Raw genomic sequence first — 192,716 nt, 5'->3', positions numbered from 1 at the left:
CCGACGCGCCGCCCACACATTGGCCGACGCCGCCTCCGGCATCGCCAACCTCCACAACATCATCCTCGCCGGCTGACCACCGGCCGCCCCAAGCAACGCCTTCAATCAGTTACGAGACATCCCTTAGCTAACAGCTCTGTCACATTCAGTGGCGACGGAGAGTGCTGGCTAGCCGAGCGGAATGCGGTGTTGCAGGAGGGCAAAGTCAGCCCATCCGCACATTTGTCGCTTGATCAGTTTGGTTGTGGTGTTGACGCCTTCGGTGCCACCGTTGTGGAACGCGTGGGTCAGGGCGGCGTCGACGGCATTGCGGTCAAGGCCGAGGCCGCGGGTGAACGTGTGTAGGTGGGGCAGGTCCATGGTCTTGACCTCGGCGATCCATGAGTCGAGGTGAACCACAGCCCAGGCCCGATGTGACTGAACCACCGTGTGCGTCACCACGAAGCCTGAAAGTTGATCAATAATTGCAGGGCAGAGTCTTCCGCGGCGGCGGCCGACAGCCGCGCGGGGGCGTGCAGCATCTGCACCAAGGTGTACGCGGCGACCCTCCAGGTGCCGCCGCGACGTCGACGGGCTGAACCGGAAAATCAGCTTTAGCCCACTGCGAATTCGTGTCTAGGTGTAGGGCCGGGGTGACCGGTGCGACCGCCCGGAGATGCGCGAGCACCGCCTGTGCCGCCGCGTGAGCGTGTGGCGTTTGCGAGCACGAGTTCCGCGATCTGGTGAGCGACACCGCTCATTCGAATCTGCCGAACAACGTAGGGCGACAGGGCGTCGCCGTCTGACGAGACGGCGGCGGGCCACCATCTTGAGCCGCTGCCGGTGCAACAGTCGTGGCGCTAGTGGCACACGAGTTTCCGACAAGCCTGGCTCGTTATACCCCCGGGGGGTAGTTTGAAGGCTGAGGAGACGATGCGGATGTCGCAGGATCACGAGCACTTCCGGATAGACACCCCGGGCGAGGTAATGAACCGACACGGCGGCCGCGGTGATCACCGGAGCGGCCCCAGCGGCCGGGGCGGGCGGCCTCCACAGGCCGGTATTCGCGTCGGCCATGCGGGGCACGGGGGGCATGACAAGCACGCCGGGCACGACCCGGAGGCCTTTCGGCGCAAGTTTTGGCTGAGCCTGGTTCTGACGGTCCCGATCGTGGTGACCAGTCAGATGGTGATGGACTGGTTCGGCTACCAGCTCGACTTCACAGGCATCGGCTGGGTGGGTCCGGTGCTGGGCACGGTGGTGTTTGCGTACGGGGGATGGCCGTTCCTGCAGGGCGCGGTGCGGGAGGCCCGGGACTGGGCGCCGGGGATGATGCTGTTGATCGCCATGGCGATCGCCGTCGCCTACGTCGCGTCGCTGGCCACCGAGGTGGGAGCGTTCGATCTGGACTTCTGGTGGGAGTTGGCCGCGCTGGTCACGATCATGCTGTTGGGGCACTGGCAGGAGATGAAGGCCATCGGCCAGGCCCAGGGCGCCCTGTCGGCCCTGGCGGCGCTGCTGCCCGACGACGCCGAACGCTTCGGCCCGGCCGGCCAGCCCGAACAGGTGCACGTCGGTGACCTGGACGTCGGCGACGTGGTGCTGGTGCGCCCGGGCGGGCGGGTGCCGGCTGACGGGCGGATCATCGACGGCCGCACGGAGCTGGACGAGTCGATGATCACCGGCGAGTCCCGTCCGGTGCCCCGGGAGGTCGGTGACCGGGTGGTAGCCGGCACGGTGGCCACGGACGCGGCGATCCGCGTCCGGGTGGAGGCTGTCGGTGAGGACACCGCCCTGGCCGGGATCCAGCGTCTGGTAGCGCAGGCGCAGCAGTCCAATGGACGGGCGCAGGTCCTCGCTGACAGGTTCGCGGCCTGGCTGTTTTACATCGCCACCGCTACGGCCGTGGTGACCCTGCTGGTCTGGACGGTGCTGGGTAACCTCGACGAGGCGGTCGTGCGCGCGGTGACGGTGCTGGTGATCGCCTGCCCGCACGCCCTGGGCCTGGCTATCCCCCTGGTGATCGCCCTGTCAACCGCGGTCGCCGCCAAGGGCGGCATTCTGGTCAAGGACCGCCTCGCCCTGGAACGTATGCGTACGGTCGACACGGTCCTGTTCGACAAGACCGGCACCCTGACGCGCGGCGAGCACGCCGTCACCGGCGTCGCCACCGTCGACGGCAGCAGCGAGGCTGACGCCCTGGCGATCGCGGCGGCGGTGGAGGCAGACAGCGAGCATCCACTCGCCCGGGCCATCGTCGCCGCCGCCGAGCCGGGCGCCCGGCGGGTCGGGTCGGGGTTCCGGTCGTTGACCGGGCGTGGGGTACGCGCCGATGTCGACGGTGTCAGCTACGCCGTCGGCGGGCCCGCGCTGCTGCGCGAACTGCACGCCACAGCGCCGCACAACCTGCGCCGGCAGCAGGACGAGTGGTCGGGCCGGGGAGCGGCGGTGCTGCACCTGCTGCGCCTGCACGGCGACCAGGCGAGCGTGATAGCTGCCCTCGCGCTCGAGGACCAGGTCCGCCCCGAGGCCCGGCAGGCCCTCACCGAACTGCGGCAGCAGGGTGTACGCAAGATCGTCATGATCACGGGTGACGCCCGCCCGGTCGCCGAGGCTGTCGCCGCGGATCTGGGCTTCCGCCCCGGTGAGGACGAGGTGTTCGCGGAGGTGCTGCCGACGGACAAGGACGACACCGTGGCGCAGTTGCAGAAGCGCGGGCTGCGGGTGGCGATGGTCGGCGACGGCGTCAACGACGCCCCCGCGCTGGCGCGCGCCGACGTCGGCATCGCGATCGGTGCAGGCACCGATGTCGCCATCGAGTCCGCCGGGGTGGTGCTGGCCTCCTCCGACCCCCGCGCGGTCGCCGGGGTGATCCGGCTGTCGCGCGCCTCCTATCGCAAGATGATCCAGAATCTGGCCTGGGCCGCCGGCTACAACGTCATCGCCCTGCCTCTCGCAGCCGGTGTCCTCGCCTTTGCCGGAGTGACCCTCAGCCCTGCGGTCGGGGCCGTGTTGATGTCCGCCTCCACCATCGTGGTCGCCCTCAACGCCCAACTCCTGCGCCGCGTGCACCTACGCCCGGCGAGCCAGTGAGGCTCGGCGATCAGGCAATCGGCGGCGATCAGCCAACGGCAGGGCGCTAGCGTGGAGCGCATGACACGGCCAGCAGCACGAACCGGGCATTTGGTTCGGTTCGTGCTGCTGGTCTGCACCCTCATTGGCTTGGCTGCCATGCACACCATCGGCCACGACGCGTCGTCGATGCGGCCCGATGGCGAGCACCCGGGTCACGCCACCGCCGCACTGGCGGCACCCGCCGCTCACGATGGCTGCCCCCGCGACGACTGCCATCACGGCGCGGTCGAGCCGTCCGGCCACGGCAGCGGGCACCTGCCCGCCTGGCAGGTCTGCCTGGCCATAGTCGCCGCCGTCGCCCTGGCGGTGGCCCTAGGCGTCCTCCTGATCGCCCACACCAGCTTTGCCCGCGCGGGTCCGCGTCCGGGTCGCCGTGCGCCGAGCTGCCGGGCGCCACCGCAATGCCGGATCGGGCTGCACCTGGCCTCCGTGTCAGTGCTGCGCGTATAGGAGCCGCATCCTCCGGCGGGCCATGCCCCCGCCGGAGTCGCCTCTTCCTGTTCCGCAGTCTTCCCGACACCGAAAGGCACATTCCGCGATGACTCGCACCTACCTACGCCGCGCCGTCTTGGCTGCGGCCGGCTTTAGCGCCGCCGTCACCCTCGCCGGCTGCGGCGTCGACAACCACACCTCCACCGCGGGCGGGCACAGTCCCACCACCGCCAGCCCGAGCGTCACCAGCGGCCAAAGCAGCAGCCCCGGCGTCGGCAACTCGGCCGACGTCATGTTCGCGCAGCTGATGATCCCGCACCACCAGCAGGCCGTGCAGATGGCCGACCTGGCCGTCACCCGCGCCACCGATCCGCAGGTCAAGCAACTCGCCGCCCAGATCAAGGCCGCCCAGGGTCCGGAGATCGCGACCATGACCCGCTGGTTGACCGCGTGGGGCATGCCCACGCCGACCGCCAACGTCACGGGCGGCATGCACCACGGTGCGAGCCCCAGCTCGATGCCCAGCATGGACCACGGGATGCCCGGCATGATGAGTGACGCCGACATGTCCGAGCTCGCCGCCGCCACCGGCGCGAACTTCGACAAGCAGTTCCTCACCATGATGATCGCTCACCACGAGGGCGCCATCACCATGGCCAAGGACGAGACAAAAAACGGCGCGCATGGCGACGCCAAAGCCCTTGCCCGGCAGATCGTCGACGATCAGCAGGCCGAGATCCACACCATGAACAAGATCCTCGACCAGATCTGACGGATCCGCTGCCCGGGCGTCGCAGGATGCCCGGGCAGCGGCGCTCCCACCTGGCCGCGAACTCTGCCTGTCTGTGGCGGCGCGGCCCGGCTCAACCGGTGCAGCCTGCAGCTGGCCTATGCCACCGCCGGCTACAACGCGCTTGAAGGCGCGGTTGCCGTCGGGGCCGGCGCGGCAGCGTCCTCGAATGCGTTGCTCGGTTTCGGCCTCGACTTCTTCGTCGATGTCTCCAGCGCCCTGGTCGTCATCTGGCAGTTCCGCTCCGGGTGCCTGAGAACCGTGAACGCCTGGCGCGGCGACTCATCGCCGTGTCGTTCTTCGCCCTGGCAACCTGGCTCACCGTCGACCCGCCCGCAGCCTGCTCGGCAGCGGGCGGGCCGAGACCTCGCCGATCGGTATCGGCACTGCGACGGTCTCCGTCGTCGTCATGCCGCTGCTGGTCTGGGCTATACAGCAGACGGGCCGTGAACTCGGCTCGGCCACCATCATCGCGGACTCACGCAGACGATGCTCTGCAGCTATTTCTCCTCGATAATGTTCGTCGGGCTCCTGGCCAACGCCCTCGGCGCGGCGTGGGCGCCGAGGTGGTCGATGAGGATTCCGCCCAGCGCGGAGGTGCCGACGGCGCCCGGCTGCGTCACGAGCCTCAGCGCAGCTGGGAGTTCGCCCGCGTCTGTGGTCCGCTAGTCACTGGTTTGTGGTCGGTGCCGTGTCTGCTTGTTCGACCTGCTGGATGAGTTGCTTGAGGTGGGAGATCTCGTCGCGCAGGGCGGCGTGACCGGCGGTGGTGAGGATGACCCAGGTGCGCGGGCGCTTGCCCTCGTAGCCCTTTTCGATCTGGATCAGCTCGGCCTTCTCCAGGACGCTCAGGTGTTGCCCGAGGTTTCCGGCCGTCAGCTGCAGGGTGGTGCGTAGGAAGCCGAACTCGACCTGGCGGGCCTGGTGCGCGATGGCCATGATGCCGAGCCGGACGCGCTGGTGCACGACGTCGTCGAGGCCGTTGGCGGGGTGGTCGGTCATCAGGCTTCGACCTCGACGGCCGGCCGGAACAGTGCGAAGGCGGCGGCGCCCAGCAGCAGTACCACCGCCGGGACGAGCAGATGCGGCAGGAACCACCACTGCGAGGTCGAGTGGATGACCTGGCCCCCCATGATCACCACGACGGCTAGGTAGCCGAGGCTGTACGCCAGCAGCGCCCAGTGCCGCTCGACCCACGCGAGCACCAGCAGCGCCAGCCCGATTACCACGGTGGGGCTGGCCAGCGCGTTGGTGAGCCACACGCGCGGTCCGACCTCGATCTCGACCGGGTCGGTGGAGAAGGGGTCGACGGGGATGGGTAGGAGCGGGTCCAGTGCCATCCAGATCGACACGGCCGCCATGAGGATGGCCAACGCGATTCCGATGACGACGTAGGGGCGGATGGTGGTGCCCACGCCGCGGCGTCGGGACTGCCGGACGTAGAAGCCTGCGATCGCCGCGTACGCGAGCATGAGCGCGACCGTCCAGTAGGCGAGCTGCGTCGGGTTGGGCTGCCTGCAGACAGTGTGCCCGGGGCGCGATCGGCAGGTGTCGAAGAGGTCGAGGTAGGGAGCGTAGCGGTAGACGGGGATCGCGAGCAGGGTGATCGTCGCGAAGACCAGGAGTGGGAACCAGCTGCCGCGTTGTGCGGCACGGACCTTGCGCGTCAGCTCGCGTACGGCCGCCAGTAGCTCGTGTGGGGTCTCCGCACGGGGAACCGATTCGTGTGTCATGAAGATAGCTTTGCATCACAGATCTATCCGCGCAAGAGAACACACGATCGCGTTGGGCGGGCCGTGCCATTCGACGTGGTAGGAGCCGGCTGGCAGGTCGACAGTGAATGGTTGGCCATCGCCGCTCAACTCCAACAGGAGGTACTCCGAGCCGAGGCTCGCCAGGACACACTCGGTGGAGGCAAGGTCGCGCAGCGGCTGCAGGTCGATCAGCCCCGTGCGCTCGGCGTACCGGCGAGTGTCGCCCATCGCCCACCGCGCGGGCTCGTAGTGGGCGAACGGCGGCACACCAGTCTCGCCGGGCGGTTGACTAGCGGGTTCGAGGCCGCCGATGAGGCCGAAGTCCATGAGGATGGGGTGGTGGCCGCGCAGGAATGACTTCCACGCCTAAAGCGCGTCGCCCTGAGTCGGAGCGGCCATCCAGCCGAAGGCCTGCGGTATGCGCACTTGTACGCGGCCGGCGCAGCCCGCACAAACACCAGCCTTCCTCGCGGGGTCGACCTGCAGGGGGCGTACGACCGCACCACCGCCCACTTACGTCGAGCGCTCGGGGCGACTGCGTTTGATCGCGCGGCCGCCGAAGGCGTGAGGCTTACCCTCGACCAGGGCGTCGAGTACGCCTGCTGGACCCGTGGCCGCCCGGGCCGCCCCTTCACCGGCTGGCCTTGCACCTGCTCGCCACCTTGCCGAACTGCGACACCTGCCCTCCGCGGTCGACCTTCTGTGGCATGAGTGCGCTTCCTGGTTGGCTGTGCTGTCCTTCGGACTATTCAAAGTTCTTTATAGGGCCTAGCGTGTCGCGGGTGAGGAATCTCCGCATGACCGTGCCGCGTCTACTCGTCCTGAGGGCGCTCCTCGACGAGCCTGAATGCGAGCGATACGGGCTTGAGTTGGCGCACCTCGTCGGGCTGGAACCAGGCACTATCTACCCGATCCTGGTTGCCTTCGAAGCCGCCGGTTGGCTCGCGAGCAGGGCAGAGGACGAAGTGGACGTGCGCGTCGAGGGTCGCCCGAGGCGGCGGTACTACCGACTTACCGCCGCCGGCGTCATCGCCGGTCGCGCCGCCCTCACCGCACGGCCGCAGCGCGTGCCGCGGCCGGGGGCCCGGCGGCTCGCGTGGTGAGCCCGGACGGAGCGGGTGAGGCGGTCCCGGACCACCGGCTGTTCCGGGCCGAGCGTGCGATGCTGGCGATCCTAAGCGCTCTTCTACCTGCCGGCTTTCGTAGCCGGCAGAGTGACGAGTGGATGGCAGACCTCCTGAGCCTTGACGACGCCTTGGCTAGGTGGCGGTACGTCGTAGGTGCGGCGTGGACCTTGCCCGCACTACGCCGTGCGGCCCTGCGCGGCGGATTTGCGGATCTGCCCGCCAGCGCTCCGGTGCCAAGCGTGCTCACGTCGGCGGCCCACCTCCTCCTCCTGGGGCTGGGTTGGCCGCTGATCTCGTGGTTGATCATGGTGCCCGTCACCTACGTCGCGGCGGACGTCCCCGGCCGCATCGCCCGGACCCACGGACTGGTCGATCCGCAGGGGCTGTGGCCCACGCATGGTCCCTTTGTCGTACTGCTACCCGTGCAGGTGCTGCTGCGCCTCGATGCTTGGGCGATGATCCTCGGCGGCCCCTTTCTTCTGGGCACCTTCGGCGCATCGGGGCTGCTTCTCGCGCTTCGGCAACGCCATAGCGGCCGTGGGCGGCGTCTTGTCCTCGCGGCCGCAGGGCTCGCCTGCCTCGCCCTGACGGCGATGGCTGGCCTGGCCTGGTCTTTCGGTGCCTTCGACCCCACGGCACTCGGCCTCGACAGCGGGCGCACGGGCGCCGCGCTGGGTGTCGGCGCGGGCATTCTGGCACTGACCGGACGTCGCCTCGGCGCCGGCACCCGCTCCGCGCTCGCTGTGCTCGGCGCCCTGGCGATCACCGTACCGATCGTCCATCTCACGACAACCGGCGTCGCGATGCTCATCTGGTACCTCGACTGATCCGAGCGGCGCGATCATGCAATTTGGGTCAACGATGCTGAGATGCGTCCCAGGCCCGGGACGTGGGCTAGGGTGCGGAAACGAGCGCCACCGTTCCTTGCGGCGGTGGGACCGCCGGCCCCGGGATCCGATCCGAGAGCCCGTTGCGTGACGTCACCAACGGTCCCTACCGCTGCTCAGGCCCGCTGGTGGGAGACACACTTGCATTGTCGTGACCGTGATCGCTGGTGGAAACGGGCGGGATTGGCGCGGTGCGCTGTGCCCGCGGGCCGGGGCGAGCGCCGGTGAGCGTCATCAGTCCCCTCGACGCGGTCCTGCTCGGGGTGCTCTCGGCGCAGTCCGCGCGCGAAACGTTCGTCGCCACCCTCGGCCAGGTCGCCGCCGCCGAGAACCCCGACGAACCGTCGAACGCCCTACAGGCGATGACCTGCACGGACGGGCCGCATGCCGGCCAGCCGGTCTTCACCGCCCCGACCATCGCGGCGCTGCTGGTCTACTTCGCCTTCGCCATGCAATGCATGGCCACCATCGGCATCATCCGCCGCGAGACCGGCGGCTGGAAATGGCCCCCTGATCGCGTTCAGCTACCTCACCGTGTTGGCGTGGGTCATGGCCTACCTGGCAAGAACCATCACCGCACTGCTCGCGGATGACGTCATGATTCCGGTACATCCTCAGCCAGTCTCGGGAGATGCCAAGCAACTGCGCTGGATCACCCCGCCGGGGTGCTGCCCCTTCATCGGTGTCGCCGCAGCCATGCCCCACCCGCTCGCTGCCCTGTACGACGACGGCACCCTGACCCAGGTCCGCGTCGAACCGGCATCGATCGTCACCACGTTGCACACCGGCCGGAACTGGTCGCGTGACGGCGCCCGTGTCCGCTCGGCGCTGCACGCCGCCCTCGCCGACCAGACCGGCTGGGCACCGGCCGACAAGCTCGGCGAGCCGGATGACGGACAGCTTCGCTGCGCCGCCCAAGCGCTGTTGGATGGGCCGATCGGGGACCTGGCCCACTCCCTCGGCGGCCACATCGAACTCGTCGACGTCCGCGACGGCACCGTCACCGTCGAGCTGGCTGGTGCCTGCCACGGCTGCCCCGCCGCCCGCACCACCCTTCGTCGGGGTCTGGAGGACAACTCCGTCGGCGCCATCCTGATCTGCGCGCCGTCCCGACGTCGCCAAACACTGCTGACCCGGACAGCCGCTCAGCGGGAGGCCACCGGAACACGCGGATGACGTGGAGCCGTCTGGTTAGGTGCTCCCTCGCTGACCGAGTCGCCGTAGATCTGCCCCGAGTACGTGCTGATCTACCCCGGTCGCAAGCCCCTGACCCGCGGCACAGGTAAGGACTGCGCAAAGAATTTGGCCTGCCCTGTGAACCCCCCAAGCCTCTCGCCGGACGTATCTAGCGTGACAGGATTACCGCTGGTGGGCGGACGGGTTGGCGCGAGGCCGGCCCGGCCGATTGGGGGGTACGCCCCGGTGTTGAGCCGTGACGGCGGTGACAGCGGTGACGCCGACGACCTCAGCGCGCTCGCCGCGATGTCGGGCGGGGATCAGTCGGGCCTGCGCTGGTTGCACGCGCGCTATGGGCGCTCACTGCTGACCTACGCGACCGCGCTGGTCGGTGATCCGGGCCGGGCCGAGGAAGTTGTGCAGGACGTCCTGGTAGCCGCGTGGCGCGGCGCCGCGCGATTCGAGGGGCGCAGCACGGTGCGGGGTTGGCTGTTCTCGGTTGCGCGCCGCCGGGCCATCTCGGCGTACCACGCCGATGTGAGCCGCAACGAGCTGGGCGAGGAGCGACTGGCGGCGCTGCGTGACGCGGAGCCGGGGCCTGAGCCAGTGGCGCTGGCCCGGGCCGATCTGCGTGCGGTTGCGGACGCGATTGGCCGCCTCCCGGCGCACCATCGCGAGGTGCTGGTGCTGGCCTGCGTGGAGCAGTTGAGCGGACGGCAGATCAGTGAACTGCTCGGCGTGCCGGTGGGCACCGTGAAGAGTCGGCTGAGCTTGGCCCGCAGAAACCTGGCCCGGCTGCTGCAGGAGCGTGAAGGGAAACGCGATGAGCATCGATGACGAAAAGCTCGAAACGGCAGCCGCGTTGTGGGGACATGACCAAGTCGACGCAGCGGCTCTGGACCGAGTGCTGGCCGGCACCTTGGCCCAGGTGAACGCCGGCATGGCCGGGCGGACCTGGCTGCGCTGGTCCTGGCTACTCGTACGCGCCCAACTACCGATCGTCAACCAACAGCTGGCTGCCGCGTCATTGCTGATCATCATGCTCGGCACAGCGGTAGCGCTGACCGCCGACCGGGGGTGGCCGCGCGACGCGTTCGTGGCGATCGCGCCGGTGGTGGCCGCCACCGGCAGCGCGCTGCTGTTCCGCGACGGGCTCGGCGAACTGGCCCTCGTCATGCGCGCCGGGCCGCGCCTGGTGATGCTGGCCCGGCTGGTGGTGGTGTTCGTCGTCGACCTGGTCGCGGCGCTGCTGGCCAGCGTGGTCGTCGCCGGGCGGGCCCACGAGACGCTGACCGTGGTGATCGGGGCGTGGCTGGGCCCGATGGTGCTGCTGACGACGGTGAGTCTGCTCGTGTCGGTGCTCAGCCGGCCCGGCGCCGGCATCACGGTCGCGCTGGGGCTGTGGTTCCTGCACGTGCTCGCCGGTCTGTCGCTTGTGACGCCGACGGTCGCGGCGCCCCTGCAGACGGTTTGGACCACCAGCCCAGCCGTACTCGCCGTGGCGGGACTGCTCGGTGCCATGGCGGTGACCGCGGGCCCACGTCGGACAGCGGGTGCCGCATGAGCCGCACCCTACTGCTCCACGAGACCCGCCGCGCCGGCTGGCCGGCGCTGACCGCGGTGCCCGTGGTACTGGCCGCGGGCACCGGCATCGCTCTGATCCTCGTGGCGAGGGGCAACGACACCGACGTGTTCGTGCAGTTCTGGCTGCGGGAGATGTTGCCCCTCGCCTTTGGCTTGGCGGTGGCCGCTGTGCCGGCCGCCGAGACGTGTCTGGAGGTGCAGCTGAGTCTGCCGACGCCGCTGCCGTTGACGCTCGCACGGCGGGCCGGACTCAGCCTGTCGAGTTCAGCGCTCGCCGCGGTGGCGCTCGCCGTCGCGGCCCAGCTCGGCGGCCTTTGGCATCCCGTGCACGGCGCGGTTGCAGGCGAGCTCACCTGGGTGTCGCCGGCCATAGCGCTCGGGGGGCTGGGTGCAGCCGTCTTCGCCCTGACCGGCAGCGTCAGCGGCGCCGGCGCCACAGTGGCCGGGGTGTGGCTGCTGCAGGACCTGACGGTGCAGTGGTACGACCGCCGCTGGAGCAGGCCGCTGTACCTGTTCGTCGACGACGGGACCGGCCCGCTCGCCGGGTGGTGGTGGCTCAACAGGCTCACCTTGATTGCGGTCGGAGCCCTGCTGGTCGGCGCGGCCGCCCTGATGCTCACCGTCCGCAGGGAGCGGGTGTTCGCCGCCCGCCTTCTCAACCTTGGAGGCGATCAATGACCTTCGCCGGCGTGTTCCGGTACGAGTTCCGCATGCAACTCAGCCGCGCGAGCCTGTGGCTGGGGATGGCCGCGCTCGCCGCGCTGCTGCTCACCTTGGCCGTGCATAAGGCGCCGCCCGACCAACTTGGTGCCGACATCGCGGTGGCCGCTGTGAAACTCAACTGGCTCGCGCCCATGCTGGCCGGTGTGCTGCTCGCCGACCGCCTCGTGCGCGAGCGTCGGCTCCGCACCGCCGAGCTGATCACGGCTACCGGCACCAATCCGATAGCCCAAATGTGGGCCAAATGCCTCGGTTGCGCCACGGCGGTGGCCCTGCCGCTGGCCCTCGTCTGGACGATCACGGTCGCACGGTTCGCCGTCGTCCGCGGCCAGCCAGGCGCCTTCGCCGTCGGGCTGCTCGCGTTCCTGGTCATCCAGATACCCGGGCTGCTGTTCGTCAGCGGATTCGCGCTCGTGTGCCCGATGCTGCTCAATCCGATCCTGTTTCGGGTGCTGTTCGTCGGCTACTGGTTGTGGGGCAACCTGTTGTCGCCTGGCTATCTGCCGACCCTGGCAGGAACCCCGTTGACCCCGATGGGCGACTACGCCAGAGCAGGCCTCTTCGGCGGATCCAGCCCGTACCAGGGGAGCGGCATCGGCGCCCCGGAACACACCTCTACGGCCTCGGCGTTGCTGAGCATCACGTTGCTGCTCCTGTTGCCCGCTCTGGTCATCACCGGCTACGCCGCAACCGTTCGACGCTTGGAGAACCTCTGATGCACATTCACACCCAGCAGCTGACAAAGCGGTACCGCCGGGGTGCGCTCGCGCTCGACCGGCTCGACCTGCACGTGCCTGGCGGCATGTTTGGCCTGCTCGGCGCGAACGGCGCCGGCAAGACCACGCTGATGCGGGTACTCGCCGGAATTCTTGCGCCCACGTCCGGCGTGGCCAGCGTCGACGGCGTTCCACTCGACCGCCCGCGCAACCGCCGCAGAATCCAGCGCGAACTTGGCTACCTGCCCCAGGAACTCGGCGTCTACCCGGACCTCAACGCCCGCCGGTTCCTGGACTACCTGGCCATCCTCAAGGGCGTGCACGACAGCGCGCTGCGTCGCCGCAGCGTCGATCGGCTGCTGGAGACCGTCGCTCTCGGCGAGCACGCCAACCGTAAGGTCGGCACGTTCTCCGGAGGCATGAAGCGGCGCCTCGGCATCGCGCAAGCTCTGCTCGGCGAGCCACGCCTGCTCATCGTCGACGAGCCCACCGCGGGCCTCGACCCCACCGAGCGGATCCGTTTTCGCAACCTGCTGACCGAACTCGCACGGGATCGAACGGTGTTGCTGTCCACCCACATCGTCGAGGACATCGCCTCGATCTGTCCCCGGCTCGCGGTCATGGCGCGCGGCCGGATCGTGCACACCGGATCCACCACCAGCCTCGTCGCCGCCGCCCGAGACCGGACCTGGCTCGTTGACCTGCCTCACCGCGGTCAACCGCCGGCTGGCGCCACCGTCGTCTCTAGCATCGATCACGGTGACCACCTCACCTGCCGCATCATCAGCGACGATGCTCCGCCAGGCGCCCGTCCAGCGGAGCCCACACTGGAAGATGGCTACTTGGCGCTGACACATGAGCTGAGCGAGCCGACGCGGCTGTCAGCGGAGATGGATCGACCCGCGGCGGCGGCTCACCTGTTCCGACCGGGAGCTGGCAGCTGAACATCAAACGTGTGCTCGTCCGTACACCGTTCTTGCAACAGGTGGACAATCATTAACCTGGCCGGAGATTCGACAAAGGGCAGACAGGCCAGCGAGCAGGGAGCGTGGAATGCGGCGTTTTCGGAGAGTGCACGAGATCCTGATTGCGGGGGTGCTGGTCGGCCTCGGATCCGCGGGCTGTGTCCCGGGCCAACCGCAAGCAGCGGCACCTGTTGACGCCAACGCCGAGACTGCGGGACGGGTCGTCAGGCGGGTCGCTGTCGCGGGCAACCCCGATGGGCTGTCCGTCGCGGGGGGCATGCTGTGGGTCGGCACCTACCAGGGTGGCAGCATTGCCGAGATCGAACTCCGGAGCGGCTCGCTTGTCAGGACGGTGCAAGTGGGCGCCACAACGCTTCCCTTGTCCGTTCACGCCTCTGGGTCGGCTGTCTGGGTGGGGGCTTACGGTTCGGCCTCGATCCTGAAAGTCAACGCCGGCACTGGAAAGGTCGACGCAACGATTCCGGTGGGCACGGCTCCGGTCGGTTTTGCCGAGGTCGACGGCAGGCTGTGGGTGGTCAACCAGGCAGACTCGACGCTCAGCGTCATTGATCCTAAACAGCGCAAGGTGGTGCGGACCGTGCCGGTGAGTGGCCTACGGGGTGGCTTCCCGGTGTCCTACGGCGGCGCCGTCTGGGTCGCGGACCTGGCCGGTACGACGAACGAACTGTGGCGCATCGATGCATCCACGGGCCAGATCACCGCCCGAGTGCAAACCGGACCCCACCCGTCCGAGGTGGCCTTCGGCTTCGGATCCGGCTGGGTCACCGATGCGGAGGGACTGACCCGATTCGATCCGGCCAGCGGGGCCGTGCTGAAACGGATCACCGGATTGGGCCGGCAACTCGATGGGATCGCCGTCGGTCCTGATGCGGTCTGGGTGGGTAGCATCGGCGATAACCAGCTCATCAGGGTCGACCCGCAGCGTGATCGTGCGACGGGCAGGGTGACCGGCATCCGCGGGCCACGACAGATCACCATCGTTGACGGCCACATATGGGTCGCTGAGTTCGCTGGCAACGCCGTCACACAGATCGTGCCCGGCCCGTCGCGTGAGCTTCCCAAATAGCCATTTTCCGAGAGGAGGCGTCACGGTGGCAGAGATCGGCCACTTCGCGCTGAAACTTGTTCCACCCCGCCCGTCGTTCGCCAGCGACATGACCGACGCGGAACGCGCAATCATGACGCAGCACGTCACCTACTGGCGGAGGTTGTTGGACCAAGGGGTGGCTGTTGTGTTCGGGCCGATAATCGACCCGAGCGGCCCCTATGGACTGGGGATCATCGAGGCGGCCAGTCTCGAGGAGGTGCACAGGATGGAAGCAGAGGATCCGGCCATTGCCACCGGCCTCTGCGCCTACCAAGTATTTGCGATGCCGGGAGCGGTCGTACGCGGCGACGGCGGCGCTATTTAGTGCGAGCTGGAGCCTTCTGCACCCGGCATCCTCGATAGATTCCATATCCACTATATCTTCGATGGTCCCGATGGCACGTACGGTTGGCAACGCATCGCTGGGTTTGTGAAACATTGCAGCTGTCCTGGGCTCAGCCAGGCTTCACGTCGTGGCCTCGGCCCAATCGCTGGCCAGGAGTCCAAGCGTCAGCTCGTCTGCGTAGTCACCGTCAACCCAGGCGGCATGGCGTCGGATACCCTCTCGCCGGAATCCGTTGTAGGTTGCCACGCGGATCATGGGCGCGTTCTCGACCAAGGTCTCGAGTTGCAGTCGGTGTAGACCGAGTGTTTTGAAGCCATAGTGACACAACACCATCACCGCGTCCTTCCCGAGCCCGACGCCGCGCAGCCTGGGAAGCAGTGAGAGACCTACGTGGGCGCTGCGGTTATGCGAGTCTATTCCCCAGAGCAACGCCTCCCCGGCCAGTTCATCGTCGCTCAGCCGCACTACCGAGAAGCACGCGGCATCAGCCGCCGGTTCGGCTGGCGAATACGGCGAAGCGGCGCTTCCTTCGGGAATCGGTCGCCAGGCACGGGTGTCGGCCCGTGATCGGGTGGGCACGTCATTATAAAGCTCGTCGTGTAAGACCGCCACGTCCGACAGTTGTCTAGCGCGCAGCCCAACGGATGTTCCTCGAAGCAATTGTGCCCCATTCCTCCTTCTGATCCTTGACACAACAACTTTTCGCCGCCAACAAGCGGTGCTGAATCGACTGGCTCGGTGGATGAACTGAAACGGACCACTTCGGCGGAGCCGACACTAGCGGCATCGGAGGCCACAGACAAGATCAATGCTGATGATCAGCGGCTCATCGACGGCTGGACCCCACCCGGCACCGACGAGGATGCCTACTCTCCTCCCGACCAGCTCGGGACGGTTCGCCCTCCACTGTGCCCGCTTGGCTCCTTGAACCACGGGCGGTTGCCACCTGGGCTGCGGCAGGAAACGGCCCAACAACTGGCACTGCCGAATCGCTGACCGGTCTCTCGTCGGTGGAGAGGCCGCGAGACCAGACTGGACGCGACAGCGAGGGACAGAACTCTTGCGACTGCCCACTTCTGTCTCGGCCGCAGGTATGAGGCCGATCCGGCATACCCTGTCCACTACGACGGCATCAGCGCTGGCCTTGCGACATGGTTCCCTCGAGTCATCGAACGCCGACGCGCGCGCTCACCGCATCGACCCCGACGCCGCGCGGTAGCAGTAGGGCGCTCGAGCGTTACAAAACGATCGATGCCACTCAGCCCTCGTAGCTGGGGCAGTTGGTGGTGACACGCCTCAAGACCACAGCGGCCGGTCTGGGATGTCCTAGAAACTGCAGGTGCCCCTCATGTTGGCTGGCGCGAGATGGCCAACCGGCCGCTCAGGACGACAACGATCGCCGAAAGGGCGGCTATTGCGGCGGCGGCCAGGATGTCACCGGGATAGTGCACGCCTACCCAGATTCGGGCCAGCCCGATGGTCGTCGCCACGAAACCCAAAATGATGCCCCAGCGGTGGTTGAAGAAGGCGTAGGTGCCAAAGGCGATCGCGAAGGCAGCGGTGGCGTGGTCGCTGGGCAGCGCCACCCCGGGGTCGTGTGCGATGAGTTGATGGACGTGGTGACTTTGAAACGGGCGAAGCTCGTGACTGACGTGGGAGACGGCGAAGGCGGCAGCGAAGGAGAGGAGGAGGGTGACCGCGAACTCGATCACCGGACGCACGCGCCCCCGACGCAGCGCGAATGCGACCATCAGCGCGCCAGCCGCGAAGACCACATAGAGAAGCCACCGAGCGCAGAACACCATCGTGGCGTCGAGATAAGGGCGGCGCCCGGCACCACCGTTGACCAACTCGAAGAAGTGGTAGTTCATATCGGGCAATGTGGCGCTACCGTCCTGAGAATTCGCTGAACAATCCCCCTGGCGACACCTTGGTCACGCCCCGATCACCTCGACCGCTGCCGACGCGACGTGTGCAGGGCGAGCGCCAACGACCTGCCACCGTTTCGGTTCGCTGACGTTTAGAGCGACCCGGCGCCCGGGTGTCCATCGGATCGGCGGTGCCGCTGGGAACGGTCGGTAGCGCCAGGTCGGCCAGTAGCGCGACGGCGGGGACGATCGCCGTAACCAGCAACCAGGAACCGAGGACGTCGCTGGGCCAGTGCACGACCAAGGCCACTCGGCTCACCCCGACCGTGACGGCCCACGCCCCGGCCGCCACCGCGAGCAGAATCCGCAGCCCTCGCTGGCGCAGCAGTGTGGCGCCGACCAGCGCGAGGCACGTCGCGGCAGCCGCGGATGCGGCCGTGTGACCGGATGGGAACGAGAAATTGGACACAGCGACCATCTGGTCCACCGGGCGCGGGCGGCCGACAGCAGCGACGATCAGCGAGCGGAGCGCGATCGTCGCGGTCATGGCGACGGCGACGAACACCGCCTGCCGCCAGTGACCGCGCACAATCAGAAGCAAGCAGCCCAGTGCGACGACGGGAAGCAGCAGCATGGTGCTGCCGGTGGCGGTGATCGCCGCCATCACCTCGACCCATGTCGAATGCGTCGCCGCCCGATGGGCGCTGGCGCTGATCGCGGCATCCACGCGCAGCAACCCGGGCAGTCGAGCTACGACCGTGCCGGTCAGGATGGCGAACGCGACGGTGGCGCTGCTGATTACCGCGACGGCGGTTCTACGGGGCAGGGGCATCACCCCTTCAACGTACTCCTACAATCTGTAGGTTTTGGGAGGGTCGGATCTCTCCGAGGGCAGCGTGATCCGCATGACGACACCGTTGGTGGTGTCGTCGACCTCAAGGGCTCCACCGTGCGCGATCACGATGTCGCGAGCGATCGACAGGCCCAGACCCGAACCGCCCCCCTGGCGGGAGCGACTGTCGTCCAAGCGGACGAAACGCTCGAAGATCTTGGCTCGGTCTTCGGTGGCGATGGCCAGACCGTCGTTGCCGACCACGATCTGTCCCCGGCCCGCATCCCGGACTGAGCCGACGGTAACCCGGCTGCGCGCGTGTTGGACGGCGTTGTCGACCAGGTTGCGCACCGCCCGGTGCAACTGGTCGGGATCGCCCTGCACCCGGACCGGCTCCACAGCGCCGCCCAAACGCAGGTGCGGGTACTCGACGGAGATGCGCTCACGCTCGGCGTACACCAGGTCGTCCAGGTCTACGTCCACACGCCGCGGCGGCAGCGTGTGCTCGTCGATCCGCGCGAGCAGAAGCAGATCCTCCACCAGACGGGCCATCCGCTCGCTCTCCTGAGCTATCCGCCGGGCAGAGCGAGCGGTGGCCTGCGGTAACGCCGCCATCCGCAGCAATTCAGAGTTGGCGTGGATGGTAGCCAGCGGGCTGCGCAACTCGTGGCTGGCGTCCGCGACGAAGCGCCGCTGCGCGGCGGAGGCAGCCTCGATCCGGTCCAGCATGGTGTTCATCGTGACGGCCAGCGCCGCGACCTCATCATCGGCGCTGGGCACTGGAAGTCGGGAGTGCAGATTCTTCGCCGTGATCGAATCGGCCCGCCGACGCATCGCGTCGACCGGGCGTAACGTCCGACCGACGAAGAGAAACGTCGCGCCTCCCACCATGACGGCCAGCAGCGGCAGGCCAACGGCGAGGGCGGCGAGGATAGCCTCGGTGCTGTCGTCAACCAGGTCCAACGATTCGGCGACCAGGACGGTCTGCACACCCGAGTCGGTAGTGACCCCGGTGGCCACGATGCGGAACGGCGAGTCATGGCCGATCGACAGGTGACGGGTTTCCTGAAGGGTGCGGCCCGGCCCTGGCCGCAGGGGGGACATCGGCGGGGCGCCGGCGACCACATCGGTGGCGGCGGAGACCCGTCCCGCCGGGTCCAGCACCTGGACCACGCTGCGCTCGGGTGCCGACGGCCGCACAGCCGCGGTCAGCGGCCCCGCATCGGTGCCGCCCAGCGCGGAGGCGACCTGGGCAGCCCGGTCAGCGGCGGCGGCGTTGACGTTGTCCAGCAGGATGCCGCGAGCGGTGACCAACAGCACCGCTCCGGCCAGAACAGATGCTGCGGCCACCACCAGCGCGGCCGCCAGCGCGGAGCGCAGCCGTATCCCGAGGCGCAGGCCTATCGTGGGCATGGACGCGACGCTATCCGCGCCTGCCTGAGGAAGCGCTGAAAAGCAGGAGATCAGCTGTTTCTCAGATTCCGACGGGCAGCATGGGGGCATGCGTGTTCTGGTGGTCGAGGATGAGGTAGGCCTGGCCGAGACGATCCGTGACGGGCTGGCACGGGAAGGGTTCACCGTCGACCTCACCCACGACGGAGTCGATGGCCTGTGGGCGGCGACTGAGACCCCATACGGCGAATACGATGCGATCGTTCTGGACATCATGCTGCCCAAGCTCAGCGGCTACGAGGTGTGCCGACAGCTGCGAGGGCGCGGGGTCTGGACGCCGGTGCTGATGCTGACAGCCAAGGACGGCGAGTATGACCAGGCCGACGCCCTCGATCTCGGCGCGGACGACTACCTGATCAAACCCTTCTCGTTCGTCGTGCTGATCGCCCACCTCCGCGCGTTGATCCGCCGCGGCGCGCCGGAGCGCCCGACGGTGCTCGCCGCCGGAGACCTGACCCTCGACCCGTCCGCGCGTCGGGTGGCACGGGAAGGCACGCCAATTCCGGTCACCCCGCGTGAGTTCGCCTTACTCGAGTTCCTCATGCGCAATAAGGGAAGTGCTGTCACTAAGACGGCGATTCTGCGCAACGTGTGGGATGCCCACTTCGATGGCGACCCGAACATCGTCGAGGTCTACATCGGCTACCTTCGCAAGAAGATCGACTATCCCTTTGAGCGCTGTGCGATCGAAACCGTTCGAGGGGCCGGTTACCGTCTGGCAACCCACGGCTGATGGCGCCTTTCAGCGAACTCTTATCCCCCTGTCGGCAGGGTTGGCGACATGACCCTGACCCGGCGCTTCCTCAGCAAGGTGCCCGAAGTCACCATCTACTTCTGGATCATCAAAGTGCTCGCGACGACCGTCGGTGAGACGTTCGCCGACTTCCTCAGCGACACCCTCGGTCTCGGACTGACGCTCACCACCATTGTCATGAGCGTGCTGCTCGCGGTGGCCCTCGCCGCACAGTTCCGCGCCGTGCGCTACGTGCCCGCGCTCTACTGGCTCGTCGTGGTGCTGATCAGCATCGTCGGCACGCTGATCACCGACAACCTCGTGGACAACCTCGGCGTGCCACTCGAGGTGACCACCGTCGTCTTCGCCGTCGCGCTCGCCGTCACCTTCGCCGTCTGGTATCGCGCCGAACGAACCCTGTCCATCCACACCATCGACACGCCCCGGCGTGAGGCGTTCTACTGGCTCGCGATCCTGTTCACCTTCGCGCTGGGCACCGCTGCCGGTGACCTCGCCGCGGAGGCGCTCGGACTCGGGTACACCGTGGCGACCCTGATCTTCGCCGCCGTGATCGCCGTGATTGCCCTGGCTCACAGGTTCCTCGGCCTCGGCGCCGTGTTGGCGTTCTGGCTCGCGTACATCCTGACCCGCCCACTCGGCGCCTCGCTGGGCGACCTGCTGTCCCAGCCGGCGGGCAACGGCGGCCTGGGCCTCGGCACGGTCGTCACCAGCCTCGCCTTCCTGGTTGCCATCCTCGCCACCGTCACCTACCTCACCCGCACCAGACGTGATCAGCTGCCGGTCACCTCCGAGCAGACGGCGACGCGCACGTGGTGATCGGACCGATTGTCGTTGTCTCGGCCAGCATTGGCGCCGGACACGACGGCGCCGCCAACGAGGTAGGGCGCAGGCTGACCCGACGTGGGTTTGCTGTCGAGCACCGCGACTTTCTCGACCTGATGCCGGCGGGCCTCGGCCGGGCACTGCGCGCGACGTACGCCGGGCAGCTAAGCACCGCGCCAGCCACGTGGAGTTGGCTGCTCAGCCTCACCGCCGGAGCACGGACGTCCGCGCAGGTGAACAGGATCTCGCTGAGCGCCGCGGCGAGTCGAATGCTCGCCGCGATCGGGCCGGAGCCGGCCGCGGTCATCTCCACCTTTCCTCTGGCGAGTCAGGTTCTCGGCCGGCTGCGCCTCGACGGCCGGCTGCGGGCCCCGGCCGTCGCGGTTCTTACCGACCCGTCGGTACATCCGTTGTGCGTCGCCAACGGGATCGACCTGCATCTGGCCCCCGGGCGTGCCTGCGCACGTGAGGTTCCGCCCGGTGTCCGCACGGTGCCGGTCGCGGCACTTGTCGACCCGGCCTTCCGGCTCGCCCGTGGTCCGTTCGAGAAGGCTGCGGCACGCCGTCGCCTCGGCCTGCCCGCCGACGAACGCTTGGCGGTCGTCGTGTCAGGGTCCTGGGGTGTCGGGGATGTCGTGTCCATGGTCCGCGACGTCGGCGCCTCGTCCGGGCTGCTTCCGGTGGTGGCCTGCGGCCGCAACGAGCGCCTGCGCCGGCAGCTGTCCAAGATGGGGGACAGCATTCCGCTCGGCTGGGTCAGCAACATGCCGCAGCTACTAAGGGCGGGCGATGTGGTCGTGCACAACGCTGGCGGTTTGACCTGCAGGGAGGCGATGGCTTCCGGCGTGCCGGTTATCAGCTATCGATGCCTGCCCGGGCATGGAACCGCGAACGCCACTGTGCTGGCCGCGGCGGGGCTGTCGCCCTGGCCGCGTACACCCGACGAGTTGACCGCTGAGTTGCTGCGGACGGTGGACGGAACAACGACGCTGGCCAGGCGGGCGGCGGTGGCTGCGGAGGCCGTGTCCACGAACGCTGCAGACGTGATCGCCGGTCTCTGCCGTAGAACGGCGATGGCGGCATGAGGTTCGTCTACGGCGGTATGGCGATTGCCGCCGCAGCCTACGCAGCTCCCGCGGCCGCGGCCTGGGGGCCGCTGCGCCGCGCGCTGCTGCCTGCTTCGGCCGGTCAGGGCGACCCGGGTCACGTCGCCCTGACCTTCGATGACGGGCCGCATCCGCAGGCGACCCCGCGACTCCTGCGGCTGCTCGACGAGGCCGGGCTGAGGGCCACCTTCTTCCTGCTCGGTCGCCAAGCCGAACTGCACCCGGCGCTGACCCGCTCGATCGCCGACGCCGGTCACGACGTCGGCGTACACGGCTACGAGCATCGGCTACTGCTCACGTCCTCGCCCCGGGCGACCTGCGACGATCTTGCCCGCGCTCACGCGGCGGTGAGCCGGGCAGCCGGGTGCACACCGCGGTGGTGGCGACCGCCTTACGGCGTGGCCACCACCGCGGCGCTGGTAGCCGCACACCGGCTTCAGCTCACGCCTGTGCTGTGGACCTGCTGGGGACGGGACTGGACACGGACGGCGACGCCGACATCAATTTTTCGCACCGTCCGGCGCGGCTTGTCCGGCGGTGGCACGATCCTGCTGCACGACAGCGACCACGCGGCCGCGTCGGGCTGCTGGGAGGCGATGCTCGGGGCCCTGCCGTCAATTCTCGCCGAGTGTCAGGAGCGTGGATGGCAGGTAGGTCCGTTGAGCCACCATGGCCTGGCGGGGACAGCCTCGCACGGACGCGCAGTGCCGACCGCAGGGTGATGATCCGGCGGGTGACAGCCGACGTACGTGTGCGCTGGCGCACGACGGGCCAGATCCAACACGGCGTCGCGAACGATGATCGGAGCTCGACCTCGGGTGCCAGGTAAGGCTGATCCGTACCCGTTGCATCACAGACTGCGGTGAGGGAGACCCTTAGCGCTACATCGCCTCACACCGCACGCTGGACGATGTAGCCACGAACGGAGTAACAGCCGATGATCGACGACTGTGCCGGCTGGGCCGAGCCGGGCCCGCTGATGGTTACGCCAGCACGACCGACATCAGCGGTCCCAGCCTTGGCGGCGGGCCACGAGTCCGCTTTCGTAGGCGTAAATGGCGGCTTGGGTGCGGTCGCGGAGGCCCAGTTTGGCCAGCAGTCGGCTGACGTGGGATTTCACGGTCTCTTCGGTGATGACCAAACGCGCGCCGATCTCCTGGTTGGACAGGCCTTCGGCGATCAGCTGCAGGACGTCGGTCTCCCGGGCGGTGAGTTCGCCTGGGATGTGTCGCGGCGCTGGGCGCAGTGTCGCGAACTGGGCGATGAGCCGGCGGGTGATCGACGGAGCGAGCATGGCATCGCCGGCGGCAACCACGCGGACCGCGTCGAACAGCTGCTGGGCGGTGATGTCCTTGAGCAGGAAGCCGCTGGCTCCGACGGCGAGGGCGTTGTACACGTACTCGTCCAAATCGAAGGTCGTCAGCATGATGACCCTCGGATTGGGGTCACCGGCGTGTAGCAGTCGGGTTGCTTCTATGCCGTCGAGGTTGGGCATGCGCACGTCCATCAGGACGATGTCGGGTCGATGCTCGCGCGAACGGCCGACGGCGTCGACGCCGTCGGCCGCAGTGGCGACGACCTCCATGTCCGGCTGGGTCTGCAGCAGTACGGTGAAGGCGGCGCGTACGACTTCCTGGTCGTCGGCGATGATCACGCGGATGGTCATATCGGCAGCCTCGCTCTAATCAGGTACCCGCCGGAGGGTGCGCACCCGGCCCAGAGTTGGCCGCCGAGCGTTGCGGTGCGTTCCCGCATGCCGGTCAGGCCGTGCCCGCCGGACCCCGCGTCGCGCGGTCCCGGGCCGGTGTCGAGGACCCACACTTCGAGAGTGTCGGCGGAGTAGCTCAGGTCGACGTCGACAGCTGCGCCTGGTGCGTGGCGGCGGGCGTTGGTGAGGGCTTCCTGCACGATGCGGTAGGCGATCAGCTCGATGCCGGAATCCAGCGGCCGGACCGGGCCGCGCAGCGTCAGCCGGATGGCGGCGCCCTGGGTCATCCGGGCGCCCGCAACCAGCCCGGCCAGTTGATCAAGGTCCGGTTGCGGTGCGCGTTCGTCTGGTTCGGCGTCGGCGTCGGCGCGCAGGACGCCGAGCAGGCGCCGCATCTCGGCCAAAGCGGTGCGGGCATCGCCGGCGATGGTCGCGAATTCCGCGGCGTTGGCGGGCGCCGGCCGATCGGCCACAAACTGGGCGGCTTCGGCCCGCACCGCAATCAGGGACACGTGGTGTGCCACCACATCGTGGAGCTCGCGGGCGATCCGGGCCCGTTCCCCTCGGGCAACGTGCTCGAGGAGAGCTCCTTGCATTGCGCGGACCGTTACCTGGTGCTGGACGGATGCCCGGCGGGTGCGCCGGATCCCCCCGACGGTGGCGGCCCCGAGGATCACCGCCGACCCGATCGTGGCGAGCTGTTGCTGTTGGGTGACGGCCAGCAGCGGTGCCGCCAATGCCGGCGTCGCCGCCACTGCCGCCTGCAGCGGCCGGCAACGACGGCCGGCCAGCCACGCCGCCACCACTGCCGCGATCATGACTGCGGCGGTCGGATGACCGTCCGCGTCGAACGAGAACAGGTACGCCACCAGGATCGTGACCAGCGCGGCGAGAGGCTGCCGCGCGAGCATCGCCAACGGCACGGTCCCGACCAGGGTCAGGATCAGCGCCTGGGCACTCGTCGGTCCGGAACGGCTCGCCTCGGTGACGACCTGCGCCATGCCGAGCACCGCAAGCACGGCGACGGCCAGCTGCGCCCAGGTCACGCCGGGCAGCGGCGACCGCCACCCGGCATCCCGCCCCGGTTGCGACACACGGAACATTTTCGCTGGCCAGTTTCGGATTGTCCTCACCGACAGGAGCCAATCCCGCGCTGGACGATGCGCTCTTGAGAGGGAGGCGCGATTGCGCTCCGCAGCGTGATGTGCCCGGGCGACAGGGTTCGTAGCGTCAGGGCCATGCAGGCGACCATCCAAGTCCAGGGCTTGACAAAACGCTACGGCAGGACCACGGCCGTCGACAACGTGACCTTCGGCGTGCGTCCGGGTGCGGTCACCGGCTTCATCGGCCCCAACGGTGCCGGGAAGTCGACCACCATGCGGATCATCCTCGGCCTTGATGCGGCCGACGGCACCGTGTTAATCAACGGAACAGGCTACCGCGCTCTTGACGATCCGCTCCGGGCTATAGGCGCCCTGCTCGACGCCAACGCCGTGCATCCGGGTCGGACCGCCCGCAACCACCTGCGCTGGCTGGCCTACACCAACAGCATCCCAGCCGCCCGGGTCGACGAGGTCCTCGCCCAGGTCGGGCTGAGCTCGGTGGCCAACAAACGGGTCGGTGGCTTCTCCCTGGGGATGCGCCAGCGGCTCGGCATTGCCGGCGCGTTGCTGGGCGACCCGCCGATCGTGATGTTCGACGAGCCCGGCAACGGTCTGGACCCCGAAGGCATCATCTGGATCCGAACCTTCATGCGCGAACTCGCCGCCGCCGGCCGCACCGTCTTCGTCTCCAGCCATCTGATGAGCGAGCTCGAAGACACCGCCGACCACCTGCTGATCATGGGACGAGGCAGGTTGGTCGCCGACATCAGCATGGCCGACCTCCTGACCGGAGCATCAGGTGACCGCATCGACGTCCGCACGACCCAGCCGACCGAGGCGATGGCCGCCCTGGCCAACGCCGGCGGCGAGGCCAGCACGATGACCGCCGGCGTGGTCATCGTGCGCGGGCTGACCGGCGACCGGGTCGCCGCCGCGCTGGGCGCCGCCCAGGTCGCGTTCACCGAGATGCGCACCCATCGGGCATCCCTGGAGGAGGCGTACCTGGACCTGACCAAGAACGTCACCGAGTTCAGCGCGAGCCCGGAGGTCCCAGCATGAGCACCTGGACACGCTACCGCCGCCTGGTCGGCGCCGAGTCGTTCAAGCTGCGCACCGTACGCCGCTGGGTCATCACCCTGATCGCGCTGATACCGCTGACCGCCGGCTTCGCGTTGCTGTTGTCCTCTGCCAACAAGTTCCGCACCGGGGACCTGCCGCCGCTCGTCGGACCGCACGGCCTGGCGGTGCAGGACCAGTTCCGGTTCTTGCACCAGCCGATGACCGGCGACGGCACCATCGCCGTCCACGTGATCGGACAGCGCCTGCCCCCACAGGAGCGGGAGGTCGTCCGCGAAAACGGCCAGGTCGTCATCCCGGTGCTGCAGGACCGGGCGGGTGCCGGGATCATGATCAAGGCCACCGCCCAGGCGGGCGCCGCCTACGCGGCGATCATGGTGACACCGCATGCCGGGGTCCTGATGTCCAGCAACTTCGGCGACGACATCACCGGACCGGCGGCGAGCAGCCCGCGATGGCTCCGCCTGGACCGTGCCGGCACGACCATCACCGGATACAGCAGCGCCGACGGCATCTCGTGGACCAAAGTCGCGACGCTCGCCGTGCCGCAGCTGCCCGCGACCGCGCAGGTCGGCCTGTTCGCGTCGTCGCCCGACGAGACCACGTTGGAGAAGTCGCTGGGTTCGACGTCGCTCGGGCTCTACCCGACACAGAGCATCGCAGAATTCGACAACCTCACCGTTCCCGGCTCCGTCGACGGCCAATGGGTCAGCGACGACATCGGCCGCATCGACCTAAACAACCAGTTTCCGGACAAGAGCTTTGGACCGAAGGGCAGTACCCGCGCACTCAACGGCACTTACACACTGCAAGGCACGGGCACGTTCAGGACCAACCTGCTGCCCGACGACCCGGTGGAAGGCGCACTGTTCCCGCTGTTCTTCGGCCTCATGCTGCTCATCCCGATCGCGGTCCTGTTCATCACCACCGAACACAAACGCCCACTGTTGAGGCTGACCTTCGCCGCCAGCCCGCACCGCGGCACTGTGATCGCGGCCAAGGCGACCGTCATCGCGGTGACCGCCTTCGTGCTGGGCACCGTCGCGGCCCTGGCCTCGTACGCGGTGTCGATGCCGAGAATGCGGGCCAACGGCTACGCCCCACCGAACTTCCGGGCCGTTTCGCTAGAAGACATCGACGTGTGGCGGGCCATCTTCGGCAGCGGCGCGCTGTTCGCCGGAATCGCCGTCCTCGCCCTGGGACTCGGTGCGATCATGCGCCGTTCCGCGCCGGCGATCGCCACCACCATCGCACTGGTCATCGTCCCGATGTTCGTCGGCACCCCGCTGCCGCTGACCGCCACGCGGTGGCTGATGTACCTCACACCTGCCGGTGGGTTCGCCATGCAACGAACCCTGCCGCCGGACCCGACCCTGGCAGTGTCATCCTCGATGATCTGGCCGTGGCAGGGCCTGGCTGCGGTGACCGGTTACGCGATCGTGGCCACGGTGATCGCGATCCGGCTGACCCGCAAGCGCGACGCGTGATGCGGCTGCTGCGGGCCGAGGGCAGCAAACTTGCCACCGTACGCAGTACCTGGTGGCTGCTGGCCGGGATCCTGGTCACGATGCTCGGCGTCGCCGCGGCGGTGACGCTCAGCGTGGACCTGCCGCGTTGCGGACCCGACACCACGTGCATGGAGGACACGCCACGGCTGAGCCTGTTCGGCACCCGGCTGGCGCAGGTCCTCATCGTGATCTTGGCAGCGGCGGCGATCTGCGGTGAGTACGAGAGCCGCATGGCGATGACCACCTTCTCCGCTACGCCCAAGCGGCTGCGTGTCTACGCAGCCAAAGCGACCGTGCTCACCGCGGCCACCGCAGTGGTCGGGGCGTTCGCGGTCGCCGGGACGCTGCTGATGGCTCGGTTAACGTTGCCCTACCACGGATACACCGCTGCACGCGGCTACCCGCTGCTGTCGGCGGCCGACGGCGACCTGCAACGAGCGGCCGGCGGCACCGTGCTGTACCTGTGCCTGGTCGGGTTGATGAGCCTAGGCATCGGGGCGTCAACCCGCAGCCATGCCGCCACCATCAGCACTGTCCTCGGGCTGCTGTTTCTGTTCCCGCTCGCGGGTGCGTTCGTGACGGCGCCCCGATGGCAGGACCGGTTGCACAAATGGGGCCCAATGGACGCCGGGCTGGCCATCCAGAACACCCTGCATCCAGTGCCGGGTCCGATCCACCCTTGGCATGGCCTCGGTGTCCTCGCGCTGTGGGCGCTGGCCGCGCTGATCGCTGGGGCGCTGACGGTTCGCTTCCGCGACGCCTGAGGTGTTGCTGCGGGAACCGCCTCGGGCGACAACCCGGCGGGTCCGCCGCGACATCCGGCCGCCCATCGAGCCGGTGCAGCGATGGCACCGCGACGAGGTGAACCGGACCTGGCCGGCACCTCCTCTGGCGGCGTGCTCAGCGCTGCCGCCGGGCCAACCTGGCCGCTGACGGTTATTTGAGCATGGGTGATGGCGGCGGTGTCAGCGGTGCAGGTAACACCTGTCGTACCCGGACCAGCTGCATGCCGTTCGTTCACTGGGGCCAAGGCGCATCTCGGGCAGTAGATCCTTGGCGCTACATCGCCCCGCGTACTACGATGGGCGATGTAGCGACGGACGGAGTAACAGCCGATGATCGACGACCTTGGCCGCTGGGCCGAGCCGGGCCTGCTGATTCTGGCCAGCTTGGCCGACGGAGCGAAGCACGGCTACGCCATCACGACCGACATCGCCGAGGAGGTCGGCGTAGCCCTCGGCCCGGGAACGCTGTACGCGGCCCTGGCCCGGCTGGAAAAGAGTGGCCTGATCGAAGCGCTGCCAGCCGAGGGACGGCGCCGGCCCTACAGGCTGACGGCCGCTGGCGCCGCTGAGCTGTCGGCCCAGGCGACGCGGATGCAGCGGCTGGCAGCGCTGAGCCTGACCCGCCTCGGGACGGCACCGGCGTGAGCGGCGACGGCCGGCTGGTACGGACCCTGGTGGCCTGTTACCCGCCCGCGTGGCGCCGCCGCTTCGGCGAGGAGTACGCGCAACTGTTGTGCGACCTGCACATCAACCGACGTCCCATCCTGATCCTAGATTCGCTACTTGGCGCGGTACGCGCCCATGGAGGTGTGCTCGTGTCCGGTGAGACCTCAATCAACGCGGCGGTCTGGGCAGCTGGACTGTTCACCATGGCTGGCCTCGGTTTCGCGAAGCTGGCCGAGGACGTCGGCGGCCACACCAACGGTCCGTACCTGCTGCTTGTGGTTGCCGCCTCGGCGGCGCTGCTGGCCTTGGTGGTCGTGGCGGCGCCCACCGCGGTCGCGTTGCTCCGTGGTGGCAACCGCGGGGTGTGGAAGTACGCGGCTGTCCCGTTTGCGGGCGCCGCCCTGTGGTACGGCCTTCTTCGGCTTGCGCTGAAGGTCACCGCCGGTCACGGGGTTCATTCAACACCGACCGTGGCCGGCTTCGTGCTGATCGCCGTGGCCGGGGTCGGTGTGGTGGCCGCGACGGCATGGGCCGCCACCGAAGTCCTGGATCGTGTACCGGTCGTTACACCGACCCGGCTTCGCCCCGCTCACTGATGACCGTGGTCGCCGGGATGGCGGTGGCCACCGTCGCCGCCGTGCTGTGGGGTCTGCAGGTGCGCTTTGATGATCCGGCGGTGTTCCGTGGCGATCACGGCATCCTGGCCAGTCCGTTCGTGGTCAGTTGGCTCGCTGTCACCTTGGCGCTGGCTACCTCAACCGGGGTGGCCGCCCTCACCACTCACCGCTGGCCCGTAGCACGTCCATAGCCCCAACGTCGAAGCCTGTCCGTTCCGCCCCATCCATCGTGTGACCTTCCGGCGACCGCCCGAGAAAGGGCGATGCCTCGTGCCCACACCACCACTCATGATCGAGACTGAAGGCCTGTCGAAACGCTACGGCCGCCGGCGAGCCGTCGAGCTACTCACCTTCGCAGTGGCGGCCGGTCAAATCTGTGCGCTGCTGGGGCCGAACGGAGCCGGCAAGACCTCGACCATGCGAATGCTGGTCGGCTTGGCCAAAGCCGACGCGGGTACGGTGCGGATCGCCGACCAGTCGGTAAGCCTGGGAGCGCCGATCCTGCGGCGGGTAGGCGTCCTGATCGACGGTCCGGCGTCCGTACCGCACCTGACCGGGATCGCGAACCTGCGGCTGCTGTGGGGCGCCTCGGGCCGGGCCTGGCCTCCGCGCGGGCTGACCGACGCGCTCGATCTGGCCGGCCTCGGCCCCGCGATCGATCACAAGGTCAAGAGCTACTCGATGGGCATGAAACAGCGACTCATGCTCGCCAACGCGCTGATGCGCGACCCGGACGTAATGATCCTCGACGAGCCCGCCAACGGCCTCGATCCCGCAGAGGTCCGCGCCCTGCGGCAGCATCTTGCGGCCCGGGCCGCCACCGGTGCCAGCGTCCTGATCTCCAGCCACCAACTCGCCGAGGTCCAGCTGCTGGCCAGCCACGCCGTCGTGCTCAACCGCGGTCGACTGGTCACCGCAGGCACTCTCGACACGCTCCTTGGAGCACACCAGTCACTTGAGGACGCCTACCTTGCGATGACCGACGGGAGTGACCGCGCTGCGCTGTGAACTCACCACTCAACTTTTCCGGCTGCGAACCCTGATTGCCCTGCTCTGTCTGGCTGTCGTCCCGGTCGCCGCAGGGCTGTCTCTCGCCTCGTCAGCCGGGCACCGCAACGGCACTGAGGCTGGCCTGTTCGGCGCGTCCGCGTTCTCGGCGCTCAACCACACGATGGCCAGCCTGCAGTTCATCAACCCGTTGCTGCTACCGATCGTGGTCGCGCTGCTCGCCGCCGCAACTGCCTCAGCCGACCGCGACTGGGGCATACTGCGCTACCTCTACGTCGCCCCGGTCAGCCGCACCCGGCTGCTAGGCGCCAAACTCGCCGCCACCGCCATCGCCACCGTTGTCGCCCTGCTCTGCGTAGTGGGGGCCGGTATGGCCGTGGGTACCGTTCTGTTCGGACGGCACCCCTTCCATGTCATCGGCGCGGCCAACCTCAGCTCCGAGGACGCGGCCATCCGATCGCTGGTGGCCTGTGCGTTCACGCTGCTGTGCATGCTCGCCATGGCCGCCGTCGCGTTCACGCTGGGGCTGCTTCTGCCCCGCGGCGCCGAAGCGCTCGCCGCTGCGATCGGCTTCGTCGTGATAGCCAGTGTTCTCAACGGCCAAGGCGCGCTGCGCTCGGTCGCCGTCGTACTGCCGGTTCATTACTAGCAAAACTGGGTGGGCTTGTTCGATCCGTCCGGGGCCGCTGGTCTGGGGCTTGGCATCCTCGTTCAGGCCGCCACGATCGTTGTCTGCATGGGCGCGAGCTGGGCGATCCTGCGTCACCGCGATCCCGCAGCATGAATTTGGTGAGGACCGCAGACATCGTTGCCGATGGTGTCGATCGTCGTCGGCACCGATGGTTCGAGGCAGGCATTGGAAGGTTCACGCACGTTGCTCGCGCTCGCGGCCCAACGGATTGGGAAGTACGACCTGCTGCTGGTGTCGGACCGTCACGTAGCCGAGGTAGCCGTCGGCGGCGTGGACGACCTCGGCCAGGACCGCGGTTGCCCTGCTGCCGCGGCACAACCACCCGCGTCCAGCGCCGCGGGTGATTCTTCGGGCTCGTCCATCGCTGACACCCCCGCAGATGTTCGCGCCGAGCGTTGGCTTCGCGGGGGCGCTTCCTCGACGGGCGGTCGTCGCGGCCACCTGACAAAAACCTACAAGGTGTAGGTTGGGCAGGGTCCGCTGAGGGCATGTCCAGGCACGCAGTGTGAGAAGTGGGTCGACGAACGGGAGCGCATGCCGATGACGCCAGCAGGAAGCACGCTGTCCATGGGGCCCTCGTTCCTCGATCCCGAATGGCTGATCTCCGCCTTCGGGTTGATCGGCATCCTCGCCGTCGTCTTCGCCGAATCAGGCCTGTTGATCGGGTTCTTCCTGCCGGGGGACTCGCTGCTGTTCACCGCCGGCCTGCTGGTGGCAGAGGGCACCTACCTGCATCAGCCGCTGTGGTTGGTCTGTCTGCTGATCTCCGCCGCGGCAGTGGCCGGTGACCAGTTCGGCTACGTGTTCGGCCGTCGCTTCGGGCCGTCGCTGTTCCGCCGACCCGACTCACGCCTGTTCAAGCAGGAGAACCTCACCCGGGCCCGCGGATTCTTCGCCAGGTACGGCGCCCGCTCCATCATCCTGGCGCGGTTCGTTCCCATCGTGCGCACCTTCACACCGATCGTCGCTGGGGCCAGCAACATGCACTACCGGACGTTTCTGCTCTACAACGTCATCGGCGCAACGCTGTGGGGCTGCGGCGTCACGATCGTCGGCTACTTCCTCGGCCAAGTCCCCCTTGTCAGGTCCCACATCGAACTCATCCTGATCGGGATCGTTGTCGTGTCGGTGATCCCCATCGGCATCGAGATCCTCCGCAGCCGTCGACGCCGGTCCGATACGCGAATCAGTCACCCCCAGGGGGGCGTAGGTGGGTCGGACCGAAGCGACAGCTGACGCCTCGCCCTCGCCGCGACCGTGGTCCACGGGTACCGGCCCAGCCGTGGCGTCAAGCTTCCGATCTCACTGCGCCGTCAATCACAGCCACGCCCGCGCCAATGCCACGAATTGCACGGTCGCTGTAGTGACCGCCGCGAACAGGCCCGCGGCGAGCAAGACGGCAGCGATCAGCGGTCGCTTGCGCGGGATGGGCGCGGGGTTGTTCAAGGCGCGGACCCGTCGCACCACGGCGCCGCCGCCGTGAATGCCCAACGCGGCCGTAGGCCCCGCTGTAACGCTCGCGAGGGCGGCCCGGGCGACCGCCTGGGCGGTGAGATCCCGATCGGCGACCGCCACGGCGGCATCCTCGTCAGCCTCCCGCTCGACCAGGTACGCGACCGCCTGTCGTACCGGTATCAGCAGCGGATTCACCGCCGCCGCAGCGGCTGCCACGCTCGTCAACCGATGATGGCGGTGGGTGAGGTGCGCATGCTCGTGGGCGAACAGGACCTGGCGTTCGTCCCCGTCGAGCAGGCGCAGGATGCCGGTCGTGATCAACAGATGCCCTCGTTGCCCCCAACGGCCGGGTACCGCAACGGCCAGTGGCGTCGACCAGTCGGCTACCACAAGGCCGTCCTGCGGCACGCCGATCGCGTGCAGCAGGCGAACGGTCTGCGCACGCTGCCGCAGCTCGGCCAGGAGCCGTACGGCGCCGCCCAGCAACACGAGTGCCGCGACGAGCGCCACCGGGCCAGGCACCGGTTCAGGCAACTCCACCGTCGGATGATCATCGAGTGCTGATAGCGGTGGAACGTCATCGAGCAGAGTCAGTGCCAGCATGGTCAGAGACCACGTAGAGGCCGCGCCCGCCACCAGCGCGACCGCTGCCAGGGCACGCGCCATCGCCGTCGGCGTGCCGCGGTGAACCAGCCAGCCGGCACTCACGGTCAGCGGCAGTGCCAGCAGCAGCGGTAGATAGACTGCGATCGTCATCGGTGTCGCTTTTGCTGCGTCTGCGCCAGAAGATCGCGAAGAGCGTCGGCGTCAGATGCGTCGAGCGAAGCGGCGAACTGCAGCAACACCTCCCGCCGGTCGGCGCGGTCACCCAACATCTCGCGCATGCGCGAGGCGGTAGCCGTAGCGGCGTCCTCGACGGGCCAGTAGATGTGTCCCCGCCCGACGCGCTCACGCCGCACAAGATCCTTCTCGTGCAGCCGGATGAGGATCGTCTGCACGGTGTTGTATGCCAGCCCTGCACCGATGACGCCCTGAACCTCGGTCGCCGTCATCGGCTCCCCACCGGCCCAGAGCGCACCCATGATCTCGGCCTCGAGCGTGCCCGGCCGTCGTCGTCCGTCTCTCGTTGTCACGTCGCGTCCTCCACCGCCCAGGATATCCGGCGGCGGGGCTTGCTCATCTCCTGCAGACCGGCAGTTGTCTGAGGTGGCGTGCGACGATGGCAGTCCTCGGTGACCAGCGACGTGTCCGGCTTGGCATGACGGCAGGACCTACTGGTCCCTGCTGTGCCACCGCGAACCGCAACCTTTCGCCACCGTCGGCACCTAGTCGCTGGCGCCGTTCTGGGGGCCGGTGAGGCTCGGCGTGGGCAACGGGGTGCATCGTCTCAGTTCGGTTAGACGGGAACCTTGGCCGCGGCTGGTGGGCGCTCGTGGGTCGACTTCGCCGGGCGGAAGAACAGCAGCAGAACCCCGACGGCATAAGCGGTCCAGATACTGATCTCCAGCAGGGTAGCCCGGGGAGTCAGGTTGACCGTGGCCGCGAGGAGCGTGGCGTACCAGGAGGACGGCTCGATGGTGGTCGACAGGTCGAAGGCGAGGGCGTTGGCTCCGGGCAGCGCGCCGGCCATCTGGAAGCCGTGCACGGCGTACTTGGCGATGCCGGCCGCGACGAGGATGAGCAGGACCGCCGTCCAGATGAACAGCCGGCCCAGGTTGATGCGCGCCACAGCCCGGTACATGAGCCAGCCGAGCAGCACAGCGGACAGGACCCCGGAGATCATGCCGAGCAGCGGCGCGATCGTCTGTGCAGCAGCTTGGGCGGCGGAGAAGACCAGCAACACCATCTCGACGCCTTCGCGAATCACCGCGATGAACGCGAGCAAGGCAATCGCGGTGCGTCCCATACCGAGGGCCTCAGTGAGTCGAGTGGTCATCTCCGATTTGATCGTGCGGGCGCTGCGGCGCATCCAAAAGATCATGGAGGTGACCATCGCCACCGCGATCAGGGAGGTCACGGCTTCGAACAGCTCCAGGCGGATGCCGCTGAGCAGCGACGTCGCGACGTAGGTGAGTACGGCGCCCAGCGCTGCGGCCACCACGATGGCCGCCGCGACGCCTGCCCACAGGGGGGTCAGACCATCGCGTCGTTGCGCGCGGGCCAGGACTGTCAGCAGGATTGTGACGACCAGCGCAGCCTCGAGCCCGTCGCGCAGCCCGATGAGATAGCTGGCGAAGAAGACAGTGCCCATGGTGTACCCCTGAATATGTTAGGCTTGGCTTACCATGCCGCTGCCAAGTTCCTACAAGCTGTGGGTGTTTGTCAAGCTGGCCTGTTTGACTGCACCGGTGGAGTCGGGTCAGGTAACGGTGGGGCTTCCGCTGGCCGCCGTGCTGGTGGTGCTGGCCGCGGTGGCGGCGACGGCGAGTGTCCTCGGCCAGTTAAGGTTGGGACGGGCGGTGATCGGAGCTTCGTCGCGGGCAGTGGTGCAGTTGGCCGGCGTATCGCTGTTAATCACGGCGGCGCTGCGTTCATGGTGGGTGACGGGTGGCTTCATCGTGGTGATGGTGGCGGTCGCGGCCTCCACGGCCGCGCGCCGGATCACCCCGCTGCGCTCGGGTTGGACCGCGACGGCGCCTATCGCCGCTGGGGTGGCGCCTGTGGGCGCGGCGATCATCGCCGCCGGCACGATGCCGATGACCGAGGTCGCGGTGCTGCCGATCGCCGGCATACTGGTCGGCGGTGCGATGACCGCCACCTCGCTGGCTGGCCGGCGCGCACTCGACGAGCTGCACAACCGCCGAGGAGAGTACGAAGCAGCCCTGGCGTTGGGCTTCCTGCCGCGCGACGCGGCGCTCGAAGTGTGTCGCCCCACGGCCGGCCAGGCGCTGGTTCCCGCGCTCGACCAGACCCGTACTGTCGGGCTCGTCACGTTGCCTGGCGCGTTCGTCGGCGTGCTGCTCGGAGGTGGCTCGGCCACGCAGGCCGGCGCGACCCAGATCCTGGTGCTCGTGGCATTGTTGGCTGTCGAGGCGATCGCGGTCACGATCACGATCGAGCTGGTTGCCCGAGGGATGCTGAGCCGTTCAACCACACCTCTCGGATAGGCGGTCACGCCGAACCTCACCGCCAGATGGCTGCAGGTTTCGTCGAATACTGGTATTTCTTGCTCCACGCGACCAAGCGGTGATCACGGATCGGGATCAGGGTGGCGTCGACGATGGGGTCAGGCCCTGCCGGCCGTGTGGGCGCTTTTGCCGACATGAGGACACCGGCTGCGGCGTGCCACGCTTCGAGCGCGCGCATCGCGCATCCCGTCCCTTCAAGGGGGGCCACAGTGTTCCTTCGTAGCATTCTGTCCCGGGCCATCGCCGTGGCGATGGCCACCATCGGCGCGGCGGCAGCGGCCGTGGCGGTCACCGGCACGCCTGCCTACGCGTTGGGTCCAGGGCGCGCCTGCGTCTTCCTGGAACCGGCCGGGGCCGAGATCGGCACGGTCTTCGGCCCCGCACACGCTGGCCATGTCGGCTGGGCATATCTGATTGGCGGGACCAGCACCTGGGTGTACGGCTCCACGGAGAACCCGAACGGCGACATGCGGATCGAGCCGGGCGAGTTCAACGGCGCGTGGAGCGCCCAGGGCGACTGGAACCATGTGCTCCGCGACTTCACCAACCAGACGTACTTCCCCGGCACCGACCGGCAGCCGCAGCCCGCGCACCCTTACACCCGCTACAAGTGCCGGAACACGCCGACCAGCGCGGTCGGAGCGGCCAACGAGCAGGTCGCCCGCAACGCGTCTGCCGGCTACATGACCACCTACAACAATTGCCTCGACGCCGTCTTCCGGGTGCTCAAGGTTTACGGGGCGACGATGAACGTCGACCCGGGAGAGGCCCCGATCCCGAATGACTGGTTCAATCTGCTGGACGGGTCGTGGTCCACGGGTGATCTCGGTGAAACCTGGCTGACCCCGGGGTCGGGCATGGCGCTCGACCTCGACCACGGTAGGACAGACAACGGCACCAAGATCCAACAGTGGCCGTACAACGGCTCGGACCCGCAGTGGTGGGTGCGGGTCATCAGCCCGGCGGGCGGTTACGAGCTGATGAGCCGGGCCAGCGGCAAGTGCGTCGGGGTCAGCGGTGGTAGTCGCACGCAGGGCGCCACGGTGGTCGAGTGGGACTGCAACGGCCACGCCGACCAGCGCTGGTACTGGCAGGCCACCGGTCAGTGGGTGAACGGCTGGCCGGTCCAGCAGATCGTCAACGGCAACTCCGGGCTGTGCCTCGGCATCGATGGAGGCGGCAACGCGCAGGGTGCCCGGGCGGTGCAGTGGGGCTGCAATGGCCACGCCGACCAGCACTGGTATTGAGCGACATTCCTCGGGGGCCGGCGGGCCGATCCGACAGCACACCGGGCCGGGCCGCTAGCGGTCCGGTTTCGGCCGAATACCGGCGCGGTCACCGGCTCCTACGGCGATGACGTGCGGGATCAGCAGGGCTGGCCGGGCGTGTGTTGGGACGACCGGCGCAGTGCGACCCGGGTCAGTTGCGCTTTGTTGCCGACATGCAGTTTGGCTCGGATGCGCTCCACGTAGGTGTCCACCGTGGCTTTGCTGACGCCCATCCGGGTCGCCGCCTGGGCGTGGGTGAAGCCCCGCGCAATCAGATCCAGCGCCTGTTCCTCGCGCGGCGACAGTCGCACCTCGGGCTCAGCCCGTCGGTCGGGCGCGCCGAGCAGTGTCTGCATGATGTCCGCCAGCTGTGAGGACAGCCAGAAGCCCCCGCTGGCCACCAGCTCGACGGCGGCCGCGAACTCCGCCGGCTGGGCGTGTTTGGTGAGGTAGCCGCGGGCGCCGGCCCGGATCGCACTCAGGACGTCCTCCGGAGCGCCGGACGCCGACATCACCAGCACCCGGGTACGCGTTGAGAGCCGGGTCACGTCGGGCAGGCACGGTCGCTGATCGTGGTACAGGTCCAGCACGATGACGTCGGGGAGGGTGTCGGGCGTGTCCACCAGCGCGGCCGGTGAGTCAACTGAGGCGACCAGGTCGAACGCGCCGCTCTCGGCGAGGGCGGCCTGGACGCCTCGACGGGCGATCGGGTGGTCGTCCACGATGGCGACGCGGATCATCTCAGAATCGCGTTCCGGCCCGTTGTCTTCGGTCGCTGTCACATCGTCTCCGGCTCGCCGCAATGCACCATGCGACCGGCCCGCCGGTCGGCGTGCCCAGCATGGCCCGGCGGGTTGCCGCTGTCATGTCGGACAAGCACACCACACGGCTGTGGGGCAACGCGGTCAACGAATGACGGATGGTGCCCACGCTTCGACAACTGGCGATGCTCTGGGTACGGGTCGTCACCCGACGACCCCCGGGACAGAGGGAGCTACTCATGTCCATTCGTACCCGTGCCGTCAACGTGCTCGTCGCGCTGGTGACCGCGCTGGCCGCGACGGTGCTCGGTGTCGGCGGGGTCGCGCACGCGACGACCGCCCGCAACGACTATCCGTACGCCGGATCGGGGGTGGACCAGGTGGACCGGTGGAACTTCTACACGCGGGAGTGCACCTCGTTCGTCGCCTGGCGGATCAACAACGACGCCCACGTGAACTTCACCAACCAGTACGGCGGGGTGACCTGGGGAAACGCCAGTAACTGGGCCAACGCGGCGCGGCAGAGCGGCGTACCGGTCGACACCCGCCCGGCCGTCGGCTCGGTGGCGCAGTTCCCGCCGAACGTGGACGGCGCCGGCTCAGCCGGCCACGTGGCCTGGGTGATCGGCGTCGGCAACGGCACCGTCACCGTCGAGGACTACAACTACGCCGGCCCGTGGAACGGCAACGCCTCATACACGTACGGCCAGCACACGGTGGCCACCGCTGGCCTGAACTTCATCCACTTCGGTGGCGCGGTGGGCACCCCGGGCGGCCCGGAGACCTGGATCAACCCGGCCACCAACAAGTACATGGACCTCGACCACTCCAGGGCCGGCAACGGTACCAAGATCCAGATCTGGACCGGCGACAACACCGACGCCCAGTGGTGGATCCGCCAGAGCAACGGAGACGGCTACTGGCGGCTCACCAACAAGGGCACCGGCAAGTGCGTCGGAGTGAGCGCAAGCCGCACCGATGACGGTGCGCCGGTGGTCGAGTGGGACTGCAACGGCCGCACCGACCAACTCTGGACCTGGGAGAGCAAGGGCAGGATGGTCAACGGCTGGCCGGTCTGGCAGATCCGCAACCGCAACAGCGGCAAATGCCTGGACATCACCGGCCGCGGCACCACCGACGGCACCCCGCTGCAGCAGTGGGGCTGTGGCGGCGGCGCCAACCAGGAGTGGTACTGATCTGACCCAGCTCCGCCGGAGCCCCTCCCGACCCCGGGTGGGGCTCCGGTCTTGCCCATTATGGCATCCATAAGAGACTATCTCTGTGGACCAATGGGCGAGCGGGCGGAATGACGACATGGCCCAACGGGCGCGTCCACACCGGATGACCGACGTCAAAGGCCGCGCTCCTACCGTCGACCGGTGCCTGTGAAGGAGCCGACGCCGTCCGTACCGATGGCGGCGCCCGGAGCGAACGCGCTGCGCGCCGAGACGGCGCTGGCCCGGGCGGCCGTGCTGTTCCGGCTCGGCGCCCTGGCCCAGCTCGCCCTCGCCCTGCCTGCGGTGGCCCACCAGTTCGCCGACCTGGGCCCGGCCATCGTGCTCGCGCTGGTAGTCACCGGGGAATCGGTGGCCCTCGCCGTGCACTGGTGGCGCAAGCGGCGGGTGGACCGCCGCACGCTCACCGCCGACGTGGTGTTCTGCGCCATCGCGTTGTACGTCGAGGCGTGGCTGCCGACGGGGTTCGGCCTGCACACCTGGGCGTTCTTCATGTACCCGTTCACGCTGCTGACGGCGATCGCGATCGGCATCGGCTACCGGCGGCTCGGCCAGGTGGTCGCGGCGGCCGTCGTGCTGATGGCGGCCTACTGGAGCGCCCGCCTGGTGGTCCAGCAGGAGTCGTTCGGCAACTTCGTGCCGGATTCGCTCAGTTACGGCATCAACGCCGTGGTCACCTTCCTGGTCTCGACCGGAGTACGCCGCTCCGGCGCGGTGGCCGACGCCGCCGAAGCGAAGGCGCTGACCCGCGCCGCCGAGGCAGCGGCACAGCGACAGGCAGCCGAATACGCCCGGGTGCTGCACGATCGGGCCCTGCAGACGCTGGAAATGCTGGCCCGGGACCCGACGCTGACCGACCCGGACCTGCACGCCCACGTGCGGGACGAAGCGGTGTGGCTGCGGGCATTGGTCGAAGGTGGCCGGCCCGGACCGCCGGATTCGCTTCTCGGTGTGCTGCACGACGTGGTACGTGAGCAGACCCGGCGCGGGCTGCGGATCGACCTCAATGTGGTGGCCCTGCGCGCGGGCCGCGTCGGTATGGAACCCGGTCCAGGCGTCGCCGTCGCGGTTGGCGGCGCTGTCCGGGAAGCCCTCACCAATGTCACAAAGCACGCCGGGGTGCGCAGCGCGGTGGTGCGCGCTGCCCGCGATCCGAGCGGCCGTCACCTCGTGGTCAGCGTCGTCGACAACGGCAACGGGTTCGACCTGGACGCCGTCACCGAAGGGCTGGGACTACGGCGGTCCATCCGGGAGCGGATCGAGGCGGTAGGCGGCCACGTCTGCGTCACGAGTCAACCCGGCACCGGCACCGGCACCGACGTCGAGCTGTGGATCCCAATCCGCAATGAGACTTGCTGACCCAACCCGGCAGTGCCCTTCGGCCGGCTTAGTCAACATCATCGACAGTACCCTTACCTCATTGTCAACGCCTTCGGATGGTGAAGGGCGGGGCTTGGTGTTCTCCTGGTGATTTACAGGCATGATCCCCGGTCCTCGGCGTCGCCGATGATGGTGACGAGGACGTGGCGCATGGCCTGGATCTGGTCCGGGCTGACGGCGTCGAGGATCGAGGTTTCTACGGCGGAGCAGGCGGCGGCTACTGTCGCTCGCTGGGCCTCGCCCTCGGTGGTGATCTTCGGGATGCGCAGGCGGCGATCGCCAGGGGCGCTGTGGCGCAGGACCAGGCCTCTGCGCTCGAGCCGGTCCAGCTGGCTCATCAGCGTGGTCTTGTCCAGCCCCAGGTTTTTGCCCAGGTCGGACTGGGTGAGGCCGGGGGTTTTGTCGAGGGCGCTCAGCACGATGTAGTCGCGCAGGGTGAGGCCGTGCTGCTCGGCCACGTCGCCGGTCGCGCCGCGCATCCGTTGGGCGGCTCGGTGCAGCAGCCAGGTGATCTCGGAGTCGACGGAGGGACTCGGGCCGGCGGCCTTGGGCGCCGGTGGTGATGGTGTGCGCATCGCAGAACCGTACGTTGTCACCGGAACTGCGCCGCGGCTTCGGGTGTCAGCAGCGGGATGCCGTCGTAGGAGCCGAGATCGTGCGCGGGGACAATCTGCATCAGCGCGTCCAGGGCGATGATGCGCAGCAGGTCCTGGCGCAGCTGTTCAGGGTCGCTGTCGGCGAGTTTGCTCAGCAGCCACGGCCGTTCGACGCGGCGGCGGATGCCGTCGATTTGCCAGGTCAAGTCGCCGATGAAGGCGTACCGCTGGCCCGAGGGAACGGTCACGAAGACGATCACGGAGCCGGTCGTGTGGCCGCCCGCGAGGACGACGACCACTGAGCCGTCGCCGTACACGTCGTAGCTTGTCGGGAATCCGAGGTACGGCCGGTTTTCGAATGTATATTCGTGGATCTCATGCCCCGTGGAGACCAGGCGGAACACCTTCCCGTCCGGGTCTTCGGCAGCGTGTCGCCGCTCGTTCGCGTTCATCCAGATCGGCGTGCCCAGCAAGCCGTCGAGGCCGCTCGAGTGGTCCCAGTGCGAGTGGGTCAGCAGCACACCGAGCAGGCGGTTGCGGTCGTAGCCGACAGCATCGAGCTGCTCGCCGACCGTGCGGCCCACCTGAAGAGGAGCGCGTACGAGGCGGGGAAGCATCGTGACGTGTGCCGTGACGTCGGCGCCGAAGCCCGCGTCGATCAGCAGGTCCCCCTCTGGGTGCCGTACCAAGATCGCGGACGCCGCGAAATGGCGCTTGTCGCGGAACGACCCACCGCGTACGGCCATGGCCGCGCACTACGACGGCTTCGACGATCGCCTCGATCGATACATGGTCGAACTGACCCTGGCCGCGGTGAGCCCGACCGACGAGCCCGGCGCTCTCCAGCGGTCAAGGCCATGAGCAGGTGAATGCTCGGCGTCACGAGCGAGCGGGCGCCGACTCTCCGCCTACATCACCGCCTGCGGCAGCATGTGCGGCAGCAGGCCGCTGCCCTGCTCAACGCCGCGGACGCCGACTTCGAACGTGCCACCGGCACGAGGGAGATCGAGTGGCTCGTGCTGCCCGAATCTGCTCCTACACCACCGGCGCGCTGCACCAGGCGAACTACCTGCTCTCGGGGCTCGTCGTCCACCCCGACAAGATGTTCACCAACCTCGCATCGACCGACGGGCTGGTGAACACCGAAGCGGTCATGATGGCCCTCGCGCCCACTATCGACCGCGAAGGTGCGCACGACAAAATTTCCGGGATCGCCGCCGACGTCCTTCAAGGCAAAAGGACGCCTCATCGACCTGCTGGCGGCAGATCACCGAGCACCTCGACCGGAAGGCGCTGCAACACTTCCTCGATCCCACCCGCTACACCGGCCTGTCCGGCACCTTCGTCGACCGCGTACTGGCCGGCCGAGGCTGACGCCACCGCCGAACTGATCGCAGTCCCCGCCGCGGTGGTCGCTGCACACCTGTCGGGACAGCCTGAAGAGCACCGTCATTCACCCCGCGCTGGGCGTCGCCAACCTCGAGTGTCTGGTGCTCCGGATGCTTCTGTAACGTCGGCAGGCTCACCCGCAGCGTGGATTTCGGCCGAGCCGATAACGGTCCGACCACGAACAGCGGAGCGCCGCGCGACAGCAGCGTCCAACGACGGCAAGCCGAGCCCGCGAACTCTGCGCAACGGAAGGATGCTTGCGCGGGTAGCCGTCCAGAGGGCGGGTGGCCTGGCGTCACGATCGGTGGTCGCGGAAGAACTCGGTCAGGTCGTTGGCGAGCAGGTCTGGTTCCTCGTAGGCGGGGAAGTGGCCGCCGCGGGGCATGCGCGTGTACCGGGTGACGTGGTAGATGCGCTGCGCCCAACTGCGGGGCGGCTGGGTGAGGTCGGCCGGGAACAGGGCGACCGCTGTGGGCACGTCGACCCTCTCCACCCGCCTGGTCAGCCCTTGGGCGTACTCGTAGTAGGGCCGGAACGAGGTCGAGATGGCCCCGGTGAACCAGTACAGCGACGCCTGGGTCAGGAGGAAGTCGTCGCCGAAGCGGGCGGATACGTTCCCGCCGCAGTCGCTCCAGGCGCGGTACTTCTCGAGCATCCAGGCGAGCAGCGCGGCAGGTGAGTCGGCCAGGCCGTAGCTCAAGGTCAACGGCTTGGTGCTCTGCTGATGCTGGTAGCCGCCCTCGTCGGCCGACCACCGCGCGACAGAGTCTAGGTACGTCTGCTCCTCAATGGTCACGTCGGTGGCGTCGGACGGGCTGGCGACGGCCGTCAGGTGGATGCCGACCAATGCTTCGGGATGGGCCCCGCCGAGCCGTGAGGTTATGCCCGCGCCCAGGTCGCTGCCGTGGGCGGCGTATCGAGTGAAGCCGAGGACGGTCTGCATGAGATCGTGCCAGATCTCGTGGGTCTGCAGTGGCTGCTCGAGCGAGGGCCGGGCAGGAGAGAAGGGAAACCCGGGCAGCGACGGGACGATGACGGTGAACGCGTCGGCGTCGTCGTTGCTGTAGGCCGACGGCGTGGCCAGCCGCCGGGCTAGGGGGATCAGTTCGAGGAACGTGCTGGGCCACCCGTTCGTCAGCACGATCGGCAGCGCATCGGGGCGGTCAGCGTCGAAGCGGAGATACCGTACGGGTGTTCCGGCGATGTCGGCCGTGTGCCAGGGCAGCGCGTTGACCGCGGCCTCGTGGCTGCGCCAGTCATAGCTCGAGGACCAGTAGTCTACCAGGCGCTGCAGTTCGTCGATGTCGGTGCCGGCCTGCCATCGGGGGCCAGGCCAGCGGGTCGGCCAGCGGGTGTGCCGAAGGCGTGCGCGCAGCTCGTCCAGTTCAGCGTCAGGTACGGCGATCACGGACATGCGGTGGGCCACGAAACGGACTCCTCGTTCGCACTTCGTGAGGGCGGCGACTCGCCCTCCGACTGCTGGCAACCTCTCGTCGCCCATCGTACTTTTTGGCGTGCTGCCGCGGCTCGGTGCGTGCTCGGTCCGGAACCAGGATCTCGAGGTCGTCGAGGTTGCCGACCGACAGGGATCGACAGGATAGTTGCGCCGTTCCGCAGCAGTCGGTATATCCCAGAATTCGCGTTCCGGGTCGAACGACTCGACGACGGCTCCAGCCGCGAGAAGAGGTCCTGCGCGAATACCTGCGCGGATCGATGATCTCGATGACGCCGCCTGTCGCTCCACGACCGCGCATCGGCCTCGGGCAGCGCGAGGAACTTGGTCCGCCCGTGCTTGAGCTGACGGCATCGGAAGATCCTGTTGAGCCCGTCGGGCGCAGGCGAAGCCTCACGGTCGCAGGTCCAGGCAGGCGCTACCGGATTGGATGTCCACCGGCACCGACACGTGATCGTTCAGGACGAGCCACCTGCCCTCTATTCGGCGCAGCGTGTTGGTGCCGCGGATCCACAGGGTGAGCGGGCCGCCGGGCGCAGTCGTATCAGCACATCGCCGCAGCATGCGGCGTGCCGGTTGGCACCGTCCGCAACCGTTTCAGTGATGTCCGTACTCAACTGCCCACCACTCTGAAACGGACGGCACCGGACCAGCACGAGGAGGTCGCCGTCCGGGTCGCCGAGCGGCGCGCCGAGGCCGTTACGCTGCTGACGGCGGGCACGCGCAAGGCGTCGATGCGGTCCGTCAGCGCCCGGTGGACCCCGCCACCGAGGTAATTTGGTCGAACGGGCAGCGCTCGCACGGGCTGGCGCCGGTGTACGACATGGTGGTCGGCGAGAGTGCCCTCGGCGTCGAGCACTGTCTGATCAACGTACTGGTGGTACGGGACATCACGATCTGGGAGACGGATCTCTTCGATCCTCGCGCCGACGGCAGGACGTCGCCATTCACCTGGATCTTCCGGGAGCGGCGAGACGTGTTTGAGCGACTCCGACTCGCGCGAACTCCCAGCCTTGCAGCGACCACGGCGATCCACGGCGGGAACCGGTGAACCGCCCAGGGCCGGGTGCGAGTTGGCGCGACGCCGCAGCCGGAACCAGTCGGCCAGCCACCCCGGCGCCCCGTACGGTCAGGAGCCGAGCCAGGCCAGAGGAGTCGAAATTCCTCCCATTACCACCATCTATACACAGTGAGCGAGTTGTCGATGCGACCGACCACGGCCATGCTTGAAACGATCGAAGCGGAGTATCTGTACGCCTACCTGTCGCAAGCGCCATCGGGTGTTCGGGAGCATCTTGGCATGACCGAGACCCGGATCGGCGGGGGAGTGGCAGTGGCGATGCGGAACAATCCGGTTAGCATCTTCAGCAAGGCGCTGGGCTTCACCGAGCCCGTCGGCGGCGGACTCGTGGACCAGGTTGTCGACTTCTACCGTGCTCACCGCACGCCGACCGCGATGATCCAGGTTGCGCCGTCGGCGATGCCGGCGGACTGGGAGGCGATCTGTGCCTCACACCAACGCGAGCCGGCCGGATCCCAGATCAAGCTCGCCGCCCCTGTTGCCCAGTTGCGGTGCCACACCGAGAGTCGGCTGCGCGTCGAGCCGGTGTCGGCAGGTGACGCGCAGGAGTGGGGCACGGTGGTGATGGAGGGCTTCGGAATTCAAAGCGTTTCGCTCGTGCGGTTTCTGTCGGCCACCGTCGGACAGCCGGGGCTCACGCCTTCGGCGTTTGGGACGGTGACGACCTGGTCGCCGGAGCCAATCTCTTCGTACACGGTCGGGTCGCCTCCCTGAACACCGGCTCGACGCTGCCGAGTCACCGAGGACGCGGAGCTCAGTCGGCTCTGATCGCGGCCCGCATCGAGGCTGCCGGCGCCGCCGGCTGTGAATGGCTGGTGGCGGAGACGGCCGACCCAACCGAAGGTATGACTAACCACTCCCTCACCAACCTGCAACGTGCCGGCCTGCAGATCCAATACGTGCGAGAGAGTTGGCGCTGGCGCGCGGTCACCGAGGTGGCCACCGTCGGCTGACCGGCATCAACAGCCGTTGCATCCAGTCCGGGGAGTGGTGCGAGGACTCCTTTACTCGGCCGTTATATGCTTTCACCGACCTGGGAAAACGTGCCTGAGCATGCCGCTGGACCACCGGACTACTGGGGGTCAAGGGGTCGTCGGTTCGAATCCGGCCGTCCCGACAGCGAGAGGGTTTCCACAGGTCAGAGCCTGTGGAAGCCCTCTTTTTTGTGATCACGGTGGTTCGTCGAGGTCAAGCACGCCGCTTATCGACCCCTTGACTCGACGGGTGACCGACATGGCTCTACTGGACCTGAACAAGCTCACCACTGACCTGTCCTCGACCTGGGCGGGGTACCTGCGCGACTGGGACCGGACGCTGCGGGCGGGCAACTACCCGGAGACGACCCGGTACAACTACCTCCTCGCCGCGGCGCAACTGGCCCGCTACCTGGCCGAGCACTCGCCCGACCCCGATGCCGCCGACGCCGCCGAGGACCCCACCGAGGTGACCCGGGGACATGCGGAGGCGTTTCAGGCGTGGATGATCGAGACCCGGTCGGCGTCGACCGCGTTGAACAAGCACAAAGGTCTGCAGCAGTTCTTCAAGTGGTTGCTGGTCTAGGAGGACATCGACCGCTCTCCGATGGACCGGGTCCGACAGCCCAAGACCCCACAGAAGCTAATCCCGATCATCAGGGACGAGGACACGAAGAAGCTCCTCGACGCCTGCAAGGGCAAGACCTTTCCGCACCTGCGCGACGAGGCGATCATTCGCCTGTACTACAACACCGGAGCGCGTTTGTCGGAGGTCGGCAACCTGCTGCTCGATGACGTCGACCTCAACACCGAGTCGGTGCACTACCACGGCAAGGGTGCCAAGGACCGCCGGGTCCGATTCGGACCGAAGACAGCCCGGGCCATCAGCCGCTACCTACGGGCGCGAGGCAAACACAAGGGTTCGGAACTGCCGGATCTGTGGCTCGCCGACCGTGGCGGCCGGAGGTTGGCGGCCAACGGCATCAAGATTCGCCTGAAGCGGCTGGGCTTCGCCGCAGGCGTTGCGAACGTGCACGCCCACCGCTGGCGGCACAACTTCGCCCACGAGTGGAAGCGTGCCGGCGGAAACACCGGCGACCTGATGCTGATGTTGGGCTGGACCTCCGAGGACATGCCCCGGCACTACGGCGCCAGCGCGGCGGCCGAACGCGCCCAGGAGATCCAGGTGCAGCTGGGCATCGGGGAGGGGGTGTAGACGTCGGCATCGCGGTCGGCCGACCCGGGTACCGGCTTGGCCGATCGCGTTGTCCTCGTCGTTGATCGGCGGACCTGAGTCGAGTCGGGCTGGGCTCGCCAGCGGCAACTTCGGGTGCAGCAGCACTACGTCAAGTGGCCCCGGATGGACACCACTTCGTGGATCGCCCCCTGCCGGAGCACGTACCTGAACCTGAAGAAGAAGGTCTTCTGGCGTGGCCACGGGGCGGATATGCCGGCTGGCCAGTGCGTTCAACCTCTTCTGTGAGGACTCGCCCCGCCCCTGCACAACGCCTAGGTGTAGGTGCAGAAGGAGATCTCCGACAAGAACAATCTTCGGCTCCCGCGCGGCGGCGGCGTCTCCACCAGATGGACTTCCTGACCGACCGGAGATCCCCAAGAAGGACGTCTTCGGCAAGCACTTGCAGCGGTCAGAGCAGCCAGAACGCACGCCGCTGAGCAGGGCGGATGCCCGCGTGGTGGATGCCCAACTGCACTGATCGGGGTGGCCCACGCGGAACGACAGTCGGCGCGGACGGTGGAGCCGCCGATTTAGCGCCGATACAGTCCTCCGAGAACAGCCGACTGGGCAGGTCGGGCGGTCCGGACTCTAGACAGCCTCGTGTACAACCTGAGCACTGTGACGCGCGGAGATGGCTCGCGAAAAACGGGCTCTGTCCTCTTCGGTCGCTACAGTCTCCGAGAACGACCGGCCTGCATGTCTGGGTCAAGGCGGCGGGTCCCCTGGGCTGCAACCCAGGGGCCGCCTTGAACGGTCGCATCCACCACGTCCTGGCAGGGACTTACATGAAGGAGAACGACACCAGGTGACCACGGTAACGAGAGGGTCCCGACAGCGCCAGACCGGGGAGACCGGCGGCGGCGTGGAACACGTCTTGATCGGCGCGCTCGTGCTGATCGCGGCGCTGTCCATCGGCGCGCTGGTCTACATCGTCCAGCTCAGCGGGCCGGACATGGGCGGCATCGCCCAGGTGGCCATTACCACGATCGGCGGGGTCGCTCTGGCGGCTATCAGCGCCATCGCGGTGGTGCTCCGCAAGCGGCCCGCCCGCCGCCGCAACTAGCACGGGGACGGGGCCGGAGTTCATCTCCGGCCCCGTCTTCACCCACGACTTCAACAAGGCGGCCGACGTACTTCCTGGAGATCCATTCTCTGGCTCCGGAGCCCTTGTCCTGGCCGCCCAGCCCCGCCTAACCAGCAAGACATAGCCCCTGGCCTGGGGATTCCGTTGGGCGACCGCCCAACCCCGCCCAGCCAGCGAGTTAGGCGGCCAGGGAGGGCTCAGCGGCGTTCCGACGCGCGACGCGCCAACTCCTCCTTGATCGCTGACAGGCTCCTCTCCCGGAACCTGTTGGCGGTCTCCAGAGCCTCCTCCGGCGTCTCCCCGAAGAGGTAGAAGTTCCCCTCCGGGACCATGCCGGTCTTCACTATGGGCCCAGCCAAGGAGTCCCCGTCCTCCATCCAAAGGCCGTACACCACCTCTGCCTCCACGTCTTCTGCGGCGGCTTGGTGGTTCGAGAGGGTGTCCAGGAGTTGGTCCGTGGTGAGCCGGGCCAGCTCCTGGCGGCTGGGGTGCCTCAGCTTCCGATCTACCGCCCAGGCTGCCCAGAGGGCTTAGCCACGGAGATCGCAATGGGCTGGGTCATGGTCTGTCTCCTTCGGACCGGCTGGCTCAGGCGGCCAGGGTATGACCGCCGGGGAACTGAGCGGCCAGGGGAGGGCTCCTCCTGGCCGCGTTGCTGGCTGATCTTGAAGTCCTGTCTGATTCCCAAAGCCGGTGTCCGGGGAGGTGTTTCCCCTCCCCCCCCACTTCGTAGGGGGGAGGGAAACGCTCCCCGGGAAACACCTCGGGTCTGGTGTTTCCGGGTGTTTCCCGGAAACAGTGGGATGGCGTTTGAGCTGGGCTTCCCCTGGCCGCCGGCTCCGGTGTTTCCCGCCCCCCGGGAAACAGTCCGCATCAGGACTGTTTCCCGGGCTAGTCGATCTTGGGAAACACTCAGGCCGGAGCCGGCGTGGAGCGTCGGGCCTTCTGAGCGTCGGAGATGATCCCTGGCCGCGTGCCCTTCCCCGCCTTCTTCAGGGCCTCCTGGACCGTCCGGATGCTCCAGTCCGTGGGGATGGACATGTCGTCCAGGACCTCCACCAGGGCGGCCATCTTCTCCGCATCCGTGGAGCCGGTCACCTCCTGAACCTTCACCACCCGGTCCGCGCTGGCGTCCACGTGTCGGAGCACGGGGGACACCTCCCGGACCAGGGTGATCACGTCCTCACCCCGCCCGGTCCGGCTCTCCGTGTGAGTCAGGGTGACCGGAACCGGCTGTCCCCGGTCTACCTTCTTCGCGCGCACCATCCAGTTGTGGTCCACGTCCGCCAGCTTCTGGATGGAGCCAGCCGGGCGGCGGGCCTCATCGTGGCCGGAATGGTCCAGCCGGAGGATGCCGACACCAGCGGCCCTCAGCGGCTTCAGGACCAGTCGGTAAGCCCGGTTGGCCGTGGCGTCGTCGGACTGGCTTCCGCCCATGAAGAACTTCGCCCAGGAGTCGAAGACCGCCAAGTCCGCTCCCTGGCACGTGGCCAGGATGCGCGCGGCCCCGTCCTCCGTGTCCACGGTCCAGCCCTGGAACGAGTGGTAGGTCAGGCCGGTGAATTTCCCCGGGTCCACGCCCATGGCCTCCAAGCGCGCGTCCACCTCATCCGGGTCGTTGTCCTCATCCAGGTAGACCATCCGCTGGCCGCCCTGGGCCAGCTTCACGGCCCACTCCAGGGGCCAGAAGGGACTTTCCTGCCTTCGGGGGACCGAAGAGGGCGGCCAGCTTCCCGCGCTCCATCACGCCGGGGATCAGCCACTCCACGCCGCCACCGGCCATCTGGCGCTTCAGGCAAACCAGTGGCAGGTCCACGCCGGCCACCTTCAGGCCCAGGCGCTCCGCCAGGGCATCCGTAAAGTCACCGGACGTCAGCGGTTGTCCGTCGCGGACGAACAGGCGGCACAGCGCGGCGGCGGGTGTGCGGGCGTGGGTCAGGTGTGCGTATCCAAACGGGTCCACCGGGGCCTCGTCCGGCTCACGGCCCATGGCCCCAACCTCCTCACCGCACTCCGGGCACGGGAACGTGAAGTAGTTGCGTCCGGAGCCGACGTGCCCATCCCCCTCCTCCAGCGGGAGCGGCGTGACCGTCACCCGTTGGTGGGCCAGGGCCACCTGGAGCCGGTGGAGCCGGCGGACCGTGAACTCCTGGGCGGCCAGGTGGGGGAGGGCGTCCATCGGCGCTTCGTACGCCTCAGACAGGAGGCGGCTCAGAGCCTCCCGGTGCTCGGGGTCCGACTTCACGCGCTCCAGCGCGTCCGTGATTTCTGGGGACAGTTCAGGCGGTCAGGCGGCCAGAGGTGCCAGCGGCGGTGCCGGAGATGGCGCGCAGCTTCGCGGCCTGCTCAGGGGTCAGCTCTGGGGCCCGCTCCACTACGGCGTTGACGGCACCGGCCAGGTAAGCGCGGCGCGCGTGCTCGCGGCGCTGCTCCGGGCTGAGGGCTTCCATCCGGGCGCGGCCGGCCTTCGCGGCGCGCTCCTTCGTGGACATCGTCATGACGACTTCTCCAGGGCTTGAGCCTGTCGCGCTGCCTCCGGGGGCTACCCGGGCGCGGGGACTAGGGCCGTCTGGAGATCACGGGGCCGAGTAGCCAACCCGTATTCCTCGGGCCCCGGACGGGACCGGTACTACCGGAACCGTCCCCCTCACCCTAGCTAGTACCAGCGGTTATCGCTACCTCTGGAGCGGCACGTTCGCCCAGCTCAGGATCCATTTCCAGTCCTGATGGGGACTGATTGGACAGTCTTCCCAGGTCAGCGCCGGAAGATTTATACCCGCCTTAGTTGCGCGGTGACACAACCCATCCCTGTCACCGGCTCTGCGACAGACTGCGCAGCCGGCCGGCGTGCCTTCGCAGCAGTGGTCGTGGTGGTCGCTTACGCTGTCCGGCAAGTGCCAGCCCTCGGGGCGGCGTCTGACCCTCTGGTCAATGCTTTGCGGCGAACTTCGGTGCCGACTACCGAACGAGCCTTCTGTAAAAGAGACCAGACGGAACACGAGCGAATATTTTGCGATACCTACAGAGCGCGTGGTCAGAGCACAAGGATTCCGCCCAGTCGGAGCGGAACCTCTGTCATTGGTCCATGGATGGCGGAGCTGGGTCTTCTTGTCTCCAGCTCGGTCACCGAAGCATGTAGGAGATCGTCGTGGAGATCGAAACCTTTCAGTCGAGCCTGTCGCCGCGGACTCGCATTGCCGTCGCCGGCGTACTTGTGGCCGGAGCTGTCATCGTCCTTCTATCTTCCAACTCGGAGCATCGGGCGGACATGATTAAGGCGATGGTCGAGCTGATCCACACCGGCCGGTAGACAGCCGGCACACCCGCTCGATCCGGACTTCAGACATCGAGCGGGTGTGCCGTCCACCCAGAACGACCCTCCCGCTGTTCTAGGGGAATGGTCGGAGATGGCTGTCTCGTCAGATGGCAGGCGGGTTCGCTCTATCCCCTTTCGCCACGTTCAGCTCGCTAACGACCTCGTGCACGGTTGCGAGTCCTTGAGTATTGATGGTCGTTATTCGTCTCATGTGGGGTGCTGCGATCATGACGAACCGGCGGTTGACGGGCCTGTCCCGCTCAGTGATTGAGGGCCTGGTCAGCGAGGTAGGGCCGCGGTGGCGGGCACAGCACCATGACCGTCTCGCCGCGCGAACACGCCATCGCCGGATCGGAGCAGGCGCCAAGCACCGGTTCGGGTTCGTTGATCGGCTGCTGGCCACGCTGGTTCATCTACGCCACGGGCTGACCCACGACGTTGTCGCCGCCTGGTTTGGTGTCAACCGCTCGACAATCAGCCGCAGCATCGCCGAGATCCGGCCGCTGCTGGCCGAGCGCGGCTGCCTGGTGCGCGACGGCGCCCGGCTCCGGACCCTCTCCGACGTGGTGGCCTACCTTGGGCACCACCCGCAGGCGTTGATGGACGCCACCGAAGTCCGCGTGCGTCGGCCGATCGCGGGTCGAGCAGGTCGAGACCGGTTCGTGTCCGGCAAGGCCCGACTCAACACCATCAAAGCCCTGGTGGTCTGCGATCCGCTCGGTCGGCTGCTGTTCTGCGGCGAGACACGTCCCGGTTCGATGCATGATCTCACCCAGGCCCGCACCGCTGGCTTGGTCGACCTTCTCCTGAACGCACCCCTGGGCGTGCAGATCCTCGCCGATGCCGGCTACCAGGGCCTCGGAGCCGACACCGCAGGTGCGGTCATCACCCCCATGCCCAAGCCACTCAAACGCCAGACCTCCCTGCCGCCGAGCGTCATCGCCGCCCACGAGGCGTCCCGCAAACGGCACTCGTCCCAGCGCATCCGCGTCGAGCACGTCATCGGACACCTCAAGAACTGGCGGATCCTCGGCCGCTACCACGGCCGCCGCGAGTCCTTCGACACCACCACGCGCGCCATCGCTGGACTCCTGTCCGACCACCAACACATCGACCGCACCGAACACAACCCAAAACGAGTCCGTGCTCTACCCGCCGCACCCCACATCCGATGAGACGGCCCTGCTACCGCCAACCATGCACGAGGTCGTTAGGAACCGGCCGAACAAGCTAGGGGTCACCGGCGATGATTCAACGCTTCGCCTGTTCTAACGTCCCTGCCCGACGCCAGCACTTCAACGTCTGGTGCTACTCCACGAACTCCTCGCTGGACGATCGCCTCCAGCCGGCTCGGCGGCCAGTGAGCCATGTTGGATACTCTTCCCGCTCATTACGGCCGCTGCTGAGGTGGCCGGGATCGCCGCATCCGACGGCGCATGAAGCTACGGGAGGAGGAGGCGGTCGTGGCATCTCCAGTTCGAGACCATCGCGTGCAGGTCGCGCAGAAGTGGGGCTTCGGGATGGCCCCCGTCAAGCCCGACATCGAGCAGAAACGACGGCAGTCGGTAGCGGCCGTGCTGAGCTACCTGCAGAACGACTCGATTGAGTCCAGCACGTCACTGCTGGAGGCCCTGTCGGAAGTCAAGGGGCTCTACTCGCGCTGTCACAAGCAGGACCAGTGGGACTGGTTCACCGTGTGGCAACAGCTGGGCCGCCCCGGACGTAAGCGCCGCCTACAAGTTGGTGACGCGCTCAGTCGCCTACGCACCGCGATCAGGGATGGCGACGATGCCACAGCTGCGAAGCAGCTCACGCTCCTGACTGACGCGGACGTGCAGGTCCAACTGGCCGGACTCGTCGGGGAACAGCCGCGTGAAACACGAGGAGCTGGCTACATCTACGTGCTGTCGACTCGCGAGCAGCCTCGGATGCTGAAGATCGGCTACACCGAGCGGACCGTCGAGGAGCGGGTGAGGGAGATCAACCGGGCGACAGGCGTCGTTATCCCGTATGGCGTGCGCGCTTTGTGGGTGGTCGCGGATGCTCCGTCGGTAGAGGCCGAGCTGCACGATCGATTGGCGCCCTACCGGGTGCGCAAGGATCGCGAGTTCTTCGACCTCGACTTCCGCGACGCGTCCGCCCTCATTCAGGGCTACATAGATGGTCTCCGACGCGAGGACTAACGTGGTCGCCCGTGGAGCAGCTGATGGAAGGCGACACGCTCTTCCTTCAGGTCGACGGGCCGGCCCGCCAACTCAGCCAGGAGTTCGGTTAGGCGCCAGGTCGTCAGGTGTGCGTAGCGGGCGTTGTAAACGCCGACAGCTTTGATGGCGAACTCGTCAGGGAAGTCCAGCAGTACGTAGCCGAGTAGCTGCATGATGGTCGGCGCTTCCAATGATGACCGCCGCGTCCCGTCGCGGCGCTTGCTGCCGAGGCCCGTCTTGAGTTCGAGCAGCAAACCGGCGGCGATCAGGTCGGCGTCGGCATTCATCAGCGATGACCCGGCGAAGGTCGGCCCGAGGGCCCAAGCGCCATGCCGCGCCGACAGGGACGGCAGGAGGCTCCGCTCGGCGAAGGCGCGCAATGCCTGGAGCTCGTTGAGGGCCGCGGGTGGGGCGAGCTCGAGTAGCTTCTCGGCGGTGATGGACCTTGGGACCAGGGCCATCAACGGGGATCCAGGTGTGGGACCGACCCGGTACAGGTCGGTGAGGAGAGCCAGCGCCCAGCAGGCCCGGGCAACGAGTTGATGATCGGCTTCGCTGCCTGCGGCCGGTCCGGTGAACCGGAAGGCCCCCACGCTGTCGCCGCTTTCGGAGTAATTCAGCGTGCGCGCCAGTTCGTGGACCGCGTGCCGTAGTGGGGGAGTGCGCGCGCCGAGCAGTGCCAAGCGCAGGTCCGGCCTGGGATGCACCATGAAGCGCACCATCCAGTCGAAGGCCGAGCCGATGGTGCCAGGGTTCGCCTGACTCCCCGGCACGACAAGGGAGCGCATGGATTTCCGATACCGTGCCTGCAGGTCCTGCCAGCGGCCGAACCGCTCCTGAATGAACAACCTCGCTGGCGAGGCTCTGTTGCTCAACGCCACGGTCAGCGCCGGCCAACCACTGATGATGGTCATGCTTCGACCACCAGGCGCCGACGTCGCTGCCCGCCACCGTCCATCATGGCCGGATGCTATCGAATGCCGCGGCAATTGAGCTGCCCGTCATCACCGGACCGTCGATGGACGATGACCAGCGCGGCCGCTGTTGGCGATTCGGGTACCTATCAGCAGCCGGCTGGACTGGCGGTCAACGCGCGGTGGACAGGAATTCGGTCTGGGCCTGCCGGAGGCTGCTGAGGTCGTTGGGCACGGGCATGACGCCGTAGCGGTCGAAAGCGTCGACGCTTGCTCCAAGCGAGGGCGGCGACTGCCGCTGCCACTCGGCCAGCGGCAGGCTCGAAGCAATCACGCGTAGTGGCTCGGCGAGCCGGGCGAACTCCACCTGCTGCCACTCGCGCAGCTCGTTACAACGCCGTGCGGAGGCCACCAGCGAGGCAGCGACCTCGATGGTCGTGGCCGTCTGCCGCTGGGCCACGTCGCCGTTCATGAGCGAGTGCCGGCCCAGCGGCAGTGCGGCGCAGTGGCCGTACCGTTCGCCGACCACCTGCGAGACGTGTCGGCAGGTCTCGCAGGCCAGCCACGACCACCGGGTTTGGGTGGTCACCGTGTCCCGGACGCACAACACACACAGGTCGAGGTCACCGGGAATGTCCTGGCGCTGCCACTGCTGCTCCCACTCCGGCGTACGGGGCTGGCAGCGGCACCGCTGCTTGCGCCGGGCACCGTCGCGGAGGTGCCCGCAGGTCAGGCAGACCGCGAAAGCAGTCAGGTCCAGTTCTTCGAATGGCACGGTGAACTCGCTCTCCGGTGCCCGAGGCACCCGCTCTTGCCGTACCGCAGCTTGCGGTCGGCCTGGTCTTCCCCCGGAGGCACCGTGCGCGGGTGGCGCGGTTGCCGGGTCAGCAAGCCGGGAGGCTTGACGCTGACCACTCTTGACGCCCAGGAAGCATAGAGATCACCGATGTCGGGAGCAACTCCGGGCAACACGCGGAAAGACCTGAGCAAACGGCGCGGCGGGGCGGTGGCGGAACTATCAGTCGGCGCCGAGTCGGAGCCGGGCAAGCAGGTCGGCGACTTCCTGGGTCAGCTCATGGTCTGGGCCGTAGACGACGCAAAGGTCGTCGTGCAGCGGTTGCAGCTCGTCCGCGGCCTCGGCGGCCTTGTCTTCGGAGATCAGCAGTATGCCGATGTTGCGGCGCAGGTCGAGAGCCGTGGGGGAGACATCGCCGGAGGCGGCGCGTACGTGCGTCAGCACCTGCCGGAACTGGCGCAGGGCTGTGGTGGCCTGGCCGAGTTCCGCCCGGCAGTGGGCTGCCTGCCGGAGGCATTCCAACGCGTCCTCGCTGGTGGGGCCGGCGGTGCGGGCGTACGCGGCGGCGAGGGCGTCGAACTCCGGCAGCGCGCGCCGGAAGTCCCCGCCGATGATGAGAATGGCGGCTCGCCGTGAACGCAGTCCCAGCACGCGGGGACTTTCAGCGCCGAGCGCCGCGCTGGCGGGGCCGATCACGCCCTCGAGCACTTCGGCGGCTTGGGCGAAGCGCTCGTCGTCCAGCAGCTCATCGGATTGCGAGACGGCAGCCTTGATCGCGTCTCGAACCCCGGTCTGGAGAATCGCCGCCGGATCGGCGGCCGACGTCTCACTGCGCGGCGCCGGGACCACGGGGGCGGGCGCGGGCCGGCGACGGGGGGCGTTGGGTCGGCGGTACACCAGCGTCGGGTCGGGCATCGCGCTGCTCGCGTGCTCGGAGGCGGGCGGTGCCGATCCAGGTAGCGGTAGGAAGGGCAGCAGGCGCTCGTAGACGTCGTAGGCGTCCGTCGGCCGGTCCTCGGGGGCCTTGGCCAGCAGATCGAGGACCAACTCCTCGATCGCTGCGGGCACGTCGTGGCGGAGCGTCCGTAGAGGTGGTGGCGGCTCGGTGACGTGCTGGTGCCATAGTTCGAAGTCGCTGCCGCCAGCGAAGACCCGCTGCCCGGCGAGGAGTTCGTGCAGGACGCAGCCCAGGGCGTACAGGTCGCTCTGCGGCGTGATCTGTGCGTTCTGGATCTGCTCGGGCGGCATGTAGTGGTGGGTGCCGAGGGCGCTGCCGGTTGCGGTGAGGCGGGTGACGTCGGTGCGCAGGATGGCGGCGATGCCGAAGTCGAGGAGCTTGATCGCCCCATCCGCGGTGACCAGGACGTTGTCGGGTTTGAGGTCGCGGTGCACGACGGGGATGGCGTGGGCGTGGGAGAGGACGGTGCAGATCTGCGCGGCGATAGCGGCTGCCCAGGTAACCGGCAGCGGGTGCTGTGGGTCGATGAAGGCCCGCAGGGCGGTGCCGCGAACGAACTCCATCACCAGGTAGAGCCGGTCGTATGAGCGGTCGAGGACCGCGTCGTACACCTGGGGCACGCCGTGGTGTTGGATGCGTGCGGTGACGCGGGCCTCCCGGCGGAATCGCTTGGCGAACTCTTCCGCCTGCTGCGGGGTTTGCACGGCCTCGACGCGGATGAGTTTGATGGCGACCTCACGGTCGAGGACGCTGTCGTAGCCGCGCCAGACGTGCCCCATGCCGCCGGAGCCGATCTCCTCGACCCGCTCGTATCGACCGGCGATCGGCTCTGTCCGCACGTTGCCCCCACCCCCGCGACTGTCCCAGCCAGATGGTCAGTGTTGCGGTCGAACCGATCATCGTCCAGGGTTGCCGCCGCGGCGTGTCACGTTGGCGCCGCGGCGGCATCGGCCAGTCAGGCCGCCTCGTCGTCGACGACCCCCTCCTGCCGGCGGATCAGCCGCCAGGCGGCGCTGCGGGCGCTGCGGTTGAGCGAGCTGCGGAAGTCGGGCTCCGGACCGAAGTAGCGGCGACCGAGGTCGGCGGCGGTCTCGAAGTGGTCCATCATCTTTTCCTCGAACACCGGCCCGAAGACGTGGCCGAAGTTCTCCTCGTCGTTGGCGACAGCGGCCTGGCGGACCTTCGGGTCGGCCATCGCCTCGTTCAACGGCTTGACCACATCATCGTCAGTGAAGCTGGTGCCGAACCGCTCGTTGAACCGGTCGACCAGCTCGGAGAGCAGGGATTTCTCCGGCTCCTTCGCCCCGCCGGAGCCGTCGCCGAAGCCCTTCATCTCAGCGGCGCCCTCCGGGTTGAGGCTGACGTCGTGCTCGCCGGTCTTCTCCACCCGCAGGTGGCTGAGGTCGACCTCGCCGACGTCGACGCCCCCGTCGCCCCGTCGACCCAGCCGGTTGAGCAGGTGCCGGCCGTAGAGGTAGAGCCGTTCCAGCTCCGAGTCGGCGTACGGGACGATCTGAGCAAGGAAGCCGTACTTGCGGACGTAGTCGGTGAGGTCGCCGCGGAACGTTTCAGCGGCCTCCCAGTCCGACTCGTCCTCGCGGTTGAGCAGCACGTCGAAGCGGTCGACGGCGGGCTGGAGGTGCCGGTAGAGCTCAGCGTGCAACTTCTCCCACTTCGCCGCGTTACCGGCGGCCTGCTCCTCAGCCGCCAGGTACGCCTCCACGAACTCCTGCATTTCCGCCTCGACCAGCAGCTGCGCGGACATCACCCGGCTCTGCGCCGTGTAAAGCAGGTTGGGGTCGGAGGGGAGGGTCTCGGCCTCTTCGAAGTAGGGCCGGAATGCTTCCTTGATCTCCTCGGCGTCGTTGACGAAGTCCAGCACCGCCAGGTCGCCCTGGCTCTTGCGGTCGGCGGTGCGGTTGAGCCGGGACAGCGTCTGCACAGCGGAGACACCGTGAAGCTTCTTGTTGACGTACATCGTGGTCAGCAGCGGCTGGTCGAAGCCGGTCTGATACTTCTCCGCGACCACCAGGATGCGGTACTCGCGCTGGCCGGCGGCGGTGCCAGCACGGGCGGTCTTATCGCCGGCCCGGGTGTAGGCGAACGCCTTCGGCAAGGCTTTTTCCGGCAGGCCGCCGTTCTCCTTCGACTCGGTGACCTCGGCGCCCTCGTAGGTGAGGGTGCCGGAGAAGGCCACCAGGACGCCCGGGTCCGGGTAGTCGCGGTCGTCCAGGTATCGCTTGATTGCCCGGGACATCTGCACGGCGCTCAGCCGGGAGGAGGTGACGACCATCGCCTTGGCCCGACCGCCGAGTCGCCCGGCGGTGTGCGCCCGGAAATGCTCGACGATGATCTGCGCGTGCTGGGCGACGGTGGACTCGTGGGTCAGTGCGTACCGGGCGAGCTCCTTGTTCGCCTTGGACGAGTCGACCTCCCGTTCGTCCGGGTTTTCGTTGACCAGTTTCCAGTAGGTGTCGTAGGTGATGTAGTTGCGCAGCGGGTCGAGGATGAAGCCCTCCTCGATCGCCTGCCGCATCGAATAGACATGGAACGGGTGGTACTTGCCATCCTCGCCGAGCGTGCCGAAGAGCTCGAGGGTCTTGTGTTTCGGCGTGGCCGTGAAGGCGAAGTAGGAGAGGTTCGAGCTGCGCTGCCGCTTGCGGACGCTCGCCGCCAGCTTCTCCTCGGTGGTGCGTGGCCCGGCGGCGCTGGTGGCGCCCGGGTCATCGGACTCGGCGTCCAGACCGAGGTCGCGCAGCACCCGCCGCACGTCGGTGGCCGCTTCACCCGCCTGGGAAGAGTGCGCCTCATCCACGATGATGGCGAACCGGCTGCCGCGGATCTCGGTCGGGTTGCGCTGGAGGTAATCCCTGAGGGCCGGGAAGGTGGCCAGGGTGACCGTGACGATTTTGCCGGTCTCCTGGGAGAGCGCCTTGGCGAGCTGCTCGGACTTTGCGCCGTGCTTCTCGTCGATCTTCACGACGAGCCCGGCGGTCTGCTCGAAGCTGCCGACGGTGTCGCGGAGCTGAGAGTCCAGGTTCCGCCGGTCGGTGATGATGATGACCTTGTCAAAGACCGGGCTGCCCGGCTTGACGCCGGCCGCGACCGAGTCCGGGTCGAGCGCGGCCGGGTCGCTCAGGGTGTGCAGCGACGAAAGCCGGTGGGCGAGCCAGGCGATGGCGTTCGACTTGCCTGAGCCCGCCGACGCCATCAGCAGATAGTTGTGCCCGGCACCGTGCCGGGCCGCGTGGGCGGTCAGCCGCTTCACCGCATGCCACTGATGATAACGCGGGAAGACCAAGGTCTTTCGGGTACGACCGCCTGCGACCTTCTCCTGATGCAGGTGGACGAAACGCTCTAGCAGGTCGAGCCAGTTGTCCCGCTGCCAGATCTCATCCCACAGGTATGAGGTGGGGTACTTACCGAACTCTGTGGCCGGGGGGTTTCCCTTGCCGCCGGGGCGCCCCGGCCCCTCGCTGCCGGTGTTGAACGGCAGGAACCGGGTCTGCGCCCCCCGCAGCTGCGTAGTGACGAAGACCAGGTCCGGGTCGACGGCGAAGTTCGCGACCACCCGGCGCGAAAAGATCAGCTCGGTAGGGTCGCGGTCGGTCCGGTACTGCTCCTTGGCGTGCTCCACCCCGGAGCCGGTGAGCGGGTTCTTCAGCTCGGCAGTGGCGACCGGGATTCCGTTGAGGAAGAGGGTCAGGTCGAGCCGGTGGCCCCGGTCGGCCTGCTTCGTCGCGTACTCCAACTCCCGGACCACGGTGAGCCGGTTCTTGCCGTAGTCGGCCAGAATGGCCTCAGACTCCACGAAGGACGGTTTGAAGAAAGCGAGCCGGATCCGCACCCCGTGGTCCTTGAACCCTTTACGGAGCACGTCGAGCAGCCCATCGGTGGCAATCGCCTGGTCGAGCCGCTTGGCGAACCCTCGCTGGGCTTCGGTTGGGTCTCCGCCGTAACGAGTTACCAGTTCTTCCCACTCCTCGGCCTGAGTCGCTCCGATGAAGGTGAAGAGCTCGCCGGTGTCGAGGCCGAACTCGGGGCGGTAGTCAGCATTGTCGCCCTCCGCCCAGCCGTTGGTGAGGAGAGCGGCGACGATCGCGTCACCGAACGCGGATTCGTGATGGATAGGGCTCATCGCAGCTCAGTCCTCAATTCCTCGTCCACTCGCCGTCGAGACATCGATCTGCCCAGTCACCACGACCGTAATCAACGCTTGTCGCCGTTCTTTGAGTTTCTGGACACGACAAGACGTGAGCGATGCGAGCTCTCGCGAGCCTGTCAACTCCGTGTCCAGTCGCTCGACGACGGTCCGCTGCTCCTCAATGTCGGCGGCTGGAACCATCAAGTTGCCGTACTTTTCTGCATTCACGTTCTGGATGGTCGCCTGAATGGCTCCTTCGGCTATTTGCGCCCAGTATGAATTCGTTTGACAGAAGTACCATACAAATCGTGGCATGGCAAGTTTTTGATTGATGCGTGCCTTGATGAGGTAGCCGGCGTGTGCCGCTGGTCCGAAGAACGACCGATATATCAAGTTTTTCCCGACGGTCGCCCCACTGCGAACGAATAGCAAGTCGCCTTCACGAAGTTCGTAGCCCTTCGCGACAGACGGGGGCAGGGAGGCGAAGGTGTCCGGCCGCAGCGACCCATCGTTGGCGATGTCAGTCGTGCGTATGTAGCGTGGCCATTCCTGATTCTCGTGCTCTGCGGGCGCATTCGCCCCATACGACATGGGTTCGGACAGTAACCGCTTCAATCTGACCAATCCTACGGACGCCTCCGTCAGGACGGACTCGATGAGTGCCCGATTCCGTTCTATTACGAGAAGGCCCGCCCGCTGCTCAGCGTCGAGTAGTTTGTCGATGCGTGCAGTTTCGGCGTCGAGGAAGTCGGCGATGCGCCGCTGTTCGTCGGTGCTTGGCAACCGAATGGGTAGTGCTCGCAGCAGCTCATTGTCGATCTCGATCTGGTTTGGTCGAACGCCGCGTGAAAGTCTGGCGTACTCAAGGGTGTAAGCGCTTGAACGGAGAAGGTGGTTTAGGAATCTAGGATCTTCGTTGTGCCGTGGGCGGAAGCAGATGTAGTGCCCCGAGACGATGCCTCGGTGATCTGATATCCCGACCGATCCCTGCCACGCCTTCATGCGGTTGACAATAAGCCAGCCCTTGTCGACTAGCTGGTAGATGTTCCTATTTTCGGCGGTCTTGTTGAAGTTGTCACCGCGGCTGTCTTTCTTGACAACGCCATGGCTTCGATAGACGCTAAGCATATCCTCGTCTGGGTGTCCAACGTTCTTGATTCGCTCAAATAGCGTCCACAGGGGAACGGTACGCCAGGAGGCGGGCCAAGCGACCTGTGATGGCAGGGGCGCTGTGGCTACGGTTGAGAAACTCACCTCGTCACCTCGCTGAGTAGCGCCTGGATTTCGGCTTCGAGGGCCTTGAGTTCGGCGTCGATCTCGGCGAGGGGCCTAGGGGGCTTGTAGACGTAGAAGTGGCGGGTGAAGGGGATTTCGTACCCGATCTTGGTCTTGGTGTGGTCGATCCAGGCGTCGGGGACGTGGGGGAGGACCTCGCGGCGAAGGTATTCCTCGACGTCCTCGTGCAGCGGCACGTTCTCGTAGTCGCGCAGGTCAGGGTCGGACTCTGGTGCGCCCTTGATGAGCTGCACCTCTCCCTCCGGGTCACGAACGCCGATGACCTCCCGCAATGTCTTCTGAAAGGGGGCGCCGGTTGGCCAGAGCACCCCCGCCTCGGCCATCGCCGAGCGGACCGCGTCCCAGGCCGCACGTTTGGTCTGCCACGACCGCCCCATCAGCGGCTTTAGCGCGGTCTCGAACGCGTCGACGTCGAGGGCCTTCTGCATCGGTTTCGACTCGCGTACCTGTGCCAGGGTCGCCTCGGTGACCTCGAAGCGGAGCTTGAGGGGCCGTTCGACGGTGATCCGTCGGTAGCCGAAGTCCTCGTTGGCGAAGACTTTGACCTTCTGGTGCAGCGGGTACTCGGGGCCGTCGGCGACGTGCAGCGCCTCCGTGTAGAGGCGGGTGATTTCGCCGATCTGCTCGCCCGTCAGGTACTTGCGCTTGTCGCCGAGCGACTTGCGCATCTTGGCGAAGTAGTCCCGGGCGTCGAGCAACACCACCTTGCCCGCGTGGTCAGGCGACTTGCGGTTGGTCAGGATCCAGAAGTACGTGGAGATGCCGGTGTTGTAGAAGAGCTGGTCCGGCAGGGCGACGATCCCCTCCAACCAGTCGTTCTCCAGGATCCACTGGCGGATCCGCGACTCGCCAGACTCGGCCGCGCCGGTGAACAGTGGCGAGCCGTTGAAGACGATCGCGATCCGGCTGCCGCCCTTGCCATCGGCAGTGACCGGTTTCATTTTCGAAATCATATGTTGGAGGAAGAGCAGCGAGCCGTCGTTGATCCGGGGCAGGCCGGCTCCGAACCGGCCGCTTTCGCCGAGTTCGTCGTGCTCCTTCTCGATCTCGTCCTTGACCTTCTTCCACTCAACCCCAAACGGCGGGTTGGCAAGCAGGTAGTCGAAGTGTCCGCCGCGGTGGCCGTCGTCGCTGAACGAGTTGCCGAACTTGATGTTCTCCGGGTCCTGGTCTTTGATCATCATGTCGGAGCGGCAAATCGCCCAGGACTCCGCGTTCAGCTCCTGCCCAAAGACCTGCACGGTCGCCGACGGATTCAGTCGGGTGATGTGCTCCTCGGCCGCGCTCAGCATGCCGCCGGTACCGCACGCCGGATCCAAGACGGTCCGCACCACGCCGGGGACGCTCAAGGCGTCGTCGTCGGAGGCGACCAAGAGGTTCACCATCAGCTCGATGACCTCGCGCGGGGTGAAGTGCTCACCTGCGGTCTCGTTGGAATCCTCTGCGAAGCGGCGGATCAGCTCTTCGAAGACGTACCCCATCTGGTGGTTGGAGACGACGACCTTGGGCTGCCCGCGCTCGTCCGTGACCACCTGGCCGTGCTCGTCCCGCTCGACCGGCCGCAGGTCCAGGTCCGCGAAACGGCCGACCACCCGGTAGAGCAGGTTTGCGGCATCGAGTCGGCGGATCTGCTGCGGGAACTCGTAGCGGTGCAGCACCTCCTGCGCGTTGTCGGAGAATGCCCCGATGTATTGGAGCAGGTGCTTCTCCGCCTGGCCTGGGTCGCCAGCGATCGACTTCAGCGTGTAGCGGCTGGTGTTGTAGAAGCGGTGGCCGGAAGCGCGGCGCAGGAAGCGGGCCACGTCGACATCCTGGCCGCCAAACTTGTCGTGTGTCTCCCGCACCTTCTCCCGGGTCGGCTCCAGCACGCATTCCAGCCGACGCAGCATGGTGAACGGCAGGATCACCTTGCCGTAGTCGTGCCGCTTGTAGTCGCCGCGTAGGAGATCGGCGACCGACCAGGCGTGGTTTGCCAATTCGGTGTGCTTGCTGCTGTTCAACAGGGTCCTTCCGAAGAGCCAGTGCTGGGGTGGGGCTGGGGGAGTCGGGTCAGGTCCAGGATGGCGTCTGATCGGCGCCCGGTGGTTGCAGCGCGCCGCCGGCGAGCCCTGCGGCAAGGGTGCGGGCCATCTCGTCCGCGAGGCGGCTGGCGATATCGGCCGCGGTGCGCAGGGCGTTCAATTGGCGAAATGCCCTGCCATATCGCTGCTGCTCGGCGAGGGGTAGCAGTGGCACCCGCAGGCGGCGCGGGTCGAGGCGGATCACGGTGGTGCCGGACGACGCGGCGTTGAGATTCTCCTCGGCGGCCAGGAAGCCGGCCAGGAACCACGGGTCGAGGCGGGTGGGATCGGGTCGCAGCAGATGCAGGTGACGGCCGAGGCGCAGGCCGGCGTCGCGGGCGTCGGCGACCCGGGCGGTTCCAGCGCCGTTCTGCAGCAGTTCCGGAAGGATGACGTCACCCTCCCGGATCTCGATCTCGGTGCCTGAGGGCTCCTCCTCGGCAGGGCCGGAGGCGGGGCGGTGTGACATCACGTCTCGGGCGGTCAGGGTGGGCGGCGCGGACGGGTCTGTTGCGACGGGGGTTGAGCTGCGGATCGCCGCTGGCATCCGCAGGAGCTCCAGCGCGTTGCCGCGTAGGAGGTCGGCGATGCTGGCTGTGCGCCAGGACAGGGGAGCGGCGCCGACGGGCGGCCATGCCTCCCCGCCGCTCAGAGTGATCAACCCCGCGGCCGCCCGCCGCAGCCTGGCACGCAGCTCGTGGCCGATCGCGGCGAGCTCGTCGGGCATCGCTGGCACCGGAGTGGCCCGGACGTGGCGGGCGGGCGTGAGGTCGACCGCCTCGTCGAGCAGGTCGATGATGGGGACGGCCTGGGCGACGCCCGGAACGGGATCGAAGTTGTCTGGATGCCGGTCGTAGTCGTTCCACGCTTTGAGTACGTCGTCGCGCAGCGCGGGCCAGTCCACCGATTGGCGCTTGCTTGGCGTCTGGTCAGGCCGGGAGGCGTCGGGCGTGGCGGTGTCCACCATGAGGATGTTCAGCGGCAACGTTGCCTGCGGGTGTGGGCGTTCGATAACCCACAGGTGCAGGCCGACGTGTAGGGGTTGCGCGACCCCTGGTGGTAGGGCGATGAGGGCCCGAAGCACGCCGGTGCGAAGGATCTCCGCTCTGATCCGGCGGCCCGATCCTCGCTCGACGGTGGCTGGCGGCATGAGGAGAACGGCGCGTCCACCCTCTGCCAGGTGTGCGAAGCAGTGCTGGAGCCAGGCGAGCTCGGACTCGCTCTTCGCCGGTAGGCCGAACTCCCACCGTGCGTCATACGCCAACTCTTCGTGACCCCACTCGCGGTCGCCGTAGGGCGGGGCGCAGAGCACGGCGTGGGCGGTCAGGGCAGGGAAGGCGTCGGCACGGATGCTGTCGCCGGCGCGCACGCTCACCTGAGCGCTGCTCTCTGCAGGTTGAAGGGCGAGGCGTACGGCGGCCTGTGCGGCCTGCGCGGGGACGATGTCCTGGCCGTACAGCTTCCGTGCCCCGCGGGCTGCGGCCGCGACAAGAAGGCCACCGGCGCCGCAGGCGGGGTCGAAGACAGCCGACGGGTACGGCTCGCCCGGCTCCGCGAGCAGGTCGGCCATCAACGCGGCCACCGGCGCGGGCGTGTCGTACATGCCGCCGGGGCTGGTGGCGTCCAGGTCGCCTTCCGCGAGCACGTCCGCAGCCCGCAATGCTCCCTCGTCCGCGACGCAGCGCAGCAGCGCCCGTAGCAGCGGTGCCTCGTCCGCGTCGTACGTCAGGTCGGCAATCCCGGGGATCTCGGCGACGTGTGGCCGGATCGCCTGCAAGGCCCGCTCGGGCAATTGACTGTCGGGAAGGTCGACGAGTTGCTTCACGTCTCTTTCGGCCATCCGCGCTGCGGCCAGGACCAGCGGTAGCAGTCTGGTCGGCGTGCCGCTGCCGGCCTGAGTGGCGCGCATGGCGGTGCGCAGGTCGCCGGCGGGAGAGGTGGCCGGGAGCTGACCTCGCGCGGCAAGCCAGCCCTGAACCGCGGCCAGGTCGTAAGCCGGGCTGGTGTCCGTGCCGCCGGTTGGGGCCGGGAAGTCTGGATGACGCCGACGCCAGTTACTGACGGTGGCGCGCGTGACCCCGGCCAGCCGGGAGATCTCGGCGGCGGTCACCTGGGCGTGTCTGGGCATCGGCGTCCTGTCGTTTCCTGCATCGTCCTGCTCGTGGATCACTCTACACGACCCCTGAGGCGTGTAAACGGTTTGACACCGCTTTCACTGTCGAGTGTGCTACTGTCGTTTTCAGTGAGCGGGCCGAGGTTTGCCTCGGCTGCCACCGATGCTTCCTGTCCGGGTGTCGACGCCCGGGCGCGCCACGCAATCACCACGTCCGGCGGGCCCAGTACCTCCGCCGGACAGATCCCTCATGCCGACGTAGCGAGTAGCCCTGCCTTCCGGCACGGCCACCCGTCACCCCTCCCCACGAGAGGAGGCACCACATGAGCATCGACCCCCAAGCCGACACCGTCGACCAGCTCATCCTCGACCACCTCGACCACTCCGACCTGACCGAGACCGCCAAGGACCTCGTCATCGCCGCCCTGCTCGGCGGCGACGAGCTCGCCTCGGTGCTCGGCGGTGCGGCGCCGCGCCGACCGGCACCCCCGTCGCCCGACACCGAAACCCCGGAACCGATCGGGACCTACCTCGCCAGCATCGAGGTGACCGGGTTCCGCGGCATCGGACCCACGGCCACGCTCAACCTCGTACACGGACCCGGACTGACCATCGTGACCGGTCGCAACGGCTCGGGTAAGTCCAGCTTCGCCGAAGCCGCCGAGTTCGCCCTGACCGGTGAGAACAAGCGGTGGGCTGGCCGCAGCTCGGTCTGGCGGGAGGGCTGGCGCAACCTGCACGCCACCGAAAACCCTCGCATCCACGTACGACTCGGGGTCGAAGGCCACCGCAACGGTGCCACCGTCGAATGCGACTGGGCGCCCGAAGCAGGGCTCAACGACGGCAAGACGTTCCTGCAGATCGCCGGTAAGCCCCGGCAGTCGGTTGCCGACCTCGGATGGGCGCAGCCGTTGGAGCTGTACCGCCCGTTCCTCTCCTACGCCGAACTCGGTGGGCTGCTCAGCGGCCGCCCCAGCGAGATGCACGACTCGCTGCACCGCATCCTCGGCCTCGGTCGCCTCGTCGAGATCGAGACCATGCTCAAGACCGTGCGTAAGGAGATGGACGACCGGCGCAAGCTGGCCGGCGCTCAGCTGCCGCAGCTGCGGACCGCGCTTGCCGCCCACCCCGACCCGCGCGCCCGCCGCGCCGAGCAGGCGCTCAGCGGCAAGGCCCCCGACCTCGACGAGCTTGCGACGTTGGCCACCGCCGACGAGCCGACCAGTGACACCACCCTCGTGCCGCTGCGCCAGCTCGACGTACTCGACCTCCCCGCACGAGACGCCCTGGTACGCGAGCTGGAGCGACTCCGTGGGGCGCTGCAACAGATCGACGACTTGGCCGGTACGCCGGTGGAGGAAGCTCGGGCGCTCGCCCGGCTGCTGAGCGACGCCCTACGCCATCACCACAGCCACCCGGGCCAGCCCTGTCCAGTGTGCGGGGGTCGCACCCTGGACGAGGCGTGGGCCGAGCAGGCACAGGCGCAGCTGCGACGACTCACCGAGCGGGCCGAGCGCCTCGACGAAGCCCACGAGCTCGAGCAGGGTTCGCGTCGCGCGCTGCGGAGCTGGCTGCCCCAGCTGCCGCCCGTACTCGCCGTCAACCTCACCGCCGAGGGGGTGGACACCGGCGACGTCCGGGCCGCATGGCAGCACTGGGACGAGCTGATCGGGTCGGCCGACTCGCACAAGATCGCCGAAGCGGCGCTCGCCACCTTCGACGCGCTCACCACCGTCCTGCAGCCGGTCAAGGCGGCAGCACGGCAGGCGCTCGAACGCCGGCAGGCCGCCTGGCAGCCCCTCGCCGACCAGATCCGCGCCTGGATCGACACCGAGCAGGCCAGCCGTCAGTCCGTGCAGATGTTCACGGCGCTGAAGGCCGCGGTCACCTGGCTGCAGACGGTCGGCGGGAGCATCCGCAACGACAAGCTCGCACCGGTGGCCGCGGAAGCGACCGGGATCTGGAACACGCTGCGGCAGGAGAGCAACGTCGACCTCGGCGCGATTCAACTCGCCGGCACCGGCACCAGCCGACGGGTGGACCTGAAGGTCAACGTCGACGGCGTATCCGGGGCGGCGCTGGGGGTGATGAGTCAGGGTGAACTGCACTCGCTCGCCCTGGCGCTCTTCCTGCCCCGTGCCACGATGCCGGAGAGCCCGTTCCGGTTCCTCGTCATCGACGACCCGGTGCAATCCATGGACCCGGCCAAGGTCTACGGGCTGGCCAAGGTTCTGGACCAGGTGGCGAAGCACCGGCAGGTCATCGTCTTCACCCACGACGACCGCCTCCCGGCCGCAGTGCGACACCTGCAACTCGACGCCCGGATCCGGATCGTCAGCAGGCTGGCGCAGTCCCAGGTCACCGTCACCGGTGACGCGCACGGCGACCCCGCCCGGCGCTACCTCGACGACGCGGCGGCCATCGTCCGCGACGACGACATGGCCGACGAGGTCCGCCGTCCGGTCGTCTGCAACCTCATCCGCGACGCCCTCGAATACACCTGCCACGAGCGGATCCGTACCCGTGACTTCCGGGCCGGGCTGCCGATCGCAGAGACCGAGGCGGCGATCAGCGAGGCGCACGGTCTGCGACCGACCCTCGCGCTGACGCTCCTGTCGGACCACCGGCGGGCCGGCAAAGAGTTGAACCAGCCGCTGGAACGGCTGCACCCCGCGGCCCCGCGGGTGGTCGCCATCGCCAACCGTGGCGCGCACGGCGGGAGCTCCGGCGACCTCGCCGGGCTCGTGTCCGGCGCGCGGGCGGTGGTGGGGAGGCTGAGCCAGCCGTGAGCCCACACACGTATTTGAACGCCGCCAGTGCGCTGCTGCTCCACCCGCCGTCCAGCATGCGCCGCTGCTGGCAACGCGGATCCGCCTGCCTGACCCGCCTCGCCCTCGAACAGGGGCTGCGGCACTACTGGGACCAGGTCGCTCCGTCCGTCGTCGACTGCCCCATGCGCAATCAACTGCTCGTTCTGCCCACCTTCGCCGGTGCCGAGGCAGCCTCGACGGCGCGCACCGCCTGGCACGGCCTGTCCCGCGCGATGCACCACCACACCTACGAGCTCGCACCCACGGTCGCGGAACTCCGCGGCTGGCACCAGGACGTCACCGCACTGTTACCCCAACTCGAACTGGCTAGCCCGACCGGCCCGACGGACCAGGCCTGACGCGTCCGCCATCCAGTGATCCGCGTGCCGGGCCGGTCACCTGCCCGCCAGGTGACCGGCCCGCCAGGCGGAAGACGTCAACGCCGCCGCTTCTCACTCCACTGAGTGGGGCAGCGTCCGCCGAACTGTCCACCGCTGCCCCCGACCGGTTCCACCTCAGTGACCGATCGGGCAGGCCGGACGCCGAGGCGATGGTTTGGTCTTGATCACGCCTTGGCTTGCTTGCATAGTCGCCCTACCGCGCTGACCACCCCAATCCACAAGAGGGAGACCGTGTCACACGCAACCGAGATACTTCGGCTCCGGGAAGACGAGTGGGCGCCAGCCCTGCGCGCGGTGTCGCTGGTCGCCGAGATTGACGCACCAGAGGACCACGCCAAAGAGGTCATTCGCGCCCTGGGACGAGTCTTCTGGTACTGCGCCCCCCGCGAACGGCAGCTGCTGCTCACCCGTCACTACCCCGCGTGCCTGGTCGTCGGACTGACCGGGCTCGGTGCCGTCGGGTACGAACACGGCGACTACTGGAGCGCCGTCCACAACGAGGCGCCGGGCCAGATCGACCAGACGCTCTGGGGGAGGGCCTTCCGCGGCAACCTCGACCACTTCAGGCTGGCCCGGTTCCCTGGTCTACCGCAGGTCTACGTCGGTGAGATCCTCATGCACGCCGGGGTCCCCGCGTACTGCCTCGGCGACCTGTTGAATCTCCTCCTGCACCGCCAGGCCCGCGAACCCGGACTCACAGGCGAGAGCTTCCTCGCCTGGGCGCTCGCGCCCGGCCGTGAGTCGCGCCTGAACGGGACCGACAAGCCGGTGCAGCGGTTCATCCAACGTGGCGAGGACTACGCCGCGGACCTTGTCGACCGCTGCCTCGACCTGTTGGAACGGCTGCGGCAACCGGGGTTCACCGCCGACGGACTCGGACTCTCCCCACACCTGATCGAAAGAGCTCAGGCGCTCGCGGAGGCGGAGCAGCTCGACTGGACAGGCAGCTCGGAGCGCGGCGGGTCGGCCGCGCAGGCGGCGCCGCAGCGACCTCACCTGGAGTTGGAGCCGTTCGGCCGAGGCCTGATGGTGTGGCTGCCGCCGGTCCATGACGCAGCAGACGGTCGCGTCATGTGGCAGTTGCGCTTCGACGGCGAGGTCGGATCGGTCGTCAGTCAGTCCCGCTGGCCCGGCGCCAGCGAGACAGCGCCCGCAGCGGCGGTAGCCATCGCACGCCCCGCCCGTCAGGTGACTGTCGAGTTGGCCGGCTACGACCAGGAGTACGAGCTGGACGTGGTCGACCCGCGGGATCCCCTGTTGGTCTTCACCGAGGACGGCCGACTGGTGCCGGCAACCGCCGGATTGCCGCCTGAACCGGTCTGGTTGCTGTATCCGCAAGAGAGCGACGGCGGTAGGCTGCTCGAGCTGCAGATGGATGGCGACCTGGTCGACACGTACGACGTGCCGGCCCCGTACGGTTGGCTCGGCTGGACGCTGCGGCGCGCCGACCTTCGCCAGGTGTCGCAGCTGCGGCTTGGTGGCGGAACACCGCGCCGGGTCAAGGGTGCTCGCCGCGCCCAGCTGCAGCTCGCCCAGCCATTGCCTGGAGTGAGCAGCCTCGTCGGCGCACCGGTGATCGCGACGGCCCCGCGGCTGACCCTGCCGACCGAGCCCGGCGTGAGCACCGACTGGTCGATCCGGATTCGCCGACCCGGCTCCGGTCAGCTCCTGCACACCGAGAGCCTCTCCGCCGACCACGACACGACAGTCGATCCGTGGCGGCACCTGGCCCGCCCCATGGTCGGCGCCTACGAGATCACCGTTCGAGGTCCGCTCGGCCGCGGCCTGGCCCGCACGCTGGAGTTCGCCGAGGGGTTGTCCGTCATCTCCCACCCCGCCTGGCGAGAGATGACGGCGGACGGGCTGGAACCGGCCACCGTAGGAGCCGACGCCACCCTGCCCGACCTGTCGGTCACGCCCCCAATGACCCACCTGGGCTCCGCCGACACCGCTGTCGAGCTGCAGCTCGAGAGCCCGGGCGGCGCGACCACCGTACGGGTCACGCCCGCGCATATGGCGCTCCAACGGCTGGGCGGCGGCAGCCGCGGCGAATGGTCCCTGCAGCCACTGCATCTGGACACCGAGACGATCGGTGAGGGTGAACTGCTCGTGCGGCTGCCGCGGGCGGCGGACGCACGGCTGATCGTCCGTTCCGGGGGCCGCGAGCTGCAAACCGTTCCGTCCGGCGAGACCTACGGGCAGCCGATGGCCCGGTTTGGGCTCGCGGCCATCGCCGACACGGTCGGCGCCCACGGGCTCGCCCAGCTCGACGTCCGCTTTGACGGGCAGGACTTCCCGGCAGCGCGTTGCGTACCTCGACGCCTCGCCAGCGCGGTGCACCTCGAGGACGACCGGCTGGTGCTGGTCGACGGCGTGCGGGCCGAAGGGCTGACGGCCGCGCTGTACCAGGTGTACGCGCCGTGGGAACCGCCGTACCTCGCACGCCTCGGCACCGACCTGGTCAGCGACCAGCTCCCCGAGCGTGTCACCACGGCGGGGCCCCTCGTGGCGCTGTTGCGTATCGAGGATCCGTGGTTGCCGTCGGACTGGCCGGAGTGGCCCGGCCGCGACAACGCCTTCAACCTCGCCGAGCTGACGTGGCAGCCGACCGGCCAGGACCCGGCGGGTGAGGCGGTCTCGGCGTACCTGGCCGGAGCAAGTGCCCTGCCCGACCGACCGGACATCGCGCCGCTGCTGTTCGACCTCTACCCGCGGGCGGACGACCTTTATGCCCGAGGTGTCACGGCCAACATTCGGGGTGCCGCGGCGCTCCTGCGCCCGCATCCCGCCACCGCGCTGGCCGCGCTCACCAAGCACCGCACCTCGGCCGACCAGGTGGTCGCGCCCCTGGTGCACTCCGGCCTGATCGCCCTGCCTCCCGACAGGTACGTCAGTGCCGCCGACGAGGCGCGGTTATGGACGGCGAGCCCGCTGGCCGCAATGCTCGCCTCGGCCCACCGGCTGCCTGACATCGCCTCCGATGCCGATCTGGGCGAACAGATCGCCGCGGTGTGCGGGGAGGTGGCAGTGCACGTGCTCGCCGGCGGCCCCGATCCGCACGAGACGGTCGGGAGGTTCGACCAGTCGGCCGAGGTGTTCGCGTTGCTGCCGGCCGCGGAACGCGACCGGGTGTGGCGGGCGATGCGCGTCGTTCCCGGCGGCCTGCTCGACGCCGACGAACGGATGGTTGCGGCCCGCCACCTCTTTGAGGTACGGGTGCGGCCCGGCCTGGGACGGCTCTCCAGCAACGCGGAGAGTCTGCTGCGCGCCCTGCAAAAGCCCTTGGCCGAGTGCGGCGGGCCGCGGGCGGCGGCCGCGCTGCATGCCCGCAACCTGACTCGAGGGTGGCTCGCTCTCCCCGCGCTGTCGCTGGCGTTCGCCTTCGTGGCGCGTCTTGCCGCCCGAGGGCACGCGGCCCCGGCCGGGCTGCTGCCACGAATCCTTCCCCTACACGCGACCCTCGCCCGCAGCGCGCCGCGTCTCGTCGCCATCGACCTTCTCCTCGCGGAGTTCCTCCTGACCGGAGCCGGAGCAGCCGAATGATCCTCGACCCCCTCGCCACCAGCGACGCGATCGTCTCCACCTACCGGCGCTATCTTCGTTCCCTCGTGGAGCCGAAGGATCCCCGGCTCGCGAGCGCGCTCGAAACCGCGATCGGCGACGCGATCAACCAGGAGATCACCAAGGGACCCCTGCTCGAGGCGACCCCGCCCTACGTCACCAGCGCCACACCCCGGCAGCTCATCGACGCGGGCGTGCTCGATCCCGGCATCACCAGCCTGGGCGCCGGGCTGGCCATGGACCGTCCGCTCTACCAGCACCAGGAGCGGGCGATCCGGAAGGCAACCGCAGGGCGCAACATCGTCGTCGCTACCGGCACCGGATCCGGCAAGACCGAGAGCTTCCTCATCCCCATCCTGAGCCGACTGATGGCCGAACGTGTGGCGGGCAGCCTCGGGCCCGGTGTGCGGGCGCTGTTGCTGTACCCGATGAACGCGCTGGCCAACGATCAGATGAAACGGCTGCGGGGCCTGCTGGCCGAGGCACCGGACATCACCTTCGGCCGGTACACGGGCGAGACCCGCCGCAGTCGCCGGGAGGCCGCGGAGGTCTTCGAGCAGCAGAACCCTGGCGAGCAGCCGCTGCCCAACGAACTGCTCAGCCGGGAGGAGATGCAGCAGCGACCGCCGCACTTGCTGCTGACCAACTACGCCATGCTCGAGTACCTGCTGCTGCGGCCCTTGGACATGGACCTGTTCGAGGGGGAGCACGCCGGGCACTGGCAGTTCATTGTCGTCGACGAGGCGCACGTCTACGACGGGGCTCGCGGGGCCGAATTGGCGATGCTGCTGCGCCGACTCGCCGACCGGGTGGATTCGGGCCGGCCGGTGCAGTGCATCGCGACGAGCGCGACCGTCGGCAGCGACATGGCAGCCGTGGTCGACTTCGCTGCCTCCCTCTTTCCCGTCCCCTTCGAGTACGACCCCGCCGATGACGCGAGGCAGGACGTCATCACCGCCGACCGGGTCCAGCTGCCACCCGGGCCCGAGTGGGGACCCCTGCCCGCTGCGGCGTACGAGAAGCTGCTCAACGCGCCGGATCCCGCCGGCGCCGTCGTGGCCCACGCCCGCGAGCACGGGTACGCCGGGGACGACCCCGCCGAGGCGCTGGCGTACGAGCAGCGCGTTCGCCGGCTCAAGGCGCTGCTCGCCCACGGGCCGATACCGCTGCACGAGGTCGCCCAGGCGCTGTTCCCCGGTAGCGGCGCGTCCGAGACCGCGTCGATGGTCGCTCTCGCCAACAGCGTGCACGATGACGGCGGCACCCCGGTGCTCTCCGCCCGCTACCACCTCTTCGCCCGCGCGACGGAAGGAGCTTTCGCCTGCCTCGGAGCCAACGGGCCGCACGTCAGTCTGACCCGGCACGAGCGCTGCGGACGGTGCGGCGACGCCGCCTTCGAATTCGGCACCTGCCGCCGCTGCGGCACCGTCTACCTCATGGGCACGCTGGAGCGGGTCGGCACCTTCACCGTGTTCCGGTCCCGCCGCTCCCGCGACGAGCAGCAGGTGTGGATGGCGCTGGTCGACGAAGTGGCGACCGACGAGGACGAGGAGATGTTCAGCGGCGCTGCCCAGGCGGCCGGCGAGATGGGCGCGCTGTGCACCCGGTGCGGGGTGTTCCAGATCGGTAAGGCGACCAACTGCCCGCGCTGCCCAGACGGCGCCATGCGGGCCGTACGTTTCCTACGGCAGCGCAGCGACGAGCTCACGGCATGCCTCTCGTGCGGGGGACGCGGAGCCGGCCTGATCCGACTCTTCGCCAGCGGCAACGAAGCCTCCGCCTCGGTCCTGGCGACCGCCCTCTATCAGAAGCTGCCCGTGGCCTCCGATCCCATTCAGCGGGGCCTACGAGGCGGCGGGCGCAAGCTGCTGTTGTTCAGCGACAGCCGGCAGTCTGCGGCGTACTTCGCGCCGTACCTCGAAGACTCCTACGAGCGGGTGCAGCGCCGGCGGCTGCTCCACGAGGGTGCCGTCGCCGCTGCGGCGGCCGATGACGAGGTCCGCCTCACCGACGTCGTCTACCACACCTCTCGAGTAGCCGACCGGTACGGCATCTTCGAACGGCGGCAGAGCCGACAGGCCCGGGAGAGGCAGGTCGCCCTCTGGGCACAGATCGAGGCCGTCGGCGTTGACGAACGCAACTCCCTGGAGGGCAGGGGACTGATCGCCTGGGACATGTCCCGGGACCCCGCCTGGCTACCACCCCAGCCGCTGCTCGCCCTCGGCCTCAGCGACGAGGAGGTCTGGGCGTTGCTCTCCGAGTTGATCCGATCGATTCGGCTCCAGGGCGCCGTCGGTGCCCTCGACGGAGTGGACCCCCGCGATGAGGCGTTCCAGCCGCGGCTCGGCCCGATCTACGTACGCGGCACCGGCTCCGACGCCCGCCGCAAGGTCCTCAGCTGGCTACCGACCAAGGGGACCAACCGGCGGGCCGACTTCGTGACCCGCGTGCTTGCACGGCTCGACCAGCAGGCGGACCCGATCCAACTGCTCGAGGGCGTGTGGCGCCTGCTGACCAAGGGACCACAAGCCGAGTGGCTGATCGTCGGCACCGAACCCGGCATCGGCCAGGTCCACCAACTCGACTCCGCCCTGATCACCTGCACGCCTACGGCCGGCGGCCTGACCATGTGGCAGTGCAGCAGGTGCCGCAAGCTCACCCCGTTCAACGTGCGCGCCACCTGCCCCACCATCGCCTGCACCGGTGACCTCGAATCCTGGACGTCCCCTGCGGCGGACATCGACCCGGATCATTACCGCAATGTCTACCGGGACATGAACCCGGTGCCGCTGCGCGTACTCGAACACACCGCCCAGTGGACCAGCGAACGAGCCGCCGAAATCCAGCAGCAGTTCGTCCGCGGCGAAGTCAACGCTCTCTCCTGCTCCACCACGTTCGAACTCGGCGTCGACGTCGGCGAGCTGCAAGCCGTCATGCTGCGCAACATGCCTCCGACCACCGCGAACTACGTCCAGCGGGCCGGTCGGGCCGGCCGCCGAACCGATTCAGCCGCGCTCGTGCTCACCTATGCCCAGCGCCGCTCGCATGACCTCTCCCGTTTCGCCGAGCCCGACCGGATGATCGCCGGGGAGGTCCGGGCGCCGTACGTGCCCCTGACCAACGTGCGCATCGATCGACGACACGCCCACTCCGTCGCGCTCGCCGCGTTCTTCCGGCAGCAATTTCGGTTCCACGGCACCATCTGGCGTACGGCAGGGGAGTTCTTCCTGCCAGGAGACGACGGGATCGCCCCGGTCACGATGGTCCGTGACTTCCTTACACCAGTGCCGCCGCAGGTCACCGACTCGCTGCGGCAGGTGCTGCCGGCCGAGGTGCTCGACATCATCGGCGTCGACTCCGAAGAATGGGTCAAGCAGCTGGTCGACCTGCTGGAGTCGGTTCGGGCCGAGCTGCAGCAGGATGTCGACACGTACGAGCAGAAGCGGCAGGAGGCCTTCACCGCCCGCCAGGACGACAAGGCCGCGCGGTACGGCCGCGTGATGAACACGATCACTCGCCGCGAACTGCTCGGGCTGCTCGCCAACCGAAACGTCCTGCCAAAGTACGGATTTCCCGTCGACACCGTCGAGCTGCGGCTGGCCTTCGCGGACGCCCCCATCGCCAAGCAACTAGAGCTGTCCAGAGACCTCTCGTCGGCCATCTACGAGTACGCACCCGGTGCGGAGGTCGTCGCCGGGGGACTGGTCTGGCAGTCGGACGGCCTGTACCGGCTGCCCGGGCGAGACCTTGAGCGACGCTACTACGCGGTGTGCGACGGGTGCGGCCACTACCGCGACTCGATCGACCGCCTCGACCAGGAGTGCCCGGCCTGCGGCGCCGCCCTCGTCGGCATACCCCGTCAGTACGCCATTCCCGTCTTCGGGTTCGTCGCGGCACGCGGTACCGGCCGGCGACCCACGAGTGCTCCACGCCGGGCGTGGCACGGCGCAACCCATGTCGTGTCGCCCGGCGTCGAGCTTTACGCGGACAAGTTGGACCTCGCCGGAGGCGCGATCACCATCCGGGCCGGTGCCCGGGGCGAGCTGGTGGCAATCAGCGACGGCGCGATGGGACGCGGCTTCCTCGTCTGCGCGACCTGTGGCTTCGCCAACCGGGCCATCGACGGTCGGGTTGACCACCAGAGTCCACTCAGCGGCCGCGAGTGCCGTGGCCGCATGGAGAACCTGTCGCTGGCCCACAAATATCAGACGGACGTCCTCGACCTGAGCTTCGACGGTGCGGTCGTGATCGGAGTCGAGGACAACGCCTGGCGATCGGTCGCGTACGCGCTAGTCGAGGGCGCAGTGCGCGCGCTCGAGATCTCCCGCGACGACATCGACGCGACGGTCTACCGAACCGAAGCTGGCCGCAGCGTGATCATGCTCTACGACACCGTGCCCGGAGGAGCCGGCCACGTCCGGCGCATCGCTGAGCGACTGCGGGACGTACTCGACCAGGCGCTGCAGCGGGTCCGCGACTGTGAATGCGGCCCGGAGACCAGCTGCTACCGCTGCTTGCGGGTGTTCCGCAACGAGCGTTACCACGAGCAGCTACGTCGCGGTGTGGCGGCGGACGTGCTCAGCCGCCTCCTCGGCAAGCACGACCAGGCGCCCGTCGGAGCGCTGCGGATATCGCTCTCGGACGTCGGGCCTGCGCTTACCGCGACTCGCCGATTTCTGGTGACGGAGGCGCCCGGCGAGGTCTTCGAGCCCGTCACCTCCGGGCAACTCGACCTCTACGAAGGTCGTGTCGTCCTCGCCCGCCGTGATGGGGACGCCGCGGTGGGGCGGCTATGGCTTCGGCGCGATGCCGACGGTGTGGTCGGGGCGGGCCTGCAGCCGATAGCCGGAGCGCCGTTGGATAATGGTGCAGACGATCTCATGTTGCTCGGCGTTGCTGTCTGGTGACGTCGAGCTGGCCTCGGTTTCGCATACCCATTCCTGGTCACCGGCATGGGCCGTGAGTCCTGCGGAGCATGATGACTTCGGTAGTCGACAGGTGCGTTTGGAGAGGCGGTCGAGTTCGAGCCGGCGTCGGGCAGCTGTCAGCCGTATGGTTGGCGGACCGCCTGGTTGACCCTTTCCTTTGGGCGGTGTCTGGTGTGGTCGTGACTGCCAGTCCTGATCGCGGCGCTCCCGTCGGGGGCTCGGTTTCGATTCGGGGTACCCTATCGGGCCGTCGTCCGACGGATCAGTTGGTCGGTGTCCTCGTCAGCTTCCGTCTCCCATTTCTCGCCGTCACCGAAGGGTTGGTAGGCCAGCTTCGTAGGCCGGCCCCGGGACCCCGGGGTGACACCGTCGATGACCGAGACCTGCCACTCGCCCCGGCCCTTGCCGGGTCGGGCCGTCATCCACGGGCCGATCGGGATCCAGGAGTCCACGCCAGCCCGGTATAGGCCGACTGAGTTCTCCTCGGGGGAAGTGCTGCTGGTCAATTTGGCACTTGGCAGAACCGGACCAGTGCCGGTCATCCGGAACGTGGAAACCACATATCGTTTTGAATTGAGTCGCAGAGTATCGGCGATCATCACGGTGCGGCCCGGGATGTGACGCAGGGCTGCGGCGAATTGCTCCAACAGCGGGTCGACCTCGTCGAGCATGCGGGTCACCTCTTTGTTGGGGCGCTCAGAGCGGTGGCTGACCACGTTGCGGCCGGTCTTCACGACGGCGAGCGCGTCCAGGTCGAGACTGCGGATGACCTGTCCCGCATACGAGTCCTGCGTTAGCCGCGTGCCGAGCGCCTTCAGCAGATCAACCCACTTACCCAGCATCATGTGTGGCGCCAGCACCGGCCGAGGCACCCGCGCCTCTGGGTCGTCGTTTAGAAGCTCGCCGAGCCCGACCGCGCCGATGAACCGGAGGGTGTCTTCCACGGCCGCATGGCCGGCGCGTAGTCGCAGGTTGGCCACCGTCTCCGACTCGTAGCGCTGTAAACCGAGCGCCACCGGCAGTGGTAAATCCTGCAGATCACGGCGGCTTTTCCGGCTTAGATCAGCCAGAACCTCCTCGACAATGACGACCAGTTCCTCGGCGGCGTCCGCCTTGGTCACGTACTTGACGGCGCCCGCGTTGATAGCCACTCTCGCCTGGTCAAAGCCTCCCTCGCCGGAAAGCACTACCACCGGCACCCGGTGACCCTCCTCCCGGATGCGCCTTAGCAGCCATAACCCACCCCAGGTATCGGGCGGCATCTGTAGGTCGGAAATCACGACGTCGTAATGTCCGGTACCAAGCCTGGTCAGTGCGCTCTCGCCGTCGTGAGCGATCTCGATCTGGGCGGCAATCGGCTCGAGGTGTCGGGCCATCGTACGGGCGACGTTCTCTTGGTCGTCCACGAGCAACACCCGGACTTTGCGTCGGGGACCCGCCCCCACCAGTGGCACTGGGATCGGGGTGGGCTTGCGGTCGGGCGCGTCGGAATCTGTCACGTCCTCGCATGGCAGGTCGATGATCCAGCGCTGGCCGTCCGCCCCGGGGTCATCGGAGATCGTTGCGCCCAGCCGGCGTAGGTCCATGCGTACCAGCCACAACCCCATGCCCGAGCCATGCACCTTGGTGCTCGTCACGGTCTCGTCCCGCCAGAACCTCTCGCGAATCTCGTCGGACAGCCGCGGGCCGTCGTCGTGCACGACGAGGAACAGATGGCCTGGCTCGGTGTACCAGTCGACGATGATCCGGCCGCCGTTCGGCATCGCCTCGACAGCGTTCTTGATGAGGTTGTCCAGAACTCCCCGCAGCAGCGACGGCGAGAGGGTGACCTCACAATGGCCGGACTCGGCGGGCGCGATCAGGCGTATGTTCTCCATCTCTTTGATTTCCAGGACCTTGGCGGCGCAGTACTCATCGATCCAGCGGCCGAACTGGACCGCCTCTTCGTCGGCATCCGCCAGCGCGCGGTTGGTGTGGTCCAGATGGTCGGCCAGGCGGACTGCGGCCTCGTGGTGCCGGGCGGCATCGGCGAGCCGGTGTAAGCGCGTCACCCGGTCGCGGGCCAGCGCCGCCTTCTGCGCGACGTCTTCCATGCCGATCAACTCGTTCTTGAGCCGGTGCAGCACGTTCGCCAAGATCTCGAAGCCGTTCTGGTCCTGGGGGCCGTGAAATGCGAGCCGGCCGGCCGCCGTGAAGGATCGGTCGGCAGGGTCGGGGGAGTAGGGGGCGCTCAGTGTCTGCGTGCCCGCTCCGGCGGAGACTCCAAGCTCCGGCGCCATCTCCGCGAGCAGGTCGATCAGGGTGCGGACGCGGTCGGCCGTGCCCGTGGCCGTGCTGGTGCATTCAACCCGGACCCCGCCGGGAAGCCGTCGGAAGCGGACCGTTCTGGCGGACTGGGCAGGCAATTCCCGGAGCAATTCACCGATGGCGGCGGCGTCGACGGCGAAGAGGAGTGACGTCGAATCGGGGCCTGAGACCGGCCAGGAGTTGGCGAGCTCGTCTACCGCCTTCTGTTCTCTGGCGGCGCCGGCCCGTAATGCGCCGGCTACCGCCAAAAGGAGGTGCCAGTGGGGTGCCTTCCGAACTACGACGCTGCCTTCCGGGTCGATAGCCCGCGCCCAGGTCGCCAGATCCCTCAACGCCTGCTCCAGCTTCGGCCGCGGCCGCGCCTTCACAGCGTTGCCGTAGGCGGTCACCAGATGGTCGAAGAGGTCATCGTCCAGCGGGCCGGTCAGCGAGTCAACCTCCTCCGCCCACGCGAGGAAGTCGTTGGGCTCGTCACCCGAGGTGGCCAGCAGACCCAGCCCTAGAACCCCGTCCTCGATACAACGCCGGAGATCGCGGCCGCGCAGTACCGGCAGACGCCGAGCCAGGCACTGCAGGAGCAGCATGCTCTCTTCCCGCTCTGCGGTTGTCCCGACGGCGGCCCGGAATTCCGGTCCCAGGGTGAAGAGTTGGTACAACCGCTCTGCGGCCAGTCGGGTGCTCTCCTTCTTCCCCCGCGTTGGAGGGCCGGTCCGCACGAGTTCAAGCTCGCCGATACGGACGGTAAGGGTGGCCGTGGAACGGGAATCGTGCGCAGGCCCGGCGGAGGTAGAGGTAGAGGATGCCTCGCCACCGAAGGTCGCACAAAGGCGCTCCAGCCGGCTCAACTCGTCGAGCCCCTGCGCAAGGGTCTCCCGAAGTATCCAGCCTCGCAGCGTCGCCGGCAGGCCGGCTTCGCCGAACTGCCACGCGACCGAGACGATCGCTTGGAAGACATCAGCCTTCATGCGGGGCTTGCAGTCGGCCTCACCCTGACCGCGGAGCACGGCCGATTCCGGCACGAGCCTGTCGAACATGTCGACGTAACAGCGCTCTGGCAGCGAATGGATCGCCGCCTCCTCGGCTTCGGGTTTGAGCGTGCGGGAGAGCAGGTCGCGGGTGAACTCCGCCGCCGACACCGCCCTGATGGCGTACGACCCGTGGTTGGCCAGTAGTTCGTAGTCGTTCTGTCTGGCCTGGCGGACCAACGACTGGTTCTCGTAAGCCCATGACTTGTGGGTGAGAGCTTGCTGCAAATAAGCCCGGCGATCCTGAGTGATCTGGAGCGTGGTAGCGAGTTCGGCGACTGTGCGGTTTGGTGGGCCCTGCCCCGGTGGGTAGTGAAGGGGCGCCTCCGTGAGCCGCGAGACCGAGCGTCCGCCGAGGCGCGTAACGACCTCACGGTAGAGGCCAGCGTTGCGTAGGTAGTCCTGGACTGCCAGATCCTTCGCGCCGGCTCGCTTCGCGGACTCACCGCGACCCCGCCGTCCCCGGTCGTCAACGATCTCCCAGATGAAGGTCCGCTGATGATCCGGGCCCGTTGGATGGTCCTGGACACTGAGCTGCTGAACCGGGACGGAGCGAGTCAGTTCAGCCCACCAATTGACGCCGTCCATGAGCACCTGCTGAAGTGCCTGCTCGTAGACCTCTGCCACCAGCCGCTTGACGGTGGCGTAACCGCCGAGGAGCACCACCACACCAAGGACCTGGTGGTTGACGTCCTCAGCCAGGCGCGACGTACTCCGCCGGTTCGGCTCCTCACCCTTGCCCAGGTTCATTGACTCGACGACGGTCAGGTTGTCGGCGACACGCCGGGCGACGCGTCCGGGCATGTGCGCAATGAGCTGATTCTGTTTGCTGACCTTGTCTGGACGGGTGCGCTCCACGACCAGGTCGGCCACCGCGAGCGCCAGATGGGTGGAGCCCACCTTGCCCAGTACCGCCAGCGCGGCGGGTGAGATCGGCACCCGGCCAACTTCGTACAAGAACGTTGAGTGACACGCCGCGAGCCGCAACCAGCGCGTCCGCAGCGGGTCGTCGCCGACCCGCCAACCCTGCTTGCCGAGTTCGGCGACTAACGAGTCACTGAGCGGCACATCATCCGCCCCCAGGGCCGGGTCGGGAAGAGAGACGAGGGCGGGTCGGGACATGCCGGCGGTCTCCTCCAGGTAGCGCAAGGGTCGGGCAACTTTACCCCTTCTCCTTCGGCCGACCCGTTCCGCGATCTTGCGGCCCCGTTGACCACTGCCCGGACGGCGTAGGCCCGAGGTGCCTTAAGGCTTCCGGACGGTGAAGAGCTTCTCCTGCCGGCTCCGCTGAGAATCGACCACGTGGTTCCGGCTGACAGCGAGGTGGGTCGGAGGGTGGACGATCGGCGACGCATGCTCCGCTCGTGTCAGCGGCGCACTGTCAGGCCAAGCTCTGCCTGATGTGGGATCCAGGAAGGTCATCGAGTTTGATCTCCGCCGAGGAATTGCGCTAGGGCCAGCAATAGCGCGACAGTGCCGCCGAAGCCGCCGCCGCCAGCGATGATCGCTAGGGGCACCGGCATCCCGCCGGCGACTGACAACAAGCCGGTGGCGGAGCCGACGGGTATCGCGGCGAGCAGGATGATGGCGGTCCAGATGGCGCGCGACGGGTTGGGAGGCCCGGACCGCTGTGTGGACGGCGTAGAGGTGACTGGAACTGCCTGAGTCGGCCGGGGCGAGGTTGTTTTACTCGACACATGGCCAACGTTTACCGACCTCAAGCGATGGGGCAACGTTGGTAGACGCGTTTCGGCCCCCGTATCGCGTCCGAACGGCTGACCAGCGAGAACTCAAGATTTCCCAGTCAGGAAAAACCTGACAACATCAGAGCATGGCGCGGACGTACAGAAATACCTTGAAGGCGCACGCGTATGCGCTGTCCTGCCTCGGCGGAGCGTTGACCGATCTTGCTCACGAGCACCGAGTCGCTGCGAGTGCGATGGAGCGGCAGCCGTCGCAGGGCACACGGGGAGACAGCGATTTTGCCGACTGGATTGCGGCCGCAGCCGAAATTTCGGCTGCGGCCGAGCGGCTACTTGAGTTGGAGGTCGAGTTGGCCCGCCACCATGGCATGACCTGGGAACAGGTTGCCGATGCCCTCGGGGTGAGTCGCCAGTCCGCCTGGGAACGGTTCCGCACCCACTCGCGTTGGGATCGTACCCACCGGCTTTCGCGGCTGCGGCGTGTACGCGGTGCCGCGATGTTCCGGCGGATGGCGCTCGGCCAGAGCGAGGAGTTCGTAGCCGTCCTGCGACAGATGATGCGGGCCGGTCACGCCTCATCCGAGCGCCGGCCGCCCTATGACGATCGGTGACGCCGGAACTTCGGGCATCGGCAATTGAGCACCGCGGCAATCGGTACTCGGTCTTGCGATGATGTCGGAGGTCGACGCCCAGGGGCATCATTGGACATCGGTCCTCAAGCCACCGCCTGGGCACACGTCACCGCTGCGTTGGTGGCCGGGCTCACCGCCCTGCGGGAGCAGATCAGCCCGCTGGAGGAGCAGATTGAGATCCAGTTGCTGCAGCATCCCGACGCGGCAGTGTTCACGTCCCTGCCCGGGCGGGGATCGTCCGCGTGGCCCGCCTTCTGGCTGAGATCGGCGCCGCCTGCGGCCGCTTCCCGACGCCGGAGGCACTCACCTGCCTGGCCGGGGCCGCGCCCTCGAGCAGGCAGTCCGGGAAGGTGAGAATCGTCGGCTTCCGCTGGGCCGTCGACAAACAACTCGGTGGAGCAGTGATCGACTTCGCCGCCGACTTTCGGGCGGTGAAACGGCGTAGCCGGACGACCGCCGGTCGTGAAGGATGTTCGTCATGGCGGACGTCGTTCCACGCCGCGATCTTGCGACGCTGATCGTTGACGGACTCGAGATCGGCACCGGGAAGCAGGATTCGGGAGCAATTGGTGAGATCTTTGGCGCCTTCGGCATCGACCTCGACGCGATCGCGCGGCCGTTACGGGGAAAGGCCGACGAGAAGCGGCTGATCCGCCGCGAGGCCGCCAGGCAGCTCGCCGAGTCGGCACCGTCGCTGTCCGTCCTCGTTAGCGAGCTTCTGCGATGCGGTGGCCGGTACACGGCCATGGTCCGCGACATCTACGCGCGGCTGGCGAAGCACGCCGTCACGACCGGGGGACCGCGAACGTTCAGGATTTCGCGCGACGGCTTGGACGTAGCCGGGGTGACCATTAGTGAGGCCTTCATCGAACGGATCCGGTCGTTGGAGCGGACGGTTCGCGCCGTAGAGACCGGCACGATCGACGAGGATGCAGTCCGGTCGTTTGTCCTGTGGGACGGCGGCGGCCTCTACGGAACCTGGCCGGTTGATTCCGCGGACGGTTTCCGGCTGCCCGACGCGCTGCTGCACCTGGCGTGGCTCCGGCCTGCGTTGCAGGCGCGTACGGAACACGAACCTGCTTGGTCCGGGCCACTGGCCGTCATCGGGGCGGCGGAGAATGCCGGCAAGGCGCTCGTCGCGGCCGGTGAGCGGCTGGTCCGCGCTCACCTGGCGAACCTCGACCGCGCACCCGTTTTCCGCCTGACCGACGTCGACCCGCAGCTTCACGAGTGGCCACAACAGGTCGCGACCGCCGAACCCGCAGGGCGTCCCGGGCAGCGTGTTCTCGTTGCCACGGCCACGCCGGAGCATCTGCACGGCGTCAACGAACCGAGCGACATCGGGCTGGACGAGCACCTCGATGCCGTTGTTCTGCCCGGCAGCGGTCGTGGGCGACAATCAAACTTGGAGGAACTGGCCGGCTTCATCGCCATGTGGCGCCTTGGTCACTGGCCCACCGCCAGGCGCGCGGACCTGGAACTCCGGCTGTTCGCGACGCCCGACACGCTCGCCACGTGGCTTAACCAGCTGCGGACCGCCTGCGACGAGGCCAGCGAATGGTTGCAACGGCGGGTCTTCCGCAAGACCGGCTCGATGAGCGTCGAGGTCCTCCACCGGGCCGTCCAGGAGTACCTCAACCTGCCACTGTGGCAAAACCGGAGCTTGCTGTACGAGGTTTGGGTGCTGTGCGCCACGCTCGATGCGGCCGAGCACGCCGGCTGGATCGTCGAGCTGCCGGGACTGCTTCAGGACGGCGACGTATGGCGCCTGTCCGAGGGCCGAACAGATCGCCCCGTCGGCATGCTGCGGCATGGCGCGACGCCGGCCGCGCATTTGGAGGTGTGGCGAGAACCTGCCCGCGTGGCCGGCGGCGTGGAGCTGACGCCTGACGTCGCCGTTTCGACCCCCGGCGACCACCGGCGCGACCTTCTCGTCGTCGAAGCGAAAGACCAGTACGAGATGCGGCTCGGCCGGGTCCGTCCCCTGTCGGACGGCATGCCGGACCCGAATGACAAGACGCCGATCGGCGTGGCGCTACGATACGCCAACGGCCTTCGACCGAGGGCTACGTGGGTGTGCAACCACTGTGACATCAAGCCCCGGCAGCAGCCGGAGGTGAATCGCGGTGATTTCTGGACCCGGATGCATCTGGCCGGCCAGTTCCGGCCGGGCAATGTGCCGCCGGAGTTCGGTGCGTCGGTCAGTTGGGCGCTGTCACTGGGCGCCGCCGAGCACCGGGTGGCCGCGCCGCCTGAACCGCGCGGACTCGTGCTAGTGATCGATGTGACAGCCAGCATGCACACGTACCTGACCTCGGCGCTGGCGCGGCTCGGAGCCGCCGAGTGGTCGTCGTTCGACCAGATCCGAGCCGTGCTGTACAGCGATCACGGCTACCCCGAGCCCTTCCTGGTTCGCAAGTTCGGGCCCGCCCCGACGATGGCGGCGTTGCTTGAGGCCGTGGCGGTGGCGCCATCCGGCCACGGCGGCGACGTGGAGGAGGCGCTGGAGGACGCGATGCAGCGGTGCCGGGAGTTGGTCGACGATCTGGGACCTCAGGTCATCCTCGTCCTTACGGACGCACCCGCCCACACGGTCGATCGGTGCCCGTACGGGATCGACGTCCAGGTCGAGACCCGCGCGCTGCTGCGGGCCGGGTGCCGCGTGTATGTGGCGAGCGATCATCAGCCAGCGCGCGATGCGACGTGGGCAGCGTTCGCCGGCCATCCTGGATTCCGAAAGGCGCCGCTGAGTGAGTTCATCGGCCGCGAGGGAGCCCGCGGCTGACCGCAGATGAAACGGACGCGCATCAGCTTGCCGCGCCGAGGAAGTCAAGCAGGGCCGTGGGTGTAGGCGGGGGCAAGCGCCGCGAAGTGGCCGCCCGCTGACCACGTGTCAGTGGGCGTCCGGGATGGCGGCGGCCACCACCTGTTGGCGAGTGGCCAGGGGTCGCTTGCGCCAACCAGGACGAGGGCTGGCGCGTTGAGCCCCTGCTTCGCGAGCTCGTAGGCTTTCGCGCCTCGCACAACACATCGGCCCACAGCCGAGCGAACTCTGCGACTGGGGACCCACCTATCCGACGAGGGGAAACCCTGCCCTTCTCAGCAGCAGCCCCTCAGGCCAACTAAAGGCGTGTTTCGTAACTCGGGTTGGCCGGTTGAAGTCACGGCGTGGCGGTGATCGATAACTGAAGAGGTCTCCGGTACTTGGTACAACGACCAAGAAGCACCATGCACCGGAGACCTCGTGGCCACCTTAGCGGTGACGAGGCGGCATGACCTGACTGACGCGCAGTGGGCTGTCCTGGCCCCGTTGCTGCCTGCTGCGTCGTCTACCGGCCGGCCGCCGAAGTGGGAGAAACGGCAGCTCATCGATGGGATCCGGTGGCGGATCCGGATCGGTGCGCCGTGGCGCGACGTGCCAGCGCAGTACGCGCCCTGGCCGACGATCTACGGACTGTTTCGTCGGTGGCAGCGCGATGGAACCTGGGACCGGATCTTGTCAGCGTTGCAGGCCCAGGGCGACGCCCGGGGACGGATCGACTGGACGGTCAGCGTGGACTCGATGACCAGTCGCGCTCACCAGCACGCCGCAGGTGCGCGCACCGACGGCCATCTGCAGAAGGAACCACCCGGTGGGGTTCATGACGAGCCGGCCGATCACGGGCTGGGCCGCTCCCGTGGAGGGCTGACGACCAAGACGCATCTGGCCTGTGAGCAGGGCCAGAAAGTCTTGTCCTTGATCGTCACCGCCGGGCATCGCGGGGACAGCCCGCAGTTCATCCCGGTCCTGCGCCGCATCCGCGTGAACCGCCTCGGTGTCGGCCGGGCCAGGACCAGGCCGGTACTGGTGCTGGCCGACAAGGCCTACACCAGCCGCGCCAACCGCAGATACCTGCGCTCTCGAGGGATCCGGGCTTGCATCCCGAGCAAGACTGACCAGGACGCCCACCGCAAAGCCAAAGGCTCCCGCGGCGGGCGCCAACCGGCGTTCGACCCGCACCTCTACCGGCTACGCCAAGCCGTCGAGAACGGCATCAACAGACTCAAACGCCACCGCGGCGTCGCGACCCGCTACGACAAGTTAGCCGTCCGGTTCCAAGCCGTCCTGACCATCACCATCATCACCGAGTGGCTGTGACCGGCTTATGAAACACGCCTTAGCTGACCGAACCGCTCACTCCGCGATCTGGTACTCGTAGGCCTGACGCACCAGGCCCATGATGTAGGTGAAGTCGCTGCTCTCGTCGAGGCCGGCCTCGACGTTGCCGTTGCCCCAGTGGCCCCGTCCGGTGACGTCCCAAGCGAGGTCACGCTCGTCGTGGAGGGACTCGAACGGCAGGTTGAGGCTGAGCCTGAGCCTGGCGACCTGCGGGACGACGTCGACGAAGTTGGTCTCCACCTTGTAGGCCACATACAGCTTGAGGAACTGCTCGGTTACGGTGGGATCGAGCGCCAGTACCTCGGACCGGAACTTATCGAATAGCGCCCGACGAGCCGGCGGGAGCAGGTTCGGGTGGTCCTCGATGGAGAACGCCGTCTCGGCACGCGGCTGCTGGAACTCCGCCATTACTTGGGGGGGCAGCTCGGGCATCTGCCAGATGTCGAGCGCGGCATCAGCCAGGCGTGCTGCGCGGGACTGGATCGTGTCTGCGTTCCAGGTGTCGAGCTGGCCGAGCCCTTGGTTCAGCCGCAGAGGGCTGTGCTTAAATCCCCCATTCATGTCGCGCTTGACCGTGAAGGGATGGTCGCTGTACTCGGAGTTGTATCCGGTGAGGGTCAGGTTGCCGAGGGTGTGCAGGTAGCGGGCCTGGATCTCGCCCCAGTTGTCGCCGAGGGCGTCACGCCATTCTTGTGAGAGCTTCTCGTTCTGCGGCAGGATGTGCTCGATCGTGTAGTCCTCGATCGTCACGACCTCCTTGCGGTTGTGGTTCTCCAGGCGCCGCAGGAAGTAGGAGCGGCGTTTGAAGTGGTAGAGGTCCGCGGTCTTCAGGGCTTCGGCGAACTCGGAGTCGGTGGGGAAGGCGCGGTAGCTCTTCATCGACAGGAAGCGCGCCTTCACACTGTCGAGGTAGCGCTCCTTCCGTAGCGCCTTGCCGAACGTGGCGAATGTCGTGTTGAGCGAGTTGGTGGGGACGCGGCAGACGGCCCGACGGAAGATGTAGGACGTCAACAGGTCGACGATTTCGGCCACCTCTCCGGTGGTGAGGGTGCCGAGTTCATAGTCGGTGTAGACCTCAAGCAGGAGCGGATAGACCACGTCGGCCTTGATCTCGCGGAGGTCCTGGAAGGCAGCGGCGAGGCGCTTGTCCTTCTCCTGCCCGAGCGCCACCGCGCAGTACCGGCCGGAGTAGTCCCGGAGCTGACTGAGCAAGGGCTCCACCGAGCCGGTATCGCTGGTTGCCGCCCGAGCGTAGGCCTTGAACGCCTCGTAGATGTCGGCGAGTCGGGGGATTTCGCCGGTCACTACCGTGAGGTAGTGGCGGACGAAGTCGTCGAATTGGGCTTCGTAGGCGGCCTGGCCGAAGTCGCTCTCCATGGGGCGCCAGTACTGGGCGTAGAACCGCTCCTGGGTGGACGGCTCGAGGCCCATCAGCACGAAGTTGCGGATTAGGTCGGCCTGGGAGAGCTTGCGGCCGGTGGAGTTCATGGCCTCGAAGATCAGTTGCGGGTTGTCTTGGGAGCGGTCTAGCCGGATGTCCACGACGACCAGCTTGGCCAGACCCCGACAGATGGCTCCGTAGTCGGTTCCCTGAGATCCCAGTCGGCCTTGAAAGTAGGCATGGTTGCTCTCGATGCGCTCAGAGCGGTGCTTGGGGAGCTGGGCACCACCGACGATGGCCTTGAGGGTGTCGCGGTCGGTCTGCGACAGCAGCAGCTTGAAGTAGCGATCACCTTCCTCGTCGTTGTTGACGAGGTACCGGTTGCGCAGCTTCTTCGGCGAGAACCCGTCGAGTGGCTCACGGTTCTGCTCGGGAAGCCGGCCGAGGGCCTCGGCGAGCGCGGCGACCAGCAGCGTGACCGTGGTCAGGCGCTGCTGGCCGTCGATGACGAGGTTCGGCTCCTGCGAGGTGAGGTTCGACAGGCCCTTCTCGACGTGCACGATCGAGCCGATGAAGTGGGCGTTGAGGTTGTCGTCGGTTCCCGCCCTGACAATGTCATCCCACAGTTGTGCGCACTCCGACTGCGCCCAAGAGTAGGTGCGCTGGTAGATGGGGATGACGAACTGGCTGCCCTTGGCGAGCAGGTCCAGCAACTTGGTTTCCGATGCCTTCACTGCGGCTCCTCTCCCGAGGTTGGTGTGCTGTCTGGAGTCAGGGGATCCGGGATGCCTCCGGCTGTCGCGTCGATGCCTCCGCCAGCCGGCGATTTCGATGCGAACCCGTCCAGGAGCGTGCTGGCGCAGGCGCGCTTCGTTAGGCAAAGCCAGCCGCCAGTCGCATGCCTGCCCGCCGGTGACGTAGGCGACCTCGGGGGTATCCAAAGTGTCTGCGGAGACTACATCGAGAGCATCCAAGATCGTTTGTAACGAACGACCTGGACACCCTCGCGGCAGCCCCTACGCGAAAAAACGATCTACTGGAGGAGCACCCGAGCTGGCGCCGCAGCGGCCCGCCGTGGGAATCACGCCGAAGCTGCTGGAGATTTACCGGCTCGGCATCGCCACCGGCAATGCCACCTTCGAAACGAACCTTGTTGGTCAGTACCGCCGGGAAGTCGGTCAGCTCGGCAACCAACCACCTGGGAACGGTTCACCGCCTCCCGCCTGCCCGAGCACCGCTTCGTCGCTCTCGACGCCGACGCGACCGAGCTCGGCTGGACCGCGTGCAGCCCGGTCTCCGGCCGCTACGTCTATGCCGGCGTCGTCGAGCGCTCCGTCTACGTTCACCCCGACAGCGGCGGCAAGGCATCGGCCGCCCCTACTCAACGTGCCGATCACCGCCACGGAGAGCGCTGAGATATGGACCGTCCAATCCGAAATCTTCCCGAGAACACGCCCAACCTCGCCCCTGCATGCCGCCTGCGGCTTCCGCACCGTCGGAACCCGCAAACGCGTCGACAAACACCACGGCACCTGGCGCTCCAAGCTGCGCGGCCACGGCACGCCCACACCCGTCACCAAGTCCAGCGAACGGGTGGCTGTGGGATGACCGCCACCCGGTCTTCGCGAGGCACGAATGGTCGGGAGTGACCGCCACCGACACCGGGTGACCTGCCATGGCAGGTAATCATGCGCCGCGTCGACATCGAGCACACCATCCGCGTGCTGACCCGCGCGGCCACTGGCGACCTCCGCCGGCCTCGGGGACGCAAGCGGGCGAGCCCGGCAGTGCCTGACCGTCCCCGTCGTGTCCGAAAGTGTCGGTGATATGTGTCAGCATGCTTCGGTGACGACCGGCCGTGCTGATTTTTCCCCGAAGGTCCGTCGACTATTAGCCGAGCGGGCTGGCTACCGCTGTTCAAAGCCAGACTGCCGGAGTTCCACGATAGGGCCCGGGCCTAGCCCGGACGACGTGGCCCGGATAGGCATGGCGTGTCATATCTACGCCGCTGCTGAAGGCGGGCCGCGGGGGACTGGTGGGCTGACATTCAAGCAGCGACAGGAAGTTGGCAACGGGATCTGGTTGTGTGCGCACCATGGCCGGCTCGTCGACACTAATCAAGGCGACGGGTACCCTGCAGCCTTGCTGCATACATGGTGTCGAGTACACGAGGCGTACCTTCGGGCCGAAATGCGCGGCGCAACTATATCAACCGGGTTGATCACTGAGATCACGATACGCAAGGGTCCGGCGGCGCTGAAGGCCCGGACCATCGAGTTGTCGGTGCTGAACTTGGTGCAGGGTCACAACGACAACGGAAAGAGCGTGTTGCTCGAACTGCTGGCGAGTGCCACGCAATATGGCCGCGCCAGAAGTCGTAATTGGATGGGCGACCTGGCAGCGGAGATTCGCTGGTTTGACCCCCAGCCACACACGTTAAAGATAAAGGCCCATGACGACAGGCTGCGGTTCGATTTGGATGCCCGACATGGGGCGATCGTGACGGAGCCCTATCGCACAGTCGTTCCACGTTATCCTGACTGCGGCAGAGGAACAATTCTAGACTTAGCCGCTGCACTATCCATCGACGTGAGCACTTTCATCGACATCTTGGCGGAGGTTCCGAGCCGGGTCCGCGGTGAGGTGCAGGACGTGGAGATCGTCGGAGGTCGGCCGATTGTGCACCTGGCTTCCTTGCGTCAGCCAATAAAGAGCGACGACTCCCCGTGTGCCTCGCAGGCTTTAGATATCCTCTTAGAGGTGGCGATCGCGATGGCGCAGATACATGCCGAGGAGGGGCCAAACGCTGCCGTTGGTCGATGAGCTGCTTGACTCTTTTCACCCGAGCCGCGCTTTTCGGATGTTCGAGCTGCTTGCCAAGCGTACAACGGGATTCCAGGCGGTCGTCGTCACCCATCTCACGCTGCCAAGCGAGATCGAGAGGGACTGGTCCAATCAGTTCCTGATTAGAGCGAGTTCCTGACGCCTCTGTAGGATTTCGTGTCGGTGCTCCGCTACCTCCGGTCAATGCGGGCGTGCATCGACAGCCCCGGATGTTCTTTCGATGGGTCGGAACACCCGGGAGAACCGCCTCACCATTCTCGATTTCTGCCGCCGGCTCGCCCGTCTGGGACGAGCCGGCCACCAAGTCCGCCGCGTCACATGAGCTTTGGCGCTCGTTCGGCCGATGGTGGCCTGGGAGGGTGCTGCCGCCGCAGCGGCGTAGTGTCTGGCGAGTCTGTGGCTTGTGGGGCATGACGGCGACCACAGTGACTGCCCTCCGGCCGGTGACGTGCCCGAGCTCGTGGAACCGACAGGCCGACGGGTGGACGTCGGGCGTCGGGCATCGGCCGCCGTGAGCGTAGAAAACGGCGCGATCCGAATTCGTCGTACGCGCGATCGTGGGCCGCCTATGCATTTTCCTTGCAGGGCAGCCTTTCACATTTCACTCCGGTGCACCCGATCCACTTACTAAGCAGGCGAGGCAGCTCCAGTGCGATGCTGCGTTTCACCTATTGAATGTGAAGTCGAGCCAGTTGTTTGCGCGAAGCGCGGCTTGCCACCGTTTGCTCATATGCCGCGCCCACCCCGGTTCCACGTCGGTCGCGAACGCCAGTAGCCCGGAGACGTGCCGGACAAATCCGTCGAGCGAGCTGAACCGCCGGTGCAAGACGTGCGTCGCGAGGCCGAACTTTTCAACTCCGCGCACGTTTTCGGCGATCCGACTCCGCATGCTGCGACTAAGTCTCACGTCGTCGCTGTCTACCAGCAAGCCGAGCACAAGCTTGCGACCACCCGGAGGAACGACTCGGGTCTTTTTCTGGTGCAGGGAAAAACCTTCGCTCCGCAGTTCCGAACCCACCTTACGGATCAATTGGGCTGCCCGGCTGCGGTCGAACTCCTCGATCGAGGAAAACGTCAGGTCGTCAGCATATCGCGTGTATACCATCCGCTCGCGATGCGCGAGTGCTGAGAACGTAACGTCCAACTCGTGGAAAATCGCGTTGGCCAGTGCGCCGCTGGTGGGCGCACCCTGAGGCACGAAGCCGAGCACAGGCTGATTGTAGGATTGGATGACGCGATCCCGCACGTCGCCCCCGAAATGACGTACATCGACGTGGCTAGCATGCGCAGCAGACCGGGTGCACAGCCGAGCCAGTTCGAGTGACACGAGTCGGACGTACCCCGCCTCATGAAACAGCGAGAAGACTTGACGTTCATTGATGGTCTCGAAGAAATTTCTAATATCGAGCTTGATCAGCCATCGCGCCCCAGCGTGTCGCATCGCGCAGGCACGGATCGAAGAGCCGGCCTGATACGCGTAGCTGTCCGTGTGCACTGGGATTCGGCTCGCGATGCGGTGCAGGATCCAGCGTTGCACCCTCATTAGTGGTGGGTCCGGAACAGAAATCGGACGCATTTTTCGTCCGTTGCGGCGCTCGATAACGAGATCAGCGTAGGGGTCGAACGTCCGGGAGACGATTCCGCGCAGGTAGTTGTAAGAAACGCCGGTGCGCACTGCAAGGTGGTTGAGCGTGAGAACCGCGGCGAGCCCGTTGGCCTCGACTGCATAAGCCTGGGCAAGCGCTGCGTCGAGCAGTGCCTCGGGCTTGCCCTCCGCGCGTCCGTCTCGCCGGTAGAGGTGAGGGGAGCCGATAGTCATCTACCTTTGAATTCCTTCCCATCGCGGCAGCGGGGTCGCGTAGACGCGCCGAGGCATCGAGGATGCAGCGTCTTCGCGACCGCACGCGAACGTGGGATTGAACGGAGCGCGTGAGAAACTCACGGCCCGCTCTCGCACCGCGGACTCGCCGCGGCCGTGGTCGACCCGACGGGCCGACCTGGATCTAGATGTCACACGGCTCCCCTCAGGGTCACAGGATAGTAGGGCCCCTCCTCACCGCTTGCAGGCGCTTCCGCGGGCGACGTGGGGCGGTTTCGAGCGCGTCGCAACTCGGCGCGTCCCTCGTTGGTCAGTCGACCGGCGGCGTCAAGCAGTCTCAGCTCCTGGCAGGCTTCCAGCGTTCGCTGCGCGGCTTCGAGGCTGAGACCAAGCAGGCTCCCGAGCGCCATCGGATCGCGATGTCCACTTTCGATGGCACCGAGCACCAGGAGCAGAATCCGCACGGTCGTGTTCGCTTGCGCGTCTAGGGCATCACCAAGGCGCTCCTGCCTAATGATGGTGCAGATGCGCTTCGGATCAGTTTCCAGCCGGTAGTCGTCGAGTTCCGTCTGTAGCTGCGGAGACATGACGCGATTGCTGAACAAGGAAGACCAGTTACGAATCCGGGGGCACTTCGTCTGCCAGAGAATGTTGGGAAGGTTGTTGGGTACAGTGTGGTGCAACGTCAGCAGGCCGCATGTCTCACGATATCCGAGGGCGAAATCGGGCTTGTGGGCGTATCTCCGGCACAACGCCTTAACCGCTTCGCGCTCGCGCTCCGTCCATGGCGCGGTGTCGAAGCCAAGTCCTCGTTCCAGATACCGCACGCTTGCGACGAACCGGGAATCCTCCAGGCGCTGCTGAGCCTGCGCCGAGGCCGCGAGCAGGAGGATGTGAATGCGCAGCAGGCCATATGAGTGCCAGCTCCTGACTGTGGGATGGCGCATCCAGGCGTTCACGTAACTGACGATCTGATTACCGGTGCCGCTGTAGTCGTCCACTAAAAGAAGCGATCGCACCCTGTGCTGCCGCAACCTGTCCAGCGAGTTGTAAGACGCGGCTCGGCGAAACTGCGGTCGCCTGCCGACGACATCACGGATGATGTTGCCGACCACCCCTTCGCTGCCGGGGACTGCGGTGAATGGGTGGTCCAGTGGCAGAAGGCTGCTGGCGCGATCGTCCGCTGGGGACCGTTCGGCGGTGCTCGGGTCGCTCGGCAGTTCACGCACCGGGTAGACACCAACAGGCCCTCGTAACTCGCCGATTGCAGCATCTAGGGCTTCCGACAAGGTGATCCGGAAGCGCGCAGAGGAGATCACCCGAAGACTGTCGATCAACAACCTGGCGGCCTGGCGTTCATCGAGGCTGAAGTTTGCGAGCCACCGACGCCCTCGGCTCGTCTCGCTAGGGCGCAGGGTCACCGGTCCACCCTAGCAATGCGATCAGACTTGGGTGATCGGGAATTCTGCCAGTTCAGTGACAGGATTCCCGACCCCCGGGCGCGCCTGCTCGGCCCCGACATGTGCAAGCCGGAACCTGCCTCGAACCATCAAAACCGTGACGACCTTCCGACTCCTGCGCCAGACGAATTGCTTCTCGCGATTCGCTCTGGTCACCGGCGAGGTCGCACCGTCGGGCCGGTCCGACGTAGAGGTGACCGCCGTCGCGGTCGACGAATACCGGCGGAAGCTGAGTCGCGCTTTCGGTGGGCTCTGCCTGGACTCCTCGCGGCGGCGAGGGTAACCGTGACCGACATTGTCATCACCCAAGTCGACACAGCGGGGGCGACGTCTGATCCTCGGCCACGACGGTGACGCGTCCTCGCTGGTCTCGTGCTGCGGTTTGAGAACCGCGACCTAATCATCGGCACGCTCGGCGACGAGTGGGTTCTCGCCGTCGGCTCGGTGCCGGCGGCCGCCGCTTCCTACTGGGCTGTGTAGACCTTCGTGCACGGCGGCCGCCGGTAGCAATTACCTCTTCATCTCCCAGCGATTCAGGCTACGCATGCCGATCTTGAGCCGGTCACCGCCGGCGCCAGTCCAGTACTGGCGGAATCTGGCCATCTCGCCCGTAGTCGGTGCGCCAGAATGCCATCGCCCAGACCACGATAGAGACCATCCGCTCCGCCGTACTAGGGAGGGCTCCCGACGTTGGGCCGCGCTACGAGACCAAGTTGCTGAATTCGGTGACGAGACGTCGCATGGCCTCGCCTGCGTCAAGGGGCGCCATGACGTGCCTCCCACGCTCTCGGGTCGTAGCCCCGAGGGCCGAGTAGGCGCTGGAAGGTCGTTAGCTCTTTCATCCGAATATGGGATGCCGTTTGCGCCTGCGGCGGTGGACGCTGTCCTGTTGCCATGAAGGGATGACGGGAGTAGACGTGTTCGCTGAGTTGACGAAGCCGGATGAGCGGACGCTGCGCTTCACCTCGATGGGGTTGAGCCTCGGCGGGCTTCTACATGAGGATGACGCGCTTGCCTTTCAGCGCTCCCAGATCGCCGGCGCGGTGCTGACCGATGCCGTGCCTGCCGATCTTCGGGCGAGCTTCGAGCGGTTGCGTGACCAGCACAGCTTGGGTGTGGTCGACTACGAGCAGTTCACTGTCGTTGCTGACGCTGCCATCGGCCTCTACGAGCCCGCTCTACGTGCTCGATTCGTCGAGTTCTACCACGGCCGAGTGATCCCGTTCACCGACGAAGAGGGCCGACCGCAGCCGTTGACCAGCGCCAACTACAACGACATCGCCAAGCATCTGCGCAGACGTAGGCTCCGCCTGCCTGCTGGTAGCGGGGCGCCGAGGCGCTTCGCTGGCATGCTCACCGACCTGTTGACCTGGGCACGCGAACACGAACTCTTGCGGGGACAGCGCGCCCGACAGGGCGAACAGGTGGTCGTCAAGATACGCAACCACCTCGCCCACGCGCGACCACATCACATCCACACCCCGGTCGAGGCGACACTCGAGCTGCGGGACCTTGCCGAGTTCATCAACCAGCTATGGGGCGTCGCGACCCCCGACGGCAGGTGTTACCCGGCACCAGTGCGACGCGAGACGCTCGCGGTTGGCTGGAACCCGACCACCGGGGTCCAGGAGTTCACGCGGGCGGAGAACCTCAACGCCGACGAGGATCCCACCATCTTGTGGATCCTGTACCGCGGGGTGCCCGACGGCTACGAGGCCGAGCGCTTCGACTCCCGACACGTCACCACCCGTGTCCCGACGCAATACCTGTGGGGTCCGGGCTCCGCCGGCGACGCGTTCGCCTGGCTGGCCACCCACCAGCCGGCCGGCGACGAGATCGACCCAGTCGACGGGCTCTATCTCCTGCGTCATCACGGCAACCGCCTGTACCTTCCCCAGACTCCCGAGGTCTTCGCCGCGACACCCTTGGAGCAGCAAGCCGGTCGGTGGCACCTGCTGCGCGCGGACGTCGGCAACGACGCCTTCGCCTGCGTACGCGCCCGTGCCACCCCGAACGAAACCCGCAACACTTGCCGCTGCCCTGTGGAACGGCTCGCGCAAGGGACCTGGAAGGCGGTGCACGCGAAACTGCGCCACCTCCAGCTCGCCCTCGTGCCCCATCTCCCTGCCGACGTCCGAGCGCCATCGCCGGTGGCTTGGCCCCGCGCAGTGGAGATACCGGCCTGAATCGGCGACTGACGGGGGTGGTATCACTCGAAACGCGAGCCACCGGCGGCCAGGAGTGTCGAACTAACTGCCCGTAGCAGTGCGCCGCGCGCCGTAGGCGGCACCGGACGGATGGCTTGGCTAAGATGGACTCGGTACGTCGTGCGTGGCCTGGGTCGGGCGTGTCCGTTCGAGTCGGCTTGACCGCGATGTGTGTGGCGATGTGTGGAACTCTTACGCAGTCACTCCTGGGACAACCGGATGAGTTCAGGTCTCAATGGTCAGGGAAGTGCACCGGGAGGAGGCGGGGACGCATGGCTCGTGTTGTGCAAGTTCTTCGGGGTTTTGAAGAGACCGCTACCACCATCGGCATCGCGGTGACGGGAGGGTTCCTGGCCCAGACCAGGCACGACGAGCCCGCTGGAGCACTCGGCCATTAGCCGCAGACAGGGGCTATCGGCCGATGGTCGCGGTCTTCACCAAGACCCCGCTCAGTGAGGCGAAGCGGCGAAGGGTGGCGGTGCGGGACCGAGCCAAGCCCGGCAGCGCTGTTGATCCTTCGCCACCCTTCGCGATCGTCGGCGATACATTCTGTGCATGCGTGACCACGGGGAATCCGGACTCGTTGCTCATCTCCCACAAGACGAGTGGCACCGAGTGCAGGGAACCGGGATCCCCGTACGCTTCGAACCCCGCGACGTGCTCCTGCGCCAGGGCGACACCACCCAGCACGTGCACGTGGTCCTCGCGGGCTGCGTAAAAGTCGTGCGGTCGGAGATCGACGGTAGCCGCGCGATCCTGACGCTGCGAGCCGCTGGCGATGTCGTCGGCGACCTGGCCGCCGTAGACCTGCAACCTCGGTCGGCCACGGTCACCGCCCTCACCAGTACGGTCACCCGGCTGCTGACCGGCCCACAGTTCCGGCGTTTCCTGACCCGGCCCGCGTTCGCGGCGGGCTTCGCCGCCTACACGGTGGGCCGGCTGCGCACCTCGGACGCGCAGCGTGTGGCGCTGGCGGTGCTGCCCGTGCGGGAGCGGCTGGCCCGGGCGCTGATCCAGCTCGACCGCGAGAGCCGGCGTGCCGACGGGCAGCCCTTGATCCGGCTGTCTCAGGCGGAACTCGCGGAACTGGTCGGCACCTCGCGCAACGCGGTCGTTACCGAGCTCACCGCCCTGCGCGAGGCCGGCATCGTCGCTACCGGACGACGCGAGATCACCATCGTGGATCCGGTGGCGCTGAGCTGTCGGTCACAGGGTTTCCGCCCAGAACTGGGCAGAGAACCGCGCGTACCGGGCTGACGCTGAGGGGGTCCCGTTCTCGAGGAAGGACTCCCGTGGAACACATCCCGTTCGCACGTTCGATCGACCTACCACCGTACCGGGCGATTCTGGCAGTGGACGCCAAGGGCTTTACCGCCGAACCGGGCAGCGCCCAAGAGGCGATCAGCAAGAGTCTGCTCGACCTTGTGGGTGACGCCCTGACCGGCGCCGGGCTGGGGGCAGAGTGGGATCGTCCGGCGTTCCTCGGCCCTACCGGTGATGGCTTCGCCGTCGGGCTCCCGCCGCGTGTCCTGCCCTACCTGGTGGACCCGTTCCCGCGCCTACTGCAGGAACGCCTGGCGGAACACAACCGACAGGCCCGTGATCGCCTTCAGCTGAGGGTCAGCCTGCACGTCGGGCCGCTACCGGCCGACCCGGAAAATGCAAATTGGACCGGCAATGGTGACTCACGCAACGACACGCACCGCCTGCTCGATTCCGTGCCGGTGAAGGCGGTACTCGCCGCAGCCAGTCCGCGCGTAACGTTCGTGGCCTGCATCTTTTCCGATCGAGTTTTCGAGGATGTCATAGCCGCTGGGTACGCCGGGATGGAACCCGACCGCTGCCTCCCGGTCACGGCGACGGTCGACGGCAAGGCGTTTAGCCGACAGGCGTGGCTCTACATCCCGGAGGTCTCCGGGAACCTTCTCAGTGTGATGCCGGCTGAACCGCCAGCCGTGCCGCCGTCTCGGCCGCTCGCTGGGGCGCCGGTGGGGCCTCGGATCTCCGGGCCGCGGGTGAAGCGGAACGACGGCCAGGTCGCGACCACGGTCGAGAGCATGACGCAGCACCGGGGTGGTAAGTGATGACTACCGACCCGATTGAGCCGATGGATCCGGACATCGACGAGTCCTACGCCGACGACCTCGACGACGGCCCCTACATCGAAGAGAACAGCGGTCAGGCGGCCTCGCGCGTCGAGGGCGATATGGTGCAAAACATCCACAACTGGCTCGGGCGCTACAAGGCCGCCCGGGAGCTGTCCGATGTCTTCGTTCAGGAGACGATTGAGACCTTCGTGGAGCGTCTTTACGGCCCGGGCGGACTGTCCAGGGAAGCTGCTGCCGCGATCCTGCGGGAGCGGCGTCACGTCCTGCTGGTGGCCGAACCCGGCACCGGTCGGCGGACCGCCGCGGTCGGGCTGCTCGGCGGCGTTCCCTCGCCTCGGCGGGAGATCCCGACCGACGACGATCAGCAGCGGCTCCTGCCCGTCGACGAGGTTCCTTGGTCGTCGTACGGCCCATCCGCCTACCTGCTCACGGTGCCGCCCGGAAGCCGCAACGGCCGCTTGCGTGAGCTTCTCATCGCCTACCGAGAGGCGGTAGAAAAGGGGGACTCCTACCTCGTCGTCCTGGTCGACCGCAAGAGCCTCGAAAGGCCCGAGGACGTTCCGGGCTTCACCGTCCTCACGGTCACCGCTCCTGAACGCGAAAAACTGCTGAGCCAGCTCCTGGACGACCAGCGAGCCCGCCTGGACGTGGACACACTGCTCAGGACTCCGCCGATACCGGCGATGCTAGAGGGTGCCACTCCGGCCCAGATCGCGAGGCTGTCCCACAGGATCAGGGCCGCGGCCGGGAACCCCCAGGAGCCGCTGGCCGAGATCGCCGGCAAGTCGGTCCAGGCCTACCAGAATTGGGACGAAGAGCTGGTCACCTGGTTCGAAGACAACGTCGATGCGCGGACCAGGCTCTTCCTCATTGCCCTTGCCTTCCTGCAGGGGGGACAGGCCACCAACGTCCTTCACGCCATGGAGAAACTCGCCGAGAAGCTGTCGGAACCGGCGAACGTGCGCGGCGGCATCGGCGCCCCGGGGATCCGCCAGCTCGCCAAGAGCGTCCGCGCCCGGATCGACGACGAGCACCGGGTCTTCTTCACCCTGCCGTCCTACAACGTCGCGATCCTGCGCTTTGTGCACGCCGACCAGTCCAAGGCCTTCCGTACGCGCCTCTGGAGCTGGGCGTCCGACCTGCCGATGCGCCGTGGCGGATCCCCGAACGTCCGTGTCGCCGGACAGGTGGCCTCGGCCATGCTCGCCGTGACCCTGGCCCTTCCCGGGGCCGACGCCCCCGAAGTGCGTACCTTGACCGAGCGGTGGTGGGGGTACCAGACACTGCGACCGCTGGTTGTCGACCTGATGACGGCTGTCGCGATGAGCCCCGAGGCCGGGGCGGCGATGCGCGGTCGGCTCAATCAGTGGGCCGTCCAGTCAGGAAGCGTGACCCTGCTCTGCGCGATCGCCGCGGTGTGCGGCGGCGAGTTGGCAGACGCGTATCCGCAGGCGGTGTTGACCCGCCTGAACAACCTGGCCGGGCGGGGGATCCATGATGTCACTGACGGGGTTGTGGATGCTGTGCGGTCGCTTTGGGACCGACCGCTGCACCGGAAGGCGACGTTGCGCCGGGTCGTCGACTGGACGGCCGCGCAGGACCGGTGGCACGACGCAGGGCTGCGCGCCCTGGCGGCGATCTCCGAAACTCGGGACCGGGCCGGGTTCCTCCTCGCCGAGCTGGCTGACGATCCGGAACTGCAAGCTGGGCTGGTACACGCCTTCACGCTCCTATTCACGGGCGAAGGGCCGCAGGGCGAATTTCGTGAGGCGCTCTTCCGCTGGCTGGACGCGGCGGTCGATGATCCCGCTTACGAGAACCTCCTCTCCGATCTGATGGTCCGTGCTGGCGGGATCGGCCAGGGTGCCAGCAGCCGCTTCGCCCGCATCTCCGACCTGCTGTACGACTGGCAGCCACTCTCCCGCGACGCCGAGGCGCCGGCCGCCCGCGAAGCGCGTGATCGGCTCAACGAGCGGCTTCACCGAGCGAACCCACTGGTCGCCCCATGAGAGAGACCTGGCTTGATCGCCTGTTGGGCCTCTGGGCAAGACCCGAGGATCCCGTACAGCCGGTTACCTTCTCCGTCGAGCTGGGCAGCTGCCATCCACACGTAGCGTTCGACGCGATCTTTCAGTTCTCGTGGCAGGGAGACGATCAGGCCACCCTTTGGGCGGCACGGCTGAAGATCACGGAGTGGGCCGGCCAAATAACCGCCAAATACAGCGTCACCCAGGCCGGCAACGCCGAGCTCGAGATCAACACCCGGAACGCCAATGGAGTCCGTGTCCAGCTGGCGGTCAGCCCGCAAGCCCGTGTCGCCGCGGAAGCCATTCTGGAGATCGACCGACAGACCGCCCTCGAACGGCTGAAGCAACAGGCTGAGCTCGAGCGGATTCGATACCTGCGGGAGAGCGTCTACTCTCGTCCCGACGTCGCCCGCAGCTTCTGGCTCTACCACCACCCTGACCGGCCCGAAGAGCTACTCACCATCAGGTTTGAGGAGATTGCCGAAAAGTTCGGGGATGTTGGCGAATCTCGGTTCCTGGTGATTGCCAAGCTGATCGGTGATTTCCTTGGGCGGCTTGAGGACGGCGATCGCCGATATCTGCTCGGGCAGCTGGGGCAGCTCTTCTCCTCGTATGACCGGCCCGATCTGGCGGAACGACTGGAAGCCTCATGAGGGAGGCGGAACGAGCCACCCTTGAGCAGGCGAATGAGATGATCCGCTTCGCCGATGTGAAGGCGGCAGCCATCCTGGCCGCCGCGGGGATCCTGGCCGGGCAACTACCATCGGCTCAAGGCTTCTGGGCCAAAGGCGCACTGCTCGTCGCCAGCGTCAGTGTCATGCTTAGCGCGTTGCTGGCGCTCTACACGCTGGCGCCGCGACGGCAGGTAACAACCGCATGGTCGCTGCACTACTACGACCACGTCGTCCGTCGGTACGGCGACGACCGGGAAGCCTTCATCGACGCCTGGGTAAAGGCGGCAGCCGACGAGGACGCGTTCGAACGGGCGGTCGTCGGGCAAATCTGGGCCGCGAACATGGTGGCCCATCGAAAGTTCACCCGGATTACCTGGTCCATCCGCGCGCTAGTGGTTGGCGTCGTGGCCGTCGTGGCCGTAGCTCTTACGTAAGACGGTTTTCTGTTCAGCAAGCCGGTCTCATCGACGACCTGCGTCGGATAGCCACGCAGGTCGTCCCGGACAGCGTCCGTGTGCCAGTTGGCCGCATTCAGCAGCCGTTGCATCCGGTCCGGGGGGAGTGGTGCGATGACTCCTTTACTCGGCTGGTTTACACTTCACGCGACCTGGGAGAACGTGCTTGAGCACGTCGCTGGGGCCCTCAACTACTGGGGGTCAAGGGGTCGTCGGTTCGAATCCGGCCGTCCCGACAGAGGTAGAGGGGCAGTTCTCGCGATCATGCGATGCCCCGCTGGGGACCATTTGGGGACCTCAGCCCGGCGAGGTGCAAAGTCAGCGCCTCGCCGGCCGCGTGGATCGACTGCCGATCCGGATGCAGATAGCGCTGAGTCGTCATCAGCGAGCCGTGGCCGGCAATCTTCCGTAGGACGTGTACCGGCACGCCGGCATCCGCCATCCAGGTCAGCCCGGTGTGCCGCAGGTCGTGCCGCCGCAGGTACTCGAAGCCCAATGCGCCGACCACCTCATCCCAGTGCGTCGCGTCGCGCAGCACGGCCGTGCTGATTCGGCCGCCGCGAGGACCGACGAAGAGCCGGCCCTCATCCTCCGTGATCCGGTCGAGCTTCGCGGCCACCATCGGCCGCAGCTCCTCGATGATGGGCACCTGCCGCGCCCGCTTGCCCTTGGTGCCCTTGTCGACCAGGCCACCAGGCCCGGTGGTGGTCTGCCGGCGCACCGTCCACAGCCAGGTGTCCCGGTCGATGTCGCCCTTGCGCACCCCCGACACCTCACCGATCCGGGCCGCCGTGCCGGCCGCGAACATCACGACCTCACCCCAGCCGGGGTAGCGACCGTGCGAGCGCTCGACCAGCGCCGCCGCCAGGGTGGCAAGTGCGGTCCAGTTCGGCAGTGCCAGGGAACGGGGGTTGTCCAACTCGTCCTCGGCCCGTTGGTACTCCCGCTGCCACCCGGTCAGCCGTGCCGGGTTGCGGTCGATCAGACCGTCACGCACCGCCTGCTCCAGGATCCGCACCAAGACGGCGAGGCTGTTTTTCACCGTCGAGCGCCCGCAACCTTCGGAGATCCAGCCGTGCGCGGCCCGGTCCACCGCACCATTGGTGATCAGCCGGACGGGCAGGTGCCCGAGCGCCGGCACGACCCGCTTGCGCCACCCCGCCAGGTACGGGTCGAGCGTCTTGCCCTCCAGGCCGCGCAGCGCCAGCCGCATCACGCTCTCGCCGTACTGCGCCAGGCGCATCGACGCCGCGTCGGGGTCGACGCCGCCCCTCGCCGCGCGCTGCATGGTGGCGAGCCAGGCTTGCGCCTGCTCGGCATCACCGAACGCCTGCGACTTGGAGCGGCGTCGGCCCGACGCCGGATCGACCCACCGGACCCGAGCACGGTACGGGTTCGGCCGGCCGGGGCGATGCTCGACGTCGGTGGAGACGGCGACGCCGATCGGGAGCAGGGGAGTGGTCACCGAGCCGGTTCCTCGGGATCGGTGCGGTGCCGCCCCAGCCACGCCCGCACGTCATCCGGGTCGTACTTCACCACCCGGGCGGACAGCCGAATGAACGCCGGCCCCTGGACGGGGTCGGAGGTGCGCCACCGCCGCACGGTGGACGGGTCGACCTTCACGAGCCGGGCAAGCTCCTCTGTGGTCAGCAGCGCGCCCGGCGCTGCCGGTACATCAATGCTCATCAGATCCCCATGGTTGTCGGTTTCACTGTCAAGGCGGGCTTGACGCTGAATCGCGCGTCAGGCGACGAGGGTCTGTAGGTAGTCGCGCGCGGCGTCCTGGTGCTCTCGGGCCATCGCGGCGGATGCGTTGGCGAGCATGGCGTCGGCGGTGGTGTGCCAGCCGGCGCCCACGAATTGCAGGAAATTGACCACCAGCGTCGTCGGCTCGGTGTCGGCTGCGGCTTCCTGTGGCCCGCTACTCTGGGTGCGGCGGAACACGACGCGTTGGTTGCGCAGCAGGGCGAAGGTGATCGAGTAGCGGCGGGACTTGGTGAGGAAGTGGCCGCCGAAGCCGAGCATGTGCGCCCAGCGGCGCAGCCTTCGCCAGTCGCGGGGTGTGCCGAGCATCCAGCACGCGTCTATGAGGCGTTCGGCGTGGCTGCCGGCCGGGTCGGCGTAGATGTCGATGGTGTCGCCGGTCAGCCGATTCGAGGCGTGGCCGGTGACCTCGGTCGACTTGGTGGCGTACTTGCCTTGGATCAGGGCCGCCGCATCCTTGAAGGGCTGCCGTACCCGGAGAACCTGGATCACCACTTCGTCGTCGACCCCGCCAAGTTCGACTTCTACGCGATGGACTGCTACCGAATCGTCGGCGAGAACGGGCTTGCAAAGGTCTATGCGGACGAGGTGATCCGCTCATCCACGGACAGCAGCGGCATCGTGCGCAAGCCGATGCGGGTGGCGGAAGCGCAGATCACCCTTGGTGTGGTGGCTGCACGAGCGGGCGACTTGGACCGCGCCGTCGGCCTCGGCCGCCAGGCGCTCAGCGGGAACCGGCGGTCGCTGCCCTCGCTCGCCATGGTGGCCACGGACCTGTCGTCAGCGCTGTCGAAGCAGTACCCGGACGCGCCAGAGACGCGGGATTTTGCGGACGAACTGCGGGCAGTCAAGGCCGCACCGAGCGCCTAGCGTTCAGCGTCGTCGCCCGAGGGCGATTGGACCTCCACCCGCGATCTACCGCCGACACCGGGTCGCGGCCGCGCCTCATGCCAACCGACAATGTGCGCCGGCCGCCACACGTGCGTCCGCCCAACGGTCAGGTCGGGCGCAGGCATCTGCCCCCGCTTCCGGTACGTCGCCACCGTGCCGACCCGCACCCCGAGGTACGCGGCGACGTCCGAGGTCGTCCACCACTCCGCGTCGGGATCAGGGTTCGTCACGTCCGCCATTCTGCCTGCGTAAGGCGACTCACGCACCTGCCTACCGGGGCAGCCTTCTGGGCGCTTGCCGCCAAAAAATTACCAGGATCGATGATCTGCGCTTGTTCAGTTTGATCCTTCTGTCCCTAATCCGACTCTCGGATGCCGCAATGTTGGCGTATTTGCAACTTAGAGTCGACGCGAAGGTAGCGCTCGGTGCGTGCAAGTAAGTTCAGGTCGTGCTCATTCCACGCCGACCGGTATGCGAGAGAGGGCTCATGTAGATGCTTGACCCTGAGGCCATGGCCGTCATCACAGGCGCGGCAGGCAACATCGTCGCTTACATGATCAACGGTGAGGTGGACACCCTGCAAGCCTGGGCGAAGCGCATCTTCCGCCCATCACGGGGGAGTGATGAACCGGCTCAGGTTCGCGCAATTACAAACGACTGTGCCGCTCTCGCCGAGGATGGGATGTCTGAACTGGAAGTTAAGATTCGATGGAAAGCCATCCTCGAAACTTACCTCGCCGAACACCCCGAGATCCTTCCGGAAATCGAGGCATTGGCATCAAGTGCGCCCTCCAGGGCAGGCGAAATGTACGTAGGGACGCAACGGAATGAAAGCGGCGTATTTGTCGGCCGGGATAATTACGGCCAGATCTCACGTTCTCGGGAGAGCTGATGCCGACGACGTCTGCGGAAGACTGGCCGGAGCCACGCCAAAGCAACGAGAGCGGCGTGTTCATTGGACGAGATAATTATGGTCCGATCCACCACATCGACGAGGCAACACGCGGGGTCCTCAAGAAGCTTGCGAAGGAAGCGCCGGCACTCCACGAGATTCTCAAAAGAGCGATCAATGAGGGACTCGTTTCGCCAGACGTGGTCTATGCCCTACAGTACGCGGCTCGGAGCATAAACGAAGATGTTGCGATGATGCTTAATCGCGCTAGCAGCAACATCAATGAGGATGTTGCGATGATGCTTGTTGGCGCTAGCACGCACATCAACGGAGATAATGCCTCTACCTTCATGGCTGCGGCCGACAAGCTTGGACAGCTCACCGGACACGGACATGACGGCCTGAACGGTGTTACCCAACGAGTGGAGAATCTCGTTGAGCGACTCGAACGGACATCGAGCGAGCTGGCTGACAGAAGTCCTGAGGATTTGCCACGTAGCCTTGACCAGGTTCTAACGAATTTCCGCTACGAAGCAGACAGGATTGAGGGGGTAGTTACGCCCCCGCCTGCGCAAATTGTCGTAAACTGGAAGGCTACCTGGCTAGCCTTTCTCGTTGGCATTGCGACCGGTCTCGCATTTGTTCTGGCCTGCTATGTCGCGTATCGAGCCAATCGCTAGGCATGTCGGGTGTCGTGTCGGGTCTCAGGACGTGCGTGACAGATCAGTCTCGGGACGTGGGTGACACGTCCGGCTAGACAATCTTGTCATTGGGCAGGGTAGCGAGACTGCTCTGTCGTCGGGACTACGGGCGAGCCCAGTCGGCGAGTTCTTTGGCCCCGGTTGCTGTGGTGGGGTCGGGGTCTTGGGCCAGGGCGTCGCAGAGGATGAGGAAGTCGTCCACGATGCCGGTGAGCTGGCCGAGCCAGTCGGGGAGGAGGTAGTTCACGACGGCGGCGTGGAGGTGGTCGAGGTGGTCGAGGCCGATGGTCAGGAGATCGTGGGCTGTGGTGGTTGCTCGTGCGACGAGTCGGGTGCCGTGGATATCGTTGCGGCGTAGCAGGGCCAGGCAGGTCGCTTCGACAACGGCGGTGTCCCCGCGGTCGAGGAGGAGCCGCTGGAGGATGTCGGCGATGTCGTCTTGGTTGGCCCAGGCGGCGAGTTGTTGTCCTGCGGCGGCCCGGGTTGACCAGTCCGGGCTGTTGGCGGCCGCGACGGTTTCCTGAGGTGGGGCAGGGGCCTGCATGGGCTCAGGCTTCCACAGGGGGTTGTGCTGTGGGGGTACGTCGGGCTGGTTCTGGCTTGCGGGCCTTGAACCGGGCGATGTCCTTGGTGGTGGTGCGGGCGACCTCGGTGAGGAGCTGGTCACCGTCGCCGTCGCGTACGCGGAACGTGGTGTCGGCGGCTTCGACGATGAGGGTCGCTCCGGCGTGAGCGATGCCGACGTGGATCCGTTGACCCGCGATGACCAGGGCTCCTCGGCAGCTGACGCGGCGTTCGACCTGCACCGGTTCGGGTGCTGGGGTGGGTGGTGGTCCGGCGGGGCGGGCGTCGCATGCTGGCGACTTCGGCTGGTGTTAGGGGGTTTGGCAGGCTGCGCAGGCGGATGCCGTCGGCGATGATCTGCAGGAGGCCGCGGTCGAGGCGGACGGTGAGGCGTCTTCCGGCGAAGTGGTAGCCGATGGGGTGTTGTCGGCCGGCGAGGCTGATCAGGCCGGTGGCGTTGACGAGCCGTTCGACCTCGATCGGGGCGCCGGCCTGGACGGGCCCGGTGGCGATCGGTGGCGGCCCGGCCGGTTGGCCGTCGTCGGCGAGAAGCTGACGCAGGTGGGCGGGAGTGAGCCGGGACGGCACCGTCTTGAGCCGGACACCGTCGATGAGCAGGTGGACGACCGTGGTGTCGGCCCACAGAGTGATCGGCAGTCCGGCCCGGGTGGGGCTGAGCCAGAACTGTTGCCCGCAGACGGTGAGGTTGCCCGAGGCGGGAACGACCCGGGTGACCTCCACGGCCAGGTCGACGCCGTCGCCCGTGGCCACTGGCACGGCAGGGACGGCCCGCCCGCCAGGTGGCGGAGGTGTCGCCGGTGCTGCCGACAGCGGCCGGCGGGGCTCGGGGATGGTGGGGGCCAGCGTTGGCGGAAGCCGCAGCGACACCTGCTCGTCGGTGGGGCAGGCGGTGAACCGGTCGGCCGGGAACGCCATGTTCAGGGACTGGTGAGGCCGTTCGGTGTTGTATTCGTGCCGGAAGACGTCGATGGCGGCCTGGGCTTCCTCTGGGTTGGCCCAGACTTCGACGTCGTCGAGGAGTTCGCGTTGCAGGGTCTGGTGGAACCGTTCGACCTTGCCGGTGGTGGTGGGTGAACGGGGCTTGGTCAGCCGGTGGGTGATGCCGTTCTCCCGGCAGATCCGGTCGAACATCACCTCCCCGCCGCCACGACCGAACCGGGCGGTGAACTGCTTGCCGTTGTCGGTCAACACCTCCTCGGGCACCCCGAACCGGTGCAGGGCTTCGGCGAAAGCAAGACACACGGCTCGGCCGGTGGCCCGACGGACCACGGCAGCGATCACGCAGAACCGGGAGTGGTCGTCGACGCCGGTGACGACCTTCGCCTCACCGCCATCGGCCAACTGGATGCCGCCAACGATGTCCATCTGCCACAGCTCCATCGGCCGGCCACGTTCCCACCGCCGGTAGTCCTCCCGCCGACGCCGCCGAGGCGTCGGATCTACCAGGCCGTGCCGGACCAGCACCCGATGCACGGTGATCCGCGAAGGGATCGGTCCGGGGCAATCACGACGGCCGAGCTCATAGAGCAGGCGACGGGCACCCCATCGCGGGTGATTCCGGCGCAGCTCACAGATGAGCGCCTCCACCTCAGGAGCAGTCTGACCAGGCGAGGAACGCGGCCGACTGGACCGGTCCGCAAGGCCATCCAAGCCCTCGTCCTGATACCAGGCCAGCCAGCGATGCACCGCCTGGCGAGAGACCCCGAACCGTTCGGCGACGTCCGTGACCGTGGATCCGGCCAGCACGTCCTGCACGGCTCGATACCGCTGTTCCATCACGCTCATCTCCACCAACACTCGGAGAAGTGTCACGCAGGTCCTGATACCGATCTGTCATCCAGGTCCGGAGACCGGACATCTGCCTGGTCTCGCCGGGTGAGAACTTTCCATACGTCTTCAAGGCGGGCCGCAAGCGGCCCGCTGCGCGCCGCTCGGGGCACACCGCGCCTTGCCGCTTCGCTCCCGGCGCGGCGACCCCGGCAGCGCGCGGCCACCCGCTGGTATCCCGATGCCCAGTCTTTGCGAACAGGCGGCACTGAGCGACCGGCTGGCAGGGAGGTCGCAGCGGCTGCCGTCCGAGGTTGCACGGCTGCTTGCGGCGGACCGGCACAATTGAGCGCTGTGGGAGAACTCGTAAACCGGGCAGAGGATGTCGTCGCCAAGACCGCTGGCGGTACCGCCGGTTCAGTCGTCGCCGCGCTCCTGGTCGCTGCCGCAGCCGCCACCAACAGTCCCGACCTTGCCGCGTGGTCGGTTCCTGCTGGCGCTGCAACGGGCGCGATCGCAGAGCAAGGAAGCCGGGTCATCGCCGAGCGGATTCGGAACGCCGCCGAGAGGATCACGCGTTTTGTGGATGCCGTCACCGATGAAGCAGGCCAGCCCATGGAGGATTTCATCGATGAGCATATGGTCGACGCGAACAGTCGGGAGTTTCTGGGCCGAGTCGTGGACGCTGCGACGGCGGCAAGGTCGGACTGGAAGGTTCGCGTGCTTGCCCGGGCGTTCGTGCGGGGTGCCAAGGATGGAGATCGTATCGACGAAACGGAGATGTTCGTCGCGGCGATCCGTGATCTGGAACCGCCACATGCGCGATTTCTCGCCGCTGCGGAGAGGCTTTTCCGCGATTCGCCCGGTCGCTTCGCTGCGACAGTCGACCTGCTTCAGGATCTTGACAAAGGGCTGGGGCCATCGGCTGCCCTGCTGTGGCGACATCTCCGGGATCGCGGGCTGATGGTGGAGATGGAGCCGGCCACGGGTAATCGCGGTGCGGATCACTTCCGCTTGACGGACCTGGGTTGGGCTGTGGCTGAATGGCTGCGCGAGTTGGGTGCACCCGCCCCGGGGGATCTCGAAGGTGCGGGTGCTACGGCAAGCCGACAGGGTGCCTCCGGCGGGTAGGGCCTCCGGCCCTACGACCCGGGGCGCGCCTCCGGCGGCAAGGGCTACCCGCCCTTGGACCCGGGCGGCTCTGGGATGCCCGGCCGATCCGGGGCCACCCGCCGCACACCACAGGCAGCCAGACCGGGCCTGCCCGGTCCAGGTCGTACGTCCTGTGGGGCGCTCCACCTGGACCGGGCAGGCCCGGCCCGGCAGGACGAAGCCTGCGCGACGGGAAGCCGGCACCCGCAGGTGCTGCGGACGACCACACCCAATGGTTGGATGCGTTAGAGCGCCATGGAAACCAACAGCGCCACCGGGGACCAGTGGGGGACCACACGTCCACCCCGGACAGACACGGACGACGCAGCCACCGACGGCGTGCCGCCGGGCACACCGTTGCTGACGTGCGCGGACGCCTACTGCGACGTCCTGGGGGTCAAGGGGTCGTCGGTTCGAATCCGGCCGTCCCGACTGGTTTTCACCAGCGGATATAGAAGATCACGTGTGATCTTGCGGTAACGCTGGCGGTAACGGAGATCGCTTAACGTGGGTGGCATCCCTCGATCCCGTTACTGCGGAGGTGCAGCCTCATGGCTGTCTGCAACTACCGCCTCGCCGACGGCCAGACCCGCTGGTTCTTCATCATCGACCTCCCGCCCGACGCGAACGGCCGGCGCCGTCAACACAAGCGGCAAGGGTTCCCCAATCAGGCCGCTGCGCTGAAGGCGGAGGAGGACGCCCGCGCTGCCTACGGCGGGGCGGACCTCGGGGCCGACGGCAGCGTCGCTGCCGAGCTGGAGAGCTGGCTCAACGAGCGCGAGCTGGATGTCCAGGAGACAACGCTCAGCAACTACCGGGACATCATGCGCTGCTACGTGGTTCCACACATCGGCGCGCGGCAGCTCTACGCCCTCGACAAGCGGGTGATCCACGAGCTGTACAAGAAGCTGCTCAAGGGTGGGGGAAGAACGGCGGGGCCGCTGTCGTCGACCACCGTCCGGATCGTGCACCGCGTGATGATGAAGGCGTTGAGCGACCTTGGGGTCAACGTCGACGGCGTGCGGCAGCCCCGAGTGATAGCCGGGATCACCCCCGCGTGCGCGGGGAGCAGCCGGCCGGTTCGTCGCTGCTGCTGCGCCACACCGGATCACCCCCGCGTGCGCGGGGAGCAGGACAGGATCGTGTCGACGTCGGCGGCCGCCTGCGGATCACCCCCGCGTGCGCGGGGAGCAGATCGGCGGTCTCGGGGCTCTCAATACCTTCGTGAACGCTGCCGCTCCGGGTGCTGCGGCGGTGACCGTCCGGGGTCCCCAGTAGCAAGAGCGGACGTCAGGTGAAGAGTGGTGCGTACGCCGCCCGCATCAGGACTGCCTGCCTCCGTTCGGGCAGCGGTGCCCGGTTGCGGCGGCCCCGAGCGCGCGACCGCCGCAACGCAGGGGGCGAACCTCTGCCGCCGGTGGACCGTCCCAAACTGCGAGCCCAGCGTGGGCGGGAACCCCAACGCATCGACCTTTTCGATCCGTTGTCGGCAGGCTGGCGAGATCCTCGGCCGGGAGGAGTGCCGCCAGCGACCATTGGCACGCCACCCTTGATGGCGGTGTTGGGCGTGCGCCGCAGGAGCCTGGCTGGACTGACGCCCCAGCGTTACGGCGTCATGGACCACCAGCAGTCGGCTGAGCTTGGCCAACGACCTCACCCTCTGTAGCTCAGCGGTGCTCCACGACTAACTGGCCGGCCGGAGCAGCGCCTCGGGCTCGCCAGCGCCGAGCAACGCCCGGGCCTGCCGGGCCAGCAGGTGGTGTTGGGCCGCGCGGGCGAGTTGTTCGCCCATCCGGGCGTGGCTCCCCGCCTCCTGCGGTCTGTCGGCCGCCCGGTACGCGCCTACCAGGCCGAGGTGGGCGTTTACCTCGGCACGGCGGTAACCGATCTCGCGGCCCAGCCGCAACGCCTGGTACAGCAGATCGAGTGCCGCCGCCGGGCCGTGCAGGCCGAGCGCGACGGTGCCCAGGGTGGCCAGAGCCTCCGCCTCGACGCGGCGTCGACCGATCGCGCGCGCGATGCTCAGGCATTCCTCGGCGAGGCGCTGCGCCTTGGCGTGGTAACCGAGATCGACGTACGCGGCGGCGAGCTGGTCCAGATCCGTCGCGGCACCGTAGCGGTTGCCCACCTGCCGACGCAGCACCAGGGCGCGGGTGAGGTGCAGCACCGCCAGGCTGGGCCGGCCGAGCGCGCGCAGACCGGCGGCGAGGTTGTGCAGCACGTTGGCGATGTCGTTGAGCGGCTGCTCGGCGCCGTCCAGGGACGTATACCCCTCCAGCGCCGCCTGCTGCGCCCGGACCGCTTCGTGCACGTGGTCCAACTCCAACTGGACGACACCGAGGTTGCTCAGGCAGCTCAACTCGGCGTACCGGTTGCTCAGCTCGCGGTAGAGCAGCAGCGCCTGCGCGTAGCACTCGCCCGCCTCGGCCAGCCGACCCTCCTCCCGGTGCACGATGCCGAGGTTGTTGAGGATGGACGCCTGCCCGACCCGATTACCCAGCCGGAGCTGGATGGTCAGCGCCGCGTCGAACCGTCGCCGCGCGTCGGCGTAGTCGGCTCTGCTGGCGCTCAGTGTCGCCAGGCTCGCCTGCATCGCGGCGACCCCGGGGTCGTTGCCTTCGAGCTGGGCCTGCGCCAGGCCCAGCTCGGCGACCGAACGCCACTCGCCGTGTGCCCCGGTCTCCTGGAGGTAGCCGCGCATTCGGTCGGCGAGATGCCAGGCGATCTCACGCGGGCCGTGCTGCGCCAGGTGCCGGATCGCGGCGAGCAGATTGGGGTACTCGGCGTGGAACCAGGTCGGTGGTTCCGGTTGCGCCGCTGCCGCTGCCGCTGCCGCTGCCGCTGTACGCCGGAGCGGCCCGGCGGGTTGCGGGAGGAACGCCATCCGGGGATAGCTGCGCCGGGCGAGCGCGTCGGCGGTGGCCAGGTAACCGTGGAACAGCCGGCTCAGGGCTTCGGCGCGCTGGTCGGCGGTGTCCTCGATGCGGGACTGTTCCGCCGCGTACAGACGGATCAGGTCGTGGGTGGCGAACCGACCGCCCCGGGTGGGGCGTACCAGGTGACTGCTGGTCAGGGTGCGCAGCACCGCGTCCGCGACGGGCCAGTCGACGTCTGTGAGCGCTGCGAGGTCTTCGATGGTGAAGCAGTCGGTGGGCGTCGACCCGAGCAGTCGCAACGCCTGCCGCTCCGCGCCGCCGAGCCGCTGGTAGGACGGTGCGATCGTGGCGCGCAGCGCCACCCGCGGGTCACCGGGCACCGAAAGGCCGCCGAGTCGGTCGCCGTCGCGTAGTCGACGCACGTACGCGCGGGCGTCGGTCGGGCCGGCCGTGGCCAGGTTGGCCGCCACGATCCGCAATGCCAGCGGGAGGTTGCCGCAGAGCGCGGCAAGGTCGTGTACGACATCCGGCGCGACGGTGAACCCGTGCTCCTGAAAGACCGCGGTGAGCAGGTCGACCGCGTCCTGCGGGCTGAGTGGGTCCAGACCAACGGCACGGCCACCGTGCAGCGCCACCAGAGCGCCGAGTGTGCTGCGACTGGTCACGATCACCGCGCAGCCGCCGGCGCCCGGCAGCAGCGGTTCGACCTGTTCCGCCGAGGCGGCGTCGTCCAGAACGATGAGGACGCAGCGACCGGCGAGAGCCGCCCGTAGCGCGGCGGCGCGCGCGTCCGCCGTGGCGGGTTGGGCCGCACCGCGCACGCCCGAGTAGGTGAGCAGCTCGGCGAGGAGGTCGAGGGGGCGAGCGTGATTGTGCTGCTGGCCGCGCAGTCGTACGTACCACTGACCGTCGGGGAACTCGTCGGCGAGCTGGTGGCCGAGATGGATGGCGAGGGCGGTCTTTCCGACGCCCGGGGCGCCCGAGACGGACACCAGGGGTAGGCGTCCCTCGCTGGCGGCGGTGACGATGGACCGCCGGATGGCCGCGACCGTCGCGCCGCGTCCGTGCAGCACGCCGGTGTCGGCCGGCAGTTGAAACATCGGTGGCGCGGCCGGGGCGACCCGTTGCGTCGTGGGTGGTTGCCAGCTCAGCGCGGGGTCGGCGCGCAGTACGCCGTCGCGCAGCTCCCGCACCGCCGGCCCGGGGTCGACGCCCAGCTCGTCGGAGAGGATCGCGGCGAGCCGATGGAAGGCGTCGAGGGCTTCGGCCTGCCGTCCGCTGCGATACAGCGCGAGCATCAGCTGCGCCCACAGCCCCTCGCGCAGCGGGGTGCGCCGGGTCGCCCGCCGCAGCTCCGCGACGATCTCGCTGTGCCGGCCGAGGGTCAGCTCGGTGTCGAAGAAGACCTCGGTGGCGCGTACCCACCGCTCGGTCAGCGCCGGCACATCCTCGCGGTGCAGCACCTCGGAGTCGACGTCGGCCAACGGGTCGCCACGCCACAGCGCCAGGGCTTCCCGCAGCAGGTCGGCTCGGCGTTGCGGATCGGCGGTCAGGCCGGCCGTCACGAGCGTGTCGAAGCGGGAGAGGTCGAGGGCGGCCGGGGGAAGATCGAGGACGTAGCCGCTGACCCGTGTCGCGATCAGCTCGCCAGGGTGATCCTCGATGGTCAGGGTGCTGCGCAGCCGCCGGACCAGTGAGTGCAGTGCGGCTCTCGCGTGGGCGGGTGCCCGCGTGCCCCAGACCCGGTCGACGAGGGCGGAGACGCTGACCGTCTCACCCCGGTTGAGCAGCAGCGTGGCAAGCAACGCCCGCTGCCGGTTGGCCGGGACGGGGATAGTGCTTTGGTGTCGGGAAACGCGAAGCGTGCCGAGCACGGCGAAATTCCACTCCACGAAGCCCCCAGCGTCGGGACGACCAGACGCCGCACGGCGTCGACCGAGAGCGACGGTAACACGACGGTCCGACACGGCGGCGCGGCGGCGACGCACCGTGATCGCCCAGGGGAAGTCGTGTGACAGCGCGATGACAGCGCTTCGACGACGCCCGCTGCGACAGTTTCTCGGCGACGAGGAGGAGCAGGTGACGCAGATGGATTTCCGCATTCTGGGGCCGATCGAGGCCGTCCGGGCCGGTCAGCCGGTGCGCCTGGCCGGTCCGCAGCAGCGCTCGGTACTGGCCGCGCTGCTGCTCGCGCGCGGCCGGATGGTGTCGATGGATCGACTGGTACGCCTGCTCTGGGCGGAGCAACCGCCCGCGACCGCGCGTACCCAACTGCGCAAGCGGATCAGCGAGCTGCGCGCGTTGCTCGGCGCCGACCGCATCCGATCCTGGCGGGACGGCTACGCACTGCGCTTGGCACCGGGTGAGCTTGACCTCGACCGGTTCCTCGACGAGGTGCGGCGAGCCGACCTGCTGCTCGGTGCGGGGCGGGCGGCCGAGGCGTCGGCCGCGCTGACCGCGAGTCTCGGTTGGTGGCGCGGGCCGGCGCTGGCCGACGGCACCGACGAGCTGACCGACGCGGAGGGACCGCAACTGGAGGAGGCACGGCTCGCCGCCGTCGAGCAGCGCGTGGCCGCGCGATTCGACCTGTGCCAGCATCCGCAGGTCATCGGCGAGCTGGTCACCTTGGTACGCCGGCACCCGTACCGGGAGCGGCTGCGTGGTCAGCTGATGTTGGCTCTGCACCACAGTGGACGTACTGCCGACGGGCTGGGTGTCTACCGGGACTGGCGGGCGGAGCTGTCGGCGCAGCTCGCCATCGAACCGGGGCGAGAGCTGCGCGACCTGCACCGCGCACTGCTGTCCGGAAATGTCCCCTGCTGAGCGTGGTGGTGCCGGGCGAGAGCTGGTTGCCCCCGCCCGGCTGGGCGTCATACGCAGGAGACGCCCCAGTAGTGCGAGCTGATCTGGTTGTCGGCGGCGGTGCCGTCGTTGAAGACCTGCCAGCCCAGGGTGAAGTCGGCCCAGGAGTCGCCGCGGGACAGGCACATGCTGCCACCGGTGTGGAACGTCCCGGTGTGCATGCGTACCGCGTCCGCGCCGTCGAAGTAGACGCCGTTGTTCCACACCGACGTGGCGATGTTGTCGAAGCCGTAGTCGCCGCCGCAGCCCCACTGGCCGCTCGTGCCGGCGCCGCCCGGGTTGATCCAGTTCTTTGCGTTGCCCGCCCAGGCGCACCAACGGCCCCCCCAGTAGGCGTGCTCGTAGGCGTAGAAGTAGCCGTTGGCCGCCGCGGCGGTCCGCGCGGCGTCCATCGGGGTTCTCTTGGGCAGGTCGACGCGCTCGGCTCGGCCGTCCCGGTTGGACGGCGCGGCCTGATCGGCCGATCCGGCCGAGCCGGGCTGCGCGGTGGACGCGGCCGCCGGTGCGCCGGCCAGCAGCATGGCGAGCATCGCGCCCCCCGCCGCCAGGACCAGGTGGATCCGTTTCATCTCGTCCTCCATCTCGCCGGGCGACCATCGCCTCGGCCTTCATTCCTGCTCGGCGGCGACCACGGCCCGGGCCCGGGGGAGTGCTCCGTGCTCCAGCCGGTGCTTGGTCGCCACATCCTGGTGGTACGCCGCCGTCAGTTCGTCACCGTGGCGGGTGTCCAGCGCCCGTGCGGTCGCGGCGAGGCCGTCCTGGGCGCACCGCGCCTCGGCGACCGCCGCAGCGATCTCGTCCGCCCGCCCCCGTTCAGCGACGCTCTCCCGCAGCCGATCCGGGCTGTCGGCGGTGTACCCCTGCTGCCGCAGGCACCGTGCCCAGGGCCGTAGCGCGGCCGTCCAGGCGGGATCGGCGAGCACCCGCCGCTGCCGCAGGTATGTCAGGTCGGCGACCACCTTGCTCGACCGGTACCACCCGGCCAGGTCGTCGTAGAGCCGGCGCTGCGCCTCGGACGTGCAGCCCTCGGCGCTGCGCCGCATCACCCCGCCCGAGGGGAGCCGTGCCTCCAGGCCCTCCGGACGGGTGCCGTTGAGCGTGGCCAGCGCCGCCTCCCTGCGTTCGGGGGACAGGCCGTCGACGTAGCGTTGGTTGGGGTCGGCGAGTCGGCGGGCGTTCACCGCCTCCACCACGTCCGAGCCGAAACCGTGTTTCCGCGCCCACGCCACGTCGTCGACGAGGTACGGAAAGGTGCGCAGCTCGTCCGCCGACGGCGGTTGGACCAGCCACAGCTGGAATCCCGCGCGGGTCATGCAGTCGCGGGTGAGGAGCGCTTCGGCGCGGTCCAGCACGCGCCGTTCCTCGACGCTGACGGGAGCTGCCGGGACCGGATCGGGCGGGGTCGCGATGGCCGACGCCGGTCCGGCCGACGTCGACCCGGACCGGGCTGCGGCGATCGACGACGCGGCCAGTGGCAGAGCGACGGCGGCGACGACGGCGACGAGCGCTCGCTGTCGGGGCCGGAGTGGTCGTGGTGTCCTGCCTAGTCGCATGAGCTGAGCAGACCAGCGCGGCGTTCCTTTTCCGTACCGTCGATGTACCGCGAGCACCGCGACTGGCACCGTCACCGACCGAGCTGGGCGCGCTGGGGACTGGGTCCGGTCAGGTCCCACTTTGACGGCCCGAACGTGCATGGCGTCGATACTCGCCCGGGACCCGTCGATCTCCCCGGCAGCGACGGCCCCGGCAAGGCTTTCGTCCTGGGGCGTCGAAGCTGGGCCGGCTGACGCGGCTACTGCTTGAGCAGTGCGATGAGCGTGTTGTCGGCCTGGGCCAGGATCGACGGGCCGTCCATCGGTGTGGTCAGGACCCGCCGGCAGTGGTCTAGTTCGATGTAGATCTCGTTGCCCGTGATGGCGGGGTTTTGCAGCACTGCGAACCGGTCCGCGGCGCCTGAGCACGTCTTGGCCGGGGGGAGCACCGTCAACGTGCGTTCGATGGCCGCGGTCCGCTGCTGGGGCATGATCAACCCGTGTTCGAAGGTCCCGGCGGGTTGCGGTGTTCCCTGCTGCTCCGCCGACACCCGGTATACGCAGAGACGCAGCTGTGCGGCCGACGACGGGATCGGCACCTTGCCCGGCCTCGGCAGGGACGATGGATTTCTGCTTTCAGCGGCCACCACGTCCGACCATTGCTGGCCGCACCCGGACGCAGCCGCCCCGGCTGACAGGATTTCGCGTACGACCGTCTCCGAGACGGTGGTCAGCCGCAGACCTCGGACTGCCGCCGGGATCTCGGGGAGTGGCTTGCCGCAGGTGTCCATCGGCAGCCCTGGCCGGATCCATCGGCCCTGCGCGTCGAAGAGCAAAAGGTTCGGTTCCCAAGGCATCTCTAGGGTGCAGGCCTCGATGGTGGTCCTGTCTTCGGGCAGGCGTAGCGCGGCAAGAAGCGCTGTCACGTCGGTGGCTCGGCCCTCCGTGAGGACCAGGTCCTCACCGCCGTCCGCGCGTTGCTTCGGCTCTAGTTGGCAGTGGACCGCGGACGCGACCGCGAAGTCGGTGCCCAGGCGCGGAAGGGTACGGATATGGGGCGGACGCCCGTCGTCCCCGAGTGGGGCGTCGACCGCGCAGGAGGTCCACCCGGATCGGACCACGGGTGTGCCGGTCGCGGCAACGGATGGCTGCGCCTCCCGCCCGTCGTTCGTTGCCTCGGCCATCGTGGGCGCACCCTCACCACACGCGGCCAGTCCGACCATGGCCACTATCACGACAAAGGCTTTGACGATTAATCGCATATCGCTCCTTGGTGCTTGATCCACGCAATTCGTGCACCTCTGAGACGATGCCAGCCGCGACGCGGTTCCCGGCCATCCCCCCGGTCTCTCGGTTCAACCTGATCGTCGACCTTGGAGGCAACGTCGGCGAGCGAGTGGCAGCCGAGGGAGGCATTGACGGCTTATCGAAAATGACTATCATTATCTCGGTTCGGATGTCATGTTCGTGTCGATCTGGAGGGTCTATGCACCTGTTCAAACCCCTGCTGATGGCCTCTGCCGCAGCGATGACTGCTGCTCTCGTGGCGGCCAGTCCCGCCGAGGCGTCGTGTCTGATCACCATCTCCGAGGGACACGTCGACGCGGTCGACGTTGAGTACGAGGACGGTGTCCTCGACCTGCTGGTCCACGACGAGCGCACCGAGCCGGGCGCGGAGTACGCTCCCGCGGACGTCGTGCTTGTTGCCAAGAAGGAGTCGGCGACGCCGGTGCCGGCTGATCCGGTGTACGCCTTCCTCGGTGCGCCCGGCGCGACGATCTACCTGTTGCCGGAGACGCAGAACGAGAACGTGCTGTGGCCGGGGCTGTCCGCTGAGGAGATCGAGCCCGGAGCCTTTGTCAACAACACCGTGAGCATCCGTTTCAAGCAGGTCATCGGCCCCGACGGAGTCAGCCTGTTCACCTTCAACCCGGACGGGTCGCCGCACAAGCTGGTGGACAGCGAGGACGGTCTGCCGGACGTCGTCACCCTCCAGGCGGGCGCGCACGTCCACGAGAACTGGGCGTTCGAGAAGGCTGGCACGTACCGCATCAAGGTCGATGCGACCGCGAAGCTGGCCGCTGGCGGAGCCACCGTCACCTCGGCGCCGGTCTGGCTCACGTTCACGGTGCAGAAGTGAGCGCCGCATCCACCGGACAGCGTTGTCGAGGAGCTGCGATGCTCGTGGGCAGGATGTTCGCGGTTACGGTGGCTGCCACGCTCGCAACGGTTGGCCTTCTCGCCGCACCGGCCTCCGCGGCGACGATCAGCTCCGGGCACCTCGATGTGCTCGACGTCGACTACGACGCCGGGGCGCTGACGCTGGACATCAAGACGCATTCACCGATCAGCCCGGTCACCGACGACCTGTCCCCGGTCGGGACGGTTCTCAGAGTCTCGTCGTCGTGGACCAGCACCGTGCCTTCTGGCGCAGCCTGGTCCTGTCTCGGCGCCGCCGGATCGACGTTCTATGTCGCTCCGCAGGCGTACGACGCCAACAAGCTCTACGCCGGCTGGGACAGCACCGACGTCCCCGCGGCGCAGGGGCCGGTGAAGATGGAGTTGGTGAGCGCCGTGTCGTCTCCCGCTGGCGGGCGTTTCGCGCTCTACACCACCGCGACGAGTGGCCTGACGGTGGTGCCGACGTTCCGGCTGAACAGCAACACCGCCGCCGGTTGCGCGACACCCGTCTGGTCCGGCGGCATCGGAGCCGGGGTGCACGGTCACGGCAACTGGGCGTTCTCCCAGGTCGGCACCTACACCCTGACCTTCAGAGCGACGGCCGGCAACGGCGCCGGCCCCAGCTCGGGCAACGTCACCTACACCTTCCAGGTCGGCTAGCCCCGGCAAAGCGGTCAGCAGGTCAGGGTGGCCCGGGAAGCTCCCGGCCACCCTGACCGGGCGATCAACCATCCCGCACCACCTCTGACTGTTCGTAGCGCTCCGGGCGGTCACCGCGCCCGTTCGTCGCGGACTGCGGCGACGGGCTCCACGGCAACGCGCCCGGAATTCCGGGGGAAATGAGATACCGCCAATGACGAGACGAACGTCCACCCGGTGGGGCGCGGCGATCATCGTGCTGGGCATGGCACTGATGACCAGCGCGGTCGGTACGAGCGCCGCACGAGCCGAGGCGCCGGCCAGCCAGGAACGACGTGTCCTCAATGACGTGCACACCGACGCGGTCGATGTGCGCTGGACCGACGACAAGCTGTCGCTGCAGACCCGGATCGGCTACGAACCCTTCGAGTACGACGATCCGGACCACCTGATCTTCCAGATCAAGCAGGCTGCCGCGACCGAGGTTCCCGAAGGCTTCGCATTCCTCGGAGCAGCGGGGTCGACCGTCTGGCTCGTTCCGGAGACGCAGGATCCGTCACTGCTCTGGCCGGGCTTCGACACCGAGGGTCTGTTGCCGGGCAGCTTCGCCGACGACGCCGTCGATCTGCACCTGCGGTCGGTGCGCGGGCCGGGCGTTGTGGAGGTCTTCTCCCTCGGCCCGGATGGGTCGCCGCTGCGGCGGCTGAGCGCCAGCGACGGGGCCTACGACACCTACCGGATCCCGGTCAGCACCCATGTCCACAGCAACTGGGCCTTCGGTGCGCCGGGCTGGTACACCTTGACCTTCGAGGCCACCGCGACGACCTCCGGTGGCAGCCAGGTCAGCTCGGGCCCGGTGGACTACGCCTGGTACGTCGGCGGCGACACCGCTGCCGACATCGTCCCCGAGACGACCGGCACGAGCCTTACGGCATCGCCGGACCCGGCGTCAGCCGGCGCGCCGGTGACGCTGAGTGCCTCCGTCGTCCCGTCCACGGCGACCGGCTGGATCGAGTTCCTCGACGGAAAGACGAGTCTCGGCAACTCCGTGGTCGCCGCGGGTCAAGCGGCACTGGCCACGCCGTCCCTCGGCCCGGGTGCGCACGCCCTGTCGGCTCGTTACATCCCGACCTACCGAAATCGATACGCGCCATCGGTAGCTCCGGCCCTCGACTATCAGGTCCCGGACGGTCCGCCAGGTGGCACACCACCACCAACCCCGACCGCCACGCCGACCCCGACGGCCACGCCGACTCCGATCGCCACGGCGACACCGACCGCCAGCGTGACCTCTCGACCGAGCGAGGCGTCGACGCCGGTGGTGCCGCCGGCACAGACCCGACCGACCCCGGAGCCGTCCGTCACGAAGGGCTCGGCCTCGGCGCGCCCAAGCCCGTGCGTGCCGACGGCATCGACCACCAGGGTGCCCGGTACCGGCAGAAGCGCGGGCGTCATGCTCGACCAGGGGCACGTCGACTACGCGAGCCGGATCGTCGACGGTCGGCTCGTCTCGCAGATCAAAGACGGCACGCAGGCCGGCAAGACAGTCTGGCGAGCGCCCTCTGATGTGGTGTTCCACCTGCCGGACAAGGCGTCCACAAAGGTGCCGGCCGGGTTCGGCTTCCTGGGCCCTCAGGGTTCGACAATCTGGCAGATCCCGCAGACCCAGCAGGCCGGGATCCTCTGGGCCGGCTGGAACACCGAGGAGATCCGCTCCGCGCAGGTCAAGGGTCAGGTGACCTGGAAGCTTACCAAGGTCGACGGCCCCGGATCGCTGGCCATTTTCCAGTACGACCCATTTGGCAAGCCTACGATCGTCTTCGACAGCAAGGACGGCCTGCCCGACACGTACCAGATTCCGTTGGGCACCCACGCCCACGGCAATTGGGTCTTCACCCAACGCGGCGCCTATCGTCTGACGTTCAGCCAGTCCGTCACGCTCGCTTCCGGAACAACGTCGAGCCGGACCGACGTGGTCACCTTCGCCGTCGGAGCGACCGATGCCAAGGCGTTGCTGCCCACGACAGCGCCAACCACCCGGACCGTCATGACGGGTTGTGGAACGGGGCGAGGCGGCGCCCTACCACGCACAGGCGACTCCCTGCGCTTCCCCCTGTTCGGCGGCGGAGGGTTGGTCATCAGCGGCATTGCGCTGATCGTCGTCGGTTCGGTGCGTCGGCGCCGTAGCGTCATAGAGGGTGATCAACCAGCAGTCCGCTGATCACGTGTACGGCGGGACGCGCCCATCCCGCTCCGCGCCTGTCCTGGCCTTCTGCCCAGGGGCGTAGGGGCGTAGGGGCGAGGCGGGATGGGCCGCTACTGGCCTTCGCACCGTCGACGTCACTCTGTGGGTTAACCACGCCCTGCGGCCAGTTTCCCGCGCCGAGGAGTTCGACGTTGCGCTGACTGGTCTGGTCGCCTTGCCGCTGTCCGAGCCCCTAGTTGGCGTTGCGGGCGTACGAGCGGGTGTTGTGGCCTGACGGCAGCTGGATGCTCACTCAGATTCGCTGTCCGGGGTCCGGCGTTCGTTGCCGCGTTGATTGCGTTGGCAACACGCAAGCCGGCGGACCAGCCGCAATCGTTGCCCGAGCCGCGCACAGCCGGGGCGTGGGGCTCCGGTGACCCGACAGGCATGTGCACTCGACCGTGTGGCTGCCAGAACAGCGGAATCGAGGGCTCCGTCTATGTCGCCGACAACACTGCCACACCGACGGGGGAGCCACTGACGACAAATGAATCTGATAATCGTTGCCATTAGTGTGTTAGGGTGCCCTGCGGTGCGAGCGTTCGAGAAGCACAGCGTCAGCCGTTGGGTCGAACTATCCGGGGGAGGGGCAGAGTACCGATGTCTACTGTCGGCGCCACTGCGGCTCGCAGGCCTGGCCGGCGGCTGCCGCTGGCGGCCCTGCCTCTGCTGGTCGTGTTGCTGATCTCCGGTTGCCGCTCGGAGGTTGCATTGGGCGCGCACGACGAGCGGGTGCAGGTGATCACGACCACCGGGATTCTGCGGGATCTGGTGAGTCAGGTCGGTGGTGGCCGCGTGGTCGTCAGCTCCTTGGTGCCGGACGGGGCTGATCCGCACAGCTATGAGCCGTCGCTGCGCGACGTCCGCGACGTCGTTTACGCCGACGTCGCCTTCAGCAACTACCTGCTTCTCGAGGAGCAGGCCGTGATCAAGGCACTGGACGCCAACCTGCGCGACGGGGTACCGAACGTCTCGCTGGCCGAAGGGGCGGTGAAGTACGCGGCAGAGATCATTCCGTTGGTCGAGGACGTGTCACTGGACACCATCTGGTTGGGCATGCGCGTGCGCGGCACTGGTGCGGCAGACGGAGCGAACCGCTCCTCCGATGTGTTGCTCAGCGCGACCGAGGCGAGCGGACCGGGTCGGATGCTCGCCTATCTGACCGAGTCGTTCGGCAACCCGTCCTTCTACGTCGACTCGGCCGACGGCTTCGACCCCGCCAACGGATACCGGGACGACACCGCCGTCCTCCCGCCGGACGCGCACACCCACATGAGCTGGGCATTCACGAGACCGGGCGTCTACCGACTGACCATGCGGGCGCGGCTGGCCGTCGGCGCGGGGACCGCCCCCATTGCCCTGGGCGAGCGGGCGTTCACCTTCGCCGTCGGGGTGGACCCGCATGCGGTGCCGGGTATGACGGGCGCGACGGTGCTGCGATCCGGACACGCCGACCTCACCGTGGATCTCGACGAGCGGCGGCTCTACCTGTTCGCCGACCCGGAGGGCAGCGGTGAGGCCAACCAGAAGGTGTACGACCCGGCCAGCACCGTCATCGAGGTGCCGAGCAAGGCGCTGTTGGAGGTGCCCGGCGACCGGAGGCTTCGCTTCCTCGGCCGGCCCGGCACTCAGGTGTACCAGCTCCCGCAAGCCGTTCTCGGCAAGCACGTGCACGGTGAGATCGACCCGCACCTATGGCAGAACGTTCGCAACGCGATCTCCTATGTGGAGCTGATCCGCGACACTCTGATCGGTGTCGACCCGGGGGCCGCGGCGATGTACCGGGCGAACGCTGCGGCCTACATCAGAGATTTGGAGAAGCTTGACTCGTACGTGCGGGACACCATCGCGCAGATTCCAGCGTTCCGACGTCATCTGGTGAGCACCCATGACGCGTTTGGCTATCTGGGCCAGGCGTACGGCATTCAGATCTCGGGCTTCGTCACCCCGAACCCGGCCACCGAGCCGAGCCTCGCCGACCGCCGCCGTCTCACCGAGACGATCCGCAACCTGCAGATCCCTGCCGTCTTCCTGGAACCGAACCTGGCGGCACGCGCCACGGTCCTGACCGAACTGGCCCAGGAGGAAGGCCTGCGTGTGTGCCCGATCTACGGCGACACCTTCGACCGCACGGTCACCAACTACCTGGACATGATGCGGTTCAACGCCGTATCGCTGCGCGACTGCCTGAGCGCGGCAGAGTGAAGGAGGACCAGTGACGGCACGAGGACTGCGATGCCGCGCCCGCGCGATCTGCGCCATCACGCAGAGCGCGCTCGGCGTGCTCATCGTCCTTTCGACCGCACAGACGCCTGCGTTCGCGGAGCCGACACCAGGCCTCGAGCAATCGATCGCGGCGGACCAACCTCTCGCCAGAGGGCGGACGACACTCACCACCGGCCACGTCGACATCGGCCCTCGCTACGTCGACAACCGGTGGAGTCTATTGCTGCACGACGGCACCCAGTCCGAGCCCGTGTGGCGCGACCCGAACGAGACCCTGCTGCGCGTGTCCGACGCCGCGATGCAAACCGTTCCGGACGACCCGGCGTACGCGTTCCTCGGGGTCGGAGCCGGCAAACGGGTGTACGTGATCCCACAGACGCAGAACCAGAACGTCGTCTGGCTCGGCTGGAACACGCAGGATCCCCGGGTCATGCAAGGCGTCGACCGAGGCGCCACCCTGACCCTGCTCGGCGTGCGAGGGCCCGGCCGCCTGACGATGTACCTGCAGTCGGGCAACTTCACCGGGCCGCAACCGTTGTGGCGATCCACCGAGGAAAAGGTGCAGTCCTTTTGGGCCGAGGTCAACAGCCACACCCACGCCAACTGGGTCTTCACCGAGCCAGGGATCTATCTGGTCACGCTGCAGGTCTCTGCCGACCTGATCACGGGGGAGAAGGCCTCGACGACCAGCACGCTGCGCTTCGCGGTGGGCGACGCGGCCAGTGCCGACGACGCGTTTGCCGCCAGGACGGACGTTGCCCAACCGTCTGCTCTGGCCGAAACACGTGCAGACCGAGGCGGAGCCCGCGGCTCATCCGCCGGTGACGGGAAGCTGCCGCTCGCGACGCTGACCGGTGCCGCCGTGCTGCTCGCCGGTGGCCTGGTGTTCCTCCTGGTGCGGGGACGGCGCGTGAAGGGGCGAGCCGAACGGCAACGGAACTCGCCGCTGTCGGAGGGACCCCGATGAGGGCATTGGAGATCGAGCAGTTGGACGTCGACCTCGGCGGTCGGCCTGTGTTGCGCGACGTGCGGTTGCACCTTGAGCGAGGTGAGTTGGTGGGTTTGCTCGGTCCCAACGGCGCCGGGAAGACCACCCTGCTGCGGGCTGCTCTGGCGCTGATCCGCATCCGAGGTGGCCGAGTACTGGTAGAGGGAAAACAGGCACGTCCCGGAAGGTCCGCAATTGGCTATGTTCCTCAGCGTCACGAGTTCACATGGGACTTTCCGATCTCCGTAGAGCAGGCCGTACTGAGCGGCCGTACCGGGCGGATCGGACTGCTCCGCAGACCCGCCGTCGACGACCGGCGAGCAGTCGGTGAGGCGCTGGATCGGGTACAGCTCACTCAGCTGCAGCGCCGGCCGGTCGGTGAGCTGTCCGGTGGGCAGCGGCAGCGCGTTCTGGTCGCGCGGGCTCTCGCGCTCGCGCCGGGCATCCTCCTCCTTGACGAGCCGTTCACCGGGCTTGACATGCCGACCCAGGAACTGCTGGGCGACCTGTTTACCAGTCTCGCGGGAGAGGGTCGTGCGGTGCTGATGACCACCCACGATCTGGTGGCCGCAGTGGAGTCCTGCACTCGGCTGGTTCTACTCAATGGTCGGATCATCGCCGATGGGCCTCCCGCCGACGTGCAGGACGTCGAGCTGTGGAGGCGCACTTTCGGGGTGAGCGCGTCGTCCCCGTTGTTGAAGCTCATAAAGGCGGCCTAATGTCGATCTGGGATTTCATCACCGACCTGCTCAACCCTGACCTCGCGTTCCTGCCGAAGGCGCTGGCGATCGCGGTCATGTCCAGCGTCGTCTGCGGCGTCGTGGGCTGCTACGTCGTGCTGCGGGGGATGGCCTTCATCGGTGATGCCGTTGCGCACGCGGTCTTTCCTGGCATCGCTGTCGCGTTTGTCCTGCAGGGAAGCCTCGTCCTTGGCGGCGCCATCGCCGGCATCGCGACCGCGCTACTGATAGCAGTCTTCTCGCAAAACCGGCGCGTCAAGGAGGACTCGCTGATCGGTGTGTTCCTCGTCGCTGCCTTCGCCCTCGGCATCGTCATCATCTCGCAGGCCCCCGGTTATGCGGGGTCGCTGCAGCAGTTCCTCTTCGGCTCGATCACCGGCATCCCCGACCGGGACCTCTATCTCGTCGGGGGAGTCGGCCTGGTCATCCTCGGCCTGGTGCTCGCCCTGCACAAGGAATTCGTCGCGGTCTGCCTGGACCGGGAGATGTCCCGCTCAATGGGGCTGTCCGTCTTCTGGCTCGACATCGTGCTCTACGTCCTGGTGACCCTAGCCGTGGTGATCTCACTGCAGACCATCGGCAACATCCTTGTCCTGGCTCTGCTGATCACCCCCGCCGCGGCCGCTCGTCTGCTCACCGACCGGCTTGGCGTCATGATGCTGCTCGCACCGATGATCGGCGGTGTGTCGGCGATCGTCGGGTTGTACCTGTCCTGGAGCTACGACACACCGGTCGGTGGCACGATCGTCTTGGTCGCCACTGCGGTCTTCCTAACCGTCTGGCTATTCGCGCCGCACCATGGCCTGCTGACCAAACGGTGGCGGCGCCCCGGCGGGCAGCAGCTCACCGACAACCGACCCGACCGCCGTCCGCGCTGGCAGCGAGCGTGACCGCTTCGTGTGGTTACCGCTGATCGAAGTATGAAATCGATCATTACGCTGGGCCGGTCTGGAGTGCCGTACCGCCGGTGCGAGGTTGGGGCAACGAGCCGGTCGCGATCACAGGACTTCCGCGTCCATCTCTTGATCGGGAAGGACGCAGCGATAAGCGGGCGGTCACGAGGTGGAACCGAGAGCCGGACGAGGATGCGCAGGTGCAGCGGGTGGGCCATCGCGGACGACGGCGTCGATCGCCGCGGAGATCATCCGCCACGCATTGAGCACGGGTGCGGTGCTGTTCGACTATGGCGTCGAGCTCACCGTGATCGGCCGCTGGTCGTCATCGCCTCGGCGTGAACGGGCTCGGTCATGAACGTTGCGACGCCGATTGCGCGGGCGGTGCGGAAGGTCGTGTTTTGGTGCCCAGGCGGCGGCGAGCGACAGCAGTAGGACAGCGGTTGCGCTCGGGGTATGGCCACACCCGCGGCGACCGGGTAGGCGGTGGAGAGCAGCACCCCGACGACACCACTGACGACGCCGACGGGCGCTTCGTACTGTCTTTCTGCGGCGCTGTTGGGGATGTTGGCGCGTGGGCCGGTGCGCACGGCCACGTTCGGCTGAACGTGCACGCCGCGCACCTTTCCGGCGTGCACCTCGTCCACCAGCGGCTGTGCCGGCGTAACAGCCCCTGCACGCCGGAGTTGCTCGATACGATGAGCCGGGCCTCAGGCGCCCAGTGATCATCAGGCGTACCCGGTTCTGCCGGCGCCGACAGGAACGGAGCCGGTGTGACCGCAACCGAGCGCGCCACCGCAACCACCCAGAAGACGACTGCCGCAACGAGCAAGCCCCTTCCGAACGGGCCCGCGCCGGACGAGCCACTCGGCCGCAGGGTCTGGGGATGGATCACCGGCCGGGCGGACTCGGCCGAAGTGCTGTTGGCGCTGCTGATCGTGCTCCTCGTCCTACGTGATCAGCTGGCTCGCGTACTGTCCGCGCCGGCCCTGGCGACCTGGACGACCGTCTTCGTCTCCGTGCTGGTGCAGGCGGTCCCCTTCCTGGTATTTGGGGTACTTCTCTCTGCCGTGATCGCGGTGTTTGTACCCCGGTCGTTCTGGGGCCGGGCCCTGCCGAAGCATCCCGCCCTCGCCGTGCCCGTGGCCAGCGCCGCCGGCGTCGTCCTGCCGGGCTGCGAATGTGGTGCGGTGCCCATCGCCGGCTCGCTGATCCGCCGGGGCGTCACACCCGCCGCGGCCCTGGCGTTCTTGCTCGCCGCGCCGGCCATCAACCCGATCGTGCTCACCGCCACCGCGATTGCCTTTCCCAACGATCCCGAAATGGTCCTCGGCCGGGCCGTGGCCAGCCTCATAGTCGCGATGGCCATGGGTTGGCTGTGGCTGCGCCTGGGCCGCGCCGACTGGATTCGGCTACCGCACCGACCCAACCTTGAAGGACTCCGGCGCGGGGAGGCGTTCTGGTCTGCCGTGCGCCACGACGTCGTCCACGCCGGCGGCTTTCTCGTGGTCGGGGCCATGGCCGCTGCCAGCATCAACGTCCTCGTACCCGAACGGTGGCTGCAGACACTGGCCGACCAGCCGGTGCTCTCCGTTCTCGCCCTCGGCGCCCTCGCCGTGCTGCTGTCCATCTGCTCCGAGGCGGACGCCTTCGTCGCCGCGTCGCTGTCGCAGTTCTCCCTCACCTCACGGTTGGCGTTCCTCGTGGTCGGGCCGATGGTCGACCTCAAGCTCATCTCCATGCAGGCCGCGATCTTCGGCCGCCGCTTCGCCGCCCGCTTCGCCCCCGCCACCTTCGCGGTCGCCGTCGCGGTCGCTGTGATCACCGGAACGGTGCTGCTGTGAACCGTCAAGCGCAGGCCTGCGTCATGATTCTCCTCGGCGGCGCGGTCCTGCGCGTCAGCGTCACCGACATCTACCTGCGCTACGTCAAGGAAGGCCTGCGGCCCTTCCTCATCGCGGCCAGCCTTTTGCTGATCGCCACCGCCGTGATGACCCTCTGGTACGAACTGCGGCCGGCACCCCCGTCCACGGACGCAGAGCCTGCTGGTGAAGTACCGGATGCGGGCCAGGAACATGGTGAGGACGCCCACGGCCACCACGAGCCGCGCGTCGCATGGCTGCTGATCCTTCCCGTGCTGGGCCTTCTGCTCGTCGCTCCGCCCGCCCTCGGCTCCTACGCCGCCGGGCAGGCCGGCACCGCACTGACAAGCGAGCAGGACTACGACTACCCACCTCTGCCCGCCGGTGACCCGGCCCGCACGACGGTCTTCGATTACGCCGCCCGGGCGCTGTTCGACAAAGGCCGCTCGATCGGCGACCGCCGGGTGCAACTCACCGGATTCATCACGCCCGGGCCTGGCGGCCAGCCGATCCTCGCCCGCATGATCCTTTCGTGCTGCGCCGCCGACAGCCGGCCCGTCAAGCTCGGTCTAACCGGTGACGTGCCCGCCGGCCTCGCTAACGACACATGGGTCCAGGCCACCGGCCGTTACAGCGGCCGGGTCACCCGCGATCCTGTCAACGGCGAGGAGATTCCCTACCTCGACGTCGAGTCCTGGCAGCAGGTCACGGCACCGACCGACCCCTACGAATAGATCAGAATCATGTGTCATGTGGGGGTCGCTGGTGATTATTTCTGGGTCTTGTGCTGGATGGGTGGGTCGGCGGTCACCGGCGGGATAGTTGAGGTCGGTGGCCACCGAGGCTGAGCCAACGACGCCACCACCTGGTCGAACACCCGCGTTTGCCTGGCAAGGCCACCAGCGCGACAGTGTTGGCCCTGGTCTGTTCCTCGCGGGATATCCATATCTTGGCACCGCTGACGCCGCCGAGCGCCATACCGACTACCAAGGCGACGGACAGGTAGACAGCACCCTTTCTCCCCAGCCGGGCTCCGGCGAAACAGCCCTCATCCGAGCCACCAGCCTCAGCTCCAGGCATATCCAGATCGATGACTCCATGGCTCGCCGTCATGGCGACAGATTAGGGGTTGGTCTTGCCGGAGTTAGGCCAGCGAGGCCGGAACGCCTTGCATCAGGCCCTCGACGACTTCGATACAGGCTCCAACACCATAGGGAACCCGTCCGGATCTGGCGAAGGCTTGCCACTAGCGCCCCAAGCGTCGAACACGCCGGGGTCCGCGATGACAACTACTTTCCGCACACTCTCACCCTCCAATGCCCAGAGAGCGCAGCTTATCGACGACGCACCTCCGTACTTGGCGGCGCCGATTCGCTGGTCCGATCCCGACTACAGGGGAGAAGCGCCCCCCTGCCTCCCGTCGAGAAGACCACGCGTGGAGCACCCCGCCCGTCCGTCACTCAACGCCCGGTGGGCGGCAGACTAGCGCGATGCCAGGCAGGACACCGTCCGAGGAAGGGATCAGGGACCGGCGGTCGCTGACTGTGCGTGGCGGTTCGTCCGGCTGCACAGACGGCGCCGCCATGCTGCCCGGTGAGCGCGCTGTCTGGGGCAGATCCGTGCGCCCGATCTTGACAGCGGTCCGTTGGTCTGATGGCCCAACGCCGCAGTCGGACTGGACTGCGCGGCCCCGCCGCTCGGCGCCCACGGTCACCGGTGCAAGCACACTGAAGGCTAGAGGAAGTCAGAAGCGGAACCGCGGCAAGCGGTCACCGTCGTCGCGGAATCGAGCCGTACCCGGCCGTTCGTGCGCCGACGACACCATTGCTGCCGTCGCAGCCGAACGGGGCTGTCCGGCCCGGACGGTGACCCCTGCGCACCTCACCGGTGGAGTCGGCCGGGCGGGTGGCCGACGCGGCCGGCGGCGACGGGTCCGAGTCGCGGATCCGTACCGATTTCCGGGCGTGGTCGATCCGGCCCGCCTCGTGTCATGCTGCACGGACCCCGACGGGAGGACGACGATGACAGCAGGCGACGCCGTACAGGTGCGGCCAGCGCGACGGTCGCTGCGAGCGCTGGCGTCCGGGGCGACGCTGGTTGCGCTCCTGGCGTTGCTGTTCGGGCTGCCCTGGTGGACGTTGACGGTCGCGGCGCGGTGGCCGGCGCCGGTGGTGGCCGCCGGCACGGCGGTGTTCGTCGTCGCGCTGCTGGCGTTCCCCGCCCTCATGTATCTCGGGCACGGCCGCCGGCGGCTGGACGCGGCGGCCCGTGCCGGGGACACACTCCTCGGCCTGGTGTGGATCCTGTTCGTGTGGGCGTTGATCGGAAACGTGGCCCGGCTACCACTGGCCGCGGCGGGGATCGCCGATCCCGTGCGGTCCCGCTCCGTGGCGGTCGGCGCCGCGGTCGTCTCTGCCGTCCTGGCCGTCTGGGGGTACGCCGAGGCGATGCGGGTGCCCCGGGTGCGGCGGATGGACGTCACTCTCGACCGGCTGGACGCCGGCCTCGACGGGGTCCGGGTGGTGCTGCTGACCGACACCCACTACGGCCCGATCGACCGGGCCCGCTGGTCCGCCCGCACCATCGAGGTGGTCAACGGGTTGGCCGCCGACATCGTCTGCCACACGGGCGACATCGCCGACGGCACGGTCGATCAGCGGCGGGCGCAGGCGGCGCCGTTGGGCGCCGTCCAGGCCCGGCTGGCTCGGGTGTACGTGACGGGTAACCACGAGTACTACGGCGAGGCGCAGAGCTGGGTCGACCACATGCGGGCTCTCGGCTGGGAGCCGCTGCACAATCGGCACCTCGTGGTGGAGCGCGACGGCGCCCGGCTCGTCGTCGCCGGCGTGGACGACGTGACCGCAGCCTCATCCGGCGTCGCCGGCCACCGGGCCGACCACGCCGCGGCCCTCGCCGGCACCGATCCTGAGCTGCCCGTGCTGCTGCTGGCGCACCAGCCGAAGCAGATCGCAGACGCGGTGGCCGCTGGCGTGGATCTGCAACTGTCCGGGCATACCCACGGTGGCCAGATGTGGCCGTTCCATTACCTGGTCCGGCTCGACCAGCCGGTCGTGCAGGGCCTCACCAGGCACGGCCGGACCCAGCTCTACACGAGTCGGGGGACCGGCTTCTGGGGTCCGCCGTTCCGGATCTTCGCACCGAGTGAGATCACCCTGCTCACCCTTCGGGCGGGGTGAGGGGCTCCGCCGAGTTCACCGGCTGCGCGTCGGCCAGGGGGGTCGTCGGTTCGAATCCGGCCGTCCCGACAGCGAGAGGGTGTCCGCAGGTCAGAGACTTGCGGAAGCCCTCTTCTCATTGCTCGACACGAATGCCAGGTCTGGCGCGCCGCTGTTGGACTCCTTGACTCGGGCAGGTTGTCATGTCACTTCTTGATCTTCATAAGCTCACCGCTGGACTGTCCCGGACCTGGGCCGTGGTCGGCCGGGTTTCGTACCTGGTGCTGCATGTTTCTGGCGAGGCCGCGACTGCGCGCCCCGCGGGCGGAAATCCTCAGGTCGATCAGCGGGCCGGCGGTGAGGGCGAGGAGCCGGACAGCGAGTTGCGGGAACGGCAGTTTCTTGTGCCTTGAACCTGCACACGGATGTGGTGGCGTGCCCGTCAGGTGATGGGCCACCGAGGAACTCCGGTTGTGAACCGTGGCTGGCGGGACGGCCGGAGTCGGAGCGCCCACGCCAGGGGCGACCTATGACCGATGTCGGCCGAGGTGGAGGTCGCGTGCTATCCAGCGGTCGCGGCGATGAACACCACCGCTCCGAACACCACCAGCGCGCAGGCCAGGAAGGTCTGTCGGCGGGACTGGCGCAACGTCTCCCGCACCTGCCAGGCGTGCGCGGTGCTGAGCAGCCACCGCAGGTACGGGTCGGTCCGGACGATGTTGCGACGCGCGACCGCGAGGCCTTCTCGCAATGCCACCCGCTCCTCCGGCGGGGCCGTCGGCAGGCGGCCGGTGATCGCGGCGGCGATGCGGCGGTGCCGTAGCAGCCCGTCGATGTCGTCGGCGTACCCCCCGAAGTGGTACCAGGGCTCGGCCTGCAGCCGCTCGCGCAGCCCGCGCAGCTCCGGCCCGGTGAGCGATGCCGGCGTGGTCATCGGCGGGACGAGCACCTCGCTGGTCCGCCAGATCGCCCAGGCCACACCGAGCAGCGCCACCAGCAGACCGCTGCCGGCCCACGTCGCGTGGACCCAGTCGGTGACCTTGCCCGCGGCGATCAGCGGGCCGGCGCCGAGCAGCAGCGCGCCCACCGCGCCGGCCGAGGAGATGATCCAGCGCGCGGTCGCCCGGCTGTCCGCGACCGAGTCCAGAGGGGACGGCAGCGCGTCCATCTCTCCGCCGCCCGTCGGCGGCTTTCCCATCATTGGCCGTTGTCGTGGCGGAAGACGACACCCAGCGGGCCGGTCTCGTCGTCGGGCAGATCGGTGTACGGCATCCAGCGCTGGCCGTCGAAGAACTCCAACTCGCCGACTTCGTTGATCCGCACGGCATTGACCTGCGCGAGCTCCTCAGAATCGTCAACCATGGATACAGTATCGGTCAGTTCGGCAAGGCGTCCCGGCATCGGGTCGTCTGCCGACGACCGCGGGGAGCGTCTGTGATCCGGCTGACCGTGAGCGCGACCGAGGTGGTCGTGGCTGTCCGGGCTCAACGGTGGCGGCATCCGGTGGGCCGGGCCGACCAACGCACCGCCGATCTGCTCTGGCGGCTGCACGGCGATCCCTCGGTCGAGCTATCGTACGAGATCGGCGCCGCGCTCGGGCGCCGCTTCCTCGACGCTCCCGGCGCGGCCCTACGCGCGGAGCTGGCCCGGCCCGGCGGGCACCGGCTTGGCATCGAGGTGACCGATCCGGCGCTGGCTGACCTGCCGTGGGAAACCCTGGTGCCGCCCGGCGAGGACCTGCCGCTGGCGCTGCGCCCCGACGTCGACGTGTGCCGGACGGGCCCCGAGGCCGCGGTGCCCGCGGTCCGGGTGGACGGCCCGCTGCGGATGCTGGCGGCGATCGCGAGCCCGGACGACTCCACCCAGCCGCTGCTGGACCACGAGCGGGAGCTCGGACGGATCCTCAGCGCGGTGGAACCCGGGCACCGGCACGGAGTGCGGGTGCGCGTCCTGGAGTGGGGCAGCGCGGCTGCGATCCGCGCCGCTCTCACCGAGGAGCCGTTCCACGTCCTGCACATCTCCTGCCACGCGCGTCCCGGCGCGCTGCTGCTGGAGACCCCCACCGGAGCGGAGGACCGGGTGGACGCGGCACGGCTGCTGACCGAGGTGCTGCCGACGGGCCGGACCGTGCCGTTGATCGTGCTCGCCGGATGCTCGACCGCCCGCCAGGGCCAGCGGGAACTGCCCGGGCTTGCCGGCGCGTTGCTGGCCCAGGGCGCGCCGGCGGTCCTGGCGATGAACGGCACGGTGAGCGACGCGTACACCATCGAATTCTGCGCCCGGCTCTACGAGCGGTTGGCCGCCCACCACGAGCCGGAACTACTGGCAGAGGTCTCCGCCGTACGCCGAGAGCTGGCGCCGACCTCCGCCGAGTGGTGGATGCCGACGCTGTTCCTGGCCGACCCCGCGTTGCGGTTGGCCGGCGGACGGGACGCCGCGGCCGCCGCGGGGCCGCCAGGTCAGTCGGTCGTCGGGGACGGCGTGGTACGCGCTCCGACGGACTTCGTGGGCCGGCGGGAGATCCTGCGCAGGCTGTCCCGGGGCAAACTGCGGATCCTCGTGCACGGCATCGGCGGGATCGGCAAGACGAGCCTCGCCGCCGAACTCGCGCAGCGGTTTGACGACGCGGGCGGCATCGTCGTGGCGACCAGCGGCGACGCCACTGTCGACGGGATCCTCGACGAGCTTCGCCGCCAGGTCGAGATCCGATGTGCTCTGCCGGCGACATCCTCGGACGACCCGCTACGACACCTTCTCGTCGCCCTCGCCGAGCCGGGCCGGGACTGGCGTCAACGGCTGACGGCGAGTGGCGCCGGCGGCACGCCGCTGCTGCTCGTCCTCGACAACGCCGAGGACGCCCTGGACGCCGAGCACCAGCTGGCCGACGGTGACCTGGCCGCGTTCCTCGCCGATTGGGCAACCCGGCACGAGCTGGTCGTGACCAGCCGGCACCCGTTCCCGGTCGCCGGCATCGAGCCCTACCACCTCGGTCCGCTCTCCTGGCAGGAGACCCGCAAGCTGCTCTGGCGGCTGCCAGGCGTCGGCCGGCTGGCTCCGACGGAACAGCAGCGGGTGTGGCACCGGCTGGGCGGCCACCCGCGCGCGCTGGAATACCTCGACGGTCTGCTGCGCGACGGCAGCATCCGATCCGACGAGGTGACCAGCCAACTGGCGGCAGCCGGCGGCAGTCACGGCGCCAGGGCGACGGGGATCGGCACGCCGCTGGCCGAGGCCGGCGCACTGGCGGCGGAGGACGTGCTGCTACCCAGGCTGCTCGCCCACCTGGAAGCCGCGCCGGCGGCCCGCCGGTTACTGCTCGGCTCGACGGTGTATCGCAGCCCGGTGGACCGGACCGGACTCTCCTGGCAACTCGCCGACGCGGCGGACGGCGACGACCCGCCGCCGGAGTCGGCGGGGCTGGACGAGGCGGTCGAGACTCTGTCGCACCTGGGGCTGCTCACCCCGATAGCTGGTGACCACATGGTGCACCGGTGGACGGCGACGAGCCTGCTTCGAATCGCTGGCCGCGACGCGGTCACCGAGGCACACCGCCGGGCGGGCCGTTACTGGGGCTGGCGGGCGCGGACCACCGCCGACCAGCACGACTTCATCCGGCAGGTCCTCGAGGCGCGATACCACCACCTGCTGGCGGGTGACACCGACAAGGCCGTCACCTACTCCGAGCTGGCCTGCCAGGAGTTGCACGCGGCCGGGCACTGGGCCTGGGAGGAGAAGATCTGGAGGGAACTCCTGCCGATGGCGCCGCCGGGCTCGGTGCGCGCGGCGAGCTTCCTCAAGGGACTCGGCGACGTGCACCTCAACCGGGGCGAATACCCGCAGGCGACGGAGCGCTACCAGGCGGCGCTGGCCGTCTACCGGGGCCTCGGAGACGACAGCGGGATCGGCAAACTCCTGCACCAGCTGGGCCTGGTCGCCGACAACCGGGGCGACTGGGCGACAGCGGACCGGCTGTACCAGGAGGCGTTGACGATCCTGAGCCGACTGGGCGACCGCGGGGCTGTCTCCAGAACTCTGCACCAGCTCGCCGGCATCGCCCGGGGCAACGGCGACGCCGAGCTGGCTATGACGCGGTACCTGGAAGAGCTGGCGATCGCCCGGGAACTCGACGACCTGGACGGGATCGCGGCGAGCCACCACCAGATTGGCATGCTCGCCTTCGAAGCGCGGGACCTCGTGAAGGCGGAGCGGTGCATCGAGGTGTCGATCGCTACCTACGAGCGGATGGGCGTCCGGGTCGAGCAGGGCAGCGGACTGGTGATGCTCGCGCGGATCGCCCTCGCTCGCTTCGCGTACGACACCGCCGAGTCCCGCGTCCGGGCTGCCCTGAGAATTTTCGAGACGGTCGGCAGTAACGGCCGCATCGCGGAGTGCACGCTGCTGCTCGGTCACCTCTCCCGCGACCTGGGTGATCTCGAATTCGCCGAGAGCTGCTTCGCTCGCGCCCGGACGATAGTCGCGGCCCTCGGTGAGGCGGCGCTGCTGCGCCGCTGCGACGAGCTGCTCGGCCATGTCCTGACCGTCCTCGGGCGGGTCGTCGAGGCGGTACCACACACCCTGAACGCGATGGGCCGGGACGACGGGCCGCCGCATCAGTCGGCCCTGGAGTGGCTGGCCGTGCAGCGCCTGGAACTGGGCGCCGCGTCCTTCGCCGACCTGCTGGCCCGCCACCTCGACCCGGCGCGGGCGGCCCACTGGGCCGAGCGGGTCGGGGCGTACCTTCGGATCCAGTTCCCGGATGACCACCCGACCCCCCTCGGCAGCGGATACGTCCTGCTCGCCATCGCCGCCGCTCAGGCGGGTGAGTTCGGCACCGCCCGGATGTGCCTCCTCCGGGCGTTGCCGATCTGCGCCGCCGCCGGCTACCGGGCGGGGATCGCGAAATGTCACGAAGACCTGGGCATGGCTGCCCTGGAGACTCGCCAGCTGGCCGAGGCCCGCTCCCGCTACGAGCAGGCGCTGGAGGTCTACCGCGCGCTACGCCACGAGCCCAACCAGGCCATCGTCCTGCACCAGCTCGGCCGGGTCTGCGAGGAGCAGGAGGACCTCGCCGGCGCGGACCGGTTCTACCGCCGCTCCATCGAGATCAAGGAACGGCTCGGGAACCGGCCGGGCGTCTCCAACAGCACCTTCCACCTCGGCCGGGTGGCCGGCCTGCGCGGCGACCAGGTCCTGGCCGAGCGGTGTTACCGGATCTGCCTGCGCATCGACCGCGAGCAGGGCAACTGGGAGGAGGTGGCGCTGGACCAGGTGGCGATCGGGCAGCTACGCGTCAAGCAGGGCCACCCCGCTGCGGGCATCCCGCTGATCGTCGAGGCACTGGCCATCGACCGGCAGATCGGGTCGAGGAACGCGGCGCTCGACCTGAACGCGCTGCGCGAACTGCGGGCCGGGCTCGGTGATGAGGCGTTCACCGCCATTCTCACCGACGCCTTCGGGTCGACCCACGCCATCGAGGTGCTCGACCTGACCGCGGTGCTACCAACCAGGGTCGAGGGGACCTGACCGTCGCTGAAGCCGCTCCAGCCGGACACGACACAGCCCGAACCGCACCCGCCCTCAGGTAGAACGCCTGGTGCTGCATTTACTGACCAGCCGGCGTTGGGGGCCCGCACGGATCGGCGGATGCCTGGATCTGCCCGCCTCAACCTGCCACGCGATTCTGCGCCGCGCGGGCGTTACCCTGCTGGCGCACCCAAGGCCGAGCTCGCGGGAAAGTCAACCACACGGCCACCGCAGGTCACCGCACCGACGCTTGGGGCGGCGCCCGGCTCGGCTACGCCTACCTACGCACCGCGATCGACGACCACTCACGGCTGGCCTACACCGAAGTCCTTTCCGACGAACGTCAAGACACCGCTGCCGCGTTCTGGCAACGCGGCCACGCCTGGTTCAGCTCATCCGGCATCACCGTCCGCCGCGTCCTGACCGACAACGGCTCCTGCTACAAGTCCCGGCCCTGGTATGACACCCGCACCCAGCTCGGTGTCACCATTCAGAAGACCTGCCCCTGACGGCCACAAACAAACGGCATGGTCGAGCACGATCACGAATGGCGGGAATTGGGGGCGGAGCTCGGGCTGAGAGCGCGGTCCGAGTCGACGCAGAACCCTGTACTTTCCCGACGAGAGCGAGAGTTCGGTGCTCACGATTTCTTCCGTGCGTCGGATAACTCGCGCCTGAACGCGTGGCTTTGATACCTCCAAATGCCAAGACCGCGAATACGCACACGTCCTCCTCGGTCGGCCCGTATGGTGACCGAGAGAGCGCTGTCGGGACATCTTCGATGCTGAAGCGGAGTCGGTCGCGATGCGAGAAATTAGCAACGAGTTTTTTGTGGCTTTGGCGGAAGTTGCTGGTACTCTAATCGGCACATTCCTCGTTGGGGTCTTCTTCTATCTCGACTCCGACCTGCACAAGACTCGCCGGGGTGCAGCTGCGGCCGACCGCTACATGCGCTCGGGAGTGCGGTGGGTCTTCTTGGTCTCGGCCGTGCCGCTCATCGTGTCCCTCACACTCGCCGGCCTGGAGCCGATCTGGGGTGCGCTTACCTTCATTGCGCTCTCGGTCCTGCTGGTTGCCTCAACCGCCGACACGACCTACCGCACAGTCGCTCGCGGCGGCTCAGCTATATCGACCGCGTTCGTTGTCAACGAAGTCATCACCACCGCAGCGGTCGTCGTCCTCGTCACGCTGCCCTGGGTGCTTGGTGGCTGGGTGCCACCGCCATCTGCCTTCGTGCCCTCGCTCCTGCTGGCCCTGGGATCTGGCTTCTTCAGCACCGTGGCGCTCGTCATGACTCTCTTCGGGCCGGCCCGGCAAGACGACACCCCTGCATAGCACTCGCCGTGCGCCCGGCCAGGCTTCGCCCTGCCGCCGCCGGCGACCGGGGTCGCGTCGGTGCTCGTCACCGTGACGGCTGCCGGATTGGTGGTTCTGCAGGTTGTGGCGACCGGTCTGCGCCTGTCCCGCGCGACGAATCACGGCTCATCGGCCTCAACGTGGTGTTGATCGTGCTCGCCGCTGTCGCGGTCTGGCTGTCACCAGCTCGTGGACAGGTGGTCGGTCGTCATGGCTGTCGGCTTGGAATGGTGGGCATGCCGGAATCAAGGAGATCTGCGGTTGTTCCGTTAGTGGCCGATCTTGTCCAGCTCAGCCAGGTCGTCGTCGCTGAGCGTGAGTCCCGCGCCGGCGATGTTCTCGCGCAGGTGTGCTGTGGAGGAGGTGCCGGGGATCAGCAGAATGTTCGGTGAGCGCTGCAGCAACCACGCCAGGGCAACGGACATCGGTGTCGTTCCCAGCCGAGCGGCCACCTTGTCCAGCGCCGTGGACTGCAGCGGGCTGAAGCCGCCGAGTGGGAAGAAGGGCACGTAGGCGATGCCTTGGCCGGCGAGTGTGTCGATCAGCTCGTCGTCGTGGCGGAAGGCGAGGTTGTACATGTTCTGCACGCAGACGATCGGTGCGATCGCCTGCGCCTGCGTGACCTGTCCGGTCGTCGCGTTGCTGACACCGAGGTGCCGGATCAGGCCCTGCTGCTGGAGTTCGACGAGCGTCTGGAAGGCCTCGGTGAGCGAGCCGGGCTGGGGCCCCTCAGCGTTGCCCAGCCGGAGATTGACCAGGTCGAGCGTCTCGAGGCCGAGGGTCTCGAGGTTCTCGTGGACGGCCCGGCGCAGGCTTTGCGGGTCCCGCGCCGGGGGCCAGCCGCCCTGTTGATCGCGGGTTGCGCCAACCTTGGTCACGATGTGCAGCGACGCGGGGTAGGGGTGCAGCGCTTCCCGGATCAGCTGGTTGGTGACGCGCGGCCCGTAAGCGTCTGCGGTGTCGATGTGGGTGATGCCGAGCTCGACGGCTTCGCGCAGGACAGCGAGAGCGCCGTCGTGGTCGGCCGGTGGCCCCATGACCCACGGGCCGGCGAGTTGCATGGCGCCGTAGCCGAACCGGGTGACCGTCAGGTCCCCCAGCGTCCAGGTGCCGCCGGGAAGGGAGATGGACGACATGCTCGTACCTCTGGCTTTCGATTGGGGCCATGCAGCTCTGGTGCCTGGCGATTGCCTGCTCCACTTTGAGTGGGTAACTTCCCTGAAGGAAGTAGGCACCTCGAAGTGCGTTACTCACCCAGAGGTTGGAGGACGGTAGGTGGCAACGACGACCGCGGGGCAGATGAGGGCCCAGAGCAAGGCGGATTATGACGCCTTCCTGGCAGTATGTCCCAGTCACAAACTGCTTGAGCGGGTCTCCGGGAAGTGGGTCGCGCTGATTCTGGCCGCGCTGGGTAGCGGCCCCGACTGTGCCGGTGAACCTCGACCAATGCGCTACTCCGAGCTGTCCCGCCTGCTGGCCGGTGTCAGTCAGAAAATGCTCACGCAGACGCTGCGTTCCCTCGAGCGCGACGGTCTGATCAGCCGTACCGTGACGCCTACCGTGCCGGTCACCGTCTCCTATGAGCTGACCGAACTGGGTCTTTCCCTGCACCGAATGATGCGCGGCCTGAAAATCTGGGCCCAGACGAACATGAACGATGTCTTGGCCCACCGCGCCGCGTACGACAACACCACCGCCTGAACCGAGCTCTATGGGTGTATATCGAGCCGGCCCGCTTGTGCTATTGGCCAGCGTCGTGGGCGGCGCGATCGAGGTGGTGACGCCGCACGTCGGCAAGACGCGACGTTCACGGCTGCGCGATGTACGAACTCAGGAGCGTGATGGCGACGGCGAGCACCAACGTGTTGAACAGGAAGGCCAACAGTCCGTGCACGAGGACTTGGCGTCGCACCCGGCTTTGGGTGACGGTGACGTCAGTCGCGCCGAAGGTGGTGCCGACCGCAGCTGAGAAGTACAGGAAGTCGATGGCGTTCGGCTCGTCGTCGCCAGGGAAGGCCAAGCCGCCTTTCTCGGCGAACATCCGCAGGTAGCTCATGCCGAACCCGGTCTGCAGCACCAGCCAGCAGGTGAGTACCGCAGCACCGCAGACGGCGAGTACTACCGGTAACGGCGCACCGAACTGCCGCGCCTGGGGCATCAAGACGACGGTGGCGACCAGGGCGGTGGTCGCGGCGGCTTGGGAGAGCTGCTCCGGCGCGGTGACCAGCAGGCGATCGGCCATGCTGGAACGGCGTCGCGCGAGAACGATTGTCCGTGACTCCTCCGGCGTGCGGCCACGAAAGGCGAACCAGGTGAGCACGAGATACACCGCGGCGTAGAGGTCCCAGGCGGCCAGCCATTTCACCAGCAGGTCACCCGGGACAAGGAGGCAGAGGGCGACCGCCGGCACGGACAGCCCTTGCCGTGACGATTCACGAGTCCACCAGGGCATAAGTCGAAGCCTTCCAGGTCATGCGGCAGACGCGTCCGACCGTGCCGCGAGGGTTCTGGGTCACGCGATGCGCTCTCAGGGGTGAAAAGGATAGTTCTGCATCTTTGGGTCGAACTAGCGCTCGCCGGTGTGTCGACCCGGTGAATCGCAGTCTCAAGGTGACCAACCAGTGTCCGCGCCGCCCCGTGCCGCGAACAGTGACGCCACGTCATGCGGTCGCGTGACACAGCGCCACTACGGAGCGGCAGCGGCGGCTGGTGTCATGGAGGTATGAAGGCTTCGGGGCATTGAGCCGATACGCGACGACCGCGATCAGGGCGCGGGCCTTGGCTGCGATCCGGGCCGCGCTCAGGCAGGCGAAGGCCGTCTCTATCGAGAACGTCCAGGCCGCCGGGCTGCTGTCCTTCGACGGTGCGCAACGGTTGGGGTCGGCGCTGGGTGTCGCGTACGCGCCGATCTTCCGCTAGGCACCACCGGATCGCGATCGACAGTGTTCGGAAGAAGTGCGGCAAGCGACCCCAGCCGGTGAGCCTGCGACGGCAGCGGGAACGCAGAGCCATCGCTGGTCGTGACCCCTCAGTGCGATCAATACGTCTCGGCTGGAAAGCAGCACGATGAAGGAGTCCACAGCATGAGTAGTACGTACCTGCCCGGCACCGGCCGCCCGATTCTGCGGAGACTCGGTCTCGCCTTTGTCGCCCTGATGGTCTGCGGGGTGTCGGTTGTGGCGTGTACGCCTGGCGGCGATCCCGATCCGGGCGAGAGCGCGTCCAATGCCGCGCTGCAGCGGTACTACACCCAGAAGCTGGCGTGGAAGGGTTGCGCTGACTTCGCCACCAGCAAGCGCGAAAGGGAAATCTTCGAAAAGGCCCCGGCGCAGGCGCAGTGCGCGTGGCTGAGTGTGCCGCTGAACTACGACGACCCTGAGGGCACCGCCACCACCGTCGCGGTCCTGCGCTTCCCCGCCCGGGGTGAGTCGCAGGGCTCGCTCCTGTTCAACCCCGGCGGACCGGGCGGCTCCGGGATCCTCGGAGCCTTGGGCGTCGGCGCAGTTTCGATGACGAAGAGCCGCATCACCGAACGGTTCGACGTGGTCGGCTTCGACCCCCGCGGCGTCGGCGCGACGAAGCCCGCTGCCGACTGCTACACCGAGGGCGGCACGAGCCGTGGTGACGAGGTGTTTCCGCTGCTGACCATGACCGCTTCGCTGACGGAGGAGGACACCCGCGCGGTGCTCGAGCGTTGCGCCCAGGGTTCGGGTGGCGAGGAGGCTCTCAGGCAGATGGGTACGCGTACGACCGCGCGGGACATGGACGTGCTGCGCTCGGCGCTCGGTGAGGAGAAGCTGACGTACCTGGGCCAGAGCTACGGCACCCGGCTGGGAGCGGTGTATGCGGAGCAGTTCCCGCAGCGGGTACGGGCGATGGTGCTTGACGGCGCGTTCGACCCGAGTCTGGGCACGGTCGATCGTCGGCTTTCGGCGTACGCGGGTTTCCAGCGTGCCTTCAACGCGATGGCCGCCGCGTGTGCGAAGACGGCTGATTGCCCGTTGGGGACCGACCCGAAGGCGTGGACCTCGAACTTCCAGAAGATCGTCCAGCCGCTACGGGACAAGCCGGTGCCCGCGCTCGACCAGAAGCTCGACTTCGACACCGCGCTGGGTGGAGTGATGGCGGGCCTGTACAGCCCGGACAAGTGGCCCACCATCGTCAGGGGCCTCGCAGAGGTACGGCAGGGGCACGGCGACACTCTGCTGAAACTCACGTACGACCTCGAGGGCGGTGAGCCCGACGCCGCGATCAACGGCAACTTCACCGAGGCGGCGTTCGCGATCAACTGCATGGACGAGCAACGCCTGAGCCCGGCGGACGCTGCCCGGCTGCGTACGAAGACCTATGAGGTCGCACCCTTCATGAACCCCGGCGGAGACCCCGCGCAGGGTGCCCGTGACGGATGCGAAGCCTGGCGCGCCCCGCCGACGCTCGGCATCCCGTACGCGCAGAACGTCAAGGGCCTGCCGGACACGCTGGTCATCTCGATCACCGGCGACCCCACCACCCCGCACCAAGGTGGCGTGAAGCTCGCCGAAACCCTCGGAAGCGACCTGTTGACCGTCAACGGCGAGGGCCACACCATCGTCTCCGGTGGTAAGAACGAGTGCGTCGACACCATCGCCGCGGACTACCTCATCGACCTCACACTGCCGGAGAAGATGCCCACCTGCTCCGTCTGAACGCTTCGGTGCGGGTCGCGTCAGTCGGTAGGCGTGGCGGCGGTCGCGCGTGGTTGGGCGTACGGCGGACAGGTGAGATAGCCGTCGTCGCCGCCGGTGTAGTAGGTCGCCTCGTCGGCGATCGCCAGCGGCAGGTCCACCCGCGATCGCGCCTCGCGCTGCTGCCGCGAACGACTCCACCTCGCCCGCCACCTCATCGGTGGACAGCGCGCCCGTGGTGTGGACGCCAGTTGTGGCCCGGTGGGGGTGAACACGTGTACCCCGCGTGGAGCGACTGCGGAGGGCGCGACCGGCTGGCGTCCGGTCGTGCCCGGATGACTGATCCGTCCCCCGTGCATGATCTGCGCGAAGATCCGGCCCCCGACGGTGTGCACGGCGGAGGTGACCTGCCGCCAGGAGTCGACCTGCGCCGGGGTGTAGAGCCCCGGCGTGAGCGGGTTCGACTGCCCGACCAGGCTGGGGTGGACGCCCTCGGTGATGATCAGTCCCGCGGTCGCCCGCTGGGCGTAGTACGTCGCCATCGACGTGGTGGCGAGCCCGGGAACCAGGGGCACTTACGGCAGGTCCTGGCCACGAATGGTGGTCGCCCTGTGGGGGAGCGGCGGGGGTCGGCGAGGGTGTCGAGGTTTGCGTCAGCTCTTCGGCACGCCGAAACCGCCGGCCCGTGCCGTCTTATTCACCAACACCGTGCTGCTGAATTGCGGTTCATCGAATAAATTCCTTTGGCGCGGCGGCGAAATTGATGCGCGGCTTGCCGCGCATCGCCGCGCTCAAGGTCTCGTAAACCGGTGGGTTGATGCCGTCGCGCTGGTTGTGCTTCATCTTGACGTTGGTCTGCGGCCAGTCCGGGTCGGTCAAGATGCCGGCCACGGCGTACTGCTTGGTCATCGCCACCATGGATGCGTAGTTTTCCAGGTCGGTGGTGCCGGACTTGCCGGCGACCGGAGCGTTCACGGCGGCCTTCACCTGCGGAACCGTACGGCTGCCGCCGCACTTGCTGGTGGCGGAGTCGTCGCCGACCGGGCAGCGGGCGGCATCGACGGCGGCGCGGGCCACCCCGGTGCTGACGCGCTTCTCGCAGTGCGGCTTGGCGACGGGCATCGACGTGCCGTCCGGACTGCGGATTTCCTGCACCGGCGTCGGTGCGCAGTACGTGCCGTCGGCGGCCAGTGTCGCGTATGCGTTGGCGAGATCCAGCGGGGTCGTGGAGGAGACGCCCAGGGTGAACGCACCCCAGTCGTGGGCGGCCTCCTTGTCGTCGGCCCACTGCTTTTCTCTGGTGACTCGGAACTGGACGCCGAGCCGCTTGGCCACGTCGACGACGTTCTCCGCGCCGATCTCCTGCTGCAGCGGGACGAAGTAGGTGTTCGTCGACCGGGCGAACGCGCTCCACATGTTCAGCTCGCCACCTGCCTTCTTGTCGGCGTTCATAGGGCAGTAGAGGTCGGTGCCGGGACACGCGGTGGGACTGGCGCGGTCGATGACGTACTCCGACCTGAACCGTTGCGGTGCGTCGATGGTGTGGCTGAGTGGGATGCCCTTCTCCAGGGCCGCGATGATGGTGAAAATCTTGAAGGTTGAGCCGCCCTGGTAGCCGGTGAGGCCACCGCCGCCGGTGAGCAGCGGATTGACGGTGCTGGGATAGTTGCCCAGCCTGTGTTTCGTCCGCTGCTTCGGGTCGCTGTGGGGCCCGTTTGTCGGGTTCCTCGGGTCGTCGATTTTGAAGGTGCGGTTCACGGCGAGCGCCCGGACGCGGCCGGTGCCGGGTTCGACCACGGCGACCATGGCGGCCTCCTTGGCGGTCTCGCGCTTGGCCTTGCGTACCGCCCTGTCCGCGCCTAGCTGGGCCTGGGCGTCCAGGGTCGTGACGATGGTGTAACCGCCGCTCTTGAGCCGGCGTTCTCGGTCGTACGAGGTCGAGCCGAACGCCTCCTGCTGCATCCACCAGCGGTAGAGGTAGTCACAGAAGAAGCCCCAGCGCTTCTCATTGGTGGATACGCAGCCGTTCGGGGTGCGCTTGACCTTGACCGCCATCGGGGCCGCCTTGGCAGCGGTGGCCTGCGGCTGCGTGACCGCACCGGTCTCGACCATGTTGTCGATCACGTAGTTGCGTCGGTCCAGCGCCAGCGGACGGCCGTTGCGGGTGGTCGGGTCGTTGGTGGTTGGCGCCTTGACCATCCCAGCGAGCAGCGCCGCTTCCTCGATTGTGAGCTTGCTCGGCGGTTTGCCGAAGTAGACCTGACTGGCGGCGTAGATGCCGTACGCGCCGTTGCCGAACGAGGCCACGTTCAGATAACGCTCCAGGATTTCGTCCTTCGAGACGTCCTTCTCCACCTGGATCGCGTAGCGCATCTCGCGCAACTTGCGGGCAGTGGTGTCCTCCGTCGCGGCGACCACATCGGCCGGGTGCGCCGCCGAGTAGGCGATTGCCAGCCGCACGTACTGCATGGTCAACGTCGAGGCGCCCTGCTGTGCCGTGGCGCCGGACTGGTTGTTGACGAACGCTCGGACGACGCCATTGAGATCCACGCCGTTGTGCCGGTAGAAGTCGTGATCCTCGGCGGCGATGATCGCCTTGGGCATCACTGGCGCAATGTCGGCCAGCTTCACGTCCCGACGATTCTCGTCGTACATGGTCGCCAGCGGGGTCTTGGCGTCGGCGGCGAGGAGGTAGGTGATCTGCGGCACGGGGGCCGTTCTCAACTCGCTCGGCAACTCGCCGAAGGCATCCGCGCCGGCCTTCGCCATAAGACCGGACATCGCCACGGCGGGAAAGGCCCCCGCCGCGACCACCACGCCGGCCAAGAGGCCACAGACAAGCAGTGATACGGCATTGGTACGGACATTTCGGTTACGTTTGCGCATCCAGGTCTCCTCCACCCACGCGCAGAGCAGCAGCAATACGTGACTGGCGGCTCCACGTCTCGGTCGGAGCGTTTCACCACGCCCGCCCCGCGGTCCAAGACGCTGGCGGCGCGGTTGATGCCGTTTCAGCATCGCGGGACTGGGCGCGCCGAAACCCGCCGATCTGGATGGTGCAGCGGCTGATAGGGCTTCGACGGCGCCAACGGCCGACTGTTACGCCGAGGGGGTACGAGCCCCGTGGTGACGAGGTGTTTCCGCTGCTGACCACGACCGTTTCGCTGACGGAGGAGGACACCGTGCGGTGCTCGATCGTTGCGCCCAGGGTTCCGGTGGCGAGCAGGCCGCTATCAGGGTTGGAGCGAGCGCAGCATCATTGAGAGATAGCGCTGGGAATCCGCCGCGGCGTCGGGTCCGGCGGCCAGGACGACGCCGTGGTGGGCGGCGATCAGCAGCCGGAAGTCGGCGACGGTCAAGTCTGCGCGAACGGTGCCGGCCGCCTGCGCTGGCGCCAGCAGCCGGACGATGACAGTTCGGTCTCCTGCCGCTCGTGGTCGAGCCCGTCCCCGGCGACCACCGCGTCGACGTAAGCCCTGGTGAAACCTCTGTCCTGTAACTGGTACGCGCACAGCGTACGGATCAGCTCCCGCAGCGCACGCGCCGGATCCGGGTCGCGCAGGGCTGCGGCGTGCGTGGCCGCACAATCGTTCCACTGATCGGCGTAAGCGTCGGTGACGAGGCGATCCCGCGTGGGGAAACGCCGGTAGACGGTGGCGACGGACACGCCGGCACCGCGGGCGATCCGAGCCACCGTGACGTCCTCGCCCTTCTCAGCAAAGGCACGCCGCGCCGCGGCGAGGATTCGGTGTCGCTTCTCCTCGGCGTCCCAGCGCATCGAACGAGCGTACGCGCGGAACCCTCCCCGGCAGGAGGAAGTGCGGCAACTGGACGGTGCCTTCTCTCAGCGCGTTGCGGCATGGACGACAGGGGCCGGATGGTCGATCCAGTTGCCCGATACGAGAAGCAGGAGAGAAGCGTTGAGAACACTGGACGGCACCACCAGCCTCGTCACCGGCGCGAGCCGGGGCATCGGTCGCGCGATCGCGAAGCGTCTCGCCGCGGACGGATCGCTGGTCGCAGTGCACTACGGCACGAACGAGTCGGCCGCCGAGGAAACCGTCGCTCAGATCACCGAGGCGGGTGGCGCGGCGTTCGCAGTCGGCGTACCGCTCGGCGCCGCGGATGCCGCTGATCGGCTCTGGGCCGGCCTGGAGGCCGGTCTGGCCGAGCGCGGCGTGCCGGGCGGCATCGACGTACTGGTGAACAACGCGGCAATCGGCGGGGCCACGCCGACACTGGCCAGCGCACGGCAGGACGATTTCGACGAGTTGTTCGCAATCAACGTCAAGGCGCCGTTCTTCGTGGTGCAGCGTGGCGTGGATCTGCTCCGGGACGGCGGCCGGATCGTCAATGTCTCGTCCGTCGCCAGCCGGATCGCAATACCCGACACGCTCGCGTACGCCATGACGAAGGGTGCAATCAACACGTTCAGCGTCACGTTGGCGCAGGAACTGGGCGCCAGGGGTATCACGGTAAACGCGGTGATGCCCGGGACCACCGCCACCGAGGCCAACGCCGCGTGGTTCGATGCCCAGCCGGCGCTCCACGAGGCCGTGACCGGGCTATCGGCCCTGCGCCGTGTCGGTAAGCCGGAGGATGTCGCGGACGTGGTCGCCTTCCTTGCCTCTCCGGCGGCCCGCTGGGTGACCGGCCAGGTGATCGACGCATCCGGCGGGGCCCATCTCGGCTTCTCGTCAGCTAGGGTCCGCCGGAGAAAACGTGACTGCCTCATCTACGGCGTGCGCCGGGCTGGCGGGAAGCTGGCCCGGCGCAGGCGCGGACCGCCTGCAGTTTCCGTGGGGCGGCCTGGAAACGACAAAGCGCATGATGGGCCATCCCGTAGTGGCGGTGTCCGCGAGCGCTCCCAAAGAGAAGTGCTCCCGGGCTCCCGTCGCGTGCCCGGGTGAGATCACCGTCCCGTCCGGACCGAATCAGCTGGCACGTCGCGTCGCCGAGGCGCTGTCCAACGGCCAAGTCGACGTGCGTCATGCACGCGCGCAACCGCGGCGAAAGATGCTCCAGACCGCGCGGCGATCCGACGGTGCCTGATCGGGTGTTCTCCCCCGACTTGTCGGCGGCATCGCCGGACCGCGCGCGGCCACCAGCCCGCTCACAGCTGGGCGATCACCACCTCCGTGGCGTGGGCGATCAGGGCGTCGTCGTAGCTGGCGTCCTTCTCATCGCGGCTGGACAGCACCGCGAGGACAATTGGCGCGCGATTTGGCGGCCAGAGCACCCCGATGTCGTTGCGAGTGCCGTACCCGGCTGCCCCGGTCTTGTCCCCGACGATCCAGCCGTCGGGAACGCCGGCGCGGATTAGCGCGTCGCCGGTGGTGTTGCCCCGCAGCCAACCGTTGAGGACACGTCGGTCCGCGGGCTGAAGGGCATGCCCGACGGCATACGCCCGCAGGTCACCGGCCAGCCCCCGTGGGGTGCTGGTGTCCCGCCTGTCACCCGGCGTCGCCTCGTTGAGTTCAGGCTCGTAGCGCGCCGCGTCGGTCACCGTGTCGCCAGCCTCCCGCAACTCCTTCTCGAACCGCTGCGGTCCACCGAGATGCCGCAGCAGCAAGTTGCCGGCCGTGTTGTCGCTGTACCGCACGGCAGCGTCGGCGAGCGCGCGAAGGGTCATGCCCTCGGCGACGTGCTGCTCGGTGATCGGCGAATAGGTCACCAAGTCGTCCGCCGAGTACCGCACCACACGATCCAGCTCGGCGTCCCTGGTTTCGTCAAGGACCTCGGCAGCGGCTAGCGCCTTGTACGTCGAGGCGTACGCGAACCTGTCCTCGGCCCGGTAGCCCACGGTCCGACCCGTACCGGTGTCGATCGCGTAAATTCCCAGCCGCGCGTCGAACCGCTCTTCCAACTGTCGGAACTCGCGGTCCCGATCGGCGGAGATGAACGCGGCGACCGTCACCGGACGGCTCTGCGTGCGCTGCTCAGCAGCGTCGGCGGTGCCGCAGCCGGCCAAGGCTACCGAGACCGAGACCGCTGTCACCGCAGTTACCAGGCGTCGTGCCGAAAAAACCATCACCACTCCTTGTCCCTAGACCCGACCGCGAACAGCACCGGTCGGCAGGTTTCGACCCTGACAGGGGACCGACTCCCTGTCGAAGACCGAAGTCATGAGGTTCATGCCGATCCGGCATCCGTTCGGCGGCGCTCAGCGCAAACTCTTCGCCCGGCGGCCGATGCCTTCGGGTGAGAAGACAGAGCTATCGCCGCGCCTGACCGAAGCGCATCACGGACGGCTTCGCCGCAAACCGACCGCAATCGAACGTTCCGTGGGACGCGCTGACGGCGTCCCACGAGGGGGCACGGCCGTGCGCCCGGCTACACCCGCTTTCCTCGCCGGCCTGGAAACGGCCGTCACCGCCGGCGCGGAAGAACGCCATGGAGAGCCCGAACCCTCCTCATGGAGGAAGCTTGCGCCTCCCGGCACCGGAGAATTCCCGGCCGGCCGTCGACAGCTCGCGGCCCTTCGGCGCCCATCTCCGCATGAGCTGGTGGAAGCCGCTCGTGGTCATCCTCGTGCCGCCGCTGGTGATGGTGGTCCTGCAGGTCGTGCTCTACAACATCGTGGGCGTCATCGAGGGCAGCGACGATCCGCTGTCAGCCACCTTCACGCCGTTGAAGTTCCTGGCTGTCAACCTCAGCATCGGCGCGGCCGGCGTCTTGGCGATCCTGCTCCTGGTGTGGATCGCCAAGGTGCCATGGCGCAGCCTGATCAGCTCACCCCGAGCCTTCGACGCCCGCCGCCTCAGGTACTACCTGATCCGAGCGGCGTTGCTGGTGGGGGCGGGGATCGGTGTCGTGGCGCTGGTCGCGCCCGACGCCCCGGGCTGGACCGCCTTCGCGGTCACCGGCACGACGATCGGCATGCTGGTGATCGTCGTGCTGAGCACCCCAATACAGGCCGTCGGCGAGGAACTGATGTTCCGAAGTGCCGTGCTGCCCGCCGCCGCGTCCTGGGTGCGTGCGGTTCGCCCGGCCCTTTCCGTCGGGCTCGTCGTCTCCGGCCTGGACTTCGCCCTCATTCATGGGTCGGCCGACCCCTGGCTGTTCAGCTACTACACCGTGATCGGTGTCAGCACTGGCCTGATGGCGATCATCAGCCGCGGCATCGAGGCGCCAGTCGCTTTCCACGTCGCCAACAACGTCCTGTTGACGACCGTCAACACGCTGATGGCGGACGGTGAGGCCTTCTCGATCGACCGGTCCAACGACTCCGGTGACGCGTCCCTGTTGATCCTCGGCGCCGTCACCATCGCCATGGTGGCGCTGGTCTGGCTGCGGGAGCGGCGAGCCCGGGACACCAGCGCGGGCTAACTCCACCAGGGCAAAGTGCCCGTGCGCAGGTGGTCGTGCAGGCTGCGGGCGACCTGGGCCATCGTCGCCTCACTGCCGGGCTGTGCGACGGCGGGCACTCGTGAGGCGGTGAGCGCGGCGACCGCGTACGACTGCCCGTCGGCATGATCCACCACCCCTACCTCATGGCGCAGGTGCAGCAGGGTGCCGGTCTTGGAGGACCAGCGGGACGCGTCGGAGGTGAAGTCGGGGGTGAGTCGCTGCCGGTGCAGGTTGTCGGCCATCAGGGCGCGTACTCGGGCGGCGGTGCTCTCGTGGATCGTCGAGGGCCGCCAAAGGGCGTGCAGCAGGTCGACGAAGGCCCGCGCAGACCCGGCGTTGGCGCGGGTGACGTCGAGTTGAGCGACGGGGTGGCCCTGCCCGGTGGTCGCCGCGCCGATGGCGAGGGAATGCGCCAGGTGCACGTCGTCGGGGCCGAAGCGTTCCGCCGGCGTGTCGGCGAGATCGCCGACCCGATGCCGTACGGCGATGCCCTCGATCCGCAGCCGCCGCAGCTCGGCGGCGACCGCGCCCGGCGGGACCAGGTCGAACAGGGCGTCGGCGGCGATCCCGTCGCTGATCGAGGTGCTCAGGTAGAGCAAGTCGTCCACGGAGATTCGCGCAAGGTGGCGGAAGCGGGAGAGCCCGGACGGGCCGGGGGTGGTTATCCGGCCGGGCTCGACGTGGACCGGCATCGCCGGGTCGAGTTCCCCGCGCCCGACCCGCTCCAGAACGGCGACCGCCAGCGGCACTTTGACCAGCGACGCCGATGGATACGGGGTGTCGGCGTCGAAGCCGATCTCCTGACCGCTGTCGAGGTTACGGACGAGGAAGGCGCCGCGCAGCCCTGCCTCATCGAGCACCTCACGCGCGTTGCGGACGACGGCGCTGGCGCTCATTCCGGATCTCCTGCCGGGCGGTCTCCGGGTGTGGAATCCCCGGCCGAGCCCGGGAGCCCGGCGGCCGCACCCAGACATCGTGCGACGTCCGCGTGCAGCACCGTGCGCAGGTGCTCGACATCCTCTCGCATGCCGGCGGCGACGTCATAACCGCGCAGGAGCCGCAGGCCGGTGAGGGGGCGCCAATGCAGTGCGAAGTCCTCGGCCTGCTGGCGGGAGCAGAGCAGCAGGTCGGGGGAGCCGAGGGCCGCTGCTGCGGCGTCAACGAGGGACGGCGCGACCGATACCTGAGCCGGTGCCAGGCCGGCCGAGTGGCCGGCGCGGGTCAGCGGGTCCCGCAGGTGCGCGACGTCGTCCTCGGGCTGGATCAGGATCCGCCGACGTGCCTGCGTGCGGGCGCGGCCGCTGCGCAGCGTCTCCAGGAACACCGTCGGCGCTGGGAAGGGGGTCCGGGCGGCCAGCCCGAGTGGCACCCGCCATGCTGCCGTAGCTTCCGGAACCGCCACGATCCCGGTACCGACCTCGAGGGTCTGGCAGAGCCGTTCGCGCTCCTGCGGACCGGCCGGCCGCACCTCGAGGTCGATTCGCTGCCGTCGGGCCGCAACCACCAGGGCGGCGAGGTGGTGCGGCGGGCAGATCTCGGGCACGGCGACCCGCAGCGGCCGCGAACGGGCTCGCTCGGCGTCGTCGGTCATGGTGTCGGCGAGGTCGACCAGGCGTCGTGCCGTCGGCAGCATGTCCTGTCCGAATGGGGTCAATCGAACCGCGCGGGATTTCCGGTCGAACAGCCGCGCCCCAAAATGCTCTTCCAGGGCGGCGATGCGGCGGCTGGCGACCGACTGGGGGATTCCCGCCGCAGCGGCACCTGAGGTGAAGCTGCCATGACCGCTGACGGCGACGAAGGACCGACACGCGGCGACGATGTCCATCTACGAAACCTATTTCCGGAATGCATGGACGAGGCGACAGTGAGCTGGATCGGCATCGTCGCGCCGACGGTCTGAGACAAGCGCAACGCAGATCATGCGGTGACGAGTTCGCTACGGTGCGCCCGATTCGCCAGGAGCAGATCGGTGAGCACCGCTCGGGTTTTGTTGAGGTCCGCAATGTGTCGATCGAGCCGGTCCCGCTCCTGGCGCATCCGCTTCAGGGCCACCTCGGAGGTGTGCTCGCTGGGGGACTCGACGCAGGGTAGGAGGTCGAGGATGGTCCGACTGCTCAGGCCGGCGGAGAACAGCCGCTGGATCAAGCGGATCCGCTCGACTTGGCCCTCGACGTAGCGGCGCTGACCGCTGGGGCTGCGCAGGCCCTGCTCCTCGTAGTAACGCGGGGATCGCACGCTCGCTCCGGTACGGGCAGCGAGTTCACCGATCCGCATGGTGGCAGTCATCGTTTCCTCCCGTCCGACCGGACAATCATTTGCGGCCTAGGCTACCCATCTGTCGGAACGCGGCCAGTGACACCACGTCACGGTCACTCTGGACCGCGACGTGATGTGTCTGACGGAGCGGCCGCGATGAGTGCTGCCGCGGCTGCTTCTCCCGCCTGCCGTCCGTGTTCGGCTCCGGCAGCAAAGCCTCGATCAGCGCCCACTGGGCGTCGGTCAAGTCCGACGGGTAGCCACGACGGCAGGGCGGAGCTTCGGCTACGACGACGCCGGGCGTATGACGTCGCTGTCGGTGCCATCCGGGACGAACACCGTCTCCTACGACGATCGGGGCCTGCCCCAGACGATCAGCGGCCGACGGACAACGTCTCCTACCCGTACACCAAGGATCGCCGGCTGTCGTCCCGCGCCGACGCGGCGGGCACGGCAAGCTTCACCTACGACAACGTCGGCCGGTCCGGACGGCGGTGAACCCGACCACCGGCGTCAACGTGTTGGCCGCCCACAACTCGATGTCGCAGGTCTCGTCGGTCACCTACGGGTCGGGTAACACCCGCACCCTCGCCCCCTTTCCCGGGCCCATACCAGGCACGACGCCCGACCGGCCCCAGCTGGCCCTGGTCCCCGACACGGTCCAGCTCAACCGTCTCGCGACGTTGCTTGATAACCGGATGCGTATCGGCCCGGAGACATTTCCCGTGGTCGCCGTAGGTTGGCGTGCTGGGCTACCAACCGTGGCGCAATACGGGGTGAGCTAGCGCTGCGCGCACAGGCCGATGAGGCGGAGGTCGACTCGGAGGGTTGGGAGCTTTTCTATTTCGCCTCCATCGCCTTGGCGGGCGGGGCCATCTAAGAGACGCCCAGCAACACGTTCCTCGCCCACCTCGCCGGGCAGCCCGTCGACACCGCCGAAGCCGGCAGGCGCCTCGCCGATCTCGTTCAAACAGAACAACCAGCACATCGACCAACTGCGCACCGAACCGAGAGCGGGGGTGCCACCTGGGACGGCGAACGCATCGGCAGTCGGTGGGCCGCGATGCACTCGGTGATCAGCGGATGGTCGTCGTGCCAACGCTGACCGGCCGTTCGTGACACCAGTAGGACCAGCGACCGAACAGCCTGCGATCGCGTAGTCGACGATCCGCTGCTCAGACCAGTCGTCCGGATCTACCGCAGGCTCGATTCAGCGCGGTGGCGGCGACGTCGTCGAGGTCGCCGAATAGCAGCATGCTGGCCGTCATCGCTCGTCCAACACTGTCCGCAGATCCTCGCCCGACAGTCGCCGTCCGATCAACTCCATGCCCATGAACAGGTCCTTTCGCCTGGACTGATGCCGACGACGAGGATCACGCTGACGATGCCCATGGGTGGAGGATCCCGGACGTGGTAGCTATCCCCTTGGATGGAGGAGCAGCTCAGCGATCTCCTGTACTCGTTTCATCGTGATGCCGCTGTGTTGTTCCACTGCTAGCGGGTGGTCGGTTGGTTCGAGTACCACGTGTGGGCGAGTGCCTACTGGCTCGGAGTGCACCTCTGTCTTGAGGTTCAGCGTTCCCACGGGGTATGCCGGAAGCTCGGTAGATAGCCAACCGAAGTACGCCGGTTCCTGCTCCCGGCCGGGGGTGGTCCACAGGTCAAGCATGCGGCGGAAGCTGTCCCTGCTGAGCGAGACCCAGACGCCCCAGTCGAAGTCGTCTTCGGCGTCGAGGACAGGGATGATCAGCCGGGCCCGGACGAAGTAGTGCTGCGCCTGGATGACGCAGGTCTCGTCGTCGAGAATGCTGCGCTCGTCGCTGGCGAGATCGTCGCGCCAGTACGCCGGCGCTTCGGCCCCGTAGGAGAATGGGAGGCCTGCGTGCCGCTGGCCGCAGCTGCGGCAAATGAATTCTTGATCAACCATGGCGCGACGGTACAGCCCTGCACCGAGCCGAATAGCGGGTGCCTCTGCCGGCTCGTGGGACGTTCCCCGCCTCGGGCCTGTCCTGCCGATCACGGATCGGCAGTCCTGGTCATGACATGCTTCAGCCGTGTACCGGATCGAGGATCAACGGCGCTTTCAGCGTCTGGTCGAGGCGCTGTCGGGACGGGCGGATCCCCAGGCTGAGGCCGAGATGGGCGCACCCCTGGATCCACGGCTCGCGGACTCGCGACGTGTACCTGCTGATTCCGCCGTGGGCTTCTGCTGCTTACTGCGGTCGGTGGACGGTCAGCGGGCAGGGTCGCACGAGATCTCGTTCGCGCGGTTCTCCGCGACGAAGCGGGTGGTCGTCGGACGCGTTTTGGCAGGACGAACTCGTCGACCGGTGGGCCGCCGGGATCGATACCTGTCTCCCGAGACTCGGTGCGGGCCGAAAGCGCGGCGATCGTACGGTGTCACCCACCTGCCAGCTTGCGGAAGTCCCAGCTCGTGATCTTCGTTGGTCGTAGCCTCAGCCAGGCGTGCTTGCCGTCGTAGGGCAGGTCCCGCATACCGAAGTACTTCTCGGCGAACGTCGCCTCGACGTCGGGAAGCTGCTCGTTGGGCTCGCCCACTCTCGGCACCTCGCCGACCGTCTCCACGATGCCGGTGATCTCCACGCCGCGCAGGTCGAGGTAGTCGTGCCCGTCGTCGACGACGGCGCTGACGCGAGGATCCCGCCGAACGTCGCTGAAGCGTTGGCTGCGAGCGATCGAGTACAGCCAGAGGTCGGAGTGGTGCCAGCAGAACCACAATGGCGTCACATGCGGCCCGTCGAGCCCGATCGTGGCCAGGCGGCAGACCCGCTGCTCGGCAAGGAATGTGTCGATGTCCTCCGCCGTCATCGCGATCCGGTTGCCCCGGCGCTGTCGCTGCATAGCATCGTTCATGATCGGCTGCTCTCGAGTCGACTGTGGAGGCCTGTGGTGACGACGAACCCGGTGCGGACCGTCGCGTGCCAAACGACGCCCGTCACGCTAGCAGCCGATCCTTCGCCCATTCCCGGCAAAGCCGTTGGCATCGAGTGAGGGCGGCCCCCGGCTGAGAGGAGGCAGACCCCGTGCCGTCGCCACCGCCGGACAGAAGGAAGTCAACCAGGCGGCTGCGCCGCTTGAGGCGTACGTCGCGAATCTGAGGAGAGGGGGCCGCAGTCGCTCAACACACTTCCCAACCGGCGCGTACGTGCTCGGGTGTGCATGAGGTCCGCGTGTCACGAGATGAGTCAAGTTCGGTAGTTGACGACCGACCGAGCACTACGCTGGTGATGTGCGGGGTCGCAGGGCCTGAGGATGGCCGAGTGTCCGGCTTTCGGGCGATCGGGGAAGGCGGAACGTCTACGTGGATTCCCTCAACGCATCGGCTGCGGAGATGCCTGCGGCTTTCATCGGGCACGGCAACCCCATGAACGCCCTCGAGGTCAACCGGTACACCGCGGCGTGGAAAGCGTTCGGCGCTGCGGTACCCCGTCCTCGAGCCATCCTGGTAGTCAGCGCGCACTGGTACATCAACGCCACCGCCGTCACCGCGATGCCAAGGCCGCGGACCATCCACGACTTCTACGGATTCCCACCGGCGCTGTTCGAGGTGCGGTACCCCGCCCCCGGACTGCCCGAGCTGGCCGAAGAGATCAGTGACGTCGTCCATCCCACCTGGGTCGGCGCTGATGTCGACAGCTGGGGCATCGATCATGGAACGTGGTCGGTTCTGGTCCACGCGTTCCCAGATGCCTCGATCCCGGTCGTACAGCTGAGTATCAACGCCGACAAGCCTCTGGACTACCACCTTCAACTCGGCGCAAAACTCGCCGCCCTGCGGCGACGCGGGGTCCTCGTCGTGGCCAGTGGGAACATCGTGCACAACCTGAGCGCGATGAACTGGAAGCTCACCGACGACGGCTACGACTGGGCGCGACGCTTCGACGAGGCCGCCAGGCACGGCATGACGACCAACCCCGCCGAACTCGCGACCCTTGACGCTCACCGTGACTTCCGGCATGCGGTACCGACACCTGACCATTTCATCCCTGCCCTCTACCTCGCTGGCCTTGCCTCAGTCGCGGGCGCAGGGGACGTCGAGGTCCTTGTCGACGGTCTCGCCTACGGATCGTTGTCGATGACGGCCTACACCATCGGAATGACCTGTCCGGAAACCGAGGACGTAGGCGGCTCACCGCAGTCGCCTACTGATCTGCCGCCAGACGGCTCCAACATCTGAACCGAGGCACAGGTGGTCGCCCTGTCACCACGGTAGGCACTGGCCCGGCGCCGTCGCGGGTCACGTCCGACAAATGGAAGAACGACTGGGAGGGTAAACATTCATGGGACACGATCCGGTCAAATCCAACCTGAAGAGCATGGATGATCTTGATTTCGTGGGGTGGAACAACGCCGATTGGAACGGGGTCTTCGCCCACCACCACACCGACGACGTGTTGGCCGACTGGCATGGCCAGGCACCGACGCGCGGGATCGAGCAGCACATCGACGCCATGAAGGCCTACGTCGAGTCAGCGGGCGGCACGCCGCCGCGAATCACCGCCCACCCGATCGCCTTCGGCTCGGGGGAGTGGACCTGTGTCGTCGGCGAGCTGGAAGACGGCAGCCGCATGGTCACCGTCGCCAGGTGGCGCGAGGGTGCGATCGCCGAGGAGTACATCTGGGCCTGATGTGGCAGCCCTCCGTGACGGGGGAGGTTGGGCAATGAGGTGAGGGGGCTGGCCAGGCCGGACACCCATGGTGACCGCTCGTCGTCCCACCGGCGCGCGGACGGCAACTGACGCGGATGTCAGGTCGCTTCCGCCACACCGTTGCAAGCGTGTTCGGGCCTGCCCAACCGTCGCGTCGGCGATGACTTCTTCGTGAGCGGTGTCCTTCCAGACAACCCGCTTGCCGCCGGGGGCATCTCGCACTAGCGTCGGGCAAATGGGTGGACTCTTCCTCGTTACCGGCGGCACGGGCAAGACGGGCAAGAGAGTCGCTGAGCGGCTGCGCACACGAGGAGCTGCGGTGCGCAGCGTGTCCCGCTCGACAGACCCTGCCCTGGACTGGACGGACGAGGGCAGTTGGGACGCGGTGCTCGACGGGGTGCAGGCCCTCTATCTGGCCCCGGCTGAGGGCAGCCGGGCCGCGGCCGCCTTCGCGAAACGGGCCACGAGGGCCGGTGTCCGGCGGATCGTGCTGCTCTCCGCCCGCGGCGTGACGACGCCAGGCTACTTTGACGATCAGAACGTACTCGCGCCGCAGATCGTCGAGGGTGAGACCGGCGTGATGACGAGCGGCGCCGCCTGGACGATCGTGCGGCCTGGCTGGTTCATGCAGAACTTCGACGAGGGCGAGTTCCTCGGTTCCGTGCGCGCGGGGCGGCTCGAACTTCCGGTCGGTGCGGGTGCGGCCGCCTGGATCGACGCCGAGGACATCGCGGACGTCGTCGCGACGCTGCTCGTCGACGGCGGTCACGACGGCGAGGCGATCGAGCTCAGCGGCCCTCGAGCCGTCTCGCTCGGGGAGGCCGTGGCGCTGATCTCCGCGCAGTCGGGTCGGCACGTTGAGTACGTCCCCGTCACCGAGGATGCCTACCGTGACCGGTTGCGGGCTGATGGGCTCGATGATCACGCGATCGCCGTCGGGATCGCGGCGCTCAGCGCGATCCGCACCGGCAGCGAGGCCGTGACCACCGACGGCGTGCGGCGCGTGCTCAGTCGAGATCCGGCTCCCTTCGAGGACTACGTGCGCCGCGCGGCCGACGCGTGGCGATGAGCAGGTAGCAGAGACTCACACAGCTGTGTTGGCAGGCCACTCGTCCTCGCGCACCCGACCGGCACCGGCCTCGTGCTCATGGTGCGGTGCTGGCGCCGAGGTGTGCGGCTTGGCGCACCAGCCGGTTGGCGTCCCGCCGCGACAGGCCGGTCGCCTGCAGTAGCTCCGCGGCAGCAGTTCGCACCTGGGCCAGCACGACCGTGCCCGAAAGGCGCAAACCGTCAGCACCCGCCTTCGCGGCTTGCGAGACCGCCTTGAGGCTGCGATGGCGGGCTTGATCGGGGTGTCGCCCGTAAGAGCAACTGCGGTGCAACTCCTGGACGGCCTGGCCGAGTTCGGCCACGGCGTCGGCGAGGGTCGACGGCAGCGGCTCTTGGTCGTTGATCGCGGTGGCTGCTCGCCGTACCAGGCCGGAAGCAGCATTGACGACCCGCGGCGCGTGGTCGGCCGTCTGCTGATACTGCTGTAGAGAGTTGCGTCGATGCCGTCGCTGCGGCGAGTAATGAGTGACCTCCGCGGCGCCCTGCAGCGCATCGGTGAAGTCATTGACCTGACTGCCCATCGCTCGGAACTGATCGAGGGCGCGTAGGGCACCGGCGGCGTCCCGGGTTTCGATGGCTCTGCTGGCCGCCGCCAACTGTCGGGACAGTGTCTCCAGTAGGGGTCTGGCGGCGCGTTCCACTGTCCTCAGGGGGTTCAGCGGCAACACGACGATGACCACGACAAGGGCTATCAGACCTCCGATGACGGCGTTGGCGATCTGAGGACCGTCGACGCGCGGGGCCTGCGGGGCGACGGTGGACACCAGCACGGCGGTGCCGCCAGCTTGGGGGATGACGCCGCTGCGGCCAGTGAGCGCGATGCCCAGCAGAATCGTCGCGATGACGATCAATCCGAGCTGGGCGGCGCCTCGGCCCATCAGCGCGATCAGCGCGTCGCCGATGCCAACGCCCAGGGCCACACCCGCGATGAGTTGAACAGTCCGGCGTAGTCGCTGTCCGACCGCGGCGGCGATGGTCGCCACGGCGGAGATCGGGGCGAAGACCGGGTTGGCGCTCACGGCGAGCTGTCGAGCCAGCGCCCATGCCAGACCTGCGGCTAGCCCGGCCTGCATCGCCACGATGAGGTACAGCGTGATCTGTCGGCGGTGTGTCCGTCTTGTCGTCCTGCCGCGTGCCTCCCAGTCCCGGAGCAACGACCGTGCCCGCGCCCCGTGTGGATCATCGCGGTCGGTCTGTCGTTCGCTGGATCGGTGAGGTGGCCGTGGCATGCCCGCATCTACCCGCGCGCGACGGTGGCATGCCTTATGGCCATGTTGGCGCTGTCCGTGCGAGTTCTACCTGCTCAGACCCCTTGCCCTCGTTGATCGTCGCGCGAAAGCAGGGCCAATGAGCCCGGACTCGACCGTTGGCGGTAGTGCCGTCCAGCGGGCAACCCCGCCAACCACGGCCTGCGGCTCGCGATCGGGCAACAGGCAACAGGTAACAAAACTTACGATTGTTGTTGACATTTGCATCGATGGCCATGACTCTGTGAGAGCGCTCTCTCATTCTCCTGGCCGACGTCGTGCCAGGCCAGGCCGATTCAGGAGGTTCGGGTGAACAGGAGATTGTCGATGCTAGGCCGCCTCAGGCTGGCCCTCGGCGCCGTCGTGGCGGTCCTCGTCACCGCCGTGTCGATTGTCGTCGTCATGCCGCAGCCGGTTCAGGCGGTCGGGCCCGATCTACTACCCGTCACCGTCACGAACAACTCCGGCCGCGGCGAGGCGGTGTTCCTCTACATCCTCGGACAGGACATCCGCCCGGGCGGGCGGCTCGGCTACGTCAACGCGGCTGGACAATTCTCGGCCTGGCCTGCTGGCGGCCTGCCACCGACCCCCGCCCCGGACGTCGCGATCCCCGGTCCCGGCAACGGGAGCAGCGTCACCGTACTCTTTCCGCGGTTCATCTCGGCTCGGATGTACTTCTCGTTCGGCCGGAAGCTGGACTTCCGCCTCAGCCCCAGCGGGCTCGTCCAACCCGCGCCGTGGGCCGGCGGTGACCCGAACCGTGACATCCTGTTCGACTGGTCCGAGTTCACCTACAACGACTCCGGCCTGTGGCTCAACAGCTCCCAGGTGGACATGTTCGCCATCCCGCACGCCGTGAGCGTCACCGGAGCCGACGGACGAACGATCCGCACCGGAGACCCGGTCGCGAACGGCCGGGAGAATGTGATCAGCCAGATCCGGGCGATCCCGGAATTCGCCCGCTCCGTGTACACCCGCTCCGACGGCACCGTCCTGCGGGTTCTCGCGCCCGGCAAGGCGATGGACGCCGGCCTGATGAGCCCGAACTACCTGGACGGGTACATCACCTCGGCGTGGAACGCCTACACCGGCCGTACGCTCACCGTGGTGCCCAGGGTCAACGAGCCGAACCGCCGGTTCTTCGGCCGCGTCAACGGCAACACCATGAACTTCACCGACTCCACCGGTGCCCAGGTCGCCACGGTCGCCAAGCCCAGCACGGCCAACGTCTGGGGCTGCGACGGAGTATTCAACGCTCCGAACACGCCGCCGTTCATCGAGCCGGAGATCAAACGGACGCTCTGCACCGCGCTGAACCGGGGCACCCTGGGCACCTCGACCCAGGAACCGGTGCTGGATGCGAACCAGTTCTACCGCAACAGTGCGCCCAATCACTACTCGCGGATCGTCCACGCCAACATGGCCGACGGCAAGGCGTACGGCTTCGCCTATGACGATGTCGGCGGCTTCGAGTCGCTGGTGCACCACGGAGACCCCCGCTCGGCGGCGATCATCCTCTCGCCGTTCACCGGTGGCAGTCCGCCGCCCCCCACGCCGCCCCCGGCCACCGGCTCGGCCATCATCAGCAACTGGCACAACAAGTGCATCGACGTGCCGAACTGGAACTTCAACGACGGTCAACGCCTGATTGTCTGGAACTGCACCGGCGGCACCAACCAGCGCTGGGAATTCGTCAACGGCACCTTGCGGACCGAGAACAACAAGTGCATGGACGTCGCCTGGGGTTCCACTGCCGACGGTGCCGCTATCCAAATCGCCAACTGCTCCGGCAATGCCGCCCAGCAGTTCGTCCTCAGCGGCGCCGGCGACCTCGTCAATCCGCAGGCCAACAAGTGCGTGGACATCAAGGACTGGAACCCGAACAACGACGCCGTCCTGCAGTTGTGGACCTGCGGCGGTGGTGCCAACCAGAAGTGGCGCCGGGGCTGAACGACGCGCGGGGGCAGGCACCCGACAGGTTACCCACCGAGGTGTCTGCCCCCACCGTTCCATCGACGAGGACCGGTTCCAAGCCTCGCAGCGCGGTGTCCTGACCGTGGGTTCCGCACCGCTCGCTGTTGGTCGCGGTGAGACCCTCACCGTCCGGGCTTCGAGTCGATCCGTCCCCAGGGATTGTCCCTCGCGTCCAACGCTTCTGCGGCTTCGGTCCAGGTCGGGTCGCCGGGGATGAGGGCGCTGCGAAGGTAGGCCCAGATCAGTGCGCGTACCGCTGCGACACGCTCGGGGTTCTCGTCGGTCGTCTCGGCGGCGTCGTACCCGGAGACGCCACCGAGCATGTGCTCGCCCTCGCGTACGGTGAGCAGCGTCTTGTTCTCGCCGGGACTGCGGTGATACGGGTCCGCGCGCCAGTCCTCCCGGTCGGTGAACATGGGGTTGTGGTCCTTCTCGCCGACCACGACGAGGGCCTGTCCGGTCATGGTGTCGAAGCGTGTGCCAGCGAGGTCCGGGTAATGTTCCGCCGCGAAGCCGGCCAGGTCCTCTCCGGTGCCGGGGCCGGCCATGATCACGCTTGCGGTGATGCGCTCGTCGCGCCGGTCGAGGACCGTGCCGCCCTCACGGCTGGTCACCGTCATCCCGGCGAGCATGCTGACGGTGTGGCCACCGAGGGAGTGTCCGACGGCGGCGATCCTGGTCCAGTTCACACGTCCGGAAAGGCCCGGCACGACCTGTTCGATCTCGTTCGCGTGGTCGAGGAGGACGTGCATGTCCTCGACGCGCGATCGCCAGAACAGCGGTGCGCCCTCGGTGCCGTTGTCGCGAAGGCCCAGCCCGCTGGAGTCGAGATGCGTGGGCTGCAGGACGACGAAGCCGTGCGCGGCCCAGAAATCGACAAGGGGGCCGTAGCCGTGCAGGGAGGACAGGAAGTTCGACCGCCCGTGCCCGTGGGAGAACAGGATGACGGGCAGGTCCCCACCGGTGGCGGGTGCGGAGACCTTGATTTCCAGCGGAACCGGGCGTCCCGGCACCGGCAGCGTCACGGGGCTGAAGGTGATGACGGGCTTGGCCGCATTGACAGGTAGGCCGGTGGATGCGGTGAATGGCGTGCTCACAGATGTTCTCCTGTTTCGGTGTTGTTCGTCGTCGAGAGCACCCTGCTGCGGTGTCTTCTTTCCCACCGCCGGGTCGATGATGGGGTTTCCGGATCCGTCGATCAGTCGTTCACATCACCCCACCTCCGCGGCGCGCTGAGGGTCGCGAGCGCCGACGGTCACCGACGCACCCGCTGCGGCCAGAGCGCGCGTCACCACCGCCCCGAGGCCGGTGTGGCCGGCGGTGACAACGACGTTCCGGCCGGAGAGGTCGATTCCGGTGAGGATGTCATCGACCGTGGAGGCGGCAGTGAAGCCGGTACTGCCTGGCAGCGACTGCTGTTTCTCGGCCCTGGCGTCACCGGGAGACGGAGATGTTGAACGTCGGCGTCTTCAACGCCATGGCGGTAGCGAAGAACAGAGGTGCGGCGTGCTCGGTGGCCAGCGCGGTGCCAATGTCGCCCAGATCCAGGATCCAGTCCTGGGGCCACCCCAGATCGGTCAGCAGACCGCGGACCGCACGCTTGGCCGCCTGGTCGTCGCCGCTCACGAAGACCGTGGCCTGCGACAGCGATGACCTTGGCTCCACCATGATCGTGAAGTTCATCGTGTTGAGCGCCTTGACGACACGGGCACGGGGAAAGCGCGCCTGGACCTGGCGGGCGACACTGTCGCCGTAGGAGGCCATCGTCAGCTGCGGGGTCAGCGCAGCCGACGGGTCCAGCACGATCCTGTTGCCGAGGACGTCCTCGCCGATCTCCTCCAGCGTGCTGACCACAGCCGAGCCGGGAATGGCGGTGATGACCACATCGGCGGACGCTACGGCCTCGCGCTGGCTGAGCGCGCCGGAGGCTTCGGCGGGATTTCGTGATCCGTAGACGACGTGATGGCCCGAGATGGCCAAGCGCGCCCCGAGGGCGGACCCGACCTTTCCGGTGCCGAGAACGGCGATGTTCATGGCAGCTTCCTTCTCATTGCATGCGAGTAGTACGGGTGGAATCGCAACGGGCGGGGCTCCGTCACCAGGGCACGACCCCGGCGTCCTCGAAGAAGCCGCCGGTGGGACCACCGTCGGGCAACGTCGCCAGCCGAATGGCAGTCGCTGCCCCTTCAGCCGCAGTACGCACGCCGCGGAAACCGTTCAGGTCGGTGGCGACGAAACCCGGACAGGCGAGGTTGATCAGGATGTTCGTGTCCGCCAGTTCCTGGGCGTACTGAAGGGTCACCGCGTTCAGAAACGTCTTCGAAGGGGCGTAGGCCACCGCGACCGGACCCGTGGTGGTCTCGCCGCCAGGGCCGGACTGCCGCGTCAAAGAGCCGACGCTGCTGGACATGTTGACGATCCGCGGCGAAGCCGAATGGCGCAGCAACGGCAGCATCGCATTGGTGACGCGGATGACCCCGATCACGTTGGTCTCCACCACCGTACGGATGATCTGCGGGTCGACGGAACTCGGCTGTTGCGGCCCACCGCCGGTGATGCCGGCATTGTTGACCAGGGCGTCCAGACGCCCAGTACGGCCGGCGATGAACTCAGCGGCTTCGGCGACACTACGGTCATCCGCGACATCCAGCGCCACACCGAAAGCATCGACGCCGGCGGCACGCAACCGGGTCACTGCCTCCTCGCGCCGCACCTGGTCGCGGGCCCCGACACCGACGCTCCAGCCGAGCGCACCGAGGCCCGCCGCGATCTCGTACCCAATGCCCTTGTTGGCCCCTGTGACCAGGGCGATCTTGGTTTCCGTCATGTTCCGATCGTGCGTGGCCCGCCTCTCGGCCTGCAAGACCGGCTAGGTCATGCGCGATACCCAGAAGGTATGCTGTGGCGGCGAAGACGACCGTACGCTGAGTAGCGTGGACAGTCGGGAATTGCGCTACTTCATCGCCGTCGCCGAAGAATTGCACTTCGGCCGGGCCGCGCAGCGCCTGGGAATCGCTCAGCCGCCACTGTCCAGAACGATCATGCAGCTCGAACGACGCCTGGGCGCGGCACTGCTGCAGCGCAACAGCCGGCCGATCTCTCTCACCGAGGCCGGCGCGGTGCTCCTGCACGAGGGGCGAGCAGCGCTGGAAGCTTTGGAGGCCGCCGAACAACGCGCCCGACGCGCCTCCCTCGCCGCACTCGGTCAGCCCAGCGTCGTCCTGGCGATCAAAGCCGGCGCCTCCAGCGAACTGCTCGCCAAGCTGCTGCGCGCCTACGCCGCCGAGCCAGGATCGATCCACGTCGACGTCCTGCTGTGCGATTCAGGAGAGCAGACTCGCCTGCTTCGAAGTGGTCACGCCGACGTGGCAATCCTGCACCCGCCCATCGACGAGACAACGGGCTTCGACACCGAGGAACTGATCACCGAAGGTCAGGTGGCCGTCCTCCCGGCCGGGCATCCCCTCGCCACCCGTACGCACCTGAACGTAGCCGAGACGATCGATCGCACCGACCTGCCGCAGCCTCGCTGGCCTCGGCCGGACGGTACCTACATCGAGGGTCCCGGACCGGAGGTCCAGAACCACGCGCAACTCCTACAACTCATCGCACTCGACAGGACGATGATGATCGCCCCCGATTCCTGTCGAGCACAACTGGGTGAGGACGTCGTCGCCATCCCGGTCATCGACGCCCCCCGCATCACCACCGTCATGGCCTGGCCACCACGCAGCCGCTCCCGGGCCGTAGCCGATCTCGTCCGAACCGCTACTCGCCTCTGATGGTCATCTCCGGCGTGAGGGTCCAAAGCCATCGGGTCCCCACCAGAGATTCGACCCTTCGTCGCGTGCCGAAGCGTTCGGGTCGGCGAGCTCGTGATCGTCCCAAGACGCGAATCACCGGTAGGCCCCGACGACAATCGGCTCGCGATTGCCGTGCCCGACCACCTCACCCACGAGGGCACCGTCGCAGCTCTACGGCCGCAGCGAGCAGGTGGGGATCCGACGGTCGTCAGCCCCCACCCTCATCGCCGCACTCGGACAACTGAGCGATGCTGCCGGCGTCAGCGCCCGGTGGACACGATGTTTGAGGAACGCCCGCTCTGCTCGTCGCGCTTCAGGCGCTTCGCAGTCTGCTTCTCCTTGATCGTCTTACCCTTTTTCTTGACGTTCGCCTTGGTCGTCGAGTCCTTGGACATGATCGAACCTCCTGGAGCAGGTAGGTGAACGTGCAGCGTGTTACTCGCTTAATCGCGGCGTGCAGGTGACGGAGGACCCGCGCGGCGTGCGCGGTCCTCACCGCACGCCGACCCTACGCTGTTTCAGCTCCTGCCTACGTGGGAGTGCATCGCCGGTTGTGGGGGTGATGGTTCGTGGCCTTCCCGACACGAACCCCATCCCTACCCTGACCGCCGTGGTCCGGCTGAAAATGGACCACCTCGGGTTGGTTGATCTCTAGTCGTTTGTCGTCGTGGCCTGACCCAGGGCCACCGCACGATCTTCGGTTGCCCCTCAGAAAATCGATGATCAATGCGGTGGTCGTCCTCATGCCCACGCCGACGGCACCGCCACGGGGGTGGTGACCGGTGCTCCGGCGGGCGGCCGAGCCGGACGGCCCGGCGCGTTCACGTCATCCATAGCGTCGACTTCCCTCCACGCTTCGCCACAAGAATCACCTGTCGAGTGCGGCGGCCAGGCGCCGTGCCTCGGTGACCAGCCGGTTCGACCCGCCGCGCGCGGCGACCTCGGCCAGTCCGGGCACGTCGATCCGGGCGCCGGTCGCGCCCGCTGTCTCTGCCGCCAGGGTTAACAGGTCCGGGGTGCCGCGCGCGGCCTTCGGCGCCGCGAGCAGTGCGGGCAACGCGGCGGCGAGCAGGCGCCAGATGCTGAGCGGGGCACCAGCGGCGGCCGCGTCGCGCAGCGGTTGCAGGGTACGGGTCAACGTGAGGTCACCGACGGCGGCGAGGGCACCGAGGTGGGCCCCGACCGTGGGAGCGTCCAGGTCGCCGGCGGCGGCCAGCATCAGCAGGGCGTCAACGGCGGCGACCCGGTCGGACTCGTGCCGGGCACCCAGTCCGTACGCGAGGGCGAGGTCGACGGCGGGACCGCCGTCGCCGCCGCACTCGGCGAGCAGCGGCAGGATCGCGGCGCTGCCGGACAGGTCCTGGTCGGCGCCGCTGGCGATGTCGGGCAGCGCGTACGCCGCGACCAGCCCCCGGTAGCCGGGCAGCACCGCCGGCCAGAGCAGAGCCGCGCCGCCGACGTAGCTGTCCACGGATCCGGCCGGCACGGTGAGCAGGCCGAACGGGTCGTCGACGCCCTCCGGTGGGCTGACGAGCACGTGCGTCCGCTGCCGGGGCAGGTGCTCGTGCGCCCAGTCGTAGCCCCGCCGGCGCTCTCGGCGGGGCAGCGTGACCACTCGCTGGTCCGGGGTCGGTAGGCCGCCGGCGCGCAGCCATCCGGCGAGCCGGTCACCGGCGGGCGTGCCGAGCGCCGCCGCCCTGGCCGCGAGGGGCTCGTCGACCCGCGCGGGCAGCCGCAGCAGGGCCTGCGTCAGGTCCACCTCCCAGGCGCCGCGCTGGCCGAGCCGGGTCAGACGGTCGTACAGGACCTCGGGGTCGATGGTGCCGTTTGCCGTGGTCGGAGCCGCGAGCAGGCCGGGGTGCTGGGGCGGGCCGACGCGGTCACCGATCTCGGCCAGCCGGGCGCGTAGCAGCCGGTGCGGCGGGGGTACCCGTGGATCGAGGGACGGTCCGCCCGGTGTGCGGCGCCGCAACGCCGCCAGCATCGCGGCCCACCGTCCCCGCCGTACGCCTCCCTCGACCGGGTCGGCCGCCGCGTGCAGCACCCCGCCGAGGAGACCGCACAGGGAGTACGGATCCCACGGGTGCTCCTCCGCGCCGGCGCGGTGCCGCCGCAGCACCGGAATCAGGGCGTCTTTCAGCCGGGCCCGGTCGCCACCGGCGACCCGGACCACTGCGTCGAGGACCCGTTCCAGACCGGAGGCCGTCATCGGGCCGCCGAGCAGGGAGGCGGCCTCCTCCGCCAGCTCGTCCGGGTCGGTGATGGCCGGGGGCGCGGGCAGCGGGCCGGCCGGTGGCGGCAGGTCGTCGCCCGCCGCGCCGACCGCGAAACGCGGGGCCACCACGTGCCCGTGTCGGGCCGCGAGCGTGTCGGCCCGGTCGCGGACGTCCGCCGCCGGGTGGTCAACCGCTGTCGCGATGACCTCGGCGATCTCCGCCGCCCGGTCGGGGTGCCGGCGGGCGAGCTGGTCCAGCCAACCGAGCTGGGCGCGGACCAGCGCCTTGTCGGGCCGGACGAGGACGGCCCGCGACGCGTCGAGCAGCCCTTCGACCTCCACGCCGTCGAGCGCCCGCAGCGTCTTCTGCGCCATCGACGCCACGGACCCGGGGGAGTCGGCGAGCAGGCGCAGGTAGTCTCCGCGATGCCGGTCGACCTCGCTGGCGGTGGGCTCCAGCAGGGCGTGCAGAGTGACGAACGCGCGCAACGCGGCCGGCCGGTCGCCGCGTAACAGCCGGCTCACGCAGCCGTCGAGCAGCATCGTCCGGTCCAGGCGGCCCTCGCCGGCCAGTCGCGCCAGCGCGCGCGGCAGGGCGAGCTTCTCGTCGGTCATCAACTCGTCGAAGGACATCCGCGTCCCGGCGCCGTCCACCTCGAACAGTCGCGGCACCAGGGCGTCGAGAAACACGTCCGCCCGGAGCCGGTCCACCAGCGGGACCGGTCGCTGCCACTCCGGCGGCCACGCCATCAGGGCGAGCCACCCCTCGACGAACTGGTCACCGTTGGGTGTCGCCGCCTTCTCGGCGGTAACCAGCTCGGCGACGAAACCCCAGCCGTCCATCGGGTCGTCTCGGCGGAGCCGGTCCACCAGCCGGTACGCCAGCTCGGCCAGCCAGGGCACCCCGCGCGTCCGTGCGACCTGGACCACCAGCCCGGCGTCGGCGCCCCGCAGCGACACGTTCCGCCGACCGAGCACCTCGGCCGCCGCGGCGGCGGTGGGCAGGCACCCGACCGCGGCCACCGCCAGGGCCGTCGCCTCGTTGTTCCACCACCAGGTGTCGCGCCGCCGGCGCACGTGGGCCACCAGCCCGTCGGCGAACGACCGCCGCTCCTGCTCGTCGAGGCCGGTGACCGCCTGTACGGCCGCACCGATGTCACCTCTGACCAGGAACTCGAACGGATCGATCACGCCCCGACCTCCACCGGAGCGCCCACCATCGTCGTGGCGAGCGCGTGCTTGCAGGGCCCGCGCTGACCGCGGTGCCGCGCCCACCAGGGGCAGGAGCAGGTGTACGAGCCGTCCGTCCGGCGGCGGACCCGGTAGACCTCGTCGCCGTGGCGTACGGTCGCCGCCTCGCCGTCGAGGGTGACCGCGCCCGCCTCGACCAGTGCCCGCGCCCCGACCAGCCGGGGATTGTCCCGCTCGGCCCGGCCGGCGTCGTACGGCAGCACTCGGTGGAAGTAGCCCGCCTCGGCCACGTCGAAGCCGACCCGGCCGGCGGTGCCCAGCTGGGCCAGCGCCGCCCGGACCCGGTCCGCCGAGATCCCCGCCGAGGCGGCCAACGCGTGGACATCGATCGTCGGGTCCCAGGACAGCAGCGCGGCGACCAGCGCGGCGTCGTCGGCGACGTCGTCCGTGGCTAGCGCGGTCAGCGCGCCGCCCTCGCCGGAGAAACCCCGGTAGGACTCCGGCGACAGGGTCAGCGACAGCCGCAGCGCCCCGGTGTCGAGCTCCCACACACTCGGCAGCGGCGGCGACCCGGGCGCCGCCGGTGGCCCGTACACCCGCAGGGTCTTCGCGTAGCGGAGCAGCCCACGCAGCGTGGCGAGCCGTCCGGCGCCAGCCAGGCACACCGCGCCGGACACCGGGCGCGAGGTCAGCCGCAGCGAGCGCCCGGCCGGCACCACCCAGAGCACCGACCGGTCGTTGCCCGCCGGCAGCCGGCGCAGGAAGGTGGCCGCCTCCGCCGCCGGGATCTCCGCCCGCGGCTCCATGGCCGCGGCGAGCAGATGGACCTCGGCGAAACCCCGCAGCCAACGTCCGGGCAGCGGCACCTTCTTCTCCACCACCTCGGCATCGAGAGTGGACACGGTCAGGTCGTCCGGCCCCACCGACAGGTGCAGCGGGTCCATGCCGCTCACCCGGGCCAGCGCCTCCCGCAGCGGCGCGTTCACGTCGACGTTGGTGGTGCCGTGCTCGACGATGTCGCCGTCGAACCCGGCCGGCACGACGTCCAGCCGCGCGTACACCCCGCAGCATCCGGAGAACGACTCGAAGCGCATCCGGTCCCGGCTGCCGGTGACCACGGGATCGAGGCTCGCCGGATCGACCGGCTGGTGATACCGGGTCCGGGCGACTTCGGCGACCGCCAGTAGCCCGGCGGCCGCCGCCTGCGGAGTCGTCAGAAAACCGGAGAAGAACCGCGGGTTGGTGGCGGGTCCGCCGCTGGTCTGCAGCGCCAGGTCACCCCGGCGCAATGTGGACGGCTGAAGATAGCGGTACGTCTGGAGGGCGCTCACGGCTGCAGAACTTACGACCAACCCCCGACACCGTGTCAGGGATGCCGTCGACACCACGTCGGGTCACCTCGATCGCCTGGACCAGAGCGAGGAAGCGAGTTGCCCGAGGTGTCGGGGGACTTCGAGATCCACATTACGGCTCTGGCTTCTGAGGCCGAGAAGCTGTGGACGTTCGCCAGCGAGCATGGCGGGAAATTCGTCCATATCGTGCTCGACCGTGGTGCGTACGTCCGGCGGCGGAGCGAAACACCGGATCGGGTTCACCGACTCGAAACTGCCCAGGACGGTGCGCGACAGCATCTGGGCGTGACACCGCCGGAACGTTCAGGAGACCGCGGTCTTCACCAGCTCGATGACCTTCTGCTCTACGATCGGGCTCCACTTCTGGAGCGCGTACGACACCGGCCACATGTCGCCATCATCAAGGTTCGCGGCGTCCTGGAACTCCAGGGTCGAATAGCGGGAGTTGAACTTCCCCGAATTCTTGAAGGCGACGAGGATCTTGTCCTCCGCGTTCGCGTAGGCGGGCATCCCGTACCAGGTCCTGGGCGACAGTTCAGGAGCGTTGGCGGTCACCGTCACATGCACGCGCTCCGCGAGCACACGATCATCGGGTGTCATCTTCGCGATGCTGTCCAGGACCGCTTGCAGCCCGTCGGCCTTCTTGGCGCCCTTCTTTCCCTCGGCACGCAGCTCGGCGGCGCGCTCCTTCATCGCGGCACGCTCTTCGGAGCTGAAGCCGTTGGACTCGGTCGTACCGTTCTTCGCCGGCATTTCGGTCTGCCTCTCGGCGCTCAGGGCTCGGCGAGATGCCAGCCGTCTTGGGGAAGGTTAAGGCCGACGACACCCGGCCGCTTCTCGATTCCTGATTGGATCTGAGCCCACCCCGATCGCTCGGTCTGCCGCAATTCGTCCGGCCGCGCTGGGCGGCTGGGTTCTTGAGTCCGAGGGAAAATACGTGCCCGTGCGGTCGCTCGAGCTGCTGGTGGTGGGAGCTGGTGTAGGCGCACCCCTGCCGGCAGCTGATCGGCCGTACCCACGGACGGGCCGGGCGGTGCCGCGACGGACGGTGGTGGATGGCGGCAGTCTCCGGCTGGTCAGTGACGATGGCTGGTTGGCTGTCGTCATCGCGGGGGTCGTTGACTCAGCTCAGGGAGATGGCGTTCGCCCTGCGCGGTCGGGGTCAGGGCGCCTGGCTGGCCGAGCGCGTCGGAGGTGTCCTGCGGGACCTGCCATTGGACGGCTTGGAGCCGTTGCTGGCAGCGCCGGATCGTCGGACCCGGCGGGAGGCGTACCGCGCCGCGACGACCGGAGGCCTGTTGAGTGTGAGCCGGCTGATCACGGCCGCGATGAAAGACGACGACCTGCCGATCCGGGCCCAGTGCGCCAGAGGTGCCGTTCAGGCCGCGACGGGCCCGGCTCAGTTGCGGGGGTTACTGGTGAGCCGTACTGCGCTGGTTCGGGCTGAGGCGCTGCCGGCCGTGACCGCGGTCGGTGATCTGGGTGTTGCAGAGGCGGCGCTGCCTGATCGGCATTTACGGGCACGTGCTCGGCTCGAAGCGGTCCGAGCACTCGTCGCCTCGGCGTGACCCGGTCGGCCGAACTGGTGCCGCTGCTGCGCGACGAGTCTGGCGCGGTGACCCGTCAGGGGTCTTGACTCTGGGGGGTGGCGTGCCTGGCGGGATGCGTCAGATTATGGCGAGCCGGCCCACCAGCAGCTCCACCCTCGGCTCGGTGTCCTCCGGCAGTAGCCGTCCAGTCCTGGTCAGGGTCGCCAGGCCGTGCAGGGACGCCCAGAACACCTCGGTGAACAGCCCTGGGGCGACGCCGTCCCCGGCGACCTCGCCCAGGCTTTCCAGTAGCGCGGCGAAAGCGTCCTTGAGATGTTCCGGAGTGTCCTCCTGCGCGTACGCGAGACCGCCGTCGAGCTCGAAGATGGCGTCGTAGACCGCCGGGTTGCGGGCGGCGAAGTCAAGGTAGGCGTGCGCGAGGGCGGTGACCCGCCTGTGCGGGCCGTCCACGGCGGCGGTCGCGGCCCGCACCGCGGCGGCCATCTCGGTGGCGCCCTGGAGGGCGACGGCGCCGATGATCTCGCGCTTGCCGCGGAAGTGGCTGTAGAGGACGGGCTGGCTGTATTCGATGCATTCGGCGAGCCGGCGGGTGGTGACCGCGTCCCAGCCCTGCTGCTCGGCGAGTTCACGCGCCGTCGCCACGATGAGGCGCTCACGCTCCGCTCGCTCGCGTTCCTTGCGTTCCTGTACCGACATGACTAGATCCTAGCATCGCTAGACATGCAAGCGACGACAGTGCTAGCTTCGCCTCTTCACCTAGCAGCGCTAGATGCAGGGAGGGTCGTCATGCTCGACGCACTCGAGGTCATCACCACCGTGGTCGTCGGTGTGATGGTGGGGGTGGAGTTCTCCGTCGCCTTCGTCATCAACCCGATCCTCAACGCCCTCCCTCAGGACAGCGGCCAACTCGGCCGCGCCCACGGGGGCCGGATGCTCGGTGCCGTGATGCCGGTCTGGTACATCACCTCGCTCGTCCTCGTCGCGGTCTGGGTGATCGCCGGATGGCACCACCACGGCGCCGGCCTCGTCGTCACCGCCGGCGCACTGCTGATGCTCAGCGTGATCATGTCGATCCTGCTGCTCGTCCCGATCAACAAGCGGGCCAAGACGTGGACACCCGAGAACCGGCCGGCCGACTGGAGGCAGCAGACGAACCGCTGGGACCGCTTCCACTACGTCCGCGTCGCCGTCATCATCGGCGCCTTCGCGCTGCTGGTCGCCGCCCTCACCTGAGCCCGCCGGGTTCACCCGCCAGGTCGTCAGCCGCAATCCTCGGACGGCCGCCGGCCACCGTCACCGGGAGGCTTCGAGTGGTTGCCGACCTGCGTGGCGGTGTCCCGGATGCTGCCCGGCGCGTCCACGAAGCGCTGGCCGATGGTGAGCAGAACATCCAGGCCGGCGGTGACCGGCTCTCCGATCGACCTGACGACGGCCTCGTCGACCGCGGATTTCTGCCTGAGTGCCTCGGCGTTGTGGGCACTCGTCGCGGCGCCGGTCCACCGGGGCAGGTTCTCGTTCGCTGGATCGGTGGCGGCGGAAGAAGGCCCGTTATGAGGCTCAGTGCATCCATCTCAGCACCTCACGATCCAGGGGCCGTACAGCGGTGTGGCCAGGACCCGTCGGCAGTGGTCGAGTTCGACGTAGACCACGTCGCCCGTGATGGTGGCGTCCTGCAGTACGGCGAAGCGGTCTGCGGAGTCCGAGCACTGCCTGGCCGGGGACAGCACCGCCAGCGTCCGTTCGATGGCCACCCGCCGCTGCGGTGGCAAGAGTGATCCGTACTCGAAGGTCCCGGCTGGCTGGGGCGTCCCCAGCTGCTGCGCCGGCACCTGGTACACGCACAGACGCGCCGGGGACGGGAGCGACACCCGGCCCGGCCGTCGGCGCGTCGCTTCGGCTCAAGCTGGCAATGGACCGCGGCCGCCACCGCGAAGTCGGTTCCGGGCGGGGCAGGGCGAGGGCGTCGGGCGGGAGTCCGTCGTCTGCTAACGGGGCGGCGACGGCGCAGGAGGTCCATCCGGATCGGATTGTCGGCGTGCCGGTTGCCGCAGCGGACCGCGGCGCTTCCCGCCTATCGGGGGGTGCTTCGGCCGCCGTGGTCGCGCCCGCACATCCGGCCAGTCCGGCCAGGGCCATCACCACGACGACCCCTCTGACGACTACTCGCATATCGTTCCTTCAGCACGGAAGGACACAAACCGTACATCTCTACGACGGTGCCGGCCGCGAGGTGGTTCCCGGTCAGCGCCCGGGATTCAGTCGAGTGCTCCAGCGCGCGACATCGTTGCTATATGTATCGTGGCACGATATATATAGTGCATGGACATCAGTGAGCAGACGTTCCTGATCCTCTCCGCCCTCGCCGATCAACCTCGCCACGGCTACGGCGTGGTGACAGAGGTCGACGAGATGACCGACGGCAGGATCCGGTTACGCGCTGGCACCCTCTACGGGGCCCTCGACCGCCTCGTCACCCAGGGACTCATCGCCCCCGACCACGACGAGGTGGAGAAGGGCCGGCTACGCCGCTTCTACAGACTGACCGACACGGGGGCAGACGCCATCCGCGCTGAGAGTCGGCGGATGGCCACCGCGGTCCGGCTCGCCGAGGAGCGCCTCAACAAGCGTGCCGCCCGCAACGGCCCGCGCCTCGGGACCATCGGATGAACGCGGGCATGAGCCCCCTGGAGCGCCGATATCGACGACTGCTGCGTCTCCTGCCAGCCACGCACCGCACCGCCCGCGGCGAGGAACTGCTCGGACTGCTGCTCGATCTCGACCACGGCCGCCGGCACCCGAGCCGGCACGAGACACTGAACATCATCGCCCTGGCGATCCGGCTGCGACTCACGACGCCCGTCACCACCGCGGCCCTCACCACCGGACTCGGTGCCCTGCTCGTCGCGGCCAGCACCCAGCCCGCCGGTCAGACCCTGGACCTGTTCACCGGCGCCGTCCTCGCCACCGACATGCCGGACGTCATCGCCAGCTGGCCGCAGATGGTCGTTCTCGGCCTGCTGCCCCTCGCACCGCTGATCGCCTGGCTGGGCGGCGCAAACCGGACCGCCTTCACCCTGCAAGCGATATTCCTGACGGTCATCGTCGGTTGGTTCGTCATCGACGTGCTCGGCGGTGCCGACATGGGAATCAACCCCGGTCAACAGCTCTTCGCGTACGCCACACCGGTCTTGATCCTTGTCCTGCTGGCGATCGCCGCCCGCGAGCGGTGGACCGCGCCCCGGCCGCGCCTGTTCTGGTGGGCCCTCGTCCCACTCGGGATCCTCGCCTGGAAAGGCACCGGAGAATGGGGACGCCACGGCGTCTACGTTCCCGCCGCCGTGCCGACGGTCATCGGGATCCTCACCGCCGCCACCGTCGCTGTCGGAGCCGCCTTCGCGGTCCGCCGCCACCGGACCGTCGTCATCATCGGCGTCGGACTCACCGGCTTCGTTGCCGGGTGGCTCATCCCCGACCCGCTGCTCTCCAACACGGCGATGCAGCACTTCGACGGTCAGCCGCTACCACTGGCAATCCTCGTCACGGTGATCGCTGCCGCCATCACCGGCATCAGTCACCTCGCCCGTCGCCACAACCCCGAGGCGCGCTCGCTGTCACCCGATGAACCCGAGATGCGCTGAACACCACCCTTGGGGGCAGACGAGCGGCGACCACGGCAGAGCACGATCGTCCTTCCGCCGTGGTCGCCCCTTCCACCGAGTGGGAGCATCGGGGTGACCATGCCTCGGTCACGCGGCATCCCGGCACCAGACACCGACCTCACCCGCCGAACATGGGGACGGCCACGGTTCCCGCTCGCGATCGACAGGAAGACGCGTCACGGAGGCGCTCACGGTTGGCGACAGGGCCGCGCTCACCGCGGCGGGCGAACACGGCCATTGGACGATCGCCAGTGCTCGAGCGCGGAAACGGTGAGCCGTCGACGCGCGGACGGCACCAAGACGAACGCGCCCGCGACCACCGTACCGATCGCCAGCGGAAGCACCTGCTCGTAGGGCCCTTCATCGGCGAAGATGATGCCGTCGGCGCCGGGGTCAGGGTCGTAGACGATTCGAACCTGGTCACCGGCGGCCAACTGCGGACCGCCTCCGTCGGTCTCCAGCACGCCCAACCGATCGCCATCCCCGGCCGCGACAGCGACCGTGGCGACGCTACCGTCGACCTTCGTCACGACCGCTTCCGCCGTCACCCCATACTGGTCGAACCGCCATCCTTCGTAGAACGTGGCCGCGGTCCCCACCAGCAGCCCGAGGAAGATCAGCCAGAGAAACGCTCGGCCGGCCCTCAGCAATGCCATGTCCCACTTCCACCGCATCCTGTCGTTCGCACGGCGGTCGCGGTGCCGGCCTACGAGCAGCCAGTGCCAGGCGTACACAGCGGCGATCGTCATGAGTACGCCGAACAGTCCACTGCACATTGCGAAGCCGATGGCGGCCTCCGGGACCGTGATCGCGGCCACGAGCAGAGTCGACCAGCACGCCGTCGCGGCGGTGGTCGTGAACACCACGTAGACGTAGGGGTGCTTGCCCCACCACCCGAGGTCGGATCCTCGAACCATGAGGCCATCGTGCTGGACCTGTCAACATGGCGATCGCAGGCCGCGAGGTCTTGCGGGCGGGGACGTGGTCGTACGGTGGTTCGCGTGTCCACCCCCGGCCGAGGCAGAGGTGAGTACGCGCTCAATCAGTCGGCAGGAGCGGTCGCATGAACGTCCGCTCGTACCGCACGACACAACCCGACTCGTCGCGGATGTTGTCAGCCGCGACGAACTCCGGGTCATTGCCGAACCGCGCGCGGTAACGCTCGTACGCTGCCAGGCTCTCGAAGCTGAACAGCGCCTCGGCTCGGTCGCTGGCGCCCTCGGCGGGGAGGAAGTAGCCGTGGTGCACTCCACCGTGCGTCGCCACCAGGCGCATCCACGCGCGGGCGAAGCGTTCAAACGCCTCGATCTGCGCGGGGTTGATGGTGTAGTGCACGACGCAGGTGATCATGGCGCCACCATACCGGCCGGTGCGCGCACAACCGGGTACCGTGCGGTCGGCGGCGGACAGGGGGCGGCGGGCGGTGCCAGAGGCCTCGGTCGGCGGTAGGTGAGCGCAGGCCCCATCGGGCCGGCATACTTGGCCGGTGTTCGACTGTGGAATCACCGGTCACCGGCCACGGTGGTTGAACGGAAGAGACCAGGTCACGAAGCACCACGGACGGCGCCTGGGCAGGCTTGTCGGCCGCGAGCTGACGGGTTCGTGGGTCGTGTGGGATACCGAGGATGATGAGTGGTTTGCCGATTGCCCGATCGTGCTCGACTTCGCCGGCGAGCGTCTGGAGGTCAATCACCAGAAGTTCGATGACCTGTCGATCACATGGAACTCGGTGAACGTGACCCGGCCACCGGTGTGGCCGACGGCGGACGGCTTCCGGCTGGTCTGGCGCGATGACGTTCCCGCCGTGTTGGCCACCCAGCGAGGGCGGCGGATCGAGGCGGTCGAGCTTCTGGAATGGGCTGGCGGCGACCTGGCCGACGGCAGCGTGGCTGTTGGCCTGCGATTTCCGGACGGCTGGTTGACCCTGTACAACGCCTTGGACGAGAACGGAATCGCGTTCGGCCAGCTCCAGCCGCAGTACCGCCGACACCGGCTGGAATAGGGCTCGCCTGATGAGCCAGTGGGCGCCGTTGACTGTGGAGATGTCGACTACAGCGAGTTCGGGGGCTTGGCCTTCTGCGGGTAGATCGTCTCGTGGCGGGCCAGCATGGCAACGAACTCGCCGATCTTCCGCTCGCGGGTCTGCGCCCGTTTGACGGCATGGAGACGGTGGAGCAGAGCGAACCGATTGGTCTTGGTGAGGACGTCGAACATGGCCTGGGCGGCGGGGTCGGCGGCGATGGCGGCGAGGAGGTCGGCCGGCACCTCGGCTTCCGACGGCGGGGCGTAGGCGGCCGCCCACCGCCCATCCGCCTTCGCGGCTTCCACCGCGGCGCGGCCTGCGGGCAGCATCCGCCCCTGCGCCTCGAGCCGGGCCACGTGTGCGACGTTGCGTTGTGACCAGGAACTGCGGGGCCGGCGGGGGGTGAATCGGATCCAGGAGGTTTCCTGATCCCCTTTACGGGCCTGCCCGTCGATCCAGCCGAAGCACAGGGCCTCGTCGACCGCCTGCTGCCAGGTCAGCGTCGTGACCGTGCCGCCCTTCTTGGTCAGGGCGAGCCAGACGCCGGGCGACACGGCGTGGTTGGCCGACAGCCAGGCGCGCAGCGCGTTGGCGTCCGCGACGATGACGTCATCGAGTTCGGCGCTCACCATGACGGCAGACTATCGCGGCGCCGTTGCCGCAGCCTCTGCCCGCGGGTCAGCCCGACTCGCCGGCCGGCGCGCTGAGGGACGGCTGGCGCCAGCGACGACACAGGAAGCAGATGGGCGGTGTTGTCGTGCGTCGAGGCCCGAGCGTCGCCGTCACCCGGACGCGGATCGACCGCCGATGTCGCGCCGGAGCCAACGGCAGGACTCCAACGCGGCGCCCAGGGACCGTTCGGCATCGGCCAGGTCACCTCGGCGGGCGGTGGCCAACGCGGCAAGCAGATAGCTGATCATCTCGTCCCGGGTCGCCGTGCGCGGCTGGCGTCCGGAGGGGGAGATGCGGCGCTGCGGTTCGGCGGGCGCGGCCGCGGGGGCGCGGCGCTGCGCGCCGCCGTGCACGCGCATCACGTGTCCGAGCCGGTCCAGCAGCCGCAGGTCGCGGCGAATGGTTGCCAGGGAGGCATTGGTGGATGCCTGGATCTGGTCGACGCTGAGGAAGTCGTGCTCGGCCAGCAGCGCGACGATCAGTCGCCGCCGGATGGGGCCGGGGTGCTGCCGACCGACATCGGAGGCGTGCCTCACCGGGTTTCCCGACCGGCAGAGGCGCCGACGGTCCGGATGGTCCAGCCGAGGAGGCTTGGGTCGGCGGATCGCACGGTCTTCTCCCTTCGGAGGGTGACGGCGATGCTGCGGCATGTGCGGTTCGTGGCATTGGTCAGCCGATACGTATGACGAGTGTTGGCGCGGCGAGGCTTGATGAGCGCGTCACCTCGACAAAGTGCCAGCTCAGCCGATGCAGTCATATAACGTAATGCGTCGGCAACACGTTGAACATAAGATGTTTGCCGGGTGGCGTCAAGCGCCTGGGAACGAGTGCCGTCAGATGGGCCTAGGGCGCACCCGGCGGCCGGGCACCACGCCTGATTCGCACCGTCGATGGTGCCTCGCGGCAGAACTGACCGTGGTCTGAACGGTCTGCCTGCGGCGGCCGTCAGGTCGCCCTGATCAGGGTGGCCGCGGCCATGCTGATCGACTGACGACCAGTGGGTTGGCGCGGTGCTGCGCCGACGAGAGGCGTTAGCCCGCTGACCGTCAGTTCATTGCCGGACCCTGCGCGCGCGTCAGCGAGCATGCCCGGACAATGCGACAGCGGAATGGCCACCATTCTTGTGAGGTCATTTCGTTCAGTCAATAGAATTTCTGATCGGTTCTGATCGTTCGCCACTCGGGATCAGGAAGTTCGGCCGGAACACTCACCTGGCTCGTGCCTTTTGTCGCCGCCGATATCTGGCCGGCGGTAGGCGCGGGTGGCCGATGGGCTGCGGGCCGAGGTCGACGGTGGAGGATCGCAGCTCACCGGGGCTGGATGGGTGCACCCACGGCAGTGTGGAGAGCGCTAACATCGCTGACCCTTGTGGGTGCGGGGCGGACACTCTCGCAGCGGTAGGGGGGTCGTCCCTAGCGGCAAAAATAGCGTGACAGGGCTCTTGCCCGCATGAATGTTGTCGCTCACAATCTGTGGCAACATCCGGAGCGGCCACCCCCCGCAGCCGCTCCCGGTCGAGCGACGGAGAAGCGTTGGCAGAGCCGGTGGCCCTCGCGTAGGTCGCTCGGTCTGCCGGCTGAGCACTGAAGGGTTATCCGACCATTCAGAGCCGCTCTGAACTGCGGGTCGATGAGGATTGGAAGCGCTTTGACGTCGATACCCTTTCCACGACGGTCGCGCCGAGCCGCATTCGCCATCGTTGCCGGACTCACCGCGCTGACGGTGCTGGCCAGCTGTTCCGACAATGCCGACACGCCACCCACCACCTCCGGGCCGGCCAAGATCGAGTTCTGGGGCTTCGTCCCGGGGCTCGAAGACCTGGTCCAGAAGTACAACGCCAAGAACAACGGCACCACCGTCGAGTTCCACCGGATGACCGGGGACGACAGCTCCAAGGTCGGGCCGGCCGTCGACGCCGGAACCGGCCCCGACATCGTGCAGCTCAGCCCCCTCGACCTGCCCGACTACGTGATCCGCAACCGCATCGTCGACATCACCGGGTTCGTGCAGTCCGATCAGGACAAGTACACCCCCAGCTCGTGGTCGCAGTTCGTGTTGAACGGCAAGGTCTGGGGCGTCCCGCAGGACATCGGGCCACGCGCGCTGATGTACCGCACCGACATCTTCCAGAAGTACGGGCTCACGGTGCCCAAGACCTGGGACGACTACCTCGCCCAGGCGCGCAAACTCAAGGCTGCCTCGCCGGGTTCGTACTTCGGCGACATCGACCCGACTGCGGCGGGCGCCTGGAAGGCCGACGTCATCCAGGCCCAGGGCAGTTGGTACGGCACCAAGGGTGACGCCTGGACGCTGTCGCTCAACAACGCCGCGAGCCAGACGGTGGCCGATCGCTGGCAGACGCTCGTCAGCGAGAAGCTGGTGGCAATCGATCCCGGCTGGACGCCGGCCTTCTGGAAGAACGTCTCCACGGGCAAGTACGCGACGCTCATCGCGCCGTCCTGGTATCCCGTCCTGGTGGAGCAGAACATTCCCGACACGAGTGGCAAGTGGGCGCTGGCTCCGCTGCCGACGATCGGCGATTCGAAGGCGGTCGGCGACGACGGTGGTTCCGGTGACGTGGTGCTCAGGGGTACGAAGTTCCCGAAGCAGGCCTCCGACTTCATCCGCTGGCTCAACTCGTCCGAGGAGACGGCGGAGCCGCTGATCACCAAGGGCGGCCTGTATCCCGCCTCGAAGCTTGGTCTGGAGTCCCCGGCTCTCGCGAAGGCATGGCCGTTCTTCGGCGGCCAGAAGATCAACGACATCTACCGGGACGCGGCCGCGAACGTCCCGCCCGTCTGGGTGAACGGCCCGACGTGGGGTGCCGACCAGGCCTCGCTGATGGACGAGTTCGCCAAGGCGTTCAACGGCAAGCAGACCTTCAGGGCGAGTCTCGACATCGGTCAGGAGGCCGCCGTCAAGCACATGAAGGACCGCGGTCTCTCGGTGACGGCCGGCTGACGTCCACCGATGGCAGCCAACCTCCGGGCCGCTCGTGCCCCGCGCCGCTTCGCCGGCGCGGGGCACTGGTGGGTGCCCTACCTGTTCGTCGCCCCGTTCGTGGCTCTGTTCCTCGCCTTCCTCATCGTCCCGATCGTGCTGGCCTTCAGGAACAGCATGTTCTCGACCCGATCCTCGGGCCTCGGATTCGGCGGACCCCCGAAGGCCGTGTTCTCCGGCGTCGACAACTACGTGCAGGCGTTGCAGGACACCGACTTCCTGGCCAGCTTCGGGCGCGTCCTGCTCTTCGGCGTCGTGCAGGTTCCCGTCATGATCCTCGTTGCGGGAGCCTTCGCGTTGCTGTTCGACGCCGGGATGGTCAGGGCGGGACGGTTCTTCCAGACGGCGATGTTCCTGCCGTACGCGGTGCCGAGTGTCATCGCAGCCCTGTTGTGGGGCTTCCTCTACCAGCCCGCGGTGAGTCCACTGCTGCAGGGCCTCGCCGCGGTCGGGCTCGACCTGGACGTCCTCGCCCCGGGGGCGGTGCTCTGGGCCGTCGCGAACATCAGCACCTGGGTCTACACCGGCATCAACATGATCATTTTGTTCGCGGCGTTGCAGTCGATCCCACGGGAGATGTTCGAGGCGGCCCGTCTCGACGGCGCCGGAGAACTGCGGCTGGCGGTGAGCGTCAAGATCCCGATGATCTGGCCGGCGGTGCTGTTGACCGTACTGTCCTCGATCATCGGCACCCTGCAGCTGTTCAACGAGCCGCTCGTGCTCCGCACGCTGACCCACAACATCTCCAGCACGTACACGCCCAACATGTCGATCTACACGGTGGCCACCCAGGGCAGCAGCGAGAACCTCTCGGCTGCCATGGCCGTGATCCTCGGAGTCGCGACGCTCGTGGTCTCCGTCTTCGTCATGCGACTGACGACCCGGAAGGGTGTGGTCCGTGGTTAGCGCATCCGCTCAAAGGGGCATCCGGCGACCCCGGTTCGCCATCGCCGTCGCCACCGCCGTGATGACGGTCGCCGCCCTGTACTTCCTCATCCCTGTCTACTGGCTCGTGGTCGCGTCGACGAAGTCTGCCGGAGAGCTGTTCACCACGCCCGGGTTCACGTTCTCGGGGTTCCACCTCTTCGACAACATCGCGAAGCTCACCACCTTCGAGGGCGGCATCTTCTGGCGCTGGATGCTCAACTCGGTCGTCTACTCGGTGTTCGGTTCGGTGCTGACGACGCTGGTCTGCGCCCTGGCCGGATACGCGCTGAGCGTGTACCGCTTCCGGGCACGCCAGCCGCTGATCGCGCTCGTCCTCGGTAGCCTGCTCATTCCCGGTGCCGTCCTCGCCATTCCGACGTACCAGCTCATCGTGCTGCTCGGTCTGGACAACACCTATGCGGGGCTGCTGCTGCCCGGCCTGGTGTTCCCGTTCGGGGTCCTGCTCGCGTACGTGTACGCGCAGTCCTCCATCCCGTACGAGCTCATCGAGGCCGCCCGCATCGACGGTCTGAACGAACTGAGGATCTTTCTGACGGTCGGGATGCGGATGATGTCGACCGGGCTGGCGACGATCCTGCTGTTCGCGTTCCTGGGTAGCTGGAACAGCTTCATCCTGCCGCTGCTGGTGCTCAACGACACGCATCTCATGCCACTGACGGTCGGCCTGCACAGTTGGAACGCCAACGCCAGCCGGATACCGGGCCTGCAGGCGCTCACCGTCGTCGGTGCCCTGGTCTCGGTGGTGCCGATCGTGGCGGTCTTCCTGAGCCTGCAACGCTTCTGGAAGACCGGCCTCGCGACCGGCAGCGTCCGCTTCTGACCCGGCCCGACCGAGTACGCTCCGCAGCCCCCACCGCACAGAGGATGACGCAATGCCCTCGGGATCCCCAGCTGGCTCCGCGAACACCGCCCACTCCGCGCACGTGACGATGGACCTTCGCCGCGCCGGCCCCGGCACCGGTGCCGTCGCGCCGCGTGCGCGGTTCGACTCAGGTCTGCCGGAGCTGGTACTGGACGGCGACTGGCGCTTCCGTCTGTCGCCCTCGCTCGACGCCGCTCCCAGCGCGATCGACGAGGAGGACTTCGACGACGGCGACTGGGACACCATCGAGGTCCCGTCGAGCTGGCCGATGCACGGACACGGCAGTCCGGCGTACACCAATGTCGTTTTCCCGTTCCCGGTCGACCCGCCCCACGTGCCCGACGCCAACCCCATCGGCGACCACCGGCGACGCTTCGACGTCCCCGCCGCGTACCTCGCAGGCGCCCTGCTGCGGTTCGACGGCGTCGACTCGGCCGGCACCGTCTGGCTCAACGGCCGGCTCGTCGGAACCACCCGCGGCAGCCGGCTGCCGACGGAGTTCGAGGTCGGCGCGCTGCTGCGGGAACGCGACAACCTCCTGGTGGTACGGGTCGCGCAGTTCTCGGCGGCCAGCTACCTCGAGGACCAGGACATGTGGTGGTTGCCCGGGATCTTCCGATCCGTCACGCTGCTCGCGCATCCCGCCGGCGCGATCCGCGATGTCTTCGTCCACGCCGGCTATGGTGCGGGCCGCGGTGACCTCCGGGTCGAGGTGGACACCTCCGTGGCAGCCCAGACCCGGATCTCGATCCCGGAACTGGGCGTGCACGACCTTTCCCCGGGAGTGCCACTCGATGTGGGGCCGGTCGAGCCGTGGTCCGCCGAGCGGCCGACACTCTACGACCTGGTCGTGTCGACCCCGATCCAGCGGGCTCGGTTCCGCGTCGGCTTCCGCACCGTCACGGTCCAGGACTCGCAGCTCCTCCTCAACGGTCACCCCGTGCTGTTCCGCGGGGTGAACCGCCACGAGCACCACCCGGACCTCGGGCGCGTCGTACCCACCGACACCGTCGTCGCCGAGCTGAAGCTGATGAAACAGCACAACATCAACGCCATCCGCACCTCGCACTACCCGCCACACCCCGAGGTGCTGAACTGGGCCGACGCGCTGGGCTTCTACGTCATCGACGAGTGCGACCTGGAGACGCACGGTTTCGCCCTCGTCGACTGGCGTGGCAACCCCTCCGACGACCCCGCGTACGGTCTGGCACTGCTCGACCGGATGGCGCGCATGGTCGAGCGGGACAAGAACCATCCCTGTGTGCTGATGTGGTCGCTCGGCAACGAAGCGGGCAACGGCCAGAACCTCGCCGCCATGGCCGCCTGGGCCAAGACCCGTGACCCGTCCCGGCTCGTGCACTACGAGAGCGACTGGCAGCGCACCTCGTACGTGGACGTCTACTCCAGGATGTACGCGTCCCCCGCCGAGGTCGAGGCCATCGGCAGGTTCGCCGAGCCGGCGCTCGACGACCCGGATCTCGAGGCGCACCGCCGGAGCCTGCCGTTCCTGCTCTGCGAGTACGCCCACGCGATGGGCAACGGTCCCGGTGGGTTGAGCGAATACCAGGCCGCGTTCGAATCCTCGCCGCGGTTGAGCGGCGGGTTCGTCTGGGAGTGGGTCGAGCACGGTATCCACCGGACGACCCCGGACGGCGAGCGGTACGACGCGTACGGCGGTGACTTCGGCGAACCGGTCCACGACTCGAACTTCGTCATCGACGGCCTGGTGTCGGCCGATCGGGTGCCGGGTCCGGGCCTGCTCGACGTCAAGAAGGTCGTCGAACCGGTGCGGATGCGGGTGGACGAGAGCTGGAACACGCTGCGACTGGAGAACCTGCACGACGTGCTGGATCTGTCGGAGTTCGTCCTGCGCTGGTCGATCCGGATCGCGACCGGAGAACGCTCGGCCGGCGTGCTCGAGCCGGTGCACCTCGCACCGGGCAGAAACACCGGTGTCGCCCTACCGCGCCGCGTCGCCGCTGATCGCACCGACGACGCAATCCTGACGATCTCCGCGGTGCTGGCGAAGGACACCGGTTGGGCCCCCGCCGGTCACGAGGTCGCCTGGTGTCAGGCGGGCTCGGTCCACGCCGTGCCACTCGTTGCCCAGCCGACCCGGACCGCGCCCCGAGCCACGACGGACGGACTGCTCCTCGGTCCGGCACTCTTCGACCCGACGACCGGACTCCTCCGGTCGCTGCACGGCGTACCCGTCGACGGGCCGGAGCTCGGCCTGTGGCGCGCACCAACCGACAACGACCGGGGTGTGGACTCCACCGACGTGCAACGCCCACCCGACGCCACCACCTGGGAGGCACTCGGCCTGCCCCGCCTCGAGAGCCGGACCGTCTCGGTCACCGCCGCAGCGGACGGCCTCATCGTCGTCCGACGCTCGGCGACCGCGGGACGCGACCACACCGTCGACACGACCTACCGGTGGTCGACCGCGGGAGAGGCCCTGTCCCTGGTGGTCGACGTGTCGCCGGCCGGGCCCTGGACCGGCACCTGGGCGCGCATCGGCCTCGACCTCACGCTGCCCGCGACACTCACCGACGTGACCTGGGCAGGGCTGGGACCCGGTCCGAAGTATCCCGACACGGGCCAGGCCCAGCGCCGGGGATGGTACGAGTCGAGCGTCTCCGACCTGGGCGTGCCGCACGTACGCCCGCAGGAGAACGGTGCCCGGGCCGGGGTGAGCAGACTGGAGTTGCGCGACCCCGCATCGGGGCGGCGGCTGCGCGTATCCGGTCCGGAGTTCAGCTTCACCGTCCGTCCCTGGTCATCGCACGCGTTGGCGGCGGCGCGCCACGCTTACGAGCTCACCGCAGACGACCGGCTGCACCTCGCGATCGACCACGCGCAGCACGGCGTCGGAACAGCGGCGTGTGGCCCGGGTGTGCTGCCCACGTACCGGCTGACGCCACGAACGGCGCACTTCGAGCTCTGGTTCGGCTGAAGTGGCGCCACGCGACAGGTCCGACGGCTGCGGGACGAACCATTGCGGTCGTGGGTCGAGCCCGTTAATCTGCGGTGAAGTCGCCAAACATATGATGTATATCGATGGTGTCGAGGTTTCGGTCGACCTCGTCCGGCGCCTGTGGCAGAGCTATTGAACCCCTTTACCACCTGCAATCCGTGCGGCCTCGGTTCGGCCACACGAGTAGGTGGACATCAATACACGGACGCTCCGCAGGCCGGCTGATGAAGGAGATGATCTGATGATCAGAGGACTTCGCGGGAGATGGTGCGCGCTCCTCGTCGGCGTGCTGGTGGCCGCCGGGCTCGTCGTGCCCGCCGGGCAGCCGACCGCCTGGGCTGCGGCTGCCACCTCGATAACGGTGGACGGCACCAAGGGCGGGCGGGTCTGGGACGGCATCGGCGCGGTCAGCGGCGGCGGTGGCAACAGCCGCCTCCTGATCGACTACCCGCCCACCCAGCGCGCCCAGATCCTCGACTACCTCTTCAAGCCCAACTACGGCGCCAGCCTGGAGATGCTCAAGATCGAGGTGGGTGGGGACACCAACTCGACCGACGGCGCTGAGCCGAGCCACCAGCACGTCCGCGGTCAGATCAACTGCAACGTGGGCTACGAGTTCTGGCTCGCCAAGGAGGCCAAGGCCCGCAACCCCACCATCAAACTGCTCGGCCTGGCCTGGGGAGCGCCGGGCTGGGTCGGCAACGGCAGCTTCTGGACCCAGGACATGGTGGACTACTACCTGAGCTGGCTGGACTGCGCGAAGAACACCCACGGGCTGACCATCGACTACCTCGGCGGCTGGAACGAGAAGGGCGACAACCGGGCCTGGTTCCTCAACCTCGACGCCGCGCTGCGAACCCGGTACCCGAACACGAGGATCGTCGCGGACGACACCAACATCGACTTCGCCGACACCCTTGCGAGTGACCCGACCTACCGGGCCGCCGTCGACGTCATCGGCACCCACTACCCGTGTGGCTGGCTCAAGGAGTCGCTGGAATGCCCCTCGAACGCCAACGCGATCAACAGCGGTAAGCCGATCTGGGCCAGTGAGGGCGGCTCCCAGGACATGACCACCGGCAACGGGGCGTTGGTACGCCAGCTCAACCGTGGCTACCTCGACGGCCGGTACACCGGCTTCATCCACTGGCCGCGGGTCGCCGGGCTCTACCCCCACCTGCCGTTCTCCAACGTCGGCTACGTGCTGGCCAACCAGCCCTGGTCCGGGTCGTACACCGTGGGGAAGGTGACCTGGGTGACCGCGCACTACACCCAGTTCACCGATCCGGGTTGGACGGTGATCGAGCCGGCCAGCGGCTACCTCGGTGGCAGTCGGACCAACGGTAGCTACCTCACGCTCAAGGCCCCCGGTGGCGGTGACTACACCTCGGTGATCGAGACCAGCACGGCCACCGAGGCCCAGACCGTCAACGTGGCGGTCACCGGTGGGCTCTCCACCGGTCCGGTCCGGGTCTGGGCCACCAACCTGGCCACCGGCGCGGCCACCTCGCAGATCCTGGCCCGCCAGGCCGACGTCACCCCGTCGGGCGGTCGGTATTCGCTGACCCTGCAGCCCAACCACGTCTACACGGTGACGACCACCTCCGGGCAGACCAAGGGCAGCGCCGGCACCCCGCCCGCCGGCCGGGCCCTTCCGCTTCCGTACTCCGACGACTTCGAGAGCTACCCGGTCAACGCAATGGCCCGGTACCTCTCCGACATGCAGGGCTCCTTCGAGGTCCGCAACTGTGCCGGTGGGCGCTCCGGCCGGTGCGTTCAGCAGGTGGCACCCTCCCAGCCGATCATCTGGCAGGGGCAGAGCGACACGTTCACGCTGCTGGGCGACACGAGCTGGCGGGACTACACCGTCAAGGTGGACACCCTGATGCAGCAGGCCGGCACCACCACACTGCTCGGCCGGGTGAACACGCAGGGTCGGCCGGCCGGTAACCAACGGCACTACCAGCTGAAGATAAGCAACACCGGCGCCTGGTCGCTGGGGAGCAACGTGGTCAAATCGGGGTGCGCCGTACGCGCCACCGACTGCTTCGGGGTGCTCACCACGCTGGCCAGCGGCACCACCACGGCACTCGGTACCAACAGCTGGCACACCCTGTCGATGACCTTCAACGGCAGCTCGATCTCGGCGGCCGTGGACGGACGCACCCTCACCACGGTAACCAACTCGACGCACGCGGCGGGCGTGGTCGGCTTCGGTGTCGGCGGCTACCAGACGAACATGTGGGACAACCTCAGCATCACCCCCGCCGGTACGCAGAACCCGGGCACCGGCGGCCCGCTGACCAACGGTGTCGCGGGCATGTGTGCCGCCAGCAGCGGCGGCGGCAGCGCCAACGACACCCCGGTCGTCATCGCGCACTGCGACTCCGGAGCCGCCCAGCGCTTCACCTACGAGTCGGAGTCGATCCGCTTCGGCGGCAAGTGCCTGGACGTCAACGCCCGGGGCACCGCCAACGGCAGCACCGTCCTGCTCTGGGACTGCACCGGGGCCACGAACCAGCGGTGGACGGTCGGGGCGAACTCCTCGCTGGTCAACCCCGTCTCCGGCCGCTGTCTGGACAACCCCGCGTCCAGCACGGTCGACGGCACCCAGCTGGTGATCTGGGACTGCAACACCCGGGCCAACCAGAGGTGGACGCTGCCCTGACCCCGTTCGCGCGCAGTTCCGCGCCACCGTCGCAGCCTCGTCGGCCGCGGTGACGGATGGAGCCGCGGCCGACCGACCCGGTGGGTTGGTCGGCCGCGGAACCGCTCAGCGCAGCCGCAGCTGATCAGTGCGGGGCGGTGTTCGTCAGGACTGGTGGTCCTCGGTTGGCTGCCCGGCCAGGATCGTGCGCAGCCACGCCTCGGAGGTGTTGACGTGCAGCAGCGCGGCGGCGTGCGCGAGCAGCTGGTCGCGCGAGCGCAGTGCCTGATAGATCGCCCGGTGCTCGCCGAGGGTGATGTGCGCGGAGTTGCCCTCGATCAGGCCGCGCCAGACCCGCGCCCGCACGGTGCGGCCGGAGAGCCCGTCCAGCAGGGAACTGAGCGTCTCGTTGCCGGCGGCCGCGATGACGGTGCGGTGGAACGCCATGTCGTACTGGATGAGCTTTTCCGCGTCGTCGGCAGCGGCGCGCATGTCCTCCAGGATCTGCTCCAGCTCGTCCAGGTGCGAGTCGGGCATCCGGGTGGCCGCGAGCCCGGTGGCCGCCGGTTCCAGCAGCCGACGGACCTCCATCACCTCCAGCAGGGTGTCGTCACGCAGCAGCTCCACCGCGAGGCCCAGACCTTCCAGCAGCAGGCGGGGAGCCAGGCTGGTCACGTACGTGCCATCGCCCCGGCGCACGTCGAGCACCCGGGCGGACTCCAGCGCCTTGACGGCCTCGCGGACACCGCTGCGGGAGAGCCCCATCTGGGCGGCGAGTTGCGGTTCCGGGGGCAGTCGCGTCCCCGGAGGCAGTTCACCGCTCTGGATCATCTGCCTGATCCTGGCGATGGCGTCATCGGTCAGTGCCACCCGCGCCCCCTCTGCACCCCGTGCCCCGGCGCGACACATCATATCTTCGTGATCCCCGCCCTGGTCGGGGGTGGATCCGTGTCGTGCCGTGCTGGTGGCAGGCCTTGCGGTGGATGGGTCGAGCCGTCGGCCGGGGTCACCCGGCACCGCCGGAGCGGATCCGGCATTCATCAAACTTTTCCGACGATTCGCGTGGAGATCGACTGTGCGAAAGGTCGCAACCAGCAGGATGGCCAGCGTGCCTCTGGACTACCGCCCCTCCCCGGAGTAGAAATACATCTGATGTTCGGCCGGTGCTGCGGTCCCGGCCGCATCATTCCCGACCATGCCGGTCGGGCCGCCCGCCGCGTGGCGCCGATCGACCATCCCCTGGGGAGCCTCATGGTGACTGAGCTCATCTCGTCCGTGGACACCTTCGACGTGCGGTTCCCCACGTCCCGGCACCGGGACGGGTCCGATGCGATGAACCCGTTCCCCGACTACTCGGCGGCCTACGTGGTGCTACGGACCACCTCGGGCGCCCAGGGCTACGGGTTGGTGTTCACCGTGGGCCGCGGCACGGAGGTGCAGGTCGCCGGGGTGCGGGCACTGGCCAACCTGGTGGTCGGCTGCCCGGTGGACGAGCTCGTTGCCGACCCGGGCGCGCTCGCCCGCCGTCTGATCGGTGACAGCCAGATCCGCTGGCTCGGCCCGGAGAAGGGCGTGGTGCACATGGCTGCGGGCGGCATCGTCAACGCGGTGTGGGACCTGGCCGCCCGTCGGGCCGGCAAGCCGCTGTGGAAGCTGCTGTCCGATCTGACCCCCGAACAGCTGGTGGCCCAGGTGGACTTCCGCTACCTGCGCGACGTGCTGACCGAGCAGGAGGCGCTGGAGCTGCTGCGTGACCGGGTCGCGGGTCGCGTGGAGCGGGAGCGGTCGCTGCGGGCGGAGGGCTACCGCGCCTACACCACCACCCCCGGCTGGCTGGGCTACGACGACGAGAAGCTGGTCCGGCTCTGCCGGGAGGCGGTCAATGACGGTTACGACCTGATCAAGCTCAAGGTCGGCGGCAACCTGGCCGACGACGTGCGCCGGTTCCGGTTGGCACGCGCGGCGGTCGGGCCGGACATCAAGGTCGCGGTGGACGCCAACCAGATCTGGGGGGTGCCGGACGCGATCGAGTGGATGCGCCAACTCGCCGAGTTCGACCCGTACTGGATCGAGGAACCGACGTCGCCGGACGACGTCCTGGGCCACGCCGCGGTGCGCGCGGCGTTGGCGCCGATCCGGGTGGCCACCGGCGAGCACGTGCAGAACGCGGTGGTGTTCAAGCAGCTGTTGCAGGCCCGGGCCGTGGACGTGGTGCAGATCGACGCCTGCCGGGTCGGCGGAGTCAACGAGAACCTGGCCATCCTGCTGCTCGCCGCCAAGTTCGGTGTTCCGGTGTGCCCGCACGCCGGCGGCGTGGGGCTCTGCGAACTGGTGCAGCACCTGGCGATGTTCGACTTCGTGGCGGTCAGCGGCACGCAGGAGAACCGGGCCATCGAGTACGTCGACCACCTGCACGAACACTTCGTCGACCCGGTGCGGATCCGTGACGGCCGTTACCTGGCGCCCACCGCGCCGGGCATGAGCGGGCAGTTACTGCCGGCCTCGGTGGCGGCCTACCGCTACCCGGACGGTCCTGAGTGGGCCACCGCCGCCGACGGGGCGACCACGACGACCGCCGTGCCGGTGAGCGCCGCGGCCTGAGCACATCCCCGAACGGAGCCGGGCCCCGACGCGTCGCGTCGGGGCCCGTGGTCCTTGTCCGGGTTGTTCAGCGGGCGGGCTCGATCAGCACCTTGAGGCCGTCGCGGCGGGCCGCCGACTCGAACGCCAGGTGCGCGTCGGCGAGCCCGAACCGCTCGGTGACCATCGACGCGACGTCGACCCGGCCGCGGCGGACCAGGTCGATGACGCGGGGGTAGACGTGGTTCATCCGCCGGCTCAGCGCCAGCGTCAGCCCCTTCCGGCGGGCCAGCCCGGCCGGGAAGGAGATCCGGTCGTCGTCCGGGATCCCGACCAGCACCGCTCGCCCGCCCGGCCGCGTGGCCAGCAGTGCGAGCGCGATGGCGTCGTCGTTGCCGGCCACCTCGAAGGCGACGTCCACGCCCCGCCCCACCAGCGTCGACCAGGCGTCCGTGCCGGCCTGGGCCGGGGTGAGCGCGTGGTCCGCGCCGTGCCGCAGCGCGGCTGCGGTGCGGTGTGACAGCGGATCGACCGCCACCACGGTGCCGGCGCCGGCCAGTCGGGCGAGCTGCACCAGCAGCAACCCGATCGGGCCGCAGCCGATCACGGCCACGCTGCCGTTGACCCGCAGGTGCCCGAGGTCGAGCGCGTGCAGGGCCACGCCGAGCGGCTCCAGCATCGCGCCGTCGGCGTCGGAGAGTTCGTCCGGCAAGGGGTGCAGCAGCTCGTCCGGCCAGGTCAACAGCTCGCGCAGCCCGCCGTCGAGCGCGTCGTAGCCCGCGAAGAGCACCTGCGGGCAGAGGTTCGCCCAGCCCTCGCGGCAGCTCGGACAGGTGTGACAGGGGATCGCCGGGTCGACCGCGACCCGCTGCCCGTGCCGCGGGCCACCCTCGATCACCCCGGCGAACTCGTGCCCGACCACCAGCGGTCGGCCCGCCAATCGCGTCTCGCCGATCCCACCCTCGCAGAACCAGTGCAGGTCGGAGCCGCAGATGCCGAGTGCGGTCACCCGGACCAGGCTCGTTCCGGCTGCCGGAACGGGCACCGGCTCCGCGA

166 protein-coding genes, 8 pseudogenes and 1 riboswitch (1 of these 175 running past the window's edge) are annotated in these 192,716 nt (G+C 68.2%); of the genes and pseudogenes, 99 read left to right on the top strand and 75 right to left on the bottom strand.

Translation table 11 applies throughout. The features are described from left to right. Positions 1–168: 168 nt before the first annotated feature. Positions 169–399 (bottom strand): annotated as a pseudogene (locus ACLJN9_RS19770) (transposase); the annotation flags it as partial. Positions 400–966: 567 nt separating this feature from the next. On the opposite strand from ACLJN9_RS19770, the gene ACLJN9_RS19765 reads away from it, so the two are divergent. The 4 genes and pseudogenes from ACLJN9_RS19765 to ACLJN9_RS19750 all read left to right on the top strand — a co-directional run. Next, a complete protein-coding gene (locus tag ACLJN9_RS19765; RefSeq protein WP_410812918.1) occupies positions 967–3,072 on the top strand; it encodes a copper-translocating P-type ATPase in 2,106 nt (701 codons plus the stop codon). A gap of 60 nt (positions 3,073–3,132) precedes the next feature. Further along, complete coding sequence (locus ACLJN9_RS19760) at positions 3,133–3,564, top strand: DUF6153 family protein (protein WP_410812896.1); 432 nt, start codon at positions 3,133–3,135, stop codon at positions 3,562–3,564. Between the two features lie 22 nt (positions 3,565–3,586). Continuing rightward, positions 3,587–4,318 (top strand): DUF305 domain-containing protein, encoded by a 732-nt coding sequence (locus tag ACLJN9_RS19755; RefSeq protein WP_410812895.1) that lies wholly within the window; start codon positions 3,587–3,589, stop codon positions 4,316–4,318. A gap of 63 nt (positions 4,319–4,381) precedes the next feature. Continuing rightward, a pseudogene (locus ACLJN9_RS19750) lies at positions 4,382–4,897 on the top strand (hypothetical protein); the annotation flags it as partial. Here ACLJN9_RS19750 and ACLJN9_RS19745 read toward each other — a convergent pair. From ACLJN9_RS19745 to ACLJN9_RS19730, 4 genes are read right to left on the bottom strand one after another with little or no spacing between them, the layout of a single operon-like run. Next, positions 4,837–4,959, bottom strand: a complete 123-nt coding sequence (locus ACLJN9_RS19745; protein ID WP_410812920.1) for a hypothetical protein — start codon at positions 4,957–4,959, stop codon at positions 4,837–4,839. The pseudogene ACLJN9_RS19750 and the gene ACLJN9_RS19745 sit on opposite strands and share 61 nt — an antisense overlap. A 46-nt stretch (positions 4,960–5,005) precedes the next feature. Further along, the gene (locus ACLJN9_RS19740) at positions 5,006–5,338 is read right to left on the bottom strand and encodes a winged helix-turn-helix domain-containing protein (RefSeq protein WP_410812894.1); all 333 of its coding nucleotides are present in this window, start codon (positions 5,336–5,338) and stop codon (positions 5,006–5,008) included. Continuing rightward, the gene (locus ACLJN9_RS19735) at positions 5,338–6,069 is read right to left on the bottom strand and encodes a hypothetical protein (RefSeq protein ID WP_410812893.1); all 732 of its coding nucleotides are present in this window, start codon (positions 6,067–6,069) and stop codon (positions 5,338–5,340) included. The genes ACLJN9_RS19740 and ACLJN9_RS19735 overlap by 1 nt, the downstream gene beginning before the upstream one ends. A gap of 15 nt (positions 6,070–6,084) precedes the next feature. Continuing rightward, positions 6,085–6,417: a hypothetical protein gene (locus ACLJN9_RS19730; protein ID WP_410812892.1), complete on the bottom strand. Its 333-nt coding sequence runs from the start codon at positions 6,415–6,417 to the stop codon at positions 6,085–6,087. Between the two features lie 470 nt (positions 6,418–6,887). On the opposite strand from ACLJN9_RS19730, the gene ACLJN9_RS19725 reads away from it, so the two are divergent. From ACLJN9_RS19725 to ACLJN9_RS19675, 11 genes and pseudogenes are all read left to right on the top strand, one after another. Continuing rightward, positions 6,888–7,193 carry a PadR family transcriptional regulator gene (locus ACLJN9_RS19725; protein WP_410812891.1) on the top strand — a complete coding sequence of 102 codons (306 nt, stop codon included), beginning with the start codon at positions 6,888–6,890 and terminating at the stop codon, positions 7,191–7,193. A gap of 122 nt (positions 7,194–7,315) precedes the next feature. Next, entirely contained in the window at positions 7,316–8,044 is a 729-nt protein-coding gene (locus tag ACLJN9_RS19720) for a hypothetical protein (RefSeq protein ID WP_410812890.1), read from the top strand. 260 nt (positions 8,045–8,304) lie between these two features. Next, positions 8,305–8,686: pseudogene (locus ACLJN9_RS19715) on the top strand (ferrous iron transporter B); the annotation flags it as partial. 114 nt (positions 8,687–8,800) lie between these two features. After that, positions 8,801–9,280: a NifU family protein gene (locus tag ACLJN9_RS19710; protein WP_410812917.1), complete on the top strand. Its 480-nt coding sequence runs from the start codon at positions 8,801–8,803 to the stop codon at positions 9,278–9,280. Between the two features lie 246 nt (positions 9,281–9,526). After that, positions 9,527–10,117 (top strand): RNA polymerase sigma factor, encoded by a 591-nt coding sequence (locus tag ACLJN9_RS19705; protein ID WP_410812889.1) that lies wholly within the window; start codon positions 9,527–9,529, stop codon positions 10,115–10,117. Further along, positions 10,104–10,844 carry a hypothetical protein gene (locus ACLJN9_RS19700; RefSeq protein ID WP_410812888.1) on the top strand — a complete coding sequence of 247 codons (741 nt, stop codon included), beginning with the start codon at positions 10,104–10,106 and terminating at the stop codon, positions 10,842–10,844. The genes ACLJN9_RS19705 and ACLJN9_RS19700 overlap by 14 nt, the downstream gene beginning before the upstream one ends. Continuing rightward, the gene (locus tag ACLJN9_RS19695; RefSeq protein WP_410812887.1) at positions 10,841–11,542 is read left to right on the top strand and encodes a hypothetical protein; all 702 of its coding nucleotides are present in this window, start codon (positions 10,841–10,843) and stop codon (positions 11,540–11,542) included. Before ACLJN9_RS19700 ends, ACLJN9_RS19695 begins: the two co-directional genes overlap by 4 nt. Beyond that, positions 11,539–12,300, top strand: a complete 762-nt coding sequence (locus ACLJN9_RS19690; RefSeq protein ID WP_410812886.1) for a hypothetical protein — start codon at positions 11,539–11,541, stop codon at positions 12,298–12,300. The genes ACLJN9_RS19695 and ACLJN9_RS19690 overlap by 4 nt, the downstream gene beginning before the upstream one ends. Continuing rightward, positions 12,300–13,244 (top strand): ABC transporter ATP-binding protein, encoded by a 945-nt coding sequence (locus tag ACLJN9_RS19685; protein ID WP_410812885.1) that lies wholly within the window; start codon positions 12,300–12,302, stop codon positions 13,242–13,244. Before ACLJN9_RS19690 ends, ACLJN9_RS19685 begins: the two co-directional genes overlap by 1 nt. 127 nt (positions 13,245–13,371) lie before the next feature. Next, positions 13,372–14,352, top strand: coding sequence for a hypothetical protein (locus ACLJN9_RS19680; RefSeq protein WP_410812884.1), 981 nt, complete (start codon positions 13,372–13,374; stop codon positions 14,350–14,352). A 25-nt stretch (positions 14,353–14,377) separates the two neighbouring features. Continuing rightward, positions 14,378–14,698, top strand: a complete 321-nt coding sequence (locus ACLJN9_RS19675) for a YciI family protein (protein ID WP_410812883.1) — start codon at positions 14,378–14,380, stop codon at positions 14,696–14,698. A gap of 141 nt (positions 14,699–14,839) precedes the next feature. Here the strand turns inward: ACLJN9_RS19675 and ACLJN9_RS19670 are convergent, their stop codons facing one another. Continuing rightward, positions 14,840–15,412, bottom strand: coding sequence for a GNAT family N-acetyltransferase (locus ACLJN9_RS19670; RefSeq protein WP_410812882.1), 573 nt, complete (start codon positions 15,410–15,412; stop codon positions 14,840–14,842). A 45-nt stretch (positions 15,413–15,457) separates the two neighbouring features. Between ACLJN9_RS19670 and ACLJN9_RS19665 the strand changes: the two genes are divergently transcribed. Further along, entirely contained in the window at positions 15,458–15,715 is a 258-nt protein-coding gene (locus ACLJN9_RS19665; RefSeq protein WP_410812881.1) for a hypothetical protein, read from the top strand. Between the two features lie 350 nt (positions 15,716–16,065). Here ACLJN9_RS19665 and ACLJN9_RS19660 read toward each other — a convergent pair whose 3' ends face one another. The 3 genes from ACLJN9_RS19660 to ACLJN9_RS19650 are packed head-to-tail and all read right to left on the bottom strand — an operon-like array spanning position 16,066 to position 18,832. Next, positions 16,066–16,590: a phosphatase PAP2 family protein gene (locus ACLJN9_RS19660; RefSeq protein WP_410812880.1), complete on the bottom strand. Its 525-nt coding sequence runs from the start codon at positions 16,588–16,590 to the stop codon at positions 16,066–16,068. A gap of 16 nt (positions 16,591–16,606) precedes the next feature. Further along, positions 16,607–17,419 (bottom strand): phosphatase PAP2 family protein, encoded by an 813-nt coding sequence (locus ACLJN9_RS19655; protein WP_410812916.1) that lies wholly within the window; start codon positions 17,417–17,419, stop codon positions 16,607–16,609. 18 nt (positions 17,420–17,437) lie between these two features. Beyond that, positions 17,438–18,832 (bottom strand): sensor histidine kinase, encoded by a 1,395-nt coding sequence (locus tag ACLJN9_RS19650; RefSeq protein WP_410812879.1) that lies wholly within the window; start codon positions 18,830–18,832, stop codon positions 17,438–17,440. 88 nt (positions 18,833–18,920) lie between these two features. Between ACLJN9_RS19650 and ACLJN9_RS19645 the strand changes: the two genes are divergently transcribed. From ACLJN9_RS19645 to ACLJN9_RS19630, 4 genes are all read left to right on the top strand, one after another. Continuing rightward, entirely contained in the window at positions 18,921–19,604 is a 684-nt protein-coding gene (locus ACLJN9_RS19645) for a response regulator transcription factor (protein ID WP_410812878.1), read from the top strand. Between the two features lie 48 nt (positions 19,605–19,652). After that, positions 19,653–20,441 (top strand): hypothetical protein, encoded by a 789-nt coding sequence (locus tag ACLJN9_RS19640; protein WP_410812877.1) that lies wholly within the window; start codon positions 19,653–19,655, stop codon positions 20,439–20,441. A gap of 122 nt (positions 20,442–20,563) precedes the next feature. Then, positions 20,564–21,532, top strand: a complete 969-nt coding sequence (locus tag ACLJN9_RS19635) for a glycosyltransferase (RefSeq protein WP_410812876.1) — start codon at positions 20,564–20,566, stop codon at positions 21,530–21,532. Then, positions 21,529–22,275, top strand: coding sequence for a polysaccharide deacetylase family protein (locus ACLJN9_RS19630; RefSeq protein WP_410812875.1), 747 nt, complete (start codon positions 21,529–21,531; stop codon positions 22,273–22,275). Before ACLJN9_RS19635 ends, ACLJN9_RS19630 begins: the two co-directional genes overlap by 4 nt. Before the next feature lie 281 nt (positions 22,276–22,556). Here the strand turns inward: ACLJN9_RS19630 and ACLJN9_RS19625 are convergent, their stop codons facing one another. Together ACLJN9_RS19625 and ACLJN9_RS19620 are read right to left on the bottom strand one after the other, a co-directional pair. Further along, positions 22,557–23,219 carry a response regulator gene (locus ACLJN9_RS19625; RefSeq protein WP_410812874.1) on the bottom strand — a complete coding sequence of 221 codons (663 nt, stop codon included), beginning with the start codon at positions 23,217–23,219 and terminating at the stop codon, positions 22,557–22,559. Then, entirely contained in the window at positions 23,216–24,307 is a 1,092-nt protein-coding gene (locus ACLJN9_RS19620) for a sensor histidine kinase (protein WP_410812873.1), read from the bottom strand. The genes ACLJN9_RS19625 and ACLJN9_RS19620 overlap by 4 nt, the downstream gene beginning before the upstream one ends. 192 nt (positions 24,308–24,499) lie before the next feature. Here ACLJN9_RS19620 and ACLJN9_RS19615 point away from each other — a divergent pair, with 192 nt between their 5' ends. The 11 genes from ACLJN9_RS19615 (at position 24,500) to ACLJN9_RS19565 (ending at position 31,952) form a co-directional block, all read left to right on the top strand. Beyond that, positions 24,500–25,423, top strand: a complete 924-nt coding sequence (locus ACLJN9_RS19615) for an ABC transporter ATP-binding protein (protein ID WP_410812872.1) — start codon at positions 24,500–24,502, stop codon at positions 25,421–25,423. Continuing rightward, the gene (locus ACLJN9_RS19610; RefSeq protein WP_410812871.1) at positions 25,420–26,928 is read left to right on the top strand and encodes an ABC transporter permease subunit; all 1,509 of its coding nucleotides are present in this window, start codon (positions 25,420–25,422) and stop codon (positions 26,926–26,928) included. The genes ACLJN9_RS19615 and ACLJN9_RS19610 overlap by 4 nt, the downstream gene beginning before the upstream one ends. Continuing rightward, the gene (locus ACLJN9_RS19605; RefSeq protein ID WP_410812870.1) at positions 26,925–27,713 is read left to right on the top strand and encodes an ABC transporter permease; all 789 of its coding nucleotides are present in this window, start codon (positions 26,925–26,927) and stop codon (positions 27,711–27,713) included. Before ACLJN9_RS19610 ends, ACLJN9_RS19605 begins: the two co-directional genes overlap by 4 nt. A gap of 351 nt (positions 27,714–28,064) precedes the next feature. Next, the gene (locus ACLJN9_RS19600; protein ID WP_410812869.1) at positions 28,065–28,379 is read left to right on the top strand and encodes a PadR family transcriptional regulator; all 315 of its coding nucleotides are present in this window, start codon (positions 28,065–28,067) and stop codon (positions 28,377–28,379) included. A gap of 86 nt (positions 28,380–28,465) precedes the next feature. Then, positions 28,466–28,996 carry a hypothetical protein gene (locus ACLJN9_RS19595; RefSeq protein WP_410812868.1) on the top strand — a complete coding sequence of 177 codons (531 nt, stop codon included), beginning with the start codon at positions 28,466–28,468 and terminating at the stop codon, positions 28,994–28,996. Continuing rightward, positions 28,996–29,208, top strand: a complete 213-nt coding sequence (locus tag ACLJN9_RS19590) for a hypothetical protein (RefSeq protein ID WP_410812867.1) — start codon at positions 28,996–28,998, stop codon at positions 29,206–29,208. The genes ACLJN9_RS19595 and ACLJN9_RS19590 overlap by 1 nt, the downstream gene beginning before the upstream one ends. A 40-nt stretch (positions 29,209–29,248) precedes the next feature. Then, on the top strand, positions 29,249–30,025 hold the full coding sequence (locus ACLJN9_RS19585; protein ID WP_410812866.1) for an ABC transporter ATP-binding protein: 777 nt from the start codon (positions 29,249–29,251) through the stop codon (positions 30,023–30,025). Then, entirely contained in the window at positions 30,006–30,674 is a 669-nt protein-coding gene (locus ACLJN9_RS19580; RefSeq protein ID WP_410812865.1) for an ABC transporter permease, read from the top strand. The genes ACLJN9_RS19585 and ACLJN9_RS19580 overlap by 20 nt, the downstream gene beginning before the upstream one ends. A gap of 9 nt (positions 30,675–30,683) precedes the next feature. Then, positions 30,684–30,809 carry a hypothetical protein gene (locus ACLJN9_RS19575; RefSeq protein WP_410812864.1) on the top strand — a complete coding sequence of 42 codons (126 nt, stop codon included), beginning with the start codon at positions 30,684–30,686 and terminating at the stop codon, positions 30,807–30,809. Positions 30,810–30,839: 30 nt separating this feature from the next. After that, a complete protein-coding gene (locus tag ACLJN9_RS19570; RefSeq protein ID WP_410812863.1) occupies positions 30,840–31,181 on the top strand; it encodes a hypothetical protein in 342 nt (113 codons plus the stop codon). Positions 31,182–31,256: 75 nt separating this feature from the next. Further along, the gene (locus tag ACLJN9_RS19565) at positions 31,257–31,952 is read left to right on the top strand and encodes a DedA family protein (protein ID WP_410812862.1); all 696 of its coding nucleotides are present in this window, start codon (positions 31,257–31,259) and stop codon (positions 31,950–31,952) included. Between the two features lie 81 nt (positions 31,953–32,033). On the opposite strand, the gene ACLJN9_RS19560 is transcribed toward ACLJN9_RS19565, so the two are convergent. From ACLJN9_RS19560 to efeU, 3 genes are all read right to left on the bottom strand, one after another. Next, positions 32,034–32,927, bottom strand: coding sequence for a M48 family metalloprotease (locus ACLJN9_RS19560; RefSeq protein WP_410812861.1), 894 nt, complete (start codon positions 32,925–32,927; stop codon positions 32,034–32,036). After that, complete coding sequence (locus ACLJN9_RS19555; RefSeq protein ID WP_410812860.1) at positions 32,924–33,304, bottom strand: BlaI/MecI/CopY family transcriptional regulator; 381 nt, start codon at positions 33,302–33,304, stop codon at positions 32,924–32,926. Before ACLJN9_RS19555 ends, ACLJN9_RS19560 begins: the two co-directional genes overlap by 4 nt. 263 nt (positions 33,305–33,567) lie before the next feature. Continuing rightward, on the bottom strand, positions 33,568–34,422 hold the full coding sequence (gene efeU / locus ACLJN9_RS19550; RefSeq protein WP_410812859.1) for an iron uptake transporter permease EfeU: 855 nt from the start codon (positions 34,420–34,422) through the stop codon (positions 33,568–33,570). A gap of 34 nt (positions 34,423–34,456) precedes the next feature. Here efeU and ACLJN9_RS19545 point away from each other — a divergent pair, with 34 nt between their 5' ends. Next, a complete protein-coding gene (locus tag ACLJN9_RS19545; RefSeq protein WP_410812858.1) occupies positions 34,457–35,278 on the top strand; it encodes an ABC transporter permease in 822 nt (273 codons plus the stop codon). A gap of 16 nt (positions 35,279–35,294) precedes the next feature. Here the strand turns inward: ACLJN9_RS19545 and ACLJN9_RS19540 are convergent, their stop codons facing one another. Further along, positions 35,295–35,477 (bottom strand): hypothetical protein, encoded by a 183-nt coding sequence (locus ACLJN9_RS19540; protein ID WP_410812857.1) that lies wholly within the window; start codon positions 35,475–35,477, stop codon positions 35,295–35,297. A 31-nt stretch (positions 35,478–35,508) separates the two neighbouring features. Here ACLJN9_RS19540 and ACLJN9_RS19535 point away from each other — a divergent pair, with 31 nt between their 5' ends. Beyond that, positions 35,509–36,546, top strand: coding sequence for an RICIN domain-containing protein (locus tag ACLJN9_RS19535; protein ID WP_410812856.1), 1,038 nt, complete (start codon positions 35,509–35,511; stop codon positions 36,544–36,546). Positions 36,547–36,665: 119 nt separating this feature from the next. On the opposite strand, the gene ACLJN9_RS19530 is transcribed toward ACLJN9_RS19535, so the two are convergent. Next, positions 36,666–37,307 (bottom strand): response regulator, encoded by a 642-nt coding sequence (locus ACLJN9_RS19530; RefSeq protein ID WP_410812855.1) that lies wholly within the window; start codon positions 37,305–37,307, stop codon positions 36,666–36,668. Between the two features lie 260 nt (positions 37,308–37,567). Here ACLJN9_RS19530 and ACLJN9_RS19525 point away from each other — a divergent pair, with 260 nt between their 5' ends. Together ACLJN9_RS19525 and ACLJN9_RS19520 are read left to right on the top strand one after the other, a co-directional pair. After that, positions 37,568–38,524, top strand: a complete 957-nt coding sequence (locus tag ACLJN9_RS19525; RefSeq protein WP_410812854.1) for an RICIN domain-containing protein — start codon at positions 37,568–37,570, stop codon at positions 38,522–38,524. A gap of 183 nt (positions 38,525–38,707) precedes the next feature. Then, the gene (locus ACLJN9_RS19520; RefSeq protein ID WP_410812853.1) at positions 38,708–39,922 is read left to right on the top strand and encodes a sensor histidine kinase; all 1,215 of its coding nucleotides are present in this window, start codon (positions 38,708–38,710) and stop codon (positions 39,920–39,922) included. Positions 39,923–40,035: 113 nt separating this feature from the next. On the opposite strand, the gene ACLJN9_RS19515 is transcribed toward ACLJN9_RS19520, so the two are convergent. From ACLJN9_RS19515 to ACLJN9_RS19505, 3 genes are all read right to left on the bottom strand, one after another. After that, complete coding sequence (locus ACLJN9_RS19515) at positions 40,036–40,518, bottom strand: MarR family winged helix-turn-helix transcriptional regulator (RefSeq protein WP_410812852.1); 483 nt, start codon at positions 40,516–40,518, stop codon at positions 40,036–40,038. Positions 40,519–40,535: 17 nt separating this feature from the next. Continuing rightward, complete coding sequence (locus ACLJN9_RS19510) at positions 40,536–41,285, bottom strand: MBL fold metallo-hydrolase (protein WP_410812851.1); 750 nt, start codon at positions 41,283–41,285, stop codon at positions 40,536–40,538. Between the two features lie 938 nt (positions 41,286–42,223). Next, positions 42,224–43,354 (bottom strand): epoxide hydrolase family protein, encoded by a 1,131-nt coding sequence (locus ACLJN9_RS19505; protein WP_410812850.1) that lies wholly within the window; start codon positions 43,352–43,354, stop codon positions 42,224–42,226. An 841-nt stretch (positions 43,355–44,195) separates the two neighbouring features. Between ACLJN9_RS19505 and ACLJN9_RS19500 the strand changes: the two genes are divergently transcribed. The 6 genes and pseudogenes from ACLJN9_RS19500 to ACLJN9_RS19475 all read left to right on the top strand — a co-directional run bounded on the left by ACLJN9_RS19500 (position 44,196) and on the right by ACLJN9_RS19475 (position 47,736). After that, a complete protein-coding gene (locus ACLJN9_RS19500) occupies positions 44,196–44,432 on the top strand; it encodes a hypothetical protein (protein WP_410812849.1) in 237 nt (78 codons plus the stop codon). 138 nt (positions 44,433–44,570) lie between these two features. Further along, on the top strand, positions 44,571–45,176 hold the full coding sequence (locus ACLJN9_RS19495) for a hypothetical protein (RefSeq protein ID WP_410812919.1): 606 nt from the start codon (positions 44,571–44,573) through the stop codon (positions 45,174–45,176). After that, a pseudogene (locus ACLJN9_RS19490) lies at positions 45,128–45,238 on the top strand (hypothetical protein); the annotation flags it as partial. The gene ACLJN9_RS19495 and the pseudogene ACLJN9_RS19490, both read left to right, overlap by 49 nt. A 457-nt stretch (positions 45,239–45,695) precedes the next feature. Beyond that, a complete protein-coding gene (locus ACLJN9_RS19485; protein ID WP_410812914.1) occupies positions 45,696–46,022 on the top strand; it encodes a phage integrase N-terminal SAM-like domain-containing protein in 327 nt (108 codons plus the stop codon). A 21-nt stretch (positions 46,023–46,043) separates the two neighbouring features. After that, a complete protein-coding gene (locus tag ACLJN9_RS19480; protein ID WP_410812848.1) occupies positions 46,044–46,652 on the top strand; it encodes a tyrosine-type recombinase/integrase in 609 nt (202 codons plus the stop codon). An 826-nt stretch (positions 46,653–47,478) separates the two neighbouring features. Next, positions 47,479–47,736, top strand: a complete 258-nt coding sequence (locus tag ACLJN9_RS19475; RefSeq protein ID WP_410812847.1) for a hypothetical protein — start codon at positions 47,479–47,481, stop codon at positions 47,734–47,736. Positions 47,737–47,954: 218 nt separating this feature from the next. Here ACLJN9_RS19475 and ACLJN9_RS19470 read toward each other — a convergent pair whose 3' ends face one another. From ACLJN9_RS19470 to ACLJN9_RS19455, 4 genes are all read right to left on the bottom strand, one after another. Then, a complete protein-coding gene (locus ACLJN9_RS19470) occupies positions 47,955–48,164 on the bottom strand; it encodes a hypothetical protein (protein WP_410812846.1) in 210 nt (69 codons plus the stop codon). Between the two features lie 505 nt (positions 48,165–48,669). Next, positions 48,670–49,425 carry a hypothetical protein gene (locus ACLJN9_RS19465; protein ID WP_410812845.1) on the bottom strand — a complete coding sequence of 252 codons (756 nt, stop codon included), beginning with the start codon at positions 49,423–49,425 and terminating at the stop codon, positions 48,670–48,672. Further along, positions 49,382–49,936 carry a hypothetical protein gene (locus ACLJN9_RS19460; RefSeq protein WP_410812844.1) on the bottom strand — a complete coding sequence of 185 codons (555 nt, stop codon included), beginning with the start codon at positions 49,934–49,936 and terminating at the stop codon, positions 49,382–49,384. Before ACLJN9_RS19460 ends, ACLJN9_RS19465 begins: the two co-directional genes overlap by 44 nt. Before the next feature lie 100 nt (positions 49,937–50,036). Further along, positions 50,037–50,255: a hypothetical protein gene (locus tag ACLJN9_RS19455; protein WP_410812843.1), complete on the bottom strand. Its 219-nt coding sequence runs from the start codon at positions 50,253–50,255 to the stop codon at positions 50,037–50,039. Between the two features lie 650 nt (positions 50,256–50,905). Between ACLJN9_RS19455 and ACLJN9_RS19450 the strand changes: the two genes are divergently transcribed. From ACLJN9_RS19450 to ACLJN9_RS19440, 3 genes are all read left to right on the top strand, one after another. Further along, a complete protein-coding gene (locus tag ACLJN9_RS19450) occupies positions 50,906–51,067 on the top strand; it encodes a hypothetical protein (protein ID WP_410812842.1) in 162 nt (53 codons plus the stop codon). Between the two features lie 233 nt (positions 51,068–51,300). Beyond that, positions 51,301–52,248 carry a transposase family protein gene (locus ACLJN9_RS19445; RefSeq protein ID WP_410812841.1) on the top strand — a complete coding sequence of 316 codons (948 nt, stop codon included), beginning with the start codon at positions 51,301–51,303 and terminating at the stop codon, positions 52,246–52,248. Between the two features lie 288 nt (positions 52,249–52,536). Then, the gene (locus ACLJN9_RS19440; protein ID WP_410812840.1) at positions 52,537–53,256 is read left to right on the top strand and encodes a GIY-YIG nuclease family protein; all 720 of its coding nucleotides are present in this window, start codon (positions 52,537–52,539) and stop codon (positions 53,254–53,256) included. Here the strand turns inward: ACLJN9_RS19440 and ACLJN9_RS19435 are convergent. From ACLJN9_RS19435 to ACLJN9_RS19405, 7 genes are all read right to left on the bottom strand, one after another. Further along, positions 53,253–54,191 carry a hypothetical protein gene (locus tag ACLJN9_RS19435; RefSeq protein ID WP_410812839.1) on the bottom strand — a complete coding sequence of 313 codons (939 nt, stop codon included), beginning with the start codon at positions 54,189–54,191 and terminating at the stop codon, positions 53,253–53,255. The two genes, ACLJN9_RS19440 and ACLJN9_RS19435, sit on opposite strands and share 4 nt — an antisense overlap. A gap of 172 nt (positions 54,192–54,363) precedes the next feature. Further along, on the bottom strand, positions 54,364–54,966 hold the full coding sequence (locus ACLJN9_RS19430) for a hypothetical protein (RefSeq protein ID WP_410812838.1): 603 nt from the start codon (positions 54,964–54,966) through the stop codon (positions 54,364–54,366). Positions 54,967–54,993: 27 nt separating this feature from the next. Further along, positions 54,994–55,114, bottom strand: a riboswitch (SAM riboswitch). A gap of 95 nt (positions 55,115–55,209) precedes the next feature. Next, positions 55,210–56,784: a protein kinase domain-containing protein gene (locus ACLJN9_RS19425; RefSeq protein ID WP_410812837.1), complete on the bottom strand. Its 1,575-nt coding sequence runs from the start codon at positions 56,782–56,784 to the stop codon at positions 55,210–55,212. 116 nt (positions 56,785–56,900) lie between these two features. Continuing rightward, a complete protein-coding gene (locus ACLJN9_RS19420) occupies positions 56,901–60,083 on the bottom strand; it encodes a type I restriction endonuclease subunit R (RefSeq protein ID WP_410812836.1) in 3,183 nt (1,060 codons plus the stop codon). A gap of 6 nt (positions 60,084–60,089) precedes the next feature. Then, positions 60,090–61,343 carry a restriction endonuclease subunit S gene (locus ACLJN9_RS19415; protein WP_410812835.1) on the bottom strand — a complete coding sequence of 418 codons (1,254 nt, stop codon included), beginning with the start codon at positions 61,341–61,343 and terminating at the stop codon, positions 60,090–60,092. Next, a complete protein-coding gene (locus ACLJN9_RS19410; RefSeq protein ID WP_410812834.1) occupies positions 61,340–63,385 on the bottom strand; it encodes an N-6 DNA methylase in 2,046 nt (681 codons plus the stop codon). Before ACLJN9_RS19410 ends, ACLJN9_RS19415 begins: the two co-directional genes overlap by 4 nt. Positions 63,386–63,434: 49 nt before the next feature. Further along, positions 63,435–65,573: an N-6 DNA methylase gene (locus ACLJN9_RS19405; RefSeq protein WP_410812833.1), complete on the bottom strand. Its 2,139-nt coding sequence runs from the start codon at positions 65,571–65,573 to the stop codon at positions 63,435–63,437. 308 nt (positions 65,574–65,881) lie between these two features. Between ACLJN9_RS19405 and ACLJN9_RS19400 the strand changes: the two genes are divergently transcribed. From ACLJN9_RS19400 to ACLJN9_RS19385, 4 genes are all read left to right on the top strand, one after another. After that, positions 65,882–68,347, top strand: coding sequence for an AAA family ATPase (locus ACLJN9_RS19400; RefSeq protein ID WP_410812832.1), 2,466 nt, complete (start codon positions 65,882–65,884; stop codon positions 68,345–68,347). Continuing rightward, positions 68,344–68,727, top strand: a complete 384-nt coding sequence (locus ACLJN9_RS19395) for a hypothetical protein (protein WP_410812831.1) — start codon at positions 68,344–68,346, stop codon at positions 68,725–68,727. The genes ACLJN9_RS19400 and ACLJN9_RS19395 overlap by 4 nt, the downstream gene beginning before the upstream one ends. A gap of 273 nt (positions 68,728–69,000) precedes the next feature. Next, on the top strand, positions 69,001–72,312 hold the full coding sequence (locus ACLJN9_RS19390) for a hypothetical protein (RefSeq protein ID WP_410812830.1): 3,312 nt from the start codon (positions 69,001–69,003) through the stop codon (positions 72,310–72,312). Further along, positions 72,309–77,237, top strand: a complete 4,929-nt coding sequence (locus ACLJN9_RS19385) for a DEAD/DEAH box helicase (RefSeq protein ID WP_410812829.1) — start codon at positions 72,309–72,311, stop codon at positions 77,235–77,237. The genes ACLJN9_RS19390 and ACLJN9_RS19385 overlap by 4 nt, the downstream gene beginning before the upstream one ends. A 260-nt stretch (positions 77,238–77,497) precedes the next feature. On the opposite strand, the gene ACLJN9_RS19380 is transcribed toward ACLJN9_RS19385, so the two are convergent. Continuing rightward, complete coding sequence (locus ACLJN9_RS19380) at positions 77,498–81,739, bottom strand: response regulator (protein WP_410812828.1); 4,242 nt, start codon at positions 81,737–81,739, stop codon at positions 77,498–77,500. 682 nt (positions 81,740–82,421) lie between these two features. On the opposite strand from ACLJN9_RS19380, the gene ACLJN9_RS19375 reads away from it, so the two are divergent. The 4 genes from ACLJN9_RS19375 to ACLJN9_RS19360 all read left to right on the top strand — a co-directional run bounded on the left by ACLJN9_RS19375 (position 82,422) and on the right by ACLJN9_RS19360 (position 87,063). Then, positions 82,422–82,904, top strand: coding sequence for a hypothetical protein (locus ACLJN9_RS19375; protein ID WP_410812827.1), 483 nt, complete (start codon positions 82,422–82,424; stop codon positions 82,902–82,904). A 263-nt stretch (positions 82,905–83,167) separates the two neighbouring features. Beyond that, on the top strand, positions 83,168–83,443 hold the full coding sequence (locus ACLJN9_RS19370) for a transposase (protein ID WP_410812826.1): 276 nt from the start codon (positions 83,168–83,170) through the stop codon (positions 83,441–83,443). Further along, positions 83,404–85,710: a hypothetical protein gene (locus ACLJN9_RS19365; RefSeq protein ID WP_410812825.1), complete on the top strand. Its 2,307-nt coding sequence runs from the start codon at positions 83,404–83,406 to the stop codon at positions 85,708–85,710. The genes ACLJN9_RS19370 and ACLJN9_RS19365 overlap by 40 nt, the downstream gene beginning before the upstream one ends. 459 nt (positions 85,711–86,169) lie before the next feature. Continuing rightward, complete coding sequence (locus tag ACLJN9_RS19360) at positions 86,170–87,063, top strand: IS5 family transposase (RefSeq protein WP_410812824.1); 894 nt, start codon at positions 86,170–86,172, stop codon at positions 87,061–87,063. A 36-nt stretch (positions 87,064–87,099) separates the two neighbouring features. Here ACLJN9_RS19360 and ACLJN9_RS19355 read toward each other — a convergent pair whose 3' ends face one another. Next, positions 87,100–89,199, bottom strand: coding sequence for a DUF262 domain-containing protein (locus ACLJN9_RS19355; RefSeq protein ID WP_410812823.1), 2,100 nt, complete (start codon positions 89,197–89,199; stop codon positions 87,100–87,102). Positions 89,200–90,682: 1,483 nt separating this feature from the next. Here ACLJN9_RS19355 and ACLJN9_RS19350 point away from each other — a divergent pair. Beyond that, complete coding sequence (locus ACLJN9_RS19350) at positions 90,683–91,288, top strand: hypothetical protein (RefSeq protein ID WP_410812822.1); 606 nt, start codon at positions 90,683–90,685, stop codon at positions 91,286–91,288. A 685-nt stretch (positions 91,289–91,973) separates the two neighbouring features. On the opposite strand, the gene ACLJN9_RS19345 is transcribed toward ACLJN9_RS19350, so the two are convergent. Further along, positions 91,974–93,128: a reverse transcriptase family protein gene (locus tag ACLJN9_RS19345; RefSeq protein WP_410812821.1), complete on the bottom strand. Its 1,155-nt coding sequence runs from the start codon at positions 93,126–93,128 to the stop codon at positions 91,974–91,976. Positions 93,129–93,319: 191 nt separating this feature from the next. Further along, entirely contained in the window at positions 93,320–94,549 is a 1,230-nt protein-coding gene (locus tag ACLJN9_RS19340) for a hypothetical protein (protein WP_410812820.1), read from the bottom strand. Positions 94,550–95,505: 956 nt separating this feature from the next. On the opposite strand from ACLJN9_RS19340, the gene ACLJN9_RS19335 reads away from it, so the two are divergent. The 6 genes from ACLJN9_RS19335 to ACLJN9_RS19310 all read left to right on the top strand — a co-directional run bounded on the left by ACLJN9_RS19335 (position 95,506) and on the right by ACLJN9_RS19310 (position 102,038). Further along, positions 95,506–96,774, top strand: a complete 1,269-nt coding sequence (locus tag ACLJN9_RS19335; RefSeq protein WP_410812819.1) for a hypothetical protein — start codon at positions 95,506–95,508, stop codon at positions 96,772–96,774. A gap of 636 nt (positions 96,775–97,410) precedes the next feature. After that, positions 97,411–98,052 carry a Crp/Fnr family transcriptional regulator gene (locus tag ACLJN9_RS19330; RefSeq protein WP_410812818.1) on the top strand — a complete coding sequence of 214 codons (642 nt, stop codon included), beginning with the start codon at positions 97,411–97,413 and terminating at the stop codon, positions 98,050–98,052. Positions 98,053–98,087: 35 nt separating this feature from the next. Then, positions 98,088–98,879 carry a hypothetical protein gene (locus ACLJN9_RS19325; protein WP_410812817.1) on the top strand — a complete coding sequence of 264 codons (792 nt, stop codon included), beginning with the start codon at positions 98,088–98,090 and terminating at the stop codon, positions 98,877–98,879. Then, a complete protein-coding gene (locus ACLJN9_RS19320) occupies positions 98,879–100,912 on the top strand; it encodes a hypothetical protein (RefSeq protein ID WP_410812816.1) in 2,034 nt (677 codons plus the stop codon). The genes ACLJN9_RS19325 and ACLJN9_RS19320 overlap by 1 nt, the downstream gene beginning before the upstream one ends. Further along, the gene (locus ACLJN9_RS19315; protein WP_410812815.1) at positions 100,909–101,583 is read left to right on the top strand and encodes a hypothetical protein; all 675 of its coding nucleotides are present in this window, start codon (positions 100,909–100,911) and stop codon (positions 101,581–101,583) included. Before ACLJN9_RS19320 ends, ACLJN9_RS19315 begins: the two co-directional genes overlap by 4 nt. Before the next feature lie 38 nt (positions 101,584–101,621). After that, positions 101,622–102,038 (top strand): Pycsar system effector family protein, encoded by a 417-nt coding sequence (locus ACLJN9_RS19310; RefSeq protein ID WP_410812814.1) that lies wholly within the window; start codon positions 101,622–101,624, stop codon positions 102,036–102,038. A 283-nt stretch (positions 102,039–102,321) separates the two neighbouring features. Here the strand turns inward: ACLJN9_RS19310 and ACLJN9_RS19305 are convergent, their stop codons facing one another. The 3 genes and pseudogenes from ACLJN9_RS19305 to ACLJN9_RS19295 all read right to left on the bottom strand — a co-directional run. Continuing rightward, entirely contained in the window at positions 102,322–103,347 is a 1,026-nt protein-coding gene (locus tag ACLJN9_RS19305) for a tyrosine-type recombinase/integrase (RefSeq protein WP_410812913.1), read from the bottom strand. A 173-nt stretch (positions 103,348–103,520) separates the two neighbouring features. After that, a complete protein-coding gene (locus tag ACLJN9_RS19300; RefSeq protein WP_410812813.1) occupies positions 103,521–103,745 on the bottom strand; it encodes a helix-turn-helix transcriptional regulator in 225 nt (74 codons plus the stop codon). 57 nt (positions 103,746–103,802) lie between these two features. Next, positions 103,803–104,255, bottom strand: a pseudogene (locus tag ACLJN9_RS19295) (replication initiator); the annotation flags it as partial. A gap of 3 nt (positions 104,256–104,258) precedes the next feature. Here ACLJN9_RS19295 and ACLJN9_RS19290 point away from each other — a divergent pair. From ACLJN9_RS19290 to ACLJN9_RS19280, 3 genes are all read left to right on the top strand, one after another. Further along, on the top strand, positions 104,259–104,693 hold the full coding sequence (locus ACLJN9_RS19290) for a tetratricopeptide repeat protein (RefSeq protein WP_410812812.1): 435 nt from the start codon (positions 104,259–104,261) through the stop codon (positions 104,691–104,693). Between the two features lie 532 nt (positions 104,694–105,225). Continuing rightward, positions 105,226–105,606, top strand: a complete 381-nt coding sequence (locus ACLJN9_RS19285) for a hypothetical protein (protein WP_410812811.1) — start codon at positions 105,226–105,228, stop codon at positions 105,604–105,606. Continuing rightward, positions 105,606–106,286: a hypothetical protein gene (locus ACLJN9_RS19280; protein ID WP_410812810.1), complete on the top strand. Its 681-nt coding sequence runs from the start codon at positions 105,606–105,608 to the stop codon at positions 106,284–106,286. Before ACLJN9_RS19285 ends, ACLJN9_RS19280 begins: the two co-directional genes overlap by 1 nt. Positions 106,287–106,410: 124 nt before the next feature. On the opposite strand, the gene ACLJN9_RS19275 is transcribed toward ACLJN9_RS19280, so the two are convergent. Further along, complete coding sequence (locus ACLJN9_RS19275) at positions 106,411–106,851, bottom strand: hypothetical protein (RefSeq protein ID WP_410812809.1); 441 nt, start codon at positions 106,849–106,851, stop codon at positions 106,411–106,413. Between the two features lie 4 nt (positions 106,852–106,855). Next, positions 106,856–108,677, bottom strand: a pseudogene (locus tag ACLJN9_RS19270) (IS481 family transposase). A 336-nt stretch (positions 108,678–109,013) separates the two neighbouring features. Between ACLJN9_RS19270 and ACLJN9_RS19265 the strand changes: the two are divergent. Next, positions 109,014–109,790, top strand: coding sequence for a hypothetical protein (locus tag ACLJN9_RS19265; RefSeq protein ID WP_410812808.1), 777 nt, complete (start codon positions 109,014–109,016; stop codon positions 109,788–109,790). A 1,705-nt stretch (positions 109,791–111,495) separates the two neighbouring features. On the opposite strand, the gene ACLJN9_RS19260 is transcribed toward ACLJN9_RS19265, so the two are convergent. Next, positions 111,496–114,492 (bottom strand): BTAD domain-containing putative transcriptional regulator, encoded by a 2,997-nt coding sequence (locus ACLJN9_RS19260; protein ID WP_410812807.1) that lies wholly within the window; start codon positions 114,490–114,492, stop codon positions 111,496–111,498. Positions 114,493–114,775: 283 nt separating this feature from the next. Between ACLJN9_RS19260 and ACLJN9_RS19255 the strand changes: the two genes are divergently transcribed. After that, a complete protein-coding gene (locus ACLJN9_RS19255) occupies positions 114,776–115,510 on the top strand; it encodes an AfsR/SARP family transcriptional regulator (protein ID WP_410812912.1) in 735 nt (244 codons plus the stop codon). Between the two features lie 47 nt (positions 115,511–115,557). On the opposite strand, the gene ACLJN9_RS19250 is transcribed toward ACLJN9_RS19255, so the two are convergent. From ACLJN9_RS19250 to ACLJN9_RS19240, 3 genes are all read right to left on the bottom strand, one after another. Next, positions 115,558–116,118, bottom strand: a complete 561-nt coding sequence (locus ACLJN9_RS19250) for a hypothetical protein (protein WP_410812806.1) — start codon at positions 116,116–116,118, stop codon at positions 115,558–115,560. Positions 116,119–116,157: 39 nt separating this feature from the next. Continuing rightward, positions 116,158–116,901, bottom strand: coding sequence for a hypothetical protein (locus ACLJN9_RS19245; RefSeq protein ID WP_410812805.1), 744 nt, complete (start codon positions 116,899–116,901; stop codon positions 116,158–116,160). 440 nt (positions 116,902–117,341) lie between these two features. Further along, the gene (locus ACLJN9_RS19240) at positions 117,342–118,367 is read right to left on the bottom strand and encodes a hypothetical protein (RefSeq protein WP_410812804.1); all 1,026 of its coding nucleotides are present in this window, start codon (positions 118,365–118,367) and stop codon (positions 117,342–117,344) included. A gap of 242 nt (positions 118,368–118,609) precedes the next feature. On the opposite strand from ACLJN9_RS19240, the gene ACLJN9_RS19235 reads away from it, so the two are divergent. The 7 genes from ACLJN9_RS19235 (at position 118,610) to ACLJN9_RS19205 (ending at position 126,990) form a co-directional block, all read left to right on the top strand. Beyond that, on the top strand, positions 118,610–119,221 hold the full coding sequence (locus tag ACLJN9_RS19235; protein ID WP_410812803.1) for a choice-of-anchor M domain-containing protein: 612 nt from the start codon (positions 118,610–118,612) through the stop codon (positions 119,219–119,221). A gap of 38 nt (positions 119,222–119,259) precedes the next feature. Continuing rightward, entirely contained in the window at positions 119,260–119,922 is a 663-nt protein-coding gene (locus ACLJN9_RS19230) for a choice-of-anchor M domain-containing protein (protein WP_410812802.1), read from the top strand. Between the two features lie 193 nt (positions 119,923–120,115). Then, complete coding sequence (locus ACLJN9_RS19225) at positions 120,116–122,122, top strand: TIGR03773 family transporter-associated surface protein (RefSeq protein WP_410812801.1); 2,007 nt, start codon at positions 120,116–120,118, stop codon at positions 122,120–122,122. A gap of 624 nt (positions 122,123–122,746) precedes the next feature. Further along, positions 122,747–124,351, top strand: a complete 1,605-nt coding sequence (locus ACLJN9_RS19220) for an anchored repeat ABC transporter, substrate-binding protein (RefSeq protein WP_410812800.1) — start codon at positions 122,747–122,749, stop codon at positions 124,349–124,351. Between the two features lie 10 nt (positions 124,352–124,361). Next, positions 124,362–125,339, top strand: coding sequence for a choice-of-anchor M domain-containing protein (locus ACLJN9_RS19215; RefSeq protein WP_410812799.1), 978 nt, complete (start codon positions 124,362–124,364; stop codon positions 125,337–125,339). Then, positions 125,336–126,079, top strand: a complete 744-nt coding sequence (locus ACLJN9_RS19210; protein ID WP_410812798.1) for an anchored repeat-type ABC transporter ATP-binding subunit — start codon at positions 125,336–125,338, stop codon at positions 126,077–126,079. The genes ACLJN9_RS19215 and ACLJN9_RS19210 overlap by 4 nt, the downstream gene beginning before the upstream one ends. Then, complete coding sequence (locus tag ACLJN9_RS19205; RefSeq protein WP_410812910.1) at positions 126,079–126,990, top strand: anchored repeat-type ABC transporter permease subunit; 912 nt, start codon at positions 126,079–126,081, stop codon at positions 126,988–126,990. The genes ACLJN9_RS19210 and ACLJN9_RS19205 overlap by 1 nt, the downstream gene beginning before the upstream one ends. A 305-nt stretch (positions 126,991–127,295) precedes the next feature. Here ACLJN9_RS19205 and ACLJN9_RS19200 read toward each other — a convergent pair whose 3' ends face one another. After that, positions 127,296–127,640, bottom strand: a complete 345-nt coding sequence (locus ACLJN9_RS19200; protein WP_410812797.1) for a hypothetical protein — start codon at positions 127,638–127,640, stop codon at positions 127,296–127,298. A gap of 243 nt (positions 127,641–127,883) precedes the next feature. On the opposite strand from ACLJN9_RS19200, the gene ACLJN9_RS19195 reads away from it, so the two are divergent. The 3 genes from ACLJN9_RS19195 (at position 127,884) to ACLJN9_RS19185 (ending at position 132,052) form a co-directional block, all read left to right on the top strand. Further along, a complete protein-coding gene (locus ACLJN9_RS19195) occupies positions 127,884–128,837 on the top strand; it encodes a permease (protein ID WP_410812909.1) in 954 nt (317 codons plus the stop codon). Continuing rightward, positions 128,834–129,589, top strand: coding sequence for a TIGR03943 family putative permease subunit (locus ACLJN9_RS19190; RefSeq protein WP_410812796.1), 756 nt, complete (start codon positions 128,834–128,836; stop codon positions 129,587–129,589). Before ACLJN9_RS19195 ends, ACLJN9_RS19190 begins: the two co-directional genes overlap by 4 nt. Positions 129,590–130,876: 1,287 nt before the next feature. Beyond that, positions 130,877–132,052 (top strand): metallophosphoesterase, encoded by a 1,176-nt coding sequence (locus ACLJN9_RS19185; protein ID WP_410812795.1) that lies wholly within the window; start codon positions 130,877–130,879, stop codon positions 132,050–132,052. A gap of 541 nt (positions 132,053–132,593) precedes the next feature. Here ACLJN9_RS19185 and ACLJN9_RS19180 read toward each other — a convergent pair. Together ACLJN9_RS19180 and ACLJN9_RS19175 are read right to left on the bottom strand one after the other, a co-directional pair. Then, positions 132,594–133,199 (bottom strand): hypothetical protein, encoded by a 606-nt coding sequence (locus tag ACLJN9_RS19180; RefSeq protein WP_410812794.1) that lies wholly within the window; start codon positions 133,197–133,199, stop codon positions 132,594–132,596. Positions 133,200–133,228: 29 nt separating this feature from the next. Continuing rightward, entirely contained in the window at positions 133,229–133,393 is a 165-nt protein-coding gene (locus ACLJN9_RS19175; protein WP_410812793.1) for a hypothetical protein, read from the bottom strand. Between the two features lie 72 nt (positions 133,394–133,465). On the opposite strand from ACLJN9_RS19175, the gene ACLJN9_RS19170 reads away from it, so the two are divergent. The 3 genes from ACLJN9_RS19170 (at position 133,466) to ACLJN9_RS19160 (ending at position 138,889) form a co-directional block, all read left to right on the top strand. Further along, positions 133,466–137,554: a tetratricopeptide repeat protein gene (locus ACLJN9_RS19170; protein WP_410812792.1), complete on the top strand. Its 4,089-nt coding sequence runs from the start codon at positions 133,466–133,468 to the stop codon at positions 137,552–137,554. Between the two features lie 128 nt (positions 137,555–137,682). Next, on the top strand, positions 137,683–138,063 hold the full coding sequence (locus tag ACLJN9_RS19165) for a DDE-type integrase/transposase/recombinase (protein WP_410812907.1): 381 nt from the start codon (positions 137,683–137,685) through the stop codon (positions 138,061–138,063). Between the two features lie 295 nt (positions 138,064–138,358). Continuing rightward, positions 138,359–138,889 (top strand): hypothetical protein, encoded by a 531-nt coding sequence (locus ACLJN9_RS19160; RefSeq protein ID WP_410812791.1) that lies wholly within the window; start codon positions 138,359–138,361, stop codon positions 138,887–138,889. Between the two features lie 290 nt (positions 138,890–139,179). Here ACLJN9_RS19160 and ACLJN9_RS19155 read toward each other — a convergent pair whose 3' ends face one another. Beyond that, positions 139,180–140,046: an aldo/keto reductase family oxidoreductase gene (locus ACLJN9_RS19155; RefSeq protein ID WP_410812790.1), complete on the bottom strand. Its 867-nt coding sequence runs from the start codon at positions 140,044–140,046 to the stop codon at positions 139,180–139,182. Positions 140,047–140,185: 139 nt separating this feature from the next. Here ACLJN9_RS19155 and ACLJN9_RS19150 point away from each other — a divergent pair, with 139 nt between their 5' ends. Next, on the top strand, positions 140,186–140,611 hold the full coding sequence (locus ACLJN9_RS19150) for a winged helix-turn-helix transcriptional regulator (protein WP_410812789.1): 426 nt from the start codon (positions 140,186–140,188) through the stop codon (positions 140,609–140,611). A 106-nt stretch (positions 140,612–140,717) separates the two neighbouring features. On the opposite strand, the gene ACLJN9_RS19145 is transcribed toward ACLJN9_RS19150, so the two are convergent. Next, a complete protein-coding gene (locus ACLJN9_RS19145; protein ID WP_410812788.1) occupies positions 140,718–141,320 on the bottom strand; it encodes a DUF1345 domain-containing protein in 603 nt (200 codons plus the stop codon). 368 nt (positions 141,321–141,688) lie between these two features. Between ACLJN9_RS19145 and ACLJN9_RS19140 the strand changes: the two genes are divergently transcribed. After that, a complete protein-coding gene (locus ACLJN9_RS19140) occupies positions 141,689–141,829 on the top strand; it encodes a hypothetical protein (RefSeq protein ID WP_410812787.1) in 141 nt (46 codons plus the stop codon). Positions 141,830–141,993: 164 nt separating this feature from the next. Beyond that, positions 141,994–143,595: an alpha/beta hydrolase gene (locus tag ACLJN9_RS19135; RefSeq protein WP_410812786.1), complete on the top strand. Its 1,602-nt coding sequence runs from the start codon at positions 141,994–141,996 to the stop codon at positions 143,593–143,595. Between the two features lie 20 nt (positions 143,596–143,615). Here ACLJN9_RS19135 and ACLJN9_RS19130 read toward each other — a convergent pair whose 3' ends face one another. The 4 genes and pseudogenes from ACLJN9_RS19130 to ACLJN9_RS19115 form a co-directional block, all read right to left on the bottom strand. After that, positions 143,616–144,149, bottom strand: coding sequence for a hypothetical protein (locus ACLJN9_RS19130; protein WP_410812785.1), 534 nt, complete (start codon positions 144,147–144,149; stop codon positions 143,616–143,618). Positions 144,150–144,330: 181 nt separating this feature from the next. Continuing rightward, a pseudogene (locus tag ACLJN9_RS19125) lies at positions 144,331–146,460 on the bottom strand (transglycosylase domain-containing protein); the annotation flags it as partial. Between the two features lie 347 nt (positions 146,461–146,807). Then, positions 146,808–146,933 (bottom strand): hypothetical protein, encoded by a 126-nt coding sequence (locus ACLJN9_RS19120; protein WP_410812784.1) that lies wholly within the window; start codon positions 146,931–146,933, stop codon positions 146,808–146,810. After that, positions 146,930–147,352 carry a TetR/AcrR family transcriptional regulator gene (locus ACLJN9_RS19115; RefSeq protein ID WP_410812783.1) on the bottom strand — a complete coding sequence of 141 codons (423 nt, stop codon included), beginning with the start codon at positions 147,350–147,352 and terminating at the stop codon, positions 146,930–146,932. Before ACLJN9_RS19115 ends, ACLJN9_RS19120 begins: the two co-directional genes overlap by 4 nt. Before the next feature lie 142 nt (positions 147,353–147,494). Between ACLJN9_RS19115 and ACLJN9_RS19110 the strand changes: the two genes are divergently transcribed. Beyond that, positions 147,495–148,484, top strand: a complete 990-nt coding sequence (locus tag ACLJN9_RS19110; protein WP_410812782.1) for an SDR family oxidoreductase — start codon at positions 147,495–147,497, stop codon at positions 148,482–148,484. Positions 148,485–148,687: 203 nt separating this feature from the next. Here the strand turns inward: ACLJN9_RS19110 and bla are convergent, their stop codons facing one another. Next, positions 148,688–149,608: a class A beta-lactamase gene (gene bla / locus ACLJN9_RS19105; protein WP_410812781.1), complete on the bottom strand. Its 921-nt coding sequence runs from the start codon at positions 149,606–149,608 to the stop codon at positions 148,688–148,690. A 464-nt stretch (positions 149,609–150,072) separates the two neighbouring features. On the opposite strand from bla, the gene ACLJN9_RS19100 reads away from it, so the two are divergent. Further along, positions 150,073–150,903: a CPBP family intramembrane glutamic endopeptidase gene (locus ACLJN9_RS19100; protein WP_410812780.1), complete on the top strand. Its 831-nt coding sequence runs from the start codon at positions 150,073–150,075 to the stop codon at positions 150,901–150,903. Here the strand turns inward: ACLJN9_RS19100 and ACLJN9_RS19095 are convergent. The 6 genes and pseudogenes from ACLJN9_RS19095 to ACLJN9_RS19070 all read right to left on the bottom strand — a co-directional run bounded on the left by ACLJN9_RS19095 (position 150,900) and on the right by ACLJN9_RS19070 (position 156,054). Next, positions 150,900–151,820, bottom strand: coding sequence for a serine hydrolase (locus ACLJN9_RS19095; RefSeq protein ID WP_410812779.1), 921 nt, complete (start codon positions 151,818–151,820; stop codon positions 150,900–150,902). The genes ACLJN9_RS19100 and ACLJN9_RS19095 overlap by 4 nt on opposite strands. Further along, on the bottom strand, positions 151,817–152,749 hold the full coding sequence (locus ACLJN9_RS19090) for a LysR family transcriptional regulator (protein WP_410812778.1): 933 nt from the start codon (positions 152,747–152,749) through the stop codon (positions 151,817–151,819). The genes ACLJN9_RS19095 and ACLJN9_RS19090 overlap by 4 nt, the downstream gene beginning before the upstream one ends. Before the next feature lie 92 nt (positions 152,750–152,841). Then, entirely contained in the window at positions 152,842–153,210 is a 369-nt protein-coding gene (locus ACLJN9_RS19085; protein ID WP_410812777.1) for a MerR family transcriptional regulator, read from the bottom strand. 133 nt (positions 153,211–153,343) lie between these two features. Then, positions 153,344–153,439, bottom strand: a pseudogene (locus tag ACLJN9_RS19080) (transposase); the annotation flags it as partial. 1,158 nt (positions 153,440–154,597) lie between these two features. After that, complete coding sequence (locus ACLJN9_RS19075; RefSeq protein WP_410812776.1) at positions 154,598–155,107, bottom strand: DUF2199 domain-containing protein; 510 nt, start codon at positions 155,105–155,107, stop codon at positions 154,598–154,600. A 473-nt stretch (positions 155,108–155,580) separates the two neighbouring features. After that, complete coding sequence (locus ACLJN9_RS19070; protein ID WP_410812775.1) at positions 155,581–156,054, bottom strand: pyridoxamine 5'-phosphate oxidase family protein; 474 nt, start codon at positions 156,052–156,054, stop codon at positions 155,581–155,583. Between the two features lie 448 nt (positions 156,055–156,502). Between ACLJN9_RS19070 and ygiD the strand changes: the two genes are divergently transcribed. The 3 genes from ygiD (at position 156,503) to ACLJN9_RS19055 (ending at position 158,919) form a co-directional block, all read left to right on the top strand. Further along, positions 156,503–157,378, top strand: coding sequence for a 4,5-DOPA dioxygenase extradiol (ygiD, locus tag ACLJN9_RS19065; protein ID WP_410812774.1), 876 nt, complete (start codon positions 156,503–156,505; stop codon positions 157,376–157,378). A gap of 103 nt (positions 157,379–157,481) precedes the next feature. After that, positions 157,482–157,829 carry a hypothetical protein gene (locus tag ACLJN9_RS19060; protein ID WP_410812773.1) on the top strand — a complete coding sequence of 116 codons (348 nt, stop codon included), beginning with the start codon at positions 157,482–157,484 and terminating at the stop codon, positions 157,827–157,829. Positions 157,830–158,085: 256 nt separating this feature from the next. Beyond that, positions 158,086–158,919, top strand: a complete 834-nt coding sequence (locus ACLJN9_RS19055) for an NAD(P)H-binding protein (protein ID WP_410812905.1) — start codon at positions 158,086–158,088, stop codon at positions 158,917–158,919. Positions 158,920–158,995: 76 nt separating this feature from the next. On the opposite strand, the gene ACLJN9_RS19050 is transcribed toward ACLJN9_RS19055, so the two are convergent. Continuing rightward, positions 158,996–160,033 carry an FUSC family protein gene (locus tag ACLJN9_RS19050; protein ID WP_410812904.1) on the bottom strand — a complete coding sequence of 346 codons (1,038 nt, stop codon included), beginning with the start codon at positions 160,031–160,033 and terminating at the stop codon, positions 158,996–158,998. A 501-nt stretch (positions 160,034–160,534) separates the two neighbouring features. Between ACLJN9_RS19050 and ACLJN9_RS19045 the strand changes: the two genes are divergently transcribed. After that, positions 160,535–162,157, top strand: coding sequence for a beta-1,3-glucanase family protein (locus tag ACLJN9_RS19045; protein ID WP_410812772.1), 1,623 nt, complete (start codon positions 160,535–160,537; stop codon positions 162,155–162,157). Between the two features lie 146 nt (positions 162,158–162,303). Here ACLJN9_RS19045 and ACLJN9_RS19040 read toward each other — a convergent pair whose 3' ends face one another. Then, the gene (locus ACLJN9_RS19040) at positions 162,304–163,278 is read right to left on the bottom strand and encodes an alpha/beta hydrolase family protein (RefSeq protein ID WP_410812771.1); all 975 of its coding nucleotides are present in this window, start codon (positions 163,276–163,278) and stop codon (positions 162,304–162,306) included. An 18-nt stretch (positions 163,279–163,296) separates the two neighbouring features. Between ACLJN9_RS19040 and ACLJN9_RS19035 the strand changes: the two genes are divergently transcribed. Continuing rightward, positions 163,297–163,638, top strand: a complete 342-nt coding sequence (locus ACLJN9_RS19035; RefSeq protein WP_410812770.1) for a hypothetical protein — start codon at positions 163,297–163,299, stop codon at positions 163,636–163,638. Here the strand turns inward: ACLJN9_RS19035 and ACLJN9_RS19030 are convergent. Beyond that, entirely contained in the window at positions 163,616–164,215 is a 600-nt protein-coding gene (locus ACLJN9_RS19030) for an NADPH-dependent F420 reductase (RefSeq protein ID WP_410812769.1), read from the bottom strand. The genes ACLJN9_RS19035 and ACLJN9_RS19030 overlap by 23 nt on opposite strands. A gap of 61 nt (positions 164,216–164,276) precedes the next feature. After that, the gene (locus ACLJN9_RS19025; protein ID WP_410812768.1) at positions 164,277–165,008 is read right to left on the bottom strand and encodes an SDR family oxidoreductase; all 732 of its coding nucleotides are present in this window, start codon (positions 165,006–165,008) and stop codon (positions 164,277–164,279) included. A 106-nt stretch (positions 165,009–165,114) separates the two neighbouring features. Here ACLJN9_RS19025 and ACLJN9_RS19020 point away from each other — a divergent pair, with 106 nt between their 5' ends. Further along, on the top strand, positions 165,115–165,963 hold the full coding sequence (locus tag ACLJN9_RS19020; RefSeq protein ID WP_410812767.1) for a LysR family transcriptional regulator: 849 nt from the start codon (positions 165,115–165,117) through the stop codon (positions 165,961–165,963). 281 nt (positions 165,964–166,244) lie between these two features. On the opposite strand, the gene ACLJN9_RS19015 is transcribed toward ACLJN9_RS19020, so the two are convergent. From ACLJN9_RS19015 to ACLJN9_RS19000, 4 genes are all read right to left on the bottom strand, one after another. Then, on the bottom strand, positions 166,245–166,379 hold the full coding sequence (locus ACLJN9_RS19015) for a hypothetical protein (RefSeq protein WP_410812766.1): 135 nt from the start codon (positions 166,377–166,379) through the stop codon (positions 166,245–166,247). Positions 166,380–166,852: 473 nt separating this feature from the next. Beyond that, the gene (locus ACLJN9_RS19010) at positions 166,853–169,390 is read right to left on the bottom strand and encodes a DUF6493 family protein (protein WP_410812765.1); all 2,538 of its coding nucleotides are present in this window, start codon (positions 169,388–169,390) and stop codon (positions 166,853–166,855) included. Next, on the bottom strand, positions 169,387–170,721 hold the full coding sequence (locus ACLJN9_RS19005; protein ID WP_410812764.1) for an SWIM zinc finger domain-containing protein: 1,335 nt from the start codon (positions 170,719–170,721) through the stop codon (positions 169,387–169,389). Before ACLJN9_RS19005 ends, ACLJN9_RS19010 begins: the two co-directional genes overlap by 4 nt. A gap of 324 nt (positions 170,722–171,045) precedes the next feature. Then, positions 171,046–171,495 carry an iron chaperone gene (locus tag ACLJN9_RS19000; RefSeq protein WP_410812763.1) on the bottom strand — a complete coding sequence of 150 codons (450 nt, stop codon included), beginning with the start codon at positions 171,493–171,495 and terminating at the stop codon, positions 171,046–171,048. Positions 171,496–171,878: 383 nt separating this feature from the next. On the opposite strand from ACLJN9_RS19000, the gene ACLJN9_RS18995 reads away from it, so the two are divergent. Then, positions 171,879–172,310 carry a hypothetical protein gene (locus tag ACLJN9_RS18995; RefSeq protein WP_410812762.1) on the top strand — a complete coding sequence of 144 codons (432 nt, stop codon included), beginning with the start codon at positions 171,879–171,881 and terminating at the stop codon, positions 172,308–172,310. 99 nt (positions 172,311–172,409) lie between these two features. Here the strand turns inward: ACLJN9_RS18995 and ACLJN9_RS18990 are convergent, their stop codons facing one another. After that, positions 172,410–172,988 carry a TetR/AcrR family transcriptional regulator gene (locus ACLJN9_RS18990; RefSeq protein ID WP_410812761.1) on the bottom strand — a complete coding sequence of 193 codons (579 nt, stop codon included), beginning with the start codon at positions 172,986–172,988 and terminating at the stop codon, positions 172,410–172,412. A gap of 90 nt (positions 172,989–173,078) precedes the next feature. On the opposite strand from ACLJN9_RS18990, the gene ACLJN9_RS18985 reads away from it, so the two are divergent. Then, a complete protein-coding gene (locus tag ACLJN9_RS18985; protein WP_410812760.1) occupies positions 173,079–173,525 on the top strand; it encodes an anthrone oxygenase family protein in 447 nt (148 codons plus the stop codon). Positions 173,526–173,863: 338 nt separating this feature from the next. Here the strand turns inward: ACLJN9_RS18985 and ACLJN9_RS18980 are convergent, their stop codons facing one another. Beyond that, positions 173,864–174,061, bottom strand: a complete 198-nt coding sequence (locus ACLJN9_RS18980; protein ID WP_410812759.1) for a hypothetical protein — start codon at positions 174,059–174,061, stop codon at positions 173,864–173,866. Positions 174,062–174,611: 550 nt separating this feature from the next. On the opposite strand from ACLJN9_RS18980, the gene ACLJN9_RS18975 reads away from it, so the two are divergent. Next, on the top strand, positions 174,612–174,959 hold the full coding sequence (locus ACLJN9_RS18975) for a PadR family transcriptional regulator (protein WP_410812758.1): 348 nt from the start codon (positions 174,612–174,614) through the stop codon (positions 174,957–174,959). Between the two features lie 8 nt (positions 174,960–174,967). After that, positions 174,968–175,930, top strand: a complete 963-nt coding sequence (locus tag ACLJN9_RS18970) for a hypothetical protein (protein ID WP_410812757.1) — start codon at positions 174,968–174,970, stop codon at positions 175,928–175,930. A gap of 233 nt (positions 175,931–176,163) precedes the next feature. On the opposite strand, the gene ACLJN9_RS18965 is transcribed toward ACLJN9_RS18970, so the two are convergent. Both ACLJN9_RS18965 and ACLJN9_RS18960 read right to left on the bottom strand, forming a co-directional pair. Beyond that, entirely contained in the window at positions 176,164–176,769 is a 606-nt protein-coding gene (locus ACLJN9_RS18965; RefSeq protein WP_410812756.1) for a hypothetical protein, read from the bottom strand. A 220-nt stretch (positions 176,770–176,989) separates the two neighbouring features. Next, positions 176,990–177,286, bottom strand: coding sequence for an NIPSNAP family protein (locus ACLJN9_RS18960; RefSeq protein ID WP_410812755.1), 297 nt, complete (start codon positions 177,284–177,286; stop codon positions 176,990–176,992). Between the two features lie 274 nt (positions 177,287–177,560). On the opposite strand from ACLJN9_RS18960, the gene ACLJN9_RS18955 reads away from it, so the two are divergent. Beyond that, positions 177,561–177,953 (top strand): hypothetical protein, encoded by a 393-nt coding sequence (locus ACLJN9_RS18955; protein ID WP_410812754.1) that lies wholly within the window; start codon positions 177,561–177,563, stop codon positions 177,951–177,953. A gap of 47 nt (positions 177,954–178,000) precedes the next feature. Here ACLJN9_RS18955 and ACLJN9_RS18950 read toward each other — a convergent pair whose 3' ends face one another. Further along, the gene (locus ACLJN9_RS18950) at positions 178,001–178,606 is read right to left on the bottom strand and encodes a YdeI/OmpD-associated family protein (RefSeq protein ID WP_410812753.1); all 606 of its coding nucleotides are present in this window, start codon (positions 178,604–178,606) and stop codon (positions 178,001–178,003) included. 150 nt (positions 178,607–178,756) lie between these two features. After that, on the bottom strand, positions 178,757–179,182 hold the full coding sequence (locus ACLJN9_RS18945) for a DeoR family transcriptional regulator (protein ID WP_410812752.1): 426 nt from the start codon (positions 179,180–179,182) through the stop codon (positions 178,757–178,759). Positions 179,183–180,293: 1,111 nt separating this feature from the next. Between ACLJN9_RS18945 and ACLJN9_RS18940 the strand changes: the two genes are divergently transcribed. The 5 genes from ACLJN9_RS18940 (at position 180,294) to ACLJN9_RS18920 (ending at position 189,101) form a co-directional block, all read left to right on the top strand. After that, positions 180,294–181,607, top strand: coding sequence for an ABC transporter substrate-binding protein (locus ACLJN9_RS18940; protein ID WP_410812751.1), 1,314 nt, complete (start codon positions 180,294–180,296; stop codon positions 181,605–181,607). Between the two features lie 9 nt (positions 181,608–181,616). Next, on the top strand, positions 181,617–182,552 hold the full coding sequence (locus tag ACLJN9_RS18935) for a carbohydrate ABC transporter permease (RefSeq protein ID WP_410812750.1): 936 nt from the start codon (positions 181,617–181,619) through the stop codon (positions 182,550–182,552). Further along, positions 182,545–183,414, top strand: a complete 870-nt coding sequence (locus ACLJN9_RS18930; protein ID WP_410812749.1) for a carbohydrate ABC transporter permease — start codon at positions 182,545–182,547, stop codon at positions 183,412–183,414. The genes ACLJN9_RS18935 and ACLJN9_RS18930 overlap by 8 nt, the downstream gene beginning before the upstream one ends. A gap of 52 nt (positions 183,415–183,466) precedes the next feature. Beyond that, complete coding sequence (locus tag ACLJN9_RS18925) at positions 183,467–186,412, top strand: glycoside hydrolase family 2 TIM barrel-domain containing protein (RefSeq protein ID WP_410812748.1); 2,946 nt, start codon at positions 183,467–183,469, stop codon at positions 186,410–186,412. 262 nt (positions 186,413–186,674) lie between these two features. Further along, positions 186,675–189,101 (top strand): ricin-type beta-trefoil lectin domain protein, encoded by a 2,427-nt coding sequence (locus tag ACLJN9_RS18920; RefSeq protein WP_410812747.1) that lies wholly within the window; start codon positions 186,675–186,677, stop codon positions 189,099–189,101. Positions 189,102–189,245: 144 nt separating this feature from the next. On the opposite strand, the gene ACLJN9_RS18915 is transcribed toward ACLJN9_RS18920, so the two are convergent. Next, entirely contained in the window at positions 189,246–189,950 is a 705-nt protein-coding gene (locus ACLJN9_RS18915; RefSeq protein ID WP_410812746.1) for a FadR/GntR family transcriptional regulator, read from the bottom strand. A 381-nt stretch (positions 189,951–190,331) separates the two neighbouring features. Here ACLJN9_RS18915 and ACLJN9_RS18910 point away from each other — a divergent pair, with 381 nt between their 5' ends. Further along, entirely contained in the window at positions 190,332–191,681 is a 1,350-nt protein-coding gene (locus tag ACLJN9_RS18910; protein ID WP_410812745.1) for an enolase C-terminal domain-like protein, read from the top strand. Positions 191,682–191,748: 67 nt separating this feature from the next. Here ACLJN9_RS18910 and ACLJN9_RS18905 read toward each other — a convergent pair whose 3' ends face one another. Continuing rightward, positions 191,749–192,716, bottom strand: partial view of a zinc-dependent alcohol dehydrogenase gene (locus ACLJN9_RS18905; protein WP_410812744.1) — the 3' portion only. The gene runs 91 nt beyond the window's last position; the window shows 968 of its 1,059 coding nt (coding positions 92–1,059); the start codon falls outside the window, past its right edge; it ends in the stop codon at positions 191,749–191,751.

It is taken from the genome of Micromonospora sp. 067-2, assembly GCF_046549295.1.
Lineage (GTDB): Bacteria > Actinomycetota > Actinomycetes > Mycobacteriales > Micromonosporaceae > Micromonospora.
The sequence above is the reverse complement of the archived record's forward strand: the minus strand, read 5'-3'. Positions and strand labels throughout refer to the sequence as shown.

Excerpts from the sequence above, each read along its gene's own strand:
- ACLJN9_RS19765 (WP_410812918.1), top strand. The coding sequence starts at position 967 with ATGAACCGACACGGCGGCCGCGGTGATCACCGGAGCGGCCCCAGCGGC.
- ACLJN9_RS19760 (WP_410812896.1), top strand. The coding sequence starts at position 3,133 with ATGACACGGCCAGCAGCACGAACCGGGCATTTGGTTCGGTTCGTGCTG.
- ACLJN9_RS19755 (WP_410812895.1), top strand. The coding sequence starts at position 3,587 with ATGCCCCCGCCGGAGTCGCCTCTTCCTGTTCCGCAGTCTTCCCGACAC.
- ACLJN9_RS19740 (WP_410812894.1), bottom strand. The coding sequence starts at position 5,338 with ATGACCGACCACCCCGCCAACGGCCTCGACGACGTCGTGCACCAGCGC.
- ACLJN9_RS19735 (WP_410812893.1), bottom strand. The coding sequence starts at position 6,069 with ATGACACACGAATCGGTTCCCCGTGCGGAGACCCCACACGAGCTACTG.
- ACLJN9_RS19730 (WP_410812892.1), bottom strand. The coding sequence starts at position 6,417 with ATGGACTTCGGCCTCATCGGCGGCCTCGAACCCGCTAGTCAACCGCCC.
- ACLJN9_RS19725 (WP_410812891.1), top strand. The coding sequence starts at position 6,888 with ATGACCGTGCCGCGTCTACTCGTCCTGAGGGCGCTCCTCGACGAGCCT.
- ACLJN9_RS19720 (WP_410812890.1), top strand. The coding sequence starts at position 7,316 with ATGGCAGACCTCCTGAGCCTTGACGACGCCTTGGCTAGGTGGCGGTAC.
- ACLJN9_RS19710 (WP_410812917.1), top strand. The coding sequence starts at position 8,801 with ATGCCCCACCCGCTCGCTGCCCTGTACGACGACGGCACCCTGACCCAG.
- ACLJN9_RS19700 (WP_410812888.1), top strand. The coding sequence starts at position 10,104 with ATGAGCATCGATGACGAAAAGCTCGAAACGGCAGCCGCGTTGTGGGGA.
- ACLJN9_RS19695 (WP_410812887.1), top strand. The coding sequence starts at position 10,841 with ATGAGCCGCACCCTACTGCTCCACGAGACCCGCCGCGCCGGCTGGCCG.
- ACLJN9_RS19690 (WP_410812886.1), top strand. The coding sequence starts at position 11,539 with ATGACCTTCGCCGGCGTGTTCCGGTACGAGTTCCGCATGCAACTCAGC.
- ACLJN9_RS19685 (WP_410812885.1), top strand. The coding sequence starts at position 12,300 with ATGCACATTCACACCCAGCAGCTGACAAAGCGGTACCGCCGGGGTGCG.
- ACLJN9_RS19660 (WP_410812880.1), bottom strand. The coding sequence starts at position 16,590 with ATGAACTACCACTTCTTCGAGTTGGTCAACGGTGGTGCCGGGCGCCGC.
- ACLJN9_RS19655 (WP_410812916.1), bottom strand. The coding sequence starts at position 17,419 with ATGCCCCTGCCCCGTAGAACCGCCGTCGCGGTAATCAGCAGCGCCACC.
- ACLJN9_RS19650 (WP_410812879.1), bottom strand. The coding sequence starts at position 18,832 with ATGCCCACGATAGGCCTGCGCCTCGGGATACGGCTGCGCTCCGCGCTG.
- ACLJN9_RS19645 (WP_410812878.1), top strand. The coding sequence starts at position 18,921 with ATGCGTGTTCTGGTGGTCGAGGATGAGGTAGGCCTGGCCGAGACGATC.
- ACLJN9_RS19640 (WP_410812877.1), top strand. The coding sequence starts at position 19,653 with ATGACCCTGACCCGGCGCTTCCTCAGCAAGGTGCCCGAAGTCACCATC.
- ACLJN9_RS19635 (WP_410812876.1), top strand. The coding sequence starts at position 20,564 with ATGCCGGCGGGCCTCGGCCGGGCACTGCGCGCGACGTACGCCGGGCAG.
- ACLJN9_RS19630 (WP_410812875.1), top strand. The coding sequence starts at position 21,529 with ATGAGGTTCGTCTACGGCGGTATGGCGATTGCCGCCGCAGCCTACGCA.
- ACLJN9_RS19625 (WP_410812874.1), bottom strand. The coding sequence starts at position 23,219 with ATGACCATCCGCGTGATCATCGCCGACGACCAGGAAGTCGTACGCGCC.
- ACLJN9_RS19615 (WP_410812872.1), top strand. The coding sequence starts at position 24,500 with ATGCAGGCGACCATCCAAGTCCAGGGCTTGACAAAACGCTACGGCAGG.
- ACLJN9_RS19610 (WP_410812871.1), top strand. The coding sequence starts at position 25,420 with ATGAGCACCTGGACACGCTACCGCCGCCTGGTCGGCGCCGAGTCGTTC.
- ACLJN9_RS19600 (WP_410812869.1), top strand. The coding sequence starts at position 28,065 with ATGATCGACGACCTTGGCCGCTGGGCCGAGCCGGGCCTGCTGATTCTG.
- ACLJN9_RS19590 (WP_410812867.1), top strand. The coding sequence starts at position 28,996 with ATGACCGTGGTCGCCGGGATGGCGGTGGCCACCGTCGCCGCCGTGCTG.
- ACLJN9_RS19570 (WP_410812863.1), top strand. The coding sequence starts at position 30,840 with ATGGTGTCGATCGTCGTCGGCACCGATGGTTCGAGGCAGGCATTGGAA.
- ACLJN9_RS19565 (WP_410812862.1), top strand. The coding sequence starts at position 31,257 with ATGACGCCAGCAGGAAGCACGCTGTCCATGGGGCCCTCGTTCCTCGAT.
- ACLJN9_RS19560 (WP_410812861.1), bottom strand. The coding sequence starts at position 32,927 with ATGACGATCGCAGTCTATCTACCGCTGCTGCTGGCACTGCCGCTGACC.
- efeU (WP_410812859.1), bottom strand. The coding sequence starts at position 34,422 with ATGGGCACTGTCTTCTTCGCCAGCTATCTCATCGGGCTGCGCGACGGG.
- ACLJN9_RS19545 (WP_410812858.1), top strand. The coding sequence starts at position 34,457 with ATGCCGCTGCCAAGTTCCTACAAGCTGTGGGTGTTTGTCAAGCTGGCC.
- ACLJN9_RS19540 (WP_410812857.1), bottom strand. The coding sequence starts at position 35,477 with ATGCGCGCGCTCGAAGCGTGGCACGCCGCAGCCGGTGTCCTCATGTCG.
- ACLJN9_RS19530 (WP_410812855.1), bottom strand. The coding sequence starts at position 37,307 with ATGATCCGCGTCGCCATCGTGGACGACCACCCGATCGCCCGTCGAGGC.
- ACLJN9_RS19525 (WP_410812854.1), top strand. The coding sequence starts at position 37,568 with ATGTCCATTCGTACCCGTGCCGTCAACGTGCTCGTCGCGCTGGTGACC.
- ACLJN9_RS19515 (WP_410812852.1), bottom strand. The coding sequence starts at position 40,518 with ATGCGCACACCATCACCACCGGCGCCCAAGGCCGCCGGCCCGAGTCCC.
- ACLJN9_RS19510 (WP_410812851.1), bottom strand. The coding sequence starts at position 41,285 with ATGGCCGTACGCGGTGGGTCGTTCCGCGACAAGCGCCATTTCGCGGCG.
- ACLJN9_RS19485 (WP_410812914.1), top strand. The coding sequence starts at position 45,696 with ATGGCTCTACTGGACCTGAACAAGCTCACCACTGACCTGTCCTCGACC.
- ACLJN9_RS19480 (WP_410812848.1), top strand. The coding sequence starts at position 46,044 with ATGGACCGGGTCCGACAGCCCAAGACCCCACAGAAGCTAATCCCGATC.
- ACLJN9_RS19460 (WP_410812844.1), bottom strand. The coding sequence starts at position 49,936 with ATGGACGCCCTCCCCCACCTGGCCGCCCAGGAGTTCACGGTCCGCCGG.
- ACLJN9_RS19455 (WP_410812843.1), bottom strand. The coding sequence starts at position 50,255 with ATGACGATGTCCACGAAGGAGCGCGCCGCGAAGGCCGGCCGCGCCCGG.
- ACLJN9_RS19445 (WP_410812841.1), top strand. The coding sequence starts at position 51,301 with ATGACGAACCGGCGGTTGACGGGCCTGTCCCGCTCAGTGATTGAGGGC.
- ACLJN9_RS19435 (WP_410812839.1), bottom strand. The coding sequence starts at position 54,191 with ATGACCATCATCAGTGGTTGGCCGGCGCTGACCGTGGCGTTGAGCAAC.
- ACLJN9_RS19420 (WP_410812836.1), bottom strand. The coding sequence starts at position 60,083 with ATGAGCCCTATCCATCACGAATCCGCGTTCGGTGACGCGATCGTCGCC.
- ACLJN9_RS19405 (WP_410812833.1), bottom strand. The coding sequence starts at position 65,573 with ATGCCCAGACACGCCCAGGTGACCGCCGCCGAGATCTCCCGGCTGGCC.
- ACLJN9_RS19400 (WP_410812832.1), top strand. The coding sequence starts at position 65,882 with ATGAGCATCGACCCCCAAGCCGACACCGTCGACCAGCTCATCCTCGAC.
- ACLJN9_RS19385 (WP_410812829.1), top strand. The coding sequence starts at position 72,309 with ATGATCCTCGACCCCCTCGCCACCAGCGACGCGATCGTCTCCACCTAC.
- ACLJN9_RS19375 (WP_410812827.1), top strand. The coding sequence starts at position 82,422 with ATGGCGCGGACGTACAGAAATACCTTGAAGGCGCACGCGTATGCGCTG.
- ACLJN9_RS19365 (WP_410812825.1), top strand. The coding sequence starts at position 83,404 with ATGGCGGACGTCGTTCCACGCCGCGATCTTGCGACGCTGATCGTTGAC.
- ACLJN9_RS19345 (WP_410812821.1), bottom strand. The coding sequence starts at position 93,128 with ATGACTATCGGCTCCCCTCACCTCTACCGGCGAGACGGACGCGCGGAG.
- ACLJN9_RS19320 (WP_410812816.1), top strand. The coding sequence starts at position 98,879 with ATGACTACCGACCCGATTGAGCCGATGGATCCGGACATCGACGAGTCC.
- ACLJN9_RS19315 (WP_410812815.1), top strand. The coding sequence starts at position 100,909 with ATGAGAGAGACCTGGCTTGATCGCCTGTTGGGCCTCTGGGCAAGACCC.
- ACLJN9_RS19310 (WP_410812814.1), top strand. The coding sequence starts at position 101,622 with ATGATCCGCTTCGCCGATGTGAAGGCGGCAGCCATCCTGGCCGCCGCG.
- ACLJN9_RS19305 (WP_410812913.1), bottom strand. The coding sequence starts at position 103,347 with ATGCAGCGCGCGGCGAGGGGCGGCGTCGACCCCGACGCGGCGTCGATG.
- ACLJN9_RS19300 (WP_410812813.1), bottom strand. The coding sequence starts at position 103,745 with ATGAGCATTGATGTACCGGCAGCGCCGGGCGCGCTGCTGACCACAGAG.
- ACLJN9_RS19285 (WP_410812811.1), top strand. The coding sequence starts at position 105,226 with ATGGCCGTCATCACAGGCGCGGCAGGCAACATCGTCGCTTACATGATC.
- ACLJN9_RS19280 (WP_410812810.1), top strand. The coding sequence starts at position 105,606 with ATGCCGACGACGTCTGCGGAAGACTGGCCGGAGCCACGCCAAAGCAAC.
- ACLJN9_RS19275 (WP_410812809.1), bottom strand. The coding sequence starts at position 106,851 with ATGCAGGCCCCTGCCCCACCTCAGGAAACCGTCGCGGCCGCCAACAGC.
- ACLJN9_RS19255 (WP_410812912.1), top strand. The coding sequence starts at position 114,776 with ATGGATTTCCGCATTCTGGGGCCGATCGAGGCCGTCCGGGCCGGTCAG.
- ACLJN9_RS19250 (WP_410812806.1), bottom strand. The coding sequence starts at position 116,118 with ATGAAACGGATCCACCTGGTCCTGGCGGCGGGGGGCGCGATGCTCGCC.
- ACLJN9_RS19235 (WP_410812803.1), top strand. The coding sequence starts at position 118,610 with ATGACTGCTGCTCTCGTGGCGGCCAGTCCCGCCGAGGCGTCGTGTCTG.
- ACLJN9_RS19230 (WP_410812802.1), top strand. The coding sequence starts at position 119,260 with ATGCTCGTGGGCAGGATGTTCGCGGTTACGGTGGCTGCCACGCTCGCA.
- ACLJN9_RS19225 (WP_410812801.1), top strand. The coding sequence starts at position 120,116 with ATGACGAGACGAACGTCCACCCGGTGGGGCGCGGCGATCATCGTGCTG.
- ACLJN9_RS19220 (WP_410812800.1), top strand. The coding sequence starts at position 122,747 with ATGTCTACTGTCGGCGCCACTGCGGCTCGCAGGCCTGGCCGGCGGCTG.
- ACLJN9_RS19210 (WP_410812798.1), top strand. The coding sequence starts at position 125,336 with ATGAGGGCATTGGAGATCGAGCAGTTGGACGTCGACCTCGGCGGTCGG.
- ACLJN9_RS19205 (WP_410812910.1), top strand. The coding sequence starts at position 126,079 with ATGTCGATCTGGGATTTCATCACCGACCTGCTCAACCCTGACCTCGCG.
- ACLJN9_RS19185 (WP_410812795.1), top strand. The coding sequence starts at position 130,877 with ATGACAGCAGGCGACGCCGTACAGGTGCGGCCAGCGCGACGGTCGCTG.
- ACLJN9_RS19180 (WP_410812794.1), bottom strand. The coding sequence starts at position 133,199 with ATGGACGCGCTGCCGTCCCCTCTGGACTCGGTCGCGGACAGCCGGGCG.
- ACLJN9_RS19175 (WP_410812793.1), bottom strand. The coding sequence starts at position 133,393 with ATGGTTGACGATTCTGAGGAGCTCGCGCAGGTCAATGCCGTGCGGATC.
- ACLJN9_RS19160 (WP_410812791.1), top strand. The coding sequence starts at position 138,359 with ATGCGAGAAATTAGCAACGAGTTTTTTGTGGCTTTGGCGGAAGTTGCT.
- ACLJN9_RS19155 (WP_410812790.1), bottom strand. The coding sequence starts at position 140,046 with ATGTCGTCCATCTCCCTTCCCGGCGGCACCTGGACGCTGGGGGACCTG.
- ACLJN9_RS19135 (WP_410812786.1), top strand. The coding sequence starts at position 141,994 with ATGAGTAGTACGTACCTGCCCGGCACCGGCCGCCCGATTCTGCGGAGA.
- ACLJN9_RS19115 (WP_410812783.1), bottom strand. The coding sequence starts at position 147,352 with ATGCGCTGGGACGCCGAGGAGAAGCGACACCGAATCCTCGCCGCGGCG.
- ACLJN9_RS19100 (WP_410812780.1), top strand. The coding sequence starts at position 150,073 with ATGAGCTGGTGGAAGCCGCTCGTGGTCATCCTCGTGCCGCCGCTGGTG.
- ACLJN9_RS19095 (WP_410812779.1), bottom strand. The coding sequence starts at position 151,820 with ATGAGCGCCAGCGCCGTCGTCCGCAACGCGCGTGAGGTGCTCGATGAG.
- ACLJN9_RS19090 (WP_410812778.1), bottom strand. The coding sequence starts at position 152,749 with ATGGACATCGTCGCCGCGTGTCGGTCCTTCGTCGCCGTCAGCGGTCAT.
- ACLJN9_RS19085 (WP_410812777.1), bottom strand. The coding sequence starts at position 153,210 with ATGACTGCCACCATGCGGATCGGTGAACTCGCTGCCCGTACCGGAGCG.
- ACLJN9_RS19075 (WP_410812776.1), bottom strand. The coding sequence starts at position 155,107 with ATGGTTGATCAAGAATTCATTTGCCGCAGCTGCGGCCAGCGGCACGCA.
- ACLJN9_RS19070 (WP_410812775.1), bottom strand. The coding sequence starts at position 156,054 with ATGAACGATGCTATGCAGCGACAGCGCCGGGGCAACCGGATCGCGATG.
- ACLJN9_RS19060 (WP_410812773.1), top strand. The coding sequence starts at position 157,482 with ATGGGACACGATCCGGTCAAATCCAACCTGAAGAGCATGGATGATCTT.
- ACLJN9_RS19055 (WP_410812905.1), top strand. The coding sequence starts at position 158,086 with ATGGGTGGACTCTTCCTCGTTACCGGCGGCACGGGCAAGACGGGCAAG.
- ACLJN9_RS19050 (WP_410812904.1), bottom strand. The coding sequence starts at position 160,033 with ATGCAGGCCGGGCTAGCCGCAGGTCTGGCATGGGCGCTGGCTCGACAG.
- ACLJN9_RS19045 (WP_410812772.1), top strand. The coding sequence starts at position 160,535 with ATGCTAGGCCGCCTCAGGCTGGCCCTCGGCGCCGTCGTGGCGGTCCTC.
- ACLJN9_RS19030 (WP_410812769.1), bottom strand. The coding sequence starts at position 164,215 with ATGAACATCGCCGTTCTCGGCACCGGAAAGGTCGGGTCCGCCCTCGGG.
- ACLJN9_RS19025 (WP_410812768.1), bottom strand. The coding sequence starts at position 165,008 with ATGACGGAAACCAAGATCGCCCTGGTCACAGGGGCCAACAAGGGCATT.
- ACLJN9_RS19015 (WP_410812766.1), bottom strand. The coding sequence starts at position 166,379 with ATGTCCAAGGACTCGACGACCAAGGCGAACGTCAAGAAAAAGGGTAAG.
- ACLJN9_RS19000 (WP_410812763.1), bottom strand. The coding sequence starts at position 171,495 with ATGCCGGCGAAGAACGGTACGACCGAGTCCAACGGCTTCAGCTCCGAA.
- ACLJN9_RS18995 (WP_410812762.1), top strand. The coding sequence starts at position 171,879 with ATGGCGTTCGCCCTGCGCGGTCGGGGTCAGGGCGCCTGGCTGGCCGAG.
- ACLJN9_RS18990 (WP_410812761.1), bottom strand. The coding sequence starts at position 172,988 with ATGTCGGTACAGGAACGCAAGGAACGCGAGCGAGCGGAGCGTGAGCGC.
- ACLJN9_RS18985 (WP_410812760.1), top strand. The coding sequence starts at position 173,079 with ATGCTCGACGCACTCGAGGTCATCACCACCGTGGTCGTCGGTGTGATG.
- ACLJN9_RS18975 (WP_410812758.1), top strand. The coding sequence starts at position 174,612 with ATGGACATCAGTGAGCAGACGTTCCTGATCCTCTCCGCCCTCGCCGAT.
- ACLJN9_RS18970 (WP_410812757.1), top strand. The coding sequence starts at position 174,968 with ATGAGCCCCCTGGAGCGCCGATATCGACGACTGCTGCGTCTCCTGCCA.
- ACLJN9_RS18950 (WP_410812753.1), bottom strand. The coding sequence starts at position 178,606 with ATGGTGAGCGCCGAACTCGATGACGTCATCGTCGCGGACGCCAACGCG.
- ACLJN9_RS18935 (WP_410812750.1), top strand. The coding sequence starts at position 181,617 with ATGGCAGCCAACCTCCGGGCCGCTCGTGCCCCGCGCCGCTTCGCCGGC.
- ACLJN9_RS18925 (WP_410812748.1), top strand. The coding sequence starts at position 183,467 with ATGCCCTCGGGATCCCCAGCTGGCTCCGCGAACACCGCCCACTCCGCG.
- ACLJN9_RS18920 (WP_410812747.1), top strand. The coding sequence starts at position 186,675 with ATGATCAGAGGACTTCGCGGGAGATGGTGCGCGCTCCTCGTCGGCGTG.
- ACLJN9_RS18910 (WP_410812745.1), top strand. The coding sequence starts at position 190,332 with ATGGTGACTGAGCTCATCTCGTCCGTGGACACCTTCGACGTGCGGTTC.